Source organism: Gordonia heveisoli (assembly GCF_030315745.1).
Classification (GTDB): Bacteria; Actinomycetota; Actinomycetes; order Mycobacteriales; family Mycobacteriaceae; genus Gordonia.
Window position 1 is genome coordinate 1 of the sequence record NZ_JASXSH010000002.1, and the last position, 230,686, is coordinate 230,686.

Below are 230,686 nucleotides of genomic sequence, written 5' to 3' on the forward strand. Positions count from 1 at the left end.
CTCGCGGGCGATCACCTTCTGATAGGACGGGAACTGCTCGTAGAAGCCCAGACGCTCCGCCGCCACCTCGCGACCGGCGTCCACATCCGCGACGACCAGCGTCGGCACCATCGCGATGACCTGAGGTGCGGGCCTCCCAGCCGCTTCGGCCGCCGCGCGGATCGTCGGCCCGATGAAATCGCCGATGGTGCGCGGCCCGGCGAGGTACGGCAGTGTGCCGTCGGCGAGTTCGCCGGTGACCTGCAACGCCTTGGGCCCCATCGCCGCCACGTACACCGGCAGCGGGGTGCCGCCCGACACGACCGGCGGCCAGCCGGGCCGCGCGGTGATCTCGTCGCCTGCGTAGTCCACCGTGCCCTCGTCGATGATCGACCGCAGCACACTGAGGTGCTCACGCAGCCGACCGGCCGGGTTGCGCCACCTCACGCCGAAGGCCTGTTCCTCGATCGCATGCGAGCCGAGTCCGAGTCCCAGACTGAAGTTGCCGTGGGCCGCGGCCTGCGCGGTCTGGGCGGCCGATGCGACGATCAGCGGATGTCGGGGGTTGATCGGAACCACCGAGGTGCCCACCCCTAGACCGGGCACCGCGGCCCCGATCAGACCGGCCAGGGCGATCGAGTCGACGTCGAACTGCTGGGCCAGCCAGATCTGGCGAACACCGACGGTGTAGGCGCGTCGGGCCTGATCGATCGCGGCGTCGACGGCGTTGGGCGCGTGCGGATCAAGGGCGAGGACCACTCCGGTTGTCATACCGGGGTCAACCGGACCGGCGGCGGCCGGCATTTCGTTGAATTCACAGCGGCTGCAACGAAATAGCCGATCACCCTACACCGACACCGCGCGTATCAGGTCGAGCTTGCCCTGGTCCTCACTTCCGGCAGCGGCGGTGAAGGTGATGATGTGCAGTCCGGCCCCGGGGACGTCGAGGACGTCGCAGTCCAAGGTGATCTCCCCTACGCGCGGATGCGCGATCGTCTTGCGCTGGCTCACGTGTTCGGCGGGCGAGGTGTCGGCCCAGAGTTGCGCGAAATGCGCCGACGCCCCGGCCAGTTCGTCGATCATCGCGCGCAGGGACTGGTCGTGGGGATGACGCGCGACGGCGGCACGCAGATCGGCGACGATGCTGCGTTCGAAACGCCCGGCGTCGTCGGAGAACGACGGTCGCAGCGCCCGGGCGCCCGGACCGTCACCGAAGATCATCCGGGCGAGGTTGCGTTCGGCGACCGGCAGCACGGCGGCGTCACCGTGTAGGGCTGTCCACGGCCGATTCCACATCAGTAGCGTCCAGTCGACCGCGAACACCCCGATCGGGATATCGGCGAGCCGATTGACCAGCCGCTGCACACTGTCGGGGACATGTGCGCTGACCAGGCTGTCGCGCGGGGGTAGGAGTCCCGCGCTGGTGAACAACAGGTCCCGCTCGCTGCGACTGAGTTGCAGTGCGCGGGCCAACGCCCCGACGACCTGCGCCGACGGCCGCATCGCACGCCCGTGTTCGAGCCGGATCACATAGTCCACCGACAGGCCGGCGAGCATCGCGAGTTCCTCACGCCGCAGCCCTGGCGCACGGCGGCGAGACGTGACGGTCAACCCGGCGTCGGATGGTGCCAGCCGATCACGCCATCGGTGCAGCAGGTCCCCGAAATCCGTCTGTGCCATCCCGCCATTGTGCGGTGACCGCTGATCGATTGCCTGGGTACTGACAGTCCATCGTCTACCCGGGGCACTGGTGCAGCACCGTCACATGCGCGATCGTCACCTCGAGACCCAGCCCGGCGGCCCAAGGAGTATCCATGTCCCAGAACCACTCCCCGAACCTCGCTCCCCGACGAACGATCGTGATGACCGGCGCGACCACGGGCATCGGCCGCATCGCGGTCGACCACGTACTCGCCGCCCGGCCCGACGACCATCTCGTGCTGCTGGCCCGCGAACCGCGGGCCTCGGTCCTCGCCGACGAGCTACGCGGCCGCCGCTACCACGTCACGGCGATCGACACCGACCTGAGCCGACTGGCGGATGTGCGTGCGGCCGCGAACCGGATCGTCGACGGCATCGAATCGGGTGCGCTCGGTCCCGTCCACGCGATCATCGCCAACGCGGGTGCACAGTTCACCGACGCCCACACCGTGACGGCCGAGGGCATCGAGGCGACCTTCGCGGTCAACGTCGCCGCCAACCACGTCCTGATCCGGACTCTCGCACCCCATCTGGCCGCACCTGCGCGCATCACGATCACGGTGAGCGACACCCACTTCGGCGACCTCCGACACAATCTGGGAATGGTGCCCGGGCCACGCTGGCCCGACGATCCCGCCGCGCTCACCGGGGTGGGCGCCTTCGGCGACTCGGCCTCGGTGCGGGCCGGCCGAACGGCGTACTCGACGAGCAAACTCGCGGCCATTCATCTGGTCCACGAGTACGCCCGGCGGTTGCCGCCCGGTGTCGACGTCATCGGTTTCAACCCGGCTTTCGTCCCCGGCACCTCGCTGACCCGACATGCCGGTTCACCGACTCGTCTGGCGATGCGGTGGGTGGCGCCCCTCGTAGCGCTCACCCCGTTGGCCAACCGACCCGCCACCGCGGGCCGCCAGCTCGCCGATGCCGCCCTTGGCCGGACTCCGGCGGACACCGGCGGCTACGTGGACCGCGGCGGGGCCGCCGCCTCGTCGCCGCAGTCCTACGATCGCGATCGCGAAGCCCGGCTATGGGACGTACTCGAGACGGTGACCGCCGGCCTCACCTGACCGCCGGGGGCGTCAGCGGCGTGTCAGGGTGACGGTCTCGTTGGGGTCGTAGGCATTGACCACGATCTTCACCGTGCCCGACGTCGTCGGGGTGAAGGTGAAGGGACGAGATTCGGAACCGCTACTGCTGTTATCAGAGTTGTCGACCTGCTCGGTCGCGGAGTACACGCGGAAGCTGACGTAGCTCGACGTATTCGACGGCGAGATGCTGATGGTCACCGGCTGCCCGGCACGCACATCCATGTCGACGACGGCGCGACCGTCGACACCGCTGGTCACGGTCACCGACTGCGTGCCGACCAGGCTGGCATCGGGTTTGATCTTGGCCACCATCTTCGGGAGTTCCCCCTCGATGCCGATCGCCCGGTAGATCGAGTCGACCGACGTCGCGTCGACGGACAGGAGCGAGGTGCCCACCACTGTCTGGACCGGATCGATATGCCAGCCGACGTCATCCTTGGTGGCGACGACACCGATGTCCGATGTCAATCCCTCGGTGAAGCCGGGGAGTTCCTCGCGCACCGCGTCGTCGGCGCAGTGACGTTCCCCCTCGACGGTGACGCAGTTGCCCTCGATGGTGCCGGAGACATTTTCCCCCTCCGCGGTGGCCGAGTAGTCGAGGCGATCGACGTGCACGTAGGTGACACCGTTTTTGTTCTCCGACGAGTACTTTCCGTTGGAGAAGCGCAACTCGTGAACCTCGTCGAGGTCCAGGTCGTCTCGCACCTGCGCGCCGTAGATGGCCACCATGCGGCCGTAATAGCCGGGCAGCGCCGCGGTGATCGGGTCGATGGAATTGGCGTCGACGCTCTCCGACAGCGCGGCGACGAACCCGGCGGCAGCCTCCTCGGGACTGGAATACCGTTTGGCATCAACCGGTTTCGCGTTGTAGTCGGCCTCGCCCTGATCATTGCCGCGCCACGCGTACTCGGCCGACGTGTAGCCCGGACTGACGTACCAGCGCCCACCTTCGGAGACGACCATCACGAACGGGTCGATCGCATCGCCCCGGTTCGACCGGCCGCGCAGATCCGCCACGTCGATCGTGCCCTCGCCGGATTCCAGATCGTCGCCGAAAAGCTCACGCAGACCCTGGTTGGCCTTCGCCGGATCGAAACGGGCGGTGATCGTTCCGCTGGTGAACGTGACCCGCGACAGCCCGGACCGAAGCGACTCGACCTTGGTGTGCACATTCTCGGTGGTGATGGTGACGCCTTCGAGCAGGCCGTCCGTACCGCCGCCCTCCTGCACGCCCGCTTCCTCGGCCTTGCGCTGCGCGTTGGTCAGCACCTGCTGCAACGGTCCGGCCTCCGACGGTGCGATCAGGGCGACCGCGGCCATGGTGTCGCGTTTGGTCGCGGCGGCCAGCACGTCGAGCGCGGCGGCCTCCGCGGTGCCGGCACCACCGTCGTTGTCGGACCGACCGGTCCAGGCCACGATGGCGGTGATCGCCACCGCCGCGACGACGAGCACCGCGAGGCCGGCGAGCAGCCAGTTGCGGCGACGATGGCTCGGCTCGACCGGAGCACCGAAACCGGGGGCGCCGGGCGGTACCTGCGCGAACATCACCTGCTCGGGCACCGGTGGGAACTGGCCCGGGGGCAGGTACTGGCCGGGCTGACCCTGGGTCGGGAACTGATTCGTCGGGAACTGGCCGGGCTGACCCGGGTTCTGGAACTGCCCGGTCGGGAACTGCCCGGTCGAGAACTGGCCGGGCTGACCCTGGGTCGGGAACTGCCCGGGCGGAACCTGCGGCGCCGCACCGGGAATCAGCTGGGTCGGGTCACCCGTACCCGGCGCAGGCGCCGACGAGGCCGTCGGGATCCACTGTGTCGCCCCATCTGGGGTCGTCGTCGAGGTCGGGTCAGCCGCAGCCGGGGGCGTGGCCATCGGCGTCCACTCGGTGGCGTCGGCCGGTATCTGTCCGGTGGCGTCCGACGATTCGGCCCCCTCCGGTGCCGGCACGTGCGGATCGGGGTTGTTCGGATCGGACACTCGTCACCCTTAAAGATCGGCCTGCAACTGGAAAATTCGGCCCAAACTAGCACGGACATTCCGGTCGAACCGTGCACCCGCACCGGCGTTGTCCCCCGAATGGACTACCGCCGGATGTCGCGGACGTTGATCGCCACCAGCGCCGCGGTGAGCAGTAGCGTCGCATAGAGCAGTGAGAGGAAGATCCCCCACATCATCGGCGTCGGGTCGAAAACCGCTCGGCTGGCGTCGATCCAGGCCGCGTAGTGCCGTGTGGGGAAGATGCCCCGGAGATTGCCGAGGGCTCCCAGACCACCGAGCACGTGGAAGCCGACCGTGATCGTCACCGTGCCGGTGACCGCGACTGCGGCGTTGTCGGCGGCCAGCACCGACAGCAACAGCGCCAACGCCGCAATCCAGCTCAGGTACACCACGATGAACCCGACCATCAACGCCACCCGACCGATGACCGCCACGCCGGTCACGCCCGGCCCGGCCACCGGCAGGAGCGTTCCCGCACCGAAGAACGCCCACCCGACGAGATAGCTGGACACCGCGTAGATCACCACCGCCACCACGACGATCACCGCCAGCGCAGTGGCCTTCACCAGCAGCAGACGCGTCCTCCCGACCGGAACCGTGGCCAGTACCCGCAGATAGCCCCAGGCGGACTCGCGCGCCAGCGCATCGCCGAACAGGTAGGCGACGACCACGATCAGGAACAGCTGACACCCTGAATACAGGGTCACCACGGTGAAGTTGCCCGCACCCGTGGTGGCCAGCAGCCCGATCACATCACCCTCGATGACGAAGTCGTTCCGGCCGGCCTGCAGTACCGCGGCCAGCGCGATCGGGATCACCAGCAGGAGTAGCAGGATCACCCAGGTGCCGCGCCGCTGGAACTGTCGGCGAAGTTCGGTACGCACCCGCAGCGCGTGGCGCGGATCGAATCCGATCGCCGCCCCGGACAGGCGGTTCGTCTCGTCGGTCTTGTCGTTCATCGCGGCCCGGCCATGGACGCCGACTCCCGGTCCCCCGCGAGCACGTCCATCGGAGTCGTCTGCACGACGCCGCGTTCGGCGGTCGCCCGGTACACGCCCGCCAGCTTGTCGGGTGTGTGCACCGCCCGCACCTCGATCCCGGCTTCCACCACGGCACGAAGGATCTCGGCGACCGGCACCTGCGCGTGTCGCACGATGACACCGCGGGGCGTCGGCTCCAGGGCGTGCGGTCCGGCCAGCCCGAGGTCGGCGAGCGGCTGCCGCAACTGCTCGGCGGCAGCGGCGGGATCGTCGACGTCGAGGGTCAGGATCGGGGTGACCGAGTGCAGCTGGTCGACGGCCCCGGCAGCGGCCACCACACCGTCACGGATGACGAGATAGTCGGTGCACAGCTGCGACACCTCGGACAGGTGATGGCTCGACACCACCACGGTGCGGCCCGACGCCGCGTACCGGCGCAGCACCTGCGCCAACTCCCAGGTCTGGTCCGGGTCGAGGCCGTTGGTCGGCTCGTCCAGGATGAGCAGTTCGGGTAGGCCGAGCATGGCCTGGGCCAGCGCCAGCCGTTGTCGGGTGCCCTGGCTGTAGGTCCCGGCGGGCCGGTCGGCGAAACGGCCCAATCCGGTCATCTCGACGACGAAGTCGAGGTGGGCGTCACCGGCCGCGCGACCGGTGATCTCCCACAGCATCGTCAGGTTCTGGCGCCCGGTCCGGTGCGGGACGAAACCGGCTTCCTCGATGGTGATCCCGACCCGGGACAACACCGGTGCCCCGGGAGTGACGACGTAACCCAAGATCGACACGTGGCCCGCGTCGGGTTCGGTCAGGCCGGCGACGATGCGCAGCAGGGTCGTCTTGCCCGCACCGTTGGGGCCCAGAAGCGCGAGCACACGACCACGCTCAAGGCTGAAGCTCACCTCGTCGAGCACGGTGACGCGCTGATATTTCTTGGTCAACCGCTGCACCGACAGAGCCGCCGGATCGCCGGTGATCGCCGGCCGCCGGCGCCGCACGAGCGCAGTCAGGCCGACGACAATCCAGCCCACGAGCAAGGCGAGCACGCCGATCGTCGGGATCAGCTGTGCGCCGCCGATCGGCCCAAAGGTGAACATGGACGGTGACGGTATCAACCGATGCCGCGATCGGTCGTGGACGATCGCGGAAACCGCGAGTTCGTACTACGAATGCGGGACGGCCAGGGCGCGGTCCCACAGGGCGGCTTCGCGCATCTCGCCCGGGCCGACCATGTCCGAGAAAGCGATAAGCCCGTCGCGGCCGATCACGAACGTGGCCCGGTTGGGTACACCCGACTGCTCGTTGAACGCACCATAGGCCGAGGCCACCGCTCCGTGCGGCCAGAAATCCGACACGATCGGGAACAGGAACCCTTGCGCCGACGACCACACCTTGTGGGTGGGTGGCGGGCCGACCGAGATCGTCACCGTGGTGAGCGACTCATTGTCGAAGTCGGGTAGGTGATCGCGGATGTACCCGAGTTCCCCCTGGCAGGTGCCGGTGAAGGCGAGCGGGAAGAATACGAGCAGGACGGCACGGTCGGCGAGTAGCGCGGAAAGCGAGACGACCTGATTGTTCTGGTCGCGCAATTCGAACTCGGGCGCGCGAGCACCCACCGCCAGCGGCCCGCCCGTGGTGGAGCCGTCGTTCATGCCCGTTTACCGGGGCGCGCCTTGGGTTGGACCAGTCGTGAACCCGACCAGTTGCCCAGACTGACGACCGAGGTCTGCGTGAGGCCCGCGGTCGGCGCGGCCTCGGCGATCTCGCTCGGATCGACATGTCCGTCCTGACCGGTCTTGGGCGAGACCACCCACACATAGCCGTCGTCGGCCAGTGGGGAGATCGCATCCATCAGCGCATCGACGAGGTCACCGTCGTCGTCACGCCACCAGAGCAGCACGACGTCGATGACGTCGTCGGCATCCTCGTCGAGCATCTCCGAACCGATGAGATCCTCGATATCGGCGCGCAGGTTGTCGTCGGCGTCCTCATCCCAGCCGATCTCCTGCACGACCAAACCTGACGCCAAGCCCAGTTTGTGGGCCCTGTTCTCCGCAGAGCTACCGTCCGTGGCGGCTACCACCGCGCGCGACCTCCTACCGATAAATGTGCACGTGCTGTGACGAGCTTTTTACTGACGAGCTTTGTGCCAACGAACTTTTGTGTGACGAATTCGCCTGTCAGCATATGGAACAGCCTAAAGCCTCTCAGCACAAGCCGGGAGCGCACAGGCATTTTCGGCGTTTCTCGACGGATTCGACTTCCCCGACATTCGGCGCGCCCCGCCCGGTCACGACCCTCAGCGCGGGCGGGCCGGCGTCGATGTCCCCAGCCCAGGGGGTGTCGGCACATACGTCGCGCACGCGCCGAGGACGCGTTGTTTGTCCGCGCTCCACCGGGTGGCGACCTCGTTGAGTTTCGTGAGTTCCTTGCGGCGGATGGCCCCTTCGAGCCGTCCGGTGCTGTCGACGAAGGCCCGAGCGGGTGCCGCGACATCCTCGGGCACCCCGGCCACGAGTTTGTTCCGGATCTGGTCGGCCCCGGCGATCAGACTCGCCCGCGCCTTGTCGTCGAGGTCACCGATCTTGGCGTAGTCGTGGGTCACGTTGAGCTGCACGATGAATGAGTTGTACCCACGCACCATCAGCACCATCGACGTCATCGACTGACGGCACAGTTCGACGGCGGAGGTATGGACCGCGGCCTGCGCCGAGGCGTTGACCTCCGAGCGATATGCGGCCACCTCGCCGGGTGCGGCCACCCCGGAACCGGACACCTGCTGTGTGCACGCGGTCAGCGCACCGACGGTCACCAGCAGCCCGGCGACCGCACCGGCCACTCGCCGACCGGACCGGATACTGCCGGGTCCCGGTCGTGCCGTCACACCCCGCATCAACTTCCCCCTGCACGCTCGCCTACCGGACTCCCCGTCCGGACTCGGCATCGGGCCAAAACGCTACCGCACGGTAGCGTCCGCGTGGTCGCCAACGGATGGGACTGGCGGTGCCGACGATCCCCGGATGGGGCACGATGTGAGGAGGGACACCCGTCGATCTCACCACCGTCGACGATCGTCGGAGCCCATTTGTCATCGCACCGCCGGATCTCCACCCGTTGATTCGGCCCAGTCGAGGGAGTAGGCATCACCGTGACCGAACAGGCAGAGCAGACGAGGTTTGGCGACAACACGCCAAGCGAGTTCAGCGACATCAGCACCGCATCGCCGAACAAGAGTCGCACCGACAACCGGGTCCGCGTGATCCGCGAGGGCGTCGCCTCGTATCTGCCCGACATCGACCCCGACGAGACCGGCGAATGGCTGGACTCGCTGGATTCCCTCATCGACTCGGCCGGCCCCGCCCGGGCACGCTATCTGATGCTGCGGCTACTCGAACGCGCAGGCGAGAAGCAGGTGTCGATCCCGTCGCTGACATCCACCGACTACGTGAACACCATCCCCACCGAGAACGAGCCGTGGTTCCCCGGCGACGAGGACCTCGAGCGACGGTTCCGGCAGTTCATCCGCTGGAACGCGGCGATCATGGTGCATCGTGCCCAGCGGCCGGGCGTCGGCGTCGGCGGCCACATCTCCACCTACGCGTCATCGGCGTCGCTGTACGAGGTCGGCTTCAACCACTTCTTCCGGGGTAAGGACCATCCCGGCGGCGGTGACCACATCTTCATCCAGGGTCACGCCTCCCCCGGTATCTACGCACGCGCCTTCCTCGAAGGCCGGATCGACACCGACCGGATGGACGGCTTCCGCCAGGAACACAGCCATGCCGGCGCGGGTGGCGGTCTGCCGTCGTATCCGCATCCGCGTCTGATGCCGGACTTCTGGGAGTTCCCGACCGTCTCGATGGGCCTGGGGCCGATGAACGCGATCTATCAGGCCCGGTTCAACCACTACCTGCATGACCGCGGCATCACCGACACCTCGCAGCAGCATGTGTGGGCCTTCCTCGGCGACGGCGAGATGGACGAACCGGAGTCGCGCGGCTTCGCCAGTTTCGCGGCCACCGAGGGCCTCGACAATCTCACCTTCGTGGTGAACTGCAACCTGCAGCGCCTCGACGGTCCGGTCCGCGGTAACGGCAAGATCATCCAGGAGCTGGAGTCCTTCTTCCGTGGTGCGGGCTGGAATGTCATCAAGGTCGTCTGGGGCCGTGAATGGGATTCGCTCCTGCACGCCGACCGAGACGGCGCCCTGGTCAATCTGATGAACACCACTCCCGACGGTGACTATCAGACCTATAAGGCCAATGACGGCGCCTTCGTCCGCGAGCACTTCTTCAACCGTGACCCGCGGACCAAGGAACTGGTGAAGAACCTGACGGATCAGCAGATCTGGAATCTCAAGCGCGGCGGCCACGACTATCGCAAGATCCACGCCGCCTACGCATCGGCACTGGCCCATCGCGGACAGCCGACCGTGATCCTGGCGAAGACGATCAAGGGCTACACGCTCGGCAAGCACTTCGAGGGCCGCAACGCGACCCACCAGATGAAGAAGCTGACGCTCGACGATCTCAAGGCTTTCCGCGACAGCACCCGGATCCCGATCAGCGACGAACAATTGGAGAAGGATCCCTACCTGCCGCCGTACTACCACCCCGGGGCGGACTCGCCGGAGATCCAGTACATGCTCGACCGCAGGCGCTCGCTCGGCGGGTTCCTGCCGAGTCGTCGCACCACGTCGAAGGCACTCAAACCCGATGTGACCGCGGCACTCAAGACCACCGCCAAGGGGTCGGGCAAGCAGCAGGTCGCCACCACCATGGCATTGGTTCGCATCTTCAAGGATCTGTTGCGCGACAAGGAGATCGGCAAGCGAATCGTGCCGATCATCCCCGACGAGGCGCGGACCTTCGGGATGGATTCCTGGTTCCCGACGCTCAAGATCTACAACCGCAACGGGCAGCTCTACACCTCAGTCGACGCCGAACTGATGCTCGCCTACAAGGAGTCCTCCGAGGGCCAGATCCTGCATGAGGGCATCAACGAGGCCGGGTCGGCGGCGTCCTTCACCGCGGTCGGCACCTCTTATGCCACCCACGACGAACCGATGATCCCGCTCTACATCTTCTATTCGATGTTCGGCTTCCAGCGCACCGGCGACAGCTTCTGGGCGGCAGGCGACCAGATGGCCCGCGGCTTCGTCATCGGTGCGACTGCCGGTCGCACCACGCTCACCGGTGAAGGCCTCCAGCACGCCGACGGCCACTCGCCGCTGCTGGCGGCCACCAACCCGGCGGTCGCCGCCTATGACCCGGCCTTCGCCTACGAACTCGGACACATCATCATCGACGGGCTGCGGCGCATGTACGGCGACAGCCCGGAGAACATCTTCTACTACCTCACCGTGTACAACGAGCCGATCAGCCAGCCGGCCGAGCCGGAGAATCTCGACGTCCCGGGTCTGCTCAAGGGCATCTACCGATTCCAGCCCGCCCCGGCCGACGCCGAATATCCGGCCAACATCCTGGTCTCGGGGGTCACCATGCCCGATGCCCTGCGGGCGTCGGAGATCCTCGCGAAGGACTGGCAGGTGGGTGCCAACGTGTACTCGGTGACCTCGTGGAGTGAACTGGCCCGCGACGGCATCCGCGCAGATCGGGAGGCGGTGCGCGAGCCGGCCGCCGCCGTCACCCCGGCCTATCTGACCACGGCGCTCGCCGATGTCGCCGGGCCGTTCGTCGGCGTCAGCGACTTCACCCGCGGAGTGCAGGAACAGATCCGGGCCTACGTTCCGGGCACCTACCTGACGTTGGGCACCGACGGGTTCGGCTTCTCCGACACCCGCACCGCGGCCCGACGGGTCTTCAACGTCGACGCCGAGTCGATCGTGGTCGCGGTGCTCGTCGCCCTCGCCCGCGACGGTCACATCCCGTTCACCCGGGCACAGGAGGCCGCGGAGAAGTACCGGATCACCGATGTGAACGCGGCACCGGTGTCGATGGCCGACCCCGGCTCGGCCTGAGCCTGCCGGGTCTGTCGATCTCCCTCACCTCGGTGCCGCTGTACGACCACAACGGCACCGAGGCGAGTGATCGGCGTGGCGGGTGCCCAGCGGCCGCTTACTGACGGTTGGGCAGAAGATGCGCGCCGTAGAGCTCGATCCGGGCGAAATTCCGCTCCCGGTCCGGCTGAACGCCGGCCGAATAGGTCAGTGCGTCTCCGTCGTCGTCGAGGCCGTCCTGGGGTAGCCGAACTCCCTCGTCCCGCAACGTGGAGCACACTTGGGTGACGGCAGTCCGTACGCCGTCGGCATCGGTGCCGAATTCGCTCCACAGCCAATTGGGAATCCGATCGGTGTCGCGGTTCGACCATCCCAGCGCAGCCATTGCGCCAAGATCCATTCCTCTCCGGACGATCCGCTCGGCCCGAAAGACCTCACCCGAACCGATGTCGATGCGAGCCAGTCGCGCCGGCCGCTTCGTCGGCTTCAGCAGGACGAATGCCTTGGCATCCATTATCCGAAGATCCCGGATGAGGGCGACGAGCATGTCAGCGAGCGCACTCTCGAAATCGGGCCAGTTCGTCACCACGCGACTGCCCGGAAGGTACAGATCATCGAGATGCCCGGCAGGATCGGGACCGAGCTGAAGCCACGACGGCACCCAGTCCGGGTCGTACGGCCCATCGCCCCACTCGACATACTGCGACCACTGATTCTCGAAATACTCGGTCGACCACACCGCGAACTCGAACCGATCCTCACGCACCTGCACCGAGACGGTGTTGGTATCGGACATGGTGGGGTTGCGCCACCAAGCAAACGGGCCCGCGCCGAACCCGCAGCCACCGATCACCTGCGGATCGGTGCCCAGCACGTGCGCGGTGCACTCCACGAGCCGGTGCCAGCCGCCCGAATCCGCCCGGACGCGATCGCCGCAGTCGTCGAGTACAACGATCCTGAGTGCGAGCACGCGATTGTCCTCAACACACTCCACCGACCCGACGTCGCCCGAATCCGACATCACCGTGCCGGTCCCGGGTTCCCGACGCCAGCGCAGCGTCGTCAGCGCGTCGTCGACCTCGGCGGTGCCCCACCCACCGAAATCGGCCCCCAGCACGCGCTTCAGTGATGCCTCGTAGCCATCCAATTCAATCATCGCAGCCCCCTACCGACGACGTGGGCCATCCCCGACGCCGCTGCCGATCATGGCATGCACGCACCTACGCGAACCTGGCGTCGTCGTTCGCACGAACGAGCGAACAACCGCCCTCCCCGGAACCGGACACGGCCGTCACCAACCCGGCAACGAGCGGACCATCGCGATGATCGCCGCATAGGCTGACGACATGGCCGACCCACAGTCCCCGGAGCAGTCGTCGACGATGGATGTCTTCGGTGAACGCGGCGCGCACGTCCCGGCCCCGGCGACCGTGCACGACGCACTGCCGGACACCCTGCTCCGACGGGTGAAGCAGTACAGTGGCCGGCTGGCCACCGAGGCCGTGCATTCGATGCAGGATCAGCTGCCCTACTTCGGCGATCTCGACGCCGCCCAGCGCGCGAGCGTTCAGCTCGTCGTGCAGACCGCGGTGGTCAACTTCGTCGAGTGGATCCAGGATCCCGAGGGCAACGTCAAGTTCACCGTGCAGGCCTTCCAGATCGTGCCGCAGGACCTGGCCCGACGCATCACGCTGCTGCAGACCGTCGAGATGGTCCGGGTGGCGATGGAGTTCTTCGAGAAGTGGCTGCCGCTGCTCGCCCGCAACGACGCCCAGTTGCGCGCGCTCACCGAGTCGGTGTTGCGGTACGGGCGCGAGATCGGCTTCGCGGCCGCTTCCATCTACGCCTCCGCCGCCGAGTCACGCGGCGCCTGGGACTCCCGGCTGGAGGCGCTGGTGGTGGATGCGGTGGTCCGCGGCGACACGGGTCCGCAGCTACTCTCCCGCGCCGCAGCCCTCAACTGGGATTCGGATGCTCCCGCGACCGTCATCATCGGCACCCCGCCGCCCGAACAGAACGTCTCGGTCCCCCTGGCCATTCACAACACGGCCAAACAGTACGACCGGTCAGCACTGTCGGTGGTGCAGGGCAGTTATCTCGTCGCGATCGTCAGTGGCGCGATCAAGCCGACCGAGAAGTTCGTCGGAGCGCTGCTCGATCATTTCGCCGACGCCCCGGTGGTCATCGGTCCGACCATGCCCAATCTGGGCAGCGCCCATGCCAGTTCCAGTGAAGCGATGGCCGGGATGGAGGCCGTCGTGGGCTGGCCCAGTGCACCGCGCCCGGTACACAGCCTCGAATTGCTGCCCGAACGCGCCCTCAACGGTGACGAATCGGCGATGACCGCACTGATCGAATCACTGGTCCGGCCACTCGCCCAGGGCGGCAGCACACTCAGTAGCACACTCGAGGCCTACCTCGACTCAGGCGGCTCCGTTGAATCCTGCGCCCGCATACTGTTCATACATCCAAATACTGTTCGATACCGACTAAAGAAAATTTCGGAAATCACACGACGTGACCCAACTAACCCTCGGGACGCCTATGTCCTCCGAATTGCCGCCACAGTGGGTCGACTGACACACTTCCGACACGAAACGTCATCACAAACCACATAGGCACCACCAGCCTCTCAGCAAAATTCTTGTTTTCGCAGATGAGAGCCAATAAGACACGGTTCGGTAACGGATCTCAGAGTGATGACAAACCAGGTGGCCCTGGGATCACCTTTGTGGGAACCCTACAAATCCGCCCGGAAAGGTTCATCGTTATCAACACCCACAAAGGGCACGCTGAGGGTGTTCTCTGGTCACGTGCTTTCGATGCTTGCGCCCGGACAGGGTTCCCAGACCCCCGGAATGCTCACGCCCTGGCTGAGCCTTCCCGGTACTCGCGACCAGCTCGCGACGTGGTCGAAGCTGACCCAGCTCGACCTGGAACGCCTCGGTACGACCGCCACGGCCGAGGAGATCACCGACACCGCGGTGACCCAGCCGCTGGTCGTCGCCACCGCGTTGCTGGCCTATGACGAGTTCACCAAATCGTCGGAACTGCCCGCCGACACCGTTGTCGCAGGTCATTCGGTCGGCGAACTCGCGGCCGCCGCGATCACCGGCGTCATCAGTGCCGACGAAGCGGTCACCCTGGCCGCCATCCGCGGCCGTGAGATGGCCCGTGCCTGCGCGCTGGAGCCGACCACGATGGCCGCCGTCCTCGGCGGTGACGAAGAAGCCGTGCTGGCGCGCCTCGCCGAACTCGACCTCGCCCCCGCCAACCGCAACGCGGCAGGCCAGATCGTCGCCGCCGGTTCGGTCGCGGCGATCGACGAACTGATCGCCACTCCCCCGGAGAAGGCCCGTATCCGCAAGCTCGCGGTCGCCGGCGCCTTCCACACCCGCTACATGGCCCCGGCGCAGGACGCCGTCGCCGCCGCGGCCGCCGCGATCACCCCGAACGACCCCAATCGGACGCTGTTGTCGAATTCCGACGGCCAACCTGTAACGAATGGCGCCGACGCACTGACAAAACTAGTGGCGCAGGTGACCAGTCCGGTCCGGTGGGATCTGTGCTCGGCGTATCTGCGTGACCACGGAGTCAGCGCTCTCGTCGAGCTACCCCCGGCGGGAACGCTGGTCGGGATTGCGAAACGCGAGCTCAAGGGCACACCGGCACTGGCGTGCAAGGAACCCGAGGACATCGCGAAGATCACCGAACTTGGATAGCGGTCACGGCCTGGCCGTGATCCCCGGAGGACCGGCCAGCACGTGGCCGGTTTGTCCAAGCGAACTGAGCATTGCCGCCCAGTTCGCTTCCGGAGCGAAAAACCCCACAAGTCACATCAAGAAGGGAACCACACAGTGGCTGCCACCCAGGAACAACTCATCGCCGGTATCGCCGAGATCATCGAGGAAGTCACCGGCATCGAGCCGTCCGAGGTGACCATGGAGAAGTCGTTCGTCGACGACCTCGACATCGACTCGCTGTCGATGGTGGAGATCGCCGTGCAGACCGAGGACAAGTACGGCGTGAAGATCCCCGATGAGGATCTCGCCGGCCTCCGCACCGTCGGTGACGCCGTCACCTACATCCAGAAGCTCGAGTCGGAGAACCCCGAGGCCGCAGCTGCCATCGCGGCGCAGGTCGAGGCAGACAAGAACTCGTGAGCTCCCCCTCCCTGCGCGAATACTCCACGCTGGGCGGGAACTTCCCGAGCGTGGTGGTCACCGGTATGGTGGCCACCACCTCGCTGGGCGAAGACCTCGACAGCACGTGGAAGGGCCTCCTCGCGGGTCAGACGGGTATCCGCACGCTGACCGACGACTTCGTCACCAAGTTCGGTGAGCTGCCCTGCCGTATCGGCGGCCGGCTGCTCAAGGACCCGGCCGAAGAGGTCACCCGCGTCGAGGCGCGTCGTATGGCCTACGTCGAGCGCATCGCCCATGTCATGAGCAAGCGCCTCTGGGCGCAGGCCGGCGAGCCCGAGGTCGATCCGGACCGTCTGGCCGTCGTCCTCGGCACCGGACAGGGTGGCGGCGACGCCATGGTCGACGCCGTCAAGGCGATCGAGGAGTCCGGCAACTACCGCAAGGTCTCGCCGCTGGCCGTCTCGATGGCCATGCCCAACGGCCCGGCTGCCGTGGTCGGTCTCAACATCGGCGCCCGCGCCGGTGTGATCACCCCGGTCTCGGCCTGCTCGTCGGGCGCGGAAGCAATCGCGCACGCGTGGCGCCACATCGTCTTCGGTGACGCCGACATGGTCGTCACCGGCGGCGTGGAAGGCCACATCGACGCGATTCCGATCGCGGCGTTCTCGATGATGCGTGCGATGAGCACCCGCAACGACGATCCGGCGGGCGCCTCGCGTCCGTTCGACAAGGATCGTGACGGCTTCGTCTTCGGCGAGGCAGCTGCCATGCTCATCCTCGAACGCGAGGAGCACGCCAAGGCTCGCGGTGCGCACATCCACGCACGTGTCCTCGGTGCCGGTATCACCTCCGATGGTTTCCATCTGGTGGCCCCGGATCCGAGCGGACAGGGCAACGCCCGCGCGATGACCCGCGCACTTCAGACCGCCGGCCTCACCAAGGCCGACATCACGCACATCAATGCGCATGCGACGTCGACCCCCATCGGCGACACCGCCGAGGCCGCGGGTATCAACGCGGCGATCGGCCAGCATGCGGCGGTCTACGCCCCCAAGTCGGCCCTCGGACATTCCATTGGCGCGGTCGGGGCGCTGGAGTCCGTTTTGACGGTCAAGTCGGTTGAGGAAGGCGTCATCCCGCCGACCCTCAACCTGGAGAATCAGGATCCGGAGTGCGACCTAGACGTCGTCGCCGGTGAGGCTCGATATGGACAGATCGATTACGCACTGAACAACTCGTTCGGTTTCGGTGGGCACAACGTGGCGCTCGCCTTCGGTCGCTACTGAAATCCCCCCACACCCCCGACACCCACTCAGGAGACAGCGATGACCACATTGGCTCCCATCACCGGCCGTGAGGAAGCTGCGGATCCCCGCGATCCGCTGTTGCGGTTGACCAACTTCTTCGACGAAGGAACGATGTCGCTGCTGCATGCACGCGACAAGTCCGGCGTGCAGGCCGCCATCGGCCTGGTCAACGGCGTTCGCACCGTCTCTTACTGCACCGACGGCACCGTGATGGGTGGCGCCATGGGTGTCGTGGGGTGTGCCCACATCGTCAACGCCATCGACACCGCCATCACCGAACAGGCGCCGGTCATCGGCATCTGGCACTCCGGTGGTGCACGGCTGGCCGAGGGCGTCGAGGCCCTGCACGCGGTGGGCCAGGTCTTCGAGGCCATGGTCCGCGCGTCGGGCTACATCCCGCAGATCTCGGTCGTGGTCGGCTTCGCCGCCGGCGGTGCCGCCTACGGCCCCGCCCTCACCGACGTGGTGATCATGGCCCCGGCCGGCCGGGTCTTCGTGACCGGACCGGATGTAGTGCGCAGCGTCACCGGTGAGGACGTCGACATGGAGTCGCTCGGCGGCCCGGTCACCCACGGCAAGAAGTCCGGCGTGTGCCACATCATCGCCGACTCCGAGCCCGACGCCCTGTGGCGTGCTCGCCGACTGGTGTCGACGTTCAACCAGCAGGGTCACTTCAACCGTGAGCAGGCCGAGGCCGGCGACACCGATCTCAAGGCCCTGCTGCCGGAATCGAACCGTCGCGCCTACGACGTGCACCCGGTCATCGAACAGCTGCTCGACACCGGTCTGGCCGCCGACGGTGAGACCGAGATCACCAGCTTCGAAGAGCTCCAGGCCAAGTGGGCGCCGAATATCGTCGTCGGCTTCGGTCGTCTGTCCGGTCGCAGCGTCGGCGTCATCGCCAACAACCCGCTGCGTATGGGCGGGTGCCTGAACTCCGAGTCGGCGGAGAAGGCCGCACGCTTCGTGCGCCTGTGCGACGCCTTCGGCATCCCGCTGATCGTCCTGACCGACGTCCCCGGCTACCTGCCCGGTGTCGGTCAGGAATGGAACGGTGTGGTCCGCCGCGGCGCCAAGCTGCTGCACGCCTTCGCCGAGTGCACCGTCCCCCGCGTCACCCTGGTCACCCGCAAGATCTACGGCGGCGCCTACATCGCGATGAACTCGCGTGCCCTGGGTGCCACGGCGGTGTACGCCTGGCCGGGTTCCGAGGTCGCCGTGATGGGCGCCAAGGCGGCGGTCGGCATCCTGCACAAGAAGGCGCTGGCCGCGGCTCCCGACGACGAGCGTGAGGCCCTGCACGAGCGTCTCGCCGTCGAACACGAGGCCATCGCCGGTGGTGTCGGACGCGCACAGTCGATCGGTGTCGTCGACGAGGTCATCGACCCCGCCAAGACCCGTAGCATCATCGCCGAGGCGCTCGCGTCGGCGCCGGCCCGACGCGGCCGACACAAGAACATCCCGTTGTGATCTGACCAGTCAGCTCACACTCCGCCCGCCACGCGATTCATCTTCGCGTGGCGGGCTTTTCGTTGCTGCCGAGTGAGTGCGCCGGCCGGAACGCGGCGGCCACCGATTAGCGCGGCTAATCCGACCGCGTAGCGCCAGACCGTGTTTTTCGGTCCCCCGCCCGAGCACTGTTGAGCGCGTGTCCATCCCAGACCTGTCGACGTCCCGACATGTGGCGCAGCGCTGCCTGCAGGCGGTGGTCGTCATCGCGTTGACCTACTCACTGGTGTTCGTGGTGCTCTATGCGTTGCCAGGTGACCCGATCCGCTCACGGATCGAGAATCCCGACAGTCCCCTGCCACCGGCAGACGCCGATCGTCTGCTGCAGTACTACGGACTCGACCAGAGCCTCATCGAACAGTTCCTCTCCTATACCGGGCGAATCCTCCAGGGAAACTTCGGATACTCGCTGCGAACCGGCCTCCCGGTCGATGAGATGGTGCTCGATGCGTTGCCGTCGACCCTGCAGCTGTCGATCCTGGCGCTGCTACTCTCCGTCGCGCTGTCGACGATCGTCGCGGTGGCCGCGGTCTTCGCCCCGGCCGAATCTCTCCGATCGTTCTTCCATTCACTGCCCGGCCTGTTTCTGTCGGTGCCGACGTTCGTCACCGGACTACTTCTGCTCTACGTCTTCTCCTTCGAACTCGGCTGGGTCTCCAGCGTCCGGGACGAGGGTTTCAAATCCCTGCTGCTACCTGCGATCACGTTGGCGCTCGCCGTCTGCGCGCCGATCGCACAAGTGCTGATCCAGGGACTGGAGAAGGCATCCGGCGCACCGTTCGTCACCAACCTGCGGGCCCAGGGCAACACGACACCGCACATCGTCGGAATCCACGTGTTCAAGAACGCCGCGATCCCGGCTGTCACCCTGCTCGGCCTGACGGCCGCCGAACTGCTGGCTGGTTCGGTGGTCACCGAGATCATCTTCAATCGCCGCGGAATCGGCTGGCAGACAGAGCAAGCCGTCACCTACCAGGACAGTCCGGTAGTGCTTTTCGTCACCGTGCTCGTCGCCGCAGTCTTCACCGTCATCAATCTGGTCACCGACCTTCTGTACCCGCTGATCGACCCCCGAGTGCACCGACAATCCGACGATGTTTCGGCCACCAGGACCTCTCTCCTACGTCGGACGGTGAGCCGAGCATGACGACAACCGACCCGGTCCCGGCATCCGTGCCGGTTGGCATCGATCCTCCGGCGCGCCGACAACTCTGGCGAACGCTACGGGTCGGCGACGTCCTGGCTTTCAGTTGGCTGGCGGCACTGGTGGTCTGCGCGCTGGTCCCCGAACTCGTCAGCTACGCCGATCCGCTTGAGCCGGTAGGCAAGTCATTTCAACCGGCGTCCGCCGACTTCTGGCTCGGCACCGACTACCTCGGACGCGACTTGTTCGCCCGCATCGTGCACGGCACCAGTCGCACACTCGCTGGTTCACTCATCGCCGTCAGCATCGGATTGGCAGTCGGCGTCCTGCTGGGGCTGGTGAGCGCCTACTTCGGCCGGTTGACCGACAGCATCGTCGGACGGCTCGTCGACGTTCTGTTGTCGATTCCCGGCCTCCTGCTCTCGATGGTCGTGGTCGTCGCCCTCGGTTTCGGTCAGTTCAGCGCGGCGATCGCCGTCGGGGTAGCCAACGTCGCGACGTTCGCACGACTGATGCGATCGGAGGTACTTACCGTCCGGAACCTTCAGTTCGTCGAAGCCGCTTCGCATCTCGGAGCCGGACGGTTCCGAGTCCTTGTCCGCCATGTACTTCCCAACTCGTATGGATCTGTGTTGGCCCTCGCCGCACTGCAGTTCGGCCTGGCAATCCTCTGGATCGCATCGCTGAGCTACCTGGGATATGGCGTTCCCCCACCCGAACCGGAATGGGGCCGCCTCGTGTCGGAGGGCCGAAAGTACATCATCGCGTCGCCTGGCCTGCTCATCTATCCGGCCGCGGCAATCGTGTTGTCCGTCCTGTCGGTCAGTCGGGTCAATCAATACATACGAAGGAGAATCGGCTGATGGCCGCGCCAACCGGGACCGACCACGCCCCAGTCCTGCTCGACGTGCGCGCATTGCGCGTCGGCTACCGCAGGCGCCACCACCACGACGTCACTCCCGTCGTCCACGATGTTTCCTTTTCGATCGCGGCCGGTCGCACAGTCGCACTCATCGGCCAATCGGGATCGGGTAAGAGCACGATCGCGCAGGCACTCGCCGGCCTGCTGCCACCGAATGGTCGCGTACTGTCCGGTGACGCGACCTTCGGCCAGACCTCGATCACCGATCTGCGGCCCCGCGAGTGTCGAACGCTGCGCGGCACGACGATCGCGCATATCCCGCAGGACCCGCTGGGTTCACTCGACCCGTTGAGCAAAGTCGGCGCATTCGTCGCCCGCTCGCTGATCCTGCATCGAGGACTGAACAAACGAGAAGCCCGCTCCGCCACCATCGAACTGCTCGATCGAGTGGGACTGCCGGACGCTCGAACCAAAGCCTCCGCCTATCCGCACGAGTTGTCGGGCGGCCAGCTCCAGCGAGTCATCATCGCGGCGGCGATTGCGGGCAATCCCCGGCTTCTGATCGCCGATGAACCGACGTCCGCCCTGGACGTCTCGGTCCAAGCCGTCATCCTGGACCTCATCGATGAGCTACAGGCCGAGTTGGACCTCGGCGTACTCCTCATCACCCACGATCTCGGTGTCGCGCGAGACCGCAGCGATTCCGTCGTCGTGCTGAACAACGGCCGTGTGGAGGAAGCCGGCCCGACGCGGGAGGTGCTCGCTGCCCCGAGTGCGGCCTATACCCGCGGGCTTCTGGCCGACGCGCCGACGATGGATACGCGAAGAATCCGGCAGACCGACGTGCTCGACGAGTCAGAATCCGCTCCGGCGATCACCATTGCCGATCTCACCAAGACCTATCGGCGCCGCGATTCCGCACAACCTCCCGCCGCGGCGATCGCCGACTTGAACCTCACCATCGGAGACGGAAGCGTCCACGCGATCGTCGGCGAGTCGGGATCCGGAAAGACGACCCTGGCAAGGGTTCTCGCAGGTCTTTCCCCCTTCGAGCAGGGGGTGGTTCGAGTCTACGACCGCACGCTGCCCCATCACCCAGGCGAGTACAACGCCAACGCCCGCCAACTCCAACTCGTCTATCAGAATCCGATGGCTGCGCTGGACCCACGCCTGACCGTTGCGCAACTCATCGGCGAACCCATCGAGATCCACCGACTCCACGCGCGCACCGAACGCCTTGAGGCGACCCGACATGCGCTCGCCCAGGTCGGCCTGGATGACACCTACCTCAAGCGGCGGCCGGCCGAGTTGTCCGGCGGCCAACGACAGCGGGTTGCCATCGCTCGTGCGCTCGTCCTGACGCCGAAGATCCTCATCCTCGACGAACCGACGTCCGCGCTCGACGTCTCCGCACAGGCTCGGATCGTCGACCTGCTGCTCGATCTGCGCGAACGGCACCAGCTCACCTACGTTTTCATCTCGCATGATCTCGGCTTGGTCGCCCGATTGGCTACCCACGTTTCCGTGCTGCGCCAGGGGCGTCTCGTCGAATCCGGCTCCGCCACCGATGTTCTCACCGCTCCCGCCACCAGCTATACCACCCGGCTTCTCGAGGCGATCCCCGGCAGCGGACCCGCTCGCGGCCGCCCTGATCGCGGCGGCCGACATGCCGCGACTCCCCTCCCAGCGGCATACGCGTTGTCCCGCTGACACATCGGCCCACCGACCACTCCGATCATCCCCTGCCACTGTCGCGACCTCGACTGCGACGACCGGCTTCCCCACAGAGAGGAACAGTTTCAGTGCCACTACGGAGGCTTCGACCCATCCTTGTCGCCGCGGCGGCTGCGGTCATGCTGGTGACAGCGTGCGGAACCGCACCGACGGAAGAGGCCGGCGGTGACGAGGGGCCGCCGGTTCGCGGTGGACACCTCACCTACCTCGACTACCAGCCACTCAAGTCGTTTCAGCTCTCCGACCTGAACTGGTACCAGGCACAGCCCATCGCGAACAATGTGTTCGATCGGCTCGTCTTCCGCCCCCCGTCGGGCACCGAGATCAAACCTTGGATCGCCACGTCGTGGACGACCAGCGAGGACGGCCGACGCTACACCTTCACGCTCCGCGACGGTGTCACCTACAGCGATGGCACGCCACTGGATGCCGAGAACGTCAAGCAAAACTTCGAGTTCCGTGCATTCGGCGACGACAAGGGCAACGTCAAACACTCCGCGTGGCCCGAGGTGGCCGCCATCTCCGCGGACAACGCCAAACGATCGGTCACCGTCGAACTCACCCGGCCGTACCCGTACTTCTTGACGACGCTGAGCGACGCGTCGGCCTCCGGGCTCGCGGCTTCCAGCTACTTCGCCAAGGATGCTCGCGGACAGAACCTCGCGACCAGCCTGGTCGGCAGCGGTCCGTTCGTCATCGAATCGGGCACCCTCGACGAGGTCAAACTGGTTCGACGACCCGGCTACGCCTGGGCCCCGGCGGGTGTGACCAACCAGGGCGAGGCATATCTCGACTCGTTCAGCACCATCGGCGTCACCGAGGACAGCGTCCGGCTCGGTTCCCTGTCCTCGGATCAGGGCGACCTCATCCACTACGTGGAGCCGAGCTCACAACGCGTCGCGGAGGCACAGGGGCTGCGACTGATCACTCAGTCCTACGCGGATCAGGGCACCTATCTTCTCGTTCAGCGAAGCAGCGCACCGCATCTCGGCGATGTACGAGTACGACAGGCAATCACCTACGCGGTCGACAAGCAGAAGTTGATCGACACGGTGTACGCACCGAACTACCGGGCGGCAACCGGACTCTTCGGAAGCGGCGGGCAAGATTTCGTCGATCAGAGCGACAAGGTCAGCTACCAGCCGGAGCGCGCGAATCAACTGCTCGATCAGGCCGGCTGGCGGCGCGGTGACGATGGCATCCGCGTGAAGGACGGACAACGACTGAAGCTGGTCGCATTGATCGACGTCTATACGGTCGGCGCCCCGTCGACTTTCGAGTACCTGCAGCAGCAACTCAAACAAGCCGGCATCGAAGTCGTCTTGCGGCAGGTCGATTGGGCCGACTACCCGAATGCGGCGAAGAGTCCGGATGTGGGTCTGATCTATCAGAGCGTCAACCACGAGGCCGCATGGTCGTTGGCGAATGCGATCCGGGCCGACGGAGCCGATACGTTCAAACTCAAAGGCAGCGACGCTCAGCTGGAGACGTTGACCCGCAGCGTTCTCTACGGCAATCCGAAGACCGAGAACGAGCGGCGCAGCGCAGCTGTTGCACTGTCCCAGTACGTGATCGACAACGCCTACGTACTGCCGCTGACCGAACGGACACAGACATTCGTCTCCAACTCGAAGGTCCACGGTTTCACTCAGACACAAGGGCATCCGTGGCTCTACCTCACCTGGAAGAACCAGTAGCGAGATGGGTGACAATCGACGACACCTTCATCTGGGTTTGAACGCGCCGGGTCTCGGCACCTACCGGTCGGCCTGGCGCCGCCCGGACGTGGACCCGGCGGGGCCCGCCACCGGCGAGTTCTACATACGACTCGCGCAGGAAGCCGAACGCGGTCTGTTCGACGCCTTCTTCCTCGCCGATCAGCAGGCACTCGATCCTGATTGGCAGACCAACTCCGGGGCGGCGCGTCTGGATCCGGTCATCGCGCTGACCGCCGCGGCCGCACATACCCGGTCGATCGGGCTGGTGGCGACCGTCTCGACCACGTGGCACCATCCCTACAACCTGGCCCGCTCCATTCAGAGCCTCGATCGGGTGTCCCATGGCCGAGCGGGGTGGAACATCGTCACCAACCACAACCCGCGGATCGCGGCCAACTTCGGACTCGACTCGATCCCCGAGAAGGCCGAACGTTATGCCCGCGCAGCGGAGTTCGCCGACGTGGTGGAGTCACTGTGGCGGACATGGACACCGGACGCGATCGTCGCGGACAAGGCCACCGGTGTGTTCGCGACCGTTGGGTCGGTCACCGAGACCGCGCATGACGGCGAGTTCTTCCGGGTCCACGGCGGTTCGACGGTGCCACCGTCGGAGCAAGGACTACCGGTGGTCTTCCAAGCCGGGGCGTCGTCCGGCGGCTTGGAGCTGGCCAATCGCCACGCCGATGCGGTGTTCGTGTCGGCGATGACTCTGGACGCGGCGCGCGACTACCGGCAGCGTCTGGCCGGGCATGCATCCGCCCGCGCGCCGGGACGCCATCCGGTGATCGTCCTGCCGGGTGCCGCACTGACCTTGGCCTCGACCGATGCGGAGGCGAGCAGGCGGCGAGCGACGCTCGACGATATCGACGGCTCGTTGAGCAGCCGCCAGTACATCGCCGGGCGACTGGGCCTGGACCCCGACGATCTGCACCCCGACCAGCCACTTCCGTTGCATCGGGTCGACCTCGATGAGCGCGCGAAGGTCAACTCGGAGGGATTCATCCGTTCCATCGTCGCCCTCGCCGAATCGGGTCGACCGCTGCGTGAACTGCTGCGCGACGGCACCGGGCACCTCACCGTCGTCGGGTCACCGAAGACGGTGGCCGACACCTTCGAACGGTGGTTCGCGACGGGCCTGGTCGACGGCTTCAACCTGATGCTCGATGTCATCGAGGAGAGCCTGCCGCTCTTCGTCGAGGAGGTTGTACCCATTCTGCAGGAGCGCGGAATCTACCGCCGCAAGTACGAGGGCACCACCCTGCGCGACCACCTGGGACTGCCCCGGCCCCACTGGTGATCGTCCCCACCCCCCACGAGCAAGGAGTTTCGATGCCCAACCAGCAGTTGACCGATCGACCGCAGGTGCGGCCACCGTCGGCCCACTCCCCCGAGTTGGCCGCGGTGATCGCGCAGATCGCCGAGGACGCTGTCCGCCGTCGTGCCGCGGGTGGCGGCCGACCGGATCTGGCGCTCGCCCTGGTGCGGGCGCATCGTCTGGGCGCGGTACGGGTACCGACGGAGTTGGGCGGCGGCGGATACACCAAACGCGAGTTCTACGAGCTCGTCATCCGTCTGGGTCAGGCCGACCCCGACGTCCCCCACATCCTGCGGGTCCACTGGGGCTTCACCGAGGACCGAATCCGGTTGCGCCACCACGACCGAGACGGTCAGTGGCTCGCCGACATCGTCGGCGGCGTCATCTTCGGCGGGTCCAACACCGAGCTCAACGACCGGACCGTCGGCGTGCGCGACTTCGAGACCCGGCTGACCCCGGATGGTGACGGCTATCGTCTCAGCGGCCGCAAGTTCTACAGCACCGGCAGTCTGTACGCGGACATCCTGCGCATCGGCGTGAACGATCCCGACGGTGAACAGGTCGTCGCGGTCTTCCCCGCCGACCGTGCCGGTGTCGAACTGCTCGATGATTGGGATGGCTTCGGACAGGCCGAAACTGGCAGTGGTACAACCGTATTGACCGAGGTTCGGGTCGAGGCCGACGAGGTGATCCCCTTCGATCCGGGCGCGGGCGGGCGACCCCGGCAGTCGCAGCCGCAATTGCTGCTGCACGCGATCGCCGCGGGCATCCTGCGCTCGGTCGCCGACGATGCAGCCGCCTTGTTGCGCTCGCGCAGACGCACGTTCAGTTGGGCGGTCAGCGAGACACCGACATCGGATCCTCAGCTGCTGGAGATCATCGGCAATCTCGTCTCGGCCGCCTTCGTCGCCGAATCCACGGTGCTGGCGGCCGCCGATGCCCAGGATCGTGCCGCCGCCTTCGCGTTTGCCCACGGCGAGGTCGACGAGTCACTCGAGGAGCACGCGTCCCTGTTGGCCGCCAAGACCAAAGTGGGTGTCGAGGGTTTGGCACTGAAGGCTGCCGGCGACCTGTTCGCGGTGAGCGGAGCCTCCGCCACGCGGGCCTCGGCACATCTCGATCGCCACTGGCGCAATCTCCGAACCCTGTTCTCGCACAATCCGACGCCGTACAAGGCGCGGTCGATCGGCGACCACTTCGTCAACGGCACCTCGCTACCGCTCAACGGCTTCTTCTGACCGCCGCACGGACGCAACTCGGCCCCGGCAGTGTTCTACCGGGGCCGAATCTGGTGGCGACGGTACGCAACCGTCGGATGATGTCGGGCGTGGACTATCCCACGCGTTGCTGCAGCCAGGTGACCTCGGCCCCCGCGCCGCCCATGCGGTAATCCTCCAGCGCGGCATCCCAAGCGGTGCCGAGTGCGGCTTCCAGTTCGCCGGCCAGGCCGGCGCTGTCGGGCTGGGATTCGATCAGCGCGCGCAACTGCATCTCGCCGATCACCACGTCGCCGCTGGCGCTGGTCGAGCCGCGCCAGAGCCCGAGGCCCGGCACATAGCTGAACCGCTCACCGTCGACTCCCTCACTGGGATTCTCGGTGACCTCGAAGCGCAGCGCCGACCACTCGCGCAATGCGGTGACCAGCCGTGCGGCCGTGCCGACCGGGCCGGCCCAGTCAACGGTCGCACGTTGCATCCCGGGGTCGGCCTCTTGCGCGGACCACTTCAGGTTGGCCCGCGCATTCAGCGTCGACGACAGCGCCCACTCGACATGCGGGCACAGCGCCACCGGCGCTGAGTGGATGTACACCACTCCAGTCGTCATGTCCGCAAACTGATGTAGATTGCGCACCTTGTTCACCTCCGGTTATCGACGAGGAACGTCTTCCCCAACACACCTCGCGACACCGGATATCACATTGTTGTTGTTTATTGTGCCCCACGTGGCCCGTGTTGCGCCAGTATTCTCACGATTCTTGTGAGGTAGCTGTCATTCGTGGGGCCGAAGTGCCGCGACGAGGGTGTCGTTGAACTCGCTCCACAGCGGCTTCGCCCATGCCCCGAATGCCCGGTCGGTGAGCACCACGCACGCGGCATCCAGTTCTGGGTCTACCCACAGGAAGGTGCCCGCCTGGCCGAAGTGTCCGAAGGTCCGCGGCGAGTTTGTCGAGCCGGTCCAGTGCGGTGCCTTGTGCGCCCGGATCTCGAAGCCCAGTCCCCAATCGTTCGGGCGATGCCTGCCGTAGCCGGGGACGAAACCGTCGAGGCCGGGAAACCACACCCGGGTGGCGTCGGCGAGGGTCGCGGGCGCCAGCAGCGTCGGCGACAGCAACTCGGCCGCGAACCGCGCGAGGTCGCCTGCGCTCGCCCGGGCGCCGTGCCCGGCCGGTCCCGCCAGTTCGGTGTGCGACATCCCCAACGGCGCGGCCACCGCATCGGCGAGGTAGTCCGCGAAACCGATCTCGGTGGCCGCCTCGACCGTCGCGGCCAGTGTTTCGAAGCCGGCGCTGGAATAGATCCGACGCTCCCCCACGCCTGCCTCGACGTCATCCCCGGTGAACGCGAGCCCCGATGCGTGGGCGAGCAGATGGGCGACGGTGGCACCGGGCGGACCGGCCGGATCGTCGAGTTCGACGGCACCTTCCTCCACCGCGACGAGAACCGCCTCGGCAACCAGAAGTTTGGTCACCGAGGCGAGTTCGTAGACGCGATCGGGGTCGCCGAAGTTCTCGACGACCCCGTCACGCGTGAGGACGACCGCCGACACGTGGTCGACCGGCCAGGTGGTCAGCGAATCGAGAATCGGCACGTTCTCAGACGTTACCGCCTCACCGCTGGCCGACGGCGGCGCCGAGCGTGGTCGGCGCCGTTCCGACGTCGTCGGTCACCAATCCTCTTCGGTGTAGCGGATGACGCCGCGAATGTTCCGGCCGTCCAGCATGTCCTGGTAGCCCTCGTTGATCTGGTCCAGCCGGTACTGGCGGGTGATCATGTCGGCGATGTTCAGTTTGCCGATCTTGTACATCGACAGCAGCTTCGGGATATCCAGTTTCGGGTTGGCGCCGCCGAAGATCGATCCCTGCAGGTTCTTCTGCAGCAGGGTGAGCATCGCCAGGTTCAGTGTCACCTCGGTCTCCATCATGTTGCCCATACCGGTCAGCACGCAGGTGCCCGCCTTGGCGGTGATGGACATCCAGGTGTCGACGTCCTTGCCGTGCACCTCGCCGACGGTGACGATGACCTTCTGGCACATACCCCATTCGGTGGCGTTGCCGATCTCGTTCATCGCCTCCTCGACCGAGGCGAAGACGTGGGTGGCACCGAACTTCAGGGCCTGCTCACGCTTCCATTCGACCGGGTCGATGGCGAAGACGTTGCGCGCACCGGCGATGACCGCACCCTGCAGGGCCGCGGTGCCGACGCCGCCGACGCCGATGATGGCGACATCCTCACCCGGGCGCACGTCACCGCTGCGGGTCGACGATCCGTAGCCGGTGGGGATGCCGCAGCCGCAGAGCGCGGCGACCTCGAACGGGATCTCCTTGTCGATCTTCACCGCCGACGCCTCGTGCACGACCATGTACGGCGAGAAGGTCCCGAGCAGCGTCATCGGGTAGACGTTCTCCCCGCCGGCGGTGTGGATCCGGAAGGTGTGGTCGGAGACGGCTTCACCCTGCAGGAGCATGGCGCCGAAGTCACACAGGTTGGCGATACCGGCCTGACAGGACTTGCACTTGCCACAGGACGGGATGAACGACAGGACGACGTGATCCCCGACCTCGAAGTCGGTCACACCCTCACCGACCTGCTCGATGACACCGGCACCCTCGTGGCCGCCGAGGATCGGGAACCCGCCCATCGGAATACCACCGGTGACCAGGTGGTGGTCGGAGTGGCACATGCCGGCGGCTTCCATCCGGATCTTGATCTCGTGAGCCTTGGGATCACCGATCTCGATCTCTTCGATCGCCCACGGCTGGTTGAGTTCCCGCAGCAATGCACCCTTGGTCTTCACTTCACATCCTCCATTCGACGCGGCGTTCCGAAATGCCGCCGCTCTCCCCGCCCGCAGTGGCGTCGTTGTTGTGACAGTAGTCACTGAACCACAAAAGTGAAACGTGTTCTACCCCGCCCCCCGGTTTCCTTCACCGCGCCGAGCTCGGTCACTTCCACCCCAACGCAGCACGACCTGGACGCCGGTGTCGGCGCCCAGGTCGCGTGGGTCTGTCCTGCGGAAATACTCCGCGCGCGGGGTCTAGTGCAGACCCTGATCCTTGCTGCCGTAGGTGGCGCGCAGACTCGGCTTGACCACCTTGCCGCCGGCATTGCGGGGCAGTTCGTCGACGATGACGATGTCCTTCGGATGCTTGAACCGCGCGAGGTTCTCGTTCAGGTAGGGCTCAAGGTCCTCGAGCGTCAAGTCGTCGACGCCTGCGGCAAGTACGACGACGGCGACGGGGACCTCGCCCCACTTCTCATGCGCCCGGCCGATGATCGCGGCCTCGACGATCTTGTCGTGGCCGAACAGGACGTTCTCGACCTCGGCGCAGTAGATGTTCTCGCCGCCGGAGATGATCATGTCCTTCGCGCGGTCGACGACGTAGATGAAACCTTCGTCATCCTGACGGACGAGGTCACCGCTGTGGAACCAGCCGCCGTGGAAGGCGTCCGCGGTGCCCTGCGGGTTCTGCCAGTAGCCCGACATCATGTTCGGTCCGCGGTAGACGATCTCGCCGACCTGACCGACCGGGACGTCGTTCATCTCGGGATCGACGATGCGCGCGGTCACGGCGGGCACCACCTTTCCGATGGAGCCGATCTTGCGCAGCGCGTCCTTGCCCTCCAGGACACAGGTGATCGGCGACATCTCGGTCTGGCCGAAGACGGCGACGTTGAGTGCCTCGGGGAAGGTCTCGTTCATGGCGTTGAGCACCGTGTCCGACGCCGGGGCCGCACCCCAGCTGATGACGCGCAGGTTGAGCTTGCGTGGCTTGGCCTGCTGGGCGGCACAGACAGCCTGCCACTGGGCGGGGACCAGGAAGATCGACGTGGTGCCCTCGGTCTCCAGGGTGTCGAGCATGTCGTTGGGGTCGAAGGCGCCCAGCGGGTGGATCACCGACAGCGCGCCCATATAGAACAGCGGTGCCATCGCGCCGAGGCCCGCGATGTGGAACATCGGCGCCACACAGGAACCGATGTCGTCGGACCGGGTGTGCAGCGCCTGCATGCAGGTTACCGCCTGCGCCTGGATGTTCTGGTGGGACAGCATGGCGCCCTTGGGCTTTCCGGTGGTGCCCGAGGTGTACATGATGAGCGCGGTGTGTTCTTCGGGGACGTCGACCTCGGGCAGGTCCGAGGAATCCTCGGCGACCAGTTCCTCGAATTTGAGGTGTGCCGCGTTGCCGGTGTCACCGATGACGATGGTGTGTTCGATCTTGCCGGTGGAGGCGGCGACCGCGTCGGCCAGCGGAGCCAGCAGGCTCTCGGTGACGATGACCTTGGCGCCACTGTCCTCGACCAGGAAGGCGATCTCGGCCGGGCTCATGCGGACGTTGACCGGAACCGGGATGGCGCCGATCAGGTTGGCGCCGAGGGTCGCTTCGACATACTCGCTGCGGTTGAGCAGCACGAGCAGGATGCGGTCGCCGAACTGGACGCCCCGACGACTCAGGGCCGCGGCGAAGCCACGCGAACGCTCCTCCAGAGCACTCCAGGTGGTGACGCTGCCCAGGAACTTCAGGGCCGCACCGTCCGGGTTCTGGAAGGCGTGACGCCGAACCTGATTGTTCCAGTGATTGCGCCGTGAACGCAGCGGTTCGGTGGTCAGGTCGCTGCTCGGATCGAGGGTGGCGGTCATGGATTGTGTCTCCTTGATCTACTTCTCAGGTCTGAAGGTGTTGTGCCCCAGCGTTGTCTGGTCACAGTGGATGAATCGGTGGTCTGGCCGGGAGTCAGCGTGATTCGCCGGTGAACGCCGCCAGCGCAGCCTGAAACTCGGACGATTGCAACAGTTGGGTCTGGCCGTCGAGCTCGCGTTCGAGTGCGGCTTCGAAGCCGTCCAGCGAATGCGCGTCGAGCGCAGCCTTGGTCAGGCGCAGTGCCGACACACTCTTACCCGCGAGATTCGCCGCGGACTTCTCGACGACCGCATCCAGCTCGGCGCGGTCGGCGACCACCGCGTTGACCAGACCGGACGCGAACGCCTCTGGGGCACGCAGCTTCTCGCCGAGCAAGGCCATCGCATTGGAGCGGGCGCGGCCCACCGACGTGGCCACCGACATCGAGGCGCCACCGTCGGGCATCAGGCCGATGTTGATGAAGGCGAGCAGGAAGTAGGAGCGCTCAGTGGCGTAGATCAGGTCGGCGGCGAAGGCCAGTGAGGCGCCGATGCCAGCGGCGGCGCCGTCGACCGATGCGATCACCGGCACCGGGACCGCCCGCACCGCGCGTGCGAGTTCGGAGCCCGAGGAGATGACGCTGCGCGCCTGCGCGGCGGTCAGTCCGGCGTCGCTCCCGCCGGTGGCGTTGGCCGCGGAGCGGGCCGCGAGGTCGGCGACGTCCGCACCGGTGCTGAAATTGCCCCCGGCACCGTCGATGACGACGGCCCGGATGTCGTCGCGGGCCGAGAACTCGGCGAGACTCGCCTTGATCGCCTCGGACGCCGCGCCGTTGAGCGCGTTCATCCGCTCCGGGCGCGAGATCGTCAGCCGCGCGATGCCGCGGTCGTCAATCGACGCGGTGACGCCACCTCGCTCCGCATCACCGTTCAGCGCAGCGCTCACAGCTCTCCCCTCCCACGACCCGGCAGCCCCGGCTGTGACCACGTAGACACAACCTCATGATTCCGTCCCATCACCACACAGTACTAGCACAGTGCGACGCAGATCACGCGAATCCCCATTAACTTAGCACGGTCGATGTCCGTTTTTAACTGGCATTTTCCCGAATGAGTACTGAAAGGTGAATGCGAACCTCGCACCCGGTTATGGTGAATCGCCATGACTGCGCACACCGACACGCCACCACCCGAGGGCACCGCACCCGGGCATCGCCGCCCCGCGGATCGGCGACAGCAGATCATCTCCGCCGCCGCGAAAGCATTCAGCGCGAGCAGCTACCACTCCGTCCGGCTCGAAGACATCGCCGAGGCCGTGGGGATGTCCGCCCCGGCCCTGTATCGACACTTCCCGACCAAGTACGCACTGTTCGCGGAGACGACCACCTACCTGGCCAATGCCCTCGTCGCAGCCATCGCGGACATCGAGCCGGGTTGCCCGGACGAACTCGACGCACTCCTCGCAGCCATCACCGCAGCCTCGATCGAGAACCGCCGCACCGGACGGCTGTACCGCTGGGAGTCGCGCTACCTCGAACCGGCCGACGCAGCCGTGGTCCGCGACGCCGTCGTCGGCCAGCACCGGCGGGTCCGCAGCGCGCTCCTCGCCAGGCGCCCCGAGCTCTCTCGAACCGACGCGAATGTGATCACTGCCGCGATGATCAGCGTCATGGCCAGCCCGTTGACCCATCGAGTCACCCTCGCCCATCGCGAGATCCAGTCGTTGATCACCGATACCGCACTCTCCCTGATCGATGTCGAACTGCCCGACACCGCCGCCCCGACGCCGGCGCAGCCCACGAGCGGACTGGTTCCGGCCGCCAAACGCGAGCAGTTGCTGTCCGAGTCGATCAACCTGTTCGCCGCCCGCGGCTTCCGCGACGTGACGATCGAGGAGATCGGTGCGGCCGTCGGCATGCCGGCTTCCGGCGTCTACCGCCACTTCTCGTCGAAGACCGCAATCCTGGAAGCCGCTTTCTGGCGCGCCACCGATCGCTTCACGTCGTCGATCGCCGATGCCCTCGCGGCCTCCACCACACCGCGCGAGGCGATCAGCCAGCTGATCACCCGATATGTCCAATTATCCTGTGACAGCATCGAACTCATCACGGTGTATGTCACCGAGATCGGCCATGTCAGCCCGCGTCAGCAGACCGCACTCCGAAATCAGCAGCGCATCACGGTGGAGGAATGGGCGACCTGGGTCGGGCGCGAGCGACCCGACATCTCGCCAACGCGCGCACGGTTCCTGGTGCATGCGGCGTTCAACGTGGTCGCCGACCTCGCACGCGCTCCTCGGCCACCCGCCGCCGACCGCATCACCGCCCTGGGCCTGCGCATCCTCCTCGGCGAACAGATCCCAACCGACTAGTCACCGTCAGGTGATCACCGCGAAGTCGTCGAGCAGCCACCGGTCTCCGGAGCGGACGACGGTGGCCTTGACGCGCGACTGATAGGGCACGCCGTCGGGACGTTCGGCCTTGAGTTCGGGCACCATGATCCGCTGATCGAGTGCCATGAGCACGGTGACCGCATCCCCCTTCACCCCGACGATCCCCACCTCACTGATCTTCGCGGTCGACGTCGACTTCGCCTCCGCCGCACCTTTGCGCGCCTCCTGCGAGGTGGCGATGTACTGCTGCAGGAAAGACGGGGTGGAGATGGCCTCGATCCGCCGATCGAGATCGTCGAAGTTCGCGGAGTCGTAGGTCATCAGCTCGATCACATTGCGCCGCGCCGCGTCGACCGCAGCCCGCTGCTCTGGCGCGCCGACCGATACCGTTGCAGCATCGGCCCGCCGATCGGCATCCCGGTAGGCGAAGACCAACACCGTCGTCGAAACCGCAAGCGCGACAACCAGGATCGACAGCACCACGGCGGCGACAGCCAGTTTGGAGCCGACCAGAGACCGCAGCCGGGCGGCGCGTCCGCCACCCGAATCGCCGCCCGCCAGCTTCCTCGGGACGCGGTCGGCAGCGCCCCCGCCGCCCCGGCGTTCGGCCTTGCGCGCAGCCTTCTCCGCCTTGCGTTCGGCCTCCTCGCGATAGCGGTCCCGGTTGACACGATTGGCCTCGAGGAACGCATCGCCGTCGAGGGTGGTCGTCGGTTCGGCCGGCGCATTCGGCGCGACTTCGGCGGGCTGGCGGGACTTCGGCATCCTACCAATGTAGCGACGTCTGATTGTGGTCCACATCACCGGCTGACATATCAAATATATAATATGTGTTAGCGTGGCCGGACTTGCCACCATGCGTATGCGCCCGCATACGTGCACCGAGAGGATTCGCCCGATGGTGACCTTCACCGACGAACAGACCGCCTTCGCCAAGGCCGTCACCGACTTCTGCCAGCGCGAGGCGGGTACCCGCGAGCAGCGCGACCGGTTGACCGACAACGGCACCGAACTGCACTCGCAGGAGCTGTACACCAAGATGGCCCAGCTCGGCTGGACCGGCCTGCTGGTGCCCGAAGAGTACGGCGGCGCCGGCGCAGGCAATGTCGAGATGTCGATCCTCCTGGAGGAATCGATGCGGGCGATGGCCCCTATCGGCGGTATCGGGCCGACCCTGATCACCGCAGCCGCCTACCAGAAGTTCGCCGACGAGCAGCTCAAGAAGGAGGTGCTCACCGGTGTCGCCGATGGCGATTCGCTGTCCATCTCGATGTCGGAGCCGGAAGCCGGTTCCGATGTCGCGAACTTGAAGTGCCGCGCGGAGAAGGTCGACGGCGGCTGGGTGATCAACGGCCAGAAGACCTGGTGCTCGAATGCCCACTTCGCCAAGTCGATCCTGCTGATCGCGCGCACCGAGAAGTCGGAGAAGAAGCATGAGGGGCTGACCCAGTTCCACATTCCGGCCGATACCTCCGGCCTGGAGATCAAGGGCATCGACACCCTCGGCGGGCGCGAGGTCAATGATCTGTACTTCACCAATGTGCGGGTGCCCGATTCGGCGGTCGTCGGCCAGGTCAACAACGGCTGGAATCAGCTGATGGCCGGGCTCAACACCGAGCGTCTGATCCTGGCGGCAATGCAGCTCGGTGTCGCCGAACGGTCCTTCGCCGACACCCTCACCTTCGTCACCGAGCGCAAGCAGTTCGGACGCCCGGTCGGCACCTTCCAGGCGTTGCGTCACCGGCTGGCGGACCACGCGACCGAGATCGAGTGCACCAAACTCCTCGTGTACCGGGTCGCCCAGCTCGCCGACGCCCACCCCAAGAAGCTGTTCCCGCGCGAGGCGTCGATGGCCAAGCTCAAGGCAACCGAGGTGTCCAAGGCGATGACGATCGACGCGATGCAGATGATGGGCGGCTACGGCTATGCCACCGAGTTCGACGCGGAGCGCCAGATGCGCGGTGCGATCATCTCGACGGTCTACGGTGGCACGAATGAGATCCAGCGCGACATCATCGGTAAGACGTACGGATTGTGACCGTGGCTGATCGCCCCGAACGGCTCAATCGTCTGCGCCGACGACCCCAACTCTCCGAAGAGGTGGCCGCCCATCTGCGCGCGCAGATCATGACCGCGGCGATCCGGCCCGGCGACTACGTCCGGATGGATGAGACCGCCGAGCAGCTCGGGGTGAGTGTGACCCCGGTTCGTGAGGCGCTACTGACGCTGCGGGGTGAGGGCATGGTCGCCCTCGCCCCGCATCGCGGCTATGTGGTCACCGACCTCAGCCGCCTCGACGTCGAGGATCTGTTCTGGCTCCAGGGTGAGATCGCGGTGAAGTTGGCGCTTCGGATCTCCGAGATCGTCACCGCTGAGCAACTCGCCGATCTGGAATGGTGCAACCAGCGGTTGCGGGCGGCGGTCGCCGGACATGACGTCGCCGCGATCCAGGACGCCGAGTTCGAGTTCCATCGCGTCCACAACCACATCGCGCCGGGTGCGAAACTGGCCTGGTTCCTGTTGTCGGTGGCCCGATATACGCCTGCACCGCTCTATGCGGCCGACCAGGAGTGGGGCGAGGTCGCCGTGGCCAGTCACGACCAGCTCATCGCCGCCTACCGCGCCGACGACCGCGACGCGGTGGTTCGTGCGACCCGCGCGCAGTTCACCGACGGCGTGGCGCGGCTGACCAAACATCTCGAACAGACGGGAATCTGGGACTGATCGCGGCACCGCCCGCTCAGGGCACGTCCATACCGACGAGCGTCGCGCACATGGCTTGTGCCGCAGAAACACTCGCCTCATCGGCGTTCGCGTAGTACGTGAGCGTCCGGCGCGGCGATTCTTGTTGTTTGGCACATTGCCTGGTGAGTGCCAGCCGGTCGAAGTCGGCCTTCGTCACCTTCGCCATCGACGTACAGGGAGACGGCTCGCCCTCGTCGTAGACGGCCTTGAGGAAATAGGTCCCGCCGTTGTCGTGGACGCCGATGCAGTAGGCAGTCGTCTCCGTCGATCGTGGGACCGACAGGCAGCCCGCACCGGTCGCGATCATCACTGCACCGACACCGACACCGACCGCGGCCAGCCGCGCCATCCCCATCCGCTGATGCTAGACCACCGGTGTCGGGGTGAACGCGTAGTCTGTGAGATCTGCGGAGGCCGGACAGGAGCCTGATGCAGATCGCCGAAGTACCACCGGGTGCATGCCCCAACGGACACCCGTTCACCCTCGGACTACGCACCCATCTCGTCGGCTGGGACAACCAGCACGACCCACCGTGCCGCGTCTATCAGTGCCGCCGCTGCGGCGCCCGCCTATGGATCGTCGACCCGGTGTGGCGGTCGTCGGCGTAGCCCGACGACCTCGCACCAGACCGTGTGTGGCACTGGTCTATGTGCGCCACAGCAGATGGTGGACGATCCCGCTGGGACTGGGGATCTTCTCGATGTGGAATCGGTCGGCGAGGTCGTCGGGGTCATCCCACAGGCGCAGTCCCTGCCCGATCGTGATCGGCGCGACGGCGATGTGCATCGCATCGATGAGGTCGGCGTCGAGGAACTCGCGCACCGTGGTGACACCACCACCGATCCGTACGTCCTTGCCACCGGCGGCCGCCTTCGCCTGCTCCGCAGCCTCCGCCGGTGTCGCGTCGAGGAAATGGAAAGTGGTGTCGCTCAGCGTGAACGACGGCCGCACATGATGCGTCAGCACGAACACCGGGGTATGGAACGGCGGCTCATCTCCCCACCAGCCCTGCCATTGTTCGTCGGTCCACGGCCCCCGCTGGTACCCGAATTTGTTGCGGCCCATGATCTCCGCACCGATGTTGTTGGTGAAGTCGCGGGCGAAGTAGTCGTCGAGGCCACGCGTTCCGCCGGGTTCGGTCCGGTTGGGCCAACTCGCGGTGGCCCCCGCCCACGACATCAGCTCCCGCGGGTCACAGCCGTCCCCGAAGGGGCGCTCAAAGCTCTGGTTGTGCCCCGCGGCGACCCCGTCCCGCGAGACCGTGAAATTCTGCACCCTCAGCAATGCCATGGCGATCCGCTCCTCGTCACTTCGGTCGTCCCTACAGTCTGCCGCCGGTGGTCGGGGCAGGCACTGTACTCAGGGACAGACCCTGGGGTCGGTGGAAACTCATCGCCGCAGCGAGGGGCGAACGCGTCCCCCTCATCATGTCCAGAGGGCATATCGCCCTCGGGATGTACTCGCGGGGACGCATTTGGGGGTTAATGGCCGAAAAGCAAAAAGCCGCCTGTGACCAGACGGCTTTCTTGCTCCCCCAACTGGACTCGAACCAGTAACCGTTCGATTAACAGTCGAATGCTCTGCCAATTGAGCTATGGGGGATTGCTCTGATTCTCCGTCGTGCGCCCCGTCGGAGGCACTTGGTGAACCGATGGATGACTCTAGCGCATGGATGAGAGAGACTACAAAACGGCAGGTCAACGACGTATCCGTGCGAGTGTGATTCGTCGGAGACCGACCACGCCGACACACCGAGACCGACACGGTGACGGGGTGCGGTAATCTCCAGCGTCGGGCCTTCTCGGCCCGCCGGGGGCGGTAGCTCAGTCGGTTAGAGCCGCGGACTCATAATCCGTAGGTCGCGGGTTCGAGCCCCGCCCGCCCCACCATGAACAGCCTGGTAACAGGCTGGACTGTGGATGTAGGTGTCATCCGGTTGGCTTAACCCGGCTTTAGCCCGGCGCCCGTTGCAGGTCTTGCGCCGGGGTGTCGGTAGCGCGTGAGAAGATCTGCGAATGTGGGACTGGATTCGTAGCGTGTGGGACTTCATCTTCGGACTAGAGTCTGGCGCATGGGCCGCGATTGCGGCATGGGTCGCTGTCGCTGTTGGCGCCGTTACGATCGTCGTTACCGGGCGCTACGCTAAAGAACAGATTGGCCAGGCGCGCGAGCAGCTGCGAGACGCCGAGCGCGATCGGCTCGAGCAAGCCGAGAAGGATGCCCGAGACCTTGCCGAGCGAGAACATGCACGGTTGGAGCAGTCACGGCAGGCCGAGCAAGCTCGCAATCAGCAGGCCGAGGACGCGCAGAAGCTCCGCGAGCTGCAAGCTCGACCGAACGTCGTGATGTTTCAGGAGCCGATGGAAGGCGACTGGCAGTTCCTGGAAATTGTTGTCAAGAACTTTGGTAGGACTCCTGCTTTCGATGTGCGCATTCGATTAGACAGCTTGCCCGAAGTGAGCCCCGACTACGAAGGTGCGGCCACTTCTCGCGTCTCGATACCAGAGACCATCCCGATTCTAGCGCCGGGCCAGGAGTGGCGCGCACTCTGGGACCATGCACCCAACCATATAGACGCCGAAGGAATAGAGAACCGCCATGAAGGAACAATCACCTACACCGACGTAGGACGATCGCAACACTACGAAACGCCTGTTCTCCTCGATTTCAATCTACTCTTAGGCACGACGCGCGTGGAGAGAAAGACTATTCACGACGTCGCGAAAACACTTGACGCACAGCTAAAGAAGACCAACGAACTCGCTAAAAAGGTGCAGATAACCCTGGAAAGCTATTCGGTCGACGAGCATCGGGGCATTTGGGTCTACCCCGCCGATGCGGACGACGAACGCAGGCACCGGGCACAACAAGCGCAGGAACGGGCCGAAAGGTCAGAGCGCAATCGCGAACGTCTCGACCGAATGATGCATAGAGGAACGGGTGAACAGTGAACACGTGGGCACCCCTCTTGGGCAGCAGCCTGGTCGCAATCGCCGCAATGATCACACTCTTCTTCACCGTTCGCCAAAATAGGAAGGCTCTCACAGAAGCCGCACGTCAGCACGCAGAGTCGATCGCCGTTGCAGCGCAGCAACATCGCGAAATTCTCGACGACTCAAAAGATCGGGAGTGGCGACATTGGCAGCGAGAAAAGCTCACCGAATACTGCGAAGAGGTCCTCAATACGGGGCAGGACGTAATCGGCAGTTTACGTGGATGTGTTTACTGGGAGTACAAAGACTTCACCCGATATTTCGTGGATCAAACCAACAAAATAGGAACGCTATCTAATGTGTACCGAAAATTGGAACTAGTCATAGGTGATCAACTAGATTCGGCTGCTAAGCGCAACTATAACAGTCTCGCTAACGTCCTCGAAATGGCGAATAATGAGTTTAAGCTGAAGAAAAGCGAAAACTACAGCTCACGTGCTGGTCTTGATCGCATCGAGCCCGCGTGCGGGGAGGCAACGGAAGCACTTCGAAAGTTCGCGCTAGATACCCGCGCACTGATGGGCGATTCGGACGCTCAGCTTCCTGGTCTCACTTCAGATTCACCACCACCCGCTCCTGAATCTGACCCAGAGCAGCCACAGGACGGCTGAGCGGCGCTTGCTTGCCGCCTTCGGTTTCGGAGATGTAGTCGGCGTAGACGGTCAGAGTCGTCACGAACGAGGCGTGTCCGAGCCATTTGGACACCTGCATGTAGTGCTCGCCCGCCGACAAGCTGTTGACGGCGAAGCTGTGGCGTAGATCGTGCCAGCGTGATGCCGGTAGCCCGAGGGCAGCGAGAGCCGGGGCGTAGTAGCGAGCAGCGACGTTGTCAGTGTTGATGGGATCGGTCCATTTGTAGGTCTGCGCGATCTGCTCGGCGCTTGGCGGTGCCACCGCTCGGTCGCCCTGCTTCACTCCCGCTGTCTTTGCCTCAGCGCACGTCATCCGCCCCGGGAACAGCGGCGCGGCGGGGTCCAACCGACGCGGGTGCGTAACCAGGTAGTCCCGCAGGTCGTCGGCAAGCCAGCCGTCTATCGGCACGACGCGGGTGCTGCGAACCGATTTGGGGGTGCCGGTCTCCCACCGTCCACCGCGCCGGGTCTTGGTGCGCGACACCGACACCATTCCCATCGCTCCCGGCGTCTTGGGGAGTGTGAGGTCTCCAATTTCCAGCCCTCGGAGTTCTCCGGCCCGTAATCCGGTATAGGCGCTGAACGTGACGGCCAGAGCGTAGACCGGTTGGTGCTGGACGTTCGCGATGTAGTCGGCCACGGCGGCTATCTGCGCCGGTGTCAGCGGCAGCGCCTTGAAGTCGGCGCGCTCGGTATCGGTGCGGGCCGTCGCAGCTTGTCGTGGCAAAGGCACCGACAGCGCCGGGTTCGCCTTGATCGCGCCGTCCACGACGGCCACGTCGAATACTCGGCGCAGCACGTCCCACGCCTTCTTGACCGTCGACCGGCTCAGCGTCATCGTTCTCGGGGTGCCGTCGTCGTTGAGCGCTGGACGCCTTTCGCCAGATCGGGTGTCGTAGCTGCGCTCGGGGCGGGGAGACAGTAGCTCGGCGCGGAAGTGACGCACGTCAGCAGCGGTGATCGTGGCGACGGCTCGGTTGCCGAAACTGTCGGCCACGTAGCGACGATAGACCGCTTCGGCCTCAGTGACGGTGCGCGGTTTCACGGTGCCCTGCATTGACTCGAACAGCTCTCGGGCGAAGTGACCGAAGGGCAGATCGGCCGCTTTCCGCTGTTGGGCCAGGGCGTAGGTGCCGGTATTCGTGTGCCGAGCCAGATTGAGTTCATCGCGGCGCGCCTCGGCGTCCTCGCGAGTGCCGAAGGACTCCTGTCGGCTGCGCATCTTCGTCTTGCCGTTCTCCTGGACCGGCAACCCAAAGTCGTCGCGCACGGGGTCGCGCCACACCACTTCGTAGCGTTTGACGACGCGGCCTTTGCGCTTCTGGCTGGTCTCGTGAGCGCGGATGTATGCCATTACGCAGCCTCTTTCGCTTGCTGGATGGACTTGCAGATACGGCGGACGGTGGACGCCTGCCAGGTGGGACGGCCCGCTGGGCTGAGTTCGCCTGCTGCGGTGAGTTCGGCGGCGATAGCGCCGAAGCTGAGGCCTTGTTCTCGCATCCCGACGATGCGGCGAGCCACGACTGTGGACACGAGGCGCGGCCTGCCGAGCGTGACGCCTTGGGCCTTCTTCGCTGCGAGCGCTGCCTTGGTGCGCTCCCCGATTAGCCTGCGCTCGAACTGAGCGAACGTGGCGAGCATGTTGGCCATCGCTTCGCCGCTGGCTGTGGTGGTGTCGACCTGGACGTCCAGCATGATCAGCGACCAGCGCTGAGTGCGGGCGCGCTCCATGATCTCGGCGGCGTGGACCACGCTACGAGCCAGACGATCCAGCTTCGTGACGACGAGCCCGTCAGCGAGACCCGCCGACAACTGGTCTAGAGCGCTGCGCAGGCCGGGATTGACCTGCGAACCGGACAGCCCCTCGTCCCGAAGGATGGTCAGTTCCCAGCCTCGGCGTTCGGCTTCGGCGTGAAGCGCGGCCTCCTGAGCCTGAATGCCAAGGCGGCTGTCGGCCTGCTCCTCAGTGGACACCCTGACGTATCCCAGCATGACTTTCGCTTCGCTCATTTCCGTTGTCTCCCTTGGTAGTTGAGGCGCTAACGTCCGTTTGCGCCTTACGCCTCAGCCTACTTTCGAGTGACGCAACTCACAATTCCATCGGAACCGAAATAGCTTGTCCGACAGAGCAATTGGCCCGTTTTGCCGTTGAGATCGGGCGGGACGTGCGCGGGTGCGGGGGCGACGTCGTTAGGCCGTCGACGGCGATGTCAGAGGGTCGCGATACCCGTTGTGGGTGGCGCTGGCCTATGGCGCGGGTGGGCGCTGCTCGTTGGCGCGGAGCTGTTCGAGGGCTTCGTCCATCGGGAGCAGCTTCCTCGGCACTCGCGGCGCGACCACCGGAGCCGACGCCGACTCGGCCGACGCGGACACCGGCTCGGCGTCGTCGTCCTCGTCGCGCGCCTCAGCAGCCAGGGCGCGGTCGTCGGCGCGCTTCACAGCGACAATCTCGTCGTAGATCCAGTCGGGGTATTCCTTTGGCGCATAAGGCTTTCCGTAATCCCCAACGAATCTGCCCGGTCGTCCCGAACTCGTTCCGCCCGAACGCTTTCCACTCTTCTTGCTCATCGTCCCAAATCCCTTCTGCTCGAACGCTTTCCGTGTCCAATTTCGTGGTAATCCATCTCGCGCGGAAGCTTGCGTCTCTCTCCGCGATGTGCTCCAAATCGGGCCCTAGACGGGCCGGTTTGTACCAACCATTGACTCAACGACAATTCCCTCACGCTCTCGACTCGGCAGAGCGTTCGACGGATGAGCCAGGGCGTGCTGGGGGATGAGCGAGGCCCACTGGCTGCCCGGTTGTCGAACGCTTGGGGAGGTACCCGAGGTACCGAGGTACGCGTACCTCGGGCGCTGTGGTTGGCCCCTTACCCGCGATTGGTAATTTCTACTGTCTACCTGGGTGTTTACAGTTTGGCCGTCACGCCGGTTGCGCACCACCCGAGGTACTTGTACCTCGCGTACCTCGGGTGCGGTGCCTAGCCTGCGGTGTTCCATACGAGTACCTCGCTGCCCTTTTCGGCCTGTTCGACATGGATCACGCCCGCCGCTTCCAGCCTCGACACAGCCTCGGCGTGCAGTTCTCGGATGCTGTAGTTCAGCTTTTCGCGGCTCTTCTTCCGCGTGATGCGTTCTGCCTCCTGAACGTGCTTGCGCACGAGGTTCATCGCGCGTTCCAACCTGCCGTTGTCGGCGTTCTCTTCGCGCACCACCTCACGGTGAGCCTCCGCCTTGGCCCTGGCCTCGTTGGTTCGCCGGGCGATTTCACTCAGCGCACCGACAGTCTGCGCACGGGTGCGGTCGCTCATTGCCTTGACGATGCCCGCGAGCTCCCAGTCCTCTTCGGTGATCTCGTCGGTGCGTCCGTTGAGCCACATCAACGCTGCGGCCACTTTCAGCCGCGCCATCTTGCCGTGACTATCCAGGTCGTCGCCGTAGGTACCGTCCAGGTCGGCTTCGGTTTCGGCGTCAATGGCGTCCTCGATCACCTGCGCCACCTGCAACACGTGAAACCCCTCAGGATCGGCGCGTTCAGCCAACCGCAACGGCTCCATCCCGAACGAAAACACAGTTTCGCCGTTGTCACCATCGGTTTTCTCGGTGTCGCGTCCCTCGGTCACCAGCACTCCGTCCGGCCACCGCGACAGTTTCACCGAGCCAGGATTGGGCGGGCGTCGCCCTTTGGGCCGGTCTGGATCGGTCGTCGGGAAGAACAGAAATCGTTGCGGGGTACCGCCGTCGGCGTCCTCGAACAACGTCACCGACCGCCCCGGCTGCACACCCACGACCATCGTCATGCGGTACCGGTGTCGTTTGATCGCGAACTTTTTATCGTCCGCGGCGTAGCCGAATCCCAGCTGCTCGCCCATCCACGCCTTGCGTAGCTCGGGCATGAGGGTGGAACCGCTACGGCTCTTCAACGCCGCCAGCGAGTCGATCTCCGACACGGTGAACAACACCGAGTTACGTACGTCCACCTGTTCGGACTTCCGTTTGAAGGCGTACTCCTTCAAGATGCCCTCACCGCTACCGGGCGTAGCCGAATGCACTTCAGGGTCGGTCTGCACCGCGTCTTCCGACGCTGCCTCCGAGGTGCCCTTACCCTTGCCCGACGGCGCGACCAGCGCCACGAACAAATTCAGGCTCCCGTAACTGCCACGAAGATCAGGCAGCACCACCGACGGCGGAATCACCGCGACAGCTCTGGCCAGCACTGCACCGAACATCGACCACGGCCCCACCCGCCGCGACCGAGCGAAGTTACGAAGCTGTGCCAGCTCGGGCCGAGCAGTCCAGAAGGCGTCCTCGTCAACCTCAGCCTTGGCAGGATCATCGCGATCCATCCGTTGCCGAATCTGCTCGGGGTCTGCGTCTTTCACCTGAGCCGCCGCCCACGCTGCGGCGTTGTAGAACTCGTTCGGAGCCGGCGATTGTCGATCACCCGCGCCTCGCGCATCAGACCCGAACGCGTTGTGAAAGTCCTCCTGCAACGCGGCCAGCGCATCCACCGCCGGATACGCCCCGCCCACGCTCTCCCGAAACGCCCAACACAGCGCCTCCAGAATCGAGGTGTGAACGCTGGCCCCGCTCACCACCTGATCGACGAACCAACTACGCGGACCGGTCAGCCGTCCAGGGCGCTTGGAGAGATTATGCGCGGGGTCGGTGAGGAACGCTTGCAACTCGGCGTCGGTGAGAGCCGGAACCTCTTTGCTCGACGCCGCAGACAAGCACCGTCGCAACGCCTCAGGCAGCGCGGGCAGCTCGCCAGTACGCCGCCACCGATACTCGCCGCCGTCCTTCGCGTGCGGAGTAGGCGCAACGATGATGACACCGTTACGTCCACGGACCTCGCCGAAGGGCGCAAACGCTCCCGCCCCGTTGCCGTGGTCGCTGTCGTTGAGGAACAGGTAGTGTCCTCGGTCCGGATCATCACGACGGCTCAACTGACACACACCCTGACGTAGCCCGTCGGCCATGTCGGCGGGCAGCTCAGACAACGAGGCTTTGTCCAGATCGAACACCACCGCGCCACTACGACCCGCGTGCAACGCGATGCCGTAATCAGGATTCTGTGCCCACCACGCCGCGATCTGCTCAGGATCACGACTGGACTGCTGCGGCCACCCATTGCCGACAACACTGCCGGGGTGTTTCTGTCCCGGCTGTACCGGCAACACGAACCAACCCGCTTTCGCGTACGCCAGGGCGGCTTGAGAAGTGCTCAGTCCTTCCACGTCCGGAACCGACGGAGCACGAAACCGAAACACGGTGCATCCGTCAGCGGTGACAGACTTCGTCGACTTAATTCGCTTCTGGCCCTGCCTATTACGGCCTGGCTTCGGTTTATGGGCAGGAGTATGGTTGCTCACGTCTGGCCTTTCAGATGTGTGTAGAGGTACGGAGACCGCCGACCGTCCTGCCCAACAAGACCGGTCGGCGATCACCGTTTCAGAGTCAGAATCCGTTGCGCCACAACGGAGGTACAGTTATTAGTGATCGGTAGCGCTGATCACAGGAGAAGTCCCCGCTCTCCACGAGGCCCGCTCTTCGCCCAGCGTTGAGCGGGCCTCGCCCGTTGAGATGCCCGGCGGGGTGCCGGTGTGGCCTACCGCCACCGCAAGCCCGCCCCGCGAGCCCTCAGACACCGGGGACACCGCTCGTAGAGGCCGCACTACTGGGGCCGGTACCCCGCACACGACCTCGTCCACGATCTCGAAAGCCTCGACCAGGCGCACGCCTCGCCTACGCGACACCAACCACTCCCGGTCTCGCTCATCTACCGCGATCCTCACGCCCCAGCGCCACACGATCTTCTTGACGAAGCCCAACAGAAGGTCCGGATTCTTCGGGCACGCCGCCCCGGCCACAATCGCCGCGCTCATCACAGCTCTCCTTCGCGGAAGCGATCAGCGGGCCAGCCGGTGTTCCGCAGACGGAGCATGTCGGAGACGGTGATCACGCGCACGCCGCCTTCAATGTCGGCGTTGAATCGTCCGAGGCACTTCGTGCAGGTCGGATAGACCCGAGTGACGCCGAGTGAATGCACCGGCACGAAAGTCTGGTGCCCCTCTACCTCGCTTATTCGCCCCTTGACGTTTCCGCACCACCAGCACTCCATCGAGTCCCAGTGGATCAGTCGCAGGATCATCCGCAGCGCCGACCATTCCATCGTGACTGGCCACGTCATCACGCCCGTCGCATGTCGGATTGATTCGTCGTAGTCCAGCGGTTCGTCCAACTCGTTGCGGAAGTGCTCACGGTCGTAGACCTGGACAGCGTGCGCCGGACGGCCACTGCCCAGCATCGCTTCGATACGTGCGTCGTAGGCGTCCTCAGCGCTGGCCAGTTCCAGTCCGCCGTGACGCTCTCGGTAGTCGTCGCGTAGATGGTCGTCACTGAACCCGTTACGCTGCAACGGCTTCGGTTGAAGGTCAGCCGAGTTGCTCAGGATGTAACTGAACCGATTCCGGTACTCACCTGGAGACGGCTCGCTCATCGTTAGGCGGTTGTCCAGACCTCGCTGAGCGCGAGGATGCTCCCGCAGCGCCGCGTTCACGCCCGTCAGCTCACCAGCCGAATAGGCCGCGCTCGCCTCGTCCAAGAAGTTTTCGCGATTCACGCCTCCTCCCCGGCGACAGGCCGAGCCAGCGACTCGATGAAGCGGACAACCCCCGCCGGGCTGTAGGCGTTCTTCGCAGACAACTTGAACACCTGGATGCGGCGTGCCTCTGTCGCTCGCCGGACGAGGCTACGGGTCAGGTCGACGCCCAGTTCCTCGCGGGCGAAACGGATTACAGCCTGGACACCGACTAGCGTCGGCTGTTCGGACCACACGCGATTCGCGGGCTGCCGATACGGGTCTCGGGGCGGTTGCGGGAGAGCGCCTGCCGGTCGGGCCGGGGCAACTCGTGCTACTTGGGACATGATTGAGCCTTTCGAGGATCTGACGAGGGCTCTGCTCGGTTGGTGAGGCGGCTATCGTTTGCCGCCGGACGTCACGTGCGCAGATATCTCTGGGTCAAATCCCGTAGCTCGCTCAAGAAACCCGATGTGTGCACTTCACCGCAGTCAAACTGCGAGGCTCCTACACGGATCAGCTTTCGGGGTAACGCCACCGCTTGGCCGGTGTGCCACCCACCCTACAGCATTGCGCACCTTTTGCCAAGCGCCGCGCACCCCATAGTCGTTGGTACACAACCGAATACGTCCGTACAGGGTAGGTTCGGCCCCCATTTGGCCGCTGAGGCGTTTTCGGAGCCGCCCCGCGACTCAGACACCCCAACGGCGCGGCAAAAATGTGACAAGAGGGGCTCGCGTGAAGGACGTAGCTTGGCAGATTTCCAGTGCGCTACTGGGCGAGAGTGCCACCGATCGTCTTCTGTGCTGCCTTGCAGGCAATCTCGCCCGGGCCGCCGCTGTCGCCATCCGGGCATTCAACAATCCAGTTCGCGTCAGAGACATACACGGACTTGGCCGGACCACGACGAATGCTGTTCCCGGCCGTCTTGGTCTGCAGGGCGCTCTGAGCTTGGGCGGGTGCGCCGAACGTGAACGCGTAGATGTAGGTGCCTCCGCCGTTCGCCGGTCCGGTCTTGCACTTCGCTGCCGACTCGATGAACTCAGTCTGTGCGGGCATGACCTGCTCGTCGGTGCAGCGAAAGCCCTTGCCCGTCAGGTCTGCGATCAAGTCCAGTGCGATCGGCCATTCGGCGCTCCCGACGGACGGCGCAACCGCGACCGACGACGAGGAGGTTGTCGGGGACGTCTGGTCGTCACTGCATCCGGCGCTCGCCAAGGCCAGGAGTCCGACGCCGACGGTAAGTAGTGCGCGCTTCATGGGTGTCCTTCTGTTCTTGTTTCTCGGCTCGACAGATATCTAACACCACCAGCACATACGACCGTCTGGCTCTGGATCGTTTGGCTTCTGCCGTATGTGGTGGTGGGCGTGTCAGCCGACGTCAAGCCCTCCCGAAACGCCACCCTTGCGGCGTTCGGTGAGCGCGTGCGCGCACGGCGGACCGAACTCGGTCTGAGCCAGGAGCAGGCTGCTGAGAAGATCGGCGTCCACTTCACATATCTCGGTAGGGTCGAGCGCGGCCAGCGCAGCCTTCGCTTGGAATCGGTGCTGAAGATCGCGGCCGGTCTGGGCACGACGCCAGGGCGCTTGATGGACGGCCTGCCCACCGAATAGCGAGAACCCCGCCTCACCGGACCAGGACAGGTCGATGGGACGGGGTCTCGGTGAGGACGCCCCCGGCTTGGGGTTCGGGGACGTCCTCGGCACGGGCGGGACAAGTCGACCGCGGTGCCAGGAGACGGACAAGTCAACGTCTCCCTCTAACGGGAGAGCCGAGGCTCCCGTTAGTCTTCGGCGGGTTGGGCGTTCAACCCGCCTGCTTGGTGGCCGCGCTGCGGCCTGTCTGAGGTGCCTGAGCTCTCGGTGGGCCGCTCTGCGGGGTACGCCGGGTGCCCGTTGGGTGGGTAGTGCCATCTCAACGCCGTAGCCGGGTTCCGGCCGGCGATCGGTACCGAATCTTCAGCGTCCCGAGGCTCTGACCCATCTTGTATCCCGACGCAGTCGTCACCGCACCGAACACGGCTGCGCTGGCAGTGGAAGCCTTGACGGCTCTCGGCGCGGGGACCATCGCCCCGACAACCGCGCCCGCGAGAGCCGACCGGCGAACCGTGCGCTTACGGCGCACCTTGGCCGACCGGCGAGCCGCCGCCAACTCGGTAACGCCGTCTTCCGCACGTCGTAACGCGGCCTCGGCCTCGTCGAGAGCGCTCAGGACCCGCTTACCGGGAGTCGCGGCAAAGCGTCCCCGGCTATCGCGAATGTAGTTGCGCGCCTTCATGACGGCCCCGGACGGTTGCGCAACGCTCGGCGCTGCGCCAGCTCGTCGCCGAGGGATCGGAGGCCGTCGGCCGTCTCCGCATCGACCTTGGGAGCCTTGCCGTGATAGCGTCCACCCTCCGAAGATGGCGCGTCTTCCCGACCCGGCGGAGTGAGCCCCGTACCCCAACTCATTTCTGAAGCGTCGGGACCGGGACGGAACTCCTTCGCCTGTTGCCTCATGTTTTCGGCGTACGGCGTGGGACGCATGTCAGCGCCAGTTCCAGCTGGGAGCGCTGTACGCACCCGACGCCTTGACCTGGACAATGCACGCCGCGCCCCGGTATCGGACGCCCGTACCGAACGAGCGCTGGAAGAAGCTGTCCTGCAACGGGTAGCGCTGGTCCTTGCCCGGGATCATGCGCAGGCCCTGATATGCAGAGTTGGCGTGCTGCCGGAATGCGACCGGGTTGACGCCGCTGTTCGCCCCGCCTGTCGCCACAACGGCGATATAGCCCTGCGGGAGGAAGTACGACGGAATCACCCATGCCGGACCGTAGCTCCCCGAGACCTCCAGGCCCGACCACTCGGCCGGGGCGATCTGCCCGACGACGGTCTCGCTCGTGAGGTACGGGATGGAGCTGTTCGAGGGAATGAAGTCGTACTTCGACTCGACGCCGTTGGTGATCGCCCCGGCGCGGAAGGTCGAAATGATCTCGGCCTCTTTCGGGTTGCACAGCACGATCAGCCGCGAAGCGCCGTCGATGCCGAAGCCCTTGGACGTGACCTGATTGATCGCGTCGGTGAGGTCGCCGGGATCGAGCGCGGTGTTGCCGGACACGAGGTAGTGGCTCGTGCTTGACGGGAAGTCCTGACCCGCGAACGACGGCGGGGTGATCCCGTCAGTGCCGGTGTAGAGGCCGTAGCAGGTTTGCCCCACCTCGTTGAGAACGGGTGTCGGATCGAACAGCCGCCGCAACAGCGTGCCAGTGATGAGCCGGTTGTCCGATTCCATCGCTCGGTTGATCAGGTCGTAGACCTGTTCGGCGGTGGCGCTGCGCAGGAATTTCCAGGTCGCCCGCGTGGCGAGGTCGTAGTCCTTAAAGGTGAATCCGCAGATCAGCGCGTCGGGTGCGGTCGCGATGCTTTGCGGCTCGCCGAACTCGCTCGCTTCCTCGAAATGATCCCCGCCGATGGTTTGCGGGATCGCGTCCCCGACGGCGATGGTCGGGTAGCTGATCAGCGCGGCCAGGGCGGTGCGTTTGCGATTCCAGGCCGACATGACCTGCGAGGCCTCGTCCCAGATGACGTTGAGGTCGATACCGTCTGCCGTCTTGTTGACGAGTACGTCGCCGTGAGTGCTGTAGCCGCGAGCGTTGTCGCCGCCGAACGCGAAGAACTGCGCCGGGGCGGGATGGATGGTGGACATTTGTGGAACTCCGATTCGGTAGTAGATAAAAGCGAGAAATCCGCGACGCCTGGTCGACGGAAGTCCGGCCCTACCGAACTGAGATGTGAAGTTATCGGCGGAAGCTGTTCACGCCGTAGAACTTGCGGAAGTTCACCAAACGATCCGCGACTCGGTGCCGGGTACTGCCCAGCGATGCCGTACTGCCCGCCACCCTATGCCCCGCACACGGCTCACCGCCACCCCGGCAACACCCCGGCGCTCGCGGGTAATCAGGCGGTGATCCAGCGGTAGCCGCTACTGAGCAATAGGTAGCGGATCATGCGCTCCTACCTGCGTCGATTCCGAACAATGGCCATCATCACCGCAGGTCAGGCACTACGTGGAAACCCCGTGACCTACCCACTCATAATCCGCTGGTCGTGGGTTCGAGCCCCACCCGCCCCACACACACCGTCCCCATGGAACATCGCGACCCCGTCCTGCGTTGAGGCCACCATGGCAACCATCGATCTGACCGGCGCCGAATTCGACGCCACCGTCACCGACAACGACATCGTCCTGGTGGACTTCTGGGCTTCCTGGTGTGGCCCGTGCCGCCAGTTCGCGCCCATCTACGAACGCGTGTCCGAGAAGCACCCCGACCTGGTCTTCGCCAAGGTCGACACCGAGGCCGAGCAGGCACTCGCGGCGTCGGCGAATATCCGTTCGATCCCCACCTTGATGATCTTCAAGCAGGGCTACCTGGTGTTCAACCAACCGGGCGCACTACCTCCCGAGGCCCTGGAGGACCTCGTGCAACAGGTCACCGACCTCGATGTGGAAGCGGCACTCGCCACGCAGCAGGACTGACCATCGGCTCCGCGCCCGTCTGACACAATGCGTACGGGGTGGGCGTGGACGCGGATGGTGAGTGGTGAGGCGACAAGGAAAGCCGTTGGGGCAGACGGCGACGAGACTGATGACCGTGGTGCTGAGCGCAGGCGTTGCCTGCACCGGCCTGCTGTCGACCGCGGCAACGGCACCGGCGGTACCCACCCCGGCGACCTCCCCGACCATCGACGCGCTGGAAGCCCTGCCGGTCAAGGGCCGCGCCCCGAAGACGGGCTATGCGCGAGACCAGTTCGGGCCCAGCTGGTCTGACGACGTCAACGTCGGTGGCGGACACAACGGCTGCGATACGCGTAACGACATCCTCCGGCGCGACCTCACCGCCATCACCTACAAGCCGAACACCCGCGGCTGTGTGGTGGCCACCGGCACCCTCGTCGATCCATATACCGCGACGACGATCAGCTTCGTCCGCGGCAAACAGTCCGCACGCGTACAGATCGACCATGTGGTGGCACTGGCGGACGCCTGGCAGAAAGGCGCCCAGCAGTGGCCGGCCGACAAGCGCCGCGACTTCGCCAACGATCCCCGCAACCTCCTCGCCGTCTCCGGCCCGGCAAACCAGCGCAAGGGCGCCCGCGACGCAGCCACCTGGCTGCCGTCGAACAAGGCCTACCGCTGCGCCTACGTCACCAAGCAGGTGATCGTGAAACGCGCCTACGGGTTGTGGGTCACCGCCGCCGAGAAAGCCGCCATCCGGCGGATTCTCGACACCTGCCCGCGATAGTCCACCCGACCCACCACCGACCCCAACGATGACATAGCCCACAGCGCGACCGTCGACGTGATCCCCAGCCGTCGGTCGGCGAACCCCGCACTCCCGGCCGACACTGAGTAGATCACCGATCGGGTGTCGAGGGGGAATCATGGCTGCGACGTACATCTGGGGACGACCACGACCCACCACCGACCGCTGCCGCGGGGCACACACCTATGCGGGCGGCTGCCGCTACAACTCCGAGGATCCGCATCGGCCGATCTTCCCCGAGGAGATCCGGCCGGGAAACCGCAGCCGAACCACCCAGACCCGGGCCGCCTGAACCCGGGGCGCACGCACGTCTGGGTGCGACGGTCCGCGAAGGTCAGCCGACACCGGCAGTGGGGTCGACGGCCTGTTCGAGCAGGCTGCGCCGATATGCCTCCAGCGCAACGAGATCCCCGAAGACCGCGTTATAGCCGTCGGGATCCTCGCTGGGCGCCATCCGGCGCAGACGTGACTTGATGTCGGCGATCTGGGTACCCACCCACACCTCTTGCAGCCGGGCCAGCACGCTGCCGATGTAGCGCGACAGGTTGACCTCCTCCACCGGGATGGATTCGACGGCGAGTTCGGTCACCAGCGGTTCCAGACTCGGATCATCCACCGTATTACGCACGGCTTCAACCCATTCCGCGCCACCCATACCCGCCGAGGTGCCACCGGCGGTGGTCATCGCGGTGCGGATGGAGGCGTAGCTCGGTTCGGTGAAGCATTCCACCGGTAGCGAGTCGAATACGGTCCCCGCCATCGCGGGATACTGCAGCGCCGCCTTCAATGCCTCGCGCTGCGGCCACAGCCGCGGATCACTGGGTATCGGACGGGCCAGCGGCAGCGGCAGTTCGGCCTCCGGACGCCCTTTGCGTAAGGTGCTGCGCCCCTTGCCGCGGGCACCGTCGCGACGATGTTTGGCGCCCTCCTCACGGACGCGGGCCAACACCTGGGCCACCTCATCCCAACCCACCCAGCCGGCGAGTTGCCGGGCGTACTCGTCGCGCAGCGCGATGTCCTTGATCCGCGACACCACCGGCACCGCGTCGCGCAGCGCGTGCACCCGACCCTCGGCGGTGTCGAGATCATGTCCGGCGAGCAGGGTCTTGATGGCGAATTCGAACATCGGCACCCGGCGCGCGATCAGATCTCGAACGGCCGCGTCGCCCTTGCCCTGCCGCAGTTCACACGGGTCCATCCCGTCCGGCGCGATGGCGACGAAGGTCTGCCCGGAGATACTCTGCTCCCCCTCGAATGCCTTGAGTGCGGCCGCTTTTCCGGCATCGTCACCGTCGAAGGTGTAGATGACCTCACCCCGGAAGTACGAGTCGTCCATCATCAACCGCCGGATCAGCGACAGGTGATCCTCACCGAAGGCGGTGCCACAGGACGCCACCGCGGTGGTGACACCGGCCAAGTGCATGGCCATCACGTCGGTGTAGCCCTCGACGACGACGACCTGATGCCCCTTGGCGATGTTCTTCTTGGCGTGGTCGAGGCCAAAGAGCACCTGAGACTTCTTGTAGAGCATGGTTTCCGGCGTGTTCATGTACTTGCCGAGGTTGTCGTCCTCGAACAGTTTGCGCGCACCGAACCCGATGATGTCGCCGCCCAGGTTGCGGATCGGCCAGAGCAGGCGACGCCGGAATCGGTCGATCGGCCCCTTGCGGCCCTCGGTGGACAGCCCGGCCGCCTTGAGTTCCTCGAATTCGAACCCCTGCGACAGGAGCGCCTTGGTCATCGAATCCCAGCCGTCGGGCGCATAACCGCAGCCGAAGGTCTCCGCCGCCGCGGCATCGAAGTTGCGTTCGGTCAGGTAGTCGCGGGCCTTCTGCGCCTGCGGGGTGGCCAGTGCGGCAACATAGAACTTGTGCGCGGCGGCGTTGGCCGCGACCAACCGGGCGCGGGTACCCCGGTCGCGTTTGATCGCGGTGCCGCCACCCTCGTAGTGGATCTGGTAACCGAGGCGGTCGGCCAGCTGTTCGACGGCCTCGACGAAGCTGATGTGTTCCTGCTTCTGTAGGAAGCTGTAGACGTCACCGCCCTCACCGCAGCCGAAGCAGTGAAAATGCCCGTGGTTGGGCCGGACGTGGAAAGAGGGCGACTTCTCGTCGTGGAACGGACACAGCCCCTTAAGGCTGTCCGCACCGGCACGCCGCAACGCCACATAGTCTCCGACGATGTCCTCGATCCGCGTCTGCTCACGGATTGCCGTGATATCGCGATCGGGGATTCGTCCTGCCACGTGACCAGTGTAGTGACCACCCGGTGGTCACCTCACGACTACGGTCGAGCTGTGCACAGCGAAGACCCCCAACTCACCGTCGCCGAGCAGGCCACGCTCACCAGCGGCGCCGACTACTGGACCACCGCGCAGATCGCTGACCTGGATTCGATCATGCTCACCGACGGCCCACACGGGCTACGCAAGCAGGAAGGAGCCAGCGATCACCTCGGTCTCGCGGGCAGCGTCGCGGCGACCTGTTTCCCGCCCGCGGTCGGTCTGGCGCAGACGTGGGATCCAGAACTTGCCCATGCGGTCGGCGCGGCCATCGGCGCCGAGGCGCGCGCACAGGGGGTGTCGGTGGCGCTCGGCCCGGGCATCAAGCTCAAACGCTCCCCGCTCGGTGGCCGCAACTTCGAGTACTTCTCCGAGGATCCGCTGCTGACCGCCCTGATGGGCGAACAGCAGGTCCGTGGACAGCAGAGTGTCGGGGTCGGGTCGTCGCTCAAACACTTCGCGGTCAACAACCAGGAGACCGACCGCATGCGTATCAGCGCCGACGTCGACGAACGCACCTTGCACGAGCTGTATCTGGCCGCCTTCCGACACATCATCACCACCGCACGACCGTGGACGGTGATGTGCTCCTACAACCGGGTCAACGGGGTTCAGGTCGCCCATGACCCACTGCTGCTCACCACGATCCTGCGCGAACAATGGGGTTATGACGGTGTGGTGGTCAGCGACTGGGGCGCGGTCGACGACCGGATCGCCTCGATCGCCGCAGGCCTCGACCTGACGATGCCCTCGCCCGGGACCGCCGGGGACGACGCCGTGGCCGCCGCGGTCGCCGACGGCACTCTCGATGCGCAGTCGCTGCGCCGAGCGGCCGGACGGGTCGCCGCATTGGTGCGCCGCGCGGCCACCGCCGGGCCGGCACCCGCCGCCGACCTCGACGCCCATCACGCACTCACCCGCCGGGTCGCCGGACGCGCGATCGTGCTCCTGCGCAACGACGACGAACTGCTGCCCTTGTCGGGGTCGTCGTCACTCGCCGTGATCGGCGACCTAGCCCGCGAACCGCGCTTCCAGGGCGGCGGCTCGTCGCATGTCAACGCCACCCGTGTCGATGTCCCGATCGACGAGATCCGTTCCCGGGCATCGGCTCCGGTGTCGTTCACGCCAACGGCCGATCGGTCCGGCGCGGTGGCCGCGGCGGCTGCCGCCGATGTCGCGGTGCTGTTCCTCGGCCTGGCCGACAATCAGGAATCCGAAGGTTTCGATCGCACCGACATCGACCTGCCCGACGAACAGTTGGTCCTCGCGCAGGCCGTCGTCGAAGCCAATCCCGCCACCGTCGTCGTCCTGTGCCACGGCGGCGTCGTGCGTACGGCCCCGCTGAACGCACCCGCCATCGTGGACGCGGCACTGTTGGGTCAGGCCGTCGGCAGCGCGATCACCGATGTCCTCTTCGGTGACGTCAATCCATCCGGCCGACTCGCCGAGACCATTCCGCTGCGGCTCGCCGACACCCCGTCCTATCTGTCTTTCCCCGGCGAGGCCGGACACGTCGTCTACGGCGAGGGCATCTTCATCGGCTACCGCTGGTACGACGCACGCGAACTGGATGTCGCCTTCCCATTCGGCCACGGTCTCAGCTACACGACTTTCATCTACCGCGACCTGACGGCGCAGGCGCACGACTCCGGTATCACGGTCGAGCTCACCGTCACCAACAGCGGCGACCGGGACGGCCGCGAGGTGGTGCAGATCTATGTGGGAGTATCGGATTCGACGGTCGCCCGCCCCGCGAGCTCAAGGCCTTCACCACGGTGGAGCTGAACGCCGGGCAGTCGCGCACCGTCACCGTGGAAGTACCGCGAGAACGTCTGGCGCACTGGGATATCGGCGTACACGACTACGTGGTCGAGCCAGGAGTCCGCCTCGTCTCGGTCGGCGCGTCGAGCCGCGACATCCGACTCACCAGCAGCGTCGATGTCACCGGCGACACCGTCCGGCGCCCGCTGACCCTGCAGTCGAGTATCGCGGAGGCGCTGGCGAATCCGGTTGCCGCCGAAGGACTGCAGTCGATCCTGGGTGCGATGTTCGGCGCACCTGCGGACACCGGCGACAACGCAGGCACCGACATCCTCAGCCTCATCGGCTCCGTGCCACTCGGTCGGCTGGTGGACTTCTCCGGTGGGCGACTACCGCGGGCTGCGCTGACCGAACTGGTCGGCCGCGCCAACTCCGGCTAGCCCAGGTGCGCCTGGGCGCCCGAGTTGTGTTTGTCGGTCCGTTCGAGCCTGCCCTCGGTCATCGAGGCGATCTGGTCGACGATCACCCGCATCCGCTGGGTGTCGTTCTCGGCCGCGTTCCACATCGGCACGAAGATCGGATCGAGCCCGCCCGGCGCGGCCTCGACGAACCAGCGTGCCACCCGGTGGATGCGCTCACGCTGCCGCTGCTGGGTGGCCTTGTGCCGTTCGTTGGAGAAGATGTAGCGCAACGCCAGCGTCTTGAGCATCGAGACCTCTGCGGCCACCAACGGCGGCACAGTCAGATCGGCGTCGTAGCGGGACAGCGGCCGGTCCCCGACCACCCCGCGGGTGCCGGTGATCGCGGCCGATGCGAACCGGCCGATGAACTCGCTGGTCAGCCGTTTGAGTGCGACGTACGCATCCAACGTGCCATCGAAGGAGCCCACCGCAGCGACGATCTCCATCTTCGACAGGCGCTGGGCCGCGTCGATGAGGGCGTCGACGTCGAGTCCGGGGAACTCCCGCAACCCGATCTCGGCCAGTGCGCGCTGATCCTGCGGGTCACCCAGCGATCGCAGATCGATGCGGTTGGCGATCACCCCGTCCTCGAGATCGTGCACCGAATAGGCGACGTCGTCGGACCAGTCCATGATCTGGGCCTCGATGCATTTGGTGTTCGCCGGCGCCCCATGCCGGATCCAGTCCAGCACGGCGACGTCGTCGTCGTAGGCACCGAACTTCGAGCCCGGCGACCGACGCGCCCACGGGTACTTCAGCGTCGCGTCCAGCGATGCGCGCGTGAGGTTGAGCCCCGCCGAGAAACCGTCGGCGTCAAGCAGTTTCGGCTCCAGCCGAGCGAGGATACGCAGATTCTGCGCATTGCCCTCGAAGCCGCCGTGGTCGGCCGCGACCTCGTCGAGTGCCCGCTCACCGTTGTGTCCATAGGGTGGATGCCCGATGTCGTGGGCGAGCCCGGCGAGTTCGACGAGGTCGGGTTCGGCGCCGAGACCGATCGCGATACCGCGACCGATCTGGCCGACCTCCAGTGAATGGGTCAGCCGGGTGCGCGGAGTGTCACCCTCACGCGGCCCGACGACCTGAGTCTTATCCGCGAGGCGACGCAACGCGGCGGAGTGCAGCACCCGCGCGCGGTCCCGCGCGAAGTCACTGCGATGGTCGGTCCGAGTGCCGGGCAGGCTCGCGACCTTCTGGGCCTCGGGCACGATCCGCTCGACGGCCTCGGCACCGTAAGCCGCCGTCTGCGGGGCGACATGCCCCACGGCGGACGGAGGATTAGTCAATCACCCAGCCCCGGCCGACAGCGAAATCGGTGACGCGACGACGAATCGCGACGATCTGCCCCGCGGTGAGGTCATCGGAGGAATCGAGCAGCAGTTCGGTCAGTTCCTCGGTGAACGCCGCTGCGTCGAGCGATCCGCCACCCGAGGCACGGCCTCGACGCGGGCCGCGATCGTCGCGCGAACCACGATCATCGCGACCACCGCGGTCGTGTCCACGGCCACCGTGGTGATCGTCGCGGCGGCCACGGCCGCCGCCGAAGGACTCGTCGGCCGGTGCTTCCTCGGTGACGGCGACGTTGATGGCCTTGGCTCCGCGGTCGGTCTCCTCGATGTCGAAGGAAACCTTTGCGCCGGGCTTCAGCGAATTCTCGTCGATGTCGATGTCATTGATGTGCAAGAACACATCGGCACCACCCGACTCCGGCGCCAAGAATCCGAATCCCCGATTGGTGTCGTAATGAACGACTTTCCCGCTGACAGACACGACTCACTTCACTCTCCTCGCCGCCACGACGGACCCCTTGCCCGTGTATGCGACAAACCTCGCCCTCAATTGTGACAGACAATCGCAGGTCAGGAGGAATCGCCGGACAACCGACCCCCGCGTGCGGGTGCGCTCAGGCGCCGAGCAGCTTTCCGCCGAGGTATTCGGTGACTTTGTCGAGGGCCACCCGCTCCTGGCTCATGGTGTCGCGCTCGCGGATGGTCACCGCCTGGTCGTCGAGGGTGTCAAAGTCGACGGTGACACAGAACGGTGTGCCGATCTCGTCCTGACGGCGGTACCGCTTGCCGATGCCCTGCGCGTCGTCGAAGTCGACATTCCAGTTCTTGCGCAGTTCGGCGGCGAGGTCGCGCGCCTTGGGCGACAGCTTCTCGTTACGCGACAGCGGCAGCACCGCCACCTTGATCGGCGCGAGACGACGGTCGAGACGCAGCACCGTCCGGGTGTCGGTGCCGCCCTTGGCATTCGGCACTTCCTCTTCGGTGTACGCGTCGCACAGGAAAGCCATCAACGACCGGGTGAGTCCGGCGGCCGGTTCGATCACGAACGGGGTGTAGCGCTCACCGGAGGCCTGGTCGAAGAACGAGAGATCCTCACCGGATGCCTTGCTGTGCGTCGACAGGTCGAAGTCGGTGCGGTTGGCGATACCTTCCAGCTCACCCCACGGGTTACCGGCGAACCCGAACTTGTACTCGACGTCGACGGTGCTCTTCGAGTAATGCGAGAGCTTTTCCTTCGGGTGGTCGTAGAGACGCAGGTTCTCCGGGTCGATGCCCAGGTCGGTGTACCAGTTGAAGCGCTGCTCGATCCAGTACTTCTGCCATTCCTCGTCCTCACCCGGCTTGACGAAGAACTCCATCTCCATCTGCTCGAACTCACGGGTGCGGAAGATGAAGTTGCCCGGGGTGATCTCGTTGCGGAAGCTCTTACCGATCTGGGCGATACCGAACGGCGGCTTCTTGCGCGCGGTGGTCATCACGTTCTTGAAGTTGACGAAGATGCCCTGCGCGGTCTCCGGACGCAGGTAGTGCAGACCCGCCTCGTCGTCGACCGGGCCGAGGAAGGTCTTCATCAGACCGCTGAACGCCTTGGGTTCGGTCCAGTTGCCCGGCTGGCCGGTCTCCGGGTCGTTGATGTCGGCCAGACCGTTGGCCGGCGGGTGACCGTGCTTGGCCTCATAGGCCTCGATGAGGTGATCGGCCCGGTAGCGCTTGTGCGTGTGCAGCGACTCGACGAGCGGGTCGGTGAACACCTCGACGTGACCCGATGCCTCCCAGACCTGACGCGGCAAGATGACCGACGAGTCGAGCCCGACGACGTCGTCACGCGAGGTGACCATGGTCCGCCACCACTGGCGTTTGATGTTGTCCTTGAGTTCGACGCCCAGCGGGCCGTAATCCCATGCCGAGCGGGTACCGCCGTAGATCTCACCGCAGGGGAAGACCAGACCTCGACGCTTGGCGAGGTTGACGACGGCTTCGACACGATTGGACTGGGTGGCGGCCACGATTTATTCGTTCTCCACGGACGTAGGTATGGGATCGGCTGCCGGACGTTCGACCGACCGGCAACCCTTACAGACTAGCCGTCCGGACCAAACCGCCATGACTACCCTGGTCGTGATGTCCGACCTGATCACGGCCCGCGGCCCCCGCACGCACCTCGCCGCCCCGATCGCGACCTTCATCGCCGTGTTGCTGCTGCTGAGCGGGTGCACGTCGTCGACGGAGCAGTCGCCGGAGCTGCGCGCGCCCGCCCCACCGCTGGCCGCGGTCAGCCCCGATGCACTCGCCAACGCCGTCACGCTCGGCGCGCTGATGCGGCATCTGCGCGCCCTCGAGACGATCGCCGAGGACCACGGCGGCAACCGCGCCGCGGGCACACCCGGCTACGACGCCTCACTCGACTATGTGGCCGGACAGTTGCGGCAGGCGGGATTCGCGGTCAGCACACCGACTTTCGACTACACCCGGTTCTCCGTCGGCCCGGTCTCCCTGCGCTCGGACGCCTCCGTGATCGACGCCGCCGCGGTGCTGGAGTACAGCCCGGGCACCGCGGGGACGACGATCACCGCTCCGCCGGCCACGATCGACGGGCTGGGCTGCACCGTCGCCGACTATCCCGCGCGGACACGCGGTGCGATCGCGGTGGTCACCCGCGGCACCTGCACCTTCGTCGCCAAGGCGCGTGCCGCGCAGCAGGCCGGGGCACGTGCACTGATCGTCGTCAACGACACCGGCGACCGGTTGTTCGGCGGCACCCTGGGCGTCGACAACGGTCTGTCGATCCCCGTCGTTGGGGTGACCCGGCCGGCCGGTGACCAGTTGCGCACCGCCACCTCGGTGGAGCTACGGGTGGTCGCCGAGTCCACCCGGATCACCTCACGCAACCTGATCGCGGAGACCACCACCGGGAGTCCCGACAATGTGGTGATGGCCGGCGCCCACCTGGACAGTGTTCCGGCCGGTCCCGGCATCAACGACAACGGCACCGGCACGGCGGCCGTTCTGGAGACCGCGCTGCGCCTGGGTCCCGCACCGAAGGTCGGACAGCGGGTACGGTTCGCCTTCTGGGGTGCCGAAGAGGACGGTCTCATCGGCTCCACCCGCTACGTGGCCTCCCTCGACGCCGCCGCGCTGCGGCAGATCGCGCTGTACCTCAACTTCGACATGCTCGGCTCACCGAACGCCGGCTACCTCACCTACGACGGTGACAACTCCACGCGTGGCGCCCCGAGCCCCGGCCCGCCGGGCTCAGGGGGCATCGAACGCGTCTTCCTCCGCTTCTTCACCACCTTCGGTCCAACACCGATTCCGGTGCAGCCCACCGCTTTCGACGGACGGTCGGATTACGGTCCGTTCATCGACGCCGGCATCCCGGCCGGCGGTATCGCCGCGGGCGCCGAAGAACGCAAGACCCCCGAACAGGCCCGCTTCTGGGGCGGCGAGGCGGGCAAACCCTTCGACCCCAACTATCACTCCGCAGCCGACACCGTGGCCAACGTGAACACTGCGGCGTTCGCCGTCAACGCGGCGGCGGTGGCCTATGCCGTGGGCACCTATGCGATCTCGATCGGTGGCCCCGACGGGGTCCCGGGACCCGACGGCCGCGACCATCACGTCCCGGTCTCCTGACCTCCGTCGGCCACCGCACCGACGAGGTGACCGTGATTGAAAATCGTTTCCGTTAGAATGATGGGGACCCCCACCGGCACCGGTGACGAAAGGAACGCGATGCCCAACCACGAAACGTCGGACCCGTCGTCGCGTTCGGCCGCCGCCGACCTGCTCCGCGCGCTCGCCTCGCCGACGCGGATCTCCATCGTGTTGTCGCTGTCCACCGAAGCCAAATGCGTTCACGAACTCGTCGGTGAGCTCGAACTGAGCCAACCGCTGGTCAGCCAGCACCTACGCGTCCTCAAGGATGCCGGTGTCGTCCGCGGCCAGCGCAACGGCCGGGAGATCCTCTACTCGCTGGTCGACCACCATCTCACCCACATCGTCACCGACGCGCTCGTCCACGTGGCCGAACCGGTGTCGACCACACCGCAGACATCGGATGCGCCGTCCGAGTCGGACCACTGCTCCACCGCCGATACCCGTACCGGCGGTGAGTCGTGACCGATCACGCCACCGGCGAACCCGCCGTCCGACCCGTCACCGGCGTACGTTCCACCCGGCAGCGAGCCGCGATCGCCGACGCCCTCGCCGCGGGCGACGACTTCCGGTCGGCGCAGGAACTCCACGACCAGCTCAAGGCCCGAGGCGAATCCATCGGCCTGACGACCGTGTACCGAAACCTGCAGGCACTCAGCCAGGCCGGACAGATCGACGTGCTCTGGGACGGTTCGGGTGAGACGCGCTACCGACATTGTTCGGCCGGCCATCATCATCACCTGGTGTGCCGATCCTGCGGGACCACCGTCGAAGTGCAGGCCGACCCCGTCGAGAAGTGGGCCGCGCAGGTCGCCGCCGAGCACGGATTCACCGACATCAACCACACCGTCGAGGTGTTCGGCTACTGCAGCGCCTGCCGCTGACCCACCGCACCTGAGCAGACAGCGGGCGCGGATACCACCCGACCTCGCGACAGAGGTCTATTGGTCGCCGACCAGTTTGCGTGCCGCGTCAGCGCCGGCCGAGAGCATGATGTGCAGCACCGTCAGCAGTGGGATGTCCTCGAGTCCATTGACCGGGAAGGTGTAGTACTGCAACACATCTGTGGTCACGCCCAGCGGATCCGAGCGTCGCAGACTCCCGAAGTTCAGTTGCGCGCCGTACTCCTCGACGTCGGTGCGCAGCGATTCGGTGTTGGGTAGATCCAACGCCACCAGCTGAGTGATCGCCAGCATGTCGAGACCGTCGGCGAGGTTGACAACCTGGATCGACGCGCGCGTCGAACCCACCTGGACGACCAGCGATTCGGCATCGACGGCAGTGACCCGGCCAACCTCGGAGAGCAGACGTTCGAGACGAACGGCGAGCGTTTCGGTCACTGTGGATTGACCCCACCGAATCGGCGATCCCGCGCGGCGTACTCCAGGCACGCCGCCCACAGGTCTCGTCGGTCGAAGTCCGGAAACAGCTTCTCCTGATAGACCATTTCCGCGTAGGCCGATTGCCACAACAGGAAATTGGAGATGCGCTGCTCGCCCGATGGCCGCAGGAACAGGTCGACGTCGGGCATATCCGGCTCGTCGAGATAGCGGGCGAAACTCGCCTCGTTGATGCGCTCCGGGTCGATTTCACCACGGGCCGCGCGCCGCGCGATCTCGCGTGCGGCGTCGGCGATCTCGGCGCGGCCACCGTAGTTGACACACATCGTCAGTGTCATCACGGTGTTGTCCTTGGTGAGTTCCTCGGCGATCTCCAGCTCACGAATCACACTGCGCCACAGACGAGGCCGACGTCCCGCCCATCGGACACGGACACCCATCTCGTGCATCTCGTCGCGGCGGCGGCGAATGACGTCACGGTTGAAGCCCATCAGGAAGCGAACCTCGTCCGGACTGCGCGACCAGTTCTCGGTGGAGAAGGCGTACGCGGACAGCCACGACACCCCCATCTCGATACAACCGCACACCGAATCCATGAGCACCGCTTCGCCGCGCTTGTGCCCTTCGGTGCGTGGCAGCCCACGGTCGGTCGCCCAGCGCCCGTTGCCGTCCATCACCAAAGCCACATGCTTGGGGACGAATTCGGCCGGAATCGCCGGTGGCCGGGCACCGCTGGGATGCGGATCTGGGGGCCGGATCACCCGGGGCGCATCGGCCGTCGAGCTTCGTCGCCGGGCCGATCCACCTGGCCGTAGCGCCATCAGCCGACTCCTCTCACGCCGTTTCCACCAGCCTATGGGGTGCCGTGCGCTCGATGAGCGGCAGGGTTCGTAGCTGACGCTCCAGATGCCACTGGAGGTGCGCGGCGGTCAGTCCACTCGCCTGTCGTTGCAGGGACGAGCCGGCGTCGACGGTGTGCTCCCACTGTCCACGGAACAGTGCGTCCATCAGATCGAGCACCCCCGGCGAAGGGGTCGCCGAACCGGCCGGGCGGCAGTGCAGGCACACCGCACCACCGGCCGCCACGTGAAAAGCACGATGGGGTCCCGGCGACGCGCAGCGCGCACATTCCTCCAGCGCGGGCATCCATCCCGCACAGTGCATCGCCCGCAGCAGGAAGGCGTCCAGGATCAGTTCGCGGGGCCGACGGTCCTCGGCGAGCGCTGTCAGCGCCCCGACGGTGAGCCGATGCAGTTGCGGCGCCGGGGCACGTTCCTCACCGGCGAGCCGCTCGGCGGTTTCCAGGACTGCGCAGGCCGTGGTGTAACGGCCGTAGTCGGCGACGATCGCATCGGTGAACGCATGCAGGCTGTGCACCTGGGTGATCACATCGAGGTTGCGTCCTGGGTAGAGGTGGACATCGATATGGGCGAAGGGCTCCAGCCGCGCGCCGAATTTCGATCGGGTACGACGGACGCCCTTGGCCACCGCCCGGACCAGTCCGTGTTCGGCGGTGAGCAAGGTGATGATGCGGTCGGCCTCCCCCAGCTTGTGCTGGCGGAGGACGACGGCGTCGTCCCGATAGAACCTCACCCGCTCATTCTTCCACTCGCACCCGACACCGTAGGCACCCGACACGACCGGCATCCGGCAGCACCGGCGATGGCGGTCGCGCTTCGGTCACCCAGCGTTGACGAGCCGGTCCAACTTCGGCGGCAGGATCATCCCGCCCGGGTAGCGATGCCAGCCCTTGCGATCGTAGAACCGCGTGCCCGCCCAGCCGAGCAGTACGCCGATGGCCAGTCCGCCCAGACATTGGATGACCGACCGCCCCAGTCCCGCACCGAGGTCGGCGTCGTAATACAGGATCGACCGCACCCCCAGGTAGACGACGTGCATCGGCTCGACCGCCGCTATCCACTCGAAGATTCGGGGGCTGGCCTCCAGCGGCAGCGTGCCACCCGACGACGGCAGACCGAAGACCACGAAGAACACCAGATTGAGGATCAGCCCGGGGTTGCCGAAGAGCGCCATCATGGTGCTCGCACTGACCCCGACCGCGAAGATCGCGAGTGTGGAGAACGCCCACAGCACGAAGGCGTTCGGCAACGATGTCCCGACCGCCACACACACCACGATGTAGAGCACGGACTGCACCAGCGCGACCAGCAACATGATCACCCACTTGGCGGCCAGTGTCCCCCACCGGGAGATCGCCAGCCTGGCCCGCAGCTGATAAAAGGGACCGAACTCAATCGGGGTCTGCCCCAACATGCCGTCCACCAGGATGCTGACCATCATCGCGCCGGTGAATCCGGCGAGGATCAGCAACAAGGTGAAATAGAAGGCGGACAGGCCGTTGCCCGCGCCCGGCGGCAGTTCGGTGGCCTCGCTGACGGTGACGGCCACCGGAGTCGCCAGCGCGATCTGCGCCGCCCCCGAGAACGGTAGGTTCAATTTGACCAGCTGACCGCGCACTGTGTCGGTGAGCTGCTGCCCCATCTGGGCGTTCACCTGCGCCCGCATCCGGTCGGCGAAGGTGGTGGTCACCGACGAGGCGAAGGTGCCCGAGCCGCGGTTGATATACACGGCGATCGCCGGGGATTCCGGTTTGGCCGGCAGTACGGCCGAACGGCCCAGTGCTACAGCCGAATTGGTGAACCCCGCCTTGATCACCACGATGCCGTACGCCTCACCGGCGGCGAGCTGGTCGAAGGCGGTGGTGCGGTCGGTCCGATGAATCGCGATACCGCTACGGGCCGCCGTCTCGATGATCCCGTCGGCGACCTGGTCGCCGAAGTTCGCCCGGGAACTCTGCCCGTCGCCGGTCTCGACCTCACCACCGGTGTCCTCGTTGACCAGCGCGATCGGGAAGTCGTGCAGATGCTTCTCCGGGTTGACGACCGCACCCATGTACAGGGCGGCCATCAGACAGAACAAGCCGACCACCAGCGCGACCGGTAGCAGCCAGAACCGCGGGGACCCGAGGACTCCGGCGATCGTCCGACCGGCCGCCGCCTCCGGCTCCGGTGCGGCGTGCTCCCCTTCACCGGTCAGGTTCTCGGTGTCGTCGGCACCCTCGTGTTTACCCATCAGAACCCCATTCGGCCCAGCTGTTTGGGATCGCGCTGCCAGTCCTTGGCGACCTTCACATGCAGATCCAGATAGACCTTCACGCCGAGCAGCTTCTCGATCTGGCCCCGGGCGACGGTACCGACCTCTTTGAGACGAGCGCCCTTGCGGCCGATGATGATGCCCTTCTGGCTGTCGCGTTCCACATAGAGGATCGCGTGGACGTCGACCATCGGCGGCTGGTCGGGTCCACGGTCGTCGCGGTCGATGACCTCCTCGATCACCACCGCCAGCGAATGCGGCAGTTCGTCGTGCACACCTTCGAGAGCCGCTTCCCGGATGAACTCGGCCATCAGCACCTGTTCGGGTTCGTCGGTGAGTTCGCCCTCCGGATAGAAGGCCGGACCCGGTTCCATCAGCGAGACCAGCAGGTCGGTGAACACGTCGAGCTGCCTGCCGGTCTTCGCCGACACCGGGACAACCTCCGACGACGGCCCGAGCAGGGCGGACAGCGCCATCAGCTGTTCGGCAACCTTGTCGCGCGACACCCGGTCCAGTTTGGTCACCACCCCGACGACGGTGGTGCGCGGCGCCATCTCCCGCACCTGCGAGATGATCCACCGGTCGCCGGGTCCGATCGCCTCGTCGGCAGGTATGCAGACACAGATGACATCGACTTCGGAGTAGGTGTCGCGGACGAGATCGTTGAGTCGCTTACCGAGCAGAGTGCGGGGACGGTGCAGTCCGGGGGTGTCGACCAGGATCAGCTGCGCGTCCGGGCGGTTGACGATCCCCCGGATGGTGTGGCGGGTGGTCTGCGGCCGGTTCGAGGTGATCGCGATCTTCTCGCCGACCAGCGCATTGGTCAGGGTCGACTTCCCGGTATTCGGGCGGCCGACGAAACAGATGAAGCCGGAACGGAATTCGGGTTCGGTCATGTGGTCGGATCCAGACGTCGAAGGGGTTGACCGGCCAGATCGGTCAGGTAGGCGTAGGCGGCGGGACTGACCTCGCGCAGCGTCGCCAGGCCCGGATCGTCCGGGTCGGCGTTGACCAGCACCGCGGCCTCGAAGCTGCGGGCACCGCTGGCCAGCGCGGTGGCCAGGGCCACCTGCAGACCGGTCAGCTTCAGGGTGGCGGTGTCGACGTCGGCGCCGGCATAGGTGCGGCCGTCACCGTCGCGGACCGCGGCCCCCGACGGCACCTCGGCACGTGCGAGCGCACCCCGCGCCAGCACCACCAACTTCTGGTCCTCGTTGTCGAGTGAATGCGTCACGGACCCCATCTTTTCTGTTGTTCGCTAACTTTTCGGGTGTTCGCTGTCGCGTGTCGAATGTTCGCGGCGGTCATCGGTCTCATCGGCATCGGTGCCCGCGGCGTCGGCGTCCGCCACCCGGCTGACCAGCACAGTGATGATGCGCTGACGACCCTGCCGGTTGGGTCCGCCTTCGGCGACCAGATGCAGGCCGTGTGATCGCACCTGCGCACCCGGCAGCGGCACACGGCCGAGTTCCAGTGCCACCAGACCGCCGACCGTCTCGACTTCGTCGTCGTCGATCTCGACGTCGAACAGTTCGCCGAGATCCTCGACCGGGAGCCGGGCCGAGACCCGGAAGGTGCCGTCACCGAGGTCGTCGACCGGGGCCACCTCGTCGGTGTCGTATTCGTCGGTGATCTCCCCGACGATCTCCTCCAGCACGTCTTCGATGGTCACCAGACCGGCGATACCGCCGTACTCGTCGACGAGCAGCGCCATGTGGTTGCGGGTGCGCTGCATGTCGGCGAGCACCTTGTCCAGCGGCTTGGTGTCGGGGATGAACTCGACGCCCCGCATCAGGTCACGGACCAGCAGTGTGGTGGGTGCGCCGCGCGCGGCCGCCGAGGTGGCCACCAGGTCCTTGAGGTAGACGACACCGAGGATGTCGTCGGTGTTCTCACCGATCACCGGTATCCGCGAATGACCCGACCGCACTGCGAGATTGGTGGCCTGCGAGGCAAGCTTGTCGGACTCGATCCACACCATCTCCGGTCGCGGCACCATGACCTCGCGCGCACTGGTGTCACCGAGGTCGAAGACGGACTGGATCATTCGCCGTTCGCCTTCGGCCACCACCCCGGTCGCCTCGGCCATGTCGACCACTTCACGCAACTCGACCTCGGTGGCGAACGGGCCGTTGCGGTATCCGCGGCCGGGAGTCAGCGCGTTACCGATCAGGATGAGCAGCCGGGTGACCGGCTTCAGCAGGACACCGAGGGCGGTCAGCGGAAGTGCCGAGGCCAGCGCGATCGAATAGGCGTGCTGGCGGCCCAGGGTGCGCGGACCCACACCGACCGCAACATAGGAGACGACCGCCATCCCCAGGATCGTTGCGGTCAGCCCCCAGCCCACACCCCACAGTTCGGTGAGGGTGTAGGCGATCATCGCGACGGCCGCGGTTTCGCAGACCATCCGGAGCAGAACCGCGAGGCCTACGTAGCTGGCCCGCGCGGACAGGATCGTCGACAGCCTGCGGGCGCCGACCCGGCCTTCCTTGACCATGTCGTCCACGCGCGCGATCGATACGGTCGACACCGCTGTGTCGACGGCCGCGAACAGCCCGCCTGCGCAGAGCAGCACGATCGCCGCGACGACGAGCCATATGTCGTCGGGCACGCTCACTGCTCCCCGGGCACCGTGTCCGGTTTCTCGGCCGGGCCGGGCTCGGTCGGGCCGCCGGTGAACCCGATATTCGAGAGCAGTCGCGCATCCCGGTCGGACTGACGCTGTTCCTGCGCCCGCAGATGCCGTTCGGCGTAGAAGGCTTCCAGGATCTCGTTCTGCAACCCGAACATCTCACGCTCTTCGTCGGGTTCGGCATGGTCGAAGCCGAGCAGATGCAGAACCCCGTGGATGGTCAGCATCGACAGCTCGTATTCGAAGGACCGGCGTGCCTCCTTGGCCTGCCGCGCGGCGAACTCGGGGCACAGCACGATGTCGCCGAGGATCGCCGGCCCCGGTTCGGTGGCATCCGGACGCGATCCCGGGACCAGTTCGTCCATCGGGAAGCTCATCACGTCGGTGGGTCCGGGCAGATCCATCCATTGCATGTGCATGTCGGCCATCGCATCCTCGTCGACACACAACACCGACAGCTCGGCCGCGGGGTTGACGTCCATCGCGACCACGGCGAAGGTCGCGGCGTCGATGACGAGCTGAGCCGGAACCTCGACGCCCGACTCGTTGGCGAATTCGATACTCATGAGCGCCGTCCATGTGATGCGGCCCGTCGGGCCGTGCGGTTGCCGGTTTCCTCGGCCCGTCCGTATGCGTCGACGATATCGGCGACCAGCCGGTGCCGCACCACGTCCTGACTGGTCAGTCGCGAAAAGTGAATGTCGTCGATTCCTTCCAGAATCGTTGTCGCCGCAAGCAATCCGCTCCGGTCGCCGCCGGGCAGGTCCACCTGGGTGACGTCGCCGGTGACCACCACCTTCGATCCGAAACCGAGCCGGGTGAGGAACATCTTCATCTGCTCACCGGTGGTGTTCTGCGCCTCGTCGAGGATGATGAAGGCGTCGTTGAGGGTCCGGCCCCGCATATACGCCAGCGGCGCCACCTCGATGACGCCGGCAGCCATCAGCTTCGGGATGGACTCCGGATCGATCATGTCGTGCAGGGCGTCGTACAGCGGGCGCAGATACGGGTCAATCTTCTCGCTGAGCGTGCCGGGCAGGAAGCCCAGCCGCTCGCCCGCCTCCACGGCAGGCCGGGTCAAGATGATCCGGGTGACGTCCTTGGCCTGCAATGCCTGCACGGCCTTCGCCATCGCCAGGTACGTCTTGCCGGTGCCTGCCGGGCCCACCCCGAAGACGATGGTGTTGGCGTCGATGGCATCGACGTACCGCTTCTGGTTGAGCGTCTTGGGCCGGATCGTCTTACCCCGGCGGGAGATGATGTCCAGCGAAAGCACCTCGGCCGGTGACTCGGAGGTGCCCTCGGACAGCATCGACACGCCCTGACGAACGAGGTCCGGGGTCAGCGGAGTACCCCGGCCGACCAGGTCGACGAGTTCCGCGACGACCCGCTCCGAGGCGGCGACGTCGGCGGCCACGCCGGTGAGGGTGATCTGATTGCCGCGGACATGGATGTCGGCGGGCAAGAGTTGTTCGAGCGTGCGGAGATTGACGTCGGTGGCGCCGAGCAGCCCGAATACCATCTCGGGAGAGACTTCGACGGTGGACGTGACCACAGGACGACGCGGTGGCACCGCGTTCGACTGCCCGCTCATGTCGGGGGTGTCGTCAGTCACGTATGAAATCACTCCTGGTCGTCGCATCCGTTGGTCTCACCGAAGCGATTCGGTGGTGCAGGCCAGTGTATCGCGCGAGGCCGACGTGGCCGTAGGCAATAACCGTGCCCACCTCGCTCATACGCCGAGCACCCGCATGGTCTGCCGGTTCCCGACGCTGCGCGGGTCGACGAAGACATCGTGGCCTTCCTCGGGTACGACGATGACCTCTGCGCGCTGCCCGCGGGCACTGACCTGCCGCACGTATTCGCGGCTGACCTCGACGGGGATCGCCGCATCCCGTTCCCCGTGGATCGCCACCACCCGAGCATCGAAGACGGGCGCCGCCATCGGCGAAGCCGCCCGGTAGCGTTCCGGCGCATCCCGATAGAAGGCACCCATCAGGGCGCGCACCGACGGACGATCGGCCTGGCCCGCCCCCACCAGATCCAGGGCGGCAGCCTGGGCGATCACCAGATCGATCCGGCTGCGGGCGGTCCGCGCACCCAGCTGCGCGGCCGACCAGATCGCGAGTTGTCCACCGGCGGAATGCCCGACGACCGCCACCGACGACCAATCCACCCGCGGGGCGACCTCGGCGGACAGGCTCCCGCGGACCGGGTCGTCGAGGGCACGGATCGCGGCGACCACGTCGTTACCGGAGGTGGGCCAGCCGCCGCCCGGTTCCCCGACCCGCCGGTACTCGATATTCCACACCAGCGCACCACGTTCGGCGTACTGGCGGGCGATCGCCGACTGGATGGTCAAGCCGAATTCGGTGGTCCAGTAGCCCCCGTGGACGAGGACGATCGGCCGCATCGTGTCCGGCAGGTCCGCGACATCCGAGGCGTGATAGAGATGGCCGAATTGTGCGGGCGCATCACCGTATTCGATCTTGCTCCGGTGAACTGGGCAGCGGCGCAACATCTCTCAGCGACCCCAGCGTTCGGTGAGTGCGCCGATCGCGCCGAGCGCGACAGCCGCTGCGGTGGAGGTTCGCAGTACCTCCGGGCCGAGGATGACCGAATGCGCGCCGAGTGCGGTGAGATCGGCGACCTCCCCTTCGTCGAGTCCGCCCTCGGGACCGACGACCAGCACGATCGACGGAACCTGCGCCAGGTCCAAAGCACGCAGGGGCCTGCTCGCCTCCTCGTGCAGCACCGCGACGATGCCACCCTCGGCGACCGTGTCGGCACACGATTCACGGACGTCGGTGGTGGTGGCGAGGTCGGTCACGTCGGGGATCCACGGCCTGCGGCTCTGTTTTGCGGCGGCCGCCGCCGCGGCCCGCCACTTGGCGACCCCTTTGTCGGCCTTGCCACTCCAGCGCGCCACACAGCGGGCCGCCTGCCACGGCACGATGACGTCGACACCCGCCTCGGTGGCGAGATCGACGGCCAGTTCCGAACGCTCCGACTTCGGCAGCGCCTGCACCACCGTGACCAGCGGTTGCGGCCGGGGCCGGAAGGTCAGTTCACGGACCGCTGCGACGAGGGTGTCCTTGGACTCGATCGAGGAGACCTGCGCCCCGACCACCGTGCCCGCGCCGTCGCCGACGAATATCCGTTCCCCCACCGCCAGGCGCGTGACAGTCACCGCGTGACGCCCCTCCGCACCACTGAGCACCAGTTCGGCGCCCGGTTCGGGCACGGTGTCGGCCCAGAACAGGGGCGGGCTCAACGTCGGCTCCTACCGTCCGGCGAAAGCGTTGCGCAGCCGGGAGAACAGTCCGCCCGGACCGGCCGCGGTGGCCGTGGAGACGACCTCGATCTGCTCGCCGAAGTCCGCCCGGAGCTTCTTCAGGGCCTCGGTCTGGGCGTTGTCGAGCCGACTCGGCACGACGACGTCGAGGTGGACGTGCAGGGTGCCGCGCACCGTCGAATTCACGTGCGGCATGCCCTGACCACGCAGTTTGACGACCTGGCCGGGCTGGGTGCCGGGTGCGATGGTGACCGTCACCGGATCCCCGATGATCGGATCGATGTCGATCTCGCCACCGAGGGCGGCGTCGATCATCGGCACCTTGAGCGTGCAGTGCAGGTCGTCCTTGTCGCGCATGAAGATCTCGTGCTGGCGTTCGGCGACCTCGACGTACAGGTCGCCGGCCGGACCGCCGCCGGGACCGACCTCACCCTGGCCGGTCAGCCGGACCCGCATACCGCTCTCCACGCCGGCCGGGATTCGCACCGTCATCGTGCGGCGCGTCCGGACACGACCGTCGCCGCCGCATTTGCGGCACGGATCGGGGATGGTCTCGCCGACACCGTGGCAGGTGGGGCATTCTCGCACCGTCATGACCTGGCCGAGGAACGAGCGCTGTACGGCTTGGATCTCACCCGCGCCGTGACAGGTGTCGCAGGTGACCGGCTTGGTGTCACCGTTGGCGCCCGAGCCGGTGCACACGTCGCACAGGATGGCCGTGTCGACGGTGATCTCCTTGTTGACACCCGAGGCGCATTCGGCGAGATCGAGTTCCAGGGACACCAGTGCGGGCTCACCCGGCTGCACCCGCGAGCGCGGTCCGCGTCCCGAACCGAATCCGCCACCGCCACCGAAGGCACCGCCGGACCCGAAGAACGCCTCGAAGACGTCACCGAATCCGCCGCCACCGCCACCGAACCCGCCGAAGCCACCGGCACCGGCGCCGGCGCCGGCGAGCGGATCGCCCCCGGCATCGACGATGCGCCGCTTCTCCGGGTCGCTGAGGACCTCGTAGGCCGCACTGACCTCTTTGAACCGCTCCTCCTCGCCGGGGTTGACGTCGGGGTGCAGTTCGCGTGCCTTCTTGCGGTAGGCGCGTTTGATCTCCTGTTCGCTGGCGTCCTTCGCCACGCCCAGGATTCCGTAGTAATCACGTGCCACGGTGGTAGCGGTCCTTCTCACGTCGTAAATCGAACCGGCCGAGGTCGGGGCCGGGGTGGTTCATCGGTTCAGTGCGTCCGGTCGGCGCTGCCGCGGGTGGGCGGCCATCAGGTCAACGCTCCGACAGCACTTCGCCGACATATTTTGCAACGGCGGCGACCGACGCAATGGTTCCCGGATAGTCCATTCGGGTGGGCCCCACCACGGCGACTCCGCCGAAGACGGTGCCCGATGCACCGTACCCGGTGGAGACGACCGAGGTGCCACGCAGGTTCTCGGTCTGGGTCTCCTCACCGATCTGCACGGTCACCCCACCGGCGCGCTGGGTGGTCGCGAGCAGCTTGAGCACCACGACCTGCTCCTCCAGCGCCTCCAACACCGTATCCATGCCGCCGGCCATGGAACCGAAGTCGGCGGCCGCACGCGCGAGGTTGGAGGCGCCGCCGAGCACCAGACGGTCGTCCCCGCGTTCGACGAGGGTCTCCACCAGCACCGTCGCGATGTTGACCACCACCGGACGAATGTCGTCGGGGGCGGCGTTGGCGAGTTCGGCGACGGCCGCGGAGGCGGCCTCGAGGCGCTGGCCGTCGAGTGCCTGCGAGAACATATCCCGCAGGCGGGCCAGGTCGGCGTCGTCGATGTCTCGCTGCAGCGCGACCATCCGCTGTTCGACGCGACCATTGTCGGTGATGAGGACCAGCAACAGTCGCGACGGCGACAGGCTGACCACTTCGAGATGCCGGACGGTCGCCGTCGACAGCACCGGATACTGGATCACCGCGACCTGGCGTGTCAGTTGGGCGAGCAGACGCACCGACCGGCGCAGGACGTCGTCGAGGTCGACGCCGGAATCGAGGACCGACAGGATCGCCCGCCGTTCGGCCGCCGACAGCGGTTTGATCTCGCTGATGCGGTCCACGAACAGCCGATATCCCTTGTCGGTGGGTACGCGCCCGGAGCTGGTGTGCGGCTGGGTGATGTATCCCTCGGCCTCCAGGACCGCCATGTCGTTGCGGACGGTCGCGCTGGACACACCGAGCTGGTGACGCTCGACGAGTGCCTTGGAGCCAATCGGTTCCTGCGTCGCCACGAAGTCCGTGACGATCGCGCGCAGAATCTCGAAACGGCGATCATCGGTCGTCGACAATTGCGCTACACCTCCGATCCGAACCGTCGCTTGCCATACAGTGGTTACGTCCATTCTACGAAACCGGTGTACGAAGGCCTGGGATGCAATGATCTTCAAGGGCGTCCGGGAGGGCAAGCCCTATCCCGACCACGGACTGTCCACGCGTTTGTGGGCCAAAATCCCACCACGCCAACTCCGCCTCGATCAGCTCACCACGGTGACCACCGTGCTGGCCCTCGACAAGTTGCTGAGTGAGGACTCGACCTTCTACGGGGACCTCTTCGCGCATGTCGTGCGCTGGCGGGGCGAGCTGTATCTCGAGGACGGCCTGCACCGCGCGGTCCGGTCGGCGTTGCGCAACCGGCACATCATCCACGCGCGAACCCTGGATCTCGACAGCATCGACCTGTCCCCCGGTGCCCCGGCCCTGGAGATCCAGTTGACGCAGGGCACCGACACCCCGCGCCCGCCTCATCTCGGCGGCGCCCGGCACGACGCCCAGCCGAACGCCGGACGCAGTACCGGTTGGACGCTGCCGACCCGTGATTCACGATCCTGGTGAGCATCGACCTGGTCATGTGACCCAGATTTCTGGGATGAGGATTGACTAACCTAACTACGCGTGGCTAGGTTTGCTTCACCGAATCGTTTCTGACCTGCGCTGTGTCGAATCCGCGTGGCCGGGTCCGGGTGAAGAAGGATATCCATGAGCAAGTTCCTCAAGACCGCGGCGATCGCCGTGTTCGGCGTGATCGTCATGTCCGTCGGCCTGACCGCGCCGGCGAGCGCCGACGTCAACATTCGCACCGGCAAGGCCGCCGATCTGCCGATCCGTGCGAATACTCCGTCCGCCGGTGACATCGAGCGTTCCTACGCCGGGTTCTACAACCCGAATGTGCCGCTCGAGCCCAAGTACGCGGTCAGCTACCGAGGCGACACCCCGAAGGTGCGCAAGGCGCTGCAAACCCTCATGGGTATGAGCAAGACCTATGACTACTTCTCGATCCAGGGCCGGATCACCAAGGTGAACGTCAACGGCAACCGCATGAGTGTCACCGGTAACGGCGTGATGGCCGGTTTCCCGGCGACGAGCTTCACCTATCACTACATCCGCGAGGCCGGGATCTGGAAGTACGACTGGAAGGCCAACTGCGCCACCGGTTGCCAGGGCAATCCCGACTTCGGGTACTGACCCGCGAGTTCTCTGCCACGGCCACATCTGTGGCCACGGACGGCCCCCGCGCGCGACACCGCGGGGGCCGTCGACACACCCGGCCCGGCCCTCGGCCGCCCGCCGAGATCACCGAGGACCACCGCATGACCAAGACGCCCCCACCGGCCGGCGCCGAGCCCGAGGCCCGTTCCGAGCCGTCGATCGTCGTCGACCGACTGACCAAACACTTCGGTAAGAAGGCCGCCGCCGACGACGTCAGCTTCGTCGCGGCGCCGGGTGCGATCACGTATCTACTCGGACCAAACGGCGCGGGTAAGACGACCGTCATGCGGATGATCGCGGGCTTTACCCGACCCGACCGCGGCACGATCTCCATCAACGGCGGACGACTCGGCGATTTCCGCGATGTCCGCCGCGAGATCGGCTTCAGCCTCAACCCGTTCGCGAACAATCCCAAGCACACCGCGCTCCGGCACCTTCGATGGCAGGCCCGACTGGCGGGTGTGCCGGTCGCCGACGCCGACCGGGTGCTGGACCTGGTCGGCCTGACCGGCGTTGCCACCCGGCAGGTCGGCGGCTTCTCCTTCGGCATGCTGCAACGACTCGGAATCGCCACCGCACTGCTCGGCGACCCGCACACGATCGTTCTCGACGAGCCGGCCAACGGCCTCGACGTCGAGGGCACCCTGTGGCTGCGCGACACCCTGACCGGTCTGGCAAACGCCGGAAAATGCCTTCTCGTCGCATCGCACAACCTGGCCGAGGTGGAGATCACCGCCTCACGGATCATCATCATGGGTCGCGGCAAGGTGCTTGCCGACGACGATCGGCACACCATCCTCGCCCGCGGCTCGGGACCGCGGCTGCTGGAATCGGCGTACCTCGACCTCACGAAAACCAGCGTCGACTACAGCGGAAGCAGCGTGACCCGATGAGCCACCGTTTGACGGATTCCGCCATCACTGCCGACGACACGTCCGCCGATGTCCACGCCCACCCGGAAACCCTGGACCCATCGCCTGTCGGATCGACCAACCGCGCCGGAGTCGTGGCCCGCATCGCGCGCAACGGCCTGTTCCTCGGGCGCGCGATCCGCAGCGAGATCACCAAGCTCTCACCGCGAAATCCGCTGTTCTGGTTGGTGATCCCGCTATCGATCGGTATCCCGGTTGCGATGAACTTCGGTATCGCCAAGGCCAGCCAGTGGGATGTCATCGACGGCACCGGCGGGATCGACACCAACAACACCGGCTACTGGCTGATGATGCTCTCCCCGTTCATCCTGATGGCCGCCGCGGTCACCTCGTTCTGCGGCGAGTTCAAGGACAAGACCGTCGAACTCGGGAGTGCCATCCAGCCCCGACGGTGGACGATGCCGGTCGCGAAGCTGATCGTCTTCAGCGTCGTCGCGGCAATCACCGTCACCGCGACCATCCTCATCATGCTGCTGGGCTTCCCGCACCTGTTCCCCGAGATCTGGGGCGAGGTCGAACTGTTCTCCGGCGACGGCGTACGCCTGCTGATCGGCGTGCCCGTATACTCGGTGCTCGTCCTCGCACTGGGACTGGGTCTGTCGGTACTGATCCCGCGACCCGGGCTGGTCATCATGATCGTCGTACTGTGGCGGTTCGTCATCGAGGAATTCCTCTACAAAGTGATGAACAACGATTTCGGCATGACCCTGCAGAAGTGGGGTCCGTTCGCGAACGCCCAGATCGGCGCAGGCCAATACCCGACCTTCGACACCGTCTTCGGCCCGAATATGTCCCTGCTCTACTTCGCCGCATACGCGGTCGCCTTCTTCGTGATCGGTCTCATCCGCCTCCAGGCCACCGATCTACGCAGCGACTGACGAGACGACGTCAGTCCCAGAGGATCCGGCGCACCACACCGTCGGCCAACAATCGGCCGGCATCGGTGAGCACATATGCGGCGGCCGCGGGTGTCAGCAGGCCCTGCGCACACAATTCGTCGGCGTGGCCGATCTCCGTTGCGGTGAGGACATCGCGCGGCAGCCCGCTCCGGCAACGGGTCAGCAACATGACCGCCTCGACGTGCCGGTCATCGTCGGCGAGCACCTCGGCAGACGCGACCGGCAAAAGGTCGGCGTCCAACGAATCGGCGTAGCGCGCAGGATGTTTGACGTTCCACCAGCGCACCCCGTGCACATGTGAGTGCGCACCGGGGCCGATACCCCACCAATCATGACTGCGCCAGTAGGCCAGATTGTGGCGGCATTCCCCGCCGGGGGTGCGCGCCCAGTTGGACACCTCATACCAGTGGAACCCCGCCGCCGACAGCCGCTCGTCGACGATCCGATACCGATCGGCGAGCACGTCGTCGTCGGGTGCGGGCATCTCACCGCGTCGGATCCGGCGCGCGAGCGCGGTCCCGTCCTCGACGATCAGCGCATAGGCGGACACATGGTCGGCCGGGGTGTCGAGGACCGCGTCGAGGCTGGCGCGCAGGTCGTCGTCGCGCTCGCCGGGTGTGCCGTAGATGAGGTCCAGATTGATGTGGTCGAACCCGGCGGCGGACGCCTCGCGTGCGGCGGCGACCGCCCGACCCGGCGTGTGGGTGCGATCGAGTGCGGCCAGCACGTGACGCGCCGCGGACTGCATGCCGAGCGACACCCGGTTGTAGCCGGCCGACCGCAGTCCGTCGAAGAAGGCCTGCGATGTGGACTCCGGGTTGGATTCGGTGGTGATCTCGGCATCCGGTGCCAGCTCGAAGTTCGCCCGCACCGCATCGAGCAGCCTGCCCAGCCCGTCGGCCCCGAGCAGCGACGGTGTGCCACCGCCGACGAAAATCGTCGACACCGGGCGCGCCGGGATCATCGTGGCCGCCGCCATCGCCAGTTCCCGCTCGACGGCACGTTGCCACGATTCCGGTGACGCGGACGTGCCCAACTCGCCGGCGGTGTACGTGTTGAAGTCGCAGTACCCACACCGCGTCGCACAGAACGGAACGTGCAGGTACAGACCCAGCGGGACGCCGGGATCCACGGCACGACCGGCGGCCGCGATCTGTTCGATCACGGCCTCGTCGGCGTCGGCGGTGGACTCGATGGGCACCCGACCATCATGCGCGCCGGAATAACCACGGGGGTCACCGGCCTTGGTCATGGCAGAGCTGGTGCGCGTGCGTGCCGGCAACCGACATCGCCGCGACGGCTTTCCCTCACGATGATGAAAAGTAACCCCAAGTAGACGCGACAGCGACGGGCATGGCACTATGGACCACGTGATTTTCCCCGGGGTGTGGCTGGCTGCGCGTCGCCACATTGATCTGAAGCGCGTCTGCAGCGCTTTCTGTCGCATCTAGCGACGTCTCGGCCCCGAGTGCTCCCGTCCTGATGCGGGATGCCGACACGTTTTCACACAGCCCAGTTCACCGTGTGCGATACCCGTCGGCCTCGTGTCGGCAGAGGAGACCTCATGACGTCCACCACAGACGCCCCTGCGCCGAGCACGCCCAGCTCGGATGCCCCGGCCCGGCCTGCCCGTAAGCCGCGCCCGGCCAAGCGGCGGGCGGAAGGCCAGTGGAAGCTCGGCTACCGTGAGCCGCTGAACCCCAACGAGCAGGTCAAGAAGGACGACAACCCGCTCAACGTGCGAGCCCGGATCGAGAACATCTACTCGAAGCAGGGTTTCGAATCGATCGACAAGCAAGACCTGCGCGGCCGGATGCGGTGGTGGGGGCTCTACACCCAGCGCGCCGAGGGCTTTGACGGCACCTTCACCGGTGACGAGAACATCGATCTGCTCGAAGACAGCCACTTCATGATGCGGGTGCGCTGCGACGGCGGCGCTCTCAACGTCGCACAGCTGCGCACGCTGGGTGAGCTGTCCACCGAATTCGCGCGCGACACCGCCGATCTCTCCGACCGGGAGAACGTCCAGTACCACTGGATCCGCATCGAGGACGTCCCCACCATCTGGGAACGGCTCGAAGCCGTCGGGCTCAAGACCACCGAGGCCTGCGGAGACTGCCCGCGTGTGGTGCTCGGTTCGCCGCTCGCGGGCGAGTCACTCGATGAGATCCTCGATCCGACTCCGGCCATCGACGAGATCGTGCGTCGCTATATCGGCGACCCCGCGTATTCGAACCTGCCCCGCAAGTTCAAGACCGCGATCTCCGGTCAGCAGGACGTCGTCCACGAGATCAACGACGTCGCCTTCGTCGGTGTCGTCCACCCCGAACACGGCCCCGGCCTGGACCTGTGGGTCGGCGGTGGACTGTCGACCAATCCGATGCTTGCTCAGCGCGTCGGCGCCTGGATTCCGCTCGACGAGGTCCCCGATGTCTGGGAGGCCGTCGTATCGATCTTCCGCGATTACGGTTACCGCCGTCTACGCGCCAAGGCCCGCCTGAAGTTCCTCGTCAAGGACTGGGGTATCGAGAAGTTCCGTCAGGTCCTCGAAGACGAGTACCTGGAGCGCAAGCTCATCGACGGTCCGGCACCCGAACTCCCGCCCCGCCCGATCGACCACATCGGCGTGCAGAAATTGCGGAACGGGCTCAACGCCATCGGCTTCTCCCCGGTTGCCGGTCGCGTCTCCGGCACCATCTTGACCAAGGTCGCCGACGCGGTGGCCGCCGTCGGATCCGACCGCATCCGATTCTCGCCGTACCAGAAGCTGATCGTGCTCGACGTCCCCGACGACAAGGTGGATGCGCTGATCGACGAGCTCAAGCCACTCGGCCTGCACGGCCGGCCGTCGCAGTGGCGCCGGAACCTCATCGCCTGCAGCGGGATCGAGTTTTGCAAACTGTCCTTTACCGAGACCCGCAAGCGGTCGCAGGTGCTCGTACCTGAGCTCGAGCAGCGCCTCGCCGACGTCAACGAGGGCCTCGACGTACCGATCACGGTCAACATCAACGGCTGCCCGAACTCCTGTGGCCGGTCCCAGATCGCCGACATCGGGTTCAAGGGACAGCTCATCGAAGACGGCGACGGCGGGCAGATCGAAGGCTTTCAGGTCCATCTCGGCGGCAGCCTCGGACTCGACTCGGGTTTCGGCCGCAAACTCCGCCAGCACAAGGTGGCATCCACCGAGCTCGGCGACTACATCGAACGCGTCGTGCGCAACTTCGTCGCACAGCGTGAGGACGGAGAGCGGTTCGCGCAGTGGGCCGTTCGTGCAGACGAGGAGGCCCTGCGATGACCGCATCGACCACGCCGGTCACCGGTCGCCGTTTCAGCGAGGACCAGCTGCGTGCGATCGCCGAAGACGGTGCCCGCACCCTCGGCTCCGATGCCGGCGCCGAGGAACTGTTGCGCTGGACCGCAAGAACCTTCGGCACCAACTTCGTGGTGGCCTCCAACATGCAGGATGCGGTCCTCGTCGACCTCGCCGTCAAGCACATCGACCGTGACGCACTCGACGGTGACCCGCTGAAGATCCTGTTCCTCGACACCGGCTATCACTTCGCCGAGACGATCGGCACCCGCGACGCCGTCGAGGCCGTCTACGCACCGTCGCCCGACACCGATCGTCCTGGTGTCGAGATCGTCGATCTCACTCCCGAGCACAGCGTCGCACAGCAGGACGAACTGTTGGGCCGCAACCTCTTCGCCCGCGATCCCGGCGAATGCTGCCGGCTGCGCAAGGTGGTCCCGCTCCGGGCCGGTCTGTCGCACTACGACGCTTGGGTCACCGGTATCCGCCGGGTGGAGGCCCCCACTCGGGCCAACGCCCCGCTGGTGTCCTTCGACGAGGGCTTCGGACTGGTGAAGATCAACCCGATCGCCCCGTGGTCCGACGAGACCATGCAGGAGTACATCGACGCCAACGGCGTGTTGGTCAACCCGCTGGTCGACGAAGGCTATCCATCCATCGGCTGCGCCCCGTGCACGGCCAAACCCGAACCCGGATCCGATCCGCGCAGTGGCCGTTGGGCCGGCCGCGCCAAGACAGAATGTGGGCTGCACGCATGACCATCACCGACACCACCACCGGGGTCCGCGACCTGTCCGACCCGGACAACTTCACCACCCTCGACGCGCTCGAATCCGAGTCGATCCACATCTTCCGCGAGGTGGCCGGCGAGTTCGAGCGTCCGGTGATCCTGTTCTCCGGCGGTAAGGACTCGACGCTGCTGCTGCACCTGGCGCTCAAGGCGTTCTGGCCCGCGCCGCTGCCGTTCGCACTGCTGCACGTCGACACCGGACACAACCTGCCGGAGATCATCCAGTTCCGCGACGAGATCGTGGAACGCCACAATCTGCGGTTGCACGTCGCCAAGGTTGAGGATTACCTGGCCGACGGTCGCCTGACCGAACGCCCGGACGGTATCCGCAACCCGCTGCAGACGATCCCGCTGCTCGACGGCATCACCGAGAATCGCTTCGACGCGGTCTTCGGCGGTGCCCGTCGCGACGAGGAGCGCGCCCGTGCCAAGGAGCGGATCTTCTCGCTGCGCAACGCTTTCGGACAGTGGGATCCCAAGCGCCAGCGTCCCGAACTGTGGAACCTGTACAACGGTCGCCACGCGCCGGGTGAGCATGTGCGCGTGTTCCCGCTGAGTAACTGGACCGAACTCGACGTCTGGCGCTACATCGCTCGCGAGCAGGTCCTGCTCGCGCCGCTGTACTACGCCCACGAGCGTGAGGTGTACCAGCGCGACGGCATGTGGATGACCTCCGGCCCGTGGGGCGGTCCGCGCGAGGACGAGGTGGTCGAGACCCGCATGGTCCGCTACCGCACCGTCGGCGACGGCTCCACCACCGGCGCCGTACTGTCCGAGGCCACCGACAACGAAGCCGTGCTCGCGGAGGTCGCCGCATCGCGCCTGACCGAGCGTGGTGCCACCCGCGGCGACGACCGTGTCTCCGAGGCCGCCATGGAAGACCGCAAGCGCGAAGGATACTTCTGATGAAACACTCCCCCGACCTTCTGCGGATCGCCACCGCGGGCAGCGTCGACGACGGCAAGTCCACCCTCGTGGGCCGACTGCTCTTCGACACGAAATCGGTTCTGGCCGACCAGATCGACGCCGTCACCAAGGCCTCGGTCGATCGCGGGATGGACACCCCGGACCTGTCGCTGCTCGTCGACGGCCTGCGCGCCGAACGCGAACAGGGCATCACCATCGACGTCGCCTACCGCTACTTCGCCACTCCGGCACGGTCGTTCGTCCTGGCCGATACCCCCGGCCATGTGCAGTACACCCGCAACACGGTGTCCGGCGCGTCGACCGCACAGCTGGTCATCCTGCTGGTCGACGCCCGTAACGGCGTCGTCGCCCAGACCCGCAGGCATGCCGCGGTGATGGCGCTGCTGGGTGTGCCGCAGCTGGTGCTGGCCGTGAACAAGATCGACCTTGTCGACAACCCGGCCGAGGTGTTCGCGCAGATCTCCGAGGACTTCAACACCCTGACCACCACTCTCGGCTACGCGCCCGAGCAGGTTCAGGAGATCCCGGTGTCGGCGCTCAACGGCGACAACGTGGCGATCCGGTCGGCGAACACCCCGTACTACGACGGCCCGACGCTCATCGAGCATTTGGAGACCGTGCCGAACGAGCCTTCTCGTGGCGACGTCGGCCTGCGTTTCCCGGTGCAGTACGTGATCCGGCCCCGCACCGCGGAGTACCCCGACTACCGCGGCTACGCGGGTCAGATCGCCGCCGGTCGAGTCTCGGTCGGCGACGAGGTGGTCATCCTGCCGTCGGGCAAGCGATCCACGATCAGCCAGATCGACACCCCGGACGGTCAGCTGGCGACCGCACACACCGGGCGCAGCGTCACCCTGCTCCTCGAGGACGACGTCGACATCTCGCGTGGCGACCTGATCTCCGCGGTGGCCGATGCGCCCGAGCCGATCTCACAGTTCACCGCGACCGTGTGCTGGCTGTCGGACAAGCCGTTGCGTCCGGGTGCCCGGCTGCTGCTCAAGCACGGGGCCAAGACCACTCAGGCGATCATCGGTGGCATCGACGCCCTCTTCGATGAGCAGAACCTGTCGATTATCGACGCCCCCGGTTCCGCCGAACTGAACCAGATCGTGCGGATCTCGGTGCAGACCGCCGAGGAGATCCCCGCCGACGATTATCAGGTCAACCGCGAATCGGGTAGCTTCCTGCTGATCGATCCGCAGGGCGGCAACACGCTGGCAGCCGGCCTGGTCGGCGACGCACTCGCGCCGCTGCACCTCAAAGAGCTGGTGTGACACCGACTCTCGTACTGGTAGCGCACGGCAGCCGGGATCCGCGATTCGCCGACACCACCCGACGGGTGCGTGCCGCGGTTGCCGACCGGCTGCCGGGCGTGCGGGTCGAACTGTCCTACCTCGACCTCGACTCCCCTTCGGTCGGTGAGGTTCTCACCGACCTGGCCGAGCCGCCGGTCGTCGTGCCACTGCTCCTGGCCGACGGATATCACAGCAAGATCGATCTGCCCGCACTGATCGCCGAGCATCATCCGCAGGCCCGGCAGACCGCGGTGATCGGCACGCATTCGCTGGTCTCCGGTCTGACCGACCGGCTCGTCGAGGCCGGCCTGTCCGGTCGTGACGGCATCCTGCTGTGCTCGGTCGGCTCCTCCGACCAGGGCGCGGACCTGCATGCGCGGCGCCGCGCCATCGAACTCTCCACCCGGCTCAACCGCCCGGTCGAGGTTGTCTTCGCAACCAAGCTGGGCACCGAGAACCGCATGGTGCGCCTGGCCATTCGCCGACTGCGCGCCACCGGAGCCCAGCAGATCGCGCTCAGTCCGTACTTCTTGTCGGCGGGGTTGCTCACCGAACGCGTCGAAGCCGCACTCGACGAGTTCGAGACCGGTGTGCGCGTGGCCGGACCGCTTGGTACCCATCCTGCGGTCATCGATGCGATCAGCAGCGAATACCTGCGTGCCGCAAGGCTATCGACCATCGCCACCGGTCTCTGAAACCGTCCGCCGGCCAGTTGAGGTCGCGGGCCCGGTGTGTCATGCCGGCCGGAAGGTGTCCGGATCGGCCGCGGCCCAGTCGGCCTCCCACGACGCCGGCGGATCGTCGAGTAGTTGCCCGGGCGCCAGCCACTCGTAGAGTTCGGCATAGGAACGGTCACCGGTCGCATCGATCCGTTTGAAGAGCATCGCCGGATGCAGTTGCGCAGGGTGCGTGACACCCATGGTCGCCATGATCTGCACGGCCTGCGCGACAGTTGCCTCCTGATACCGCCGAACCCGTTGCGTCTTGTCCCCCACGTGCAGCGCCCGCGCGCGGTGTGGGTCCTGGGTCGCCACCCCGCTCGGACATGTGTTCGTGTGACAACGCTGGGCCTGAATACAGCCGGCAGCCATCATCATGGCGCGCGCAGCATTCGTGTAATCTGCGCCCTGCACAAGACGTTTGACGATATCGGCACCGCCGGCGACCTTTCCGCTCGCACCGATCGTGACCCGGTCGCGCAGCCCGGCGCCCACGAGCGCGTTGTGGACCGTGATGAGTCCCTCGGTCAGCGGCATCCCGACGTGATCCTCATATTCCAGTGGCGCGGCCGCGGTTCCGCCCTCAGCACCGTCGACGACGATGAAGTCCGGAGTGATCTGCTCGGCGATCATCGCCTTGCAGAGTGCGAGCATTTCACGCCGGCTGCCGACGCACAGCTTGATCCCGATCGGCTTGCCGTCGGCCAGTTCTCGCATCGTCCCGATGAACTGAGCGAGTTCGCGGGGCGTCGAGAACACCGAATGCGCGGGCGGGCTCACGCACTTCTGGTGCGCAGGCACCCCGCGATAGCGAGCGATCTCCTCGCTCACCTTCGCGGCGGGCAGCACCCCGCCGACGCCGGGCTTCGCGCCTTGGCTGAGTTTGAGGGATACGCATTTGATGCGTTCGTGCGAGGACTGGTCGGCGAACTGGACCGGGTCGAATCGGCCGTCGGCGGTTCGCGTCCCGAAGTAGCCCGATCCAATCTCCCACACGAGATCTGCACCGGCGTCGAGATGGTACGGGGTGAGTCCGCCCTCCCCGGTATCCTGAGCGAATCCGCCGGCCGCCGCGCCCGCACCGATCGCACGAATCGCGTTGGCCGACAACGCACCGAAGCTCATCGCGGACACATTCAGCAGTGCCATCGAATACGGCCGTCTGCAGTCCGGTCCGCCGATCGTCACCCGGGGCGGCTGGTCCGGTTCCGGAGCCGGCACCACCGAGTGGACGAGATGCTCGTACCCGATCTCCTCGATGTCGCGCTCGGTACCGAAGGCCTGCTCACCGTGAATCCCCTTGGCCCGCTCGTAGATGATCGAGCGACGCTCACGATCGTAGGGACGGCCGTCGTAGTCCCGTTCGATGAAGTACTGCTGGATCTCCGGGCGCAGCGCCTCCATCAGATAGCGCAGATGCCCGATCACCGGATAGTTCCGCAGAACGGTATGGCGCCGTTGGACCAGGTCGTGGACCCCGGTTGCACCCAGCGCAAGCAGGACTACGGCCGGGATCAGCCAGTACGGCCCCCAGATCGCGGCGGCCCCCACCGCCGCGATCCCCACCGCCGCGACCCCCACTGGGCCGAGCAGGGCAACCGATACCACGCGTGCCATATCGCCATGACACCACCGGTTCGGCCCGGTGTCTCGCGTTCACGACACCGATCCCACTTCCATCCACCCGTATCGGGCATAGTGGACCGGCGTTTGTCCTACCGGCGGTCAGGACACGACGAGATTGGGCACCTTCGTCGCGCGGGCAAAGATCTGCTCACCCGGCTGCAGGTGCAGGGCGTTGGCATCACCACGGGTGATCTGGGCGGCGAACTCGTCGCCGGTGGCCGCGGCCACCAACTCCACACGGGTCTCGAATCCCAGGTTCACCACGCGGGCCACGGTCGCCTTGATGACACCGGTGTCGAGTGCGGCGTCCGCGGCCGGCAGCGCCAGCTCGGGGTTGCGGCCGATCCGAATGTCGTGCGGGCGGACCAGTTCGCCGTTGAGGCGGACGGTGGAGCCCAGGAAGGATGCCACGAACGCGTTGACCGGTCGATCGTAGAGATCATCGGGGCTGCCGATCTGCTCGATCCGGCCCTTGTTCAGCACCGCGATCCGGTCGCTGACGTCCAGCGCCTCCTGCTGGTCGTGGGTGACCAGCACGGTGGTCACATGAACCTCGTCGTGCAGCCGCCGCAGCCACTTGCGCAGATCCTCGCGAACCTTGGCGTCGAGCGCACCGAACGGCTCGTCGAGCAGCAGCACCTGCGGGTCGACCGCGAGCGCCCGCGCCAGCGCCATGCGCTGTCGCTGACCGCCGGAAAGCTGTGCGGGGTACCGCTTCTGGAACCCGGTGAGCCCGACGATCTCCAGCAGCTCGTCGACCTTCTTGTCAATCTCCGGCTTGGGACGCTTACGGATCTTGAGACCGAAGGCGACGTTGTCGCGGACCGTCAGATGCTTGAACGCGGCATAATGCTGGAACACGAACCCGATGTCGCGCTTCTGCGGCGACAGACCCGACACATCGCTGCCGCTGATGATGACGGTGCCCGAGTCAAGGCTGTCCAGCCCTGCGATGGCGCGCAGCAATGTCGACTTACCCGAACCCGACGGTCCGAGCAGCGAGGTCAGCGAGCCGTCCGGGATTTCGATGGAAACGTCGTCGAGAGCGGCGAAGTCGCCGTAGCGCTTGTTGGCGCCGATAACCGAGATCGACATGTCACACGCCTTCCTTCTGTTCGATGGTCTGTCGCGAATCGATGGCTTCCGGTCCGTGCGGAGGGGTCAGCACCAGTTCTTCGCTGCCGTGTCCGCCGTCGGTGTCGGTCTCCGCCGAATCCTGGTGGTAGTACTGGCTGGCCCGCTCGTATCGGCCCTTGGCCCGACGCTCGATGAGCGTCATCGCGACTAGGACCAGGATCGCCACGAACATCAGCAGGGTCGCCGCCGCATAGGCGCCGTATTCGTTGTAGTCGTCGGTGTAGCGGGAATGCACCAGCAGGGTCAGGGTCTGCGAGATACCCGGGAAGTTCGACGACACCATGGTCACCGCGCCGTATTCGCCCAGTGCGCGGGCGATGGTCAGGACGATGCCGTAGGTGAGGCCCCAGCGGATCGCGGGCAGCGTGATCCGGTAGAAGGTCTGCCAGCTATTGGCTCCGAGGGTGGCCGCCGCCTGTTCCTGTTCGGTGCCGATCTCGTGCAGCACCGGCTCCACCTCACGCACCACGAAGGGCAGCGTGACGAACAGGGTCGCCAGGACCAGACCCGGGAATCCGAAGATGATGCGGAAGCCGGTGCTCTCGATGCCCCCGAACCAGCCGCCGTAACCCCACAGCAGGATCAGCGCGACACCGACGACGACCGGCGACACCGCGAACGGAAGGTCGACGACCGACTGCAGGAACCGCTTGCCGGGGAACCTGCCTCGCACGAGCGCCAATGCCGTGGTGATACCGAAGACGACGTTGAGCGGTACCACGATCACCACGATCAGCAGGCTCAGCTGCAAGGCGGAGATCGCGGCCGGGGTGGTGATCCATTCCCAGAACTGGCCGAAGCCGTGTTCGAAGGAACGCCAGAAGATCAGGCCGACCGGGACGACCAGCAAGATGAAGAGATAGATGAGCGCGATGGCGCGCAACCCATAGCGTGTGATCGGTGACAGTCTCACTGGTCGCGCTCCTCTCGATTGGACTGACGGCTGCCGACGACCCGCAGGATCAGCAGCGCCACGAAGGCGATGACGAGCAGGGCCACCGACACCGCGGCCGCGTTGACCGGCTCGTCGACCTCGATCTGCTGCTGGATGTACTGCGAGGCGACCTGCGTTTCACCCGGGATGTTGCCGCCGATCAGGACGACCGAGCCGAACTCGCCGATCGCACGGGTGAAGGCCAGGCCGGCACCGGTGAGGATGGACGGCAGCAGCGCGGGCAGCACGATCTTGCGCCAGGTCAGCCAGTTGCTGGCGCCCAGCACGGCTGCGGCCTCTTCGACGTCACGGTCGATCTCGATCAGCACCGGCTGCACCTGCCGGACCACGAAGGGCAGGGTGACGAAGGTCAGCGCCACGATCAGGCCGGGTTGCGTCGCGTTGAGCTGGATGTCGATCGGGCTGTTCGGGCCGTAGAGCGACAGCAACACCAGGCTGGCGACGATGGTCGGCAACGCGAAGGGCAGGTCGATGATCGCGTTGACGAAACTCTTGCCCCAGAACTCGTCTCGTACCAGGACCCAGGCCAGGATGGTGCCGAAGACGACGTTGATGAGCGCGACCACGATGGACACCAGGACGGTGATCCGCAGTGCGTCCAGCGCGGCGGGATCGGTGATCGCATCCCAGAAGCCGCTCCATCCATCGTCGAAGGACTGCACGGTGATGGCAGCCAGCGGCAGCAGCACGATGACGCTCAGCCACAGCCAGGCGACACCGATGCCCAGCGGCGAGACACCGCTGAATGTCCGTGATCGTCCGAGGAAACCCCCGGGGGCTCCGGAATCCGGGGATTCGGGCCGCGGCGCCGAATCCTGTACGGGTGCACTCATCACTGGCCTCCCGACTTGTAGATCTTGGTGATCGCACCGTTCTTCGAGAACAACGCGTCGTCGACGGCCTTCCAGCCGGTCAGATCCTTACCGTCGTTCTTCGCCGCGGTGCCCTTGCCGAGTTCGGCACCGAGTTGCTTGATCGTCCACAGCTTCTCGTAGGGGCGGAACAGCCCCGCCGTTTCTTTCACGATCGCGGGGACCACCGGCCGGAAGCCCTCGGCTGCCCAGATGCGCTGCGCCTCGTCGGTGAAGAGGTAGTCGACGAAGGCATTGGCGCCGGTGAGGTCTTTGGTGGTGTTGACGACCGCGACCGGATTCTCGATCTTGAAGGTCTGGGCGGGGATCACATAGTCGATCTGGTTCTTGGGCGCGGCGTCCGCGTTGGCGCGGTCGAGCATGATCGCCTCGTTCTCATAGCTGATCAGCACGTCGCCCTGGCCCTGCTCAAAGGCGGTGGTGGCCTCACGGCCCGACTTCGGCTGCACGGTGATGTGCTCGCGCACGAGTTCCTTGATGTAGGCCAGACCGGCCTCGACGTCGGTGCCGCCGTTGCTCTTCGCGGCGAACGGTGCCAGCAGATTCCATTTCGCCGACCCGGAGCTACCCGGGTTGGGGGTCACCACCTCGACACCCGGCTTGAGCAGGTCATCCCAGGTGTGGATGTTCTTCGGGTTGCCCTTGCGCACAACCAGCGCGACGACCGAACCGAACGGCGTGCTGTTGTACTGCCGGTCCTTCCAGTTCTTGTCGACGACGCCGGCCTTGACGAGCCGGGTGATGTCGGGTTCGACCGAGAAGTTCACCACGTCGGCGGGCACCCGGCGCGCAACCTTGCGCGACTGGTCGCCGGACGCGCCGTAGGAGGCCGAGAAGCCGATGTCGGATCCTTGCGGAGTCTTGCGGAACGCGGGGATGACGACGTCGAAGCCGGGCTTCGGGACGGCGTAGGCGACCAGGTTCAGATGCCGGCTTCCGCTGGAGATGTCCACCCCACCGGGTTCATCGGTCGATCCACCACCACATGCGGACACCATTCCCGCGGTCATGGCCAGCGCCACGATCGCGAATAAGACCGAGCGCCATCGGCGTGGTCTGTGACCGGTCATCGCCCCTCCTCCAGCACACCCGGAACACCCGGGTATCCGCTTGTTTGACCGGATCAGGCTAACCATGACCGGGCCCTGGGAGTTAGCTACGAATTGGGGTGATCGAAACCGGACTTGCGCTGCGCTATCGGGTGAGCAACCAGGCGATGACGAGCAACGCGATCAGTGCGATCAAGGCGAGGGTGACGCGGGAACGGATCATGATCAGATCCCGGTCCCGTCGTCATCGGCGAATCGACGCCGGTCGACGACTGCCAAAACGCCGTCGACCAGCAGATTCAGCACGACCGCGACGAGGATTGAGACCGGCACGACGACGGCGAGGGTGACCAATAGCTGTGGCACGAAGGACAGGCCGGTGAGCCATTCCTCAACGCCGTCCCACCAGGCAAAGAAGCCGGTCACCGTGTCACCTCATCCGTACTCGTCACGCCGGGGAGTTTATTTCAGTCTGATCCAAACTCCGCGGCCGGGCGCACAACCGTCGACTGGCGGCTTGCGATGCCGCTGACGATGATAGATCCATGACAGCGACCGATGACTCCACCGTAGCCGAGTTTCCCACCCCGTCCGTACCGGTGGGGGGTCGCACCGTCGACGACACCCAGGCACATCCGGCGGTACCGATGACCCCCGCGGACAGCGCCTACCCGCCGATCGGCGACTATGCCTTTCTCTCCGACACCGAGACGAACTGCCTCATCGCCCGCAACGGATCGATCGAGTGGATGTGCGTCCCGCGACCGGACTCCCCCAGCGTCTTCGGGGCCGTCCTCGACCGGACTGCCGGCCACTTCCGACTGGCCCCGTACGGAGTGAATGTGCCGGTCGATCGCCGCTACCTGCCCGGCAGCCTGATGTTGGAGACCACCTGGCAGACCGAGACCGGCTGGATCGTGGTGCGCGACGCCCTCGTCATGGGGCCGTGGCACGACAACGATCGCCGGTCGACGACCCACCGCCGCACCCCCACCGACTGGGACGCCGAACACATCCTGCTGCGCACCATCCGATGTGTGTCGGGCACCGTCGAGGTGTCCATGAGCTGTGAACCCGCCTTCGACTACAACCGGGCGCTGACCCGGTGGGAGTACTCCGGACCCGCCTACGGAGAGGCCGTCGCGGTGGCGTTCAACACCGACGCCACTACGCCGACCCTGAAGCTGACGACCGATTTGCGGTTGGGCCTGGAGGGACGCGAGGCGCGCGCCCGTACGCGACTCAAGGACGGCGAATCGCGTTTCGTGGCATTGAGCTGGTCGTCGCAGCCGGCCCCGCAGACCTTCGACGAGGCGTCGAAGAAGATGTGGGCGACTTCCGAATGCTGGCGTCAATGGATCAACGTGGGCAAGTTCCCCGACCATCCGTGGCGTTCGCATCTGCAGCGTTCGGCGCTGACACTCAAGGGACTGACCTATTCGCCCACCGGTGCGCTGCTCGCCGCGGCCACCACCTCACTCCCGGAAACCCCGCAGGGCGAACGCAACTGGGACTACCGCTACGCGTGGGTCCGTGACTCGACCTTCGCGTTGTGGGGCCTCTACACGCTGGGCCTGGACCGGGAGGCCGACGACTTCTTCTCCTTCATCGCCGACGTCTCCGGCATCACCAACGGCGAACACCATCAATTGCAGGTCATGTACGGCGTCGGCGGCGAACGAACCCTCGAGGAGCATGAGCTCGGACACCTCAACGGCTACGACGGGGCACGTCCGGTCCGGATCGGCAACGGTGCGTACAACCAGGCGCAGCACGACATCTGGGGCACCATGCTCGACTCGGTCTATCTCAACACCAAGTCGAGCGGATCGGTGCCGGAGACGCTGTGGCCGGTGTTGAAGGCGCAGGTCGAAGAGGCCATCAAACATTGGCGCGAACCCGACCGCGGCATCTGGGAGGTGCGCGGCGAACCGCAGCATTTCACCTCATCCAAGGTCATGTGCTGGGTCGCCCTCGACCGCGGGTCGCGACTGGCCACCATGAACGGCGCCCGCGAGTACGCCGCCCAGTGGGCGGAGATCGCCGACGAGATCCGGGCCGACATCCTCGAACACGGGGTCAACGAGCACGGGGTGTTCACCCAGCGATACGGTGCCGACGCGCTCGACGCGTCCCTCCTGCTCGTGCCGTTGCTACGGTTCCTCCCCTCCGACGACTACCGGGTGCGTGCAACGGTTCTCGCGATCGCCGACGACCTCACCGACAACGGCCTGGTGCTGCGCTACCGGGTCGAGGAAACCGACGACGGACTCACCGGTGAGGAAGGCACCTTCACCATCTGTTCGTTCTGGCTGGTGTCGGCGCTCGTGGAGATCGGGGAACTGGCACGCGCGAAGGCCCTGTGCGAACGACTGCTCTCCTACTCGAGTCCGCTCAAGCTGTACGCCGAGGAGATCGACGCGAAAACCGGTCAGCAACTAGGCAATTTCCCGCAGGCCTTCACCCATCTCGCGCTCATCAACGCGGTGATGCACGTGATCCGGGCCGAGGAGGAAGCACACCAGCGAACCTTCCAGCCCGCCAACCACTGACCGCCCGGGCGGGTCAGTCCAGCCGCCACGATTCGTAGGCCCGAGGATCGCCGATCGGCTCCAGATGCGTGCTGATCGCCAGATGGTCCAAGGCGTCGTGCAATTCGGACTCGACCCGCTCGGCCAGGTCGTGGGCCCGGTCCACCGACCAGTCCCCCGGCACCAGCATGTGCATCTGCAGAAATCGTTCATGGCCGGATTCGCGGGTGCGCACGTCGTGGAAGTCGACCCGGTCCTCGCGGCGGTGCCCGTCGAGGATCTCGTCGATGACGGCCCGATCCTCGTCGGGCAACGCCGAATCCATCAGGCCCGACGCGGAACGCCACACCAGGCGTCCGCCGACAACGAGGATGTTCACCGCGACCGCGATCGCGATCAGCGGGTCGAGCGGAAGCCACCCGGTCAACGCGACCAGCAGCACGCCGATGACGACGCCGATCGTCGTCCACACGTCGGTCAGCAGATGTTTCCCGTCGGCCTCCAGCGTCAGCGAGCGATGCCGTTTGCCTGCGCGCAACAGGATCACACCGACGATCGCGTTGAGGACGGTCGCGATCACCGAGATCGCCAAACCCAGTCCGACCGACTCCAATTCACGCGGGTGCAACAGCCGGTCGACCGCGGAGACGATGATGAGGGCCGCGGCCGCGACGATCATCGCGCCCTCGAAGACCGCCGAGAAGTACTCGGCTTTCGTATGCCCGAAGTTGTGGTCGGAATCCGCCGGCCGCGCCGCGATGCGCAGGGCGATCAATGCGCCGACCGCCGCCACGACATTCACCAGCGATTCGGCCGCATCCGACAGCAGACCGACCGAGCCGGTGATCCGCCACGCCACCAGCTTCAGCGAGATGACGACCAGCGACGTGACGATGCTCAGCACCGCGAAGCGCGACAGGTCGCCTCGCGTGGCCGCCGTGCTCACGACGACGTGACCGCCAGTCCGCGACGACGTAACAGTGGATCGATCTGCGCCGGGCGGCCGATCAGTTCGGCATGCGCGGCAATCGGCTCGACGCTGTCCCCGCGGGATAGCGTCGAGTCGGCGAAGCGTCGGCCGTTGTCCCGCAACAGCCCACCTTCGGCGAGGAACCACTGCTCGGTCTCGGCGTCGAGCACCTCCGACCAGATGTAGCTGTAGTAACCGGCCGAGTATCCGCCGCCGAAGATGTGGTTGAAGTACGCCGTGCGATAACGCGGCGGGATGAGTTCGGAACCGATCCCGGCCGAGCGCAGAGCCTGCGCTTCGAAGTCCGCCACATCGGTGACGGCCGCAGCCTGCTCTTCGGTGAGCCGGTGCCAGGCCAGATCCAGGGTGGCGGCCGCCAGGTACTCGATGGTTCCGTGCGCCGATTCCGCGCCGGCGGCCGCGCGCGCGGCGTCGGCGAGTTCGGCCGGAATGGGTTCGCCGGTCTGGTGATGTCGGGCGTAGTTGCCGAGCACGTCGGGGTGCAACGCCCACATCTCGTTCACCTGCGAGGGGAACTCCACGAAGTCACGGGGCACCGAAGTACCCGACTGCGAGGGGTAGTCGACCGTCGACAGCAGCCCGTGCAGCGCATGACCGAACTCGTGGAACAGTGTGGTCAGCTGGTCGGTGGAGAGCAGGCAGGGTTCGCCTGCACCGGGTTTCGTCAGGTTGAGCACGTTGACGATGACCGGGCGGGTGCGCAATGCGGCCGACTGACCCACGATGTTGTTCATCCACGCGCCACCGCGTTTGGACGGTCGCGCGTAGAAGTCGCCCAGGAACAGGCCGATCCCCACGCCGTGCTCGTCGAAGACCTCCCACACGCGAACGTCGGGGTGATAGGCGCGCAGGTCGGGCCGCTCGGTGAAGCGCAGACCGTAGAGCCGGTTCGCCGCGTAGAACACGCCACGCGTCAGGACGGTGTCGAGTTCGCAGTAGCCGGCGAACCCGTCGAGGTCGATCCCGGCCCGAGCCCGCTGATCCCGGCCCAGCCAGTACGTCAGGTCGGCGGCGCCGATTGGTCCGCCCGCCAGTTCGGTGAGCCTGGTCAGTTCCCGCCCGCCTGCGGACATCGCCGCGGTGTTCAGTTCGGCGAGGAAGTCGTCGACCGCGCCAGGACTCGGGGCGGTCTGTTCGGCGATGATGTAGTCGGCATGATCGTGGTAGCCCAGCAGGCGGGCCCGGCGCGCCCGCAGCGTCACGATCTCCAGAATGATTGCGGTGGTGTCGAAGTCGTTTCCGCGTGCGCACCGCGCCATCGATGCGTCGAAGACCCGCGCGCGGGTGTGCGGGTCGGCCAGTTCGGTGAGTACCGACTGACTCGTTGGGAGCTCGAGGGTGAGCAGGTAGCCGTCGGCGTGGCCGGCATCGGCGGCCGCACGACGCGCCGCGGCGATCGCCGCGGCCGACAGCCCGTCGAGCTGCGCGGCATCGTCGACGAGGACCGCCGAATCGTTGGCCTCATCGAGGACGTACTGCGAGAAGGTGGTGGTCAGATAGGCCAGCCGCGCCGAGATCTCGCGCATCTGGGCCTGCTCGTCGGCTCCGAGGCCGGCCCCCGCCCGCACTGCGTCGCGGTAGTGCCGATCGAGCAGTCTGCGCTGCGGCTCGGTCAGGCCGAGTTCGTCGGCGGTGCCGTGTAGTTCGGAGATGCGGGCGAACAGGGCGGGATTCATCGCGATCGTGTTGGCGTGATCGGCGGTCATCGTGGACAACTGCTGCGAGATCTCGTTGCGCGCCGGATTCGCGTCCGGCCCGACGAGGTTGTAGAAGACGCCGGCCGCACGGTCGAGGTCTCGCCCCGAGAATTCCAATGCCTCAATGGTGTTGGCAAAGGTCGGCGGTTGCGCCGACCGCGCGATCGCCTCGACTTCGGCGAGCTGGGTCGCCATCGCCGCGGTGAAGGCCGGGAGGAAATCCTCGTCGGCGATCGACGCGAAATCCGGTAGGCCGTACGGCAGGTCGCTGTGGGCCAGCACCGGATTCGGCGACATCATTTCCCCTTCGGTTTGTCGCCGGCGGCGTCGGTGGACAGCGCGGCGACGAACGCCTCCTGCGGCACGTCGACGCGGCCGATCGTCTTCATCCGCTTCTTGCCTTCCTTCTGCTTCTCCAGCAGCTTGCGCTTACGGCTGATGTCGCCGCCGTAACATTTCGCGAGCACATCCTTGCGGATGGCGCGAATATTCTCGCGCGCAATGATCTTCGACCCGATGGCCGCCTGCACCGGAACCTCGAACTGCTGGCGCGGGATGAGTTCCTTGAGCTTGGTGGCCATCTTGTTGCCATAGGCGAATGCCGCTTCCCGGTGCACGATCGCGCTGAACGCGTCGACCGCCTCACCCTGCAGCAGGATGTCGACCTTGACCAGGTCGGCCTCCTGTTCGCCCGCCTCCTCGTAATCGAGACTGGCGTAACCACGGGTCCGTGATTTCAGCGAGTCGAAGAAGTCGAAGATGATCTCGGCCAGCGGCAGGGTGTAGCGCAGTTCGACGCGGGTCTCCGACAGATAGTCCATGCCGCCCAATTCACCGCGCCGGGACTGGCACAGCTCCATGATCGCGCCGATGAACTCCGACGGCGCGATCACCGTCGTCTTGACCACGGGTTCGTAGATGTGGCGGGCCTTACCCTCGGGCCAGTCCGACGGATTGGTGACGATGTGTTCGCTGCCGTCCTCCATCACCACGCGGTAGACCACGTTGGGTGCGGTGGAGATCAGACTCAGGTCGAATTCCCGTTCGAGCCGCTCGCGGGTGATCTCCATGTGCAGCAGACCGAGGAAGCCGCACCGGAAACCGAATCCCAGCGCCACCGAGGTCTCCGGCTCGTAGGTGAGCGCGGCATCGTTGAGCTGCAGCTTGTCCAATGCCTCACGCAGCACCGGATAGTCCGAGCCGTCGAGTGGGTACAGGCCCGAGTAGACCATCGGACGCGGTTCGCGATAGCCGGTCAGCGCCTCGGTCGCACCGTTGCGGGCCGAGGTCACGGTATCGCCGACCTTGGACTGTCGCACGTCTTTCACACCGGTGATGAGGTAGCCGACCTCCCCGACGCCAAGCCCCTTGGTGGGCTTGGGTTCTGGGGACACGATGCCGACCTCGAGGAGTTCGTGGGTGGCACCGGTGGACATCATCGCGATCTTCTCGCGCGGCACGATCCTGCCGTCGACGACTCGGACGTAGGTGACCACGCCGCGGTAGGTGTCGTAGACCGAGTCGAAGATCATCGCGCGGGCGGGTGCATCGGGATCGCCTTGCGGGGCGGGCACCTGCCGGATGACCTCGTCGAGCAGGTCCTTCACCCCGATGCCGGTCTTGCCGGAAACTCGCAGCACGTCCTCGGGTTCACAGCCGACGATGTGAGCGAGTTCGGCGGCATACCGGTCCGGGTCGGCGGCGGGCAGGTCGATCTTGTTGAGCACCGGGATGATCGTGAGGTCGTTTTCCATGGCCAGGTAGAGATTGGCCAGGGTCTGCGCCTCGATCCCCTGCGCGGCGTCGACGAGCAGCACCGCACCCTCACAGGCCTCCAGTGCGCGTGACACCTCGTAGGTGAAGTCGACGTGACCGGGGGTGTCGATGAGGTGGATGACGTAATCCTCGCCATCCACCTGCCAGGGCAGCCGCACATTCTGCGCCTTGATGGTGATGCCGCGCTCGCGCTCGATATCCATCCGGTCGAGGTACTGGGCGCGCATCTGCCGTTCCTCGACGACGCCGGTGAGCTGCAGCATCCGATCTGCCAGGGTCGATTTGCCGTGGTCGATGTGCGCGATGATGCAGAAGTTCCGGATCCGGGCCGGATCCGTGAACGTCGTCTCGGCGAAGTTGCTGGTCAAACCCTAATCCCTCGTCTCACTCACACGCTGCCATCGTCCCGGGCCGGCTGTTGGTCCCGCATCGGGACCGAGTTCACGCGTCCCGTGCCCTCTCATCATCCCTGGCCACAGGTGGGCGTACACATCGAGGGTCACCGCGGGTCACCTGTGACCAAGGTACTGGGCCACATCGGGGCCGGCGCTCTCGCGGAGGCGAGTGTCGAGGCGTCGCGTTCGGCCGGCGCAGCGGCCGCAGACCCGCGGACAGATACGTGCACAGCAGGGTGCGTCAGGAGTCGGCGACCGCCGGCTCACGTTGTCAGGGATCGTCGCGGCGACGAACCGATTCAGACCGCGCCGGGGACGGTGAGATCCTCATTCGCTGCGGACGCCAACGGCATGATCACCTCGGTGATCGGATCGCCCGGTTGGTCCGGTGCCGTCAGATAGATGTTGCGGTTGCGTTCGGATACCGGCCCCGACCGGCCACCGGGAGCCAGGGCCAGCCCGTGTTCCCGCGCGAATTCGGCGATACGCGCATGCGCCTCGCTGATGAGTGAATATGGTCCGACGAGGCGTGCGACGACCGCCTCGTGTGCGGCGATCTCGACGATCTCCAGCGGGGCGGCCACGCCGGCACCCGGCGCGACCGGCACGAACACCGATTCGTCGACGTCGGCTTCCCGAAACTCACCGTCGTGCTCGATCACGCCGCCGGGCCCGATCGGGATGACGCCCTGCCGCTGGAGTTCGGGCATGAACCGCGCCCACAATTCCCCTTCGTCCTCGTACCGCGCAACGGTGCCCCGCAGCGCAACCAGGGTGCGGGCCGGTTGAGCCACGCGCGAAACGGTGATGGCGTCCATGAGTGTTCCTTCCGTAGTGATCAGTTGTTCGATGAGATAGACGCGGCCCTGGGCCTCGACCGCCTGCTGCGTGAGGATGTCCCGCTGCAACTCGAGCGCCTGCCGGTAGGCGTCGCGGTCACGGGCGGAGAGCACCGCGGCGATCCCGGACACCGTGAACCCCACATCGCGAAGCCTGCGGATGCGCTGCGCCAAGTCCAGTTGGGCGAGTCGATAGCGGCGGTAGCCGGTGACCGGATCGACGATGGCCGGTGTGAGGAGCCCACGCTCGTCGTAGTGCCGCAACATCCGAACGCTGATGCGGCACTGGGAGGAGAACTCGCCGATGGTGAGCAACGGGGTGTCGGTCATGGCACAAGCCTGCCGCCTCACATCGTGTGAGGGTCAAATCCCGGTTCTGTACCGGCGTGCCGTCCCGCCCCCCGGTCCGGATACCGTGTCCGGTATGGCCGTGGAGACCATCGAACGCGACGGGGTCGTCGCCGACGTGCACACACCGACCGGACCGCCGCGCGGGGTCGCCGTGCTCGCTCACGGCGCGGGCGGAAACCGGCACACCGCGATCATGCGGGCGCTCGCCGAGGAACTCACCGGACGCGGGCTCCTCGTCGCGCGTATCGACCTGCCCTACCGGCAGCGCCGCCCGAAAGGACCGCCCAGCCCCTCCACCGCGGCCGCCGACCGCGACGGTATCCGGACGGCGTGCTCACTGTTCCGCGGCGACGGTCCGCTCATCGTCGGCGGACACTCCTACGGGGGCCGACAGGCCTCGATGCTGGTCGCCGAGGAACCGGGGTTGGCCGACGGACTGTTGCTGACCTCCTATCCGCTGCATCCTCCCGGCAAACCGGATCGTCTGCGGACCGACCACCTCCCCCAGATCCGCATCCCGACCGTCGTCGTGCACGGCACCTCCGATCCATTCGCCACCTCCGACGAACTCACCGCCGCAATCGAACTCATCGACGCCCCGACTCGGCTGGTGGAACTCGAGAAGACCGGTCACGACCTCCGCCCCGACCGCCGCCCCACCGCGGCACTGACCGCCGACGCCGTCGAAGAGCTACTCCTGAAAGAGGATTCACGTTGAGAAGGCCACCGCCCGGGCGCCCCACCAACGACCTGGCCCGCCACATCGAGTACTCCCCCGACCTGGACGGGAACGCCGATCCCGGCGAGATCGTCTGGACGTGGGTCGAGTTCGAGGACGACCCGACCCAGGGCAAGGACCGGCCGGTACTCGTCGTTGGCCGCGACCGTGCCGCCGACGACCCAGATACGGTGCTGGGACTCATGTTGTCCAGTAAGGACTATCACCGCGACGATCCGGACTGGGTACCGATCGGCGCCGGCGCGTGGGACGCCGAGCACCGCGAAAGTTTCGTCCGACTGGACCGAATACTGGAACTCAACGACGACGGCATCCGCCGGGAGGGCGCAGTCATGGGCCGCGCACAGTTCGATTCCGTTGCCGCACAGCTGCGCACCCGTTTCGGCTGGAAGTGATCGACGCCCAGACATGAACGCGGGCACGACCCGGAGGTCGCGCCCGCGTTTGAGTGGTTGCCGGTCAGCCCCGTCGCGGCGAGACCACGGTCAGCCTGGAGCTCTGGAACTCGGTCGCGAAGGCCGCGCCGGTCTTCGGGTCTACCGCGATCGTATGCGGCCGAGCCCGTGTCTTGAGTGTCGCGATGACCTTGTTCGAGGCCAGGTCGACCACCGAGATCGTCCGCTTGAAAAGGTTCGCGGTGTAGGCCAGGCGTCGCTTCTCGTCGATCGCGACATTCACCGGCGTCGACTTGGTCTGGATTCGGCCGACCACGTTCAGCGAGTCCGGGTCGATCACCGCAATCTCACCGGTCACAAAGCTGGCCAGGTAGATTCGCCCGGTGGTCGGGTCGACGCTCGGCCGCGAGTTCGGTGCAGTGGCAATCTTCTTGACGACCCGGTTGGTCCGGGTGTCGACAACGGTCAGGAAGTTGATCTTCTTGGCCTCGTAGTCGGCGTTGCCGACATAAGCGCGGTGCCGCTCGGAATCGACGGCGACCATGGTCGGCTTGTAGACGCCGTTGATGGTGGTGATCTCCCGGCGCGTGGCGGTGTCCACCACAACGATCTGATTGCTGTCCCAGCTGCCGATGTAGGCGCGGCCGAGGTCGGTGTCGACCGCGACCCCCATCGCATGTTTGAGCGGATCGCGTCCGACGGCGAGGTCGGAGCGCTTCGCAGCCCGGGCCGACATGTCCACCACGGCGGCCTGTTCGCCACGCGCAGTGGTGGTGATGACCAGTCCGCGCTTGGTATCGAGCGCAACCCCGTTGGGCGTGTGTGGCACCGGGATGGTGAGCGGCCCGTACTTCATCGGAGCCAGCGGCAGCCCCGTGTAGTCGATCGCACGGAGCACCCGGCGGGAGTCGACATCGAGGACCGACACCTTCGGCATCAGCACATGCGGGTATGGCAGGACGTAGTCGATCACGTCGTAGCGCTGGAAGTAGTCGTCGCCGTCGGCGACGAAGATCTTGCGCCGAACCGGGTCGATCGCCAGTTCTGCACCCTCGTTCACACCCGCCGCGATCGACGAGAGACCAAAGCGCCAGTCAGTGCCGGCGGCCGGTTCGGCCGACGCAGGAGCGCCCACGACGGTGGCCATGGGCAGCGAGAGTCCGATGATGACGCCGACGGCAGCCGCCGCGCGTCGGAGAGGTGTGGTTGCAGTCAGGCGCATTGGCCGAGACTAGCAAGACGCACTTAGTAAAGCCTAACCAACCTCAATAAACGGACATTTCCGCCAAAACGCTCAGGCCAGGCGGGTGATCTCCACGACCACATCGAGATCGGTGGCACCGCCGCCGGTGTAGATCCCCTTCAACGGGGACACGTCGGCATAGTCTCGGCCGATCCCCACCGAAACATGCTGTTCGGTGATCGGGGTGTCATTGGTCGGGTCATATCCCCACCAGCCGCCGGTCCACGCCTCGATCCAGGCGTGACTCTGCCCCTCCACCGTCTTGTCGATGGCCGCGTCCGGCTTCGGATGCAGATATCCCGACACATAGCGGGACGGAATCCCCAGACTCCGCAACATCAACAGGGTCAGATGCGCATAGTCCTGGCAGACCCCCTTGCGCTCATTCCAGGCATCGACCGCGGTCGTATGCACCCCGGTGGTTCCGGGCACGTACTCCATCTCGGCGTGCACATGTTTGCAGACGACCTCCACCGCCTCCTCTGGCGTGAGCCCCTTCACCAGACGCTTGGCCGCGGCGCCGAGCGCACGATTCTTCGGCACATACCTGGTGAAGAACAGCATCTCGTCATAGCGATCGGCGATGGCCTCGCTGCGGACGTCATCCCAGCCCACCTGTTGGTCGGGGCCCGGCCGTTCGCCGGCCTCGGTCTCCACCACCGAACTGCCCGACACCTCGAGTTCCTCATGGGGCGCATGGAGATCGAAGGCGGTGACGGCGGTGCCCCAGTAATCGGTGTACCGGTAAGCCCTGGTTGCCGGCACCGTCTCCACCCGGTTGACGATGACGTTCTGCCGCGCGTCGCTACGCGGAGTCAGCCGCGCCTCGTTGTAGGACGAGGTGACCGCACTCTTGTACGCGAATCCGGTGGAATGGACGACGCGCAAACGCCAGCTCACAGCTCACTCTCCTCAAGAACATTTCCGTCACTGACCCGGGCGTCGGCCCAGGACACATACGGCGACACACTGAAGTACTGGGCGGTCACCGCCTCGTTGACCGCCCGGCAACTGTCCTGGAGATCGACCAGCCGGTCGGGCAGATCGTCGAGTAGCTTGCCGGGTTCGAGGAACTCCAGCGAACTCCGCGCGCGCCCCAGTAGCAATTGCGCACGTGCTTGTGCGCCAACGCGACTCGACCCTTTCTCCAGCAGCGACAGGTTCTGTTCGGCCACGCTGAGCGCTGCGAATACCGACCGCGGAAAAAGGCGGTCGAGCAGCATGAACTCCACGATGTTCTCCGCGTCGAGTGCCCCCCGGTAGGTGCGCAAGTAGGTGTCGTGAGCACCCGCGGACACCAGCACGTTGACCCACGCGGGCGAACTGGCCCGATCACCGGCGCGGGCCAGCAGCATGCGGATCGTCATGTCGACACGTTCGACCGACCGCCCCAGCAGCAGGTACCGGTAACCGTCGTCGTGGCTGAGGGTGGCGTCGGCGAGGCCGGCGAACATCGCCGCCCGGTTCTTCACGTAGGAGAGAAACTCATGCGGCCCCAATCGCCGTGACCGTCGCTCGGCGGTCTCCAGCCCGTTGAATGTCGCATTGAGGCATTCCCATAGCTCACTGGAGATGACCTCCCTTGCGCCACGGGCATTCTCCCGCGCCGACCGCACCAGGTCGACGATCGAGCCGACCGCCTCCTTGTCGAAGGCGACACGATCGGTCAACGACCACACATCGAGCGGCTCGTCGGTGTCGGGCGCCGGCAGGCCGAGGACCTGCACCACCAACCGGGCCTGACGATCGACGTCGACGGTGGTGTCCTCCAGCAGATCCTGAATGGCCACGTCGAGAATCCGGGCGATGTCGTCGGCGCGCTCCACGTAGCGACCGATCCAGTACAGCGATTCGGCGTTGCGTGCCAGCATCATTGCGAGCCACCCCCCTGCTGTTGTTGCTGCTGCTGGGTCTGCGTGTGCACCTGGTCGGGTGCGCTCTCGGCCGGCCGGGCCGCAGCGACGCCGCTGGCCGAGACCACCTTCGCGCCGGACAGTTCGCGCTCACCCTCGGAGGTTCGTGACGCGAGCACCCAGGTGTCCTTGGATCCGCCGCCCTGACTGGAGTTGACCACCAGGGATCCCTCGGGCAGCGCCACCCGGGTCAGTCCGCCGGGCAGCACGAACACCGACTCGCCGTCATTGACCGCGAACGGCCGCAGATCGACGTGCCGAGGACGAAGCTCGTCGCCGATCTTGGTGGGCACCGTCGACAGTTGTACCACCGGCTGGGCGATCCATCCGCGCGGATCGTTGCGCACCTTGCGTGCGAGAGTGTCGAGTTCGGCCTTGGTGGCGTCGGGGCCGAAGACGATGCCGTATCCACCCGAACCCTCGACCGGTTTGACGACAAGTTCGTCGATCCGGTCGAGCACTTCCTCACGTTCCTGGTCCAACCAGCACCGCAGGGTGTCGACGTTCTGCAGGCTGGGCTTCTCGCCGAGGTAGTACTCGATGATCTCGGGCACATAGGTGTAGATCAGCTTGTCGTCGCCGATGCCGTTGCCGACGGCGCTGGAGATCACGACGTTGCCGGCGCGGGCCGCGTTGAGCAGACCCGCGACGCCCAGCATCGAATCCGGACGGAACTGCATCGGATCGAGGAAGTCGTCGTCGATGCGCCGATAGATGACGTCGACGCGCTGCTCACCTTCGGTGGTCCGCATGTACACCACGTTGTCGCGACAGAACAGGTCGCGCCCCTCGACGAGTTCGACACCCATCTGGCGGGCAAGCAGTGAATGTTCGAAATATGCGGAGTTGGCCACGCCCGGGGTGAGCACCACGACGGTCGGATCGGCCTCGTTGAACGCCGCCGACTTGCGCAGAGCGCGCAGCAGATGACTCGGGTAGTCCGCGACGGCCCGCACCCGATGCGACGAGAACAGGTCGGGGAATACGCGCGCCATCGCCCGCCGGTTCTCCAGCACATAGGACACACCAGACGGCGACCGCAGGTTGTCCTCCAGCACCCGGAAGTCGCCGTTCTCGTCCCTGATCAGGTCGATACCGGCGACATGGATGCGAACCCCGTTGGGCGGCTTGATATTTGCCGCCTGCCGGTGGAAATGCTCACAGGAGTGGACCAGCCGCTTCGGCAGGACACCATCGCGCAGGATCTCCTGCTCGCCGTAGATGTCATCGAGGAAGAGTTCCAGGGCCTGCACGCGCTGCGTGATACCCGCCTCGAGTTTGTTCCACTCCGACGCCGAAATCACCCGTGGCACAGCATCCAACGGGAATGGGCGCTCCTTACCCGACAGCGAGAAGGTGATGCCCTGATCCAGGTAGGCGCGGCCGAGCGCCTCCATCCGGTTCTCCAGATCGGCCCGGTCCTGGTCGCCCAGCGCCTTGCGGATACCGCGATAGGGAGCGCGCACCTCGCCAGACGCGTCGAACATCTCGTCGTAGGCGGCGCCGTACGGCCCCTTGGTGTAACCGGCGAAAATCCCTGTCGGAGCGGACTTTACCGGCGAGGTAGCAGACCTCGAACGAGTCGGGCGGCCACCATTTTCCGACGCCGTGGGCTTCGCGGACTTCGCCTTGGCCGGGACTTTGCTCGCCGCCTTCGGGGCAGCAGTCGCGGTTGCCGGTTTGGCCGTCGAGGACTTGCGCACCGCCTTTTTGGGGGCCGCACTGGTGGAAGCGGGACTCATAACCGACCATGTTGCTACAAAATGTTCGATTCGGCAGGTCGTCCCCCGACGCCGCCGAACGTCGACGACGACCGGGCAGGTCAGAGCGCTCGTCGCGCACCGATCAGACGACGCCGGAGTCGGCGCACCACATTCATCCCCCGCGTCTGCCACCCTGGACCGACCCTGGGCATCGGGGCGGCCAGTACCATCGCCGCCATCGTGTCGAGAGCAACATCCAAGACCTCTTCGGTGGTGGGTCCCGCCGACACCGATCCTGCAGGCGACACCGTCAGGTCATCGAGGCTGCCGGCCACGGAATAGCCTGCCGATCGCACCGACGCCACCATCCGATCGGCCTGACCCGACACCCACTCGGACTGGGCCGGTGTGACCCCCTGCGCCCGTCCGCCGGGCGCCTCGAACAGGATCTCGCCGATCAGTTGCCCCTTGATGACGCGTTCATACCGCTGCCATTCGATGTCGTCGGGCTGCAACCGGGTGTTGAGCCCACGCAGAAACTCGGTCTGCGCCGCCGAGAGCGAACTGTTCAGACTGGGCACCGGGATGGTCAGCGCCTGCGGGTCGACACCCATGACGCTCAAGAAGCGATCCCACAGCGAGTCCCCGTCATCACCCGCACCCCGGATCGGGACGGTGACCAGATGGACGTGCTCCGGCCCGACGGCCCGCGCCCAGCGGTCGAGGATGCCGACATAATTCTGGAACTCCCAGAAGGGCTCCTCGTCGCCACGCTCGGCCATCGGCGCATCGGCCGCACCAGCGCGCGCGTCGGCGATCGCGTCGGGCGTGTGCGCCCGCACCGACGTCACGAAGTCCGCAAAGCTCGCACGCCGCTGATTCTTGACGTTCTCCTGCCACACCGACGGTAGCTGTCGGCCCAGGTCACGCACCGTCGCGATCACATGCACCTCGTCGGCGAAGGACAGGTCGTCCATCAACACGGCGATCTGTTCGGAGGTCGCAGTGCTGTAGAGCTCGTGCGACAACAGCGACGTCTGTGGCCACGCCTTGATCTGGCCGAGGAGTTTGGGCCACGTTCCGGCGAAGGCCGGGTCGACCCAGTCCAGATAGCGCCCCGGTTGGAGATGGACGGCCGCGTGGAAATGGTCCGAGATCACGTTACCGGGATAGAGCAGCCCCGAGGACCCCAGCGCCAGATCACGGTTGCGCCAGAGCCGATCCTGCAGATGGGTGGTCCCGGTTTTGGGCAGGCCGATGTGCACGAAGACGACAGACATGGTGTCATCGAGCGTAAGACATCGGCGCACGCTGATTCTTATTCCTCGCTCGCGAACGCCCGGGATTTTGGGCCACCGGCGCCCGACTGGTAATGTTGTCCGCTGTTGCAGTTACGACGTGGCACCGCCATGACGCCGACTGCCAGGCGCGAGCCGGACCCATCGGTCCGCCGCCCACCCAGACAAACCGAACTATCCGCATTTACCAGAGGAAACACGCGTGGCAAACATCAAGTCCCAGGTCAAGCGCATTCGCACCAACGAGGCTGCTCGCCTGCGCAACCAGTCGGTCAAGTCGGCTCTGCGCACCGCGATCCGCAACTTCCGCGAGGCCGTCGAGTCCGGCGACAAGGACAAGGCCGCCGAACTGGGCAAGTTCGCCAGCCGCAAGCTCGACAAGGCTGCCAGCAAGGGCGTCATCCACGCCAATCAGGCTGCCAACAAGAAGTCGGCCATCGCGCTGACCGTCAACAAGCTCTGAGCTGACAGTCCGCCACGGCTACGGCCGTGACCTGCTCCTCGTTCTTTCATAGCTTTACGCGATTCACCCCGACGATATCCACGCGGTCGTCGGGGTGAATCGCGTTGTCGTCCTCGGGTCTCTGGCTACCGCCAGCGTGGCCCATCAGCGTCGCGACGGTCAGTCGGCATAGATCAGCGCCGACGCGCGCCCGGCCGCAGATCGGCGACCGCCCCAACCGCGTATTCGAGGGCATAGTCGGCGTCGGCCGCCTGCCCCTTCACATCACCGTTGAGCTTTGCGACGACCCCGACGGCCTTGGCCACCGATTCCGAATCCCAGGCACGTGCCTGGGACTGCACGGTTTTGACCCGGAAGGGCGCCATCCCCAGCTTCGACGCCAACGCGAAGTGATCCCCCTGCCCCATCGGCCGCACGCGGGCGATCGCATGGACGGCCTCGGCGAGTGCGTCGGCCAGGAGAACCCGCGGCACCCCATGGTGCAGGGCCCACGCGAGACTCTCCATCGCTCCCGCACGGTCACCGTTGACGGCGAACTCGGCCACCTCCCAGCCGGTCACCTCCGACCGGCCCTGGTAGTACAGGGCCACCGTGTCGCGATCTACCTTTCCGCCGGTGTCGGCGACCAGTTGGGTGCACGCCGCAGCGAGCTCCCGCAATTCCGACCCGACGCTCTCCACCAGCAACTCGACAACCTCGGCGTTCACTTTCACCTTGAGCCTGCGGAACTCGTTGCGCACGAAATCCATCCGCTCCCGCGGATACCGCGGTGCAGCCGTGTCATGTTCGGTCGCGCCGGCCTTCTGGAGAGCGGGCACCATCGACTTGGCCCGTCCGCCGCCGGTGTGCACGACCATCAGGGTGATGCCCTCGGGCAGCGCCGCAGCTGTGGAGGCGATCAGTGCCGCCGGCTCCTTCCCCGCTTCCGCCGCCGATTCGACGACGACGATCCGCTCCTCGGCGAACAGCGAGGGACTGAGCAATTCGGCTAGCTCATGCTCGCTGACGTCGCCTGCCCGAACCCGCGTCACCGGAACCGGAGTACCCGCCGCCGCCGACTGCTCGGCTGCGGTCGCGGAGATGACGCGGCCGGTCAGGAAATCGTCGTCGCCGAGGAGAAGATGCAGGCGTTCGGTCACGCCGTTCATCGTGCCAGAACAGGCCGACAGCGCCGCGATCGCCGTCACCGGACCGGTTCACCGCAATGCCCGACCGTGATCTCGGCTGCACCGCCAAACGTTCGTCGCCACCGAATGACACACTCTGTATTGTCAAGAATTGTGACGATCGAGAATTCGCGGTTGCCATCGGCCCCGTCGCCGATCACAAGTGGCACCGCCGGCCTGATGGCGATCCTGCGCGATCCCGCCTGCGTCATCGACGACACCGGTCTCATCCTCGACGCCAATGCCGCCTGGTGGCATACCCTCGATCACTCCGGCACGGCGACGCACTGGGCGACGACGGTGGCGGTCGCCGACCGTGACCTGGTCGTCGGCGAGCTGCTGGTGGCGCAATCGTCGGCGCAGCGCGTAGACCTCGAATGCCGACTGGTCTGCGCCGATCACCGACCGCGCTGGTTCCGGGTGAGCATATACCCCGTCGACGACCAGGGGCCCGATATCCAGTGGCTGTGCACCGCGACCGACATCGATGAGCTCAAGACCAATCATGCGCGCATCGCTGAGCGATCGTCGATGCAAACCGACATGCTCGACGTGAGCGTTGACTGCATCAAGATGATCGCCCTCGACGGCACGCTCATCCACATGAATCGGGCCGGGTGCCTCGCGCTGGGCGTACCCGAAGGTGTCGGCTTCGGTCAGGAGTGGTTGCCGTTGCTCCCCGGCGACGTCCGTGCCGAGGGCGAGCAGGCCTTGCAGGCAGCACGGACCGGACAGATCGGCAGATTTGCCGGACGCAGTGAATTGCCCGGTGGCCGGCCGCAGTACTGGGACAACACCCTCACCCCGGTTCCTGGTCCCGATGGTGCGACCGCCCGAATCCTCTGCGTGTCACGCGAGGTGACCGCCGAACGCGAAGCTCAGAATTCCTTGCGCGCCAACCAGGAACGGCTCGCACTCGCGACCCATGTCGGAGGCCTCGGCATCTGGGACTACGACGTCACCGAGGACCGTCTGCATTGCGACGACACCTGGTACCAGATCATGGGGCGCGACCCGGACCAGCCGATCGGTTCGATCGCCGGCTTCCGCTCGTTCATCCACCCCGACGACGTCGATGCGGCCACCGAGGTCACCCACACGGCAGCCGAACTACTCACGGCCGGTGCCGACTACGCCGCCGAGTTCCGCATCATTCGCCCGACCGGCGAGATCCGTTGGGTGCGTTCTGCCGCCGCCCTGCAGCGTGACGCCGACGCGGTCCGCGCGGTCGGTTTCGTCGTCGACGCCACCGAGGAGGTGCTCGCCGCCCAAACCCTGCTGGCGGAGAAGGTCGCCCTGGAGAAGGAGAAGGAGTCACTGGCGCGGCAGAGTCTGGAGGATGCACTGACCGGGATCGCCAACCGGCGCAGGCTCGACCACGAGTTGGCCGAACTTCGCCGGGACCGAACGCGGTCGGCCCAACCGGTCTGTGTCGGCCTGATCGATGTCGACTCGTTCAAGGCCTACAACGATCGGTACGGCCACCTCGCCGGGGACACCGCCCTGCGTCGCGTCGCAACCGCACTCCGGGCGGCCGCCCGCGACGGCGACCTCGTCGCACGCTACGGCGGTGAGGAATTCGCGTTCGTAGTCGTCGGGACGCGTGATCCGCAGCCGATACTCGACCGCTTCATGGCTGCGGTTGCGACTCTCGGAATCGAGAACGCCGACACCCCGACCGGTCTCCTGACCATCAGTGTCGGTTGTGTGGTGACCACGACGTTCGCGCAGCAATCGGCGACCACATTGCTCGAACTCGGCGACGAAGCGCTCTACGAAGCCAAGGAATCCGGCCGCAACCGGTATGTCGTATATCCGGCTGATTCCCGATCAAGGTGAATCCTGCTGCGCGACAACCTGTTCAGGTCAGCCGCTGACCGGACCCAGGTAGGCCTTCACGTTACCCAGGATCACCTCGGCCAGCGTCCGCACGTGTTCGCGGGAACGCCAGGTCTGCGACTGGGCGCACAGGAACACTGTGTTGATCGGCGCCTCCTCGGAATCGAGCAACTTGACCAGGGTCCCGTCGGCGACCTCACGATGGATCAGATAGCTGGGTAGGACGCTGATTCCCAGCCCGGCGACCACCGCCGCCTTCACCGACAGCAGATCGGGTACGACGATCTTCGCGTCGAAGATCGGATCGGCCCCGAGCATCGTGTTCCAGTAGCGGCGCACGATCGCCAGATCGCGGTTGTAGGACACGAATGGCAGCTTCGACAGCTGCGACACCGACGCCCCGTCCCGCGCCATCGACGGAACGCCGACCAGCCAGAACTCCTCGTCGGCCAGCGGCCAGGCCTGGACTTCCAGCCCGTGCGGACGCACCGTGGAGATCGCCAGATCGAGTTTGCCGCTGTGCACGTCGTCGAGCATCATCCCGGACGGTCCGATGGAGAACTCGATGCGGGGTAGCGCCTCGGCCACCGACGCGAGGGCCGGGATCACGCAACTGCCGATGAATTCATGCGGTCCACCGACGGTGACCACCCGGCTACCGGTACTGCTGACCACCTCACCCACGAGGAACCGTTCGATGCGGTCGACGTGATCGGCCAGGGTGGCCGCGGTCTCGTGGGCGAAGGCGGTCGGCGCGGCACCGTGGCCACCACGGCGGAACAGCTCGCGTCCGAACCACTGTTCGAGGGAACCGATGTGATTGGTCACGGTCGGCTGTGACAGGCCCATCTGGCGCGCCGCATCGCTGAAGGAACCCGCCTTGTAGACGGCGAAGAAGGTCCGCAATTGATCGAGCGGAGGCTGTCGGCTGTTGGACACCCGATCATGGTGCCAGCCAATCGACCGCCGATATGCCCGACGGATAAATCTGTGATAGCCGCTCCCACATTCTCCGATTGCGGGTCTTGACATAGCAACCTCACCTGCGCCGACTCCGGTTCGCGGTACGGCGATACTGCCGCCGGACCACCCACGGTTACCGAGATCACTGCGGCCGACGCCCATCGGCGACGGGTACCGAACTGCCTGCGGATCGGCAAGTGCGTCGGGCTGGGGCTTGAGGCCCGGTTTGAGTTGTCCGAGCGGCGTGGTCGAGTTCGGCTCAGTCCGAAGCAATCGGGGCCACGGCACTACCGATGACCGGCCGCAGGGGGCCGAGGGCGCGATCGATAGGCGCTGGGCGAACTTCCGGTCCATCGAGTGAACGATCTGCTGAACGCCTCCGAGCTGGCGTAGCCGAGGCGAGCCGCTGTTTCTTTGACAGTCAGATCGAGAACACCGAGCATATCGATCGCCAACGTAGCGCGGGTCTCCTCTTGGAGAGTGCGGAAGTTGGTTCCCTCCTCGGCCAGTCGTCGGGCCAGCGTGCGGCGGTCCATGTTCAGCCGATCCGCAATCTCGCTCGCGGTGGGCGCGTCGCGGATCTCGTGCAACAGTATTGCGCGGATTCTGGTGGCGAGCCGACCGCGATCGAGTCGATTCTGTAAGAGGTCAAGGCATTGCTGCTCACACAGGGCAGCGGTCGCCGGATCCGGCATCGCCATCGGTTCGGCAAGAAGGTCGAGTGGAAACGTCAGTTCGGTGGCCGGACGGTCAGCGATGATTCGGAACTGCTGCATCGGATCGTGCGCGAGGTCGGCGAGCATCGCAGTCATGCCGTCGACCAATTTGGCCGCACGGTCACCAGGCAGCGCCAGCTCGAGGCGTGAATCGCCAAGACGATCGACCAGTTGGGGGCTCAGACACCGCAATACGATCACGCCGAAGATGATCGCGATGTCACGCTCGAGCAGAAAGTCGCGGACATCGGCGGGAAGGTGCTTGTGCTGGAACGCTATCCGCGCTGACGTCTGAGTGAAGCCAGCGGTGATGTCGATGAACCGATTGCCGATCTGCAAGGTTCGTAATGCGACTTGGAGGGCTTCGCCCGCGGTGGGGCTGCTGAGCATCGCGAAGCCCAGTAAGCCCCAGTTGGCCAGCGTGAACCGCATCGCGACCTCGGTGCCGAGACCCGGTCGGTCACCGAGTGCTTGCACCAGATTCTGGGCGACCGAGAGCTCTTGGACGGCTTCCACTTCGAGGTCGTCGTCCTCCAGATCTGCGAGAAGGAGCCCGGTCGAGGCGAGGAGGCGACGCTCTGCGATCCCATGGTCGATCCCGACCTGGACCATGTGTTGGATTCCGACGACGCCACGACGAACGTCCCACGACCGGTTCTCCACCGTGCCGAAAATATCACGGTTCTGTCCCATCAGGTCATTCCGGCCATCGCAGGCCGCTCATAGGGTGTCGTGAGGCCGCCCAGTAGTTGGTGCGGTTCGCCTCTCATGCTTCGACGCGGTCCGTCCGCCAGAGTAGAAGAAGGGTCATAACCCGATGCGTTCCATAGTGATTCGATGGCTAGGACTCGTGGCGTTGTGTTTTGCTGAGTTGCTGGTGTTCCTGGACAACACCATCGTCAATATCGCACTGCCCAGGATGGCAACGGAATTGAATGCCGGCACCTCTGGTCTACAGATGGTGGTGGACGTGTACACGCTCGTGTTCGCCGGCATGCTGCTGACCGGCGGGTATCTGGGTGATCGCTTCGGACGCAAGACCGTGCTCCTGATCGGTATTGCCGGCTTCGCGGTGGTGTCCGCACTTGCGGCGATATCGAAGGACCTGGGGCAACTGATCCTTGCCCGAGGGGTCCTCGGACTCTTCGCCGCTCTCGTGTTCCCGGCCACCTTGGCCCTGGTGGTGATTCTGTTCGACGACCTGCGCGAACGCTCGCTGGCAGTAGCGATCTGGGCCGCGGTTGCCGGAATCGCCGCTGCGCTCGGCCCGGTGGTGGGCGGCTGGCTTCTCGAACATTACTCGTGGAGTTCGATCTTCTGGATCAATGTTCCCGCGGGTGCGATCGCCCTGGTCGCTGTTGCGGCATTTGTGCCAGCCAGCAGGAATCCAGACACTGGTCCTTTCGATCTCGGTGGCATGGTGCTGTCGATGGCCGGTGTCTCGATCGTCGTCTACAGCGTCATCGAGGCCCCGAACCACGGGTGGCTGACCACCCGCACGATCGGTGGGATCGCGCTCGGCGCGGCCGTGATCGCGGCTTACATCGTCTGGGAGAAGCGGTTCTCTGCACCATTGTTCGACATCCGCCTCTTCCGTGACCGCAACTTCGCTGCGGCTGCGCTACTTCTGACATTCGGCATGTTCGCCCTCATGGGGTTCGTTTTCCTGATGACTCAGTACTTCCAAGGCGTCAAAGAGTTCTCGCCCTTGGAGACCGGCATGCGACAACTGCCATTTGCCTTCGCGATCATGATTTTTGCCGGACCTAGTATGTGGCTGGGTTCAAAGATTGGCGGGGGCCGTACCGCCCTTCTGGGTACGTTGCTCATGGCCGTGGCCTTCTGGCTCACCATCCGGTATGACGACATCACGTCGTACTGGAGCGTGATCGCGCCCGTTATGGTCATCTTGGCCTTGGGGGCGACGCTGGTTGGCGGACCTGCGACGTTGATGGTGCTCAATGAGCTGTCAACAGGGCAGGTCGGTGCGGGATCAGCGGTCAATGACACTAGTCGCGAACTCGGCGGGACGCTGGGAGTGGCAGTCCTCGGCTCGATACTCGCCTCGGTCTACTCCTCGAAGATCGCTACCGATCTGGCCGGCATCCCCATGCCCGAGCAGCTACACGACGCCGCGACCAGCTCCATGCTGGCGGGGGTCGAGGCGTCCCACTACCTGCCAGCTCCGTTCGACGTCCAATTCGGCAATCTCGTCAAAGGCGCCTTCCTCGAGGGCTTTCACCTGGCCTCCCTGGCCGCCGGTGGTGTTGCGGTGGCGGCCGCTGTCGCAGGCTGGCTGATGCTCAGGTCCAGTCCACGCCCGAGTGTCGGCGCCGAGGATCCCACGGACCTGTCGGAACCAGAGCCGTCGGCCCCGGTGAGCTGAAGACTGCCTCCGGCGCACCGGCTCCGGAGGTCAACCGAGAACCACGATCGGCTCACCGCCGATCGTGGTTTTTGGTATTCCTACCGACGAACCCTGCCCACCACGAACCGCGCCGCCACAATGATGACCACCATCGCCGCCGACACGACCATCGCACCCACCACACCGTCGGGCACCTCGACGGTCGCCCAGCCCGGACCGGCCAGCACCCGGGCGACACCGGTCATCCACCACAGCTCAGGCCCGAGACTGCGCAACAACAACTCGGCGATCGCCGCCCCCACCCCGTCCGGCGGACCGAGTACCCCGATCAGAGCGGCGAGGGTGCCCACCACGCTGATGACCGCAACCACCGGCGCGACAAGCAGATTCGCCACGATACCAACCACCGAGAACGTACCGGCCACCATCGCCACGATCGGCGCAGTCACCACCTGCGCGGCCACCGCCATCGCGGCGACCTCGGCGACCCCCACCGGAATCCGCCGGGCTCGCAGCCACTCCGCCAGTGTTCCGGCCCACAGGACCAGACCACATGTCGCGGCCACCGACAGCGCGAATCCCGGTTGCAGTGCGAGCTCCGGCCACCACAACAACCCGGCCACCACTGCCGCACCGAGCGCCGGAAAGGCTTGCGCCCGCCGTGCGGACACCAACGCCAACAATCCCACTGCACCCATCAATGCCGCCCGGATGACACTCGGTGATGGCCGCACCAGGATCACGAATCCGACGATCGTCAGCATTCCCAGAATCGCCGCCACCCGTGGCGAAGCACCCGCCGATCGAACCGCCAGTAGTACTGCGCCACAGATGATTGCGAAGTTACTACCGGATACCGCGCATAAGTGCGTCAGGCCCGCGGCACGGAAGTCAGCCTTGGTGTCCGGGTCGAGACCACGCACATCGCCGAGGACGAGTCCCGGGAGTAGCCCGGCAGATTCGGCTCCGAGCGCCCGGGAACTGTTGACCTGCAGCCGGTCACGGATAAGGCCGGCGACCCGCTGATATCCGGGCGGCTGCCCGATAAGGGTCGGGGTACCGGAGGCGGTCAGCGAAGCCACCAGTAGGGTGCCGCGTGGTGGCGGGCGTACCCGGACCAGGGTGCGCACCCGCTGCCCCGGCAGCAACCCCGACCACGATTGCTCGTCGGCGACGAGTTCGGCGTCGGCCGCACGGACCGCGCGCGGACCCACCATCTCCACCGCCACCCGCGTCCGGACTCGACCGAATCGCTGCGCGCCCACCACAACCGGGTCGTCGGTCACCACGACCGTGACCGTCACCTTGCCCGACATGTGCGCCAGCGGATGGTCGGCGCGCATCTCCTGACGAAGCGCCAGCGCGGTGGCGCACGTCGCCGTCAGGCCCGCGCCGACGATCACGATGCCGACACCGCGCCAGCTCACCCGCCCCCGCGCGACGCACCAGACCGCGACCGCCCCGACGCTCAGACCGCCCGCCGCGACACCGACCGTCACCGCGACCGGCGCGAGCAACCCGACGATCGACGTCGCCCACACCGCCAGGGCCGGAATCAGCAGACGCAGATCCATCGTCGCCGCCTAGACGGTCACCCGATCCCGAAGCTTCGCGAGTTTGCCGGGTCCGATCCCGTCGACTTCACCCAACTGATCCACCGACGCGAAGCGCCCGTGACTGGTGCGCCACGCAATGATCGCCTTGGCGGTGACCGGCCCCACCCCGGGCAGCGCGTCGAGGTCGGCCTCGGTGGCGGTGTTCAGGTCGACACGGTCGGCGTCGGGCTGGTCGGCACCGCGTGCGACCCCGGGCGCCGTCGAACTGCCGCCGGATGGATCGACGGACGCTCCCGGCGACCGCGACGACCCGTCAGCCGGGATTACCGCGCTGCGAACCGCGATCTGCCCGGGCCCACCTCCGTAGCCGACCAGGATCTGGTCTCCATCGCGTACCGGCTGAGCGAGGTTCAGCGACAACACGTCGGCACCCGCGCGCGGTTCGCCCGCCGCTGCGAGGGCGTCGGCCACACGGGCCCCCGGCGCCAGCCGGACCAGGCCCGGACGGTGTACCAGCCCAACGACGCTGACCACTATCTGCGCCGCCGTGCTCTGCGGTGCGGCCGGCGCCGACGGTGCTGCGGCTCCCGTAGTGGGGCCTGCGGTGGTCATGAAGTCGACGGCCGGGGTGTCGTCCGATTCGGTAAACAGACCGAAACCGGCTATCACGCAAGCGATCACACCGACGGCGATCAGCGCAATGGCGGCGGGTGGCGCAACCGCGAAACGTTTTATGCCACCAGGGTTGTCGTCATCGTCGGCCGGGTTCGAGTTCCCGTCCGAGTCGAATCGCTGCTGCGGTTGCTGCTCGGCGAGCGCATCCGGATCGAGCCAAGACGGCATCGCCCCGATGCCCCACCGCGGCCCGTCCCCCAGGCCTGCAGGGTCGCCGAAGGTCACATCGTCGGCGGTCTCATCATCGGCGGGAGCCGGAATGTCATGCACCGGAAGCAGTCGATCGAGCGGGCTGCGCCCTACTGATTCGCTCATGCCGCATCACGCTAGGCCGCGAAACCGTCGAATCCGGGCACCGCCCAAGCAGATCCACCCGATTGTGGATGAGGCCGTGGTTGTGGATCGAGGAACTCAGATACCTTGGATCGGATCGAGGTGCGTAGCGATCACCGCACCCACCGCCCCCGGACCGACATGGCAGCCCAGGATCGGACCGAGATCAACGGTGATCTGGGAGGTCACCACCCGCACCCGCGACATCAGCTGCTCGGCGAGTTCGGCGGCGGAGTCGGCGGCCTCACAATGCTGGATACCGATCGTCACCTCCCGCCCGGCCGCGGATTCCACTGCGGCGTCGACCATCTTGGCGAAGGCCTTGGAAAAGGTGCGGTGCCGTTCCTTGAGCACCAACGCGCCGTCGGCGAGATGCAGGATCGGTTTGATGGCGAGTGCCGAGCCGAGCAGTTTGCCTGCCGCGCTGATCCGGCCACTGTTGCGCAGATTGTCCAGCTGTTGCACACACAGAAGTGAATCGACCGTCGCCGCCTGACGGATCGCCGACTCATAGACCCGGTCACGATCGGCACCCGCCCCCGCGGCCTGCACGGCGGCGATGGCCGCGAACCCGACCGCCAGGCCCACCGAACGTGAATCGACGACGCGCACCTGTCCGGAGAACTTCTCGGCAGCCAGTCGCGCGGCACCCCATGTGCCCGACAACCGGCGGGACATGTGCACGGCCACCACCCCGGCCCCCTCCGACGCCTCCAGGGCCTCGCCGAACGCCTCGTTGAGCTCATGGGGATTCGCCCCCGACGTCGTGACCCCGGATGACGACAACAAATCCGCAGGCATCTCGTCGACACCCTCCCGATAGTCGACACCATCGAGTGCCAGATGCAGTGGCACCTGCCGGATGCCGTAATACTCGGCGACCGAGGCGGGCAACCGCGACGAGGAATCGGTGACGACGACGACAGGCACGGCTCTACGTTAGCTGCTTCACCGGGTGACGCCATCTGGGGTGCACAGCACCGCTTCGGCGACGACGTCGGCGATCGCGCGGTGACATTCGAACCCCCAGTGGATTCCGTCCGGGTTCATCTCCACCGCGTCGTCGGCGAAGGCGTCGCGGGTCGCCGGGTAGAAGTCCACGCATCGGATCTGATGTTCAGCGGCCCACGAAGACATCGCCGCGGTCGTCGGGATACGCCCAGAATGCACGTTGCCGTAGTACGGGCTGGCGTGCGTCGGGGGCAGGCACAGCAGAATCTCCAGATCCGGGCGCAACTGTGCCAGCGCCGAGCGGATCTTCTCCAGATACTCGACCGTCACCGCCGGCGGCAACGCCACCGGCCAGCCGAGCCGCGAGGCGCGCGGCTGCACCCACTGATAGCCGTTCCGCACGATCTGCCGCAGCCCGTTGGGACGCAGGTACCGGATCTGTTCGCGCAGTGCGGTGGGCAGCGGCGACGGCAGACTGTCCATACCACCGAAGGCCAGCACCACGACATCGGCGTCGGGCACGGCCGCCCAGATGTTGGGATCTTGGGTCAGAGCCCACCAAATGTCGCGGCTGGTCCAGCCGATCCGGCCGAACAGCCGCACCGGTGCACCGCATTTCTCGCCAACCAGCGTCGGCCAGATACGCGGATCGTTCGCCGGCAGTCCGCCGGTCGGACCGTAGTAGGCCAGCGAATCGGACAGGACCATGACGTTGCGGGCGTTCACTGGATCGCCGCATCCGAGTCTTGTGCGGAGGCGTTCCACACATCTAGACGCCAGCGCGGGGCAGCCCCCGGTACGCCGTGTCCGGACAACTGCACCCAACTGGTGTTCGCGAGCCCGCCGAACACCGGCCACTTCTCCACCGGCAACGCCAGCAATGCAGCGGTCATCGCGGCGATCACCCCGCCGTGGGCGACCAGCACCACCGGCGCCTCAGGATTGGCCCCCGATCCCCACTCCGGCAACGACTCGATGAGTTCGTCGACGACGGGTGTGGCACGCACCGCGACGTCCACCCGGCTCTCCCCGCCCGGCGGCGGCCAGGTCGCGTCGTCGCGCCAAATCGCCCGCGCGCTCGGCATGACATCGTCGACCTCGAGGTGGGTCATCCCCTGCCACTCGCCCAGATGGGTTTCGCGCAGCCGCACATCGGTGTCGACCTCATGCTGTCCGACCGCCGCCGCCAGGGCCTCGGCGGTGTCGCGGGCGCGTCGTAGATCCGACGACCGGATGTAGAGCGGCGAGCGCTTGGCCAGTTCCTGCGCGGCGTTACGTGCCTGCGCCACACCCAGATCACTGAGGTCGGTGTCGAGTTGGCCCTGCATCCGGCTGCCCGCGTTGTACTCGGTCTGTCCGTGTCGCAGCAGAATCAGCCGGCGCACCACCGGCGTGAGCCGCTCGACGGCGGTGTCGTGAGTGTCGGGACCACCGCTCACGAGATACCGTCCACCTCGACGACCGGACAGTCCTTCCACAGCTGTTCGAGCGCATAGAAATGCCGCTCGTCGGAATGCTGGATGTGCACCACGATGTCGGTGTAGTCCAGCAGCGCCCAGCGGCCCTCGCGCGTGCCCTCCCGCCGGATCGGCTTGTACCCCGCTTCGCGGAGTTTGTCCTCGACCTCGTCGACGATCGCGTTGACCTGGCGTTCGTTGTCCGCGGAGGCGATCACGAAGGCGTCGGTGATCACCAACTGTTCGGAGACATCGATGACGGTGACGTCGTGGGCGAGTTTGTCCGCCGCGGCGAGCGCGGCGATCCGCGCCATGTCCAGCGACTCTGCTGACGCAGTCACAGGGGTCCTTTCGTTGAGCCGGAAGCGGCTTCTCGATCTGCTCGGGGTGCCGAGACGCCCGGTGAGGACGCGCGCGGCGTTCGATACAGCTTGCGTTTGGCGATGTACTGCACCACCCCGTCGGGCACCAGATACCAGACCGGTCGGCCCTGACTCGCCCGCACGCGGCATTCCGTCGACGAGATGGACAGGGCCGGGATCTCCAGCATCTGCAGGGTATCGGGAGGCAGGGTTTCCAGGTGTTTGGCCAGGTGTTTGGCATGTAACTCGTAGCCGGGGCGGCTGACACCAACGAACCGGGCCAGTTCGAACAGCTCTTCCCAGTCCTGCCAGGACAGGATCGACTCGAGGGCGTCGGCGCCGGTGATGAAGTAGAGCTGGGCGTCGGGCAGCAGGGAGTGCAGATCACGCAGGGTGTCGACGGTGTAGGTGTCGCCGTCCCGGTCGATATCGACGCGGCTGACGGAGAACCGCGGATTCGACGCAGTCGCGATAACCGTCATCAGGTAGCGGTCCTCGGCCGGGGAGACCTGGGCCTTCTTCTCGTCGAGCTTCTGCCACGGACGACCCGTCGGCACGAAGACCACCTCGTCGAGGGCGAAACGATGCGCGACCTCACTGGCGGCCACCAGGTGGCCGTTGTGAATCGGATCGAAGGTGCCACCCATGACGCCGATGCGGCGCGCACGCGGGCGGTCAACGGACATGGAGGCTGAGTCTAGCCGGTGGGCGGGGTCGCCGGTGCGCACCGGTAACGCCTGCACCCTGCTCACACCGGCAGCAGATCGGCGATGACCCGGCCCAACTGCGTCGCGTTGCGGCATTCGAACATCTCGATCGCATCGGCATAGACGTCGGCATCGGAGTCGCCCGTCCCCCACAGCGTCTGGGCCTCCGGGTTGAGCCAGTAGGCGTGACGCGCCTGGTCCACCAGTTGCCGAAGCGCCGCCACCCGGGTGTCATGGAAGTTGTTACGGGCATCGCCGAGGATCATCAGCGCACCGCGATGGGTGAGCGTGTCCCCGTACTCGGCGACGAATCCGCGCAGCATGTTGCCGTAGTCGGAATGCCCGTCGCGGGTACTGATCTTGGCGGTGGCCAGCATCTCGTGCATCGCCGCGCCGAAATCCTCGGTGCCCCGATCGAAAAAGTCGGTCACCTCGTCGACGGTGTCCACGAAGGCGAACACCCGGACCTTCGAGAACTGTTGCCGCAGTGCGTAGACCAGGCGCAGGGTGAACTGGCTGAACCCGGCCACCGAGCCGGACACATCGCAGACGATGATGAGTTCGGGACGTCCCGGCCGGGGTTTTCGATGGGTCAGCTCGATCGGTACCCCACCGGTGGACATCGATGCGCGCAGCGTCTTGCGCACATCGACGGCACCGCGATGAGCCCGACGCCGACGGATCTCCAGCTTGGCGGCGAGCAACCGGGCCAGCGGTTCGATGGTGCGCCGGATCTCCACCTGCTCACGTGCACCCGCGGACAGGAAGTTCATATTCTCCGGCAGTTGCGGCACCGCATATTCGCCGACCTTGTCGCGGCCGTTGCGGTCGGCCATCCGACGCTGGGTCTCGCGTTCGATCGCTGCGCGGAGATCCGCGCTGCGGGCGCGCGCGGCGGCACGGTACAGCGGCTGCGTCCCGGCCCGGCCCGTCTCGTCGTCGGTGTCCCCCGCGGCCATCGCCGCCGCGATCTTCGCGATCAGCGTCTGCGGACTCACCGCGGACAACGCCTGATAGGCCGAGAACGCCTGCCCACGCGCGGAGTCGTAACTGCCCATGCCGTCGACGATCATCGCGACCATCTCGGTGAGACGGCCATCGGTGGCGGCCTGGTCGTCGGCGAGCAGTTCCGCGAGCATCTCCCGCACCGCATCGACGTCGATCTCGCCGTCCTCGGTGCGAGGCAATTCGGTTGCCACGGTGCGCTTTCCCATAGCGACCGGGAACCACAGGTCGAAGACGCGGTCGAACACCCCGCGGTGGGTGTGATCGTCGACGAGGGTCGCGGCCAGCCCCTCCCGCAGCTGGGACCGATCGAGCAGGTCGAGCACCGCCATCGCGGAGGCCGCGTCGATCAGATTCGACGGCCCGACGTCGATGCCGCGACGGCGCAACTCATCGACGAAATCGGTGAGATGCGCGACGAGCGGAGCGGTCATCAGCCGAGCTTGAGTTCTTTGAGCGCGGTCGTCAGATCGGGACGATGTTTGAGCACGACGCCGAGCGTCCGCGCGATCAGGCCGCTGTCGAGCCGACCCGCGGCAATTGCCGCATCGGTCCCGGCGCCCAGCGCCAACAGTGTGTTGGCCCAGTCGATGGTCTCCGCGACCGACGGCTTCTTCCGGATGTCGAGATCGCGCAGTACCCCGACGATCCGCACGAGTTCACTCGCCAGCGCATCGGTGAGACCTGGCACCCGGGAGGCCAGGATCTCCTTCTCGCGCACCGCATCTGGGAAGTCGATGTACAGATACAGGCAGCGACGCTTCAGGGCCTCGGACAGTTCGCGGGTAGCGTTGGACGTCAGCAACACGATCGGCCTGCGGACCGCGGTCACGGTCCCCTTCTCAGGAATGGTGATCGCGAAATCGCTGAGTACCTCCAACAACAGGCCTTCGATGTCGACGTCGGCCTTGTCCACCTCATCGATGAGCAGCACCGTGCGTCCGGCTGCCGAGATGGCCTTCAGGAGTGGTCGGGGCAGCAGGAATTCGTCGGAGAAGATGTCGGCCTTGGCCTCATCCCACGCGCGGCTGCCGGTGGCCTGGATGTGCAGGATCTGCTTGGCGTGGTTCCACTCGTAGAGGGCCCGCGCCTCATCGATGCCCTCATAGCACTGCAGCCGGATCAGTTCGGCGTCGGTGGCCGCGGTGATCGCCCGGGCGAGCTCCGTCTTGCCGACACCCGCGGGTCCCTCGATCAGCAGCGGTTTCCCGAGCCGGTCGGCGAGGAAGGTCGAGGTGGCGGTGGCGTCGTCGGAGATGTAGCCGGTCGCACGCAGACGAGCCAGGACATCGTCGACACCGGTGAAAGCCGGCTCAACGCCGGGCGCTGGGGTGGTCATCAGGCGGGCCGCACATGGCCGTTGCCCCAGACGATCCACTTCGTCGAGGTCAGCTCGGGCAGGCCCATCGGGCCCCGGGCATGCAGCTTCTGGGTCGAGATGCCGATCTCGGCACCGAATCCGAACTGCTCCCCATCGGTGAAGGCGGTCGATGCGTTGACCATCACCGCGGCGGCATCGACCCGTCGGGTGAACTCGTCGGCGGCGGCAAGGTCGGTGGTGATGATCGCCTCGGTGTGGCCGGTGCCGTAGGTGTCGATGTGGGCGACCGCGGCGTCGAGACCGTCGACGACCTTCATCGCGATGTCCAGCGACAGGTATTCCTCGGACCAGTCGGTCTCGGTGGCCGGTTCCATACCTGGCTCGTCGCCGTGGATGACCACGCCCTGCGCCTGCAGGACCGACACGATCCGCGGGAGTGCGTCTGCGGCGACCGCTTTGTCGATGAGGACGGTCTCGGCGGTGTTGCAGACGCTCGGCCGCCGGGTCTTGGAGTTGAGGATCACTCGGGCGGCGACGTCGAGGTCGGCCAGCGCATGCACATAGACGTGGCAGTTGCCGGTGCCGGTCTCGATGGTCGGCACCGTCGCGTTGGTGACCACCGCGTTGATCAGTCCGGCACCACCACGCGGGATGACGACATCGACGAGACCACGCGCCCGAATCAGGTGGGTAACGCTCGAGCGGTCTTCGCTGGGCAGCAGCGCCACCGCGTCGGCACTGACGTTGTTCGCGGTCAGAGTCTCCCGCAGTACGCGCACGAGTTCGGTGTTCGACGACGCCGCCGACGAGGAACCGCGGAGCAGCACCGCATTTCCCGACTTGAAGGAGATACCGAAGGCATCGACGGTCACGTTGGGCCGGGCCTCGTAGACGATGCCGACGACGCCCAGCGGCACGCGCAACTGCCGCAGCTGCAATCCGTTGGGCAGGGTCTTACCTGCGACCACCTCACCGATGGGGTCGGGCAGGTTGGCGACCTGACGCAGACCGTCGGCGATACCGACGACACGTTCGGGGCTCAGCCGGAGCCGGTCGAGCAGGCTGGCGTCCATCCCGGCCGCCTCACCGCGCGCGATGTCCTCGGCATTCGCGGCGAGAACAGAATCCACCGCCGCCTCGACCGCCGCCGCCGCGGCGAGCAGCACCTTGTTCTTGGTCGCCGTGGTCAGGCCGGCCAGGCTCCGGGATGCTGCCTTGGCCGCGGTGGCCAGCTCGCGAACAACCTGCTCGATGTCGCCGCCGTCACCGACGACGGCCGCCTCTGCGGTGGGTGCGCTCATGCTCCCAGGGTAACGCCGCACGCCGACCCCACCCGCACAGCACCTTCTCCCCAGCGCCGCTCGCCGGGACGCCGACGCGCCGCGGGCGCGGCCGTCCTCGGACTCAGCACCGCAGCGCCTGCCCCAGGACCCGGCGCGACGCCTCGTCGAGAGCCAGACCGTAGGCGCGCACCACCACGACGAATTGCACCGCGTACTGACACCGGAAGCGGTGCCGCGGCGGCATCCATCGTCCCGGTTCGGCGTCGCTCTTGGCCTGGTTCGACCGGGCATCCACCGCGACCAGGTTCGCCGGATCGTTGCCGAAATCGCGCCGAAGTTCGGCCGGCCACGCCCATGCACCCATATCCCACGCATACGCCAGCGGCACGATGTGATCGATCTGCACCGACGACGACCCGGAGCCTCGCCGGAACATCACAAACTCACCGGTGTAGGGACTGTGCAACTCCCCCGCCAAGACGGCATGCGGACAACTCGACACCGGCCCGGCCCGGATGTCGCGCAGGTCCCGGGTCAGCACGTCGTTGCGGGTGTCGCATCCGTTACCCCCACCAGGCACGCGCACGGCATCGGTCCAGGCCACCCCGAACGCCTCACGACGATAGTCATCTCGATGAATCCGAGATTGCTGCACGGGAATTGAGGGCAGGGTGACGATCAGTGCAGTTGCGAACGCACGCAGACGCGGATCTGTCGGCAGGGATCGATGAGTGCGAACCACGCCGACCGCGACGCACACCGCGGTGACCACGCACACCCCGACCACCACCCAGCGTCGGAACGACCAGCCGCCGGCAGCCCCGCGGGCTATGCGCCGCGCGCGGTAGCGCCACCGCCGTCGCCACAGTACAAACGCCGACGCACCACCCCACACCTCATGCGATTTCGGTCTCCCGATCGACACATCCATACCTGAACCGACGCACCTAATCGCACTTCGGTTCCACCGGTCCGCGAGGTCAGGACTTGTCGAGGTAGGCGATCTTGTGCGGGACCAGGATGCCGTCGACGAGATCCGCGAGCGGGCGGTGCTCGCTGAGCGTCAGATCGGCGCCGACGACCTCCTCGGAGAAAACGCGCGCGTCGGCGATGACATCCGCGTCGTCGAGAAGCGACAGGAACCGCAGCGACGTGGTGCCGCCGGACTGCAGCGAACCGAGCACGTCACCTTCGCGACGCTGCATCAGGTCGACGCGGGCGAGTTCGAATCCGTCATTCGACCCGGCGACCGCGGTCAGGCGTGCCATCGCCTGCGACACCGGCGCCGACTTCGTCATCAGCAGACACAATCCGGCGTGGCCACCACGACCGACACGACCCCGCAGCTGGTGAAGCTGGCTGACACCGAATCGCTCAGCGTCGACGATCACCATCATGGTGGCGTTTGGGACGTCGACGCCGACCTCGATCACCGTCGTGGACACCAGCACGTCGACCTCACCGCGACCGAACGCGTCCATCACCGCGTTCTTGTCCTCGGCGGGCAGGCGTCCGTGCAGCAATTCGATGCGCCGTCCACCGAGCCGCGCGGCCAGCAGTTCCTCGTATTGCTCGATCACCGAGATCGTTTTGGGGGCATCGGCTTTCGGTTTCGCGTCAGGATCGTCGTCACCGTCGCCGATCCGCGAACAGACGACGTAGACCTGCCTGCCGGCCTCGATCTCCTCCTCGGCACGCTCCCAGACCCGTTCGACCCACTTCTCGTTGGCCATCGGCACAACCGTCGTGGTGATCGGTTGCCGTCCGCGCGGCAGCTCGCGCAGCACCGAGGTGTCGAGATCACCGAAGGCGGTCATCGCGACGGTGCGCGGGATCGGGGTTGCCGTCATCACCAGGAAGTGCGGCATGCGCCCGTCACGACCCTTGCCGCGCAGCACATCCCGCTGTTCGACACCGAACCGGTGCTGTTCGTCGACCACCACCATGCCCAGGTCGAAGAACTCGACCTTCTCCTCCAGCAGCGCATGCGTACCGACGACGATGCCCGCCGTACCGGTCACCACGTCGAGCAGCGTCTGCCGCTTACCCTTCGTCTTCATCGACCCGGTGAGCAGCGCGATCTGCGTGGCGCCGTCGGCGGCCGTCAGCTCGCCGCCGTCGGCCAACTCGCCCAACATCGTTCGCATCGTCCGATAGTGCTGTGCGGCAAGAACCTCGGTGGGCGCCAAGATCACACACTGGAATCCGTTGTCGACGACCCGCAACATCGCCAGCAACGAGACGAGGGTCTTACCGGAGCCGACCTCACCCTGCAGGAGTCGACTCATCGGCTGGTTGCGCGCCAGGTCGGTACCGAGTTCGGCGACGACATCGCGCTGGCCGTCGGTGAGTTGGAAGGGCAACCGCGCCAGCAGCTGGTCCTCCAGTCTGCCCGGCACATGCGGACACGGCGGGGCCGACTCGCTACGCCCCGCGAGCCTGCGTTGCGCGAGAACGGTCTGAATGGCCAGCGCCTCGTCGAACCTCAGTCGCGCTCGGGCGGACTCGATGTCGGCGTCGGTGTCGGGCAGGTGCACACGGGTGAGTGCGTCGGCGGTGGTGATGAGGTCGCGCCGGGCACGCTCATCCGGGGTCAGCGCATCGTCCATCGGCGGCATCTCGGCGATGATCCGGCGCACCGCACCCCAGATATCCCAGGTCTGGATCTCCCGATTGGCCGGATACATCGGCAGGATCGCCCGGTCGAAGGACTGAAGCAGATCGATCGCAGCAGACGGTTGCGTACCGGTGACCTCGGCCTCGACGGAGTACATCTCGACCAGCATCTGTGATCCGACGGCCTCGGCGATCTCGGCATCACCGTCGGGCAGCACCATCCACTCCGGGTGCGACAGCTGGATCTGATCACGGAAGAGCTTCACCGTGCCCGCCATCATCACACGGGCCCCGGGCTTGAGTTTGTGCCGAATGAACCTCGGGTTGAAGAAGGTCGCCTCGTAGGTCCGATTACTGTCTGCGACAACGACCTTGAGGAACTGTCCGTTACGACTTTTCATCCGGATGAGGTCGGCCTTGGTGATCCGCCCGACGATCGTCAGATGCTCACCGGGCTCAGGTGTCTCGCCCGCCGATCCCTGCCCATGGCGGACGTAGCGGCGCGGAGTGTAGTGCAGGAGTTCACCGACGGTGGCGAGCCCGAGGGAGGCCAGCCCCGCTCCGGTTTTCGGTCCGAGGACGTCGGTCAGGGAATCCGACAGCGCGATCACCGGTGCCGTACACCCACTCGTATCAGGCCGCGGCTCATTCCACGCCCACCTGGATCAGGTCTGTGTGCTGGCCGGTCTCATAGACGGTCAGTTCGATACCCGGATAGCCGCGGCGCATCAGTTCGGTGATGGCGGTGATCGCCTCACGGTCGACCGCCGAACCGGCCAGGACCGTGACGAGTTCACCACCGGTGGCGAGCATCAGATCGATGAGCGCGGTGGCTGCACCGGTCTGGTCCGGCGCGACGACGAGCACGTCGTCGCCGATCAGTCCGAGGATGTCGCCCACCTCGCAGGTACCCGCCAACGTCATCATCTTCTGCTCGGCGACCTGCAGTGAACCAAGCCGGGTGCCGGCGGCCGCCTCCGCCATCGCGTAGGCGTCGATGTCGGCTTCCTCCGACGGATCGTGAACGGCCAGCGCCGCCAGACATTGGGCCATCGATGAGGTCGGGAGCGTGACGATGGAACGCTGGTTGGAGCGGACCTCGGTGGCGACGGTGACCAGTTCCTGTGAGGGCAGCGCCCCGTTGGCCATCACCACGACGTGTGCGCTGTCGGTGTCGCGAATCGCGGCGGCCAGCTGCTCGGCGGTGAGGCCGTCGTCAGCGCGCAGGACGCTCGCCCCCGCCTCCCGGAACAGATCCGCCGCGCCTTCGCCGCGCACGGCTGCGACCACCGCACGCTTGTGGCGTGGCGGCGGTTCGATCGAGTCGACCTGAGCGCGGAGCGCGTCGAGCGCGAAACAGCTGATCCGGATGTCGGAGATATGGCCGAGGTCGACACCCGCCTGAACGGCACCGCCCGGCTCACAGGTGTGCACATGCACCGAGAACCGTTCACCGTCGCCTGCCGAACTGTCCCCGACGATCACCACCGCGTCACCGAGTTGGTCGAGCCGGGTGCGCAGTGCGGCGATCGACTCACCGGCCGCACCGTCGAGGAGGTACATCACCTCGAAGTCCATATCGCTGCCATCGGCACAGGTGTCGCCGGTCGGATGACCGGGTTCTCCGCCGCCGGTGAGGATCCCGCGGTAGCGCCGCCTGCGGTTGGACACCCCGGTCAGGGCGTTGACCATGGCGTCGAGCATGGCCAGGAATCCACGGCCACCGGCATCGACGACCCCGGCGGCGGCGAGGACCGGCAGCTGGTCCGGGGTGTGTTCGAGTGCCTCCGCGCAGTCGTCGGCGATGGCGCGCGCCAGATCACTGGCGGAGTCGGAGGTGTCGGCGGCAGCCGTGTCGGCGGCCACGCGGATCAAGGTGAGAACCGTACCCTCGCGGGGTTCACTGACCGCGCGTGTGGCCGCCCGCGAGGCCAATCGCAGACCGGAGGTGACCAGCGAACGGAAGGTGAGCTCAGGCCCGGAGCCGAGGACCTCGGCCGCATCGGCGAAGCCGACCAGCACCTGGGACAGGATGATGCCCGAGTTGCCCCGGGCCGCCCCGACCGCACCGTCGGCCATCGCACGGGCCACCTGCGCCACCTCGGCATCGGCTGGTAGCGCCGCGGCGGCGTCGGCAGCCGCCGCCATGGTGAAGACCATGTTGCTGCCGGTGTCGGAATCCGGGATCGGGAACACGTTGAGATCGTTGATCTCACCCCGCAACTCGGTGAGGTTCTCGGCGGATGCATGCGCCCAGTCACGCAGTAGCTGCGGATTCAACGTCCGTGCACTCACCATTCCCCTCTCGACCATCATCGCCATCGGCCACATGCGGTCACCCTGGCGGAAGCAGCGACCATCAGTGACGCCCTTCCGGGTCCGCACCGTCTGATGTGTGCGAGATTACTAGCATGCGCCGACAGCCACCGGCGGCCCGCCGCGCTCGCCGACCTGATTTGGCCGACCCGGTGCCCGCCCGCTACTCTTGCAGGGTTGCCTGCCGGGCAATTGCGCGCGCTCCGCGCTGTGCCGGCCGTCCCGACGGGCAGAACCACGAAGACCATATTCAACGATCAAGGGAGTTCGACATGGCTGCCGTTTGCGATATCTGCGGCAAGGGCCCGGGCTTCGGGAAGTCGGTGTCGCATTCGCACCGCCGGACCAACCGTCGCTGGAACCCGAACATCCAGTCGGTCCGCGTCGAGGTCGCCCCGGGCAACCGGAAGCGCAAGAACGTGTGCACCTCGTGCCTGAAGGCCGGCAAGACCGCCGCAGTCTGAGTCACCTCGGCTGACGTTCGTCCCTGATCGCGGGTGACCCCGCTGTTCTCGGACATCGACGGACCCGACCCCGACCGAGCATTCGCTCGCCCCGGAGTCGGGTCTTTGTCATACGCGCGCTAATGTTCGCGTCATGACTTCGACGCTCCCCACCGACTCCCCGACCCCGCTCGTCCACATCGACGCGGGCGTCCTGACGATCACGGTATCGACCGCCGCGGCAGGCAATTCGCTCAACGACGACGGCATGGTCGAGGGCACCGCCGCCCTGCGCGCCGTCGCCCGCGGTGAACATCAGGTCGGCGCGGTCCTCCTCGTCGGGGCAGGCGCCAACTTCTGCGCGGGCGGCAACGTGCGGGCCTTCGCCGGCGCCGAACACCGTCCCACCTACCTGCGCCACATCGCCGACACCTTCCACGGACTCGTCGCTGCGCTCTACGAGGCCGACCGCCCCGTCGTCGCCGCCGTCAAGGGCTGGGCGGCCGGAGCGGGGATGTCACTGGTGCTGCACGCCGACGTCGCGATCGGCGGCGAGTCGACCAAGATGCGCCCGGCCTACCGCGGCATCGGGTTGACCCCCGACGGCGGTATGACCTGGACCCTGCCGCGCGCCATCGGCGCCGCCCGAGCTCGCAACGTCATCCTGACCGACAAGGTCGTCTCCGCCACCGAGGCCCTGGACTGGGGGCTGCTGTCGGAGGTCGTCGCCGACGATCAGGTCGAGGCCACCGCGCGCGCGGCAGCCGAGAAGATCGCCGCCGGACCGTGGCAGGCGGATGCGGCCACCCGCCGCCTGCTGTCGCAGTCGGCGGACAACACCCTGCTCGACCAGCTGTCCGCCGAGGCGCAGTCGATCGCCTTCCGCTCGGGCACCGCCGAAGGCACCGAAGGCGTCGACGCCTTTGTCGGTAAGCGCGCACCCGACTTCGGTTCGCTGAGCTAGGGCAGACGCCAGTCGATCGGATCCGCACCCAGATCCTCGAGTTCGGCGTTCGCGCGGCTGAACGGCCGGGAGCCGAAGAAGCCGCGCGACGCCGACAACGGGGACGGATGCGGCGAGACGATCACCGGCACGTCCGGCAGCCACTCCTGCAGATTGGCCGCGTCCCGCCCCCACAGAATCGCGACGAGGGGTTCGTCCCGGTTCACCAGCGCCTTGATGGCACATTCGGTGACCGCCTCCCATCCCTTCTTCCGGTGCGAACCAGCCTCTCCCGGAGCCACCGTGAGCACTCGATTCAGCAGCAGCACACCGGCGTCGGCCCACGGCGTCAAGTCGCCGTTGGCGGGTGTCGGATATCCGAGGTCCGCGCAATACTCGGTGTAGATGTTGGACAGCGAGCGCGGAATCGGTGTCACCTCCGGTGCCACCGAGAAGCTGAGCCCGACCGCATGTCCGGGCGTCGGATAGGGGTCCTGTCCGACGATCAGCACCCGAACGTCGTCGAAGGGACGGTCGAAGGCGCGCAGCACATTCGCGCCGGCGGGCAGATACCCACGTCCGGACGCGAGTTCACCACGTAGGAACTGCCCCATCTCGGCGATCGTCTCCTCGACCGGCGCCAACGCCGCCGCCCAGCCCGGATCGATCAGTTCGGCAAGCGGTTTGGGCGTCACGGCCGCCATCAGTCCAGTCTCCCCATCAGTCGAGTCTCCCCATCAGTCCAGTCTGCTCATCAGTCGAGTCTTCTCAGGGCAGTTCGGTAGTGCTGGGCGTTGCCGAAGTACATCGTGCAGTTCAGGTCGGTATGGCCGTCGGCGACTTCGTATCCCTCACGAATCTTCGCCGGCACGCCCAGCGCCATCCGGCGCGGCGGGACCTCGAAGCCGAACGGGACGACGGCCCCGGCCCCGACGATCGCACCGTCGCCGATCCGAGATCCGTTAAGTACCACCGATCCCGACGCGATCAGCACGTTGTCCCCGATAGTCGAACCCTCGATATGCGCGTTGTGTCCGACCACGCAGTTCGACCCGATGATCGTGGGATCGATGACCGTGCAATGGATCACGGTGCCGTCCTGAATATTCGAGCGCGCACCGACGGTGATCGTCCCGTAGTCGCCACGCAGGACCGCTCCCGGCCACACCGACACCCCGTCGCCGAGGGTGACCGACCCGATGACGACCGCGTCAGGGTGGACATAGACATCGGTGCCGAGAGTCGGCACCCGGTCGTCGAGTGCATAGATCGCCATGTGGCGATCTAATCATCACCTGTTCGGGGACCGAACAGGTGGCGGCTCAACGGTCCCCGATGTCGACGAAGGACTGCCACCCCTGCAATCGCGTTCCGTCCGGACCGTGCAACGGCCCGCCGTCGATCACCACCTCCGGTTCACCGTCGCCCGCTTCGACCGTCCCGATCACCGTCCAGCCCGCGGGCACCCGTGCGGACGAACCGAAGGCGGCCAGCAGTTCATGATCCTCCCCGCCCGCGATCACCCACTCGGTGACGTCGACGCCCAGCCCGGCGGCGAGCGCCGCGACCTCCGGCCGGCGCGGGACCAGATCGGAGCGCACCGACAGCCGATGCCTGCACGCCTGCGCCATCGTGACGAGTTCCTCGACGAGACCGTCGGAGATATCGGTCATCGCATGCGCGCCGGCCGCGGCTGCGACCGGCCCCTGCCCGAGGTCGGGTGTCGGCAGGCGAAAGGCCGCCGTCAGGGCCGCCGCCGCTTCCGGCGACACTCCGCCGGTGTCTCCTCCGGTCAGGATCGCCAGGCCCGCGGCGCATGTGCCGAGCCGACCGCTGACCGCGAGGACGTCACCGACTCGTGCACCGCCGAGTGTCACCGGCGTCCGGCCGTCGAGCGCGCCCACCGACGTGACGCTCACCACCACTTCCCGCGCCGCCACGAGGTCGCCGCCCAGCAATCGCGCCCCGAGCCGATGGGCGGCATCGACCATCCCCTCGTTGAGGTCGAGGACAGTGCCCACCGAGGTGTCGGGTGGGCAGGCTATCGACACCACAATCCCGGTCGTGCGTCCGCCCATGGCCGCGATGTCGGCGGCACTCTGGACCACCGCCCGCGCACCCACCTCACTCGGATGAGACCAGGCAAAACGAAAATGTCGACCCTCTACCGACGTGTCGGTGCTGATGACCGTCGGCACGCCGGTGTCGAGGACCGCCGCATCGTCGCCGGAACCGATCACCAGGTCGTGCCGGTCGTCGTGGCGCGCGGTCGCCGCGGCCGTCAGCGCGGCGATCACCGCGCGCTCGCCGACCTCCCCTACCGACGCCGAACGCAGGATCCCACCGGCGCGCGCACCCTCGCCGCTCGTGGCCATCTCACTCACCCGTTCTCCCTTTGACTCGCGCCCGGCAGGGTTTGTCAGTGACAATGTGTGCCAGAAGTGTATTGGCTCGCCGGGTCCCCCCGGCACGGAGCCGACGTTCCTCGCCGGCGGCGACAGCCGGGTGCGGCGATGTGGCAGAGACCGAAAGGGAGGCCCGTGGTTCAGGCTTACATACTGATCCAGACCGAGGTCGGACGAGCCGCGATCGCCGCGGCGACCATCGCCGAGATCGACGGCGTCGCGTCCTCGGAGGAGGTCAGCGGCCCCTACGACGTGATCGTGCGGGTCGAGGTCGCCGATGCCACCCGGCTCACCGACGACGTCGTGCCGCAGATCCAGAAGGTCGACGGCATCACCCGCACCCTGACGTGCCCGGCGGTCACCCGCCCCCACTAGGGTGGTCGGCGTGACATCAGCAGGTCCCGAGAATGAAGAATCCGGCGAGTCGACCGATGACCGATACGGCTCGGGACCGCGACTGAGTCCCGCACTCATCGCGACGCTCGTCGCCATCCCGGTGATGGTGCTGGTGGGTTTCATCACCTTCGCCGCATTCAAGTCCGACGACGAGAACACCGACCCGGCCGCCAAGTACGCCACCGATCCGGCCCTCGCCCAGGTGTGCCAGAAGTTGCTCGCCGCCGTACCCGATCACTTCGACGGGTACCAGGCCAAAGAGGTTCGCGGCCAGAATGCGGTGTGGGCGGCCACCGGCGACACCGGCGACGACATCAGCCTGCGCTGCGGGGTATCCCGGCCCGCCGACCTCGGACCGAGCAGTTCCCTGCAGGTGATCCGGCCGGCCAACAGCGATGCCGCCCAGTGGTTCCTCGTCGACAGCATCCAGAGTTCCGGGCAGGCGTGGGTGGCCGTCGATCACCGTCCGTACATCCTGCTGTGGTTGCCGGTGAAGGCCGGCGACGCCCCGCTGACCGACATCACCGCCACCCTGACCAAGGTGCTCGAACCGGCACCGCTGGATTTCGGTCCCGCACCCGCAGGCACGTCATCGCCGCCAACTCAGCCGACTCGCTGATCCGACGCCGGCTGCTCCCCGAGGTGCGCGACGCGATAGCGGAGAGTCTCGCAGGGCGCGGACCGAACAGTCAGTCGCGATAGATCTCGGGTTTGGCCCGGCGTCCCAGCAGCAGGCTGACCGCCTCGTTCACCGACAGTCCCTCGTGACACACCTTGTGCACGGCGTCGGTCAGTGGCACCTGCACCTGATGGCGCTGCGCCAGCGCGCGCACCGACGAGCAGGATTTCACCCCTTCGGCGACCTGGCCGTTGGTCGCCTCCTGGGCCTGCGCCATCGTCGCGCCCTCCCCCAGCCGGGCCCCGAAGGTGCGGTTACGCGACAGCGGCGACGAGCAGGTGGCCACCAGGTCGCCGACGCCGGCCAGTCCGGCGATGGTTTCGATGCTGGCGCCCAGCGCGACGCCCAGCCGGATCGTCTCGGCGAGTCCGCGGGTGATGATCGTGGCCAGCGTGTTCTGTCCGAAGCCCAGGCCGCCGGCAATACCGCAGGCCAGCGCGATGACGTTCTTGGCAGCCCCACCGATCTCACACCCGATCACGTCGGTGTTGGTGTAGGGCCGGAAGTAACTGGTCTTGAAGGCCGTCTGCAGGTCGGCCGCCCGCGCTTCGTCGACGCAGGCGATGACGGTGGCCGCGGGCTGACCTTCGGCCACCTCACGAGCCAGATTGGGACCGCTCAGCACGGCGATCTGATCGTCGGCGAAGCCCGTCACCTCCGCGATCACCTGGCTCATCCGCAGCAGGGAACTCGTCTCCACCCCCTTCGCCAGCGACACCAGCGTCGCGTCCTTCGGCAGATGGGGCACCCAGGATTCGAGGTTCGAACGCAAGGACTGGGAGGGAACCGCGCAGACGACGACGTCGGCATCGGCGAGCGCCGCAACCGGGTCACTGGTCGCGACGAGGCCGGTGGGCAACGTGATCCCCGACAGATAGTCGGCGTTGGTGTGCGCGTCGTTGATCTGCGCGGCGAGTTCGGGTCGCCGCGCCCAGATCGTCGTGTCGGTCCCGGCGTCCACCAGAACCTTTGCCGTCGCCGTTCCCCAGGAACCGGCGCCCATCACCACCGCGCGCACAGGCCACCTCTCGCCGAGATCGTGTTCGTGATCACCCTAGTCTCGTCCACACTCTAGTGACGACGATTCCGGGGGCGGGCGCCGGTGCACGACGACCGCGGCTGCGCGTCCGTGCTGCGGTTGATCCATGATGGAGGACATGACATCGCCCGGGCACTCCCCGACCCCGGCCCGGCCGACGGCCGCGCCGGTTGCCGCGGTGCTCGCCGTCAAGGACCTCGTACAGGCGAAATCCCGGCTGGCGGCCGATCACGATATGGGTCCGGCGCATCGCCGACTCGTTCTGGCGATGCTGTGTGACACCCTCGCGGCGATCGCCGATGCCGGTGTGTCCCGTGCGGTGGTGGTCAGTCCCGACGCCGAGGTACTCCAGACGGCCGAACGCTTCGGAGCAGTCGGCGTGGCCGAGGTCGGCCACCCCGCGACCGACGGTGTCAGCGGTCTCAATCACGCGTTCGCCGACGGCGCCGCATTCGCGGCGCGCCGGTGGCCGGAGGCCGGTCGCATCCTGCTGATCCAGGCCGATCTGCCGGCTGCGACAGGCGGTGCCCTCGCCGAGGTTCTCGATGCCGCCCCAACCGGGCGCCACGCGTTTCTGAGCGACCGCGACGGCACCGGCACCGCCCTGCTGATTCGTCCCGCATCATTCTGCGCACCACCACATTTCGGCCCGGCATCGGCATCAGCGCACCGGGGTGACGGCGCCGTCGACCTCGATCCGTCTCGCATCCGCTGGACCGGGCTGCGCACCGATGTCGACACCGTCGACGACCTGCGCGCCGCAGCGATCCTGGGGCTCGGTCGGCACACCCTCACCGCTCTGCACGACACCCCCGGCGCGGTTGAGTTGCGTCACGCTATCGGCATTGACCGCGACACCGCTGTCACCGCCGGGTGCGATGCGTCATGATTGAGGGGTGAGTCCCGCCGACGATATTTCGTCCACCCCTCCGCCCGTCGTCCCGGCTGCTTCGGCGACCGAAACCCCGGCGCTGCCGATCCCGGGCGCACCACCGGCCGCCACCCTGATCCCCGACGAATCGGCCGACCTGCCCGAAGACCGCTACCTCAACCGCGAGCTGAGTTGGCTGGACTTCAATTCCCGGGTGCTCGCGCTCGCCGAGGACACCTCGAGTCCGCTGCTCGAGCGCGCGAAGTTCCTCGCCATCTTCGCCTCCAATCTCGACGAGTTCTTCATGGTGCGCGTCGCCGGACTCAAACGTCGCGACGAGACCGGACTGTCGGTGCGCTCGGCCGACGGATTGTCGCCGCGGGAACAGTTGCTCCGCATCGCGGGCCGCGCCCAGACCATCGCCGACCGCCATGCCCGTGTCTTCCTGGATTCGGTGCGTCCGGCGCTGGCCGAGAACAACATCCACGTCGTGTCCTGGTCGGAGCTGACCGGCGAACAGCAGGCACGGATGACTCAGTATTTCCACGACGAGGTGTTCCCGGTCCTCACCCCGCTCGCGGTGGACCCCGCACATCCCTTCCCGTACATCAGCGGTCTGTCACTGAATCTCGCGGTGACCGTGCGCGACGACGTCGAGGGCGGTGAACACTTCGCCCGAGTCAAGGTTCCCGACAACGTGAACCGTTTCGTCCGGGTCGACCAACTCGTGCCACGCCCGGCCGGGGACACCCGCCGAGAGGGCAAGGACATTCACCGCCCGGTGGTCTTCCTGCCGATGGAGAATCTCATCGCGGCCAACCTGGAACATCTGTTCCCCGGTATGGAAATCGTTGAGCACCACGCCTTCCGCATCACCCGTAACGCCGATTTCGAGGTCGAAGAGGACCGCGACGAGGATCTGCTCCAGGCGCTCGAACGCGAACTCGCCCGCCGCCGTTTCGGTTCGCCGGTGCGCCTCGAAGTGGCCGACGACATGAGCGAGCACATGCTCGAGCTGTTGCTACGCGAACTCGACGTCAATCCGGCCGACGTCATCGAAGTACCCGGACTGCTCGACCTGTCGTCGTTGTTCCAGGTTCACGCACTCGATCGGCCGCAGCTCAAGGACCGCCCGTTCGTCCCCGGGACCCACCCGGCCTTCGGCGAGCGCGAGACGCCCAAGAGTGTGTTCTCGACGCTGCGCGAAGGCGACGTCCTCGTGCACCATCCCTATGACTCGTTCTCGACGAGCGTCCAGCGGTTCATCGAGCAGGCCGCCGCCGATCCGCAGGTGCTGGCGATCAAGCAGACCCTGTACCGCACCTCGGGTGATTCCCCGATCGTCAACGCGCTCATCGACGCCGCCGAAGCAGGCAAGCAGGTCGTCGCACTCGTCGAGATCAAGGCCCGCTTCGACGAGCAGGCCAACATCAAGTGGGCCCGCCAGCTCGAACAGGCCGGGGTGCACGTGGTCTACGGACTCGTCGGTCTCAAAACGCATTGCAAGACTTGTCTGGTGGTGCGGCGTGAGGGTTCGACGATCAAGCGCTACTGCCACATCGGCACCGGCAACTACAACCCGAAGACCGCGCGTCTGTACGAGGACGTGGGCTTGCTGACGGCCAACCCCGACATCGGCGCGGATCTGACGGACCTGTTCAACACGCTGACCGGCTATTCGCGTAAACGCGAATACCGGAACATTCTGGTGGCGCCGCACGGAATCCGGTCGGGCATCATCTCTCGGATCGATCGGGAGATCGAATTGCACCGGGCGGGCAATACGGCCGCGCGGATTCAACTGAAGGCCAATGCGCTCGTCGACGAACAGGTCATCGACGCGCTCTATCGCGCCTCGCAGAGCGGCGTGCCCGTCGAGATCGTCGTGCGCGGCATCTGCGCGCTACGTCCGGGTATGGAGGGTGTCAGCGACAACATCGTCGTCCGCTCGATTCTCGGTCAGTTCCTGGAACATTCACGGATTCTGTATTTCGGGGCTCAGGACGAGTATTGGATCGGCAGCGCCGACATGATGCATCGCAATCTCGACCGGCGCGTCGAGGTGATGGTCAATGTCCGCGACCGCCGACTCACCGGTGAACTCGGCGAGATCTTCGCCTCGGCGCTCGATCCCCGGACCCGCTGCTGGGTCCTGCAGTCCGACGGTAGCTGGGTGGCCTCCCCTGCCGCGGGTGAAGAGGTGCGCGACCATCAGCGCCAGATGATGCGCCGCAACCGCCGGCGGCCCGACGCCGGTTCGTGACCGACCGGGCCTGGCCCCGACGCTCCACCACCCCGACACCGTGACCCGAATCGATCCGGAGAACAGGAATCCATGTCCATGTCGGTGAAGACGATCTGGGCCGCCGGTGCGGTGGTCTGGCGGCGCACAGATGACGGGATCGAGGTGGCGGTGGTCCATCGGCCGCGGTACCACGACTGGACCCTGCCCAAGGGCAAGGCCGAAGCCGGAGAGACACTGCTGGATACGGCAGTCCGCGAGATCGCCGAGGAGACCGGTTATTCGGTGCGGCTCGGTCGCCACCTCCTCGATGTCGGATACGACCTCGAGCATTCCCGCAAGAATGTCCGCTATTGGGCGGCGCGCGCGGTATCGGGTGAGTTCGTGGCCAACCGCGAAGTCGACCAATTGCGGTGGATCACCGTCGATGAGGCCGCCGGCCTGCTCAGCTATCGACTGGACCGGAAGGTCTTGAAGGAGTTCAATCGACTGCCCGCCGATCTACACACCATGCTGCTGGTGCGCCACGCGAAGGCCGGGCGCCGCAGCCGATACAAGGGCGACGACCGTCTGCGTCCGTTGGAGAAGGCCGGACGGAAGCAGGCCGACGCGCTGGTGAATGTGCTCGGCGCATTCGGCGTCGACCACCTACATGCGGCGGAACGTGTCCGCTGCCACCAGACCTTCGAACCAGCCGCCGACCATCTCGCCCTCCCCATCGAGGGGGAACCGGTCTTTTCCGACGAGGCCTATGAGCAGGCGCCGGAGTTGACACAGGAACGTGCGTTGCGGCTCGCCGCGGATTCCGATGGGATCCACGCGATCTGCAGCCAGGGCGCGGTGATCCCGGCGCTGATGGAGTGGTGGGCCGATCATCACGGTGTGGCGTTGCCGCCCAACCGCAATCGGAAGGGCAGCATCTGGGTGCTGTCGCTGCTCGACGGACGGCTGATGGCCGCCGATCACATCCCGAGCGCGCTGCCGACCGCCGACTGACCCCGAAAACGACTCAACCCCCGACGGGGGAAGGACGTCGGGGGTTGAGTCGATGTGGTGTCAGCCGATCAGCGGCGGGTCGCCTTCTTGGCCGGAGCCTTCTTGGCGGCGGTCGCCTTCTTGGCCGGAGCCTTCTTGGCTGCCGTGGTGGCCTTCTTGGCGGGAGCTGCCTTCTTGGCCGCGGTGGTCTTCTTGGCTGCCGTGGTGGCCTTCTTGGCCGGAGCTGCCTTCTTGGCCGCGGTGGTCTTCTTGGCTGCCGTGGTGGCCTTCTTGGCCGGAGCTGCCTTCTTGGCCGCCGTGACCTTCTTGGCCGGAGCTGCCTTCTTGGCCGGAGCCTTCTTGGCTGCCGTGGTCTTCTTGGCCGCAGCCTTCTTCGCCGGTGCGGCGGTGGCCGCGCTACCGCGCTTGACTGCCGGGCCGGTGGCCGACAGCTTCTGCTTGCCGGCGACAACAGCCTTGAACTGGGCGCCCGGACGGAACGCGGGAACCGAAGTGGCGCGGACCTTCACGGTCTCACCGGTGCGCGGGTTGCGCGCGACGCGCGGCGCGCGCTTGCGCTTCTCGAAAACACCGAATCCGGTGATCGTGACGCTCTCGCCCTTGTTGACGGCGCGCACGATCGTGTCGACGATCAGCTCGACGGCTTCAGTCGCAGTCTTGCGATCCGCGTCGAGCTTCTTGGTTAGCTCATCGATGAGCTCTGCCTTGTTCATTTAAAACCTCCGCAAGCTGTTCTGACCACGAATTTTGGTCAGCTACCACCACACGGTAAACGTCGAATTCGAAAACGTCCATCTTCCACGCCAATTAGATGGCCGTGTTGCGAAATCGGTAGTGAATACCACCTTCTCCGGTGATGGTGCCCGAAGGCACAGACACCGCCCGCCGATTAGCCGCCGAGTGTGACGGGCTTCCAGTTCGGGCGGGCCTTCTCATACTCGGAAATCGCGTCTACCTGGCGCAATGTCAATCCGATGTCGTCGAGGCCCTCCATCAGACGCCACCGCGTGTAGTCATCAATTGCCAACGGCACCACGAGTTCTCCCGCGGAAACGGTCTTATCGGCAAGGCTGACGGTCAATTCCAGTCCGGGCTGCTCCTCGAGTCGCTTCCACAGCAACTCGACGTCGGACTGCTCGACCTGAGCCGCGACCAGCCCCGCCTTACCCGCGTTGCCACGAAAGATGTCGGCGAAGCGCGACGAGATGACTACTCGAAAGCCGAAGTCCGACAGCGCCCAGACCGCGTGCTCACGCGAGGAGCCGGTACCGAAGTCGGGACCGGCGACCAGCACCGACCCGTGACTCCACGGCTCGTTGTTGAGGATGAAGTCCGGGTCGGCGCGCCAGCCGGCGAAGAGCCCGTCCTCAAAACCGGTGCGGGTCACCCGCTTCAGGTAGACGGCCGGGATGATCTGGTCGGTGTCGACATTGCTGCGGCGCAGCGGAACGCCGACGCCGGTGTGTTCGATGAATGGTTGCATCGGGAAACCTGTTCGTTGTCTGTGAAGCAGAGTGGGTCAGTTGAGATCGGCGGGAGCCGAGAGCGTTCCTCGGACGGCGGTCGCGGCGGCCACTGCCGGCGACACCAGATGGGTGCGCCCGCCTTTGCCCTGCCGCCCTTCGAAGTTGCGGTTCGACGTAGAGGCGCAACGCTCGCCGGGAGCGAGCTGGTCGGGGTTCATACCCAGACACATCGAGCAACCGGCCTGACGCCATTCGGCACCCGCGGAGACGAAGATCTCACCGAGACCCTCCTCCTCGGCCTGCGCGCGCACCCGCATCGAACCGGGCACGATCAGCATCCGCATCCCGTCGGCGACCTTGCGTCCCTTGAGGATGTCGGCGACCGCACGCAGATCCTCGATCCGGCCATTGGTGCAAGATCCGACGAACACGGTGTCCACCTTGACCTCACGCAGCGGGGTTCCCGGCGTCAGAGCCATGTACTCCAGCGCCTTGGCGGCGGCGATTTTCGCGTTCTCGTCACCGAAATCCTCCGGATCGGGCACCGAGGATCCCAGCGGCGCACCCTGTCCCGGGTTCGTGCCCCAGGTGACGAACGGTGTCAGCGCCGCACCGTCGATATGCACCTCGGCGTCGAAGGTGGCCCCCTCGTCGGTGCGCAAACTGTCCCAATATGCCACCGCGGCATCCCAATCAGCGCCCTGCGGGGCGTGCGGACGACCCTTGAGGAAGTCGTAGGTGATCTGATCCGGCGCGATCATGCCGGCACGCGCCCCAGCCTCGATGGACATGTTGCAGATCGTCATCCGCGCCTCCATCGACAGCTTCTCGATGGCCGAGCCCCGGTATTCGAGCACATAACCTTGTCCGCCACCGGTTCCGATCTTCGCGATGACGGCCAGGATGAGGTCCTTGCTGGTGACCCCGGGAGCCAGATCGCCGTCGACGTTGATGGCCATCGTCTTGAACGGGCGCAGCGACAACGTCTGGGTGGCCATCACGTGCTCGACCTCGGAGGTGCCGATTCCCATTGCGAGGGCACCGAATGCACCATGCGTCGAGGTATGGCTGTCGCCGCAGACCACGGTCATACCGGGCTGGGTCAGACCCAGCTGCGGTCCGACGACATGCACGATGCCCTGCTCGGCATCACCCATCGGATGCAACCGGATGCCGAACTCGGCGCAGTTGCGGCGCAAGGTCTCCACCTGCGTCCGCGACACCTCGTCGGCGATCGGCTTGTCGATGTCGATCGTCGGGACGTTGTGATCCTCGGTCGCGATCGTCAGGTCGGGGCGACGAACCGGACGACCCGCCAGCCGCAGACCTTCGAAGGCCTGCGGGCTCGTCACCTCGTGGACGAGATGGAGGTCGATGTAGATCAGGTCGGGATTCTGCGCACCCGATGCATCCTTGTCGCCGGGCACGACGACATGGTCGGTCCACACCTTTTCGGCGAGAGTACGCGGCTGGGTTGGGCTGTCACTCATGGCTGCACTCGATATCTCGTGGGCTGCTTACATTCTTCGGATTCACCGACCGGCTGAACACGGTGCTGCCGATGCGGTGTCGTCGTGGTCGCTGACCACGACGTCGGAGCAATTCCGCAACACCATGTGCATCTCAACATATGGACAGTTAGTATCGGCCTATGGGAAATGATAGCGCATCGGCAGCTGCCAGCGGAATTGGCGTACTCGACAAATCTGTCGCCGTACTGCGCGCCATCGCCGAGACTCCGTGCAATCTCACCGAACTCTGCGCCCGCACCGGGCTGCCCCGGGCGACCGCGCATCGCCTGGCGGTCGGACTGGAGACCCACCGGCTGCTCACCCGCGATTCCGCCGGCCGGTGGCAGCCCGGACCCGCGTTGGGCGAATTGGCCGCCTCCGCACACGATCCGGTCACCGAATCCGCACTGATGGTGCTACCCCGGCTGCGCGACATCACCGGCGAATCCGTTCAGGTCTACCGCCGCGAGGGTGCCGAACGTGTCTGCGTCGCCGCCATGGAACCCCACACCGGACTGCGCGACACCGTCCCGGTCGGCACCCGCCTCCCGATGACAGCCGGCTCGGCGGCCAAGGTGCTGCTCGCTTGGGCCGATCCGTCCACACAGCGAGCACTGATGCACGACAGCGTGTTCAGCGATCGCTCCCTGCACGAGATCCGGCGACGCGGGTGGGCCCAGAGTGCCGGCGAACGCGCAGCCGGAGTCGCCAGCGTGTCAGCACCGGTTCGCAACGGCAGCGGCGACGTGGTGGCCGCGATCTCGGTGTCGGGTCCCATCGACCGAATCGGCAGGCGACCGGGGGCGCGCTGGGCCGCGGACCTCCTGGCCGCCGCCGACGCCATCCACAAGCGACTGCAAACCGGGCGCCACTGAGCCGCCGGACACGGTGGGTTAGCGTCTGTGAGGTAGCGAACAATCACCCGGGCCGACAGGCCACCGAGCGGAAGTGACCGAGCATGGGCGTCAACCAACGAAGTCAGATCGTGATGTCGGACAAGGAGATCACCGACTTCATCGCAGCGAGTCGGACCGCCACCCTGGCCACCACCGGCCCCGACGGCAGTATCCATCTGGTCGCCATGTGGTACGGCATCATCGACGGTGAGATCTGGTTCGAGACGAAGGCCAAATCACAGAAGGCGGTCAACCTCGTCCGGAACGCGCGCTGCTCGGTGATGATCGAGGACGGCGACACCTACGACAGCCTGCGCGGCGTCGCGATCGAGGGCACCGCCGAGATCCTCGACGATCCCGACTCCTGCCACCGCATCGGTGTCAGCGTCTGGGAGCGCTACACCGGCCCCTACACCGATGAGATGAAACCCTTCGTCGACCAGATGATGCACAAGCGCGTCGCGGTACGCGTGGTGCCGTCGCGGACGCGGTCGTGGGATCACCGCAAGCTGGGGCTGGACCCGATGCCCGTCGCGGGTTCGACAGCGCCATCGGCCTGACCCTCCCCATCGGCCGAAAGTAGGGGACGAATGTTCCTCCCCGACGTCTGCGTTCCTCGCCCAGTTGTACCTCGGGGACGATCGCGAACCTAAGGGACGAACACGAACGAACACCCGGCGAACGCCGCAGACGAAAAGACCCCCTTCCGAGTGGAAGGGGGTCTGCTCGTTGTAGCCCCGACGGGATTCGAACCCGCGCTACCGCCTTGAGAGGGCGGCGTCCTAGGCCGCTAGACGACGGGGCCAAGGAACTTCTTTCGGTGAGAGACCCTAGCAGGCGCTCACCGCATTCAGTTCGCTGGGGTACCAGGACTCGAACCTAGAATGGCTGAACCAGAATCAGCTGTGTTGCCAATTACACCATACCCCAAGGTTTTCTCGATTCCTTGCGGTCTCGAACCGAGAAGAACATTAGCAAACACTTAGGGGTCAACTACAAATCGCCTGGTCAAAGGCCTATTTTGCCGAGAGTTCGGCAGCCGCCGCCAGTCGCGCGAGGCTCTTATCGCGGCCCAGGATCTCCATCGACTCGAACAGCGGCGGACTCACCTGCGAGCCGGTGACAGCCACCCGCACCGGACCGAAGGCCTTCCGCGGCTTGAGCTCCAATCCGTCCACCAGAGCCGCGTTGAGGGCCTCCTGGAGTGCCTCGGTTGTCCACTCCGGGAGCGCGGCGACAGCCTCGATGGCGGCCTGCAGCACAGGTACCGCGTCGGCACCCAGATTCTTGTTCGCCGACTTCTCGTCGATCTCGAACTCGTCGTCGGACACGTAGGCGAACTTGATCAGATCCCAGGCCTCACCGAGTACCTGGATACGGGTCTGGACGAGGTCGGCGAGTGCGCCGAAGACGGCATCGTCGGCGTCCGCGGGCAGCGCGCCGTGTCCCACCAGGTAGGCCTTCAGTCGCGCCGCGAAGTCGGTTGGTTCCAGCCGGCGGATGTGTTCGGCGTTGATCGCGTCGGCCTTCTTCTGGTCGAAGCGGGCGGGATTCGAATTCACCTGCCGCACATCGAAGGCCGCGATCATCTCGTCGAGGGTGAACACATCGGAATCGCCGGAGTAGCCCCAGCCGAGCAAGGCCAGGTAGTTGAGCAACCCCTCCGGGATGAAGCCGCGGTCGCGGTGATGGAACAGATTCGACTCCGGGTCGCGCTTGGAGAGCTTCTTGTTGCCCTCCCCCATCACGAAGGGCAGATGCCCGAAGACCGGCACCGCGTCGGCGACCCCGATGCGGATGAGCGCCTCGTACAGCGCGATCTGACGCGGCGTGGACGACAGCAGGTCCTCACCGCGCAGCACGTGCGTGATCTTCATCATCGCGTCGTCGACCGGATTGACCAGGGTGTAGAGCGGATCGCCGTTCGCGCGGGTGAGCGCGAAGTCGGGCACCGTGCCCGCCTTGATCGTCGTGGTGCCGCGAACGAGGTCGTCCCACGCGATGTCGGCATCCGGCATACGCAGCCGCACAACAGCTTTGCGTCCCTCGGCGACATACGCGGCACGCTGCTCGTCGGTGAGGTCACGATCGAAGTTGTCGTAGCCGAGTTTCGGGTCGCGGCCGGCCGCCCGATGCCGGGCCTCGACCTCCTCCGGGGTCGAGAAGGCCTCGTAGGCCTCCCCCGCCGCCAGCAGCCGACGGACCACATCGTGGTGGATCTCACGCCGCTGCGACTGCCGGTAGGGGCCGTACGGACCGCCGACCTCGGGTCCCTCGTCCCAGTTCAGTCCCAGCCATCGCAGCGATTCGAGGATCGCGTCGTAGGACTCCTGACTGTCGCGCGCCGCGTCGGTGTCCTCGATGCGGAAGACGAAGGTGCCGCCGTCGTGGCGGGCCTGCACGAAGTTGAACAGCGCGGTGCGGACCATGCCGACATGCGGGGTTCCGGTCGGCGACGGGCAGAATCGGACGCGCACAGCACTGTTCTCGGTCATGCCCTCGAGCGTATCGAACCGCCGGTCGCGTCCTGTCGAGTCCCCGAACTCACCGCGGCGAGCGTGTGGGCGTTCAGCGCTGGCGCGCCAAGAACTCCACCAGCAGTCGATTCACCTCGGCGGGCTGCTCCAGATAGCCGTAGTGACCAGCCTTGGCGACCTCGGCATATTCGCCACCGGGGATCGCCTCGGCGACCTCACGGGCGAGCCTGGGCGGCAGGGTGCGGTCGTCGGCGAATCCGATCACCAGCGCCGGCCGGGTGATCCCGCGGTAGGCGGCCAGTCGATCGAGTTCGCGGTGATGCAGTTCCAGTTGTGCGCGCACCCCCGGAGTCACCTTCTGTGGTGAGAACCCGATGATGTCGAGCCAGTCGCGCGCACTGCGGTCGTCGGCGAGGGTGTGCGGCGACAGATTCAGATGAGCGGTGATCGCCGCCTCGTATTCGCGCGGGAGTGTGATGTTGTTGTCATAGAGCGCCCGTTCGCCCGCCGAGATGGCTTCTTGCAGAGGCGTACTGCGACCGTAGGTGGCCAGCATCACCGCGGCGCGGACAAGATCGGGACGCGCCAGGGCGAGTTCCTGGGTGATGCGCGCGCCCAATGAGGTACCGACCACCAGCGCGGGTCCACCGAGATGCTCGATCAGGGCGGCGGTGTCGGCGACCATGTCGTCGATGGTGAAACCGTCGCCGCATTCCGACGACGGGGCGATGCCACGGTTGTCGAAGGTCACCACCCGGTACCCGGCTTTCACCAGCGCCGGCTGCTGATTCGCCCGCCACACCCGGCCGGGGCTGCCGGTACCCATCACCATGACGACCAGCGGGCCGTCGCCGGTGGACTCGTAGGCGAGGTCGATGCCGTTGAGGCGGGCGATCGTCGGGGCGGTCACGGCTTGTCCACCACCGGATTCGACAATGTGCCCAGACCTTCGACGGTTACCGAAACCCGTTGTCCGGCAATCATCGGACCGATCCCCTCGGGGGTGCCGGTCAGGATCACGTCACCCGGCAGCAGCGTCATCACACCGGAGATCCATTCCACGATCTTGCCGATGTCGTGCAGCATCAGCGACGTCCGGCTGCGCTGACGCACCTCACCGTCGAGTTCGGTCCGCAGTTCGACGTCGGCCGGGTCGAAATCGGTCTCGATCCACGGCCCGAGCGGACAGAAGGTGTCATACCCCTTGGCCCGGGTCCACTGACCGTCGATCGCCTGCTGATCGCGCGCGGTGACGTCGTTGGCCACCGTAAAACCGAGGATCACGTCGTTGGCCTGCGCGGCCTTCACGTCCTTACACGGACGCCCGATGACGATCGCCAGTTCGCCTTCGAAGTCGACCCGTTCCGATGACGGCGGCCGGACGATGGGAACCTCCGGGCCGACGATCGAGGTGTTCGGCTTGATGAAGATGACCGGGTCGGCGGGGGCCTCGCCACCCATCTCGGCGGCGTGGGCCGCGTAGTTCTTGCCGATGCAGATCACCTTGCTCGCCAGGATCGGAGCCAGCAGTCGCACGTCGGCGAGCGGCCAGGATCGGCCGGTGAAGGTCGGGGTCCCGAAGGGATGTTCGGCGATCTCGGCCGCGACCGGACCGTTCTCACCGTCGGTGATCGAGACGAAGGCGACACCGTCCGGACTGGCGATTCGAGCTAGACGCATGGCGTAAACCCTATCGCACCGCCCGATCTCACCTGTTGGAACCGAGTTGGCCACCCCCGAGTCCAGTTCTAGAATGTGGACGAACTGTTCCAATATTTGGGATTGCAATTCGTGCCGACCCTTTCGATCAGACCTTGCGAGGTGAGATGTACACGACCGCCGCCCCGATCACCGTGCGCCGACGCTGGACCATGCTGGGTTGTTCACTCCTCGCCGCCGTGACGACCACCACCATCGTGAGTGGCCCGGCCTATCTGATCCCGGCCTGGCATTCCGACGAGGGCATGTCTCTGACCGAGGCCTCGACTCTCGCCACCGTGCCGACCATCGGCTTGATGCTGGCCATCTTCGGCTGGGGTGTGATGCTCGACCGCTATGGCGAACGACGCATCCTGATCCTGTCGCTGTGCATCTCGCTGGCCGGGGCGACCGGCGCGGCCCTCGCCGCCCTGGCCAATGCCCCGTATCCGGTGCTGGCCGCCGCCATGTTCGTCGGCGGTGTGGGATCGGGAGCCGCGAACGGGGCCAGCGGACGCATCGTCGTCGGATGGTTCCCACCGGGACAGCGCGGCACGGCGATGGGCGTACGCCAGATGGCGCAGCCGCTGGGTATCGGCTTGTGCGCACTGACCATGGCGGCCACCGCCTCCGAGGTGAGTGTCGGTGCCGCACTGATGATCCCGGCGGCAGTCACCGCGGCCGGCCTGCTGGGCGTGATCGTCGGGATCAGCGATCCGCCCCGACCGGCGGCCGCCACCGGCCCGCAACCGGCGATGACCGCGTCAAATCCCTACCGCGAGAGCACCTTCCTGATACGGGTCCACGTGGTCAGTGCACTACTTGTCGTCCCCCAGACGATGCTGTGGACTTTCGTGCCGACCTGGCTGATCGTCGGGCACGGGTGGTCGCCGACGACTGCGGGCCTACTCATCACCATCACCCAGGTGACTGGCGCCTTCGGTCGGATCGCGGCCGGCCGGTGGTCTGATGTGTGGTCCTCGCGGATGCGGCCGATCCGGGTCATCTCGGCCGTCGCGATCGTCGCCATGATCGCGCTGGCCGTCACCGATTGGCTCGACAGCCCGGTTGCCGTCGCCCTGATGGTCGTCGCCTCCATCGTCACCGTCGCCGACAACGGGCTGGCCTTCACCGCGATAGCCGAGTACGCCGGTCCCGAGTGGAGCGGCCGCGGACTGGCCGTACAGAACACCGGGCAGTACCTGGTCACCGCCGCGGCGACACCGGCCTTCGGCGCCCTGATCGCCGCGATCGGCTTTCCGTTCGCCTTCGCCGTCGCGGCGATCGCGCCGGTACTGGCCACCCCGCTGGTGCCCGACGATCATCCGCCCCGGCACTGAACGCACGACAGCACTGGATAAACGACAGCACCGGATAAACGACAGCACCGGATAAACGACAGCACCGGATAAACGACAGCGGCCGGCCTCCCGTGGGGAGACCGGCCGCTGCGATGTGAGATCGCCTGCTCAGACGCGGGCCAAGATCCGATCACCGATCTGATCGGTGCTCAGAACCTCACCGGCGCGTGCGGCGACGTCGGCCTTGACCGCCACCTCGACACGATCGGCGTCGGCCTCACGGCCCAGGTGGCGCAGCAACAGTGCCGCCGACAGGATCGCGGCGGTGGGATCCGCCTTACCCTGCCCGGCGATGTCGGGTGCGCTGCCGTGGACCGGCTCGAACATCGACGGGTTGGTGCCAGTGGCGTCGATGTTGCCCGACGCGGCCAGCCCGATACCACCGGTGACCGCGGCCGCCAGGTCGGTGATGATGTCGCCGAACAGGTTGTCGGTGACGATCACATCGAAGCGCGACGGATCGGTGACGAGGTAGATCGTCGCGGCGTCGACATGGCAGTAGTCGGTGGTCACGTCGGGATACTCGCGGGCGACCTCCTCGACGGTCCGCGACCACATCGACCCGGCGAAGGTCAGCACGTTGTTCTTGTGTACCAGCGTCAGCTTCTTCGCCCGTGCCTGCGCACGATCGAACGCGTAGCGCACCACACGTTCGATGCCGAACCGGGTGTTGACGCTGACCTCGGTCGCCACCTCATGCGGGGTGCCGACGCGGATCGCACCACCGTTGCCGGTGTAGGGGCCCTCGGTGCCTTCCCGCACGACCACGAAGTCGATGGCCGGGTTACCCGCCAACGGCGAGTCCACCCCGTCCAGCAGCACCGACGGTCGCAGGTTCACATGGTGATCCATCGCGAACCGCAGCTTGAGCAGGAAGCCGCGTTCGAGCACACCCGACGGCACCGACGGATCGCCGATGGCACCCAACAGGATGGCGTCGTGCTCACGCAGCGAGACCAGGTCCTGCTCGGTGAGCAGTTCGCCGGTCGCGTGATAGCGGCGCGCGCCGAAGTCGAACTCGGTGGTGGTCAGCTCGGGGTCCAGCTTGCCGATCACCTTGAGGGCCTGCGCGGTGACCTCGGGGCCGATGCCGTCGCCGGCGATGACAGCGAGTTTCACGACAGGTCCACCTGCTTGATCAGGGTCGCCGACACCGATTCGCCGATGGAGGCGACGAGATCGTCGGCGAGCTCACGGTCGATGCGGAGCAGCATGGTGGCGCCGCCGCCCTCGACGTCCTGCGACAGTGCGGCGGCGACGATGTCGATGCCGGCGTTGCCGAGCAGGGTGCCCACCTTGCCCAGCGAACCGGGCTGGTCGGCGTAGCTGATGAGCAGGTTGCGGCCCTCGGCACGCAGGTCGAAGTTGCGGCCGTTGATGTTGACGACCTTCTCGACCTCGGCCGGACCGGTCAGCGTGCCGGCGACATTGACGACGCTGCCGTCGGCGAAGACCGCGCGCACGTCGACCTGGCTGCGGTGGTTGGGGCTCTCGGTGACGGTGACGACTTCTTGGGTCACACCGCGCTCGGCCGCGACGGCCGGTGCGTTGACGAAGGTGATCGGTTCGTCGACCACCGCCGAGAACAGGCCGCGCAGTGCGGACAGGCCCAGGATGTCGACCGGCGACGCGGACAGTTCGCCGGCGACCTCGACGGTCACCGCGGTCGGCTGAGCGTCCGCGACGACACCCACCAGGACACCGAGCTTGCGGGTCAGCTCCAGCCAGGGCGCGACCAGATCGTCGACCGGACCACCCGACACGTTGACGGCGTCCGGGACGAACTCACCCGCCAGCGCGAGCTTCACACTCTTGGCGACGTCGGTGCCCGCCCGATCCTGGGCCTCGGCGGTCGATGCGCCCAGGTGCGGGGTGACGACGACCTGCGGCAGGTCGAACAGCGGCGAGTCGGTGCACGGTTCGGTGTTGAACACATCCAGGCCGGCGCCGCGCACGCGGCCGTCCTTGATGGCCTCGGCGAGTGCGGCCTCGTCGATCAGGCCACCGCGGGCGGCGTTGACGATGATGACACCCGGCTTGACCTTGGTCAGCTGCTCGGTCCCGATGAGACCGGCGGTCTCCTTGGTCTTGGGCAGGTGGATGGTGATGAAGTCGGCGCGCTCGAGCAGTTCGTCGAGGGTGACCAGTTCGATGCCCAACTGCGCGGCGCGGGCGGCCGAGGCATACGGGTCGTAGGCGATGACGGTGGTCTCGAAGGAGGCCAGACGCTGCGCGGCCAACTGGCCGATGCGGCCGAGGCCGACGACACCGACGGTCTTGCCGAACAGCTCGACACCCGAGAACGACGAACGCTTCCAGGTCTTCTCGCGCAGGGTGGCGTCGGCGGCGGGCACCTGACGGGCGGTCGACATCAGCAGCGCGACGGCGTGCTCGGCTGCCGAGTGGATATTCGAGGTGGGCGCGTTGACCACCATGACGCCGCGCTCGGTGGCCGCCGGGACGTCGACGTTGTCGAGTCCGACACCCGCGCGGGCGATGATCTTCAGGTTCTTGCCCGCCTCCAGCACCTCGGCGTCGACGGTGGTGGCCGAACGCACCAGGATGGCGTCGGCGTCGACGACGGCCTCGAGCAGTTTGGGGCGGTCCGGGCCGTCGACCCAGCGAACTTCGACACCATCGCCGAGGGCCTCGACGGTGGACGGTGCCAGTTTGTCGGCGATCAGGACTACGGGACGGCCTGCAGAGCTCACGTCATATCTCCAAAGTCATGCTTGTGGGTGGACGAATCCAAGGTCTTCATCGGTGGTGACGCCGAGCACCGATACGCGGCCGATGCGTGGGCGTCGAGCAACTTCGACTAGTCAGTTTAGAGGTCGCCGCACCAGCGATGAACAGGCGGTTGCCCTCGGTCGGGTTCATCCCGTGCGCGGAACATGTGGATTGTGATGGGTATTACGGATAGGTTGCAATGCAACTGCGGGTCGATTCCGCGGCGGCGGCAGTCTGCTTGTGCCCGGTACCGTGTGTCGAGCGCCTGCCGCACCCATATCGGTGGGCGCATTTTGGGTGTCGACGAGCGAAAGTGGATGTGAATGATTAGGAAGCTGACAGCACTGTTGGCGGTTCTGGCTGCGACCGTGCTGGTGGTCCTGAGCGCGGGTTCGGTCACCGCAGCTCCGGCCAAGGCCCCCATCGGAGGTGGCTCGGGCATCCTCGTCCTCAAGGGCGGGAACTCGGCAGCCGCATGCACGCTGACCACCATCGGAAAATCTGCGACCGGCAAATTGATCGGCATCACCGCCGGCCACTGCGGTAAGGCGTCGCAGAAGGTCTACTCCGAGACGTTCCAGGATCGCGGACAGATCGGCACCATCACCTATTCGGCTCCCGATCTCGACATGGCCATCATCGAGTTCCGACCGGACAAGGTCGTCCCCCTGCGCAGCGTGCGCGGGCTGACCATCCGCACCGTCGACACCCGTCCCATCGGTTTCCCGACCATCGCTTGCAAGCAGGGCCGCACCACCGGCAGCACCTGCGGGATCGCCTGGTTCTCCGAGGGCGACGTGCACGTCAGCCAGATGTGTGTGATCGAAGGCGACTCGGGTAGCCCCGTCGTCGTCGGCGACCGTCTCGTCGGCATGGTCAACGCCTACTACTTCCTCGGTTGCGTCGGACCGGAGACCGGTACCAACATCGGACCGATCCTCAAGCGCATCCGCTCGCTGGACGCCTACAAGGGTTACCGCCCGATCTGATCGTTCGCAGTTCTCGTCGTCGCGCCCCGGGTGATTCATTCGCCCGGGGCGCGACGCGTTGTCGGCCAGAGAGTCCGACCGCACGGCCGGTATCCGCCGCCCAGCAATGTTCCTCGCGGTGAAGTTTGTGCGCTATGCTCCATTCTTCGAAATTCTCGACTGGGGAGGAAACGATGAATCCATTGCGACCGAAGAAGTGGGCTCTCGCCGCGATCGTCGCAGCAGCAGCGTTGACCGCGACCGCGTGTGGCTCGGACGGTGACAACGCCGACGCCGCCGCGGGGTCGGCCGACAAGGACAGCTGCACGACCGCAGCGGGTGTGATCGTCGGCTCCACGCTGACCAAGCTGAACCCGGTCGACGGCAAATACGTCGTCATCCCGACTGACGATGCCGGAATGGTCGCCTCGATCACGGATGTGAACCTCAAGTCGCAGACGCAGCAGTTGGTTGACTTGCGGGCCAAGTTCAACGCGGCCGTCGAGAGTGGCGACACCGTTGCGGCCACCGAGGCCCGCAAGCAGATCAAGGCGCCGGCGAGCGCGATCGTCAACGCCTGCGACGCCGCGGTCCCCGACCAGGTCGCCCCGCTTAAATCATATCTGCCGCTCCTCGACAATCCTCCGACGAACCAGGTCGTCGGGGCGGAGACGACCGCTCCCCCCAAGACGACCGTGTCGGCCGACGCGGCGACGTACACCGTCGGAGGCACCACTCTGAAGGTTGGCGAATCGGCTGTCGTGGCAGCATCGTCACTCAGCGCCGGATCCGGGGTAGCACCGGTGAAGATCACCGTGACGTCGGTGGAACCTGCTGGCGCTGGCGATATCAACGAGTTCAGTGCCGAGACACACGCCCAGGTCAAGGGAATGTTCTATGTGAAGTACACGGTCGAACGTCTCGATACGCCCGATGGCGGCGCTGACGGTATCAGCGCGTTCCGCTTCGACGGCATCACCGCGTCCGGCGACGAACTCAACCGCCTTATGCCCATCGGCGATTTCGACCAGTGTGACGACAGCAGCATCAGCTCCGGCACCGGCTGCTCCATCCTGGCCACCGACAAGGCCGGTGCCACCCCGGCCAAGGTCGTCCTCACCGTCGACTCGACCATTGCCGACAAGTTCCCGACGGCGTACCGCGAGTCTGCCGAGATCACCTGGGCGAAGTAGCCTTTCACTACACCGCCCGATCGGAGGCGCCGACTCAGGCGCGAAACCCACAACACTGCGCCCAGAGGTGGATGTCACCTCAGGGCGCAGTGCTGTGCGTGGGGGCCACGGTCGGCGCTACGGCGCCAGGATGTAGCTCATTCCGCGAATGTCTTTGGTGACGCCGTCGTACCAGGTCCCGGTTCCGCGACCGTCGTGGTTCATGTCGCGATAGTGGATGTAGAGACCGTCACCGCGACGCTCCACCGACTTCACCCAGGCGACGTGACCGTAAGTGCGGTCGACACCGTGTACGCCCGGGGCGAAGACGACGATGCTGCGCGGCTGGGCATCGAGGACCACCGTCCATCCGTTGGCCCGCGCCGAGTCAGCCCAGTCCTTGGCATTGCCGCGGATCGCCGGATAGTAGCCGGTCGCCTGACGCCACAGTTCCATTGCTCCCCAGGTGCACTGCCCGCGCATACCGGTGTTGGCTCCCGACTTCGCGCCGACCTTACGACCGGAAGTCGCAGGCGGCGGTGTCGGTGCGCCACCGCATTTCGGGGTGACCGGGTTGTTGGTGCCGGTGTAGAGACCGGCGTCGGTAACCCAACCGCCACCGTCGACGGTGTACCAGATGGTGGTCGTCCCATATTTGCCGGTGACCGCCTGACCGTTGGTCCAGCAGTTGATGCCGACCTGGACGTTGGCCGGAAGTTGGCGCAGCAGTTGGCCGGACGCACTCGGCGCCGAACGTACGTTCAGCACTTGAAGAGTCTTGGCCGACTTGATTCCGGCGTCCGCCTGATCGGCGAAAGCTGTTGTCATCCCGCCGATCGCGGCTGCCACCGCGATCGCCGACACGACCCGATGAAGACGTCGCCGGGGGCGACAAGTTTCTGACATGCAATCTCCTGACATGCAATCAACTGACATTGGGGGTAATCGCATGGAACGCTATCGATTTCGCGGATTGCTCAACAGTCGCCCGATCGGACCAAATCTCATCGCGACTCGGACGAAGGCGCCGACCATCGGAGTCCATTTCATGCGGAACCTGCACGGCGCGGTCTCGGCGAAACAGGCCCCGGTGGTCACCGCCGCGGTTAAGACCAGCTTCGCTCACACCGAGCCCGCCGAGGTCGCCGCGCAGTGGGATCAGGTCGCTGACACCCTGGAATCGTCGTTCCCGAAGTGGCGGCGATGATGGCCGAAGCCAAACCCGATGTGCTCGCGTTCACCGCGTTCCCGAAAGCGCACTGGCAGAAGATCTGGTCGAACAATCCCATCGAACGGTTGAACAAGGAGATCAAACGCCGCGCCGATGTCGTGGAGATCTTCCCCAACCCCGCCGCGTTCCTGCGGTTGGCGACCGCAGTCGTCATCGAGGCCCATGACGAGTGGCAAGTCACCCGCCGCTACCTCTCCGACATCAGCATGGCCGAACTCAAGAAGGTCATCGCCACCAAACACCACGCCACCGAACCAGTCGACTCACCACGCCAAATCGCCTAGCATCTAACACGGCTCGTTGATCACAACGCGTGGCTCACGCCGGATCCGAAGTCCACCACCCCACGGGACACTGTCCGAGTGCCGCCGTCCTCGGGTCGCGCGCCATCTCGCGGAGCACAGCTACGTATGCCGGCGGCAGGTTCGCTTCCCCGGTCACTCCGCAACCTCAACCGAAAACGACCCGTCCTGAATACGACGTAGCACTCGTACGTCCGTCAGCTCATCCCGCAGTTTCGGATGACGACGATAAAAGTCGAGCAACGCAAGCGTCATCGGAGCACCCAAACCGGACTCATCGACGCGGAACTCCGCCGTCTTGAAGGTGGAGCCCACGGACATCCATGCACCGCCGCGGCGGTCTCCTTTCATCGGAACAGCCTTGCACCTGACGACATCGCGCCATGAATACTCAGCCCGCTTTTCCGGTACAACGAACCCTTCAGGAGTCACCACTATAAGAGGGCGATCGTGCAATCCAATCCTGATCGCACGATATAGACAACCCACTCCGACCACCATAAACGCGCTTAAGTATATCTTGTCCATTGGACTATGGAGAACATAATAATCGATCCGACCGTTGAAGAATCCAATCGCGAAAACCGCGGCCCCCGCTGCCAGTAATGAGTTGGATAGAATATCCAACCGGGTCACTCTCAAATCTCGATATATCACCAGGGCCTTGGCAACTATCCTCACCCTTGTCGCATCGCTCACCCAGCGATCGGCCAGAGTCGATCGTGACCACATAACTATCTCCGGAACGAAACCAAGGGTCGCCAACAGCGCCGAAACAGCCTCCCATTCCATGCCATGAGCAGCAGCAACCAAAACTAATCCTAGAAACCCCAGAGCTAAGAATCCATAGATTCCGGTCCCGCTTATACTGCCACGAGAATAGCTCTGCCACGCCAGCGGAACGTCATGAACACAACCCGCAGATTCGCTCACTGAACTCGATCACCGATCATTTGCAGGCCACCTCTCCGACAGCCCTTCCAATCAATCCGGTTAGGTAACCCACGCCAGCGCTGACAGCAAATGCGGTGGCTGGCCGCAACTCCGGAGCCGCCACCATCGGCGCGACCTCGCCCGCGAGTGCGGCCCCACCCTGGTACCCCGCAACACGTTTGCCGTGACCGTTGCCATCGCGTCACCGTTCTTTGACTCAATGATCACGATCGGAGACTTCCCATCACGCAAGAGTTCTGTACGACCACTTTCATCGGATAGAGCTTTCCTGTTGGCATAAAGCTTCCCCGCGTATTGCAGAATTCAGTGTTCTCGCCTATTGGCGATATCGCGCAGAATTCCGCCATCAACTGTGACCATAGCCCCCCTTTTTTCGTAGTCACAGTATCAGCCACCTCACGCAAACAGGCCAACACCACCATCCCGACGGCCACCGCGTTCCGCAGGCACAGAGGTGCCGACCGCAAGACACCCAACAACAACGGGCCCGCACCTCGAATGAGGTGCGGACCCGTTGTGGAATAGCCTGAGACTCAGGCAGTCTCGGTGATCGGGCGATCGACCCAGCTCATCAGGTCGCGCAGCTTCTTGCCGGTGACCTCGATCGGGTGCTCGGCGTTGGCCTTACGCAGCCCTTCGAGCTCCTTGTTGCCGCCCTCGACGTTGGCGACGAGGCGCTTGACGAAGGTGCCGTCCTGGATGTCCTTGAGGATGGCGCGCATGCGCTCCTTGGTGTCGGCGTCGATGACCCGCGGGCCCGACAGGTAGCCACCGAACTCGGCGGTGTCGGAGACCGAGTAGTTCATGCGGGCGATGCCACCCTCGTACATGAGGTCGACGATCAGCTTGAGCTCGTGCAGGACCTCGAAGTAGGCCATCTCCGGCGCATAGCCCGCCTCGACCATGACCTCGAAACCGGTCTTGACCAGTTCCTCGGTGCCACCGCACAGCACGGCCTGCTCACCGAAGAGGTCGGTCTCGGTCTCTTCCTTGAAGGTGGTCTTGATGATGCCTGCGCGACCGCCGCCGATCGCCGAGGCGTAGGACAGCGCGAGCGCCTGGCCCTCACCCTTGGGATCCTGGTCGACGGCGATCAGAGCGGGAACACCCTTGCCGTCGACGAACTGGCGGCGGACCAGGTGGCCCGGCCCCTTCGGTGCGACCATGGCGACGGTCACGTTGGCCGGCGCCTTGATCAGACCGAAGTGGATGTTGAGGCCGTGGCCGAAGAACAGCGCGTCGCCGTCCTTGAGGTTCGGCTCGATGTCCTCGGTGAAGATCTGCGCCTGGCTGGTGTCGGGTGCGAGCACCATGATGACGTCGGCCCATGCGGCGGCCTCGGCGGCGTTGAGGACCTTCAGGCCCTGCTCCTCGGCCTTGGCACGCGACTTGCTGCCCTCACGCAGGCCGATGACGACGTCGACGCCCGAGTCGCGCAGCGACAGCGAGTGTGCGTGTCCCTGGCTGCCGTAGCCGATGACCGCGACCTTGCGGCCCTGGATGATCGACAGATCGGCGTCATCGTCGTAGAACAGTTCGATCGCCACAGTTGAATCCCTTCGATATGTGGTGCCCCCTCGAAGACATCTGGTCGCTCAAGGGAACTGTGAAATTGTGAAAACTGGTGGACGTCAGCGGTGCGCCGACATGCTCTTCGGTCCGCGGCCGAGAGCAACCGCGCCGGACTGCGCGATCTCCCGAATACCGTACGGGTCGAGCATCCGCAGCAATGCCTCGAGCTTCTCCGAGGTGCCGGTGGCCTCGATCGTGACCGATTCCGGTGACACGTCGATCACCTTGGCGCGGAACAGGTTCACCACCTCGATCACCTCCGTGCGCACCGTCGCATCGGCACGCACCTTGATCATCATCAGTTCGCGCGACACCGACCCGGCCGGGTCCTGCTCGACGATCTTGATGACGTTGATCAGCTTGTTGAGCTGCTTGGTGACCTGCTCGAGCGGGAAATCGTCGACGGTGACCATGATGGTCATCCGCGAGATCCCCTTGAGTTCGGTCTGCCCGACGGCCAGCGACGAGATGTTGAAGCCGCGCCGCGAGAACAGCGCCGCGACGCGCGCCAGCACGCCGGGACGGTCTTCGACCAGCACGCTGAGGGTGTGGGTGGTGCTCACTGCTCGTCCTTCTGGTTCGAGGCCGGTGCGGCCGCGTCGGGCTTTTCCATCGTCTCGTGGATGTCCACCGGGTCCGACGCCGCCTCGTCGTCGTCGAACAGCGGGCGGATGCCACGCGCCGCCATGATCTCGTCGTTGCCGGTGCCTGCGGCGACCATCGGCCACACCTGGGCGTCCTTACCGACGATGAAATCGATGACGACCGGGCGGTCGTTGATGGCGCGCGCCTGGGCGATCACGTCATCGACATCGGCTTCCTTCTCGACGCGAAAAGCCGCACAGCCCAAGGCTTCCGCGAGCTTGACGAAGTCCGGGATCATCCGCGAATGGGTCGCGAGGTCGGTGTTGGAGTAGCGCTCCTCATAGAAGAGGGTCTGCCACTGCCGAACCATACCCAGGTTGCCGTTGTTGATCAGGGCGACCTTGATCGGAATCCCCTCGATCGCACAGGTGGCCAGTTCCTGATTGGTCATCTGGAAGCAGCCGTCGCCGTCGATGGCCCAGACCTCGGCATCGGGGTTGGCCATCTTGGCGCCCATGGCGGCGGGCACCGCATATCCCATCGTGCCCAGACCACCGGAGTTGAGCCAGCTGCGCGGCTTCTCGTAGGAGATGAATTGCGCGGCCCACATCTGGTGCTGGCCGACACCGGCGCAGTACACGGCGTCGGGTCCGGCGAGCCTGCCGATCTGGGAGATCACGAACTCCGGCGACATCGAGCCGTCGGTCTGCCGGTCGTAGCTGAGCGGATAGGTGCGCCGGATGTCGTCCAGATAGGCCCACCACTCGGAGATGTCGGGCTTGTCGCCGCTGGTGGCCAGCTCGTCGCGCAGGGTCTCGATGAGCTCACCGATGACCGCCTTGCAGTCGCCGACGATGGGCACGTCGACCGGCCGGTTCTTGCCGATCTCAGCCGGATCGATGTCGGCGTGGATGACCTTGGCGCCGGGCGCGAAGGAATCCAGCTGACCGGTGACACGGTCGTCGAAGCGGGCGCCGAGCGTGATCAGCAGATCACTCTTCTGCAGTGCGGCGACGGCCGCAACCGTGCCGTGCATGCCGGGCATGCCGCAGTGCAGCTGATGGCTGTCGGGGAACGCACCGCGCGCCATCAGGGTGGTGACCACCGGGATGCCGGTCAGTTCGGCGAGCTCCAGCAGCTCCGGAGCCGCGTTCGCCTTGATGACACCGCCACCGACATAGAGGACCGGCGCCTTGGCGGCGTTGATCATCCGTGCCGCCTCGCGCACCTGCTTGCCGTGCGGCTTGGTGACCGGACGGTAGCCGGGCAGGTCGATCTGCGGCGGCCAGGAGAAGGTGGTCTGGCTCTGCAGGATGTCCTTGGGGATATCGACCAGGACAGCGCCAGGACGACCGCTCTCGGCGATGTGGAACGCCTCGGCGATGACCTTCGGGATCTCCAGCGGATTGCTCACCAGGAAGTTGTGCTTGGTGATCGGCATGGTGATACCGGAGATGTCGGCCTCCTGGAAGGCGTCGGTACCGATCAGCGCACGGCCGACCTGTCCGGTGATCGCGACCACCGGCACCGAATCCATCTGCGCGTCGGCCAGCGGCGTGACGAGGTTCGTCGCACCCGGACCGGAGGTGGCCATCATCACGCCGGCACGGCCCGCGACCTGTGCGTAACCGGTGGCGGCGTGACCGGCGCCCTGCTCGTGGCGGACCAGGACGTGCCGAACCTTCTGCGAGTCGAGAAGCGGGTCGTACACCGGGAGGACCGCGCCGCCGGGAATGCCGAAGACGACCTCGACGCCGAGCTCCTCGAGTGAACGCACCACCGACTGTGCGCCGCTGACCCGCTCGGGGGCGACGGTGCGCTGGGCTACCGCGCGGAGGTTGCCCGCCGCGGGTGACTCCTGCAGGAGGCCGGCATCTCGGCCGGCGTCGGTGCGTGCTGTTGGTGCGCTCACTGCACGATCCTCATCTTGTGTGTCGTATTGATCTTGTGGATGTCCGGAACGGACTGCGATGACGTATTGCCCGGGTGCTGACAAGAAAAAACCCCCGACAGCTGAAGCTGTTCGAGGGTGGCGCGTCGATTGCCGGTAGGGGTCGATGTGTGACCGGTCAGGCGACGACGCGCCAGCCGAGTACTACGATCCCGTTCTGCATCACGCATTCACGGTATGACCGCGTGCACTTGCGAGTCAAACTACGGTCACCCCCGTCCCACATCGTGAGAACACACAGGTATTCACGCCGGTGTCGGCGGGCGACCACCTGCACAGTCCCCGACCACACATTGGCACAATGGGGTGGTGCCGAGTAATTCCTCCGACCGCCCGTCCCCCGATCGCCGGTCCCCCGACGCCGAACCGACCGGACCCGAGTTGCCTGTCGAGTTCCGGATCAACCGTGTCGCGTACTTCACCGTGCCGATGGCGTTGATCGTGGCGGTCATCCTGGCCGGCACCTCCCTGGTCTGGCTGGGCTGGACGCTGGCACTCCCCGTTCTTCTCGGTTTCTGGATTCACCGCCTGCGCACCATCGTCACCGCCGACGGCCTGCGCGCAGTGGGCACCTTCGGCACCCGCGACATCGCCTGGACGAACCTGTCGGGTCTGCAGTTCCCCCGCTGGAGCGCGGTGCGCGCGGTCACCGAGGACGGTCGACGGGTCCGGCTGCCCGCGGTCGGGTTCAGCGATCTTCCGCGACTGTCGCAGGCCAGCGGCGGCCGCATCCCCGATCCGTTCGCCGCGGCCGCCGACGCCGACAAGTGACCAAGCCCGCAATCCCCTTTGTTCCCGCAGGTCACCGCGGAGTAGCCTGAAACGTGCAGGCTGCGATCCAGCCGCACCCGTACGCGGGCACGAAACAAACAGCCCCCGATGCCGCGTTATCACGGGTGCAACGACACGATGCCCAGCAGATCGAGGAAAGTTCTCCCATGCCACCGTTGAGATCACGCACCACGACCGTCGGACGCGAGGCCGCAGGCGCCCGCTCGCTCTGGCGCGCCGCCGGACTCACCGACGACGACTTCGGCAAGCCGATCGTCGCCATCGCGAACTCGTACACCCAGTTCGTGCCCGGCCATGTGCATCTCAAGGATGTCGGTGAGATCGTCGCCGACGCCGTGCGCGCCGCAGGCGGCGTGCCCCGCGAATTCCACACGATCGCCGTCGACGACGGCATCGCGATGGGTCACGGCGGCATGCTGTACTCGCTCCCCAGCCGCGAGATCATCGCCGACTCGGTCGAGTACATGGTCAACGCACACACCGCAGACGCGCTCGTCTGTATCTCCAACTGCGACAAGATCACTCCCGGCATGCTCAATGCCGCGATGCGGCTCAACATCCCGACCGTCTTCGTCTCGGGCGGACCGATGGAGGCCGGTAAGGCGGTCGTCGTCGGCGACGTCGCGCACCCGTCGTCCGACCTCATCACCACCATCTCGGCGTCGGCCAACAGCGCCGTCGACGAGGCCGGACTGTCCGAGGTCGAGCGGTCGGCCTGTCCGACCTGCGGTTCCTGCTCGGGCATGTTCACCGCCAACTCGATGAACTGCCTCACTGAGGCACTCGGTCTGGCCCTGCCCGGCAACGGTTCCACCCTGGCCACCCACGAGGCCCGCCACGGACTGTTCGAGCGCGCAGGCAAGGTCGTCGTCGACGCCGCCATCAAGTGGTACCGCGACGACGACGCATCGGTGCTGCCGCGCAACGTCGCCTCCGCCACCGCATTTCGCAACGCGATGGCCCTCGACGTCGCGATGGGCGGCTCGACCAATACGGTCCTGCACATCCTCGCCGCCGCGCAGGAAGGCGAGGTCGAAGGCTTCGATCTGTCGGTCATCGACGAGATCTCCCGCGGCGTGCCGTGCCTGTCGAAGGTGTCCCCGAACTCGGACTACCACATGGAGGATGTCCACCGGGCCGGCGGCATCCCGGCCATCCTCGGCGAGCTGCGGCGCGCGGGTCTGATCGACGACACCACCACGACCGTCCACTCCCCGACCCTGGCGGCATTCCTCGACGATTGGGATATCCGCGGCGGCAAGGCGATCGACGAGGCCGTCGAACTGTTCCACGCCGCCCCGGGCGGCGTGCGCACCACGACCCCCTTCTCCACCGCCAACCGGTGGAGTTCGCTGGACACCGACGCCGAGGGCGGCTGCATTCGCGACCTCGCCCATGCCTACACCGTCGAGGGCGGCCTGTGCGTGCTGCGCGGCAACCTCGCCGTCGACGGCGCGGTGCTCAAGACCGCGGGCATCGACGAAGACCTGTGGCATTTCGAGGGTCCGGCGCGCGTCGTGGAAAGCCAGGAAGAGGCCGTCCAGGTCATCCTGTCCAAGACCATCCAGGCCGGCGAGGTGCTCGTGGTCCGCTACGAAGGTCCGGCCGGTGGCCCCGGCATGCAGGAGATGCTGCATCCGACCGCCTTCATGAAGGGCACCGGCATGGGCAAGAAATGCGGGCTCATCACCGACGGCCGGTTCTCGGGCGGATCGTCGGGGCTGTCGGTCGGCCACATCTCGCCGGAGGCGGCGGCCGGCGGTGTCATCGGCCTCATCGAGGACGGTGACCCGATCGTCATCGACGTCAAGACCCGGACCCTGGCCGTGCTCGTCGACGATGAGGTGCTCGCGGAACGTCGCGCCAAGATGGAGGCCTCCGAGCGTCCGTGGCAGCCCGTCGATCGTCAGCGCACCGTCACCACGGCGCTGCGCGCGTACGCGAAGCTGGCCACCTCGGCCGATCGCGGCGCGGTCCGCCAGGTCGACTGATCCCGGTTTGACTCGATTCGGATCCACACACGAGTGCCGCCCGTCGATGTGACGGGCGGCTCCCGTTTTCTGGTTCTTCCTGATTCAGTGAGGCGCCGTCGCGCATCCGATACGCGCGGGGCGGCATTCAGTCCGAAGATGCCGGATCGCGCTCAGCGGGCCGGTGCCGGCGGATCTATCGGGTTGGCGCCGTTGAACACCAGCCAGATGACGACCGCCGCAACGATCCCGATGACCAGCCACAACACCGATCCCAAGAAGGGGCGTCGGGCCCAGCCGCGGGAGAAGTCCAGCGAGTACAGCCCCGGACCGGTCAGGATGATGGCCGCCGCGGCCGCCGCCAGCAGGATCTCGTATTCCACACCGCCGGCGCCTGCGAAGAAGCTGAAGCCGCCGGCACCCACCATCCGGAAGGCGGTGGCGATGAGCATGGTGCCCAGAATCGCCGACGCCCCGATCGGGGTCAGCAGGCCGAGAATGACGATCGCACCACCGAGCGTCTCGGACAGCGCGCCCAGGATGGCGAGGGGTTTGGCGAAGCCGTCGTCGAAGCCCCCGGCGACGAGCATGTCCTCGAATCCACTGAGCTTGGGACCGTTCCACCAGCCGAACAGCTTCTGCAAACCGTGTGCCAGCGCGATCGAACCCACTGCGACGCGCAACAGCAGCAGGCCGAGATCGAGGGTGCCACGGCGCGCCCGGGCCTGGGCGTCGGCGAGGTCGTCGGCGTCGACGTGGCGGCCGGGAAGCGATGGTGCGCCCGCATCTGCGGGATACGGTTCGCCGGTGTCGAAGGCGTAGGTCGCGTGGTCGCCGCCCGAGTCGACGGCGGTGGGTACCGCGAACACCTCGGTCGGGCTGTTGCCGGAGACATCGGCGGACTCGGCTGCTCGGGTCGCGGACGCGGTGGTGATGACCTCGGTCACGTGATCGGGTCCACCGGGTCGGTTCGCCTCGTCCGAGGCCGGCAACGGGTTGGTCGCAGGTTCCGGATTCACCGACTGCCGCTCGACCACCGGCGGCTCCTCGGCGACTGCCGTCGACTCCGACCGCCGAACCGAGACGTCGTCGGGATCGAGGTCATCCAAATCGTCGACACGCGCGAAGTCCGCGGGCGACCGCCGCGCATGCTGTGCGAAGAAGGCGTCCTTGTCCTGACTCGGCTTCGGGGGTAACGGGATCTGGCCCGTCGGTTCGTCGTACGGACTGGTCGGACCGCTCGTGGACTTGTCACGTTCGCTCACCCATCCGACTGTAGGTGCTCGGCGTGGTCGACGCCCGGACCTCAGGTGGTGAGTCGGCCCGCTGTCTATCGGGATGGTGTCGATCAAGCTGGTCTCGAGTCGGTGGCGCGTCGGGTGTGACGCGACGCCCTACTACTGTGGACGGCATGCGCAAGGGGCGGCACACACATCGGTGGCGGCGAATGGTCACCGGACTCACCATCGGGAGTCTGGCGATCGGAGCCTTGGCCGGCTGCGCCGACTTCGGACCACAGGACCGCGATCGGGCGGCCGGGCCGTTCACCTCCAATGATGTGACCTACGCTCCGCAGTCGGAGTCGCCACCGCCGCCCGAACTCACACCGGGACCCGAACCCACCGGGCCGTGCGCCGACCCCGATCCGGCGGTCATCATCACCTGCCTGCCCTCCACCGCAGGCGTGATGCCCGGCGATCAGCAAGGTGAATCGGCGGTCGTCGCGGTGCGCACCACCGGCCAGATCGTCACCGCCAAACGCGGCACCCAGCCGCGTGTACTGGCGACCGTGCCCGTCGATGCCTCCGGCGACGGCGGCCTGATCGACTTCGCGCCGTCGCCCACCTACGACCAGGACCGCCTGATCTACGCCTTGATCAGCACCGCGAGCGACAACCGGGTGGTTCGGATCGCCCCCGGCGACGTCCCCAAACCGATCCTTACCGGAATCCCGCGAGGAGCCACCGGAAATATGGGTTCGATGTTCTTCCGCGGCACGAACGAACTGATCGTGGCCACCGGGAACGCCGGCAGACCCGCGCTCGCCGACGATCCCTCGTCACTGGCGGGGAAGGTCTTGTCGATCACTTCGCTGTCGTCGGGTCCCAATCCGCGGCCCAAGGTCCTCGCATCGGGGTTCGGGTCGAATGTGTCGCTGTGTCCGAGCGCGGACACCGGAGCACTCTATGTGGCCGATCAGGCAGCATCGGCCGACCGTGTGCAGGTGGTCGAGGATGCGGGCCCGAAGGTGTTGTGGACCTGGCCGGACAAGCCGCAGATCGGCGGGTGTGCCGCGGCAGCCGGTTCTATCTTCGTCAGTACCACCCGCACCAAGCGCATCGAGGCGATCAATGAACCCACCCGCGAACGTCCCTCGATCAACAAGCCGGTCGTCGTTCTCGAACGCCGCTACGGCGCACTGGGCCGGATGACCGCGCTGCCCAACGGACTGCTGCAGTTCGCGACGGTGAACAAGGGGCATGGCAAGCCGGTCAAGACCGATGATCGGGTGGTGCGGTTCCTGCCGCAGGGTGCCACCGAGGATCGGATGTAGAGGACCGGATGTAGCGGACCGGATGTAACGACCCCAGTACACGGAAACGGCACCGGCCCCACCTTCGCGGTGGGGCCGGTGCCGTCGTTGGGTACGCGTCGGACTCAGGAACAGGCGGCGATGACGAGTTCCTTCACGCGCGCCGGGTCGGCCTGGCCGCGGGTGGCCTTCATGACGTCGCCGACGATCTTGCCGGCCGCGGCGACCTTGCCGCTGCGGATCTTGTCGGCGATGTCGGGGTTGTTGGCAAGGGCCTCGTCGACGGCCTTCTGCAGCGCCGAGTCGTCGCGCACGACTTCCAGTCCGCGATCGGCGACGATCTGCGACGGCTCGCCTTCACCGTCGAGCACGGCGACGGCGACCTGCTGGGCCAGCTTCGTGGTCAGCTTGCCCTCGTCGACGAGGCCGACGATCTCGGCGACCTGAGTCGGCGTGATCGGCAGGTCGGCGAGCTCGACCGCACGGGTGTTGGCCTGCTGTGCCAGGAAGGACACCCACCAGCTGCGGGCGGCCTCCGGTGAGGCGCCGGCATCGGCGGTGGCGATGATCAGGTCTACCGCGCCGACGTTCACCAGGTCGCGCATGACCTCGTCGGAAACTCCCCATTCCTGCTGGATCCGGGCACGACGTACCCACGGCAGCTCGGGCAGCGTGGTGGCGAGTTCGGCGACCCACGCCGAATCCGGCTGCACGGGAGGCAGATCGGGCTCGGGAAAGTAGCGGTAGTCCTCGGCGGTCTCCTTGCGGCGACCGGCCGAGGTGCTGCCGTCGGCCTCGTGGAAGTGCCGGGTCTCCTGCACGATCTCGCCGCCGGATTCCAGCACGGCGGCCTGTCGCCGCATCTCGTAGCGGACCGCCACCTCGACACTCTTGAGGGAGTTGACGTTCTTGGTCTCGGTGCGGGTACCGAACTCGTCGGCGTCCTTGCGCATCAGCGAGACGTTGGCGTCGCAGCGCAGCGATCCCTGGTCCATACGCACGTCAGAGACGTCGAGGGCCTTGAGTAGGTCGCGCAGGGCGGCGACATAGGCGCGGGCGACTTCCGGCGCCCGCTCCCCCGCGCCCACGATCGGCCGGGTCACTATCTCCACCAGTGGCACACCGGCACGGTTGTAGTCGAGCAGGGAGTGGCTGGCACCGTGGATGCGTCCGGTCGCGCCGCCGATGTGCAGCGACTTGCCGGTGTCCTCTTCCATGTGCGCGCGTTCGATCTCGACGCGCCATTCCGTACCGTCGGGCAGGACGACGTCGAGGTGGCCGTCGTAGGCGATCGGCTCGTCGTACTGCGAGATCTGGTAGTTCTTCGGCTGATCGGGATAGAAGTAGTTCTTCCGTGCGAACACGCTCGACGGGCGGATCGAGCAGTTGAGCGCGAGCCCGATGCGGATCGCGGATTCGATGGCCTTGCCGTTGACCACCGGCAGCGACCCGGGCAGCCCGATACACACCGGGCACACCTGAGTGTTGGGGTCGGCACCGAAGGCGGTGGGGCACCCGCAGAACATCTTGGTCTCGGTCCCCAGTTCGACGTGCACTTCGAGGCCCATCACGGGATCGAAGCCCGCGATGACCTCGTCGTACTCCAACAATTCAGCGGCGGCGGCAGTCATGCCGATCATTTTATGCGGCGAATCCCCGGGTGGAAGTTCCGGGTGATCACCGATGCCGGCAGCCGCACGCGCTCCTAGCGTCGAAGACGATCCACCCCGACGAAGGAGACCCCCGATGACCACCGCCGCACCCACCCCCGCACAACTGACCCGATCCCGTTCGGACGCCTGGATCGGCGGCGTCTGCGGGGGCATCGCCGAACGCTGGGGGTGGGATCCGACGCTGGTCCGCGTGCTGTTCGTGTTGTCGTTGCTGCTGCCCGGACCGCAGGTGCTGCTCTACCTGGCCCTGTGGATCGTCATTCCCCGTGCGGCCGCCTGAGGTCGTACGGGCTACGGCGACGAACCGCACAGCGCGGGCGGCCCGTGTCGTTCAAGCCGATGACGCCGGCCACTGGTCGGCGATCGGAACCCGTTAGGCTCGATCGCGCCTCATCGTTGCGCACCGCCAACCGGTTACTCGCCGATGTGGGTCCAGGGCGTTCAAGGGGGCAAGGGGGCCAGTGACCGAGCACGCGTTCAACGTCGATCTGCGCGGCATCGTCGATCTACTGTCGCAACACCTCTACACCGGACCGCATGTCTACGTGCGCGAACTCGTGCAGAACGCCGCCGACGCCCTCGCGGCGCGTGGCCCGCACCGCTCGGCCGCTCCCGCTCGCATCGACATCATCTCCCCGACCCGAACGCACGACGGGTCGTTACAGATCATCGACACCGGTGTCGGGCTGACCGAGGCGGACCTGCACACCCTCCTCGCGACCGTCGGCCGCAGTTCCAAACGCGACGACCTCGGCTTCGCGCGACAGGATCTGCTCGGCCAGTTCGGAATCGGATTGCTGTCGTGCTTCCTGATCGCCGACGACATCGTGGTGGTATCCCGCTCGATCGATGGCGGCCCGGCTGTGGAGTGGGTCGGTACCTCCGACGGTCGGTACCGCACCCGGGTACTCGCCGACGCCGATCCGGCGGCCCTCCACGGGCACGGCACCCGAGTGACGCTGCGGCCGCGTCGCGACATGCACCGGTGGGTCGAGCCCGCCCAAGTGGTCGATCTGGTCCGGAAGTTCGCCGATCTGCTGCCGCTGCCCATCGCGGTGGACGGTGTCGTGGTCAACTCTGGCCTGCCGCCGTGGCAGCGGGAGTACCGTTCCCCCGCCGAACGGCGCGACGCTCTCGGCAACTACTGCCGCGGACTCTTCGGATTCGATCCGCTGGCCATCATCGACCTCCGGGTCCCGGAGGCGGGACTCGACGGACTCGCCTTCGTCCTGCCGGTGGCGGCCAATCCTGGCGCCGACGCCGGGCACCGCGTTTATCTCAAACGCATGCTACTCACCGAGTCGGCCGATGCACTGCTGCCCAAGTCCTGGTCGTTCCTGGTCCGCTGCGTCGTCGACACCGGCATGTTGCGGCCCACCGCCGCACGCGAGGACCTCTTCGACGACGATCTGCTCGCGGCGACGCGCGCGGCGCTGGGCAGTGCGGTACGCGAATGGCTGGTCAAGACCTCGGTCACCGATCCAGAACTGCTCGACCGGGTGCTGTCAACCCACCATCTCGGCATCAAGTCGCTGGCGCGGCACGATGATCAGATGTTGGAGATCGTCGACGAGTGGTTGCCGATGGAGACGACCCGCGGTCCGGCGACACTCGGCCAACTCCGCCGGGCCCACGGCCGTCTCACCTACACCACGACGGTGGAAACGTTCCGGGAGTTCGCCGCGATCGCCGCGGCGGCCGACCTCACGCTCATCAACGGCGGCTATGTTTACGACATCGACATGATCAACGCGTCGGCCCGCCTCCATCACACCCCCACAGTGGAATTCGACCCGGCGCGCCTCCTCGCGACGCTGCATCACCCGGACCCGGAGACGGCTGCCGCATTGGCGTCGGTACAGCATGTCGCCGACGGGGTGCTCGCCGAAACCCGCACGCGCACCGAACTTCGCCGCTTCGAACCCGCGTCGGTACCCGCCCTCTACCTGCTGGGCCGTCCGGCGCGCGGGGCACGTGAGTTCACCGACGCACGCGACCGCTCGACCGGCCTGTGGTCGGAAGTCCTGGGGTCCTTTGAATCGAGCGACGGCCAGACCGTCGACAACCGGGCCGTGCTAGTCCTCAACACCGCCAATCCCGTGACCTCGGCACTGACCGGGATCGCCGACACCCACCTCATCGAACTCGCCGTCCAGGCGCTCTACGGCCAGGCACTCCTGGCCGGGCACCACCCGGTGGCAGCGGCCGACGCCGGGCTGCTGAACCGTTCATTCCTCGGCCTCCTCGAAAGGGCACTTGCGTGACCGAATACGAACTGCGCGAACGACTCTCCGCTATCGATGCCGACGACGCCAGCGCCATCGACGAGTTGTACACGATCATCGAACACGCCGACGCCAACGGGCATCGCGGGGTCGCCTTCGACGCCCGCCGCCAACTCGCCTACGCCTTCGGTCGAGAGATGCAGTGGGACAAGTTTTTTCCGTTGTTCGCCCGCTGCCTGAACGATTATGACGCCGATCCGACCGCCTTCGACGCCGGTGAGTACTACCGCCTCCTCAGTTGGTACGTCAGCACCACCGAACTGATGGCCCAGTTCCCCAACATCGATCTGGCACAGCTATACGGCGCTCTCGCCGACGTCGAACAGCGTTTGCGCACAGCCGGTTACAGCACCGCATCGCTACACGGCGCCCGCCGCGAAATCGCCGAGGGGCTTCGTGACTTCGCCACCGAGGAACGCGAATACCGGCTGTGGCATCAGACCGGCGGTGCGCAGCGCACGTCGGCATGGGACCACGCCACCGAGATCAGCCGTCTGGTCGCACGCGCCGAGCCGGCCGCGATGACACGGGCTGCCGAGTTGTCGGTACCCGCGGTGCGCGGCCAGATCCAGTTCGACCGACCGTTCGGCGAAGCCGCGTGCGAGGCAATCCTCCCACTGGTCCTCACTGGCAACCGCGACGACGGGCTGCGCGCCGTCACCGCGTTCCTCGACGTCATCGACGGTGACAACGACCTTCTGTTCTACTACGAGGACAGGATCATGCCCGCCCTCGGCTACGCGCTGCTCGGCCGTCTCGACGAAGCGCACCATCAGCTGCGGCGCAACTTCCACGGCTTCAACCGGCTCACCCGCCCGGCCGGTGAGATGGCGTTCGCCGCAGAGGCATCGGTGGTGTTGCGCGAGATCGTGAAGTCCGGGTTCGGCTCGCTCGACTCCGGCTGCTACTGCGACGAGGATCCCCCGATCACTGCCGCCGAACTCCATGACCAGATGACCGCGCGGGCGCTGGGTTGGGCCGACGCCTTCGACCGTCGCAACGGCAACACGGCCCAGGGCGACGGGGTCCGATTCATCATGTCGTTGCAGCCGGTGGCGCCAGTGATCCCGCCGACCCCGCCCCGCCGCAAGGGCCTGCTCGGCCGCTTTCTGCGCTGAGGCCCCGGCACCCACCGATCGTCAGCCGAAGATGACGCGGATCTCCTGATACTGGTCGACGGGAACCTGTTTGAGTTCGCCGAGCGCCTCGTCGAAGGTGATGCGGGAGATCTCGGTGCCGTGCAGGGCCACCATGTGTCCGAATTTGGCCTCGGCGACGAGGTCGGCGACAGCCATTCCCATACGAGTCGCGAGCACCCGGTCGAAGGCGGTGGGCACCCCGCCACGCTGGATGTGGCCCAGGACCGTGGCCCGGGTCTCGATACCGGTGCGTTCCTCGATCATCGGCGCGAGCACCTCGCCGATCCCGCCCAGTCGCGGACGGTTGAACCCGTCGAGCCCCTTGACCGAATACCCTTCCTTCATGTCGGGGAGCTTGAAGCCCTCGGCGACGACGACCATCGGGGCGCGACCACGATTCTTGACGCTGGTCACCCACGCGCAGATCTGGTCGAGGCTCTCGGGCTGTTCGGGGATGAGGATCGCGTGTGCCCCGCCGGCGATCCCCGAATGTAGGGCGATCCAGCCGGCGTGACGGCCCATCACCTCCAGCACCATGCATCGTTTGTGGGAGTTGCCGGTGGTGCGCAACCGATCGATGGCCTCGGTGGCGATCTCGACGGCGGTGTTGAATCCGAAGGTGTAATCGGTGGCGTCGATGTCGTTGTCGATCGTCTTCGGCACGCCGACGATGTTGATCCCGTCCTCGAAGAGACGTTTGGATGCCGACGCGGTGCCGTCGCCACCGATGGCGATCACACCGTCGAGTTTCAGGTCGGCAAGGACCTTCTTGATGTTCTCCGGCCCACCGTCGGGTTCGGTATAGGGGCCGAATCGGCTGGTTCCCAGAATGGTTCCGCCCTGGTGGGACAGACCTCGTACGGTGGTGCGATCCAACGCCATGATGTCGCCGTAGACCAGGCCATACCAGCCGTCGCGAAAGCCGACGAACTCGTGTCCGTAGACGGTCTCCCCTTTCAGCACCGCACCGCGGATAACCGCGTTCAGGCCGGGACAATCGCCGCCGGAGGTGAGAATGCCGAACCTCTTGGCCATGTGGTGGGACCTCCCCGCAGTCGGTTACACGAGAGTCGGAAGCAACATCCCCAATCTAGTGGGCGATAGGCCGTGATGCTCGGTAGCTCACCCGGATCCATCGATCCGATGCGGCTACTTGAGACCGTTCTCGTATGCGAAGACGACCGCCTGCGCCCGATCACGCAGCGACAGCTTGCCGAGCAGGCTGGAGACATGCGTCTTGACCGTCTGTTCGGTGACGAAAAGCTCCGCGCCGATCTCGGCATTCGATTTGCCGTCGGCGACGAGATCGAGGACCTCGCGTTCCCGCGGCGTCAGCCGATCAACCGCGGGATTGCGTGACGGTCGTCGCCGGCGTGTGACCATCTCGCTGATCAGCCGCCGGGTGATGGACGGTGCCAGAAGCGCCTCACCCGCGGCCACCACCCGAACCGCACGGACCAGTTCGTCGGCGGGGGCATCCTTCAGGAGGAAACCCGATGCCCCGATCCGCAGTGCCTCGTAGACGTAGTCGTCGATGTCGAAGGTGGTCAGCATCAGCACCTTGGTGGTCGGGCCGTCACCAGCCGACGCGCCCAGAATCTGTTCGGCAGCCCACAGACCGTCCTTGCGCGGCATCCGCACATCCATCAGCACCACATCGGGTCTGACGCGCCGGCACAGTTCGACACCGGCCACCCCGTCCGCGGCGTCGCCGAGTACCGAGATGTCGGGTTGCGCGGCCAGCAGCGCCGAGAATCCCTGACGCACCATGGCTTGGTCATCGACAACGGCAAGCGTGATCGGCACGGGTCGACGTTACCTTTCCGCGTCCGGGAACGCCGGAAGCCCCTGAGGTCCCGGAAAACCCGGAAGCATCGCGCGGACACTGAAACCGCCGGCGACGGTGGGGATCGCGGTCAGCGAACCACCGGCCGCTCTCGCCCGGTCGGCCATCCCCGGGATACCCACCCCCGCGCCGCTGAGACGTAGTGGCTCCCCGGTGGCCGCCGAATTGGTCACCGACACTTCGGTCATCGCCTCGTCATTCGTACTCAGTAGCACCTCGATGGCACCTCCGGGCGCGTGTTTGGTCGCATTCGCCAGCGACTCCTGCACGATCCGGTAGATCGCCAGGGCCTGCCCTTCGGAGACGGCCGCGTGATCGGCGTCGTCGGTGTAGGCGACGTCGGCACCGCCGCGGCGGGTCAGTTCGACGAGTTCACCGATGTCGGCGAGCCCGGGGCTCGGTGCGACCGACGCATCATGATCGCCGACCCGCAGCACCCCGAGAAGCTGCCTCACCTCGTCCAGGGACGCCCGGGCCGAGTTGGCTATCTCCTCGAATTCCGCGGCGGCGGCATCGGATACGTCCGGCAGCCGGTATCGGGCGGTCTGCGCCATGACCACCACCGTCGACATGCGGTGTGCCACCACATCGTGGAGGTCGTGCGCGATCCTCGCTCGTTCGGCGAGTACGGCGGTCTGCGCCTGGGCCACCTCGGCCTCGGCCCGGGCCGCCTCGGTCTGCGCGGTGCGTGCCGCGAGTTGCCTGCGCGAACCGGCCATGACACGCCAGACACCGATCAGGATGGACACGAGCGTCAACGCGAAGACCCAGCCGTTCCTGGCCGCGGGTGTGACGGCGAGTCCGATCACGATGGAACTCACCGCCCACACCACCGGAAGGAACTGCAGACGACACCGAAGTGCGGCGAGGAAGGACAACACCAGCAGTGCGATCAGATGCACGACCTGGATATCGATGTCGCCGCCGTCGACCGTCGGGACGACGAGTCCGATCACGAAGGCGCCGACCGCCGACAGCGCCCAGCCCAGGACCGGCGCGGACCACGCCAGCGCGATGGGGAGCGACGCGACAGCACCAAGAACGAGATAGGAATACGCCGGTACCGAATGCGTCGCGGGCACAGTGGGCCAGGCCACCGAATACATCACGAGCGCAACGACCAAGAAGAACCAGTTGACCTTCGACGAGAAGTACGCCCGGATCGCCGGGGCGTGCGCGACCGGCATCGCCGCCAACTCCTCGGTCACCGCGTCCACGGTCTTACCCCACTGCTCACGCAGCCCACCCAACATGTCATCACCTCGTGGATCCACCCTAGGTGGGCGATCGTCGGGACGCCTCATACTCGCGAGGGAGATCGCCTCATCCCACCGATGTGGACCGACCGTCGCCATCCCGCCCCTCCGCAGACCTCGTGTCAGCCTGTCGTGCGATGTGCGGTGGTGGCAGCGGTTCCTAGCGTCGACGACCATGAGGCCGCACACCACCGAACATCCCAGTCCCCGACGACCCGATCGCGAAGAACGCCGGGCACCAAAGCGATTGGCGTTCCGGCGATCTCTCACCGCCGTCCTGGCGCTGCTGATCGCCGGCCAGTGCGTCTTCGCGGCCCGCACCCTTGCCGTGGAACGGGATCCGGCGCCCGACTCGGCCATCACCGCCGATCTCCGGTCTCCGTATGGGGCCGTGGTCGTCGCACTGACCGGCGATCGTCCGGAGGTGGCGATCCGCATTCTGCCGGACTCCTTCGCGCGACACCTGCACTACCGACCACGACTGAGCGCGGGCCGACCCGTCAACCCGCGCGGCGACTGCTCCTCCCCCGTACCGTTGCCGCGGCGATTCACCGACCTGTGCCGCACACACGATTTCGGCTACGACATCCTGCGCGCGGCCGCGGCTGACGGACGTCCGCTGGGCGGCTGGGCTCGCCGCGCACTCGATCAGATGCTCGTCGAACAGATGTACGCCTCCTGCACCAATCCATTCTGCGGTGCGGCGGCAGCCGCCGCCGACCTCGGATTGTCGTGGAACACGTGGCGCCAACGCAGTGGTGTACCCGTGCCACGGGAGACGTCGTGGCAGCTCGTGACGACGACCGCCCAACGGGCGCTGATAGATCCGCTGATCGGGGTCGGAGCATGACCACCCACACGGTGAGCATGTGGGGTGAGAGGATCGAGCGTGCGATGGTCTCGCACCGACGCGCTCCGCATCCCGCGATTCCCGTTGCGGCGACGGCCGGTTTCGCCCTCGCGATGGCACCCGGATCATTGCCCCGCCCAGCCGCGACGGAGGCTATGGTGATCGGTCTGTTCGTCGGCGTCGCAACGCTTCTCGGTATGACTTGGGCCCGGTTTCGACCCGCGAACCCGGAGCGTGCCCGCACCCATGCGGCCACCCTCGCGGTCACGGTGGCGATCTGCGCGGCGATCACGGTCGCCGCGGCCTGCTGGCAGAACCTGCTACGCGGGGCGTTCGGCCTACCCGCGATCGGGATCGACTGGATTGCCGCCGTGACGATTTCGCCGGTAGCCGTGGTCGCGGCCCTGGTCTGCATCCCACGCGCCGTATTGGGTGCGGCCACCCTCGCGATCGCACTGATCGCCGGGTTCACCGCTCCGGCCATGTCCTCGGCGAGCAACGAGCACCGAGGCGTGCGCACCGCGGCACAAACAGCTCCAGAGCCGTTCCCCGGCATCGTGTTTCGCGATCATCTGTCCGACGTTCCCCTCGACGTCCGGGCGCGGATGATCGTCGACCGATGGGTTGCCGACGGTGGACTGGACCGCCGGGCGGTGGTGATCGCGGTGCCAACCGGTTCCGGCTGGGTGGACGGGTCGGCGATCGAGGGCTTCCGAACCCGGTTCGGCGACGACGTCGCGCTGCTCGCCCTCCCCTACGCGAATGTGCCGTCGTGGCAGGCCTTCATCGGAGATCGGGAAGCGGCCGGCCGATCGGCGACGGCGCTGCTACGCACGGTGACTCACCGACTTGCGCAACGGCCGCACGGACACCGCCCCGAGCTTCTGCTCTACGGCCAGAGCCTGGGCGCAGTCGGTGCCGATGTCGCCCGGATCTGGGCCGAGCACGAAGCTGCCGACCTACCGCTGACGACACTGCTCACCGCTCCCCCTGACGACAGCGTCACCCCGCGGTCGGCGACGCCCCGTCGGGTGCTGGCCAATCCCAGCGATCCGGTGGTGCGCTGGTCGTTCGCCGGACTGTGGCGTCCGCCGCACACACCCGACGACGCGGTGAGCGTCGGACGCCGCACGCCCCGACCGCCCTGGTTTCCGATCGCGAGCTTCGTCACCACCAGCATCGACCTACTGACCGCCCTCGACGGCCCCACCGGGACCGGCCACCGCTACGGCACCGAACAGACGGGACTGACGTGTGGGCGGCCTGTCGCCAGCCGACCGCGCTAGACGATCGGTCCCCGCGCCGCCTCGTAGGAGGCACCGACCCGGTAGAGACGATCATCGGCGAGGGCCGGTGCCATGATCTGCAGGCCGACGGGCAGCCCGTCGTCGGCGGACAGCCCCGACGGCACCGACATCGCGCCGACTCCGGCGAGATTCACCGGCAGCGTGCACAGGTCGAACAGGTACATCGCCAGCGGATCGTCGACCTTCTCCCCGATCGGGAACGCGGTCGTCGGTGTCGTCGGCGAGATCAGCACGTCGACCTTCTCGAAGGCCGAGGTGAAGTCGCGGGCGATCAGCGTCCGAACCTTCTGCGCCTGACCGTAGTAGGCGTCGTAGTAGCCCGACGACAACGCATAGGTGCCGATCATGATGCGGCGCTTGACCTCCGGACCGAAGCCCGCGTCCCGGGTCAGGGCCATGACCTCGTCCGCCGAATGCGTTCCGTCGTCGCCGACCCGCAGGCCGTAGCGCATCGCGTCGAAGCGCGCGAGATTCGACGACACCTCCGAGGGCAGGATCAGATAGTAGGCACCCAGCGCGTAGGTGAAGTGCGGGCAGCTGACCTCGACGATCTCGGCGCCCCGGTCACGCAGCACACCGACCGCCTGCTCGAAGGAGGCCAGCACACCCGGCTGATACCCCTCACCTTGCAGTTCGGTGACCACACCGATGCGCACACCGGAGAGGTCTTGGGCGGCACCGGCTTTCGCGGCCGCGACGACGTCGGGCACCGGTGCGTCCACGGATGTGGAGTCGCGCGGATCGTGGCCGGCGATGATCTCGTGCAGCAGCGCGGTGTCGAGAACCGTACGGCCACAGGGGCCCCCCTGATCCAGCGACGACGCACATGCCACCAGGCCGTAGCGGGAGACGGTGCCATAGGTCGGCTTCACGCCGACGGTCGCGGTGACCGCGGCGGGCTGACGGATCGACCCACCGGTGTCGGTGCCGATGGCCAGCGGTGCCTGGAACGACGCGAGCGCCGCCGCGCTACCCCCACCTGAGCCGCCGGGGATACGCGAGGTGTCCCACGGATTCCGGGTCACCTGATAAGCGGAGTTCTCGGTGGAACTGCCCATCGCGAATTCGTCCATGTTGGTCTTGCCGAGGATCGGGATCCCGGCCGCACGCAGCCGCGCGGTGAGCGTCGCGTCATACGGCGGCACCCACCCCTCGAGCATCTTCGATCCACAGGTGGTCGGTGCGTCGACGGTGGTGAACACGTCCTTGAGCGCGATCGGCACACCGGCCAGCGCGGACGGCGCCTGTCCGGCGGCGATCGCATCGTCGGCGGCCTTCGCCGCGACCAGCGCCTCGGCGGACGACACGTGCAGGAACGCGCCGAGCTGATCGTCGATCTCGGCGATACGGTCGAGATGCGCCTGGGTGACCTCCACCGAGGACAGCTCGCGTGCGGCGATGTTGTCGGCCAGTTCAGCCGCGGTCAGGCCGGTGATCTCCCCGGCCGCACGGGTGGCGTTGTCGGTCCCGGTCACTGTTCCTCCCCCAGGATCTGCGGCACCGCGAAGCGGTCCTGTTCGACGGCCGGCGCGCCGGACAGCGCCTCCTCGGTGGTGAGACCGGGGACGACGACGTCGGGGCGCAGCACGTTGGCCAGTTCGGCCGGATGCGCGGTCGGCGGCACGTCGTCGGCGGCCACCTCGGTCACCTGCGCGACATGCGTGAGGATCGAGTCGAGCTGGGCCGCGTAGACGTCGAGTTCGTCCGCCGTCAGGTCCAGCCGCGACAGTCGCGCCAGATGCGCGACCTCGTCACGCGATATGGACTTCGGTTCACCTGCCACCGGGATGCCCTTTCTCACCAGAATTTCGCCGATTGCCTATCCCTAAGCCTATGGGAGGCGCGATCAACCGCTGAGGCCAGCCACCCCTGTGCCGGATGTGGGTGCGTCCGGCCGCTGCACCATCGCCTTGGCGGGGCCGTGGACGGGGCCATCGGCGGACGACATGCCGGTAGCGTAGGGCGACATGATCATCGTCACCACGAATGACATCCCCGGCTATCGCATCGGACACGTCTTCGGCGAGACCTTTGGCCTCACCGTTCGTTCGCGCCATATCGGCGCCAACATCGGTGCCGGGTTCAAGGCGATGGCCGGCGGCGAACTCAAGGGCATCACCACCCTGCTGCACGAGTGCCGCCAGGAGGCCTTGCAGCGACTGGCGACCGAGGCGCAGGCCAAGGGCGCCAACGCCGTCGTCGCGTTCCGTTTCGAGACCACCGAATTCGGCGGCACGGGCATCGAGGTCTGCGCCTACGGCACCGCGGTGGGCATCGAGCCCCTCGGCGCTCCGGCCCCCGCCCAGATGGCTCAGCAGGCACCGTTCCGACCTGGTCAGCCCGGTCAGTCCGGGCCGGGTCAGCCCGTCGCCGGACAGCCGTCCGTCGGCTGAACCTGCCCGCCCATACACCCGCGTCCCCGTGCACTCACGCGGGAGGCGGCCCAAGCGGCATACGGGCCCGGATGCGAGAATGAGGCACGTGTCGTACCTGTTGCGGGTGTATCTGGAGGACCGGCCGGGCAGCCTGGGGCTGCTCGCCGTCCAACTCGGTTCCGTCGGCGCCGACATCCTCTCGCTCGAAGTCGTCGAGCGCGGTGACGGCTATGCGGTGGACGACCTCGTCGTCGACATGGCGCCGGGATCGCTGCCCGACGGACTGATCACGGCGGCCGAGAAGGTCAAGGGCGTCCGCGTCGATTCGATCCGCCCCTATGCCGGGGTGCTCGACACACACCGCGAACTGGAACTCGTCGATCAGGTGGCGACCGCCCGATCCAACCGGCTGCAGGTCCTCGTCGACAACGCCCCGCGCGTCCTGCGCGTCTCCTGGGCGACGGTCGTCTCCCAGGCCGGCGGCGGGGTGGTGCAGTTGTTCGGTTCGTCGGGTGCACCCGAGACGCAGCTGACCCGCGCCGACTGGCTTCCCCTGGAGCACGCCGCCCAACTCGACGCCGAGGCCGACTGGGTCCCGACCGTCTGGCACGAGATGGACACCCGGTTGGCCGCCGCACCCCTCGGTGACGGCGACAAGGTGATTCTGCTCGGGCGGATCGGCGGACCCGACTTCCGCCCCTCGGAGATCGCGCGTCTGGGGTACCTGGCCGGCATCGTCAGCACGGTGCTGCGCGCGGAGGCCTGACGCGCGACGCAGCCGCTTGCCACCACCATCGCGTGCTGCCGAACCACCGGACGGGGTCGGGTGGCTTTGCGACACTGAGATGATGACCGAGATCGTGTTGATCCGCGGCGACATCACCCGGCAGTCGGTGGACGCCATCGTCAACGCCGCGAATTCCTCTTTGCTCGGGGGTGGTGGCGTGGACGGCGCCATCCATCGGCGCGGCGGCCCGGCGATACTCGCCGAGTGCCGGGCGCTACGGGCAGGCGACTATCGCGATGGACTGCCGGCGGGACGGGCGGTCGCCACCACCGCAGGCGATCTGGACGCCCGCTGGGTCATACACACCGTCGGCCCGGTCTGGTCGAGCCACGAAGACCGCACCGCGACCCTGGCGTCCTGCTATCGCGAATCCCTGTATTTGGCAGCACAACTCGGCGCGACGACCATCGCGTTCCCGGCCATCTCCACGGGTGTTTACGGCTGGCCCATCGACGACGGTGCCCGGATAGCGGTGAACACGGTACGAACCTCGCCGATACCCGGGCGCGTTCCGGAGGTCGACGAGGTCCGCTTCGTATTGTTCGACGACGTCGCCCTACGTTCGTTCGAAGCTGCCGTCGGCTGAGGCTATTCGCGGATGGTCATTCGCGCGATCTGGTCTCCGGCCACCGTGTAGACGAATGTCGACGGTCCGTTGAACCCGTTGCCACCGACGGTCGCGACGACGGTCACCTCATCATCGGCGACCGACACCGAGTTCACGGCGAGGGTTACCTTCTTGCCGATGAACTCGGCATCGCTCCAGCCCCCGATCCGTTCCCGGCCGACGAAGACCCGGCCCCAGTCGTCGACCGCACCATCGGCGGTGAAGGAGGCCAGGAAGCCTTCGCGGTCGCCGGCGTTGGTGGCCTCCAACGATGCGGCCACCGGTGTTGGAAGGTGTTGTTCGGTCATCAGTTCCTCTCGATTCGGACCCATATTCGTTGTGCGGGTGCGGCTATGGTGCGCGCCCTATCCAATCGTCGTATGCCTACTCAATCGCGACCGATTGTCAGCGGGTGGTGTAACCGCCGTTGGCAAATAGCGTCTGGCCGGTGATCCAGCGACCATCGGTACACAGGAAGGTCGCGATCGGGGCAATGTCCTCGATGCGGGTCAGACGATTGCCCTTGGCCTGTGACTTGTGGAACTCGACTCGCTCCGGCGTCTCCTGCGGATAGAAGAACGGGGTGTCCATCGGTCCGGGTGCGATGTTGTTCACCGAGATACCGCGATCGCCGAATTCCTTGGCCGCCGACCTGGTGAAGTGCTCGACCGGACTCTTGGCTCCGGCATAGGTCGAATAGCCGTCGGTGAACGCGGCCAGCAGCGAGGTGACGATGGTGATGACGGTGCCGTCGTCGTTGAGCCGTCGTCCGGCCTCGCGCAGAAAGAAGTAGGCGGCCTTGGCGTTGACGTCGAACATCGAGTCGTATTCGTCCTCGCTGGTATCGATAATCGGCTTGCGCAGCACCTTGCCTACGGTGTTGATCGCGATGTCCACGCCGCCAAAGGCGTCGATCGCCTCGTCGAACAGCCTCGCGGCGTTCTCCGGCCGGGTGAGGTCACCCTGCACGAGAATCGCGCGAGCACCCGACTCCTCGATCGCCCGACGCGTCTCCTCCGCATCGTCACGGCTGGCAGGGCTGTTGTAGTGCACGGCGACATCGGCGCCGAGGGCAGCGAGGCTCGTCGAGATCAATCCGCCGAGATTCTTGCCGCCCGCGGCGACCACCGCAGTCTTACCGGCGAGGGGCGGGTTGTTGGCAGCGTCGGTCATATCCACACTTTCGTTCTTCTCGTTCCAAAGGTCCCGATGCGGGAACTCCCGCACTGAATCGACCATACGAGCAGCAAACCACAACTTCCATCGAAGTGTTCTGGATGTTCATCAACTACTATTTGTTCATGACTCCTTCTGCCTCGGACCTCGGTCCCGCCGTCGCGGGCCTCGATTCCCGACGTCTCGCACAGTTCGTCGGGGTTGTCGAGTCCTCGACACTCGCGGAGGCCGCGGCCAGACTCTTCATCACCCAACAGGCACTGTCCGCAGCATTGCGATCACTCGAACGCGACCTCGGAGTCATCCTGTTCGACCGTTCACGTCGCAGCCTGCAGCCGACCGAGGCGGGCAAGGCCCTCTACGCCGGTGCCCGCCCGCTCCTCGCCGGCACCAGGGCGCTCGCCGACGAGGTACGCCGGGTCGCCAACGGGTCCCCGGAACCCTTCGTTATCGGCCATTCCCCCGCCCTGTCGGGGGCCGAGGTCCATGGCATCATCGAACGTGGTCTCGACGTCTACCCCGATCGTTCGGTCACCGCGAGGCCGGTGTTCCCATCAGCGTTTGAGGACGAATTGATGTCCGGCGCCGCCGATCTCATTCTTCGCCGGGGAGTGGGCACACCACAGCGGTTGGCGTCGGCGATCGTGACCTACCATCTGCTGCGCGTGGCGGTCTCCGCCCAACACCCACTGGCCGGACGGTCGCGGATCGCGATGGCGGACCTCGGGACATACCCGATCATGGTCTGGGCGCCCGAACACCGATCGTTCTACACCGACTATCTGCTCGCCCACTGTCGACGCTGCGGGATCGAACCGGTTCTCAAAGTCAATCCGATCCAAGGCACGCCGCCCTCGACTGCTGTCCTCCGCGACCATCGTGTGTGCGCCTTCGTCACCGATGAGCCCGGTGCGCTGCACGGGGGCCGCGCCGAGGTCATCGACCTCGACGCCGGGCCACTGGTGCCCGTTCAGGCATTGTGGCTGCCACACACCGAATCACCGTTCCGGACGGCGCTCCTGGGCGCGACCGCTACTGGGGGTCCCCCGTCTCCAGAAGACGTTTGAACGCATCCTCGTCGAGGACCGGCACCCCGAGCTGCTCGGCCTTGGCCGCCTTACTGCCCGGCGCCTCACCGATCACCACATAATCGGTTTTCTTCGACACCGAACCCGATGCCTTTCCACCACGCACCAGGATGGCCTCCTTGGCGCCGTCGCGTGAGAAGTCGGCCAGCGAACCGGTCACGACGATGGTCTTACCCTCCAGAGTTCGTTCGATCGACTCGTCCCGCTCGTCGACCATGGAAACGCCTGCCGCACGCCACTTCTCGACGATCTTTCGGTGCCACTCCACCTCGAACCAGTCGTGAATACTCTGCGCCAGCGTCGCTCCGAGCCCCTCGACCGCGGCCAGTTCGTCGGTGCTCGCGTCCTCGATCGCCTGCAGTGACCCGAATTCGGTGGCCAGCGCCCGGGCCGCCGTCGGTCCGACATGCCGGATGGACAGTCCGACGAGCACCCGCCACAGCGGAACCTGCTTGGCATTGCCCAGATTCGCCAGCAGCCGTTTGCCGTTAGCCGACAGGGCACCCGCCTTGGTGGTGAACAGGTCGGTTCGGATCAGATCGTCGGCGGTGAGCGAGAACAGATCGCCCTCGTTGGTGATGACGTTCGACTCCAGCAGGGCCGCCGCCGCCTCGTAGCCGAGGGCCTCGATGTCGAAGGAGCCACGCCCGGCGAGATGAAACAGCCGCTCGCGCAACTGTGCGGGGCAGCTTTCCTGATTCGGGCAGCGGATGTCGACGTCGCTGTCCTTCTCCGGCCGCAGTGACGCCCCGCATTCCGGGCAGGCGTCGGGCATGACGAAGTCGTGCACCGCATCGTCGTCGCGCAGATCGACCACCGGACCGAGTACCTCGGGGATGACGTCACCGGCCTTGCGGATGGTCACGACGTCACCGATCTTGACGCCCTTGCGTTTGACCTCGGAGGCGTTGTGCAGCGTCGCCCGTGCGACGGTCGACCCGGCAACCAGAACCGGCTCGAGCACGGCGTACGGAGTCACGCGGCCGGTGCGCCCCACCCCGACCATGATGTCGAGCAGCTTGGTGGTCACCTCCTGCGGCGGATACTTGTAGGCGATCGCCCAGCGTGGCGCCCGCGACGTCGATCCGAGCCGGCGCTGAACGCCGAAATCGTCGGCCTTGACCACGATGCCGTCGATCTCGTGTTCGACGTCGCCGCGATGCTCACCCCAATAGGAGATGCGGTCGAGGATCTCCGCCGCGCCGCTGACCTTGCGGGTGTGCGTCGACACCGGCAGACCCCACGCCCCGAGGGCGAGATAGGCGTCGTGCAGAGACGTCGGACGCCATCCCTCGGTGCGTCCGATACCGTGACAGATCATCCGCAACCGGCGGCGCGCCGTAACCTGCGGATTCTTTTGGCGCAGCGACCCGGCCGCGGAGTTGCGCGGGTTGGCGAAGGGCGGCTTCCCCTCGGCCACGAGGGAGGCGTTGAGATTCTCGAAGTCCTCCACCCGGAAGAAGACCTCACCGCGGACCTCCAGAACCGCAGGCACCGGGTACTCGTCCGTGCCGGTCAGCCGGGCCGGGACGTCGGTGATGGTGCGGGCGTTGAGCGTGACGTCCTCACCGGTGCGGCCGTCACCGCGGGTGACCCCGCGAGTCAACACACCGTCGAGGTACACCAGACTCAGCGCCACCCCGTCGATCTTGAGTTCGCACAGGAAATCGACCTGCGCGCCGGCGTCGGCGTCGACACGTTCGACCCAGGTGGTCATCTCGTCGTAGTCGAACACGTTGTCCAGCGACATCATCCGTTCCAGATGATCCACCGGGGTGAAGGCCGTGGAGAATCCGCCGCCCACAAGTTTGGTCGGCGAATCGGGGACCGCGAGTTCGGGATGGCGGTCTTCGAGCTCCTGCAACCTGCGCAGGAGTACGTCGAACTCGCCGTCGGAGATGACGGGCGCGTCTTTCACGTAGTAGCGGAACTGATGCTCGCGGATCTCCTCGGCGAGCGTCGACCATTCTTCCTGCAGATCTGCCACGTCAACGAGACTATCGGAGGGCACAGACAACCCGGTGAGCGACGATCTACTGTGGTGGCATGCCCCACCCGATCATGTTCGACGACGCCGACCCCTGCCTGCTCCGGGTCCGCGAGATCGCGCTGGCACTGCCGGAGACGACCGAGGTTGTCGCCCACGGCCGCCCGACTTTCCGGTGCGGCAAGATGTTCGGCAACTACGGCGGCAGCGTCAAAGGCAGCAAGGCCCGCCACGACCAGTCCGTCCTGTTCATCCCCGATGCTTCCGAACGTCCTGCGCTGGAATCAGATTCGCGGTTCTTCACCCCGGCCTATCTGGGCGCCTATGGCTGGCTGGGCCTCCGACTGGATGAGGATCCGGATTGGGACGAGGTCGCCGAACTCCTCGACGCGAGCTTCCGCCAGATCGCCCCCAAACGCGCGATCGCCCAACTCGACGTCCGGTGACGGCGACGGAGCGCGCGAGCCCGGCGCGCATCGAACCCCGCTACAGGGCGGTCGGGTCGCCGGCCAGGAGCTGTCCCGCCTTGGCAGAGATCTTCAGGGCGGTCGTGGCCCACTGGGCCGACGCACCGGCCAGCCCGCACGTGGGTGTGACGATGACGTTGTCGCGCAAGACCTTCCGGTTGAGACCGATCCGGTCGGTGAGCGTCGCGAGCCCGGTCGCCACCGCGTCGGCGTGCACGCGCCGGTCACCGGTTGTGGGCACCACCCCGGCAACGAGCACGTCACCCCGGTCGATCAGTGCGCCGATCTCATCGAGGTCGGTCGCGGTGGGTGCGGTGAGGTCGGCGGACAGCGCGACACCGGGCAGTCGCCGGACCAGATCCCAGCGTGTGCGCCCGCAATTGTGCAGAATCGCCGGGCGACCCACCTGCTCGATCATCGCGCCCAGCGCCTCGGCGACCTCGGTCACCGCAACGGGCTCGATCACGTCGAACCGGGTCAGGGGCTTGATGCGACCGTCGATGACATCACCGACGAGAGGTTCGTCGATCTGCACCACGACCTGCGCGCCGAGCCGACGGCTGACCTCGTCGGCGTGATTGCGCAGCCCCTCGGCGCCGGAGTCGACCAGATCGCGCACCGCGCCCCGATCGCGCAGCACCTTGTGCCCGCCGGCGAGTTCGACGGAGGCGGCCATCGTGAACGGTCCGGCGACCTGAATCTTGAACGGACGACCCGAACCCACGAAACCGGCCGTCTCCCATAGCTCCTCGACCATGTCGAGGTCTTCGCGGAGCAGATCCGCGGCGCGTCTCATCAGTCGCGAACCGCGCGGCGCCAGTCGGTAACCCCAGGTCCCGGTATCCATCGGCAGGTCGACCAGGATCGCGGCCATCCGGCCGATCATGTCCGCCCCCAGGCCCCGACCCGGCAATTCGACGAGGTGGGCCAGATCGAGCTCCCCGTTGACGACGGCCGCCGCATCGCGTGCGGACTCCCCCGGCATCGACCCGATGCCGGTACCGACTCCAACAGGAAGTGCGGGCCGACCCTCCGACCGGTCGGTCACCGGCTGCCCGACAAGGCGGGCGGCTGTGCGCGGGTGGTGGCGATACGGCCGCAGCCGACCACCAGATCACCGCGCTGCGCGTCGGGCAGATACAACACCGCCGCCTGTCCGCGGGCCACGCCGGTCAGCGGTTCGGTGAGGGCGATGTCGATACCCGGCTCACCGTCGCGCTCGATCGGGGTGGCGCGGGCGGGCGCGAGGCCGCCGTGCGCCCGAACCTGGACGACACAGTCGAAGGGGGCATCCGGGGTCTGCCCGGACGTCCACACGGCGCGGGTGGCGGCGATACCCCAGACCTGCAGGTCCGCCGCCGATCCCACCGTCACGGTCCCACTGTCGGGGTCGATGTCGGTGACGTAGCGCGGCTTGCCGTCGGCGGCCGGCGCCTCGATACCCAGACCCTTGCGCTGACCGATGGTGAACCCGTGCACGCCGTCGTGGTCGGCCAGCCGCTCCCCACTGCTCGCGTCGACGACGGCCCCCGGCCGCAGACCGATCCGGGCGCCGAGGAACGCCCGGGTGTCGCCGCTGGGGATGAAGCAGATGTCGTGGGAGTCGGGCTTGTTCGCCACGGAAAGGCCGCGGCGCGCGGCCTCGGCCCGGATCTCCGGTTTCGGGGTGTCCCCGATCGGGAACAGCGCCCGGTCGAGTTGGGCGCGGGTCAGCACCGCCAGGACATAGGACTGGTCCTTGTCGTCATCGACCGCGCGCCGCAGTTCACCGTCGACGAGTCGGGCATAGTGGCCGGTCGCCAGCGCATCGAACCTGAGAGCGACGGCCTTCTCCGCGAGCGCCGCGAACTTGACCTTCTCATTGCAGGTCAGACACGGGTTAGGGGTCTCTCCGGCCGCATAGGATGCGACGAACTCATCGATGACGTCGTCCTTGAAGCGGTCCGCGAAATCCCACACGTAGAACGGGATGCCCAGTACGTCGGCAGCCCGGCGTGCGTCGGATGCATCCTCACGGGAACAGCAGCCGCGGGACCCGGTCCGCAACGCGCCCGGCGCGGTGGACAGTGCCAGATGGACTCCGACCACCTCGTGACCGGCCTCCACTGCACGTGCTGCCGCCACCGCGGAGTCCACGCCGCCACTCATCGCCGCCAAAACCCGCATCAGCGCACCTGCCCGTTCGGAACCGAGACCAGACCGGCGGCCCGGGCGCGGTCCACCACCTCGTCGATGACTTCGGCGACCGCGTCGATATCGGCGTCGGTGGTGCTCGGGGCCAGCGAGAAGCGCAGCGACGAGCGCGCGTCGGCGACATCCAGCCCCAGCGCGATCAGCACATGGCTGGCCTGGGCCACACCCGCGGTACAGGCCGAACCGGTGGAACATTCGACACCCTTGGCGTCGAGGAGCATCAGGAGCGAATCGCCCTCACATCCGGGGAAGGACACATGCACATTGCCCGGCAGCCGACCCGTACCCAGCACACCGTTGACCGCGGCCCCCTGGACCCCGAGCAGTGTGTCGAGCAGACGCTGCTGGAGCCGGCGTACCGCCGCGGTGTTGTCGTCGAGGTTTTCGACGCACCAGCGCAGCGCCGCCGCCATCGCCGACGCCCCGGCAACATCCTGCGTTCCCGACCGAACGTCACGCTCGTGACCGCCGCCGTGCAGAAGTGGGACGCAGTCGACGGCACGGCCGAGCAACAGCGCGCCGACACCCTGCGGGCCACCGAATTTGTGCGCGGCGAGACTCAATGCGGCGAGACCGGATTCGGCGAAGTCGACCGGGATGTGTCCCGCTGCCTGGATCGCATCGGAGTGCACCGGCACGGTGAACTCGGCACCGATCGCGGCCAGCGCGGCGATCGGCTCGATGGTGCCGATCTCGTTGTTGGCCCACATCACCGAGACCAGCGCGGTCTCGTCGGCGTGGGCGGCGAGTTCGGCCCGCAGATCGGCGGGCGACACCAGACCAGCGTCGTCGACCGGCAGGATGACCAGTTCGGCCCCCTCCTCGGCAGCCAGCCACTGCGCCGGGTCGAGTACGGCGTGATGTTCGATCGCGGATACGACGATCCGGCGGCGACGATCGTCGGCCTTACGTCGTGCGCGGTAGATGCCCTTGACGGCAAGATTGTCGGCCTCGGTGCCGCCGCCGGTGAAGATCACCTCGGACGGGCGGGCACCCAGCGATGCGGCGATGGATTCGCGCGCCTCCTCCAGGATGCGGCGGGCCCAGCGGCCCGACCCGTGCAGCGACGAGGCGTTCCCCGGGCGGGTGAGCACAGCCGTCATCGCCTCGACGGCTTCGGGTCGCATCGTGGTCGATGCGGCATGGTCGAGGTAGACGGGCGCTCGAGACGGGGTGGACATCGCTAATCAGCATAAACGCGCGGCCGACGGCAACAAATTCCACGCAGGCCGGACTGCGCTCCCGACCTCACACCCGGTCGAGGAAAAAGTAGAAGTGGCGCCCTTCGATGACGCCGCCCTTCCCGTTCATGATGCCCATCACGGTGGTCTCGTCGACGCGCTTGAAATGGTCGATCACCGGCTGACCGTCGTACACCATCGACGCGGTCACCTCGCCGCGGAACTCGACCGCCCACAGGCTGGCCGCACCTTTTCCGAGCTTGGTGTTGGAGAAGAGGTTGCCTTCGGCATCCCGGCACACCAGCGGTTGAACGTCGGCGCGCGAGGCGAAGGTCTTGCCGTACCAGTTGGCTTTCTGCAGCATGCCGTTGATGGCGTGGCCGGTGACGAACTCGCCGCCCTTCCACGCGCCGAGCATCTCCTCGGGACGCAACGCCGACAGTCCGGCCCACACCGCGTCGAGCACCGCATCGTCGGCGAGACCGCCGGCCTCGCGCAGTTCACGGAACTTGGCGACAGCGTCGTCGCGAGTCAGAGATGCGGTCGTCACCTGGGCCTCCTGGCAGTAAACGAAGGGAGGCGGCCCGACCCCACGACAGGCCGCTTCAGCCAAAATATATGAGGAAACGTGCGATGTCACATCTGTGCAGTGATCTCGCCCTCAGGCCGCATGCGGAAGGGTCTCGGTCACCCGGCCGTGGGTGGGTCGATCGTCCCGGTCCGGCTCGTGCCCAAGTACCTCATGGTCGGCGATCAGCAGGCGGCATCGCGCCGCCAGCTCCCGCCGGTCGACATCGGGCAACAGGACTTCATGCCGGCGCACGACGACGGTCAGCCGCCGCATCCGCAGAATCCGCGTCATCGTCTCACCGATCGTGTCCTCACCGATGAACGCCGGCCCACTCACCCGGACACCCGAAACCCGGAAGTCCACCCGCATCGGCAGCACCGGCACACCCGCGTCGATCGCCGCCTGGAAGAACGCCGGCCGGAACTCGCCGGTGCTCCGGCCGCACCGAGTGGTCCCCTCCGGGAATACCGCGACACACCGATCGCGATGCAGCGCGGCCACCGCGGCGTCCAGCGACTGCGGCAGCCGCCGCAGCGACGCCCGGTCGACACTGATCACCCCGAACCGGCGCGCCACGGCGCCGATCCCCGGCATCGCCGCCACCTCCGCCTTCGCCACGAAATGGGCCGGGGCGACCGCCGCGATCGCCAGCACGTCCAGGAACGACACATGGTTGGCGACGATCAGCCCGCGCGCATTGCCGGCAAACGGTCGACGGTCCTCGACCGCGACCGCGACACCCACCGCGGCCAGCACGAACCGTGCCGCGCCCCGCAGGAATCGTCGCCGCACCAGCCGCGGCAGACCGACTACCGCCAGCAGGCCGACGGCCACCAGCGACAGCGTCAAAACCAGACGGATCACGCGGAACACCAACAACATTCGATGGACCGGAACCGGCCGCTGATCGAGACAGGACGTCCCGCAGGGACTCACGGGAAACCAGGCATGAGGATCACCGGCCGGCGCGGTCACGACAAGCCGCCCAGCCGGACGACACTCGACGATAGCCGGTCGAGATAGCGGGCGTTGGCTCCCCGACGGTCCAGCACCGTCAGAAAGTCGGCGCAGTCGAAGGTTTCGTCGAGTGCGGGCTCGCCGCACACCCGCGCCCCCATCCGCACGTAGCCACGCATCAGCGGCGGGACCACCGCCGCCGGAGCCGGTTCGATCTCGTCGAGCACCCGCCCGTCGACGTGGGCACGCCGATGTGGATACACCTGCCAGTCCGGCGCCCGATACTTGTCACGCAACAAGTCCCGGACCGCCCGAAGTGTCTGCCCCCGTTCACCTTCGCCGGCCTCTGGTTCCCCCGGACCGGACAGTGGGACCGATACACACCCCATCAGGTGCTGATAGTCACCGGCGTCGAGGTAGCGCAACAGTGCCGCCCACATGAGCGCCGTGACCGTCCCCGAACGGTGTGCCGACGCCACGCAGGCGCGCCCCATCTCGACCATCGACGAACCGATCGGATCGAGTTCGGTCACATCGAATTCATCTGCGGCATACCATCCGCCGGCCGCGATGGCCCGTGCCGGCGCCAGCAGTCGCGCACAACCCACCACCCCGTCGGTATCGTGCCGCACGATCAGATGCTCGCAGAACGCGTCGAACCGGTCCGCGTCACGGCCGGTCACCGCATCCCCGATGCGGTCGGAGAACCCCGGTTCGTCAGCGAAAACACGGTAGCGAAGCCGCTGTGCGGCAACGATATCTGCGGGATCGTCGGAGACCTGGATCCGGAGCGGCCCGGCGGTCAACAACGTGGTCGGCACCGACGTCCGGGCGGAGCCGACTCTGGGCAATTGCGACGTGATGTTCACGCCGTCATCGAATCCATCCCGGACGACGCCACGGCAACCCCGTCATGTCATGTCGGAACCGGTGTGGTGAACACCCACCGAATCGCACCGCGGCAAAGACCCACCGGAAACGCCGAACGGCCACCGACCGCGAGGGTCGATGGCCGTTCGGAGAGCTGCGACTAGGACGTCACTTACGCTTGCGGACCTCTTCGGCCAGCTGCGGAGCGACGTTGAACAGGTCGCCGACGATACCGAAATCGGAGATCTCGAAGATCGGGGCCTCTTCGTCCTTGTTGACCGCGACGATGGTCTTCGAGGTCTGCATGCCGGCACGGTGCTGGATGGCGCCGGAGATACCCAGCGCGATGTACAGCTGCGGCGAGACGGTCTTGCCGGTCTGACCGACCTGGAACTGTCCCGGGTAGTAACCCGAGTCGACCGCGGCACGCGAGGCACCGACGGCGGCACCGAGGGTGTCGGCCAGATCTTCGACGACCGAGAACTTCTCGGCGCTGCCGACGCCACGGCCACCGGAGACGACGATCGACGCCTCGGTGAGCTCGGGGCGGTCGCCACCGACGTTGGCCTCGACCTTGGTGATCTTCACCGCGTTCTCGGCCTGCTCGGGCACGGCGACGTCGACGCGCTCGCCGGCACCGGCCTGCGGAGCGGCCTCGACGCCACCCGGGCGAACCGAGAACACCGGGACATCGCCCTTGGCCTGGGCATCGACGGTGAAGGCACCGCCGAAGATGGAGTGGACGCCGACGGCGCCTTCCTTGATCTCGATGACATCGGCGAGGACGCCGGAGCCTAGACGGACGGCCAGCCGGCCGGCGATCTCCTTGCCGTCGGCGGTCGCCGCGACGACGATTCCGGCCGGGGCGGCGGTCTCCGCGACCGACGACAGCACGTCGACCTGCGGGCTGATCAGATAGCCTGCGACGTCATCGGATTCGGCGACGTAGATCTTCTCGGCGCCGGCCTCCTTCAGGCCGTCGATGATGCCGTCGGCGGAACCGGGGGCACCGACGACGACTGCCGACGGGGTGCCCAGGGCACGCGCGGCGGTGATCAGCTCGCTGGTGACCTTCTTCAGTCCACCCTCGGCGTCCTGCTCCACGAGCACGAGTACTTCTGCCATGTTCTTCTCCTGAATGTCTTTCTTCGCCAGTTGGTCGTGTGGAGCGAGGACTAGATGATCTTCTGCGAGACCAGGTACTCGGCCACCTTCACGCCGCCGTCGCCCTCATCGGTGACGCGCTCACCGGCGGTCTTCGGGGGCTTCGGGGTGGAGGCGGTGACGACGGAACCGGCGTTCGCCAGACCCACGTCGGTCGGCTCGACATCGATCTCGGCGAGGGTGAGGACCGCGACCTCTTTCTTCTTCGCGGCCATGATGCCCTTGAAGGACGGGAAGCGCGGCTCGTTGATCTTCTCGTTGACGCTGACGATGGCCGGCAGCGACGCGGTGATGTGGTAGATGCCGTCATCGGTCTCGCGCTCGCCGGAGAGGGTCTCACCCTCCACGGTCAGCTTGCGCAGGTGAGTCAGGTGCGGAAGCTCGAGGTACTCGGCGATCATGGCCGGGATCGCACCGACGCGACCGTCGGTGGCCTCGTTACCGGCGATGACCAGTTCGACGCCTTCGACGGTGCCAAGCGCACGGGCCAGCACGTAGGCAGTCTGAACGGCATCCGAGCCGTGCAGCAGGTCGTCCTTGATGTGGATTGCCTTGTCGGCACCCATCGACAGAGCCTTGCGGATGGCCTCGGTGGCGCGCTCCGGGCCGGCAGCCAGGACGGTGACCTCGCCGCCATCGGCTTCCTTGATCTTCAGTGCCTCTTCGACGGCCCGCTCGTTGATCTCGTCGAGAACAGCGTCAGCGGCTTCACGGTCGAGGGTGAAGTCTCCGTCGGACAGCTTGCGCTCGGACCACGTGTCGGGCACCTGCTTGATCAAAACGACAATATTTGTCATGGGTCTACGTCGACCTCCTGCGTCGGTGTCAATACCTTACCAATGGGTAAGGTTCGATTGGTCTCCCTCACTTTAGCGTCTCCTTTGTTCCCGCTAAACATCGACTACCTCACACAATGCGACAGCCGGACTCGCCTGCCCACCGTCGCGGCGCAGGATTGGGTGACTCAGCCGCCACGACCGCATGACGCCATGCCCTACTGTCGTGACAATGACCACCGATGACAGGACGCTGCAGGACCTGCCCGCCGACGTCCAGCTCGCGCTGACCGGGGAGCGGACAGTTCCCGGCATCCCTGCCGAGAACTACTGGTTCCGGCGTCACGAGGTCGCCTATCAGCACATCGTCGACCGATGCTCCGGGCGCGAGCTGCTCGAAGCCGGGTCCGGTGAGGGTTATGGCGCAGCCCTGCTGGCGACCGCGGCCACAACGGTGACCTGTGTCGACTACGACCACACCGCCGTCGAGCACACCCGCCGCCGGTACCCGGGACTGATCGTGCACGAGGGCAACCTCATCGACCTACCCCTCGCCGACGATTCCGTCGACACCGTCGTCAACTTCCAGGTGATCGAACACCTGTGGGATCAGCCGGCATTCATCGCCGAATGTGCCCGGGTGCTGCGACCCGGTGGTGAACTCCTCATCTCCACACCCAACCGGATCACCTTCTCCCCCGGCCTCGACACCCCGCTCAACCCGTTCCACACCCGCGAACTCCACGCCGCCGAGCTGACCGAGTTGCTCGTCGACGGCGGTTTCGAGGTCACCGCGATGCTCGGCGTCTACCACGGCCCGACGCTGCGTGAACTCGACGCACGCTGGGGCGGATCGATCATCGACGCCCAGATCGAACGCGCGCTCGCCGGTGAGGAATGGCCGGCCGAGCTGACCGACGCGGTCGCGGGCATCGCGGTCACCGACTTCGAGATCCTCGACACCACCGCTGGTGCCGCCGACATCGATGCATCCCTGGACCTGCTCGCCATCGCGACACGGAGATGACGGCCATGGGGGGTTCGGCCGGAGTGCCCGGTCAATTCAGTTTCGTCCTGCATTCACACCTGCCCTGGCTGGCCAATCACGGTCGATGGCCGGTCGGCGAGGAATGGCTCTACCAGTCGTGGGCGGCGTCCTATCTGCCCGTCGTCGAGGTGCTGCGCCGACTCGCCGACGACGGTTTCCGCGACCAGCTGTCGCTGGGCATCACCCCGGTGCTGGCCGCCCAGCTCGACGATCCGCACTGTTGCGCCTCGATGTACGAATGGCTGGCCGACTGGCAGCTGCGTGCCTGCGAGGCCGCGGTGTCCACCGATCCCGACCGCGCTGAATCTGGCCATCGCGAGTTCCGGGCGGCCGCACACGCGCTGGCCGACTTCGAGGTCAACTGGCGCCACGGCGCGTCGCCGGTGATCCGGTCATTGGTTTCCAGTGGAGTCATCGAAGTGCTCGGTGGACCGCTCGCCCATCCGTTCCAGCCGTTACTCGACCCACGTCTGCGACGATTCTCGCTGCGTGAGGGGCTCAACGACGCCCGGTCGCGCTGGGGCTTCGACCCGTCCGGCATCTGGGCACCCGAATGCGCCTTCGCACCCGGCATGGAAACCGAGTACGCGCGCGCCGGCGTCGGACATTTCATGGTCGACGGCCCGACCCTGCACGGCGACACGGCGCTCGGTCGCCCGGTCGGCGACACCGAGGTCGTCGCCTTCGGCCGCGATCTCACCGTCAGCTACCGCGTCTGGTCGCCGAAGTCGGGCTATCCCGGTCACGCCGCCTACCGCGACTTCCACACCTACGACCACACCACCGGATTCAAGAGCTTCCGGGTGACCGGCCGCAACGTCCCCGGCGATGCCAAGAAGCCCTACGACCCCGCTCTCGTCGACGCCGTGATCGACCGGCACGTCGACGACTTCGTCGAGACGGTGGCGCGTCGGCTCACCGACGAGTCGTCCCGGATCGGTGCCCCCGCTCTGGTCGTCGCCGCCTTCGACACCGAACTCTTCGGCCACTGGTGGTTCGAGGGTCCGATCTGGCTCGAACGGGTCCTGCGCCGGCTGCCCGAAGCCGGGGTCACCGTCGGCACCCTGGCCACCGCCCGCGCCAACGGCTTCGTCGGCGATCCGATGGAACTGCCCGCATCGTCGTGGGGGTCGGGCAAGGACTGGCGGGTGTGGAACGGTCCCCAGGTCGAGCACCTGGTCACGCTCAACGCCGAGGTCACCGAAACCGCGCTGGACACCTGCGAGAAGCTGCTCGCCGGTGGTGGTGGCCGCAACCGGGTCGCCGACCAGATCGTGCGCGAGGCGCTGATGACCGTGTCCAGTGACTGGCCCTTCATGGTGTCCAAGGACACCGCCGCCAACTACGCTGTGCAGCGAGCACACACCCATGCGCACGCCACCCGCGAGATCTGCGACGCCGCGATGCGCGGTCGGGACGCCCACGCGGCCGAACTGGCCGCCGGTTGGAACCGCGCCGACAACCTGTTCGCCGGCCTCGACGCACGACGGCTACTCGCGGCGATGAGAGAGGAAACGGGGGACGCCACGTGAGGGTTCTACTCGTCTCGTGGGAATACCCACCGGTGGTGGTCGGTGGGCTCGGACGGCATGTCCACCACCTCGCCACCGAACTCGTTGCGCACGGGCACGACGTCGTCGTCCTGACCCGCAGGCCGTCGGGGACCGACGCCCTGTCGCATCCGACCGTCGACACCGTCGCCGAAGGGGTGCGGGTGATCGCGGTCGCCGAAGACCCGCCGGAGTTCGAATTCGGCACCGACATGCTGCCGTGGACGCTGGCGATGGGCCACTCCCTGATCCGCGCCGGGCTACGCATCCTGGCCGGGGAACGGATGTCGCCCACCAGCCCGTCCTGGACTCCCGAAGTCGTGCACGCACACGACTGGCTGGTCGCCCATCCGGCGATCACGCTCGCCGAATTCTTCGACGTGCCACTGGTATCCACCATCCACGCCACCGAAGCCGGGCGGCACAGCGGCTGGGTCAGCGGCCGGATCAACCGCCAGGTGCACTCGGTCGAGTGGTGGCTGGCGGCCGAATCCGACGCCATCATCACCTGCTCGGCGTCGATGCGCGACGAGGTGCACCGACTGTTCGGCCCCGACATCGCCGACATCCAGGTGATCCACAACGGCATCGACGTGACGACCTGGCCGTTCGCCGAACGTGCCGCGGCCGATGACGCGCCGGAACTGCTCTTCGCCGGACGCCTCGAATACGAGAAGGGCGTCCAGGATCTGCTGGCGGCTCTCCCCCGGATCCGTCGGACGCATCCGGGCACCACCCTGACCGTCGCAGGCACCGGCACCCAACACGACTGGTTGCTCGAACAGGCTCGGAAACACCGGGTCAGCAAAGCAGTCCGGTTCCTCGGCGCCGTCGACCACGACGAACTCGTCCGACTCATGCACCGATGTGCCGCGATTGTCCTGCCCAGCCGCTACGAACCATTCGGGATCGTCGCCCTGGAGGCCGCTGCCACCGGCGCACCGCTCGTCGTCTCCACGGCCGGTGGGCTCGGCGAAGCCGTCACCGCACCCACCACCGGGCTGAGCTTCGAACCGGCCGACGTCGCCGGACTGGCGACCGCCGTCCGGACCATGCTGAGCGACCCGGCCGCAGCCGCCGCTCGGGCACGCCGTGCCCGGGACCGGCTGACCGCCGAATTCTCCTGGTCGGAGGTCGCCGATCGCACCGGCGGGGTCTATCTCGCCGCCAAGCGCCGGGTTCGTCATCCGGTCGGCCGACCGTTCATTCCGCAACGGCCACTACCCGAGCGAGATCCCGCACAATCGTGACGTAACCCCACACCCACGACAGGAGCCTCTGTGCGCAGTCCGCTGTTCGACCAGTCCAACCGGGAGAAGCAGAGCCAGCAGCGCTGGACGATGCAGTCGGCGAAGATGCTACGAGTCGGTTTCGGGCCCGACGCGCTGGCCGCCAAGGGAGCGATGGTGGCCTACCAGGGCCAGATCGACTTCAAACACGAAGGCTCGGGCAGCGTCAGCAACTTCCTGAAGAAGGCGATCAGCAACGAGGGCGGCCAGCTGATGCGGGTCAGCGGTCAGGGCGAGGTGTTCTTCGCCCGCCGCGCCGAAGACGTGTTCCTCCTCGAACTCGAGGGCCCGCAGGATTCGATCACCGTGAACACCTCCAGCCTGCTGGCCTTCGACTCGTCGCTGCAGTGGCAGATCACCTCGATCGGCAACGCAGGCATGCTCGCCGGTGGCCTGTTCAACCTGACGCTGACGGGTCAGGGCACCATCGGCGTGTCCAGCGACGGCCCGCCGATGATCCTCGATTGTTCGGTGCAGCCGACCTTCGTCGACCCGCAGGCCGCGGTGTGCTGGTCGGCCAACCTCAAACCCGGCCTCAAGAACGACTTCAAGATGGGATCTCTCATCGGCCGCGGGTCGGGTGAATCCTTCCAGCTGGCCTTCCACGGCCCCGGTTTCGTTGTCGTACAGCCCAGCGAGGGCACCCCGCTGGTCGCCGGAACATAACCCGGCAACCCGCGTGATCGGCGCCGCGCCATGCGCGGGCGCCGATCACCCGGCCCGATCACCCGGCCCGGTCACAACGTGCGTCGTTCAGGCGTCGGCGGCGCGTCGGGCCGCAGCCTTCTTACGTTCGATGTCGGCGAGGGCGCGTTCGAGTTCAGCGCGTTCGGCCGCGGTGCGCGCCCAATCGTCCTTACGGTTCTTGACGACCCGGGCCGGGGCGCCGACCGCGATCGAATAATCCGGGATCTCGCCCTTGACAACGGCATGCGAGCCGAGCACACAGCCCCGGCCGACGACCGTATTGCGGAGCACCGACACCTTGGCCGCCACCCAGGTGTCCGGTCCGATCCGCACCGGCCCCTTGACGATTCCCTGATCCTTGATCGGCAGCGTGATGTCGTCCATGCGGTGATCGAAATCGCAGATGTAGCACCAGTCGGCGACGAGGGTGGAGCCACCGATCTCCATGTCGAGATACGAGTTGACGACGTTGTTGCAGCCGAAGACCGTCTTGTCGCCGATCCGCATACTGCCCTCATGGCAACGGATCGAGTTGCCGTCGCCGATGTGCACCCAGCGGCCGATCTCCATCCGCGCCAGCTCCGGGGTCGCGTGGATCTCCACGTCGCGGCCGAGGAACACCATGCCGCGCAAGATGATGTGCGGGTTGGCCAGCCGGAACCGTGCCAGCCGGTAGTAGCGCACCAGGTACCAGGGAGTGTAGGCGCGGTTGCGCACCACCCACCGCAATGAATCCCGGGTGAGAAAGCGGGCCTGCGCCGGATCGCGCCGACGGCCGGCACGCCAGCGCGACCGGTAGGAGGCGTTCCACATCGTGGTCATGAGGACAAACCCTAATCGACGCGATTTCGGCACACGATAGGCTCTGAGGCTGGCGCATCGACCGGTACCCACCGGCCGGTGCCGACGTGGGAGAATCCGGCCGATCGTCGCCGGGAAGCAGGTACGCGGACAGGAGCAGGATGGCCGAATCAGCCCGACGGCGTTCGACACGAACCGGATCGATACGGACCGGTTCGATGCGGGCCGGTTCGACGAGTCTGGGCGGGGGTTCGCAGTTGCGCCGACGCTCCCGGATGGTCACCGGCGCCCTGGTCGCCGTCTGCGCGATGGTCGTCGCGGCGTGCTCCGACGGCCATATCGATGTGCGCTCGGTCGCCGGTATCGGCTGGACCAGCTATGGCGGCAACGCCGCCAATTCCAACTTCACCGGCGCTACGGTCCCCGACGATCTGGCGCTGTCGTGGACCCGCCCGACCGGCGGCCCGATCACCGCACCGCTGACCATCTCGACCCGCTCCAACGTCGGGGTCACCGCGAGTACCGCCAACGGTTGCAACACCTTCGTCCTCGACCCACATTCGGGGCGCAAGAACTTCTGCAAGCGGATGCGTGAAGGCGTCGAGGTCGCCTCGATGCTGGTCGACCAGTACGACCAGCCTTATCTCGGTGAGCAGACCACCATCCTGGCCTTCAACGCCGGCGGTGCCATTCGCTGGCGTGCCGGGGTGACCGGCGTCCCCCTGTCGGCGAAGTTCGCCGCACCGGGCGTCGCGCTGGTCGTCAGCACCCTCGGCCAGATCCAGCTGATCGACACCCAGACCGCCACACTCGTCGCGCCCGAGGTCAAACTGCGGCCTGACGCCGACCCCAACGACCCGCTGTACGGTTTCGGCGAATGCCTCAGTGACGGCCCCCGCTGCGTGGTGCCCGCGCCCGCTGCCGTCGATCCGGGCCGGGAGCGCTTCTTCCTCAACGTGTGGCCGCCGGGTGCCATCGCCTCCCAGATCCGCGCGTTGGGTTACGGACAGGTCGACGGGCAGCGCAAGGTCGCCGAACTCTGGCATGCCGACGTTCCCGGCGGTGTCATCGGCCCGGCCACGCTGTCCGCGGACGGTTCGACGGTCTACGCCTTTTCCCGCCTGGGGCAGCTCGTGGCCCTCGACGCCGCCACCGGCAAGACCCGCTGGGCCTACAACAACGGCGGCTACGGCTTCGGCACCATGTCGGTCTCCCCCGACGGACTGATCATTCCGACCGGGGTCATCGGCGCTCCGCTGACCCTACTGCGTGATACCGGCGATCACGCCGAACAGGTGTGGCAGCGCACGGATCTCGCAACCGTGAGCCTCTCCACGCTGACCGCCTCGGGCACCGCGTGGACCGTGGTTCGCGATGCGGGCAAGGATTCGCTGTCGCTGACCGAGGTCTCCACCGTCGACGGCAAGACCCTCCGATCGCTGCCGATGCCGGAATCAGTCGGCTTCGCCACCGGCGTCGCGGTGTCGCCGACCGGCCAGATCGCCGTCGCCACCAATATCGGCGAGGTCTACTTCTACGACAGCGCCGCGCAGATCCGCTAGCCGCGAATTCCCGCTCATCGATTCCGTTGCCGCTTATTGGATCCAATGAGCGGCAACGGAATCGATGAGCGGGAGTCTCAGAACCGGACGCCGGGCTCGCAGAGGAAGCCGGTTCCCTTGCGGCCGATGCGGGTCAGCACCAGGCTCAACGGTCGGGATCCCTTGAGTTTGAGTCGCTTGCGTAGACTGTCGGGGTCGACGTCGAGTCCACGGACCAGGATCTCCAGGCTGCCGCAGTCGTGGTCGGCGAGCACCTTGCGCAACGCCCGCTCGGCGACGCCGACCTGGCCGATGATGCGGAAGCCGCGTTCCCCGGCCGGCACCGAATCGCCGGTGAGATAGGCGATCTGCGGGTCGAGCAGACCCAGCCCGTGCCGGTGCGCGTAATGGCGGACCAGGCCGGCGCGCACGATCGCGCCGTCGGGATCGACGATCCACTCCCCGATCTCGCCGACCGGCACATCGTCGGAGGCGGCATCGGTGATCTCGGTGGCCGTCACCGCACCAGCGGTACCGGTGCGCAGCACGGTGGCCCGCCGGACCGGCGCAATGCCCGGACCAGACCACAGCACCGCCTCCCGCACACCACCGTCAAGTGAGGTCAGCTGCACTTCGCCCTCAAAGCCGAAGCGGTTGCGCAACATCGAATAGTCAAGCCCTGGAGCGCATTTGACCGCCAGGTTGCGTCCCGCGTAGACGGTCAGCACGTCGAGCAGCGGTGGCGACAGATCTTCCAACCGGAACACCCGACTGCCGCCGGACCTCCGGGCCGGATCGGCGAGGACGACATCGGCGTTCGACGTCGGCGTCAGCGCGTCGGCGCGCAGCAGGGTCACCCCGGGAACGTTGTGGCGGGCCATCGCCAGACGGACGTCGTCGAGGTCACTGCCGATCACCCCGCCGATGCCGTCGCGGCCGGCGAGTTCGGCGAGTTCGGCGCCCGTCGAACACGTGACGTCGTGGACCACCGCACCCCGATGTCGGCCCGCGATCTCGGCGGCGCGATGGGCGGCGACCACCGAGTTCGTCGACTGCTGCAGCGCGTCGTCGGTGAGTAGCAGGTCGTCGGCGTTGCGGAGTTTGCCACGCGCACGACGTCGGCAGCGGACGGTCTCGATCAGCGCGGCGTCCTGTGGCGCGTACCGGGCGCGCAGGTCGGCGATGTCACCGATCATCGACCCCGACGACAACTCCAGGAGCGACGTTTGTTCGAGCGCCTTCATCCCCTGCCGTGACCGCAGGTAGGCGACGTCCGCGGTGGTGAATGTGTATCCCATCGGGGGAATATCCTAACCGCGTCGAACCGAATCCATATTCTGGTAACGTTCGTATTCAGATCGTGTGCAATTGGTTCACCAGCACCCGATCGTCGGGGAGGAGAACGAATATGCACGGCTACACCAACAGCGGCGACACCAACAGCGGCGACATCAACAGCGGCGGCCTCGAGCTCGGACCGCAGTCACTGCTGTGGCGCTTCCTCGGCGACCGACGGTACATCGCGGCACTGTGCCGGGCCTTTCCGCTGCAGATGCTCAACCCGGCGATCGCCGCCGCGACCATGGAGTTCTCCCTGGTGCCCAAGCGGATCTTCGTACACAAATCCCGCACCATCCGGTGCCTGATCGAGTCGGCCTATCTCACCGACTTCGACTCCGTGCGGCTCATCCGCTACGCCCACGACACCATGAGCGGGCAACGGCCCGACGGGGTGCGCTATCACGCACTCAACCCGGAGATCTTCCTGTTCGAACACTGCACCTACGTCGACGCCGTCTTCGCCTGCGTGGACGCCTTCCACGGTGGCCTCGACGACGACGAACGCGAACAGCTCTACCAGGACACCCGCGCCTGGTACCGGATCTACGGGATCTCCGCGCGCAGCCTGCCCGCGACCTACCGGGACTTCACCGCATACTTCGCCGACGCGCTGGCCACCCAGACCGACCCAGAACCAGGAATGGGCGCCTACGGCCACCAGTTCCTCTCCCCCGACTACGGCCCGTTCAAGAAGGTGCCGTCAGGCGTCGTTCGCGCATTGCAGCATCCGCTCGCCCAGCACCACCTCGGCATCAGCCCCACCGACGCCGATCGTCGCGCGCTCACCCGTTACGGCCGCCGAATGTCGTTGGCGGAGAAGATCTCCCCGAACCGCGTCATCTTCCCCGACAGTGTGCGCGAGCAGGTCGTCGCCGCACGCAGCCGCGCCAAGAACCTGAGCACCACGACCTGAGCACCACGACACCGGGCCGCCGACCCCACCGATGGTGGAGGTCGACGGCCCGGTCGTCAGTGCGGCGCAGCAGCGCCGGTGTTCACTCCGGCTTGGTACCGGTCACCACGACGTTGTAGAAGAACTTCGGCGGCACGACCTTGCGCAGCACGTTCTCGTCGAGCCAGGTCATCCGCTTCCAGCCGCCGAAGGCGAATCCAGCCCAACCCCAACCCAGCTTCTCCGCCGGAACCGCCGCTTCGAACGTACGCACCGGCCAGCCCAGCATGGCAGCGGCGAGTTCCTCGGTGGCGGTGTCCACCTTGACCGCACCCGCGCTGCGGGCAATACCGGCCAGTTGATCGGGATCGAAGGTGTGGATGTCCACGACGGCTTCGAGGGCGGCCGCCCGGGAGGACTCGTCGAGTTCCTCCTGCGGACGACGCCAGCTCGACAGCGGCCCGAACTTGGTGATGTTCGTGGTGGCCCACCAGGTGGCACGGCTCATCCAGCGGGCGTAGAAATCGCCGATGGTCGACGGTTCGCCGGCGAAGACGAAGCGGCCCCCCGGCTTGAGGACCCGAAGCACCTCGCGCAGCGCAAGCTCGACGTCGGGGATGTGGTGCAGCACCGCATGTCCGACCACCAGGTCGAAGGTGTTGTCCTCGTAGGGGATCTTCTCCGCGTCGGCCACCCGGCCGTCGACGTCGAGTCCCAGATTCTCGGCGTTGCGCAGCGCGACCTTCACCATGCCCGGCGACAGGTCGGTGACCGACCCCTTCTTCGCGACCCCCGACTGCATCAGGTTCAGCAGGAAGAAGCCGGTGCCGCAACCCAGTTCCATCGCCCGGCCGTAGGGCAGCGGCGCATCAGAGATGGCGGCGTCGAAACGGCCACGCGCATAGTCGATACAACGTTCGTCGAAGCTGATCGACCACTTCTCGTCGTAGGTCTCCGCCTCCCAGTCGTGATAGAGCACCTGCGCCAGCTTGGTGTCCTCCAGAGCGGCCTTGACCTGCTCCTCGGTGGCATGCGGATTCGGCGCCGGATCGACGTCGGGGGTCACGTTGGTCATGTCGGTGGAATCGCTTTCGTCGTACGTCATCTTCTCGAAGTGCAGTTTCGTGATGCGGCCGAGGAACTCGGCTGTGTCTACTTGCCGAGGACCTCGGCTGTGTCTACTTGCCGAGGAACCCGGCGGATGCCTACTTGCCGAGGAACCCGGCGGATGCCTACTTGCCGAGGAACTCGGCCTTGCCGGGACCGTTGTCGATGAACGAACGCATCCCGATGCGGCGGTCCTCGGTGGCGAACAATGCGGCGAACAGCTGGGCCTCGATCTTCAGGCCGGTGTCCAGGTCGACTCCCAGCCCCTGGTCGACGGCCTTCTTCGCCGCCGCCAGCGCCACCGAGGCGGCATTGCGGAACTGTCCGGCCCAGGCGAGCGCCGCGTTGTACACCTCGTCGGGTGCGACGACCTCGTCGACCAACCCGATCGACAATGCTTCAGCCGCATCGATGAAGCGACCGGTGTAGATCAGATCCTTGGCCTTGGCCGCACCGACCAGACGTGCGAGACGCTGGGTGCCACCGCCGCCGGGGATCACACCGAGAAGGACCTCCGGCACACCCAACTTGGCGTTGTCACCGGCGATCCGGCGATCGGCGCCGAGCGCGACCTCGAGTCCGCCACCGAGCGCATACCCGGTGATGGCCGCGACAGTCGGTTTCGGGATCTCGGCGATGGCGCCCAGACTGTCCTGCAGCCGACCGGCGATCTTCGCCATCTCCGCGTAGGTCATGTCGTTCATCTCTTTGATGTCCGCACCCGCTGCCAGAACCTTGGGGCCGCCGTAGACCACCACGGCCTTGATGTCGTCGCGCAGCGTCGCCTCCTCGGCGGCCGCGAGCAACTCGGTCTGAACCTGACGGCTCAGGGCGTTCATCGGCGGACGATTCAGCAGGATCGTGCCGACCCCGGGGTGTGCGTCGGATGTCTCGAGGGTGACGAACTCAGGCATGGTCGAAGGCTACCGGGTCAGCCTGCCCTTATGTGGTCGACCCCCGATGGGCGGGATCCGACACTACTGTTGGCGACATGAGCCGCGATGCGTCCGCAGGCGAGCCAGTCGTCCTGACCGTCGGCGATCGGTCCGTGCGGATCTCCAGCCCGGATCGCGTCTACTTCCCCGAGCGTGGTGAGACCAAACTCGATCTGGTCGAGTACTACCTGTCGGTGGGTGAAGGCATCGTCCGCGCGCTACGCGAGCGCCCCTGCATGTTGCACCGCTTCCCGAAGGGGGTCGCGGACAAAAAGGTGCACCAGAAGCGGGTGCCTGCCGGTGCACCGGACTGGCTGCAGACGACCGAGATCTACTTCCCGCGCTACGGCCGCACCGCCGACGAGCTGTGCGTCACCGAACTCGCCGCGGTGATCTGGGCCGTCCAGATGTCGACGGTCGAGTTCCATCCGTGGAACTCGCGTCGCGCCGACCCGGAGTCTCCCGACGAATGGCGCATCGACCTCGACCCGATGCCCGACTGCACCTTCCCGCGGATACGCCGGGTCGCCGGGGTGGTGCACGAGGTACTCGACGATCTGGGCATGCGTGGCTTCCCGAAGACATCGGGCGGCCGTGGCCTGCACATCTATGTCCGCATCGAACCCGACTGGGGTTTCCACGACGTCCGGCGGGCGGCACTGGCCTTCGCCCGCGAGGTGGAACGTCGCGCGCCGCAGGATGTGACGACCGCGTGGTGGCGGAAAGATCGGGACCCCGGCGCGGTCTTCGTCGACTACAACCAGAACACCCGCGACCACACCATGGCCGCGGCCTATTCGGTGCGCGGCAATCCGCGTGCCACCGTCTCGACGCCGGTGTCGTGGCCGGAGATCGCCGACATCGTGCCCGACGACTTCACCATCGCCACCGTGCCCACCCGATTCGCCGCTCTCGGCGACCTGCACGCCGAGATCGACGACGTCAGCCACCGGATCGACGAACTACTCGACTGGGCTGAACGCGACGGCATCGCCGCCGACGAGGACACCGCTTCGGGCTGAGCCTGGCCCTACAGCTCCGGTGTCCGCTGGTCGCCCAGTGCCTCGAAGTAGCGATCCGATGACGGAAAACTCAGTCTGGCGAGACCGGCCCCCGGCGTCACGTCGGGCTGAATGGGTTCGATCCGATGATCGGCGGCCAGCAGATCATCGACACAATCGAAGCGCGCGATCTCGGTCAACTGCGCCCAGGTGGGCGGTAGCAGGAAGTGTTTACCGTCGCGCCACGAAGTCAACGCCGCACGGGCGCCCGCCCACAACGCGACCTCGGCTTCAGTGGTCGCGTCGTCGGGGTGCTGCCCGTGTGGGACCGCAGCCAGGAAGAAGCGGGTGTCGTAGCGACGCTTCTCGTTGACCGGGGTGATCCAATGCGCGAGGGGCGCCAGGAGGTCGGCGCGGAGCGTCAGCGACCGAGCACGCAGGAACTCTGCCAGCGACAGCGACTTGTCTACCAGCTGGGCGCGTTCGGCCGACAGCGCGGCCGGATCGACAACCTCACCCTCCGCACCGGTCGCCAGCAGCACGCCGCATTCCTCGAACGTCTCCCGGACGGCCGCGCACACCAGCGCCTGTGCGGTCTCCTCGGTGGTGTTGAAGGCGTCCGCCCACCACGGCGCGCCGGGACCGGACCACGCGAGGTCGGCTTCGGCGTCGCGGGCATCGACGCCGCCACCGGGAAACACCGTCATCCCGCCCGCGAAGGCCATCTGTTTGACGCGCCGCTGAAGGAAGACCTCGATGCCGTCGGACCCGTCCCGCACCAGCACCACCGTTGCCGCATCACGCAGCGGCGCCGCCGGGGCGCCGGATTCGGGAGTGGTCGACTCGGGCGCGGACATCGGTACCTCCGGAACGAACGGGCGGACCGCGGTGTCGCGGGTCCGGTCTCCCCCGACCCTAGTCGGCGCCCGTCAACCCTCCGCCCGGCGGTGGCCGCCCGCACGCCGACTTCGGCGCGCGAAGAAGCGGCCGTCGACCTTGCTCAGGGTGATCTGCTGCCGGAACGCGGTCGACAGGTTCTCCCCCGTCACCACGTCTTCGAGCAGGCCCTGCGCAACCACGCCACCCTCGGAGAGGATCAGCGCATGGGTGAATCCTTCGGGGATCTCCTCAACGTGATGCGTGATGAGCACGATCGCCGGTGCATCCGGGTCGACGGCGAGCCGCGACAGCCGCTCCACCAGTTCCTCACGTCCGCCCAGATCGAGTCCGGCCGCGGGTTCGTCGAGGAGCAGCAGTTCCGGATCTGTCATCAACGCGCGCGAGATCAGCACCCGTTTCCGTTCGCCCTCCGAGAGCGTGCCGAATCGCCGGTCGGCGAGGTGCTCGGCTCCCATCGACTCCAGTGATTCGACGGCCTGCGCCCGATCGACGTCGTCATAGGTTTCGCGCCACCGCCCGAGCACCGAGTATCCGGCCGAGATCACCACGTCGCTGACGATCTCGTCGTCGGGGACACGGTCGGCCAATCGTGCACTGGCGGTGCCGATTCGGATGGACAGCTCCCGCAGCTCGACCCGGCCGAGCTGTTCATTCAGCACGAAGGCCGAACCCGATGTCGGGTGCACCTCGGCGCCGGCCATGCGCAGCAGCGACGTCTTCCCCGCACCGTTCGGTCCGATGACCACCCAGCGTTCGTCGAGTTCCACCTGCCAGGTGATCGGGCCCACGAGGGTGTTTCCGCCGCGGATCAGGGACACATCGGAGAAGTCGATCAACAGATCGGGATCGGATTCGGGCACGCCCTCCATCCTGCACCACGCCGCCGGTTCACACATCCGCGACGTCCCAACACGGCAGCGGGAATAACCCGCCCGGGTTACCGCCTTGACTTCGATGTGAGTTCGCAGCCCCGCAAGTTGTCCATCCTCGATCTGGCACATATCGGCCCCGGTGAGACCGCCGCGCAAAGTTTCGCCGCCAGTGTCGATCTCGCGCAGCGCGCCGAGGGGTGGGGCTACCACCGCATCTGGTACGCCGAACATCACAACATGAAGACGATCGCCTCAGCCGCACCGGCCGTGCTGATCGCGCATGTCGCCGCACACACCTCGACGATCCGCCTCGGCGCCGGCGGTGTCATGCTGCCCAATCACTCCCCGCTCGCCATCGCCGAGCAGTTCGGCACGCTCGCCGAGTTGCATCCAGGTCGGATCGACCTGGGTGTCGGCCGGGCGCCGGGTGGCGATCAGCAGACCTTCGCCGCTCTGCGGCGCACCATCGCCGACGCCGACCGGTTTCCCCGCGACGTCCTCGAATTGCAGGGCTATCTCGGTGAGCATTCCCGGGTTGAGGGAGTCCGCGCCACACCCGGCGCAGGCACCGATGTGCCGCTCTACATTCTCGGCTCGTCGTTGTTCGGGGCCCAGCTCGCCGCCGCCCTCGGGCTGCCCTACGCCTTCGCGTCACATTTCGCGCCACAGGCGTTGACCGAGGCGGTTGCCCTGTACCGCAGGGAATTTCAACCGTCAACGGTGCTCGATGAGCCCTATGTCATCGCCGGTCTCTGCGCGATCGCCGACGACGACCCGGCCGTCGCGCACGCCCAGCTGCAGGCGGCCAAGCGGCAGCGGGTCACCGCCTTGTTCGGCCGCGGGCGGACCTTCACCGACGAGGAGGCCGACGCCATCCTGTCCGTGCCGCAGGGCCGCCAGATCGACGCGATGATGACCTATGCCGGCGTCGGCACCCCCACCGAGGTGCGCGACTATCTCGACTGGTTTGCCGGACACGCCGACGCCGACGAGCTGATCGTCGCAGCCATCGCACCCGATCGGGCCATCTGGCGAAATACGTTGGCGCACTTGGCCCCGACGCCCGTCGCCCTCACCAGCCCTCGCCCACCGGCCACCTGAGCAGCCCGCCGACAAAGCTGCGAGCGTCACGGAGGATCTACCACGGATACGAGTCAGGCCAGCCGGAAGTCGTCGAAGTCGAACCCGGGCACCACGATCGCACTGACCAGCGCCGCCTCAGCCCTCGCCGGCCGCGCGCGTTGCCAGCAGCCTGGCGGCACCACCGCCTGCGGCCGCTGCCCCGCGGTGACATCCGGTCCGAGCGCAATCGGCTGCGGCGCCCCCGGCGCGTCGTCGGTGCCGCCGAGGTCGAGGATGACTGGAGCACCGCGATGGTGCAGCCAGATCTCCGCGCCGCGCACGGTGTGCCACGCCGATTCTTCTCCGGGGAGCAGCAGAAAGTAGATCGCGGTACCTGCCGACCGGGCACCGGAATAGCCGGACGGAAGAACGGTTTCGGGCAAGGTCAGGTCGCTGCGCCAGGTCTCCGCGAACCAACCGCCCTCGGGGTGTGGCGACAGATCCAGTTCCTGGGCCCAGTCGGGCAGGACAGGATCGCTCATCAGCGGACCTCCGCGATCACGGTGACCGAACCGGGTGCGATCTCGGTGAAACCCGCGTCGCGAACCGCGACCGCGCGCCCTGCCGCATCCGCGCCGAGTAGTTCCCGCCACCTCGCCACGTCGGCGACGCGCACCGCGAGCGGGCACTCGTCGGCACGCCACCGCGCGGTATCGGCGACCGACAGCAATCTGACGACCAGCATTGCCGCGTGCCCGACCTGTGCCGCGGTCTTACCCACCGACATATCCAGTTCGGGGTTGATCCACAGCACGACACCATGTTCGGGCGCCTGCGTCGGTAGTGCTCCGTCCACCTCGGTGCCGCCGATCTGCAACCGGGAGATCCGGCGATCGACGTCGCCGATCCGGCCGGGCACGAAGGCTCGAGCCTGCGCGCTGCCCTGCGTCGCGGTGACCCCCCACACTTCCTGCGCCGCAACCCAGTGCGCGCCCCGGGCCCGCCGGGCGATCTTCCTGATCCGTGCGTCGCACCAGACGTCGAGTTCCGGCGCCCACGGCCCGTCGCCTGCGCTGCGGTCGTCCAGACACAGCAGGGCGACGGCGCGTGCGCCGGCCTCGAGAAGGTCGGTACGGTCGGGCGGGTCGGCCTTCTCTATCCGCAACACCATCTGCATGGCGCGGACATCGGCAGGGTCCGACGGATCGTCGTGACCGCCGACGTAGCTGGTCAGACGCCGGTGATTCTCGATCAACGCAGCGTCGGCGACAGGTGTGTCCGGAGACGACACGTCACTCCAGTGGGACGCGGCGCAGCACACCGTCGGCAGCATCGGCCGCCTCGATCTCATCGCGGGTGACACCCAGGATGAAGAGCACAGCGTCGAGGAACGGATGGCTCAGCGCCGCATCGGCGACCTCGCGCAGCGCGGGCTTCGCGTTGAACGCAATTCCGAGTCCGGCGACCGAGAGCACATCGATGTCGTTGGCGCCGTCGCCGACAGCGATGGTGTGTTCCATCGGCACCCCGACCTGATCGGCGAAGGATCGCAGTGCGCGTGCCTTCCCGGCCCGGTCGACGACCTCACCGATCACCCTGCCGGTCAACTTGCCGTCGACGATCTCCAGGGTGTTGGCCCGGACGAAATCGATCTCCAGTTCCTGGGCGAGTCCGTCGATGACCTGCCGGAAACCACCGGACACGAGGCCGCAGTGATAGCCGAGCCGGTGCAGCGTGCGGATGGTGGTGCGCGCGCCCGGCGTCAGCTGCAGCGAATCGGCGACCTCACCGATCACCGATGCGTCGAGACCGGCGAGAGCCGCCACCCGCTGATGCAGCGATTCGGAGAAGTCCAGTTCACCACGCATGGCGGCCTCGGTGACCGCGGCGACCTCGGCCTCACGTCCGGCCTTCGCGGCCAGCATCTCGATGACCTCACCCTGGATGAGGGTGGAGTCGACGTCGAAGACGATGACCCGCTTGGCGCGACGGGTGAGCCCGCCGCGTTCGACGGCGATGTCGATGGTGTGCCGGGCAGCCACTTCAGCCAGCCCCTTGCGGAGCGCGGCGTCGGCGGCGACGGTGCCCTGCCCACCGGGTCCGGTACCGGCCACACTGACCATGAGTTCCAGACCGGTCAGCGGGTAGTCGGCAACCCCGCGGATGGAGTCGATGTTGCCGCCCTGACCGGCCAGTTCGGCGGCCACCGCGTTGAACCCCTCGGCGGTCACCGGACTACCGAGAAGGACCACCGCATGGGTCGATGGCGCGTGGCCACCCGAATCGGCCCCGACCTCGACCCGGACGTTCATCCCGATCGAGTTCATGGCCTGCTCGACCACATCCTGCAGCGCCTCGGTCTCATCGTCGGATGAGGTCGCCGACACCAGCACACCCAGCGTCAGCTGGCCTCGGATCACCACCTGCTCGACGTCGAGCAGGCTGACCCGCCGACCGGCGAGCGCCCCCATCAGGACCGACGTCACGCCGGGCCGGTCGGGACCGGTGACCGTGATGAGAACCGTCGTCGAAGAACTACCGTTTTTCGCGTTGGTCACCGGGTCAGCGCGGATCGGCGTCCCCGGAAGCCTCATGGCTGCCAGTGGTCAGCGGATCGCGACGCACATCCTCGACGACCTTGCTGTCGTGTCCGTGGCCCGGACCGACGTGGGCCTCGGCACGCATCCGCTCGATCATGTGCGGATAGTGCAGCTCGAAGGCCGGACGCTCGGAACGGATCCGAGGCAGCTCGGTGAAGTTGTGACGCGGCGGCGGGCAGCTCGTCGCCCACTCCAGGGAGTTACCGAAGCCCCACGGATCATCGACGGTGACGACCTCGCCATAGCGGTAGCTACGGAAGACGTTCCAGAGGAACGGCAGGGTCGACAGGCCCAGGATGAAGGCGCCGACAGTCGAGACCATGTTCAGCGTGGTGAAACCGTCCGACGGCAGGTAGTCGGCGTAGCGACGCGGCATGCCCTCGTTACCCAGCCAGTGCTGCACCAGGAAGGTGGTGTGGAAGCCGATGAAGGTCAGCCAGAAGTGCACCTTGCCGAGACGCTCGTCGAGCATGCGCCCGGTCATCTTCGGGAACCAGAAGTAGATGCCGGCGTAGGTGGCGAACACGATGGTGCCGAAGAGCACGTAGTGGAAGTGTGCGACCACGAAATAGCTGTCGGAAAGGTGGAAGTCCAGCGGCGGCGAGGCCAGCAGGACACCGGTCAGACCACCGAAGAGGAAGGTGACGATGAAGCCGACGGAGAACAGCATCGGCGTCTCGAACGTCATATTCCCCTTCCACATCGTTCCCACCCAGTTGAAGAATTTCACGCCGGTTGGTACCGCGATGAGGAATGTCATGAAGGAGAAGAACGGCAGCAGGACCGCACCGGTGACGTACATGTGGTGCGCCCACACCGCGACCGACAGTGCGGCGATGGCGAGAGTCGCGTAGACCAGGCCGGAGTAACCGAAGATCGGCTTACGGGCGAAGACCGGGAAGACCTCGGACACGATGCCGAAGAACGGCAGGGCGATGACGTACACCTCGGGGTGTCCGAAGAACCAGAACAGGTGCTGCCACAGGATCACGCCACCGTTGGCCGCGTCGTAGAGGTGGGCGCCGAACTGGCGGTCGACCTCCAGGCCCAGCAGGGCGGCGGTCAGCAGCGGGAAGATCATCAGGATCAGCACCGAGGTCACCAGGATGTTCCAGGTGAAGATCGGCATGCGGAACATCGTCATACCCGGGCAGCGCAGGCAGACCACGGTGGTGACCATGTTGACCGCACCCAGGATGGTGCCCAGACCCGACACACCCAGACCCATGATCCACAGGTCGGCTCCGACGCCCGGCGAGTGCACGGCGTCGGTCAGCGGGGTGTAGGCGGTCCAGCCGAAGTCGGCCGCACCACCCGGGGTCAGGAAGCCGCCGATGGCCACCGTCGAACCGAACACGAACAGCCAGAAGCCGAGCGCGTTGAGTCGCGGGAAGGCGACGTCGGGTGAACCGATCTGCAGCGGCAGCACGAAGTTCGCGAAGCCGATGACGATCGGCGTCGCGTACATGAGCAGCATGACCGTGCCGTGCATGGTGAACAGCTGGTTGAACTGCTCAGTCGACAGGAACTGCATACCCGGGTGGGCGAGCTCTCCGCGCATCAGCAGGGCCATCAGGCCGCCGATCAGGAAGAAGGCAAAGCAAGCAGTGATGTACATCATGCCGATCAACTTGTGATCGGTCGTGGTGATCAGCTTGTAGAAGAACGAACCCTTGGGCTGATAGCGCTCCGGAAACGGACGCACTGGAGCCACTTGCGTGGTGGGTTGGTCTACCGCGGTCACAGATCCTCCTCTGGCCCGACCTCTAAAGGGAGTACCCGCGACGGTCTCCCAGGTCGGCACATGAACAAACCGAGCGCTGGTAAGTGATCCTAAACCCTTCCGGGCGCCCCGTCCGACCCGGTCCTACGATCTGTCGTAATTGATTGATGCAACCATCCGTTCGGCCAGGTCAGCGCACCTCCAACACGGTGACACCTATGCCGTGGGCGCTGCTCGTGTCGCCGTCGCGCGCACCGTGCACCGACGCGGGCGGCGTCCGTGGGATCGGACTCTGCCCCGATGCTAGGTTGGGCGGGTGCAGCGCAGCGGAGCAAAGGCCCGTCTCGTGCGCGGACTGACCCTGTCGATATGCGCCTCGCTGGCCCTTTTCAGCGCGGGCTGCGCCTCCGACGACGTTCTGCGCACCCCCGACGGTTCACCGATCTCGACCTCGACCACCCGGATCGCAGAGGTCAACCTGGTCGCGCCCGAACGGGACTATGCGCAGACCTGCCGACCGGCCACCACCCCGGATGAGGGCCGGCCCGACGTCGGCCGCATCGTGGTCACCGATCCGGCGTTGCTCGACGCCGTCTGCGCGTTGGGTCTCGGTCCCAAGGTGGTCGCGGTGACTGCCGCCCCGGGCAGCGTCGCCGCCTACCTCGGCCCGCAACTGACCTCGGTGCCGGCCGTGGGCGCCACGCCCGACCCGGCGGCCGTGCAGCGCGCCGACGCCGACATCGTGCTGACCACACCGGCCACCGCAGCGTCGGCCGCAGCCTTCACCGGCGTCGAGACGGTCACCATCAAGCCGGGCACGTGGCAGGACCAGTTCCAGGCGGTCGCCGATGCGCTCGGCCGCAACCGGGCCGGCACCGCCCGGTTGCGTGAGTTCACCAACCGGTCCGCCGCACTCGGCCGTTGGTCCGATGCCGCCCACACCTGGGTGTCCCTGGTCCGCTTCACTCCCGCCGACACCGTCATCGCGGGTAACGACACCTTCGCCGCGGGCGTCCTCGCGATGATCGGGGCGCAGCGTCCGGCGCCGCAGCGGGTCCAGAAGTCCTTCGTCGTCACCGACCAGAACTTCGCCGACGTCGACGGCGACCTGATCTATGTCAGCTTCGTCGGCAAGGACGGCCAGGCGCATGGCGAGGACGTCCTGCTCAGCGACCGCTGGCTCGATCTCGGTGCGCCGACCTGGAAGCGCGTCCTCGCGGTGGATGACGACGTCTGGTATCACGGCCAGGGTCTGGCCGCGGCATGGCTCGTCTTCGACGATGTGAAGGCATCGCTGCGCGACGGTTCGTCGCAGGGGTCCTGAGTCCCGCGTCGTCCCGGCAGGTGCTGGCGGCCGGCGGCGAGATCGCGCCACGATGAGTGCAACCCTCGCCTGATCGAGATGTCAGCAGCAGCCTGGACGTATGACTGTCACCGACGAATATCTCGCCAACAACGTCGACTACGCGAAGACTTTCTCCGGTCCCCTGCCGTTGCCGCCCAGTCGTCACGTGGCGGTACTCGCCTGTATGGACGCACGTCTGGACGTGTACCGCATCCTCGGTCTCGCCGATGGTGAGGCACATGTCATCCGCAATGCGGGCGGCGTGGTCACCGACGATGAGATCCGCTCCCTCGCGATCAGCCAGCGCCTGCTCGGCACCACCGAGATCATCCTGATCCACCACACCGACTGCGGGATGCTGACCTTCACCGACGACGATTTCAAACGCGGCATCCAGACCGAGATCGGTCAGAAGCCTGCGTGGGCGGCCGAGTCGTTCACCGACTTGGACGACGATGTGCGCCAATCACTGACCCGTATCCGGAGTTCCCCGTTCATCACGAAGACGAGTTCGTTGCGCGGCTTCGTCTTCGACGTCGCGACCGGCCTGCTGCGCGAGGTGGATGCCTGACCGCGCCACACCACCGCTCCGGCACAACCGATTCGTCGCCGGACGGTCTCAGGGCCAGCCGGGCGCGGTGACGACCGTGCCGTCGGCGGCCGCGGCCACCAGCTGCGCATGGTCTCGTTCGGTCTGATCGGCATAGGCATTGGCGAAGCTCAATACCGACTCATCGACGAGCGCCGACGACCCGATGTAGGCATTGATCATCCGGGCGTCCCCACTGCGGGCGTGGGCGCGAGCCAGCACATGCCCGCAGGCGGCCGCGAACTCGGCCAGGCGCCCCGCGATGGTCTCTCCCTTCGGAATCACCTTGCCGTCGCGGAACTGTCGGACATAGAAGTCGGTGGCACCGATCCGCGTCCAGCCGACGAACATGTCGGTGGCCGATTGGATCAACCGCTGCCCGTTGACCACTCGCGCGCCGTGGTTGACGTACCGGCTGCGCCCGAGGAACTCCTCGTAGACCGACGGACCGGCCTGCTTGACCTGTAGGAACAGTGGGTCACCGGTGGCCTGTTCCTCCAGCAACAGCAGGAACACGCGCATCCCGACGCTCCCCACGCCGACGACCTGCTGGACGGCGTCGACGAGGTCGAAGTGCCGCAGCAGCACCGAGATGTGGTCGGCGACACTGGCGTTGTAATCGTCGATGACCTGCGCCAGCACCGGCGCGTGGTCGGCGAGCGCATGCACCCGGTAGGGCGGCTTCTCGATGATCCGTCGACGGCCGTCGACGAGCTGGGTCAACTTCTTCGACGCCCCGCGGCTGCTCCGCTTACGCGCCTGCTTCTCCAGGATCTGGTCAAGTGCCTGCTCGTCGTTCTCCGAGACCAGGTAGGCGACCAGGTGAGAAACGTCGATGATCTCCGACCACACGTCCAGTTCGGGCCAGCCCGCATAGGTCGTCATCCAGGTCCGATAGCCCTGGCATCCCGCGCGCACCGCGTCGTCGGCGACCTCGGGTGTCACCCCGTTCTCGCGCGCGAGAACGACCAGACTCGCAGCGAAACGCAGCAGGTCCCATTCGAACGGACCGGGCAGCGTCTCGTCGAAGTCGCGCAGGTCGAAGGCCAGCACACGTTCCGGGGTGTTCCACAGACCGAAGTTGAGCACATGCGCGTCTCCGCACAATTGCACGTCGATCCCGGTGTTGGGCCGCGACGCCAGGTCGGCGGCCATCACCGCGGCCGCTCCCCGGTAGTAGGTCCACGGGGAGGCCGCCATCCGGCCCAGCCGGATGGGCACCAGGCGGGGATCTCGATGCTCGTTCTGCGCCAGGATGGTGGCCAGCGGATCGTGTCCGCGGGTGTCCGGGTCCCATTCGCCGAGTCGACTGCGTTTGACCACCCGGCGCGCGGCCCGGCCACGGTCGACGGGACTGATCGGCGGCTGACGTTTCGCGTCCGGCATCCCCGTATTGTCCACCACCGCGCGCGCCGAAACCCCCTCATTGCCGTCCCGCGCCATCGACCGGCGTCGGCGTCGGTGTCACGACCTATGGTTGACGACATGGCACCGACGATCCCCGGGGAGGCATAGCGGCGTGATTCCCGCAACCGACCCGGCCGTCGCACCGGTGACCGACGTCCATCTGTTGTGGCGTTCCGGCATCGGCATGTCGGTGTGGGTGGACACCACCGTGCCCGAACCGTCGATCGCACCGGAGCTGGGCGAACTGCTGGCGGGCCGGCGTTTTCGCCGCACCATCGCCGTCGTCGACGCCGGGCGGCACCGGCGGTTCGTGCCGGCCGCCACGCTCGGTGTCGGTTCCGCGGTCACCCTTCTCGACGCGACCCGGTCGCTGCCGGTCGCCGGCGACGTGCGGTTCTACCGTTACCTGCTCGACGGTGTACGCCGGTTCATCGCCGCCGCATCGGTGACCCCGGCGGTCGCCGACATCGCCGGTGAGTGGGTCGTGCGCTGGCAGGCCGTCCCGACGCCGTCGTGGCGGGCGTGGACTGCGGTGGTCGCCGACTCCGCGCCGCGCGTCCTTCTCGACAACGGTGGCGGTGCGGCCATCGACGATCTACTCGCCGAGCTCGTCGACCACGAAACCCGTTCGCGGATAGCAGCATCCACGTCTCGCCTGGGGGTGCCCGCCGCCTGCGCGCCGGTGGTCGGCGCACTCCTGCCGGGCGCCGAGGCGACCGCACCGTGCGCGCCCGAACGGTTGTCGGCGGCGGCCCAGACCTGGCAGCGCTGGAGTTCCAGTCCGCGCGCCACCGACCACACTCTCGTGTTCCGTCTGCATGAATTCGAGGCCGCGGACGACGCGGACGACCTCATCGCCGACGACGACCCATGGGCCTCCGCGTGGGACGATCCGGAGCCGGATGATGGCGTGGGCGCCGCAGGCGCCGCGCGCTGGCGATTGCAGGTGTGCCGCCGCACCGCGGGCGGACACCTCGAACCGGTACAGCCGCATCGGCTCAACAGTCACGAACTCGACGAGATCACCACCGAATTGGCGGCCGCGGTGCGGGCTTTCGGCGCTTTGGGCGCGGCCGACCCGGACCGCAACTCCCTCGACTTCCTGCTGCCGACCGACCTTGCCGAGATCCTCTTCGCCACCGGCGCCACCGCGCTCGGCGAGGCAGGCTTCCCGGTCCTGTTGCCGCGCACCATCGCCGAGGTCCGCCCCACCCTGGGGATTCGCGCGGTGCCGGTACCCGGCGGCGGCGCACCGGCCGCGATGGTCGGCTTGCGGGAGATGCGCGAGTTCGAGTGGCGGCTGGCGCTCGGCGACACCTCCGACGCGATCACCCTCACCGATGCCGATCTCGACGAGATCGCCAGGCAGAAGGGCGATCTCGTGCGAGTTCGGGGCGTCTGGGTCCGGGCCGACCAGGCCGCGCTGTCGCGTGCGGCCGCCTTCGTGCTGACCCAGCGCGCCACCGCAGGCGCACCCGCCGACTTCGGCGAACTGTTCGGTCTCATCACCGGTCATGCCACCGACGTCCCGGTCCCGGTGACCAGGGTCGAGGGGCTGTCCTGGCTCGACGACATCGCCACCACCGGTCGGGTACTGCCACCGGAACTGCCGCAGCCGCCGGGACTTCGGGCGCAGTTGCGCCCCTACCAGCAGCGCGGCCTGGAGTGGCTGGCCCAGCTCGCAACCCTGGGTATCGGGGGTGTGCTGGCCGACGACATGGGTCTGGGCAAGACGATCCAGATCATCGCCCTCGAATGTCACGAACGTGCTGCGGGTGCCCGGCCGCCGACGCTGATCGTCTGCCCGATGTCGGTCGTCGGCAACTGGGCCGCCGAACTCCACCGGTTCGCCCCCGACTTGTCGGTGATGATCCACCACGGTCCGGATCGGCTCGCGGGAAAGGACTTCGACGATCGTCGGGCGGCGGCTGATGTGGTGCTGACGACGTTCGCGATCGTCAGTCGCGACCAGCAGCGCCTCGGTGACGCTACGTGGCATCGCATCGTCGTCGACGAGGCTCAGCATCTGAAGAATGTGAACACCATCGCCGCCAAGTCGGTGCGGTCACTACCCTCGGCGCACCGGATCGCGCTGACCGGCACGCCGGTCGAGAACCGGCTCGAAGATCTACGCGCCACCATCGACCTGGTCAACCCGGGACTGCTGGGGTCGGCCTCGGTATTCCGCAACCGCTACGCCGAACCCATTGAGCGCGAACGCGATCCGGCAGCACTACGCAGATTGACCGCAATGACGGCGCCATTCATCCTTCGTCGGGAGAAGACCGATCCGACGATCGCGGCCGACCTGCCCGAGAAGTCCGACATCACCGTGCGGGCCAATCTGACCGTCGAGCAGGCCGCCCTCTATCGAGCGGTCATCGACGAGCTGATGGTCGCATTACGCGACAAACAGCAGCGCGCTCTTCGGCGCCGCAACGTGTTGGCAGCACTGACCCGACTGAAACAGATCTGCAATCATCCGGCGCACTATCTCGCCGACGGTACCGGCATGCTGCACGCCGACGAACACCGTTCCGGCAAGGTCGAGTTGCTGGCCGACACGCTGACCACCCTGATCGCCGAGAATGACCGCGCGCTGGTGTTCACCCAGTTCGCCGCGTTCGGCGAACTGTTGTCCGGGTGGCTCTCTCCCCTGCTCGGCACGTCGGTACCGCTGCTGCATGGTGGCTTGTCCCGACGCGACCGCGACCGCCTGGTCGCCGACTTCCAGGCCGGTGACGGTCCGCCGGTATTGCTGGCCACCCTCAAGGCAGGCGGCACGGGGCTGAATCTGACGGCCGCCAATCATGTTGTGCACGTGGATCGCTGGTGGAATCCGGCGGTCGAGGACCAGGCCACCGACCGTGCCTACCGGATCGGGCAGCACCAGCAGGTCACCGTGCACCGCTTCATCTGCGTCGGAACCATCGAGGAACGCATCGACGACATGATCACCCGCAAACGCGAACTGTCCCGGCTGACGGTCGCGGCCGGCGAGAACTGGGTCGCCGACCTCGACGACACGCAGTTGCATGAACTCCTGGCCCTGCGCGACGAGGCGGTCAGCGAATGAGTCGCGGCACGGTGCCGGTACGCGGGTATGCCCTGACCCGATGGGGCCGGGCCTTCGTCGACGTCGTCGAGGGCCGGACCGATGGCAACTCCCCGACCGTCGCCGACAGCCGTCATATCACCAAGGCGCGCAGATATTTTCGCGATCGCCACGTCCGGCGGCTGAGCCTGGGGCCAGGCCGGGTGTCGGCGTCGGTGGACGGCAGCCAGCTCGATCCGTTCGACGTCATCCTGACGATGCGCGTCGTGGACGCAGGCACGGTCACCCAGTTGCTGCGTGCGCAGGGGGCGGTCGACGATCTGATGTCGCTGACTCGTGGCGAACAGCCGGCGACGCTCGGCTCGCTCATCCTGCCGACCGAGACCGCCGACATCGCCTCGGACTGCACCTGCCCCGACGGCGCGGTGCGCTGCATTCACGCACTCGCCGTCGCCTACGAGGTGGCGGCCGAGATCGACCGTTCCCCGTTGACGTTGCTGAGCGTGATGGGCACCGACCTGAAGTCGCTACTCGACGCAGCCGGCGACCGCACCCCGCGCCCCACCACCGAAGCAGACGCCGACGACGGCCAGACCCCGGTCACCGACGACTTCTTCGGCGGCGCAATGATTCTGCCGCCACTGCCGACGCCGAGCCGGATGAATCCGCTCACCGACCTGGACGGCACCGCTCTGCGCGCAGCGCTGCGCGCCACCGGTGTCACCCCGGCAGATATGGCCGAGACCATCGACGAACTCGGCGACCTGTACGACCGGCTCGTCGAGGTGCCGACAGATGTGTAGCCTCTGGCCGCGGAATCCGCGGCCAGAGGCTACACATCGGTGAGCCTGGTGGGGTGGCTAGAAGTCCCAGTCCTCGTCTTCGGTGTTGACGGCCTTGCCGATGACGTAGGAGCTGCCCGAGCCGGAGAAGAAGTCGTGGTTCTCGTCGGCGTTCGGCGACAGCGCCGACAGGATAGCCGGGTTCACGTCGGTCTCGTCCTTGGGGAACATCGCTTCGTAGCCGAGGTTCATCAGCGCCTTGTTGGCGTTGTACCGCAGGAACTTCTTGACGTCCTCGGTGAGGCCGACCTCGTCGTAGAGCGCCTCGGTGTAGTCGGACTCGTTGTCGTAGAGCTCGAAGAGTAGCTCGAAGGTGTAGTCCTTGAGCTCCTGACGACGTTCCGGCGACTCCACCTCGAGTCCACGCTGATACTTGTAGCCGATGTAATAGCCGTGCACAGCCTCGTCACGGATGATCAGCCGGATGAGGTCGGCGGTGTTGGTGAGCTTGGCACGCGAAGACCAGTACATCGGCAGGTAGAAGCCGGAGTAGAACAGGAACGACTCCAGCAGGGTGGACGCGACCTTACGCTTGAGCGGGTCGTCGCCACGGTAGTAGTCCATGACGATCTGCGCCTTGCGCTGCAGCTGTTCGTTCTCCTCCGACCAGCGGAAGGCCTCGTCGATCTCCTTCGTCGAGCAGAGGGTGGAGAAGATCGAACTGTAGCTCTTGGCGTGCACCGACTCCATGAATGCGATGTTGGTGAGCACCGCCTCCTCATGCGGGGTGGTCGCATCCGGGATCAACGAGACCGCACCGACGGTGCCCTGGATGGTGTCCAGCAGCGTCAGGCCGGTGAAGACCCGCATGGTCAGTTGCTTCTCGTATTCGGTGAGGGTGTGCCACGACGGGATGTCGTTGGACACCGGCACCTTCTCGGGCAGCCAGAAGTTGCCGGTGAGGCGATCCCACACCTCGGCGTCCTTCTCATCCGGCACACGGTTCCAGTTGATCGCCGAAACCCGGCTCACCAGCTTGATGGGTGCGCCGTCGGCGGGGCTGTGGCTTTCGGTGGAGGTCATCGGTTATTCCTCGTCTCACAGGTCATTCGAAGTCCGGAAGTCGTGGTGGCGCACAGGCTCACAGCATGCACGACACGCAGCCCTCCACCTCGGTCCCTTCCAGGGCCATCTGGCGCAGGCGGATGTAGTACAGCGTCTTGATGCCCTTGCGCCAGGCGTAGATCTGCGCCTTGTTGACGTCGCGGGTGGTGGCGGTGTCCTTGAAGAACAGCGTCAGACTCAGACCCTGGTCGACGTGCTGGGTGGCAGCCGCGTAGGTGTCGATGATCTTCTCGTAACCGATCTCGTACGCGTCCTGGTAGTACTCCAGGTTGTCGTTGTCCATGTAGGGCGCCGGATAGTAGACGCGGCCGATCTTGCCTTCCTTGCGGATCTCGACCTTCGCGGCGACCGGGTGGATCGAACTCGTCGAGTGGTTGATGTAGGAGATCGACCCGGTCGGCGGCACCGCCTGCAGGTTCTGGTTGTAGATGCCGTCGCGGGCGACGGCGGCCTTCAGTTCCCGCCAGTCGTCCTGGGTCGGGATGTGGATCCCGGCCTGGCCGAACAGATCTCGCACCTTGTCGGTCGCCGGCTCCCACACCTGGTCGGTGTACTTGTCGAAGAACTCACCGCTGGCGTACTTCGACTTCTCGAAGCCTGCGAAGGAGGCACCACGCTCGGCGGCGACCCGGTTGGAGGCGCGGATCGTGTGGTAGAGCACCGTATAGAAGTAGATGTTGGTGAAGTCGATACCCTCGTCGCTGCCGTAGAAGATCCGCTCGCGCGCGAGGTAGCCGTGCAGGTTCATCTGGCCGAGGCCGATGGCGTGTCCCTCGTCGTTGGCCCGTTTGATCGACGGCACCGAATCGATCGCGGTCTGATCGGCGACGGCGGTCAGACCGCGGATCGCCGTCTCGATGGTCTGACCGATATCCGGTGAGTCCATCGTCTTGGCGATGTTGAGCGAGCCGAGGTTGCATGAGATGTCCTTGCCCACATGGGAATAGGACAGGTCGTCGTTGAACGTCGACGGGGTGGAGACCTGCAGGATCTCCGAGCAGAGGTTGGAGTGGGTGATCTTGCCGTCGATCGGGTTGGCCCGATTCACCGTGTCCTCGAACATGATGTAGGGGTAGCCCGACTCGAACTGCAGCTCGGCGAGGGTCTGGAAGAATTCGCGGGCCTTGATCTTGGTCTTACGGATCCGCCGGTCCTCGACCATCTCGTGATACGTGTCGGTCACGTTGATGTCGGCGAACGGCTTGCCGTAGACGCGTTCCACGTCATACGGGCTGAACAGGTACATGTCGTCGTTGTTCTTGGCCAGTTGGAAGGTGATGTCGGGAATCACCACGCCGAGCGACAAGGTCTTGATGCGAATCTTCTCGTCCGCGTTCTCCCGCTTGGTGTCCAGGAAGCGGTAGATGTCGGGATGGTGGGCGTGCAGGTACACCGCGCCCGCACCCTGCCGGGCACCGAGCTGATTGGCGTAGGAGAAGGAGTCCTCGAGGAGCTTCATGATCGGGATGACACCCGAGCTCTGGTTCTCGATCTTCTTGATCGGGGCACCGTGTTCACGGACATTGCTCAGCAGCAGCGCAACACCGCCACCACGCTTGGACAGTTGGAGCGCCGAGTTGATCGACCGGCCGATCGACTCCATGTTGTCCTCGATGCGGAGCAGGAAGCACGACACCGGCTCACCGCGCTGCTTCTTACCCGAGTTGAGGAACGTCGGGGTCGCCGGCTGGAACCGGCCTTCGATGATCTCGTCGACCAGGTTGCGGGCCAGCGCGGTGTCGCCGTCGGCGAGCGTCAGCGCAACCATGCACACCCGGTCCTCGAAACGCTCGAGGTAGCGTTTCCCGTCGAAGGTCTTCAGCGTGTAGCTGGTGTAGTACTTGAACGCCCCGAGGAACGTCGGGAACCGGAACTTCTTGCCGTAGGCATGCCCGAACAGGAGTTTCACGAACTCACGGTCGTATTTGGCGAGCACCTCGGGCTCGTAGTAGTTCTCCTCGACGAGATAGTCGAGCTTCTCGTCGAGGTCGTGGAAGAACACCGTGTTCTGGTTGACGTGCTGCAGGAAGTACTGCCGCGCGGCCTCCCGGTCCTTGTCGAACTGGATCCGCCCATCTCGGTCGTACAGGTTGAGCATCGCATTGAGTGCGTGGAAGTCGAGGTCGCCGGGCTCATGGCCGGACGGCCCCGCATGCACCCCCGACTGACTGGCCGAGGCGGTACGCGAGGTGGCGACGGCGCCGGAACTGGATGCTTGGGCGACGGTAGGCGACACGAAGAGACTCCCTGGGCAGATGGGTGATGAAACTGAGGGTAGGACGGGGGTACGACAATCGGCTGTTGGAACAAACGGGGGATATGGACGATCAGGCCGGCGCGCCGTGCAACCGCAGCATCGCCGGATCGGCGAATTCGGGCCGGGCGGCGAAGTCGGTGAGTCCGGCCCGGACACGCTCGACGTCGTCGGTCGTCCCCATGAGCTCGAACCGGTAGAGGTAGGGCACCTCGCACTTATGCGAGATGATGTCGCCTGCGTGGCAGAACTCGGCACCGAAATTCGTGTTGCCCGCGGCGATCACCCCGCGGATCAACGTTCGGTTGTGTTCGTTGTTCAGGAACCGGATCACCTGCTTGGGCACGAATCCGCCGGGTTTGCCGGTGGCCTTGTGTCCGCCATAGGTCGGGCAGATGAGTACGTACGGCTCATCGACCGAGATAGCAGGATGGGAACCGTCGGTGTGTTCACGATCGGCCGACCGGTCGAGGATCGGAATCCGCACGGCGCGCATACCCAGCTTCTCGACGAAGCGGTGCGTGTTCTCCGACACCGACGAGAAGTAGACGATCAGTGGCTCAGTGACCGGCATGGTCGCCCTCGCCTCCTCAGGTCATCTCGGATGGTTCGCTATCGATCGGGTTTCCATTGGGCGGTATCTGAAACAACTCGGCCCGGTCGGGCGGATCCGGCTTCCCCTTCGGATCAGCCACGTACCGGGCCTTCGCGTAAGCGAGGTGTCAGGCCGCGCTGACCGCGAGCGCCTTGATGCGATCGGGGCGGAAGCCCGACCAGTGTTCGTCACCGACGACCACGACGGGCGCCTGCAGGTAGCCCAGCGCCATCACATAGTCACGCGCCTCGGGATCCTCACTGATGTCGACGACGTCATAGTCCAGCCCCTGCTTGTCGAGGGCCTTGTAGGTCGCATTGCACTGGACGCAAGCCGGCTTGGTGTAGACGGTGATGGCCATGTGGATGTCTCCTCAAGTAGTGGATTCGCCAGTGACGTGTGGTTTCCCAGAGTGAAGATAGTGATCTGAGTCACCGTCTTCGCAGTGGATTGAGAACCGGCCGCAAGGGCCACTCCCATCCGCCTGACTGGTATCCCAAACACTACACCTAGTGGCTGACAATTCTGCCAACCACAATCACTTGTGAATGACATTCATGAAAGTCGCAGGTCGGCGGGTATACACGATCGTGAAGTCGGGCGCGTCCGGCGTGTCGTCCACAACATTTTGTGCAGTACTCCACAGAAGACCCCCGGATCTCCACAGCAACCGGGGCAACCATCCACAGGTGACCCACAATCCGGCCGTTCCTCACCTGGTCACAAATTGGTAACAGTCTGTTTCCCGGCCCTACACCGCGCCCCGACGGATCGCGCCCCACCACGAGACAGCGCCGCCGGGGACTCCCGTGAGGGACGTCCCCGGCGACGCCGAAGAATCAGTGCCCGGCTTTCAGCGGCCGGCAGGCAGCCGTCAGACCGAGACGGCCACCTCGGTCGCGAGACGTGCCACGGCGGCGACGAGCGGCTCGACGATGGCGGCGTCGGCAAGTCCGTTCTCGCCCAGTGCCGAGGTCTGCAGGCCGAAGTCGACCTCCTCGATCACCCGTCCCCCGGCGATGCCGACAGACTTACGGGTGTCCTCCCGCGACCAGGTGCCCGCGTAGCGGCCCAGCGCCGCGCCGATGACGCCGACCGGCTTGCCCTGCAGCGCACCATTCCCATACGGCCGGGACAGCCAGTCGATGGCGTTCTTGAGCGCCGCCGGGATCGTGCCGTTGTACTCCGGGGTGACGACCAGGACTCCGTCGGCGCTACCCACAACGCCGCGCAGCCGTGCCACACCGGCATCGAGATCGACGTCGGGGGCGCTGCCCGGATCCAGGTCCTCACTGTAGAAGGGCAGGTCACCGAGATAGTCGACGACGGTGACATGCACACCCGCCGGTGCGCGATCCGCGGCCAGCTGGGCGAGCTGCCGATTGATCGACGCCTCCCGCAGGCTCCCCACCAGTGCGACCAACTCGACCACGCGTTCTGACATCTCGTTCCTCTCGTTTGGGTACAGTCCGTTTCAACCGGACCCGAGTCCGAATAATTTCGTCCGGCGTCAAACGTTAGGCTCGTCACTGTGTCGAACAGCCCCGACCACTCCCCCGTCCCGCTGCGCCTGTCCGGCGCGGAGACCGAGCGTGCCGACGCCGCCCGCAATCGGCGATTGCTGCTCGCCGCCGCGAAGAACCTCATCGACAACCACGGCGCCGCGGCGGTCACCATGGATGCGGTCGCGCGTGAAGCCGGTGTTGGCAAAGGTACTGTGTTTCGGCGCTTCGGTAGCCGCACCGGGCTGATGTACGCGCTGCTGGACCATTCGGAATCGGAGATGCAGCAGGCTTATCTGTCGGGCCCGGCGCCGCTCGGTCCCGGCGCACCGGCGTTCGAGCGACTACTCGCCTACGGCCGAGCCCGTTTGAAGATGACCGCCGCCCACCTCGACATCCTCCTCGAGGCCGGCGGTGGCGGCGACGATTTCATGAGCCACCCGGTGGGCCGGGCATCGTCGCTGCATGTGCAGATCTTGTTGCGCGAGTTGGGTTTCGGGCCTCACCTCCAAGTGGCCACGATCGCGGTACAGACACCACTGCTGTCGGCGTCCGCCGTCAAACACCTCATCGACGTCGAAGGGTTGGACATCGCCACGATCATCGAGCAGTGGGAGACGATGGTCACCGCGCTGGTCGCCGGGCGCGGCGAATTCTGATCTCGACCCTCCGCCGGTCTTGGCGCCGCCAGGGTTTCACTCGCCGCGCGCACAACTGCGCATCGTCCTAACCTGAAGCCGAGCACACGGACACGTCCGTGTGACCGCTCATGGGAAGGATCCAACGTGAAGGCTGTGATCATCGGGGCCGGGATGGGTGGCCTGAGCGCGGCCATCGCGCTCAAACAACTCGGTATCGACGTCACGGTCTATGAACAGGTCACCGAGAACAAGCCGGTCGGCGCGGCGATCTCGGTCTGGTCCAACGGCGTCAAATGCCTCAATCACCTCGGCCTCGCCGAGGAAACCGCGGCCCTCGGCGGCATCGTCGACTCGATGAGTTACCTCGATGGCTTCACCGGCGACACCATGTGCCGATTCAGTATGGCGCCCCTCATCGACGAGGTCGGCCAGCGCCCCTACCCGGTAGCCCGCGCCGAACTACAGCTGATGCTGATGGAGGCGTACGGGTACGCCGACATCAACTTCGGCAAGAAGATGATCTCGGTCACCGACGGCCCCGACGCGGCAACCGTCGAGTTCGCCGACGGCACGATCGATTCCGCCGACGTGGTGATCGCCGCCGACGGCGCGAAATCGCGAACGCGCGACTATGTGCTCGGCACCCCGGCGCAGCGCCGCTACGCCGGCTACGTCAATTTCAACGGCCTCGTCGCCGCCGACGACGAGATCGGACCGGCCACCGAATGGACCACCTACGTCGGTGACGGTCGGCGGGTGTCGGTGATGCCGGTCGCCGGGGACCGCTTCTACTTCTTCTTCGACGTACCGATGCCTGCGGACGCGCCGTACGAACGCGGCAGCGCGCGTGAGGTTCTCACCGCCGAATTCGCCGACTGGGCACCGGGGGTACACAAACTGATCGCGGCACTCGATCCGGCCGCCACCAACCGGGTGGAGATCTTCGATCTCGATCCCTTCCACACGTGGGTCGCCGGGCGCGTGGCGCTCCTTGGCGACGCCGCACACAACACCACCCCCGATATCGGCCAGGGCGGCTGTTCGGCGATGGAAGATGCGGTGGCACTCCAATTCTCGTTCCGCGACCACCCAGACAACGTGTCGGCGGCGCTGGCCGCCTATCAATCCTCGCGAACGGAGCGCGCCGCCGAACTCGTATTGCGTGCCCGCAAACGCTGCGACGTCACCCATGCCAAGGATCCGGCGAAGACCGCGGCCTGGTACGACGAACTGCGCCACGAGGACGGCACCAACATCATCGCCGGCATCGTCGGCAACATCGTCGGTGGGCCGCTCACCTGAGCCGATCGTCGGCGCACCTCATCGGCCGGACGGGTCGGCGACGACGCCGGCCGACGGATTCGGTGCGAGTCCGTCGTGGGAGACGAGGGCCGCCGGTCGCGACAGGGTGGGGCCGGCTGCCAGCAGACCGATGATCGACCATGGCGCGGCACGCGGACTGTCTCCCAGACCCAGGACCGTACCGGTGCCGATATCCGGCACACCGAAACGCACCCCCGAATCGCTCACGTAGAACAGGGATTCGGCCCGGCGGCTGTCGCTCTCGTCGCCGGTTGCCTGAACGTATTCACCCGACCCGGGGCGCAGGTAGACCCGGTCGACGCCAGGCCCGGCACCGTCGGTCGAGGTCATGTGCACCGGCCGGGCATCGGCCGGAAGCGGTAGTGACCGCCCGGCGAGCAAGGTGGTCACCGCCGCCGGACGCGACCCACGCGTCCACGATCGGCACAGGACCGGTGCGGTGCCGGTGTCGAGCAGGCGGGGCCGCCGGACCGGGAACGCGCCGACCGGAAGGCTCGCGGCGACCGGCATCGCGGCAACCTGCCCGGGCGACAGGGTGATCACCGGGATGGTGCCGCCACGGTCGGCGAGCCGCAGGATCTCCGCCGTGAGCGCACCGATCGGCTGGACGCCGTCTGCGAGCACCACGTGATAGTGGCTCTCGTCGTGCAGGCCGGTGGTCTTGACCACCGATCCGATTCGCACGCCCGGTAGACCGGCCGCCGGGAGACCGGCGTCGCGGATCACCGGGACACGCAGATCGTCTACCCGCGGAAAGGAATTGAGCAGAGCCGTGCTGATCTGACGCGGTCGTACGCCTTCGGCACCCAGCGCGCGAAGCACCGGGACGTCGTCGGTGTCGATCTGGGCGCGTACCGGCGTCGGCGATCCGGCACCCTCGACGTGGTAGACGAGGAACGTCAGGCCACCACTGGTCACCAGGGCGGCGTCGGTGGATGCGGCGGTACCGATCCGGTCGTCGAGTCGCGGATGATCACCGATCACCGACAGTTCGATCGACTCCACCGGGGTGCCGGGAGTCGTCGACGACGAATCACAGACCGTCCAGCTCGACTCATGTCCCTGCGCCGACGAGTGCAGCGCGCCGGGGGCACCGGGGATGCCGAGCAGCGGGCCGCGGGGAAATCCGTCGAGCTTCTTGTCCGCGACCGACTTCGGCGAATCCGCGCTGCCCACGATCAGTCGGGCCGATGCCAGGTTGAGCACCGGATGCAGCGTGCCGTCGACCAGGACATAGGTGCCGCCGCCATCCTTGCTGATCACGATCTTCTCGTCGCCCACCGCACCCTGCGGCCGGACCACACCCCAGATACCGCACCCGGCGAGCAGGAGCAGCCCGAGGACCAGACCTACCGTCAACGCCTGCAACTGCGTGCGCATCGGGTCGTGCAGCATCCGGACGTCTCGCCGCACCAGGGCATGTTCGAGTCGTTTGAGCAGAAACCGATAGCCGTTGACTTGCGCCTTCGTCGTGAGCTGACGCGCCATCGTCCCGTCTCCCCCATCTCCGCGATCCCCACCCGCGGCCCCGACGCCTGCGAGGTTGTGATGAACTTCGACCGCCCTCGCTCTCGCGGTAGTAGCCTAACCGACTATCGGCCGGGTGCCGGACGGTTTTCCACCGCCCACAAGGACATTCGCGCCGCCAGGTACAGAAGTTCGGCGATACGCGAAACGTCGGGACGTCGTCGGCCCGGTACTCGTTTCCGATCGTGATCATCGTTGTCGATGTTTGATCTGGGGGGCTGCGGATGACTGTGTCACGGATTCGGCCGGGGACCGTGGCGACCACCGTCGACGCAGGCGTGACCATCGTGGCGCAGGTGATCCTCGCAGCCGGGGCGATCGGCTGGCTGATCGTCGGGAACCTGTGGGGCATGACTCTGTTCGGGCTGTCGATGGTCGCCGCCTGCACCCTCGTTCCGGTCGGCGACACCGGATCGGCCGCTCGCCGCATCCGGCAGCGGATCTCCTTCTGGCTCAACCGGCGCCGCCGCGGTGCCGACCGTCTCCCGGCCCCCTTCGACATCCCCACCGGCGACGATCGATCCGCCACCGGAGCCCGCGCAGTGTCCACCATCGGAACCCGCTGGACCGGCCGAACCCTGATCACCATGCTGCGCATAGCCCCGCCCGCCACGATCCTCACCACGCTGGGACCCGGCCACACCGCCGTCGCCGATGACACCGGACAGACGATCCCACTCGACGTGCTGGCCGACTGCATCAATCCTTACGACATCCGGCTGTCGTCGATCGAGGTGGTATCGCACGGTCGCCGTATCGGCGGAATCGGTCGAGCCGCCGACGTCTACGCCCGAACCGTCGGACCGTTGCCTGCCACCGCGCGACGGTCGGTCCTCATCGTGCTGCGCCTGGATCCACTCGACTGCCCGGATGCGGTGGCCCGCCGCGGCGGCGGCGGCACCGGGGCATTGCGTACCGCCACCATCGCCACGCGCCGCGTAGCCAAACGACTGACCGAAGCCGGCCTCCACGTGCGGCCCCTGACCGCGGCGCAGATCACCGCGGTGACCGCCGAACTACTCGACGGCACCGACCTCGACACCGTCACCGAGAGCTGGACGTCGTTGCGGGGCAGCGCAACCGGCGGAGGTCCGGCCACACATCTCACGACCGGATCGGTGGAACCGGCACAGCTGGTGGCGGCGCTGTCGGCACCGTGGCCCGCCGGACCGATATCGGTGACGACGGTCCTCGCAATGCGTCACGACAGCCGCGGCGGCCTCGAATTGCGCGGCGTGATCCGCACCGCCACACCGGCGCAGACGAGTACCACGCCGATCGGTCTACCCGCAGGCGTCCGCCGCCTCGACGGTCATCAATTCGACGCGCTGGTCGCCGGATTGCCGATCGAGACAACCGCACCGATCGAGCGCATGGTCGCACCGGTCACCGGGGCACGGGCAAGCCAGATCACCCGGGAACTGCGTCTACCCGCGGCCGGTTGCGGTCAGTTGGTGGGTGCCGATCGTGCCGGGCAGGGCATCGCCATCCGGCTGATCGGTGCCGATATCGCCCATGTGGTCCTCGCCGCCGAATTCGCGCTGACCGCACAGGTGGTGTTGCGGGCGGTCGCCATCGGTGCCCACGTCGTCGTCCACAGCCGCCGACCGCAGGACTGGGCACCGGTGATCGCCACGGTGGCCGACCTGGGAGCACTGTCGCTGTCGACCGATCGCATACCTGGCCGAGGTGCACTGCGGGCCGTGGTGGCCGACGGCGTCGACATACCGGCACCCCCGCCCGGCACCACCCGGATCACAGTTCTGCCACCGGGGACGGCCGGGCGACCACCTACCGACGACATCGCCCCCGTGACTCACTCGGGCAGCATCTCGATCGCCGACGCCGACGTTGTCATCCGTCAGAATCCCCGTGCACCACAGGAGATCTCGATTGCGACCCGGACATTACGACAGACTGTCACCATGGTGGCCACCCCAGCCGAGTGGACGATGATCGGCGGCCACCGGACGCAGTCCGATCGGGCCGGGGTCACCGCACCGATAGCGTTGGGTACCCACGCGTGGCCGGTGGGGCCCACCATCCCCTTCCGGATCGCGGCCGACACCCGCAGGTGAGCCGGTTCGGCGGAGCGACGGAACCAACCTCGTGTCAACCGGGAGTGGGCAGGCCGGCAACCGGTACCAGAGCCCGGAAGAACACCGCACGCGTGGACGCCGCACGGATGACGACATCGGGGTCCTCGTCGGCGATCCACGCCGCCTGACCGGCCGTGACGGTCATCGGCTCGCCGACCGGCGGCCGAACCTCGATGGTGCCGCTCAGCACGGACAGGATCTGTGGGCCGGGGATGTCGAAGCTGATCGAGGATGATCCGGTCAGCCCGGTCCCGTCCAATTCCACACGAGAGAGCCGGAATTCAGGTGCGGGCGTGAGATAGATGCGTTCCGCGCCCAGGGTGCGTACCGGCGGCGTCAGATCGGCGGTACGCACCGGGCTGAAATCGAGCACCCGCAGCAGTTCCGGGACGTCGATGTGTTTGGGTGTCAGCCCACCGCGCAGCACGTTGTCGGAGTTCGCCATGATCTCGATTCCGGTGCCGCTCAGGTAGGCGTGCAGATTCCCGGCGGGCAGGTACAACCCTTGACCGGGTTCCAGCCGTACCCGGTTGAGCAGCAGGGACGCCAGCACGCCCGGGTCGAGCGGATAGGCTTCACCGAGTTCGAGGACGGTGCGCAGCTCCGGACCGAAGTCGGTGTCGCCGGCCGCCAGCCGGGCCACCGCGCCCGCCAGCACCTCGGGAATGAGCAGTTTGATACTCGACTCCGGCAGCGTCAGCCAGGTCGTGAACAGCGCCCGCAAGCCGCTCGAATCAGGCTGGCCCGCAAGCATACCCAGATAGGGGTCGAGTGCACTCACCTGCAGATGGCGCAGCAGTTCGACGGTCCGCTCCGGGGTGGCGAAGCCGGCCAGTGCGTCGAACTCGGTGATGGCGACGATGAGTTCCGGCTTGTGCCAAGGATCGCGGTAGTTGCGGTCGCGCGCGTCGAGCGCCAGACCCAGCGCGTTCTCGCGTTCGAATCCTTCCCGCGCCTGCTCGGCGGAGGGATGGGCCTGCAGCGACAGCGATTCCTCGGCTGCCAGCACCTTCACCAGGAACGGCAGCCGGTCACCGAAGGCGGCGACACTCGACGATCCCAGTGCAGCAACGGGATCGGCTTCGATGGCGGCGAGCAGGTTGGTCTCGGGTATGCCGTCGGCACCGAGACACCTGGCCGGACCCGCCGGGTGCGAACCGAACCACAGCTCCGCCTCCGGATGCGCCGAGGGCACCGAGCGCCCCTGCATACTCGCAATGGCAGTTCTCGATCCCCAGGCGTACGGACGGATGACACCTTCCAGGGCTTTCATCGCACCGTGTTCCCCACCAGGCGGAGGTAGACCGCCGCCAGTTCCATTCGCAGTACCAATATCAGGAAGGACATCAGATTCACCGGACTGTCCGCGACGACGTCCTCACCGGGCGCGGGCGGTGAGGCCCACTCGGGCGCACCCGACTCCGATCGGCGTTCGCCGCTCTCGGTGTCGTCGCCGATCAGCAACTCGACATCGGCCAGCCCACCGACGCGCCTGCGGGTGAACCACTCGCGAGCCGCGGTCGTCGCCACCAGCACCCGGGTCGGCATTCCCGCGCGTGGACCATCGATCTCGGGGTCGTAGAAGATCGAGTCGACAGCACTCGCCGCACCGGAGTCGTTCCCGGACACCGCAACCGACGCGGCCGCATCACCAAGGTCGGCCGCCGCGCAAATCACCCCGGCGAGCGCCACGAAACTTGCCGCGGCATGGGTGGCGACCACGGTCGCCGCCGGGCTGTCGCCGGACCACACCACCGGCCGGCCCTGCACACGCAACGCGAGTGCCTTCGCCCGGTTGTGGAAACTCTGCCGCCCGGGATGGCCTGCGGACGCCTCGGCGTCCAGCGCGTCGGCCACCTCATCGAGCGGCGGCGCGGTAGGCATGAAACGCACCGCACGCAGTCCCGACAGCACCGCCAGAAAGGCCGCGGCGAACCCGACGAACCGCAGCCGCGGCTCGATGTCCAGCCGTGGGGACAGATCGATTCCATTGCCCCCCAAGGCATCACGGAGTGGACCGGCGATAGGTGCAACCACCACCACCTCAGCACGACGGCGCAGTCCGCGAGCGGCGGCATCGGCCAGCGCCATATCTCCCGCGTCGTCACCGGCGATCACCACCACATCGAGCGGGCCGATCCAGCCGGGCAGGGTCGGTGCGGTCACGATCGGGACGTCGATCCGCGCGGACACCGCGGCGACGATCAGTGTGGCCGCCCGAGCGGCGATACCCGCCCCGCCGTACACGATGACCACGCTGCGCGGACGCAGGTCGGCCAGCGGCTCCAACACTCCCTCACGCTCCGCCTCGGCGATGGCGCGCACCTGCGCGCCGGCCAGGGCCACCCCACGCAACAGACCGTCGACGTCGGCAGAGAACAACTCCTCGGCGTCGTCGAGATCAGGTGTACCGGTGCGCATGACACCAGCGTAGCCAGCCGGAGATGTCGGCGCGCACGGACCGGTGTCCGTATCGGGTATCAAGGTCCGCCGTGAGCGAACAGTCACTCAGTCGACAGGATCGGGAAGCACCCGCAGATGACCGCGACGACCCGGTCGCGGCTTGTGCACGGCACGCGCGGACATCCCGACCGACTCGTCGACCGGGCCGTTGGCGCGGTGCCGGCCGGGGCGC

211 protein-coding genes, 4 tRNA genes and 3 pseudogenes (1 of these 218 cut by a window edge) are annotated in these 230,686 nt (G+C 66.5%); 85 read left to right on the forward strand and 133 right to left on the reverse strand.

Features of this window, described 5'->3' with window-relative positions; all coding sequences use genetic code 11:
* The coding region (locus QSJ18_RS01660) for a TIGR03564 family F420-dependent LLM class oxidoreductase (protein ID WP_286324472.1) at positions 1 to 750 on the reverse strand (750 nt) is incomplete at its 3' end.
* 75 nt (positions 751 to 825) lie between these two features.
* Entirely contained in the window at positions 826 to 1,659 is an 834-nt protein-coding gene (locus tag QSJ18_RS01665; RefSeq protein ID WP_286324473.1) for a helix-turn-helix transcriptional regulator, read from the reverse strand.
* Positions 1,660 to 1,793: 134 nt separating this feature from the next.
* Between QSJ18_RS01665 and QSJ18_RS01670 the strand changes: the two genes are divergently transcribed.
* The gene (locus QSJ18_RS01670) at positions 1,794 to 2,747 is read left to right on the forward strand and encodes an SDR family NAD(P)-dependent oxidoreductase (RefSeq protein WP_286324474.1); all 954 of its coding nucleotides are present in this window, start codon (positions 1,794 to 1,796) and stop codon (positions 2,745 to 2,747) included.
* A 12-nt stretch (positions 2,748 to 2,759) separates the two neighbouring features.
* Here the strand turns inward: QSJ18_RS01670 and QSJ18_RS01675 are convergent, their stop codons facing one another.
* The 6 genes from QSJ18_RS01675 to QSJ18_RS01700 all read right to left on the reverse strand — a co-directional run bounded on the left by QSJ18_RS01675 (position 2,760) and on the right by QSJ18_RS01700 (position 8,621).
* Entirely contained in the window at positions 2,760 to 4,742 is a 1,983-nt protein-coding gene (locus tag QSJ18_RS01675; RefSeq protein WP_286324476.1) for a hypothetical protein, read from the reverse strand.
* Positions 4,743 to 4,846: 104 nt separating this feature from the next.
* Complete coding sequence (locus QSJ18_RS01680) at positions 4,847 to 5,722, reverse strand: ABC transporter permease (RefSeq protein WP_286324477.1); 876 nt, start codon at positions 5,720 to 5,722, stop codon at positions 4,847 to 4,849.
* A complete protein-coding gene (locus tag QSJ18_RS01685) occupies positions 5,719 to 6,834 on the reverse strand; it encodes an ABC transporter ATP-binding protein (RefSeq protein ID WP_286324478.1) in 1,116 nt (371 codons plus the stop codon). The genes QSJ18_RS01680 and QSJ18_RS01685 overlap by 4 nt, the downstream gene beginning before the upstream one ends.
* A 66-nt stretch (positions 6,835 to 6,900) precedes the next feature.
* Positions 6,901 to 7,389: a peroxiredoxin gene (locus QSJ18_RS01690; RefSeq protein ID WP_286324479.1), complete on the reverse strand. Its 489-nt coding sequence runs from the start codon at positions 7,387 to 7,389 to the stop codon at positions 6,901 to 6,903.
* Positions 7,386 to 7,820, reverse strand: a complete 435-nt coding sequence (locus QSJ18_RS01695) for a DUF3052 domain-containing protein (protein WP_286324480.1) — start codon at positions 7,818 to 7,820, stop codon at positions 7,386 to 7,388. Before QSJ18_RS01695 ends, QSJ18_RS01690 begins: the two co-directional genes overlap by 4 nt.
* A 216-nt stretch (positions 7,821 to 8,036) precedes the next feature.
* Complete coding sequence (locus QSJ18_RS01700) at positions 8,037 to 8,621, reverse strand: hypothetical protein (RefSeq protein ID WP_353507196.1); 585 nt, start codon at positions 8,619 to 8,621, stop codon at positions 8,037 to 8,039.
* 324 nt (positions 8,622 to 8,945) lie between these two features.
* On the opposite strand from QSJ18_RS01700, the gene aceE reads away from it, so the two are divergent.
* Complete coding sequence (gene aceE, locus QSJ18_RS01705) at positions 8,946 to 11,717, forward strand: pyruvate dehydrogenase (acetyl-transferring), homodimeric type (protein ID WP_286324808.1); 2,772 nt, start codon at positions 8,946 to 8,948, stop codon at positions 11,715 to 11,717.
* Positions 11,718 to 11,814: 97 nt separating this feature from the next.
* On the opposite strand, the gene QSJ18_RS01710 is transcribed toward aceE, so the two are convergent.
* Complete coding sequence (locus QSJ18_RS01710) at positions 11,815 to 12,852, reverse strand: hypothetical protein (RefSeq protein WP_286324481.1); 1,038 nt, start codon at positions 12,850 to 12,852, stop codon at positions 11,815 to 11,817.
* A gap of 190 nt (positions 12,853 to 13,042) precedes the next feature.
* On the opposite strand from QSJ18_RS01710, the gene QSJ18_RS01715 reads away from it, so the two are divergent.
* The 11 genes from QSJ18_RS01715 to QSJ18_RS01765 all read left to right on the forward strand — a co-directional run bounded on the left by QSJ18_RS01715 (position 13,043) and on the right by QSJ18_RS01765 (position 26,668).
* The gene (locus tag QSJ18_RS01715; RefSeq protein ID WP_286324482.1) at positions 13,043 to 14,314 is read left to right on the forward strand and encodes a PucR family transcriptional regulator; all 1,272 of its coding nucleotides are present in this window, start codon (positions 13,043 to 13,045) and stop codon (positions 14,312 to 14,314) included.
* A 195-nt stretch (positions 14,315 to 14,509) separates the two neighbouring features.
* Complete coding sequence (locus QSJ18_RS01720; protein WP_286324483.1) at positions 14,510 to 15,418, forward strand: ACP S-malonyltransferase; 909 nt, start codon at positions 14,510 to 14,512, stop codon at positions 15,416 to 15,418.
* Positions 15,419 to 15,553: 135 nt separating this feature from the next.
* The gene (gene acpM / locus QSJ18_RS01725; protein WP_286324485.1) at positions 15,554 to 15,859 is read left to right on the forward strand and encodes a meromycolate extension acyl carrier protein AcpM; all 306 of its coding nucleotides are present in this window, start codon (positions 15,554 to 15,556) and stop codon (positions 15,857 to 15,859) included.
* Positions 15,856 to 17,127: a KasA/KasB family beta-ketoacyl-ACP synthase gene (locus QSJ18_RS01730; RefSeq protein ID WP_286324486.1), complete on the forward strand. Its 1,272-nt coding sequence runs from the start codon at positions 15,856 to 15,858 to the stop codon at positions 17,125 to 17,127. The genes acpM and QSJ18_RS01730 overlap by 4 nt, the downstream gene beginning before the upstream one ends.
* 39 nt (positions 17,128 to 17,166) lie before the next feature.
* Positions 17,167 to 18,618, forward strand: coding sequence for an acyl-CoA carboxylase subunit beta (locus tag QSJ18_RS01735; protein ID WP_286324487.1), 1,452 nt, complete (start codon positions 17,167 to 17,169; stop codon positions 18,616 to 18,618).
* A 178-nt stretch (positions 18,619 to 18,796) separates the two neighbouring features.
* On the forward strand, positions 18,797 to 19,804 hold the full coding sequence (locus QSJ18_RS01740; protein ID WP_286324488.1) for an ABC transporter permease: 1,008 nt from the start codon (positions 18,797 to 18,799) through the stop codon (positions 19,802 to 19,804).
* Positions 19,801 to 20,664: an ABC transporter permease gene (locus tag QSJ18_RS01745; protein WP_286324489.1), complete on the forward strand. Its 864-nt coding sequence runs from the start codon at positions 19,801 to 19,803 to the stop codon at positions 20,662 to 20,664. Before QSJ18_RS01740 ends, QSJ18_RS01745 begins: the two co-directional genes overlap by 4 nt.
* Complete coding sequence (locus QSJ18_RS01750; RefSeq protein WP_286324490.1) at positions 20,664 to 22,373, forward strand: dipeptide ABC transporter ATP-binding protein; 1,710 nt, start codon at positions 20,664 to 20,666, stop codon at positions 22,371 to 22,373. The genes QSJ18_RS01745 and QSJ18_RS01750 overlap by 1 nt, the downstream gene beginning before the upstream one ends.
* Positions 22,374 to 22,516: 143 nt before the next feature.
* A complete protein-coding gene (locus tag QSJ18_RS01755; protein WP_286324491.1) occupies positions 22,517 to 24,094 on the forward strand; it encodes an ABC transporter substrate-binding protein in 1,578 nt (525 codons plus the stop codon).
* Positions 24,095 to 24,098: 4 nt separating this feature from the next.
* Positions 24,099 to 25,412: an NtaA/DmoA family FMN-dependent monooxygenase gene (locus tag QSJ18_RS01760; protein ID WP_286324492.1), complete on the forward strand. Its 1,314-nt coding sequence runs from the start codon at positions 24,099 to 24,101 to the stop codon at positions 25,410 to 25,412.
* Positions 25,413 to 25,444: 32 nt separating this feature from the next.
* Positions 25,445 to 26,668: an acyl-CoA dehydrogenase family protein gene (locus QSJ18_RS01765; protein ID WP_286324493.1), complete on the forward strand. Its 1,224-nt coding sequence runs from the start codon at positions 25,445 to 25,447 to the stop codon at positions 26,666 to 26,668.
* Positions 26,669 to 26,762: 94 nt separating this feature from the next.
* Here the strand turns inward: QSJ18_RS01765 and QSJ18_RS01770 are convergent, their stop codons facing one another.
* From QSJ18_RS01770 to QSJ18_RS01790, 5 genes are all read right to left on the reverse strand, one after another.
* Positions 26,763 to 27,281: a DUF3145 domain-containing protein gene (locus tag QSJ18_RS01770; RefSeq protein WP_286324494.1), complete on the reverse strand. Its 519-nt coding sequence runs from the start codon at positions 27,279 to 27,281 to the stop codon at positions 26,763 to 26,765.
* Positions 27,282 to 27,419: 138 nt separating this feature from the next.
* On the reverse strand, positions 27,420 to 28,238 hold the full coding sequence (locus QSJ18_RS01775) for a serine hydrolase domain-containing protein (protein ID WP_286324495.1): 819 nt from the start codon (positions 28,236 to 28,238) through the stop codon (positions 27,420 to 27,422).
* 75 nt (positions 28,239 to 28,313) lie between these two features.
* Positions 28,314 to 29,444: an NDMA-dependent alcohol dehydrogenase gene (locus tag QSJ18_RS01780; RefSeq protein ID WP_286324496.1), complete on the reverse strand. Its 1,131-nt coding sequence runs from the start codon at positions 29,442 to 29,444 to the stop codon at positions 28,314 to 28,316.
* Positions 29,445 to 29,684: 240 nt separating this feature from the next.
* On the reverse strand, positions 29,685 to 31,286 hold the full coding sequence (gene fadD5, locus QSJ18_RS01785) for a fatty-acid--CoA ligase FadD5 (protein ID WP_286324497.1): 1,602 nt from the start codon (positions 31,284 to 31,286) through the stop codon (positions 29,685 to 29,687).
* Positions 31,287 to 31,380: 94 nt separating this feature from the next.
* Positions 31,381 to 32,112, reverse strand: coding sequence for an enoyl-CoA hydratase-related protein (locus tag QSJ18_RS01790; RefSeq protein ID WP_462475971.1), 732 nt, complete (start codon positions 32,110 to 32,112; stop codon positions 31,381 to 31,383).
* A 315-nt stretch (positions 32,113 to 32,427) separates the two neighbouring features.
* Between QSJ18_RS01790 and QSJ18_RS01795 the strand changes: the two genes are divergently transcribed.
* Positions 32,428 to 33,636 carry a TetR/AcrR family transcriptional regulator gene (locus QSJ18_RS01795; protein WP_286324499.1) on the forward strand — a complete coding sequence of 403 codons (1,209 nt, stop codon included), beginning with the start codon at positions 32,428 to 32,430 and terminating at the stop codon, positions 33,634 to 33,636.
* A gap of 6 nt (positions 33,637 to 33,642) precedes the next feature.
* Here QSJ18_RS01795 and QSJ18_RS01800 read toward each other — a convergent pair whose 3' ends face one another.
* A complete protein-coding gene (locus QSJ18_RS01800) occupies positions 33,643 to 34,422 on the reverse strand; it encodes a hypothetical protein (protein WP_286324500.1) in 780 nt (259 codons plus the stop codon).
* A 133-nt stretch (positions 34,423 to 34,555) separates the two neighbouring features.
* On the opposite strand from QSJ18_RS01800, the gene QSJ18_RS01805 reads away from it, so the two are divergent.
* Both QSJ18_RS01805 and QSJ18_RS01810 read left to right on the forward strand, forming a co-directional pair.
* Positions 34,556 to 35,695, forward strand: coding sequence for an acyl-CoA dehydrogenase family protein (locus QSJ18_RS01805; protein WP_286324501.1), 1,140 nt, complete (start codon positions 34,556 to 34,558; stop codon positions 35,693 to 35,695).
* Entirely contained in the window at positions 35,689 to 36,381 is a 693-nt protein-coding gene (locus QSJ18_RS01810) for a GntR family transcriptional regulator (protein ID WP_462475972.1), read from the forward strand. The genes QSJ18_RS01805 and QSJ18_RS01810 overlap by 7 nt, the downstream gene beginning before the upstream one ends.
* Positions 36,382 to 36,397: 16 nt before the next feature.
* On the opposite strand, the gene QSJ18_RS01815 is transcribed toward QSJ18_RS01810, so the two are convergent.
* A complete protein-coding gene (locus QSJ18_RS01815) occupies positions 36,398 to 36,757 on the reverse strand; it encodes a hypothetical protein (protein WP_286324502.1) in 360 nt (119 codons plus the stop codon).
* Between the two features lie 74 nt (positions 36,758 to 36,831).
* Between QSJ18_RS01815 and QSJ18_RS01820 the strand changes: the two genes are divergently transcribed.
* On the forward strand, positions 36,832 to 37,011 hold the full coding sequence (locus tag QSJ18_RS01820; RefSeq protein ID WP_286324503.1) for a hypothetical protein: 180 nt from the start codon (positions 36,832 to 36,834) through the stop codon (positions 37,009 to 37,011).
* A 37-nt stretch (positions 37,012 to 37,048) separates the two neighbouring features.
* Here the strand turns inward: QSJ18_RS01820 and QSJ18_RS01825 are convergent, their stop codons facing one another.
* Positions 37,049 to 37,693 carry a dihydrofolate reductase family protein gene (locus QSJ18_RS01825; protein WP_286324504.1) on the reverse strand — a complete coding sequence of 215 codons (645 nt, stop codon included), beginning with the start codon at positions 37,691 to 37,693 and terminating at the stop codon, positions 37,049 to 37,051.
* 239 nt (positions 37,694 to 37,932) lie between these two features.
* A tRNA-Asn gene (locus QSJ18_RS01830) sits at positions 37,933 to 38,005 on the reverse strand.
* Between the two features lie 210 nt (positions 38,006 to 38,215).
* Between QSJ18_RS01830 and QSJ18_RS01835 the strand changes: the two genes are divergently transcribed.
* From QSJ18_RS01835 to QSJ18_RS01845, 3 genes are all read left to right on the forward strand, one after another.
* Positions 38,216 to 38,292: transfer RNA gene (locus tag QSJ18_RS01835), tRNA-Ile, on the forward strand.
* A 147-nt stretch (positions 38,293 to 38,439) separates the two neighbouring features.
* Positions 38,440 to 39,354, forward strand: coding sequence for a hypothetical protein (locus tag QSJ18_RS01840; RefSeq protein WP_286324505.1), 915 nt, complete (start codon positions 38,440 to 38,442; stop codon positions 39,352 to 39,354).
* 47 nt (positions 39,355 to 39,401) lie between these two features.
* Positions 39,402 to 40,007, forward strand: a complete 606-nt coding sequence (locus QSJ18_RS01845; protein WP_286324506.1) for a hypothetical protein — start codon at positions 39,402 to 39,404, stop codon at positions 40,005 to 40,007.
* On the opposite strand, the gene QSJ18_RS01850 is transcribed toward QSJ18_RS01845, so the two are convergent.
* The 6 genes from QSJ18_RS01850 to QSJ18_RS01875 form a co-directional block, all read right to left on the reverse strand.
* Positions 39,946 to 41,382, reverse strand: a complete 1,437-nt coding sequence (locus QSJ18_RS01850) for a tyrosine-type recombinase/integrase (RefSeq protein ID WP_286324507.1) — start codon at positions 41,380 to 41,382, stop codon at positions 39,946 to 39,948. The two genes, QSJ18_RS01845 and QSJ18_RS01850, sit on opposite strands and share 62 nt — an antisense overlap.
* Positions 41,382 to 42,038, reverse strand: coding sequence for a recombinase family protein (locus QSJ18_RS01855; RefSeq protein ID WP_286324508.1), 657 nt, complete (start codon positions 42,036 to 42,038; stop codon positions 41,382 to 41,384). Before QSJ18_RS01855 ends, QSJ18_RS01850 begins: the two co-directional genes overlap by 1 nt.
* Before the next feature lie 237 nt (positions 42,039 to 42,275).
* On the reverse strand, positions 42,276 to 42,596 hold the full coding sequence (locus QSJ18_RS01860; RefSeq protein ID WP_286324509.1) for a hypothetical protein: 321 nt from the start codon (positions 42,594 to 42,596) through the stop codon (positions 42,276 to 42,278).
* A gap of 410 nt (positions 42,597 to 43,006) precedes the next feature.
* Positions 43,007 to 45,265, reverse strand: coding sequence for a bifunctional DNA primase/polymerase (locus QSJ18_RS01865; protein ID WP_286324510.1), 2,259 nt, complete (start codon positions 45,263 to 45,265; stop codon positions 43,007 to 43,009).
* Positions 45,266 to 45,912: 647 nt separating this feature from the next.
* Positions 45,913 to 46,650 carry a hypothetical protein gene (locus QSJ18_RS01870; RefSeq protein ID WP_286324511.1) on the reverse strand — a complete coding sequence of 246 codons (738 nt, stop codon included), beginning with the start codon at positions 46,648 to 46,650 and terminating at the stop codon, positions 45,913 to 45,915.
* Positions 46,651 to 47,379: 729 nt separating this feature from the next.
* Positions 47,380 to 47,868: a hypothetical protein gene (locus tag QSJ18_RS01875; RefSeq protein WP_286324512.1), complete on the reverse strand. Its 489-nt coding sequence runs from the start codon at positions 47,866 to 47,868 to the stop codon at positions 47,380 to 47,382.
* A 108-nt stretch (positions 47,869 to 47,976) separates the two neighbouring features.
* On the opposite strand from QSJ18_RS01875, the gene QSJ18_RS01880 reads away from it, so the two are divergent.
* Complete coding sequence (locus QSJ18_RS01880; protein ID WP_286324513.1) at positions 47,977 to 48,222, forward strand: helix-turn-helix domain-containing protein; 246 nt, start codon at positions 47,977 to 47,979, stop codon at positions 48,220 to 48,222.
* A gap of 301 nt (positions 48,223 to 48,523) precedes the next feature.
* Here QSJ18_RS01880 and QSJ18_RS01885 read toward each other — a convergent pair whose 3' ends face one another.
* The 3 genes from QSJ18_RS01885 to QSJ18_RS01895 all read right to left on the reverse strand — a co-directional run bounded on the left by QSJ18_RS01885 (position 48,524) and on the right by QSJ18_RS01895 (position 50,293).
* Positions 48,524 to 48,886, reverse strand: a complete 363-nt coding sequence (locus QSJ18_RS01885; protein ID WP_286324514.1) for a hypothetical protein — start codon at positions 48,884 to 48,886, stop codon at positions 48,524 to 48,526.
* Entirely contained in the window at positions 48,883 to 49,059 is a 177-nt protein-coding gene (locus tag QSJ18_RS01890; RefSeq protein WP_286324515.1) for a hypothetical protein, read from the reverse strand. The genes QSJ18_RS01885 and QSJ18_RS01890 overlap by 4 nt, the downstream gene beginning before the upstream one ends.
* 76 nt (positions 49,060 to 49,135) lie before the next feature.
* Positions 49,136 to 50,293 carry a hypothetical protein gene (locus QSJ18_RS01895; protein WP_286324516.1) on the reverse strand — a complete coding sequence of 386 codons (1,158 nt, stop codon included), beginning with the start codon at positions 50,291 to 50,293 and terminating at the stop codon, positions 49,136 to 49,138.
* 477 nt (positions 50,294 to 50,770) lie between these two features.
* Here QSJ18_RS01895 and trxA point away from each other — a divergent pair, with 477 nt between their 5' ends.
* From trxA to QSJ18_RS01910, 3 genes are all read left to right on the forward strand, one after another.
* A complete protein-coding gene (gene trxA / locus QSJ18_RS01900) occupies positions 50,771 to 51,124 on the forward strand; it encodes a thioredoxin (protein ID WP_286324517.1) in 354 nt (117 codons plus the stop codon).
* Between the two features lie 64 nt (positions 51,125 to 51,188).
* A complete protein-coding gene (locus tag QSJ18_RS01905; protein WP_286324518.1) occupies positions 51,189 to 51,890 on the forward strand; it encodes an HNH endonuclease family protein in 702 nt (233 codons plus the stop codon).
* 139 nt (positions 51,891 to 52,029) lie between these two features.
* On the forward strand, positions 52,030 to 52,203 hold the full coding sequence (locus QSJ18_RS01910; protein ID WP_286324519.1) for a hypothetical protein: 174 nt from the start codon (positions 52,030 to 52,032) through the stop codon (positions 52,201 to 52,203).
* Between the two features lie 42 nt (positions 52,204 to 52,245).
* On the opposite strand, the gene dnaG is transcribed toward QSJ18_RS01910, so the two are convergent.
* A complete protein-coding gene (dnaG, locus tag QSJ18_RS01915) occupies positions 52,246 to 54,156 on the reverse strand; it encodes a DNA primase (protein WP_286324520.1) in 1,911 nt (636 codons plus the stop codon).
* 51 nt (positions 54,157 to 54,207) lie between these two features.
* Between dnaG and QSJ18_RS01920 the strand changes: the two are divergent.
* A pseudogene (locus tag QSJ18_RS01920) lies at positions 54,208 to 56,393 on the forward strand (glycoside hydrolase family 3 C-terminal domain-containing protein).
* Here the strand turns inward: QSJ18_RS01920 and QSJ18_RS01925 are convergent.
* The 3 genes from QSJ18_RS01925 to QSJ18_RS01935 all read right to left on the reverse strand — a co-directional run bounded on the left by QSJ18_RS01925 (position 56,390) and on the right by QSJ18_RS01935 (position 59,706).
* Positions 56,390 to 57,697, reverse strand: a complete 1,308-nt coding sequence (locus tag QSJ18_RS01925) for a deoxyguanosinetriphosphate triphosphohydrolase (protein WP_286324521.1) — start codon at positions 57,695 to 57,697, stop codon at positions 56,390 to 56,392. The pseudogene QSJ18_RS01920 and the gene QSJ18_RS01925 overlap by 4 nt on opposite strands.
* On the reverse strand, positions 57,690 to 58,181 hold the full coding sequence (locus tag QSJ18_RS01930; RefSeq protein WP_286324522.1) for a cold-shock protein: 492 nt from the start codon (positions 58,179 to 58,181) through the stop codon (positions 57,690 to 57,692). Before QSJ18_RS01930 ends, QSJ18_RS01925 begins: the two co-directional genes overlap by 8 nt.
* A gap of 133 nt (positions 58,182 to 58,314) precedes the next feature.
* On the reverse strand, positions 58,315 to 59,706 hold the full coding sequence (locus tag QSJ18_RS01935; RefSeq protein ID WP_286324523.1) for a glycine--tRNA ligase: 1,392 nt from the start codon (positions 59,704 to 59,706) through the stop codon (positions 58,315 to 58,317).
* A 115-nt stretch (positions 59,707 to 59,821) separates the two neighbouring features.
* Here QSJ18_RS01935 and QSJ18_RS01940 point away from each other — a divergent pair, with 115 nt between their 5' ends.
* The 3 genes from QSJ18_RS01940 (at position 59,822) to QSJ18_RS01950 (ending at position 62,238) form a co-directional block, all read left to right on the forward strand.
* Complete coding sequence (locus QSJ18_RS01940; RefSeq protein WP_286324524.1) at positions 59,822 to 61,333, forward strand: M28 family peptidase; 1,512 nt, start codon at positions 59,822 to 59,824, stop codon at positions 61,331 to 61,333.
* 99 nt (positions 61,334 to 61,432) lie between these two features.
* Entirely contained in the window at positions 61,433 to 61,819 is a 387-nt protein-coding gene (locus tag QSJ18_RS01945; protein WP_286324525.1) for an ArsR/SmtB family transcription factor, read from the forward strand.
* Positions 61,816 to 62,238 (forward strand): Fur family transcriptional regulator, encoded by a 423-nt coding sequence (locus tag QSJ18_RS01950; protein WP_286324526.1) that lies wholly within the window; start codon positions 61,816 to 61,818, stop codon positions 62,236 to 62,238. Before QSJ18_RS01945 ends, QSJ18_RS01950 begins: the two co-directional genes overlap by 4 nt.
* A 57-nt stretch (positions 62,239 to 62,295) precedes the next feature.
* On the opposite strand, the gene QSJ18_RS01955 is transcribed toward QSJ18_RS01950, so the two are convergent.
* The 13 genes from QSJ18_RS01955 to hrcA all read right to left on the reverse strand — a co-directional run bounded on the left by QSJ18_RS01955 (position 62,296) and on the right by hrcA (position 74,043).
* Positions 62,296 to 62,694: a hypothetical protein gene (locus QSJ18_RS01955; RefSeq protein WP_286324527.1), complete on the reverse strand. Its 399-nt coding sequence runs from the start codon at positions 62,692 to 62,694 to the stop codon at positions 62,296 to 62,298.
* The gene (locus tag QSJ18_RS01960; RefSeq protein ID WP_286324528.1) at positions 62,691 to 63,515 is read right to left on the reverse strand and encodes an isoprenyl transferase; all 825 of its coding nucleotides are present in this window, start codon (positions 63,513 to 63,515) and stop codon (positions 62,691 to 62,693) included. Before QSJ18_RS01960 ends, QSJ18_RS01955 begins: the two co-directional genes overlap by 4 nt.
* Before the next feature lie 13 nt (positions 63,516 to 63,528).
* Positions 63,529 to 64,287: a DNA repair protein RecO gene (recO, locus tag QSJ18_RS01965; protein ID WP_286324529.1), complete on the reverse strand. Its 759-nt coding sequence runs from the start codon at positions 64,285 to 64,287 to the stop codon at positions 63,529 to 63,531.
* Positions 64,288 to 64,374: 87 nt separating this feature from the next.
* A complete protein-coding gene (locus tag QSJ18_RS01970) occupies positions 64,375 to 65,787 on the reverse strand; it encodes a YhgE/Pip domain-containing protein (protein WP_286324530.1) in 1,413 nt (470 codons plus the stop codon).
* Entirely contained in the window at positions 65,787 to 66,704 is a 918-nt protein-coding gene (gene era / locus QSJ18_RS01975) for a GTPase Era (protein ID WP_286324531.1), read from the reverse strand. The genes QSJ18_RS01970 and era overlap by 1 nt, the downstream gene beginning before the upstream one ends.
* On the reverse strand, positions 66,701 to 67,042 hold the full coding sequence (locus QSJ18_RS01980; protein ID WP_286324532.1) for a cytidine/deoxycytidylate deaminase family protein: 342 nt from the start codon (positions 67,040 to 67,042) through the stop codon (positions 66,701 to 66,703). Before QSJ18_RS01980 ends, era begins: the two co-directional genes overlap by 4 nt.
* Before the next feature lie 24 nt (positions 67,043 to 67,066).
* The gene (locus QSJ18_RS01985; protein WP_286324533.1) at positions 67,067 to 68,419 is read right to left on the reverse strand and encodes a hemolysin family protein; all 1,353 of its coding nucleotides are present in this window, start codon (positions 68,417 to 68,419) and stop codon (positions 67,067 to 67,069) included.
* A 2-nt stretch (positions 68,420 to 68,421) separates the two neighbouring features.
* Positions 68,422 to 69,006, reverse strand: a complete 585-nt coding sequence (gene ybeY, locus QSJ18_RS01990; RefSeq protein ID WP_286324534.1) for an rRNA maturation RNase YbeY — start codon at positions 69,004 to 69,006, stop codon at positions 68,422 to 68,424.
* On the reverse strand, positions 69,003 to 70,055 hold the full coding sequence (locus tag QSJ18_RS01995) for a PhoH family protein (RefSeq protein WP_286324535.1): 1,053 nt from the start codon (positions 70,053 to 70,055) through the stop codon (positions 69,003 to 69,005). The genes ybeY and QSJ18_RS01995 overlap by 4 nt, the downstream gene beginning before the upstream one ends.
* 117 nt (positions 70,056 to 70,172) lie before the next feature.
* Positions 70,173 to 70,961, reverse strand: coding sequence for an alpha/beta hydrolase family protein (locus QSJ18_RS02000; RefSeq protein ID WP_286324536.1), 789 nt, complete (start codon positions 70,959 to 70,961; stop codon positions 70,173 to 70,175).
* A 3-nt stretch (positions 70,962 to 70,964) separates the two neighbouring features.
* On the reverse strand, positions 70,965 to 71,714 hold the full coding sequence (locus tag QSJ18_RS02005) for a 16S rRNA (uracil(1498)-N(3))-methyltransferase (protein WP_286324537.1): 750 nt from the start codon (positions 71,712 to 71,714) through the stop codon (positions 70,965 to 70,967).
* Positions 71,715 to 71,723: 9 nt separating this feature from the next.
* The gene (gene dnaJ / locus QSJ18_RS02010) at positions 71,724 to 72,896 is read right to left on the reverse strand and encodes a molecular chaperone DnaJ (protein ID WP_286324538.1); all 1,173 of its coding nucleotides are present in this window, start codon (positions 72,894 to 72,896) and stop codon (positions 71,724 to 71,726) included.
* Positions 72,897 to 73,008: 112 nt separating this feature from the next.
* Positions 73,009 to 74,043, reverse strand: a complete 1,035-nt coding sequence (gene hrcA / locus QSJ18_RS02015) for a heat-inducible transcriptional repressor HrcA (protein ID WP_286324539.1) — start codon at positions 74,041 to 74,043, stop codon at positions 73,009 to 73,011.
* A gap of 88 nt (positions 74,044 to 74,131) precedes the next feature.
* On the opposite strand from hrcA, the gene QSJ18_RS02020 reads away from it, so the two are divergent.
* The 4 genes from QSJ18_RS02020 (at position 74,132) to QSJ18_RS02035 (ending at position 77,051) form a co-directional block, all read left to right on the forward strand.
* A complete protein-coding gene (locus QSJ18_RS02020; protein ID WP_286324540.1) occupies positions 74,132 to 74,587 on the forward strand; it encodes a type II toxin-antitoxin system VapB family antitoxin in 456 nt (151 codons plus the stop codon).
* Positions 74,588 to 74,731: 144 nt separating this feature from the next.
* On the forward strand, positions 74,732 to 75,217 hold the full coding sequence (locus tag QSJ18_RS02025; RefSeq protein ID WP_286324541.1) for a hypothetical protein: 486 nt from the start codon (positions 74,732 to 74,734) through the stop codon (positions 75,215 to 75,217).
* A 125-nt stretch (positions 75,218 to 75,342) separates the two neighbouring features.
* Positions 75,343 to 76,134 carry an ABC transporter ATP-binding protein gene (locus tag QSJ18_RS02030; protein ID WP_286324542.1) on the forward strand — a complete coding sequence of 264 codons (792 nt, stop codon included), beginning with the start codon at positions 75,343 to 75,345 and terminating at the stop codon, positions 76,132 to 76,134.
* Positions 76,131 to 77,051: an ABC transporter permease gene (locus QSJ18_RS02035; protein WP_286324543.1), complete on the forward strand. Its 921-nt coding sequence runs from the start codon at positions 76,131 to 76,133 to the stop codon at positions 77,049 to 77,051. Before QSJ18_RS02030 ends, QSJ18_RS02035 begins: the two co-directional genes overlap by 4 nt.
* A 10-nt stretch (positions 77,052 to 77,061) precedes the next feature.
* Here QSJ18_RS02035 and hemW read toward each other — a convergent pair whose 3' ends face one another.
* Positions 77,062 to 78,324 carry a radical SAM family heme chaperone HemW gene (gene hemW, locus QSJ18_RS02040; protein ID WP_462475961.1) on the reverse strand — a complete coding sequence of 421 codons (1,263 nt, stop codon included), beginning with the start codon at positions 78,322 to 78,324 and terminating at the stop codon, positions 77,062 to 77,064.
* 312 nt (positions 78,325 to 78,636) lie between these two features.
* Here hemW and QSJ18_RS02045 point away from each other — a divergent pair, with 312 nt between their 5' ends.
* Genes QSJ18_RS02045 through QSJ18_RS02065 form a run of 5 tightly spaced genes read left to right on the forward strand, consistent with a single transcriptional unit; the run spans position 78,637 to position 84,089 of the window.
* A complete protein-coding gene (locus QSJ18_RS02045; protein WP_286324544.1) occupies positions 78,637 to 80,367 on the forward strand; it encodes a nitrite/sulfite reductase in 1,731 nt (576 codons plus the stop codon).
* Positions 80,364 to 81,140, forward strand: coding sequence for a phosphoadenylyl-sulfate reductase (locus QSJ18_RS02050; protein WP_286324545.1), 777 nt, complete (start codon positions 80,364 to 80,366; stop codon positions 81,138 to 81,140). Before QSJ18_RS02045 ends, QSJ18_RS02050 begins: the two co-directional genes overlap by 4 nt.
* Positions 81,137 to 82,078, forward strand: coding sequence for a sulfate adenylyltransferase subunit CysD (gene cysD, locus QSJ18_RS02055; RefSeq protein WP_286324546.1), 942 nt, complete (start codon positions 81,137 to 81,139; stop codon positions 82,076 to 82,078). Before QSJ18_RS02050 ends, cysD begins: the two co-directional genes overlap by 4 nt.
* Positions 82,078 to 83,373 carry a sulfate adenylyltransferase subunit 1 gene (locus tag QSJ18_RS02060; protein ID WP_286324547.1) on the forward strand — a complete coding sequence of 432 codons (1,296 nt, stop codon included), beginning with the start codon at positions 82,078 to 82,080 and terminating at the stop codon, positions 83,371 to 83,373. The genes cysD and QSJ18_RS02060 overlap by 1 nt, the downstream gene beginning before the upstream one ends.
* Positions 83,370 to 84,089: a sirohydrochlorin chelatase gene (locus QSJ18_RS02065; protein WP_286324548.1), complete on the forward strand. Its 720-nt coding sequence runs from the start codon at positions 83,370 to 83,372 to the stop codon at positions 84,087 to 84,089. The genes QSJ18_RS02060 and QSJ18_RS02065 overlap by 4 nt, the downstream gene beginning before the upstream one ends.
* 39 nt (positions 84,090 to 84,128) lie before the next feature.
* Here the strand turns inward: QSJ18_RS02065 and QSJ18_RS02070 are convergent, their stop codons facing one another.
* The 6 genes from QSJ18_RS02070 to QSJ18_RS02095 form a co-directional block, all read right to left on the reverse strand.
* Positions 84,129 to 85,730 (reverse strand): FMN-binding glutamate synthase family protein, encoded by a 1,602-nt coding sequence (locus tag QSJ18_RS02070; RefSeq protein WP_286324549.1) that lies wholly within the window; start codon positions 85,728 to 85,730, stop codon positions 84,129 to 84,131.
* Positions 85,731 to 85,838: 108 nt separating this feature from the next.
* Positions 85,839 to 86,834, reverse strand: a complete 996-nt coding sequence (locus QSJ18_RS02075) for a sulfate/molybdate ABC transporter ATP-binding protein (RefSeq protein ID WP_286324550.1) — start codon at positions 86,832 to 86,834, stop codon at positions 85,839 to 85,841.
* Position 86,835: 1 nt separating this feature from the next.
* Complete coding sequence (gene cysW / locus QSJ18_RS02080; RefSeq protein ID WP_286324551.1) at positions 86,836 to 87,789, reverse strand: sulfate ABC transporter permease subunit CysW; 954 nt, start codon at positions 87,787 to 87,789, stop codon at positions 86,836 to 86,838.
* On the reverse strand, positions 87,786 to 88,664 hold the full coding sequence (cysT, locus tag QSJ18_RS02085; protein ID WP_286324552.1) for a sulfate ABC transporter permease subunit CysT: 879 nt from the start codon (positions 88,662 to 88,664) through the stop codon (positions 87,786 to 87,788). The genes cysW and cysT overlap by 4 nt, the downstream gene beginning before the upstream one ends.
* Positions 88,664 to 89,773, reverse strand: a complete 1,110-nt coding sequence (locus tag QSJ18_RS02090; protein ID WP_286324553.1) for a sulfate ABC transporter substrate-binding protein — start codon at positions 89,771 to 89,773, stop codon at positions 88,664 to 88,666. The genes cysT and QSJ18_RS02090 overlap by 1 nt, the downstream gene beginning before the upstream one ends.
* Positions 89,774 to 89,977: 204 nt before the next feature.
* Positions 89,978 to 90,178: a hypothetical protein gene (locus tag QSJ18_RS02095; protein WP_286324554.1), complete on the reverse strand. Its 201-nt coding sequence runs from the start codon at positions 90,176 to 90,178 to the stop codon at positions 89,978 to 89,980.
* A gap of 119 nt (positions 90,179 to 90,297) precedes the next feature.
* Here QSJ18_RS02095 and QSJ18_RS02100 point away from each other — a divergent pair, with 119 nt between their 5' ends.
* Positions 90,298 to 92,304 carry a glycoside hydrolase family 15 protein gene (locus tag QSJ18_RS02100; RefSeq protein ID WP_462475962.1) on the forward strand — a complete coding sequence of 669 codons (2,007 nt, stop codon included), beginning with the start codon at positions 90,298 to 90,300 and terminating at the stop codon, positions 92,302 to 92,304.
* Between the two features lie 13 nt (positions 92,305 to 92,317).
* Here the strand turns inward: QSJ18_RS02100 and QSJ18_RS02105 are convergent, their stop codons facing one another.
* The 4 genes from QSJ18_RS02105 to QSJ18_RS02120 form a co-directional block, all read right to left on the reverse strand.
* On the reverse strand, positions 92,318 to 93,229 hold the full coding sequence (locus tag QSJ18_RS02105; protein WP_286324555.1) for a cation diffusion facilitator family transporter: 912 nt from the start codon (positions 93,227 to 93,229) through the stop codon (positions 92,318 to 92,320).
* Complete coding sequence (locus tag QSJ18_RS02110) at positions 93,226 to 95,271, reverse strand: M3 family metallopeptidase (protein WP_286324556.1); 2,046 nt, start codon at positions 95,269 to 95,271, stop codon at positions 93,226 to 93,228. The genes QSJ18_RS02105 and QSJ18_RS02110 overlap by 4 nt, the downstream gene beginning before the upstream one ends.
* Positions 95,268 to 97,115: a translation elongation factor 4 gene (gene lepA / locus QSJ18_RS02115; RefSeq protein WP_286324557.1), complete on the reverse strand. Its 1,848-nt coding sequence runs from the start codon at positions 97,113 to 97,115 to the stop codon at positions 95,268 to 95,270. The genes QSJ18_RS02110 and lepA overlap by 4 nt, the downstream gene beginning before the upstream one ends.
* Positions 97,116 to 97,441: 326 nt before the next feature.
* Positions 97,442 to 98,311: a MerR family transcriptional regulator gene (locus tag QSJ18_RS02120; RefSeq protein ID WP_286324558.1), complete on the reverse strand. Its 870-nt coding sequence runs from the start codon at positions 98,309 to 98,311 to the stop codon at positions 97,442 to 97,444.
* Between the two features lie 94 nt (positions 98,312 to 98,405).
* Between QSJ18_RS02120 and QSJ18_RS02125 the strand changes: the two genes are divergently transcribed.
* Both QSJ18_RS02125 and QSJ18_RS02130 read left to right on the forward strand, forming a co-directional pair.
* A complete protein-coding gene (locus QSJ18_RS02125; protein ID WP_286324560.1) occupies positions 98,406 to 99,050 on the forward strand; it encodes an alpha/beta hydrolase family protein in 645 nt (214 codons plus the stop codon).
* Positions 99,047 to 99,466, forward strand: a complete 420-nt coding sequence (locus QSJ18_RS02130; RefSeq protein WP_286324561.1) for a type II toxin-antitoxin system PemK/MazF family toxin — start codon at positions 99,047 to 99,049, stop codon at positions 99,464 to 99,466. Before QSJ18_RS02125 ends, QSJ18_RS02130 begins: the two co-directional genes overlap by 4 nt.
* A gap of 64 nt (positions 99,467 to 99,530) precedes the next feature.
* Here the strand turns inward: QSJ18_RS02130 and QSJ18_RS02135 are convergent, their stop codons facing one another.
* The 5 genes from QSJ18_RS02135 to QSJ18_RS02155 all read right to left on the reverse strand — a co-directional run bounded on the left by QSJ18_RS02135 (position 99,531) and on the right by QSJ18_RS02155 (position 105,605).
* Positions 99,531 to 100,688: a YncE family protein gene (locus QSJ18_RS02135; RefSeq protein ID WP_286324562.1), complete on the reverse strand. Its 1,158-nt coding sequence runs from the start codon at positions 100,686 to 100,688 to the stop codon at positions 99,531 to 99,533.
* A 72-nt stretch (positions 100,689 to 100,760) separates the two neighbouring features.
* Positions 100,761 to 101,609 carry a transglutaminase family protein gene (locus QSJ18_RS02140; protein WP_286324563.1) on the reverse strand — a complete coding sequence of 283 codons (849 nt, stop codon included), beginning with the start codon at positions 101,607 to 101,609 and terminating at the stop codon, positions 100,761 to 100,763.
* On the reverse strand, positions 101,606 to 102,583 hold the full coding sequence (locus QSJ18_RS02145) for an alpha-E domain-containing protein (protein WP_286324564.1): 978 nt from the start codon (positions 102,581 to 102,583) through the stop codon (positions 101,606 to 101,608). The genes QSJ18_RS02140 and QSJ18_RS02145 overlap by 4 nt, the downstream gene beginning before the upstream one ends.
* The gene (locus tag QSJ18_RS02150; protein ID WP_286324565.1) at positions 102,580 to 104,364 is read right to left on the reverse strand and encodes a circularly permuted type 2 ATP-grasp protein; all 1,785 of its coding nucleotides are present in this window, start codon (positions 104,362 to 104,364) and stop codon (positions 102,580 to 102,582) included. Before QSJ18_RS02150 ends, QSJ18_RS02145 begins: the two co-directional genes overlap by 4 nt.
* Positions 104,365 to 104,444: 80 nt before the next feature.
* Complete coding sequence (locus tag QSJ18_RS02155) at positions 104,445 to 105,605, reverse strand: sulfotransferase family protein (protein WP_286324566.1); 1,161 nt, start codon at positions 105,603 to 105,605, stop codon at positions 104,445 to 104,447.
* Positions 105,606 to 105,825: 220 nt separating this feature from the next.
* Here QSJ18_RS02155 and rpsT point away from each other — a divergent pair, with 220 nt between their 5' ends.
* The gene (gene rpsT / locus QSJ18_RS02160; RefSeq protein WP_286324567.1) at positions 105,826 to 106,086 is read left to right on the forward strand and encodes a 30S ribosomal protein S20; all 261 of its coding nucleotides are present in this window, start codon (positions 105,826 to 105,828) and stop codon (positions 106,084 to 106,086) included.
* 173 nt (positions 106,087 to 106,259) lie between these two features.
* Here the strand turns inward: rpsT and holA are convergent, their stop codons facing one another.
* Positions 106,260 to 107,234 carry a DNA polymerase III subunit delta gene (gene holA, locus QSJ18_RS02165; protein WP_286324568.1) on the reverse strand — a complete coding sequence of 325 codons (975 nt, stop codon included), beginning with the start codon at positions 107,232 to 107,234 and terminating at the stop codon, positions 106,260 to 106,262.
* 132 nt (positions 107,235 to 107,366) lie between these two features.
* Between holA and QSJ18_RS02170 the strand changes: the two genes are divergently transcribed.
* A complete protein-coding gene (locus tag QSJ18_RS02170; protein WP_286324569.1) occupies positions 107,367 to 109,091 on the forward strand; it encodes a sensor domain-containing diguanylate cyclase in 1,725 nt (574 codons plus the stop codon).
* 27 nt (positions 109,092 to 109,118) lie between these two features.
* Here QSJ18_RS02170 and QSJ18_RS02175 read toward each other — a convergent pair whose 3' ends face one another.
* Positions 109,119 to 110,030 carry a LysR family transcriptional regulator gene (locus QSJ18_RS02175; RefSeq protein WP_286324570.1) on the reverse strand — a complete coding sequence of 304 codons (912 nt, stop codon included), beginning with the start codon at positions 110,028 to 110,030 and terminating at the stop codon, positions 109,119 to 109,121.
* 311 nt (positions 110,031 to 110,341) lie between these two features.
* Positions 110,342 to 111,355 carry a helix-turn-helix domain-containing protein gene (locus QSJ18_RS02180; protein WP_286324812.1) on the reverse strand — a complete coding sequence of 338 codons (1,014 nt, stop codon included), beginning with the start codon at positions 111,353 to 111,355 and terminating at the stop codon, positions 110,342 to 110,344.
* Here QSJ18_RS02180 and QSJ18_RS02185 point away from each other — a divergent pair.
* Both QSJ18_RS02185 and QSJ18_RS02190 read left to right on the forward strand, forming a co-directional pair.
* Complete coding sequence (locus QSJ18_RS02185; RefSeq protein ID WP_286324845.1) at positions 111,242 to 111,496, forward strand: hypothetical protein; 255 nt, start codon at positions 111,242 to 111,244, stop codon at positions 111,494 to 111,496. The genes QSJ18_RS02180 and QSJ18_RS02185 overlap by 114 nt on opposite strands.
* 91 nt (positions 111,497 to 111,587) lie before the next feature.
* Entirely contained in the window at positions 111,588 to 113,156 is a 1,569-nt protein-coding gene (locus QSJ18_RS02190) for an MFS transporter (RefSeq protein ID WP_286324571.1), read from the forward strand.
* An 80-nt stretch (positions 113,157 to 113,236) separates the two neighbouring features.
* Here QSJ18_RS02190 and QSJ18_RS02195 read toward each other — a convergent pair whose 3' ends face one another.
* The 13 genes from QSJ18_RS02195 to QSJ18_RS02255 all read right to left on the reverse strand — a co-directional run bounded on the left by QSJ18_RS02195 (position 113,237) and on the right by QSJ18_RS02255 (position 127,720).
* Positions 113,237 to 114,712 carry a ComEC/Rec2 family competence protein gene (locus QSJ18_RS02195; protein WP_286324572.1) on the reverse strand — a complete coding sequence of 492 codons (1,476 nt, stop codon included), beginning with the start codon at positions 114,710 to 114,712 and terminating at the stop codon, positions 113,237 to 113,239.
* 9 nt (positions 114,713 to 114,721) lie between these two features.
* Positions 114,722 to 115,684, reverse strand: a complete 963-nt coding sequence (locus QSJ18_RS02200) for a ComEA family DNA-binding protein (RefSeq protein ID WP_286324573.1) — start codon at positions 115,682 to 115,684, stop codon at positions 114,722 to 114,724.
* 96 nt (positions 115,685 to 115,780) lie between these two features.
* Positions 115,781 to 116,632 carry a DegV family protein gene (locus tag QSJ18_RS02205; protein ID WP_286324574.1) on the reverse strand — a complete coding sequence of 284 codons (852 nt, stop codon included), beginning with the start codon at positions 116,630 to 116,632 and terminating at the stop codon, positions 115,781 to 115,783.
* Between the two features lie 18 nt (positions 116,633 to 116,650).
* On the reverse strand, positions 116,651 to 117,361 hold the full coding sequence (gene octT / locus QSJ18_RS02210; protein WP_286324813.1) for a diglucosylglycerate octanoyltransferase: 711 nt from the start codon (positions 117,359 to 117,361) through the stop codon (positions 116,651 to 116,653).
* A 14-nt stretch (positions 117,362 to 117,375) separates the two neighbouring features.
* Positions 117,376 to 118,092, reverse strand: coding sequence for a histidine phosphatase family protein (locus QSJ18_RS02215; RefSeq protein WP_286324575.1), 717 nt, complete (start codon positions 118,090 to 118,092; stop codon positions 117,376 to 117,378).
* Positions 118,089 to 118,451 carry a ribosome silencing factor gene (gene rsfS / locus QSJ18_RS02220; RefSeq protein WP_286324576.1) on the reverse strand — a complete coding sequence of 121 codons (363 nt, stop codon included), beginning with the start codon at positions 118,449 to 118,451 and terminating at the stop codon, positions 118,089 to 118,091. Before rsfS ends, QSJ18_RS02215 begins: the two co-directional genes overlap by 4 nt.
* Positions 118,448 to 119,158 carry a nicotinate-nucleotide adenylyltransferase gene (gene nadD, locus QSJ18_RS02225; protein WP_286324577.1) on the reverse strand — a complete coding sequence of 237 codons (711 nt, stop codon included), beginning with the start codon at positions 119,156 to 119,158 and terminating at the stop codon, positions 118,448 to 118,450. The genes rsfS and nadD overlap by 4 nt, the downstream gene beginning before the upstream one ends.
* 62 nt (positions 119,159 to 119,220) lie before the next feature.
* Positions 119,221 to 120,618, reverse strand: a complete 1,398-nt coding sequence (locus tag QSJ18_RS02230; RefSeq protein WP_286324578.1) for a vWA domain-containing protein — start codon at positions 120,616 to 120,618, stop codon at positions 119,221 to 119,223.
* Positions 120,618 to 121,523: an AAA family ATPase gene (locus QSJ18_RS02235; protein WP_286324579.1), complete on the reverse strand. Its 906-nt coding sequence runs from the start codon at positions 121,521 to 121,523 to the stop codon at positions 120,618 to 120,620. The genes QSJ18_RS02230 and QSJ18_RS02235 overlap by 1 nt, the downstream gene beginning before the upstream one ends.
* On the reverse strand, positions 121,523 to 122,806 hold the full coding sequence (locus QSJ18_RS02240) for a glutamate-5-semialdehyde dehydrogenase (protein WP_286324580.1): 1,284 nt from the start codon (positions 122,804 to 122,806) through the stop codon (positions 121,523 to 121,525). Before QSJ18_RS02240 ends, QSJ18_RS02235 begins: the two co-directional genes overlap by 1 nt.
* 103 nt (positions 122,807 to 122,909) lie before the next feature.
* A complete protein-coding gene (locus QSJ18_RS02245; protein ID WP_462475973.1) occupies positions 122,910 to 123,707 on the reverse strand; it encodes an HNH endonuclease family protein in 798 nt (265 codons plus the stop codon).
* A gap of 61 nt (positions 123,708 to 123,768) precedes the next feature.
* Positions 123,769 to 126,015: an ATP-dependent DNA helicase RecG gene (recG, locus tag QSJ18_RS02250; protein WP_286324582.1), complete on the reverse strand. Its 2,247-nt coding sequence runs from the start codon at positions 126,013 to 126,015 to the stop codon at positions 123,769 to 123,771.
* Between the two features lie 34 nt (positions 126,016 to 126,049).
* Complete coding sequence (locus QSJ18_RS02255) at positions 126,050 to 127,720, reverse strand: DAK2 domain-containing protein (RefSeq protein ID WP_286324814.1); 1,671 nt, start codon at positions 127,718 to 127,720, stop codon at positions 126,050 to 126,052.
* Positions 127,721 to 127,992: 272 nt separating this feature from the next.
* Here QSJ18_RS02255 and rpmB point away from each other — a divergent pair, with 272 nt between their 5' ends.
* Positions 127,993 to 128,184 carry a 50S ribosomal protein L28 gene (rpmB, locus tag QSJ18_RS02260; RefSeq protein WP_004023092.1) on the forward strand — a complete coding sequence of 64 codons (192 nt, stop codon included), beginning with the start codon at positions 127,993 to 127,995 and terminating at the stop codon, positions 128,182 to 128,184.
* Between the two features lie 133 nt (positions 128,185 to 128,317).
* Positions 128,318 to 129,127 (forward strand): enoyl-CoA hydratase/isomerase family protein, encoded by an 810-nt coding sequence (locus QSJ18_RS02265; protein WP_286324586.1) that lies wholly within the window; start codon positions 128,318 to 128,320, stop codon positions 129,125 to 129,127.
* On the opposite strand, the gene QSJ18_RS02270 is transcribed toward QSJ18_RS02265, so the two are convergent.
* From QSJ18_RS02270 to thiL, 3 genes are read right to left on the reverse strand one after another with little or no spacing between them, the layout of a single operon-like run.
* Entirely contained in the window at positions 129,124 to 129,810 is a 687-nt protein-coding gene (locus QSJ18_RS02270; RefSeq protein WP_286324587.1) for a uracil-DNA glycosylase, read from the reverse strand. The two genes, QSJ18_RS02265 and QSJ18_RS02270, sit on opposite strands and share 4 nt — an antisense overlap.
* A gap of 50 nt (positions 129,811 to 129,860) precedes the next feature.
* Complete coding sequence (locus QSJ18_RS02275; protein ID WP_286324588.1) at positions 129,861 to 130,382, reverse strand: gamma carbonic anhydrase family protein; 522 nt, start codon at positions 130,380 to 130,382, stop codon at positions 129,861 to 129,863.
* A gap of 46 nt (positions 130,383 to 130,428) precedes the next feature.
* A complete protein-coding gene (gene thiL / locus QSJ18_RS02280) occupies positions 130,429 to 131,481 on the reverse strand; it encodes a thiamine-phosphate kinase (protein WP_286324815.1) in 1,053 nt (350 codons plus the stop codon).
* A 138-nt stretch (positions 131,482 to 131,619) separates the two neighbouring features.
* Here thiL and QSJ18_RS02285 point away from each other — a divergent pair, with 138 nt between their 5' ends.
* The gene (locus QSJ18_RS02285; RefSeq protein WP_286324589.1) at positions 131,620 to 131,886 is read left to right on the forward strand and encodes an Lrp/AsnC ligand binding domain-containing protein; all 267 of its coding nucleotides are present in this window, start codon (positions 131,620 to 131,622) and stop codon (positions 131,884 to 131,886) included.
* A 10-nt stretch (positions 131,887 to 131,896) separates the two neighbouring features.
* On the forward strand, positions 131,897 to 132,526 hold the full coding sequence (locus QSJ18_RS02290) for a DUF3515 domain-containing protein (RefSeq protein ID WP_286324590.1): 630 nt from the start codon (positions 131,897 to 131,899) through the stop codon (positions 132,524 to 132,526).
* A gap of 70 nt (positions 132,527 to 132,596) precedes the next feature.
* On the opposite strand, the gene QSJ18_RS02295 is transcribed toward QSJ18_RS02290, so the two are convergent.
* Positions 132,597 to 133,604, reverse strand: coding sequence for an NAD(P)H-dependent glycerol-3-phosphate dehydrogenase (locus tag QSJ18_RS02295; RefSeq protein WP_286324591.1), 1,008 nt, complete (start codon positions 133,602 to 133,604; stop codon positions 132,597 to 132,599).
* A 139-nt stretch (positions 133,605 to 133,743) separates the two neighbouring features.
* Here QSJ18_RS02295 and cofC point away from each other — a divergent pair, with 139 nt between their 5' ends.
* The 3 genes from cofC to QSJ18_RS02310 all read left to right on the forward strand — a co-directional run bounded on the left by cofC (position 133,744) and on the right by QSJ18_RS02310 (position 137,734).
* Positions 133,744 to 134,514: a 2-phospho-L-lactate guanylyltransferase gene (cofC, locus tag QSJ18_RS02300; protein ID WP_286324592.1), complete on the forward strand. Its 771-nt coding sequence runs from the start codon at positions 133,744 to 133,746 to the stop codon at positions 134,512 to 134,514.
* Between the two features lie 7 nt (positions 134,515 to 134,521).
* A complete protein-coding gene (locus tag QSJ18_RS02305; protein ID WP_462475963.1) occupies positions 134,522 to 136,759 on the forward strand; it encodes an RNA degradosome polyphosphate kinase in 2,238 nt (745 codons plus the stop codon).
* Positions 136,760 to 136,831: 72 nt separating this feature from the next.
* Complete coding sequence (locus QSJ18_RS02310) at positions 136,832 to 137,734, forward strand: NUDIX hydrolase (RefSeq protein WP_286324593.1); 903 nt, start codon at positions 136,832 to 136,834, stop codon at positions 137,732 to 137,734.
* 68 nt (positions 137,735 to 137,802) lie between these two features.
* On the opposite strand, the gene QSJ18_RS02315 is transcribed toward QSJ18_RS02310, so the two are convergent.
* From QSJ18_RS02315 to leuC, 3 genes are all read right to left on the reverse strand, one after another.
* Positions 137,803 to 138,447 (reverse strand): HU family DNA-binding protein, encoded by a 645-nt coding sequence (locus tag QSJ18_RS02315; protein WP_286324594.1) that lies wholly within the window; start codon positions 138,445 to 138,447, stop codon positions 137,803 to 137,805.
* Between the two features lie 176 nt (positions 138,448 to 138,623).
* On the reverse strand, positions 138,624 to 139,217 hold the full coding sequence (gene leuD, locus QSJ18_RS02320) for a 3-isopropylmalate dehydratase small subunit (RefSeq protein ID WP_286324595.1): 594 nt from the start codon (positions 139,215 to 139,217) through the stop codon (positions 138,624 to 138,626).
* Between the two features lie 36 nt (positions 139,218 to 139,253).
* Positions 139,254 to 140,690: a 3-isopropylmalate dehydratase large subunit gene (gene leuC, locus QSJ18_RS02325; RefSeq protein WP_286324597.1), complete on the reverse strand. Its 1,437-nt coding sequence runs from the start codon at positions 140,688 to 140,690 to the stop codon at positions 139,254 to 139,256.
* A gap of 161 nt (positions 140,691 to 140,851) precedes the next feature.
* Here leuC and QSJ18_RS02330 point away from each other — a divergent pair, with 161 nt between their 5' ends.
* Positions 140,852 to 141,586: an IclR family transcriptional regulator gene (locus QSJ18_RS02330; RefSeq protein WP_286324599.1), complete on the forward strand. Its 735-nt coding sequence runs from the start codon at positions 140,852 to 140,854 to the stop codon at positions 141,584 to 141,586.
* 83 nt (positions 141,587 to 141,669) lie between these two features.
* Positions 141,670 to 142,167, forward strand: coding sequence for a PPOX class F420-dependent oxidoreductase (locus tag QSJ18_RS02335; RefSeq protein ID WP_286324600.1), 498 nt, complete (start codon positions 141,670 to 141,672; stop codon positions 142,165 to 142,167).
* Between the two features lie 172 nt (positions 142,168 to 142,339).
* On the opposite strand, the gene QSJ18_RS02340 is transcribed toward QSJ18_RS02335, so the two are convergent.
* The 5 genes from QSJ18_RS02340 to QSJ18_RS02360 all read right to left on the reverse strand — a co-directional run bounded on the left by QSJ18_RS02340 (position 142,340) and on the right by QSJ18_RS02360 (position 145,764).
* Positions 142,340 to 142,412: transfer RNA gene (locus QSJ18_RS02340), tRNA-Glu, on the reverse strand.
* A gap of 53 nt (positions 142,413 to 142,465) precedes the next feature.
* Positions 142,466 to 142,537, reverse strand: a tRNA-Gln gene (locus tag QSJ18_RS02345).
* 86 nt (positions 142,538 to 142,623) lie between these two features.
* Positions 142,624 to 144,102: a glutamate--tRNA ligase gene (gene gltX, locus QSJ18_RS02350; protein ID WP_286324601.1), complete on the reverse strand. Its 1,479-nt coding sequence runs from the start codon at positions 144,100 to 144,102 to the stop codon at positions 142,624 to 142,626.
* Positions 144,103 to 144,175: 73 nt separating this feature from the next.
* Positions 144,176 to 144,994 (reverse strand): alpha/beta fold hydrolase, encoded by an 819-nt coding sequence (locus tag QSJ18_RS02355; protein ID WP_286324602.1) that lies wholly within the window; start codon positions 144,992 to 144,994, stop codon positions 144,176 to 144,178.
* Entirely contained in the window at positions 144,991 to 145,764 is a 774-nt protein-coding gene (locus tag QSJ18_RS02360) for a fumarylacetoacetate hydrolase family protein (RefSeq protein ID WP_286324603.1), read from the reverse strand. Before QSJ18_RS02360 ends, QSJ18_RS02355 begins: the two co-directional genes overlap by 4 nt.
* Before the next feature lie 146 nt (positions 145,765 to 145,910).
* Between QSJ18_RS02360 and QSJ18_RS02365 the strand changes: the two genes are divergently transcribed.
* A complete protein-coding gene (locus QSJ18_RS02365) occupies positions 145,911 to 147,122 on the forward strand; it encodes an MFS transporter (RefSeq protein ID WP_286324604.1) in 1,212 nt (403 codons plus the stop codon).
* Between the two features lie 129 nt (positions 147,123 to 147,251).
* On the opposite strand, the gene QSJ18_RS02370 is transcribed toward QSJ18_RS02365, so the two are convergent.
* A complete protein-coding gene (locus QSJ18_RS02370) occupies positions 147,252 to 148,262 on the reverse strand; it encodes a 3-isopropylmalate dehydrogenase (RefSeq protein WP_286324605.1) in 1,011 nt (336 codons plus the stop codon).
* The gene (gene serA, locus QSJ18_RS02375; protein ID WP_286324607.1) at positions 148,259 to 149,854 is read right to left on the reverse strand and encodes a phosphoglycerate dehydrogenase; all 1,596 of its coding nucleotides are present in this window, start codon (positions 149,852 to 149,854) and stop codon (positions 148,259 to 148,261) included. Before serA ends, QSJ18_RS02370 begins: the two co-directional genes overlap by 4 nt.
* Positions 149,855 to 150,196: 342 nt before the next feature.
* Here serA and QSJ18_RS02380 point away from each other — a divergent pair, with 342 nt between their 5' ends.
* Together QSJ18_RS02380 and QSJ18_RS02385 are read left to right on the forward strand one after the other, a co-directional pair.
* The gene (locus QSJ18_RS02380; RefSeq protein ID WP_286324608.1) at positions 150,197 to 150,862 is read left to right on the forward strand and encodes a chymotrypsin family serine protease; all 666 of its coding nucleotides are present in this window, start codon (positions 150,197 to 150,199) and stop codon (positions 150,860 to 150,862) included.
* A 173-nt stretch (positions 150,863 to 151,035) separates the two neighbouring features.
* A complete protein-coding gene (locus QSJ18_RS02385) occupies positions 151,036 to 152,034 on the forward strand; it encodes a hypothetical protein (protein WP_286324609.1) in 999 nt (332 codons plus the stop codon).
* Positions 152,035 to 152,151: 117 nt separating this feature from the next.
* Here the strand turns inward: QSJ18_RS02385 and QSJ18_RS02390 are convergent, their stop codons facing one another.
* Entirely contained in the window at positions 152,152 to 152,919 is a 768-nt protein-coding gene (locus QSJ18_RS02390) for a CHAP domain-containing protein (RefSeq protein WP_286324610.1), read from the reverse strand.
* A 133-nt stretch (positions 152,920 to 153,052) separates the two neighbouring features.
* Here QSJ18_RS02390 and QSJ18_RS02395 point away from each other — a divergent pair.
* Positions 153,053 to 153,528, forward strand: a pseudogene (locus QSJ18_RS02395) (transposase); the annotation flags it as partial.
* Positions 153,529 to 153,681: 153 nt separating this feature from the next.
* On the opposite strand, the gene QSJ18_RS02400 reads toward QSJ18_RS02395, so the two are convergent.
* The 4 genes from QSJ18_RS02400 to QSJ18_RS02415 all read right to left on the reverse strand — a co-directional run bounded on the left by QSJ18_RS02400 (position 153,682) and on the right by QSJ18_RS02415 (position 158,569).
* A complete protein-coding gene (locus QSJ18_RS02400; protein WP_286324612.1) occupies positions 153,682 to 154,479 on the reverse strand; it encodes a hypothetical protein in 798 nt (265 codons plus the stop codon).
* Positions 154,480 to 155,033: 554 nt separating this feature from the next.
* Positions 155,034 to 156,047: a ketol-acid reductoisomerase gene (gene ilvC, locus QSJ18_RS02405; protein ID WP_286324613.1), complete on the reverse strand. Its 1,014-nt coding sequence runs from the start codon at positions 156,045 to 156,047 to the stop codon at positions 155,034 to 155,036.
* An 84-nt stretch (positions 156,048 to 156,131) separates the two neighbouring features.
* Positions 156,132 to 156,635, reverse strand: a complete 504-nt coding sequence (gene ilvN / locus QSJ18_RS02410; protein WP_286324614.1) for an acetolactate synthase small subunit — start codon at positions 156,633 to 156,635, stop codon at positions 156,132 to 156,134.
* Positions 156,632 to 158,569: an acetolactate synthase large subunit gene (locus tag QSJ18_RS02415; RefSeq protein WP_286324615.1), complete on the reverse strand. Its 1,938-nt coding sequence runs from the start codon at positions 158,567 to 158,569 to the stop codon at positions 156,632 to 156,634. Before QSJ18_RS02415 ends, ilvN begins: the two co-directional genes overlap by 4 nt.
* Before the next feature lie 348 nt (positions 158,570 to 158,917).
* Here QSJ18_RS02415 and QSJ18_RS02420 point away from each other — a divergent pair, with 348 nt between their 5' ends.
* On the forward strand, positions 158,918 to 159,379 hold the full coding sequence (locus QSJ18_RS02420) for a PH domain-containing protein (protein WP_286324617.1): 462 nt from the start codon (positions 158,918 to 158,920) through the stop codon (positions 159,377 to 159,379).
* Positions 159,380 to 159,546: 167 nt separating this feature from the next.
* Positions 159,547 to 161,391: a dihydroxy-acid dehydratase gene (gene ilvD, locus QSJ18_RS02425; RefSeq protein ID WP_286324619.1), complete on the forward strand. Its 1,845-nt coding sequence runs from the start codon at positions 159,547 to 159,549 to the stop codon at positions 161,389 to 161,391.
* Between the two features lie 152 nt (positions 161,392 to 161,543).
* Here the strand turns inward: ilvD and QSJ18_RS02430 are convergent, their stop codons facing one another.
* The gene (locus QSJ18_RS02430) at positions 161,544 to 162,635 is read right to left on the reverse strand and encodes a DoxX family protein (protein ID WP_286324620.1); all 1,092 of its coding nucleotides are present in this window, start codon (positions 162,633 to 162,635) and stop codon (positions 161,544 to 161,546) included.
* A 182-nt stretch (positions 162,636 to 162,817) separates the two neighbouring features.
* On the opposite strand from QSJ18_RS02430, the gene QSJ18_RS02435 reads away from it, so the two are divergent.
* Complete coding sequence (locus QSJ18_RS02435; RefSeq protein WP_462475974.1) at positions 162,818 to 163,924, forward strand: PQQ-dependent sugar dehydrogenase; 1,107 nt, start codon at positions 162,818 to 162,820, stop codon at positions 163,922 to 163,924.
* A 104-nt stretch (positions 163,925 to 164,028) separates the two neighbouring features.
* Here QSJ18_RS02435 and gatB read toward each other — a convergent pair whose 3' ends face one another.
* Positions 164,029 to 165,534, reverse strand: a complete 1,506-nt coding sequence (gene gatB / locus QSJ18_RS02440; RefSeq protein WP_286324622.1) for an Asp-tRNA(Asn)/Glu-tRNA(Gln) amidotransferase subunit GatB — start codon at positions 165,532 to 165,534, stop codon at positions 164,029 to 164,031.
* Between the two features lie 115 nt (positions 165,535 to 165,649).
* Here gatB and QSJ18_RS02445 point away from each other — a divergent pair, with 115 nt between their 5' ends.
* The 3 genes from QSJ18_RS02445 (at position 165,650) to QSJ18_RS02455 (ending at position 168,979) form a co-directional block, all read left to right on the forward strand.
* Positions 165,650 to 165,856: a PspC domain-containing protein gene (locus QSJ18_RS02445; protein ID WP_286324623.1), complete on the forward strand. Its 207-nt coding sequence runs from the start codon at positions 165,650 to 165,652 to the stop codon at positions 165,854 to 165,856.
* Positions 165,857 to 166,037: 181 nt separating this feature from the next.
* Positions 166,038 to 167,840: an HSP90 family protein gene (locus tag QSJ18_RS02450; protein WP_286324624.1), complete on the forward strand. Its 1,803-nt coding sequence runs from the start codon at positions 166,038 to 166,040 to the stop codon at positions 167,838 to 167,840.
* Positions 167,837 to 168,979 (forward strand): hypothetical protein, encoded by a 1,143-nt coding sequence (locus tag QSJ18_RS02455; RefSeq protein WP_286324625.1) that lies wholly within the window; start codon positions 167,837 to 167,839, stop codon positions 168,977 to 168,979. The genes QSJ18_RS02450 and QSJ18_RS02455 overlap by 4 nt, the downstream gene beginning before the upstream one ends.
* Positions 168,980 to 169,000: 21 nt before the next feature.
* Here the strand turns inward: QSJ18_RS02455 and QSJ18_RS02460 are convergent, their stop codons facing one another.
* The 3 genes from QSJ18_RS02460 to QSJ18_RS02470 form a co-directional block, all read right to left on the reverse strand.
* Positions 169,001 to 170,035: a 6-phosphofructokinase gene (locus QSJ18_RS02460; RefSeq protein ID WP_286324626.1), complete on the reverse strand. Its 1,035-nt coding sequence runs from the start codon at positions 170,033 to 170,035 to the stop codon at positions 169,001 to 169,003.
* A gap of 114 nt (positions 170,036 to 170,149) precedes the next feature.
* The gene (locus QSJ18_RS02465) at positions 170,150 to 170,806 is read right to left on the reverse strand and encodes a response regulator (protein ID WP_286324627.1); all 657 of its coding nucleotides are present in this window, start codon (positions 170,804 to 170,806) and stop codon (positions 170,150 to 170,152) included.
* A gap of 9 nt (positions 170,807 to 170,815) precedes the next feature.
* The gene (locus QSJ18_RS02470) at positions 170,816 to 172,099 is read right to left on the reverse strand and encodes a sensor histidine kinase (RefSeq protein WP_286324628.1); all 1,284 of its coding nucleotides are present in this window, start codon (positions 172,097 to 172,099) and stop codon (positions 170,816 to 170,818) included.
* 178 nt (positions 172,100 to 172,277) lie between these two features.
* Between QSJ18_RS02470 and QSJ18_RS02475 the strand changes: the two genes are divergently transcribed.
* Complete coding sequence (locus QSJ18_RS02475) at positions 172,278 to 172,952, forward strand: hypothetical protein (RefSeq protein ID WP_286324629.1); 675 nt, start codon at positions 172,278 to 172,280, stop codon at positions 172,950 to 172,952.
* Positions 172,949 to 174,238, forward strand: coding sequence for an alpha/beta-hydrolase family protein (locus tag QSJ18_RS02480; RefSeq protein WP_286324630.1), 1,290 nt, complete (start codon positions 172,949 to 172,951; stop codon positions 174,236 to 174,238). The genes QSJ18_RS02475 and QSJ18_RS02480 overlap by 4 nt, the downstream gene beginning before the upstream one ends.
* On the opposite strand, the gene gatA is transcribed toward QSJ18_RS02480, so the two are convergent.
* Together gatA and gatC are read right to left on the reverse strand one after the other, a co-directional pair.
* Positions 174,235 to 175,734, reverse strand: coding sequence for an Asp-tRNA(Asn)/Glu-tRNA(Gln) amidotransferase subunit GatA (gene gatA / locus QSJ18_RS02485; RefSeq protein ID WP_286324631.1), 1,500 nt, complete (start codon positions 175,732 to 175,734; stop codon positions 174,235 to 174,237). The two genes, QSJ18_RS02480 and gatA, sit on opposite strands and share 4 nt — an antisense overlap.
* Positions 175,731 to 176,042 (reverse strand): Asp-tRNA(Asn)/Glu-tRNA(Gln) amidotransferase subunit GatC, encoded by a 312-nt coding sequence (gatC, locus tag QSJ18_RS02490; protein ID WP_286324632.1) that lies wholly within the window; start codon positions 176,040 to 176,042, stop codon positions 175,731 to 175,733. The genes gatA and gatC overlap by 4 nt, the downstream gene beginning before the upstream one ends.
* A 184-nt stretch (positions 176,043 to 176,226) precedes the next feature.
* On the opposite strand from gatC, the pseudogene QSJ18_RS02495 reads away from it, so the two are divergent.
* The 3 genes and pseudogenes from QSJ18_RS02495 to QSJ18_RS02505 form a co-directional block, all read left to right on the forward strand.
* A pseudogene (locus QSJ18_RS02495) lies at positions 176,227 to 176,544 on the forward strand (YbjQ family protein); the annotation flags it as partial.
* Between the two features lie 187 nt (positions 176,545 to 176,731).
* Positions 176,732 to 177,400: an ACT domain-containing protein gene (locus QSJ18_RS02500; RefSeq protein ID WP_286324633.1), complete on the forward strand. Its 669-nt coding sequence runs from the start codon at positions 176,732 to 176,734 to the stop codon at positions 177,398 to 177,400.
* Positions 177,401 to 177,482: 82 nt separating this feature from the next.
* Entirely contained in the window at positions 177,483 to 178,007 is a 525-nt protein-coding gene (locus tag QSJ18_RS02505; RefSeq protein WP_286324634.1) for an O-acetyl-ADP-ribose deacetylase, read from the forward strand.
* Positions 178,008 to 178,009: 2 nt separating this feature from the next.
* Here the strand turns inward: QSJ18_RS02505 and QSJ18_RS02510 are convergent, their stop codons facing one another.
* Together QSJ18_RS02510 and QSJ18_RS02515 are read right to left on the reverse strand one after the other, a co-directional pair.
* Entirely contained in the window at positions 178,010 to 178,336 is a 327-nt protein-coding gene (locus QSJ18_RS02510; protein WP_286324635.1) for a nuclear transport factor 2 family protein, read from the reverse strand.
* A gap of 97 nt (positions 178,337 to 178,433) precedes the next feature.
* A complete protein-coding gene (locus QSJ18_RS02515) occupies positions 178,434 to 179,201 on the reverse strand; it encodes an SDR family oxidoreductase (protein WP_286324636.1) in 768 nt (255 codons plus the stop codon).
* A 128-nt stretch (positions 179,202 to 179,329) separates the two neighbouring features.
* Here QSJ18_RS02515 and QSJ18_RS02520 point away from each other — a divergent pair, with 128 nt between their 5' ends.
* Positions 179,330 to 180,271 carry a LysR family transcriptional regulator gene (locus QSJ18_RS02520; RefSeq protein ID WP_286324637.1) on the forward strand — a complete coding sequence of 314 codons (942 nt, stop codon included), beginning with the start codon at positions 179,330 to 179,332 and terminating at the stop codon, positions 180,269 to 180,271.
* Here QSJ18_RS02520 and ligA read toward each other — a convergent pair.
* Positions 180,237 to 182,279 carry an NAD-dependent DNA ligase LigA gene (gene ligA, locus QSJ18_RS02525; RefSeq protein WP_286324638.1) on the reverse strand — a complete coding sequence of 681 codons (2,043 nt, stop codon included), beginning with the start codon at positions 182,277 to 182,279 and terminating at the stop codon, positions 180,237 to 180,239. The genes QSJ18_RS02520 and ligA overlap by 35 nt on opposite strands.
* Before the next feature lie 59 nt (positions 182,280 to 182,338).
* On the opposite strand from ligA, the gene QSJ18_RS02530 reads away from it, so the two are divergent.
* Positions 182,339 to 182,725, forward strand: a complete 387-nt coding sequence (locus QSJ18_RS02530; RefSeq protein WP_286324639.1) for an MmcQ/YjbR family DNA-binding protein — start codon at positions 182,339 to 182,341, stop codon at positions 182,723 to 182,725.
* Between the two features lie 40 nt (positions 182,726 to 182,765).
* Here the strand turns inward: QSJ18_RS02530 and QSJ18_RS02535 are convergent, their stop codons facing one another.
* The 8 genes from QSJ18_RS02535 to QSJ18_RS02570 all read right to left on the reverse strand — a co-directional run bounded on the left by QSJ18_RS02535 (position 182,766) and on the right by QSJ18_RS02570 (position 190,479).
* Positions 182,766 to 183,794: a uroporphyrinogen decarboxylase/cobalamine-independent methonine synthase family protein gene (locus QSJ18_RS02535; RefSeq protein ID WP_286324640.1), complete on the reverse strand. Its 1,029-nt coding sequence runs from the start codon at positions 183,792 to 183,794 to the stop codon at positions 182,766 to 182,768.
* Positions 183,791 to 184,912 carry a tRNA 2-thiouridine(34) synthase MnmA gene (gene mnmA, locus QSJ18_RS02540; protein ID WP_286324641.1) on the reverse strand — a complete coding sequence of 374 codons (1,122 nt, stop codon included), beginning with the start codon at positions 184,910 to 184,912 and terminating at the stop codon, positions 183,791 to 183,793. The genes QSJ18_RS02535 and mnmA overlap by 4 nt, the downstream gene beginning before the upstream one ends.
* On the reverse strand, positions 184,912 to 186,120 hold the full coding sequence (locus QSJ18_RS02545; protein ID WP_286324642.1) for a cysteine desulfurase family protein: 1,209 nt from the start codon (positions 186,118 to 186,120) through the stop codon (positions 184,912 to 184,914). Before QSJ18_RS02545 ends, mnmA begins: the two co-directional genes overlap by 1 nt.
* Positions 186,121 to 186,187: 67 nt before the next feature.
* The gene (locus tag QSJ18_RS02550; protein WP_462475964.1) at positions 186,188 to 186,670 is read right to left on the reverse strand and encodes a DUF4334 domain-containing protein; all 483 of its coding nucleotides are present in this window, start codon (positions 186,668 to 186,670) and stop codon (positions 186,188 to 186,190) included.
* Between the two features lie 111 nt (positions 186,671 to 186,781).
* The gene (locus QSJ18_RS02555) at positions 186,782 to 187,555 is read right to left on the reverse strand and encodes a lysophospholipid acyltransferase family protein (protein ID WP_286324643.1); all 774 of its coding nucleotides are present in this window, start codon (positions 187,553 to 187,555) and stop codon (positions 186,782 to 186,784) included.
* A gap of 107 nt (positions 187,556 to 187,662) precedes the next feature.
* The gene (locus tag QSJ18_RS02560; RefSeq protein ID WP_286324644.1) at positions 187,663 to 188,517 is read right to left on the reverse strand and encodes a GNAT family N-acetyltransferase; all 855 of its coding nucleotides are present in this window, start codon (positions 188,515 to 188,517) and stop codon (positions 187,663 to 187,665) included.
* A gap of 169 nt (positions 188,518 to 188,686) precedes the next feature.
* Entirely contained in the window at positions 188,687 to 189,643 is a 957-nt protein-coding gene (locus QSJ18_RS02565; protein WP_286324645.1) for an electron transfer flavoprotein subunit alpha/FixB family protein, read from the reverse strand.
* A 50-nt stretch (positions 189,644 to 189,693) separates the two neighbouring features.
* Entirely contained in the window at positions 189,694 to 190,479 is a 786-nt protein-coding gene (locus QSJ18_RS02570; protein ID WP_286324646.1) for an electron transfer flavoprotein subunit beta/FixA family protein, read from the reverse strand.
* A 211-nt stretch (positions 190,480 to 190,690) separates the two neighbouring features.
* On the opposite strand from QSJ18_RS02570, the gene QSJ18_RS02575 reads away from it, so the two are divergent.
* From QSJ18_RS02575 to QSJ18_RS02590, 4 genes are read left to right on the forward strand one after another with little or no spacing between them, the layout of a single operon-like run.
* Positions 190,691 to 191,485: a class I SAM-dependent methyltransferase gene (locus QSJ18_RS02575; RefSeq protein WP_286324647.1), complete on the forward strand. Its 795-nt coding sequence runs from the start codon at positions 190,691 to 190,693 to the stop codon at positions 191,483 to 191,485.
* Between the two features lie 5 nt (positions 191,486 to 191,490).
* Positions 191,491 to 193,038 (forward strand): glycoside hydrolase family 57 protein, encoded by a 1,548-nt coding sequence (locus QSJ18_RS02580; RefSeq protein WP_286324648.1) that lies wholly within the window; start codon positions 191,491 to 191,493, stop codon positions 193,036 to 193,038.
* Positions 193,035 to 194,306: a glycosyltransferase family 4 protein gene (locus tag QSJ18_RS02585; RefSeq protein ID WP_286324649.1), complete on the forward strand. Its 1,272-nt coding sequence runs from the start codon at positions 193,035 to 193,037 to the stop codon at positions 194,304 to 194,306. The genes QSJ18_RS02580 and QSJ18_RS02585 overlap by 4 nt, the downstream gene beginning before the upstream one ends.
* 30 nt (positions 194,307 to 194,336) lie before the next feature.
* Positions 194,337 to 195,011, forward strand: coding sequence for an AIM24 family protein (locus tag QSJ18_RS02590; protein WP_286324650.1), 675 nt, complete (start codon positions 194,337 to 194,339; stop codon positions 195,009 to 195,011).
* Positions 195,012 to 195,098: 87 nt separating this feature from the next.
* On the opposite strand, the gene QSJ18_RS02595 is transcribed toward QSJ18_RS02590, so the two are convergent.
* Positions 195,099 to 195,854 (reverse strand): acyltransferase, encoded by a 756-nt coding sequence (locus QSJ18_RS02595; protein ID WP_286324651.1) that lies wholly within the window; start codon positions 195,852 to 195,854, stop codon positions 195,099 to 195,101.
* A 254-nt stretch (positions 195,855 to 196,108) separates the two neighbouring features.
* Here QSJ18_RS02595 and QSJ18_RS02600 point away from each other — a divergent pair, with 254 nt between their 5' ends.
* The gene (locus QSJ18_RS02600; protein ID WP_286324818.1) at positions 196,109 to 197,395 is read left to right on the forward strand and encodes an outer membrane protein assembly factor BamB family protein; all 1,287 of its coding nucleotides are present in this window, start codon (positions 196,109 to 196,111) and stop codon (positions 197,393 to 197,395) included.
* 77 nt (positions 197,396 to 197,472) lie between these two features.
* On the opposite strand, the gene QSJ18_RS02605 is transcribed toward QSJ18_RS02600, so the two are convergent.
* Positions 197,473 to 198,672: a THUMP-like domain-containing protein gene (locus QSJ18_RS02605; protein WP_286324652.1), complete on the reverse strand. Its 1,200-nt coding sequence runs from the start codon at positions 198,670 to 198,672 to the stop codon at positions 197,473 to 197,475.
* Between the two features lie 110 nt (positions 198,673 to 198,782).
* Here QSJ18_RS02605 and QSJ18_RS02610 point away from each other — a divergent pair, with 110 nt between their 5' ends.
* A complete protein-coding gene (locus QSJ18_RS02610; RefSeq protein ID WP_286324653.1) occupies positions 198,783 to 199,628 on the forward strand; it encodes an oxygenase MpaB family protein in 846 nt (281 codons plus the stop codon).
* A gap of 82 nt (positions 199,629 to 199,710) precedes the next feature.
* Here QSJ18_RS02610 and QSJ18_RS02615 read toward each other — a convergent pair whose 3' ends face one another.
* Together QSJ18_RS02615 and QSJ18_RS02620 are read right to left on the reverse strand one after the other, a co-directional pair.
* Positions 199,711 to 200,712 (reverse strand): class I SAM-dependent methyltransferase, encoded by a 1,002-nt coding sequence (locus tag QSJ18_RS02615; protein WP_286324655.1) that lies wholly within the window; start codon positions 200,710 to 200,712, stop codon positions 199,711 to 199,713.
* A 127-nt stretch (positions 200,713 to 200,839) separates the two neighbouring features.
* Positions 200,840 to 201,628: an enoyl-CoA hydratase/isomerase family protein gene (locus tag QSJ18_RS02620; protein ID WP_286324656.1), complete on the reverse strand. Its 789-nt coding sequence runs from the start codon at positions 201,626 to 201,628 to the stop codon at positions 200,840 to 200,842.
* A gap of 77 nt (positions 201,629 to 201,705) precedes the next feature.
* Here QSJ18_RS02620 and ligD point away from each other — a divergent pair, with 77 nt between their 5' ends.
* Positions 201,706 to 202,671 carry a non-homologous end-joining DNA ligase gene (gene ligD / locus QSJ18_RS02625; RefSeq protein WP_286324657.1) on the forward strand — a complete coding sequence of 322 codons (966 nt, stop codon included), beginning with the start codon at positions 201,706 to 201,708 and terminating at the stop codon, positions 202,669 to 202,671.
* An 8-nt stretch (positions 202,672 to 202,679) separates the two neighbouring features.
* On the opposite strand, the gene QSJ18_RS02630 is transcribed toward ligD, so the two are convergent.
* Positions 202,680 to 203,507, reverse strand: coding sequence for an NUDIX hydrolase (locus QSJ18_RS02630; protein ID WP_286324658.1), 828 nt, complete (start codon positions 203,505 to 203,507; stop codon positions 202,680 to 202,682).
* A gap of 72 nt (positions 203,508 to 203,579) precedes the next feature.
* Positions 203,580 to 204,410: an ABC transporter ATP-binding protein gene (locus tag QSJ18_RS02635; RefSeq protein WP_286324659.1), complete on the reverse strand. Its 831-nt coding sequence runs from the start codon at positions 204,408 to 204,410 to the stop codon at positions 203,580 to 203,582.
* Positions 204,411 to 204,506: 96 nt separating this feature from the next.
* On the opposite strand from QSJ18_RS02635, the gene QSJ18_RS02640 reads away from it, so the two are divergent.
* On the forward strand, positions 204,507 to 205,523 hold the full coding sequence (locus QSJ18_RS02640) for an LLM class flavin-dependent oxidoreductase (RefSeq protein ID WP_286324660.1): 1,017 nt from the start codon (positions 204,507 to 204,509) through the stop codon (positions 205,521 to 205,523).
* 53 nt (positions 205,524 to 205,576) lie between these two features.
* On the opposite strand, the gene QSJ18_RS02645 is transcribed toward QSJ18_RS02640, so the two are convergent.
* The 4 genes from QSJ18_RS02645 to ctaD are packed head-to-tail and all read right to left on the reverse strand — an operon-like array spanning position 205,577 to position 209,828.
* Positions 205,577 to 206,026 (reverse strand): cupin domain-containing protein, encoded by a 450-nt coding sequence (locus QSJ18_RS02645; protein WP_286324661.1) that lies wholly within the window; start codon positions 206,024 to 206,026, stop codon positions 205,577 to 205,579.
* Positions 206,026 to 206,775 carry a peptidyl-tRNA hydrolase gene (locus tag QSJ18_RS02650; RefSeq protein WP_286324662.1) on the reverse strand — a complete coding sequence of 250 codons (750 nt, stop codon included), beginning with the start codon at positions 206,773 to 206,775 and terminating at the stop codon, positions 206,026 to 206,028. Before QSJ18_RS02650 ends, QSJ18_RS02645 begins: the two co-directional genes overlap by 1 nt.
* 1 nt (position 206,776) lies before the next feature.
* On the reverse strand, positions 206,777 to 208,042 hold the full coding sequence (gene serB, locus QSJ18_RS02655) for a phosphoserine phosphatase SerB (protein ID WP_286324663.1): 1,266 nt from the start codon (positions 208,040 to 208,042) through the stop codon (positions 206,777 to 206,779).
* Positions 208,043 to 208,046: 4 nt separating this feature from the next.
* Complete coding sequence (gene ctaD / locus QSJ18_RS02660) at positions 208,047 to 209,828, reverse strand: aa3-type cytochrome oxidase subunit I (RefSeq protein WP_286324664.1); 1,782 nt, start codon at positions 209,826 to 209,828, stop codon at positions 208,047 to 208,049.
* 295 nt (positions 209,829 to 210,123) lie between these two features.
* Here ctaD and QSJ18_RS02665 point away from each other — a divergent pair, with 295 nt between their 5' ends.
* Both QSJ18_RS02665 and QSJ18_RS02670 read left to right on the forward strand, forming a co-directional pair.
* Positions 210,124 to 211,131, forward strand: a complete 1,008-nt coding sequence (locus QSJ18_RS02665; protein WP_462475965.1) for a TroA family protein — start codon at positions 210,124 to 210,126, stop codon at positions 211,129 to 211,131.
* Positions 211,132 to 211,231: 100 nt separating this feature from the next.
* On the forward strand, positions 211,232 to 211,723 hold the full coding sequence (locus QSJ18_RS02670) for a beta-class carbonic anhydrase (RefSeq protein WP_286324665.1): 492 nt from the start codon (positions 211,232 to 211,234) through the stop codon (positions 211,721 to 211,723).
* A 48-nt stretch (positions 211,724 to 211,771) separates the two neighbouring features.
* Here QSJ18_RS02670 and QSJ18_RS02675 read toward each other — a convergent pair whose 3' ends face one another.
* Positions 211,772 to 213,127: a DUF2252 domain-containing protein gene (locus QSJ18_RS02675; RefSeq protein WP_286324666.1), complete on the reverse strand. Its 1,356-nt coding sequence runs from the start codon at positions 213,125 to 213,127 to the stop codon at positions 211,772 to 211,774.
* Between the two features lie 205 nt (positions 213,128 to 213,332).
* On the opposite strand from QSJ18_RS02675, the gene QSJ18_RS02680 reads away from it, so the two are divergent.
* Both QSJ18_RS02680 and QSJ18_RS02685 read left to right on the forward strand, forming a co-directional pair.
* Entirely contained in the window at positions 213,333 to 216,224 is a 2,892-nt protein-coding gene (locus QSJ18_RS02680; protein ID WP_286324822.1) for a DEAD/DEAH box helicase, read from the forward strand.
* The gene (locus tag QSJ18_RS02685; RefSeq protein ID WP_286324667.1) at positions 216,221 to 217,006 is read left to right on the forward strand and encodes an SWIM zinc finger family protein; all 786 of its coding nucleotides are present in this window, start codon (positions 216,221 to 216,223) and stop codon (positions 217,004 to 217,006) included. Before QSJ18_RS02680 ends, QSJ18_RS02685 begins: the two co-directional genes overlap by 4 nt.
* A gap of 57 nt (positions 217,007 to 217,063) precedes the next feature.
* Here QSJ18_RS02685 and nrdF read toward each other — a convergent pair whose 3' ends face one another.
* The 5 genes from nrdF to QSJ18_RS02710 form a co-directional block, all read right to left on the reverse strand.
* Positions 217,064 to 218,068, reverse strand: a complete 1,005-nt coding sequence (gene nrdF / locus QSJ18_RS02690) for a class 1b ribonucleoside-diphosphate reductase subunit beta (protein ID WP_286324668.1) — start codon at positions 218,066 to 218,068, stop codon at positions 217,064 to 217,066.
* Positions 218,069 to 218,126: 58 nt separating this feature from the next.
* Positions 218,127 to 220,208: a class 1b ribonucleoside-diphosphate reductase subunit alpha gene (gene nrdE / locus QSJ18_RS02695; protein ID WP_286324823.1), complete on the reverse strand. Its 2,082-nt coding sequence runs from the start codon at positions 220,206 to 220,208 to the stop codon at positions 218,127 to 218,129.
* A gap of 229 nt (positions 220,209 to 220,437) precedes the next feature.
* Positions 220,438 to 220,938 carry a class Ib ribonucleoside-diphosphate reductase assembly flavoprotein NrdI gene (nrdI, locus tag QSJ18_RS02700; RefSeq protein ID WP_286324669.1) on the reverse strand — a complete coding sequence of 167 codons (501 nt, stop codon included), beginning with the start codon at positions 220,936 to 220,938 and terminating at the stop codon, positions 220,438 to 220,440.
* Between the two features lie 148 nt (positions 220,939 to 221,086).
* The gene (locus tag QSJ18_RS02705) at positions 221,087 to 221,320 is read right to left on the reverse strand and encodes a redoxin NrdH (RefSeq protein ID WP_286324670.1); all 234 of its coding nucleotides are present in this window, start codon (positions 221,318 to 221,320) and stop codon (positions 221,087 to 221,089) included.
* A gap of 513 nt (positions 221,321 to 221,833) precedes the next feature.
* The gene (locus QSJ18_RS02710) at positions 221,834 to 222,403 is read right to left on the reverse strand and encodes an NADPH-dependent FMN reductase (protein ID WP_286324671.1); all 570 of its coding nucleotides are present in this window, start codon (positions 222,401 to 222,403) and stop codon (positions 221,834 to 221,836) included.
* 87 nt (positions 222,404 to 222,490) lie between these two features.
* On the opposite strand from QSJ18_RS02710, the gene QSJ18_RS02715 reads away from it, so the two are divergent.
* Both QSJ18_RS02715 and hpxO read left to right on the forward strand, forming a co-directional pair.
* The gene (locus tag QSJ18_RS02715) at positions 222,491 to 223,120 is read left to right on the forward strand and encodes a TetR/AcrR family transcriptional regulator (RefSeq protein ID WP_286324672.1); all 630 of its coding nucleotides are present in this window, start codon (positions 222,491 to 222,493) and stop codon (positions 223,118 to 223,120) included.
* Between the two features lie 126 nt (positions 223,121 to 223,246).
* Positions 223,247 to 224,404, forward strand: a complete 1,158-nt coding sequence (hpxO, locus tag QSJ18_RS02720) for an FAD-dependent urate hydroxylase HpxO (protein WP_286324673.1) — start codon at positions 223,247 to 223,249, stop codon at positions 224,402 to 224,404.
* 18 nt (positions 224,405 to 224,422) lie between these two features.
* Here the strand turns inward: hpxO and eccB are convergent, their stop codons facing one another.
* On the reverse strand, positions 224,423 to 225,913 hold the full coding sequence (gene eccB / locus QSJ18_RS02725) for a type VII secretion protein EccB (protein ID WP_286324674.1): 1,491 nt from the start codon (positions 225,911 to 225,913) through the stop codon (positions 224,423 to 224,425).
* Between the two features lie 263 nt (positions 225,914 to 226,176).
* Between eccB and eccE the strand changes: the two genes are divergently transcribed.
* Complete coding sequence (gene eccE / locus QSJ18_RS02730; RefSeq protein ID WP_286324675.1) at positions 226,177 to 228,030, forward strand: type VII secretion protein EccE; 1,854 nt, start codon at positions 226,177 to 226,179, stop codon at positions 228,028 to 228,030.
* A gap of 34 nt (positions 228,031 to 228,064) precedes the next feature.
* On the opposite strand, the gene manA is transcribed toward eccE, so the two are convergent.
* The 3 genes from manA to QSJ18_RS02745 form a co-directional block, all read right to left on the reverse strand.
* Positions 228,065 to 229,324 carry a mannose-6-phosphate isomerase, class I gene (manA, locus tag QSJ18_RS02735; RefSeq protein ID WP_286324676.1) on the reverse strand — a complete coding sequence of 420 codons (1,260 nt, stop codon included), beginning with the start codon at positions 229,322 to 229,324 and terminating at the stop codon, positions 228,065 to 228,067.
* On the reverse strand, positions 229,321 to 230,472 hold the full coding sequence (locus tag QSJ18_RS02740; RefSeq protein WP_286324677.1) for a hypothetical protein: 1,152 nt from the start codon (positions 230,470 to 230,472) through the stop codon (positions 229,321 to 229,323). The genes manA and QSJ18_RS02740 overlap by 4 nt, the downstream gene beginning before the upstream one ends.
* An 87-nt stretch (positions 230,473 to 230,559) precedes the next feature.
* Positions 230,560 to 230,686, reverse strand: the final stretch of a protein-coding gene (locus tag QSJ18_RS02745; RefSeq protein WP_286324678.1) for a DUF3499 domain-containing protein. The gene runs 395 nt beyond the window's last position; 127 of the gene's 522 nt are visible here — the last part of the coding sequence; its start codon lies off the right edge, out of view; its stop codon occupies positions 230,560 to 230,562.

What these genes read in the sequence shown, in the direction of transcription:
- QSJ18_RS01690 (WP_286324479.1), bottom strand. Translation starts at nt 7,389, where the DNA reads ATGAACGACGGCTCCACCACGGGCGGGCCGCTGGCGGTGGGTGCTCGC.
- QSJ18_RS02045 (WP_286324544.1), top strand. Translation starts at nt 78,637, where the DNA reads ATGACGTCCACCACAGACGCCCCTGCGCCGAGCACGCCCAGCTCGGAT.
- QSJ18_RS02740 (WP_286324677.1), bottom strand. Translation starts at nt 230,472, where the DNA reads ATGCGCACCGGTACACCTGATCTCGACGACGCCGAGGAGTTGTTCTCT.
- QSJ18_RS01715 (WP_286324482.1), top strand. Translation starts at nt 13,043, where the DNA reads ATGGCCGACCCACAGTCCCCGGAGCAGTCGTCGACGATGGATGTCTTC.
- QSJ18_RS02475 (WP_286324629.1), top strand. Translation starts at nt 172,278, where the DNA reads ATGAGGCCGCACACCACCGAACATCCCAGTCCCCGACGACCCGATCGC.
- manA (WP_286324676.1), bottom strand. Translation starts at nt 229,324, where the DNA reads ATGAAAGCCCTGGAAGGTGTCATCCGTCCGTACGCCTGGGGATCGAGA.
- QSJ18_RS02230 (WP_286324578.1), bottom strand. Translation starts at nt 120,618, where the DNA reads ATGACCGCTCCGCTCGTCGCGCATCTCACCGATTTCGTCGATGAGTTG.
- QSJ18_RS02385 (WP_286324609.1), top strand. Translation starts at nt 151,036, where the DNA reads ATGAATCCATTGCGACCGAAGAAGTGGGCTCTCGCCGCGATCGTCGCA.
- QSJ18_RS02445 (WP_286324623.1), top strand. Translation starts at nt 165,650, where the DNA reads ATGACCACCGCCGCACCCACCCCCGCACAACTGACCCGATCCCGTTCG.
- QSJ18_RS02235 (WP_286324579.1), bottom strand. Translation starts at nt 121,523, where the DNA reads ATGACCACCCCAGCGCCCGGCGTTGAGCCGGCTTTCACCGGTGTCGAC.
- QSJ18_RS01860 (WP_286324509.1), bottom strand. Translation starts at nt 42,596, where the DNA reads ATGAGCAAGAAGAGTGGAAAGCGTTCGGGCGGAACGAGTTCGGGACGA.
- QSJ18_RS01755 (WP_286324491.1), top strand. Translation starts at nt 22,517, where the DNA reads ATGCTGGTGACAGCGTGCGGAACCGCACCGACGGAAGAGGCCGGCGGT.
- era (WP_286324531.1), bottom strand. Translation starts at nt 66,704, where the DNA reads ATGACCGAACCCGAATTCCGTTCCGGCTTCATCTGTTTCGTCGGCCGC.
- QSJ18_RS02270 (WP_286324587.1), bottom strand. Translation starts at nt 129,810, where the DNA reads ATGGCGGCCGTGACGCCCAAACCGCTTGCCGAACTGATCGATCCGGGC.
- fadD5 (WP_286324497.1), bottom strand. Translation starts at nt 31,286, where the DNA reads ATGACCGCCACCCTCGATCCGAGCAGCGACCTGACCACCGAACCGCTG.
- ilvD (WP_286324619.1), top strand. Translation starts at nt 159,547, where the DNA reads ATGCCACCGTTGAGATCACGCACCACGACCGTCGGACGCGAGGCCGCA.
- QSJ18_RS02630 (WP_286324658.1), bottom strand. Translation starts at nt 203,507, where the DNA reads ATGTCCGCGCCCGAGTCGACCACTCCCGAATCCGGCGCCCCGGCGGCG.
- QSJ18_RS02460 (WP_286324626.1), bottom strand. Translation starts at nt 170,035, where the DNA reads ATGGCCAAGAGGTTCGGCATTCTCACCTCCGGCGGCGATTGTCCCGGC.
- QSJ18_RS01895 (WP_286324516.1), bottom strand. Translation starts at nt 50,293, where the DNA reads ATGTCCACCATCCATCCCGCCCCGGCGCAGTTCTTCGCGTTCGGCGGC.
- QSJ18_RS01680 (WP_286324477.1), bottom strand. Translation starts at nt 5,722, where the DNA reads ATGAACGACAAGACCGACGAGACGAACCGCCTGTCCGGGGCGGCGATC.
- QSJ18_RS01945 (WP_286324525.1), top strand. Translation starts at nt 61,433, where the DNA reads ATGCCCAACCACGAAACGTCGGACCCGTCGTCGCGTTCGGCCGCCGCC.
- holA (WP_286324568.1), bottom strand. Translation starts at nt 107,234, where the DNA reads ATGAACGGCGTGACCGAACGCCTGCATCTTCTCCTCGGCGACGACGAT.
- cysT (WP_286324552.1), bottom strand. Translation starts at nt 88,664, where the DNA reads ATGAGTGCACCCGTACAGGATTCGGCGCCGCGGCCCGAATCCCCGGAT.
- QSJ18_RS02315 (WP_286324594.1), bottom strand. Translation starts at nt 138,447, where the DNA reads ATGAACAAGGCAGAGCTCATCGATGAGCTAACCAAGAAGCTCGACGCG.
- QSJ18_RS02190 (WP_286324571.1), top strand. Translation starts at nt 111,588, where the DNA reads ATGCGTTCCATAGTGATTCGATGGCTAGGACTCGTGGCGTTGTGTTTT.
- QSJ18_RS01855 (WP_286324508.1), bottom strand. Translation starts at nt 42,038, where the DNA reads ATGAGCGAAGCGAAAGTCATGCTGGGATACGTCAGGGTGTCCACTGAG.
- QSJ18_RS01800 (WP_286324500.1), bottom strand. Translation starts at nt 34,422, where the DNA reads ATGCCGAAGTCCCGCCAGCCCGCCGAAGTCGCGCCGAATGCGCCGGCC.
- QSJ18_RS02030 (WP_286324542.1), top strand. Translation starts at nt 75,343, where the DNA reads ATGACCAAGACGCCCCCACCGGCCGGCGCCGAGCCCGAGGCCCGTTCC.
- QSJ18_RS01910 (WP_286324519.1), top strand. Translation starts at nt 52,030, where the DNA reads ATGGCTGCGACGTACATCTGGGGACGACCACGACCCACCACCGACCGC.
- QSJ18_RS02120 (WP_286324558.1), bottom strand. Translation starts at nt 98,311, where the DNA reads ATGACCGACACCCCGTTGCTCACCATCGGCGAGTTCTCCTCCCAGTGC.
- QSJ18_RS01970 (WP_286324530.1), bottom strand. Translation starts at nt 65,787, where the DNA reads ATGGGTAAACACGAGGGTGCCGACGACACCGAGAACCTGACCGGTGAA.
- QSJ18_RS02330 (WP_286324599.1), top strand. Translation starts at nt 140,852, where the DNA reads ATGGGAAATGATAGCGCATCGGCAGCTGCCAGCGGAATTGGCGTACTC.
- QSJ18_RS01710 (WP_286324481.1), bottom strand. Translation starts at nt 12,852, where the DNA reads ATGATTGAATTGGATGGCTACGAGGCATCACTGAAGCGCGTGCTGGGG.
- QSJ18_RS01890 (WP_286324515.1), bottom strand. Translation starts at nt 49,059, where the DNA reads ATGAGTTGGGGTACGGGGCTCACTCCGCCGGGTCGGGAAGACGCGCCA.
- ybeY (WP_286324534.1), bottom strand. Translation starts at nt 69,006, where the DNA reads ATGAGTATCGAATTCGCCAACGAGTCGGGCGTCGAGGTTCCGGCTCAG.
- QSJ18_RS02025 (WP_286324541.1), top strand. Translation starts at nt 74,732, where the DNA reads ATGAGCAAGTTCCTCAAGACCGCGGCGATCGCCGTGTTCGGCGTGATC.
- QSJ18_RS02000 (WP_286324536.1), bottom strand. Translation starts at nt 70,961, where the DNA reads ATGTTGCGCCGCTGCCCAGTTCACCGGAGCAAGATCGAATACGGTGAT.
- QSJ18_RS01750 (WP_286324490.1), top strand. Translation starts at nt 20,664, where the DNA reads ATGGCCGCGCCAACCGGGACCGACCACGCCCCAGTCCTGCTCGACGTG.
- QSJ18_RS02545 (WP_286324642.1), bottom strand. Translation starts at nt 186,120, where the DNA reads ATGTCCACCCCGTCTCGAGCGCCCGTCTACCTCGACCATGCCGCATCG.
- QSJ18_RS02060 (WP_286324547.1), top strand. Translation starts at nt 82,078, where the DNA reads ATGAAACACTCCCCCGACCTTCTGCGGATCGCCACCGCGGGCAGCGTC.
- leuC (WP_286324597.1), bottom strand. Translation starts at nt 140,690, where the DNA reads ATGAGTGACAGCCCAACCCAGCCGCGTACTCTCGCCGAAAAGGTGTGG.
- QSJ18_RS02035 (WP_286324543.1), top strand. Translation starts at nt 76,131, where the DNA reads ATGAGCCACCGTTTGACGGATTCCGCCATCACTGCCGACGACACGTCC.
- QSJ18_RS02255 (WP_286324814.1), bottom strand. Translation starts at nt 127,720, where the DNA reads ATGATGGTCGAGAGGGGAATGGTGAGTGCACGGACGTTGAATCCGCAG.
- QSJ18_RS02710 (WP_286324671.1), bottom strand. Translation starts at nt 222,403, where the DNA reads ATGTCAGAACGCGTGGTCGAGTTGGTCGCACTGGTGGGGAGCCTGCGG.
- QSJ18_RS02620 (WP_286324656.1), bottom strand. Translation starts at nt 201,628, where the DNA reads ATGCCTGAGTTCGTCACCCTCGAGACATCCGACGCACACCCCGGGGTC.
- QSJ18_RS02070 (WP_286324549.1), bottom strand. Translation starts at nt 85,730, where the DNA reads ATGGCACGCGTGGTATCGGTTGCCCTGCTCGGCCCAGTGGGGGTCGCG.
- QSJ18_RS02380 (WP_286324608.1), top strand. Translation starts at nt 150,197, where the DNA reads ATGATTAGGAAGCTGACAGCACTGTTGGCGGTTCTGGCTGCGACCGTG.
- QSJ18_RS02110 (WP_286324556.1), bottom strand. Translation starts at nt 95,271, where the DNA reads ATGATGTCGCCGAATCCGGTGCTGGCCCACAGCGACCTGCCGTACGGC.
- QSJ18_RS02265 (WP_286324586.1), top strand. Translation starts at nt 128,318, where the DNA reads ATGACTTCGACGCTCCCCACCGACTCCCCGACCCCGCTCGTCCACATC.
- rpmB (WP_004023092.1), top strand. Translation starts at nt 127,993, where the DNA reads ATGGCTGCCGTTTGCGATATCTGCGGCAAGGGCCCGGGCTTCGGGAAG.
- QSJ18_RS02520 (WP_286324637.1), top strand. Translation starts at nt 179,330, where the DNA reads ATGACTCCTTCTGCCTCGGACCTCGGTCCCGCCGTCGCGGGCCTCGAT.
- eccB (WP_286324674.1), bottom strand. Translation starts at nt 225,913, where the DNA reads ATGGCGCGTCAGCTCACGACGAAGGCGCAAGTCAACGGCTATCGGTTT.
- QSJ18_RS02365 (WP_286324604.1), top strand. Translation starts at nt 145,911, where the DNA reads ATGTACACGACCGCCGCCCCGATCACCGTGCGCCGACGCTGGACCATG.
- QSJ18_RS02195 (WP_286324572.1), bottom strand. Translation starts at nt 114,712, where the DNA reads ATGGATCTGCGTCTGCTGATTCCGGCCCTGGCGGTGTGGGCGACGTCG.
- QSJ18_RS02605 (WP_286324652.1), bottom strand. Translation starts at nt 198,672, where the DNA reads ATGGGATACACATTCACCACCGCGGACGTCGCCTACCTGCGGTCACGG.
- ligD (WP_286324657.1), top strand. Translation starts at nt 201,706, where the DNA reads ATGAGCCGCGATGCGTCCGCAGGCGAGCCAGTCGTCCTGACCGTCGGC.
- QSJ18_RS02125 (WP_286324560.1), top strand. Translation starts at nt 98,406, where the DNA reads ATGGCCGTGGAGACCATCGAACGCGACGGGGTCGTCGCCGACGTGCAC.
- QSJ18_RS02240 (WP_286324580.1), bottom strand. Translation starts at nt 122,806, where the DNA reads ATGAGCGCACCCACCGCAGAGGCGGCCGTCGTCGGTGACGGCGGCGAC.
- gatB (WP_286324622.1), bottom strand. Translation starts at nt 165,534, where the DNA reads ATGACTGCCGCCGCCGCTGAATTGTTGGAGTACGACGAGGTCATCGCG.
- QSJ18_RS01795 (WP_286324499.1), top strand. Translation starts at nt 32,428, where the DNA reads ATGACTGCGCACACCGACACGCCACCACCCGAGGGCACCGCACCCGGG.
- QSJ18_RS01825 (WP_286324504.1), bottom strand. Translation starts at nt 37,693, where the DNA reads ATGGCATTGCTGAGGGTGCAGAATTTCACGGTCTCGCGGGACGGGGTC.
- QSJ18_RS02610 (WP_286324653.1), top strand. Translation starts at nt 198,783, where the DNA reads ATGCACGGCTACACCAACAGCGGCGACACCAACAGCGGCGACATCAAC.
- QSJ18_RS02090 (WP_286324553.1), bottom strand. Translation starts at nt 89,773, where the DNA reads ATGACCGGTCACAGACCACGCCGATGGCGCTCGGTCTTATTCGCGATC.
- QSJ18_RS02135 (WP_286324562.1), bottom strand. Translation starts at nt 100,688, where the DNA reads ATGCGCCTGACTGCAACCACACCTCTCCGACGCGCGGCGGCTGCCGTC.
- QSJ18_RS01665 (WP_286324473.1), bottom strand. Translation starts at nt 1,659, where the DNA reads ATGGCACAGACGGATTTCGGGGACCTGCTGCACCGATGGCGTGATCGG.
- QSJ18_RS01885 (WP_286324514.1), bottom strand. Translation starts at nt 48,886, where the DNA reads ATGAAGGCGCGCAACTACATTCGCGATAGCCGGGGACGCTTTGCCGCG.
- QSJ18_RS01805 (WP_286324501.1), top strand. Translation starts at nt 34,556, where the DNA reads ATGGTGACCTTCACCGACGAACAGACCGCCTTCGCCAAGGCCGTCACC.
- QSJ18_RS02200 (WP_286324573.1), bottom strand. Translation starts at nt 115,684, where the DNA reads ATGAGCGAATCAGTAGGGCGCAGCCCGCTCGATCGACTGCTTCCGGTG.
- QSJ18_RS01940 (WP_286324524.1), top strand. Translation starts at nt 59,822, where the DNA reads ATGTCCGACCTGATCACGGCCCGCGGCCCCCGCACGCACCTCGCCGCC.
- eccE (WP_286324675.1), top strand. Translation starts at nt 226,177, where the DNA reads ATGACTGTGTCACGGATTCGGCCGGGGACCGTGGCGACCACCGTCGAC.
- QSJ18_RS02675 (WP_286324666.1), bottom strand. Translation starts at nt 213,127, where the DNA reads ATGCCGGACGCGAAACGTCAGCCGCCGATCAGTCCCGTCGACCGTGGC.
- QSJ18_RS02705 (WP_286324670.1), bottom strand. Translation starts at nt 221,320, where the DNA reads ATGGCCATCACCGTCTACACCAAGCCGGCTTGCGTCCAGTGCAATGCG.
- leuD (WP_286324595.1), bottom strand. Translation starts at nt 139,217, where the DNA reads ATGCAACCATTCATCGAACACACCGGCGTCGGCGTTCCGCTGCGCCGC.
- QSJ18_RS02145 (WP_286324564.1), bottom strand. Translation starts at nt 102,583, where the DNA reads ATGATGCTGGCACGCAACGCCGAATCGCTGTACTGGATCGGTCGCTAC.
- mnmA (WP_286324641.1), bottom strand. Translation starts at nt 184,912, where the DNA reads ATGCGGGTTTTGGCGGCGATGAGTGGCGGCGTGGACTCCGCGGTGGCG.
- QSJ18_RS02575 (WP_286324647.1), top strand. Translation starts at nt 190,691, where the DNA reads ATGACCACCGATGACAGGACGCTGCAGGACCTGCCCGCCGACGTCCAG.
- nadD (WP_286324577.1), bottom strand. Translation starts at nt 119,158, where the DNA reads ATGTCCGTTGACCGCCCGCGTGCGCGCCGCATCGGCGTCATGGGTGGC.
- trxA (WP_286324517.1), top strand. Translation starts at nt 50,771, where the DNA reads ATGGCAACCATCGATCTGACCGGCGCCGAATTCGACGCCACCGTCACC.
- QSJ18_RS02335 (WP_286324600.1), top strand. Translation starts at nt 141,670, where the DNA reads ATGGGCGTCAACCAACGAAGTCAGATCGTGATGTCGGACAAGGAGATC.
- QSJ18_RS02155 (WP_286324566.1), bottom strand. Translation starts at nt 105,605, where the DNA reads ATGTCTGTCGTCTTCGTGCACATCGGCCTGCCCAAAACCGGGACCACC.
- QSJ18_RS02100 (WP_462475962.1), top strand. Translation starts at nt 90,298, where the DNA reads ATGACAGCGACCGATGACTCCACCGTAGCCGAGTTTCCCACCCCGTCC.
- nrdE (WP_286324823.1), bottom strand. Translation starts at nt 220,208, where the DNA reads ATGCTCAACCTGTACGACCGAGATGGGCGGATCCAGTTCGACAAGGAC.
- gltX (WP_286324601.1), bottom strand. Translation starts at nt 144,102, where the DNA reads ATGACCGAGAACAGTGCTGTGCGCGTCCGATTCTGCCCGTCGCCGACC.
- QSJ18_RS02515 (WP_286324636.1), bottom strand. Translation starts at nt 179,201, where the DNA reads ATGACCGACGCTGCCAACAACCCGCCCCTCGCCGGTAAGACTGCGGTG.
- QSJ18_RS02500 (WP_286324633.1), top strand. Translation starts at nt 176,732, where the DNA reads ATGAGGCACGTGTCGTACCTGTTGCGGGTGTATCTGGAGGACCGGCCG.
- QSJ18_RS02020 (WP_286324540.1), top strand. Translation starts at nt 74,132, where the DNA reads ATGATCTTCAAGGGCGTCCGGGAGGGCAAGCCCTATCCCGACCACGGA.
- QSJ18_RS01845 (WP_286324506.1), top strand. Translation starts at nt 39,402, where the DNA reads ATGATCACACTCTTCTTCACCGTTCGCCAAAATAGGAAGGCTCTCACA.
- QSJ18_RS02680 (WP_286324822.1), top strand. Translation starts at nt 213,333, where the DNA reads ATGTCGGTGTGGGTGGACACCACCGTGCCCGAACCGTCGATCGCACCG.
- QSJ18_RS01765 (WP_286324493.1), top strand. Translation starts at nt 25,445, where the DNA reads ATGCCCAACCAGCAGTTGACCGATCGACCGCAGGTGCGGCCACCGTCG.
- QSJ18_RS02685 (WP_286324667.1), top strand. Translation starts at nt 216,221, where the DNA reads ATGAGTCGCGGCACGGTGCCGGTACGCGGGTATGCCCTGACCCGATGG.
- QSJ18_RS02615 (WP_286324655.1), bottom strand. Translation starts at nt 200,712, where the DNA reads ATGACGTACGACGAAAGCGATTCCACCGACATGACCAACGTGACCCCC.
- QSJ18_RS02570 (WP_286324646.1), bottom strand. Translation starts at nt 190,479, where the DNA reads ATGACAAATATTGTCGTTTTGATCAAGCAGGTGCCCGACACGTGGTCC.
- hemW (WP_462475961.1), bottom strand. Translation starts at nt 78,324, where the DNA reads ATGACCAAGGCCGGTGACCCCCGTGGTTATTCCGGCGCGCATGATGGT.
- QSJ18_RS01735 (WP_286324487.1), top strand. Translation starts at nt 17,167, where the DNA reads ATGACCACATTGGCTCCCATCACCGGCCGTGAGGAAGCTGCGGATCCC.
- QSJ18_RS01815 (WP_286324502.1), bottom strand. Translation starts at nt 36,757, where the DNA reads ATGGGGATGGCGCGGCTGGCCGCGGTCGGTGTCGGTGTCGGTGCAGTG.
- QSJ18_RS01820 (WP_286324503.1), top strand. Translation starts at nt 36,832, where the DNA reads ATGCAGATCGCCGAAGTACCACCGGGTGCATGCCCCAACGGACACCCG.
- cysD (WP_286324546.1), top strand. Translation starts at nt 81,137, where the DNA reads ATGACCATCACCGACACCACCACCGGGGTCCGCGACCTGTCCGACCCG.
- QSJ18_RS01875 (WP_286324512.1), bottom strand. Translation starts at nt 47,868, where the DNA reads ATGAAGCGCGCACTACTTACCGTCGGCGTCGGACTCCTGGCCTTGGCG.
- QSJ18_RS01960 (WP_286324528.1), bottom strand. Translation starts at nt 63,515, where the DNA reads ATGGCGCTACGGCCAGGTGGATCGGCCCGGCGACGAAGCTCGACGGCC.
- QSJ18_RS01670 (WP_286324474.1), top strand. Translation starts at nt 1,794, where the DNA reads ATGTCCCAGAACCACTCCCCGAACCTCGCTCCCCGACGAACGATCGTG.
- QSJ18_RS02565 (WP_286324645.1), bottom strand. Translation starts at nt 189,643, where the DNA reads ATGGCAGAAGTACTCGTGCTCGTGGAGCAGGACGCCGAGGGTGGACTG.
- QSJ18_RS02285 (WP_286324589.1), top strand. Translation starts at nt 131,620, where the DNA reads ATGTGGCAGAGACCGAAAGGGAGGCCCGTGGTTCAGGCTTACATACTG.
- QSJ18_RS02360 (WP_286324603.1), bottom strand. Translation starts at nt 145,764, where the DNA reads ATGCGTCTAGCTCGAATCGCCAGTCCGGACGGTGTCGCCTTCGTCTCG.
- QSJ18_RS01685 (WP_286324478.1), bottom strand. Translation starts at nt 6,834, where the DNA reads ATGTTCACCTTTGGGCCGATCGGCGGCGCACAGCTGATCCCGACGATC.
- QSJ18_RS02150 (WP_286324565.1), bottom strand. Translation starts at nt 104,364, where the DNA reads ATGAGTCCCGCTTCCACCAGTGCGGCCCCCAAAAAGGCGGTGCGCAAG.
- QSJ18_RS02595 (WP_286324651.1), bottom strand. Translation starts at nt 195,854, where the DNA reads ATGACCACGATGTGGAACGCCTCCTACCGGTCGCGCTGGCGTGCCGGC.
- QSJ18_RS02275 (WP_286324588.1), bottom strand. Translation starts at nt 130,382, where the DNA reads ATGGCGATCTATGCACTCGACGACCGGGTGCCGACTCTCGGCACCGAT.
- QSJ18_RS02670 (WP_286324665.1), top strand. Translation starts at nt 211,232, where the DNA reads ATGACTGTCACCGACGAATATCTCGCCAACAACGTCGACTACGCGAAG.
- QSJ18_RS02470 (WP_286324628.1), bottom strand. Translation starts at nt 172,099, where the DNA reads ATGTTGGGTGGGCTGCGTGAGCAGTGGGGTAAGACCGTGGACGCGGTG.
- QSJ18_RS01760 (WP_286324492.1), top strand. Translation starts at nt 24,099, where the DNA reads ATGGGTGACAATCGACGACACCTTCATCTGGGTTTGAACGCGCCGGGT.
- QSJ18_RS02600 (WP_286324818.1), top strand. Translation starts at nt 196,109, where the DNA reads ATGGTCACCGGCGCCCTGGTCGCCGTCTGCGCGATGGTCGTCGCGGCG.
- QSJ18_RS01745 (WP_286324489.1), top strand. Translation starts at nt 19,801, where the DNA reads ATGACGACAACCGACCCGGTCCCGGCATCCGTGCCGGTTGGCATCGAT.
- QSJ18_RS02580 (WP_286324648.1), top strand. Translation starts at nt 191,491, where the DNA reads ATGGGGGGTTCGGCCGGAGTGCCCGGTCAATTCAGTTTCGTCCTGCAT.
- QSJ18_RS01850 (WP_286324507.1), bottom strand. Translation starts at nt 41,382, where the DNA reads ATGGCATACATCCGCGCTCACGAGACCAGCCAGAAGCGCAAAGGCCGC.
- thiL (WP_286324815.1), bottom strand. Translation starts at nt 131,481, where the DNA reads ATGGCCACGAGCGGCGAGGGTGCGCGCGCCGGTGGGATCCTGCGTTCG.
- cofC (WP_286324592.1), top strand. Translation starts at nt 133,744, where the DNA reads ATGACATCGCCCGGGCACTCCCCGACCCCGGCCCGGCCGACGGCCGCG.
- QSJ18_RS02510 (WP_286324635.1), bottom strand. Translation starts at nt 178,336, where the DNA reads ATGACCGAACAACACCTTCCAACACCGGTGGCCGCATCGTTGGAGGCC.
- QSJ18_RS02310 (WP_286324593.1), top strand. Translation starts at nt 136,832, where the DNA reads ATGTCCATGTCGGTGAAGACGATCTGGGCCGCCGGTGCGGTGGTCTGG.
- QSJ18_RS01790 (WP_462475971.1), bottom strand. Translation starts at nt 32,112, where the DNA reads ATGAACGCGCTCAACGGCGCGGCGTCCGAGGCGATCAAGGCGAGTCTC.
- QSJ18_RS02505 (WP_286324634.1), top strand. Translation starts at nt 177,483, where the DNA reads ATGACCGAGATCGTGTTGATCCGCGGCGACATCACCCGGCAGTCGGTG.
- QSJ18_RS02050 (WP_286324545.1), top strand. Translation starts at nt 80,364, where the DNA reads ATGACCGCATCGACCACGCCGGTCACCGGTCGCCGTTTCAGCGAGGAC.
- QSJ18_RS02645 (WP_286324661.1), bottom strand. Translation starts at nt 206,026, where the DNA reads ATGAGCGATCCTGTCCTGCCCGACTGGGCCCAGGAACTGGATCTGTCG.
- nrdF (WP_286324668.1), bottom strand. Translation starts at nt 218,068, where the DNA reads ATGACCTCCACCGAAAGCCACAGCCCCGCCGACGGCGCACCCATCAAG.
- QSJ18_RS02075 (WP_286324550.1), bottom strand. Translation starts at nt 86,834, where the DNA reads ATGTCGATCTCGGTTATCGGCGCCAACAAGCGCTACGGCGACTTCGCC.
- nrdI (WP_286324669.1), bottom strand. Translation starts at nt 220,938, where the DNA reads ATGCCGGTCACTGAGCCACTGATCGTCTACTTCTCGTCGGTGTCGGAG.
- QSJ18_RS02435 (WP_462475974.1), top strand. Translation starts at nt 162,818, where the DNA reads ATGGTCACCGGACTCACCATCGGGAGTCTGGCGATCGGAGCCTTGGCC.
- QSJ18_RS02530 (WP_286324639.1), top strand. Translation starts at nt 182,339, where the DNA reads ATGCCCCACCCGATCATGTTCGACGACGCCGACCCCTGCCTGCTCCGG.
- octT (WP_286324813.1), bottom strand. Translation starts at nt 117,361, where the DNA reads ATGGTCCTGTCCGATTCGCTGGCCTACTACGGTCCGACCGGCGGACTG.
- QSJ18_RS02390 (WP_286324610.1), bottom strand. Translation starts at nt 152,919, where the DNA reads ATGTCAGAAACTTGTCGCCCCCGGCGACGTCTTCATCGGGTCGTGTCG.
- QSJ18_RS02480 (WP_286324630.1), top strand. Translation starts at nt 172,949, where the DNA reads ATGACCACCCACACGGTGAGCATGTGGGGTGAGAGGATCGAGCGTGCG.